Origin of the sequence: Paenalkalicoccus suaedae (genome assembly GCF_006965545.2) — a bacterium.
GTDB classification, from domain to species: Bacteria; Bacillota; Bacilli; order Bacillales; family Salisediminibacteriaceae; genus Paenalkalicoccus; species Paenalkalicoccus suaedae.
This window is the reverse complement of sequence record NZ_CP041372.2, coordinates 230687-459906: the sequence shown is the minus strand read 5'-3', so window position 1 is coordinate 459906 and position 229220 is coordinate 230687. Positions and strand designations below refer to the sequence as shown.

Genomic DNA, 229220 nt, shown 5'->3' with positions numbered 1-229220 from the left:
TCCGTTTGACTCTGACTATAAATATATGGCTGTGCTAGTCGATGTTGACGATGAGCGCTACATTTATATGAAAGGTGCGCCTGACCGCATTTTTGAACGCGCTGATTCCGTGTTTGACGGTGGCGAAGGTCGCGACTTTAACGAGTCTGAGTGGGAAGAAAAAATGACCGAGCGCGCGAAGCAAGGCGAGCGTGTTATCGGAGTTGCATTAAAGAAGGTTGATTCTAGCACGAGCGAAATCGACCATGAAGACATTGAGAGTGGCATGCAGATTATTGGCCTTGCCGGCATCGTCGATCCTCCTCGTGAGGAAGCGATTGAGGCAGTCAAAGAATGTACACGCGCTGGTATCCAGGTCAAGATGATAACAGGTGACCACGCGGATACAGCGAAGGCAATCGGTCATCAGCTAGGAATTGGTGATGGAGAGCACGCATTAACAGGTCGTGAGATTGATAAGATGTCTGACGAAGAGCTGGACGACGCAGCACTTGAATATGATGTATTTGCTCGTACAAGTCCTGAAAACAAGCTTCGTTTAGTAGAAGCATTCCAGCGCCAGGGTAAAATTAGCGCAATGACTGGCGATGGCGTGAACGACGCCGCTGCGCTGAAGCGTGCTGACATTGGCGTTGCCATGGGTATCAAAGGTACCGAGGTTGCAAAGGATGCATCTGAAATGGTCCTTGTCGATGACAACTTCCGTACAATTGTAAATGCAGTAGAAGAAGGTCGTCGCGTATACGACAACCTGAAGAAGACAATTTTGTTTATCCTGCCGACAAACGGTGCCCAGGCACTGCTTATTGTCGCAGCGATTTTACTAGGTCTAGCTATGCCACTTACTCCCGTGCAGATTCTGTGGGTAAACATGGTGACGGCCGTGACGATTTCCTTGGCTCTCGCTTTTGAGCGCTTAGAGGAAGGCGCTATGGACAGGCCGCCTCGAGATCCGAATGCACCTCTCTTGAGTGGCTACTATATCTTCCGAATCATCCTTGTATCGGTGATCATTAGTATGGCGATACTCGCGGTGAACATTTCGATGCTTAACCAAGAGGTAGACACGGCAATCGTGCACACGGTGACGTTGAATATGCTCGTATTTGCGCAACTGTTCCACTTATTCAACTGTCGCAGTGAGATCGACTTTGCATTCGATTCAAACTTCTTCAAGAACAAAGCTGTCTTTATCGTATCCGCGATCTTGATCGCGCTACAGCTTTTAATCACATACGCACCATTCATGCACACACTCTTTGGTACAACGGCACTAAGCCTTGACCAGTGGATCCTCCCAATTGCACTCGGCTTTGCCGTATTCGTGCTAATTGAGATCGAGAAGCTAATCACACGTACGATTGTGAGAAAAAAGGGTAAGACTGATTAATGGATGCAAGGAAACCCCCAAGCTCTGATTCTGATAGGAGCTTGGGGGTTTTCGTTTTGTATGTGGTTTGTTTTTGGCTTGTGCGTTGCTTACGGTACATAAATCTCGCATATGGTACATTCTTTCTCCATACGGTACATAAATAAATTCCGTATACGGTACATTCCCCTTTCACCGCACCTAATAGAAACACCCTCCATAACAAAAACCAACCCAAAGTTGCCAAGACCCTGACTGCCACTTATCAAAAAACCTCAAAAAAGCAATCAACCTTACCTCCCTTACTCCTCATCCGTTACCTGCTCCAAATCATCCTTATATGTATCCACATATACACGACCACTTTGCCCAAGGACTGCATACGCAACGTCTTCCACTCGCGAAATCCCGCGATCCAAAAGCGCTCGCTCCACCTGCTGCAACGCCACATTATTTTCACGCAAATTTTGCTCAATCAGCTGGCCATCCATAATCAGCTCGACCGGCAGTCGCTCGCGCGCGGGAAAAATCCCGATATCATGCCGCGTTACCGGCCTAAAAGCAGGCTTCAGCTGCACCGACAGCGTGCCATTCGGCTCCACGAGCGCAAACGCCACTTCCTCGATGTTGAACACCTGCTTCTCCCGCAGCTGATGATTCAAATAGTCAATCGAGTAGCGCATCTTCCGCATATTTTTCTCCAGCAAATGCCCATCCTCAATTACGACAGTCGGATCACCCGCAAACCACTTCCGCATACCGTGATGCTTCAACGAGCCATAGCCAATCAGCATCAGCACACCCACAAACACCGCAAAAGCCGTCGTGATCTCCTCCGGCGCAATGTCCGAGTCAAACGCCAAATTCGCCGCAATCGCACCAATCGTAATCGTCGCGATAAAGTCAAACATCGTCATGCCCGATATCGTCTGCTTGCCCAGCAAACGCGCGCCAACAAGCAACAACCCAAACGCCAGCACCGACCGCAGCAAAATCACCAAAATCTCCATGCCTCAACCTCCCGTTAAGGCTAGAATGTGCTAAATTCCCACTAACCATACGCCGGTGAGAAACGAGAGTAACACCCCTACCATCGTGATAAGCACATGTACCACAGCCGCACTCCACTTACTTGCACGCAGTAACTGGACAACTTCGACGCTAAACGTCGAGAAGGTCGTAAATGCACCACAAAGTCCAACACCTAGGAGAAGGAACAGACTTGGACTTTCTAAAAAGAGGACAGTCATTAAACCTAGTAAAAACGAGCCGATACAGTTCACGATAAATATCGCGAGCGGAATGGTGGAGAAGAGATATACTTTGGCAAATCTAAGCCCAAGTAGATATCTAGCAACAGCTCCGATAGCGCCACCTAGTGCTACTAGTAAAAATGTCATTTAGATTCCCCCTTTCCCGATTGCCACAAACCTAGTGCTAGTCCAATAAAACAGCTGCCGATGCTTAGAATAAACGTGCCACCAATATAAGCCGCTGCGAGTGTTACGTTTGTTTCGACCAAGGCAATGGTATCAAGGGCAAAGGTAGACATCGTGGTAAAGCCGCCGCATAAGCCGGTGCCAAGCCCAGCACGAAGCCACGGTGACGGCTCGCGGCTCATCCACATTCCGGTAAGGTAGCCGAGAAGGAGGCTACCCACCACATTAACAGTAAGCGTGGCCAGTGCGATGTCAACTGGACCCAATGCCACTAGCACCGCATAGCGTAGCACCGATCCAAGCGCGCCACCTAGCGCGACCGCTATAATGATCCTCATTTTGTAACCACCCACTTTATTTATGTATATCGTTACTATAGCACACGGATTTTCACATTTTTTACAACAGACATGATCGATAAAACAAGTATAGTGACCTTCTATCTAATGTTAAATAGCCTTCCGTTTAAAAACTTTACAGCAGACATTTCATTCTCATTATATTCTCATTTTTTTCTCATACTTTTTTCATGTAGGCATTATATACTACAGATATAAGCTAATTCTTCAACAGAAAAGAGTAACTGGGACGAACAACTTATTATTGCGAAGCAGATGCTTGTTATGCTTGTTATGCTTTGTAAAAAACGATGAGGAGGAAGTTATATGAAAGCAACAGGTGTTAAAGTCGGAGTCATATTGATTGTCTTTATAGGTGTTTTTGCATACGTCTTAGATGATATTTTTTACTATTCTGACATTCATACAGCTGAGATTTTTGTTTATCCAATTGCTATTTTACTCACACTTGGCATTGTGGTTGGACTAATTATGCCCTCTTATCAAAAAAGTCGCCTCAAGGGTTAATTAAGGGATAAGACACCTTAGGAAGCACCTATTCTTCATGTGATTAGTAATACTGCTCAGTCTCGTTTTCTCACTTTATTATACTTGAATGTTATCTACTATCCAAAAAGCCATCGTAGCTCGCTACGATGGCTTTTCTACTAGCTAGTTTCCTAACAGCACGGGGTCTTCGGAGACCGTGCGCTGGCCTGCGAGGCGGGCGAAGAGGCCGCCCTTCGCGATGAGCTCGTCGTAGGCTCCTTCGTCTACGATGCCATCTTTTGTCATGACAAAGATGACATCTGCATCTCGAATCGTGTTAAGACGGTGAGCAATCACCATCGTTGTACGACCGGCCTGTAGCTCGCGAAGCGAGTGCTGGACCGCCTGCTCGGTTTCTGTGTCTAAAGCGGAAGTTGCTTCGTCTAAGATGAGAATAGCTGGATTCTTTAAGAAAACACGTGCAATGGACAGACGTTGCTTTTGACCACCAGAAAGCTTCAAGCCTCGCTCCCCGATTTCCGTGTTAAAGCCGTCTGGTAAGGCTTCGATAAAATCCATCAAATGAGCGCTACGAGCGGCTTCGTAAACCTCTTCCTCTGTTGCGTCGAGGCGACCATACAAGATGTTTTCAAAAATCGTGCCTGCAAAAAGGAAGGTGTCCTGTTGCACAACGCCGATTTGTGAGCGGAGTGACTCAAGCGTCATGTCTTTCGTGTTGACGCCATCGACTAATATCTCACCGGCCTGTTGCTCATAAAATCGTGGGATCAACGCGCAAAGCGTTGACTTACCAGCGCCTGAAGTCCCTACTAACGCAACTGTCTTCCCTGGCTCCACCTTAAAGGAAAGATCGTTTAGCACCGTTTGATGCGAATCATAGGCAAACGTGACACCTTTAAACTCGATGCTACCATCTTTAATAGGTAAAGCCTTTGCGTCAGGCGCGTCGACAATAGTTGGCTTAATAGACTTCATTTCCATAAATCGTTTAAAGCCCGCCATACCTCGAGGGTAGAGCTCAAGCAGGTTACTGATCTTATCGATTGGCTCAAAAAGGATCGTCATATAAAGCACAAACGCCACTAGCTCTCCGATCGACAGCTGTCCTTGTATCGTCAGCCATGCACCATAAAGGAGCACCGCAAGGCCCGTCAAACGAGTCACAAGATATGTGGAGGCAAAGTTTACACTCATTGTTTTGTATGCCTTGAGCTTTGAGGCACGGAACGAGACATTGTTTTTCTTAAAATGCTTCGACTCATGTTTCTCATTCGTATAAGATTTAACGACGCGCGACCCAGAGATGCTGTCCTCGATGCGACTATTGATGCGCGAGAGGCTCTCAAACATGCGATTCCACGACTTATTCATGTTTATGTTAGAAAAGATGATGATCGCGACAATGATCGGGAAGGTAACGATGCTCACGAGCGCGAGCTGCACGTTGATGGTGAGCATGATCACGAAGGCTCCGATGAAGGTCATAATGGCAATAAAGATATCCTCCGGTCCGTGGTGGGCAAGCTCCCCAATCTCCATGAGGTCATTCGTAATTCGGCTCATAAGTGAGCCTGTTTTATTGTCATCAAAGAACTGATACTGCTGTTTTTGAATGTGAGAAAACAGCTCGTAGCGGAGGTCGGTCTCAATGTTGATCCCAAGCATGTGGCCCCAATAGTTGACGACGTATTGCAACGAACCGATTGCTGCATAAAGGAGCAGTAGCCCGACTCCTGCTGTGACAATGATATTCCAGTCCTGTGACGGGAGTAGCGTATCGAGGTACCACGCCAAAATCAGCGGATAAATCAGGCTCAGAATCCCGACAAGAATGGCCCCTCCAAAATCAATTGCGAAGAGCTTTTTATATGGTTTGTAGTAAGAAAAGAAGTGTTTGTACATAGGATGTTGTCCTTTCTGTTTATGTAAGGTGGGTAGTTGATGGGGTTTTCCACCTTGTTTTGTTCGTTTTGGCTTTGGTTTGCGCCTCGGCAGACCTCGTATGCGCCTCTGACCAAGGAGTTTGCACATGCTGGCTCTTGATTTGCTCCTCCGTCGTCCTCGTTTGCTCTTCCAACTAAATTCTACATTTACTATAGCACATAGTGAAAAGATCCCACTCACTTAATTCCAAAAATTTGTAACCATCACTCGTTAACAGCGACAAACATCAAAAGGAGGCGTTACCTATGAAGAGATATATTGGAACCGCCCTACTCATATTTTTAGTTGCCTGTGGCCAAGGGGAGTCTTCAAATACCGATGCTCCATCCTCATCCGCAGCCGAACCGCCAAATACGGAGTCAACGGAGAATGAGGACCAAGACAGCGAATCTAACTCCGTTCAAGAAACAATTTCTTTCGACATACCCGCTACAGATCACGATACTATAGCAACACTTATCCGCGAATTCACCACTACTGAACTGTCGCCGGATGAGAATGCTGATTTCTATTTAGAGCATGAGGAGCCAGGTCGTGAAGGCAATTTTGTCTTACTGGTCACAAGTGACGTCGAAGCTGTTGCTGATCGACTTCAAGCTTTTATAGAAACCGACACAAACGCACAGAAGACGCAAACTATTCATATCGATAAAGTGGAGTTTTCATCTACTTTCTTAGAGAATGCTCAAGCTCGTCTTTATGAAAATCGAGCAGAATTCTTAGAAAACGAATTCTCCTTTTTTGGCTCAGACTTAGATGTGATTAATAATACAGTCGTTTTACAAGTGCGTACATTAGAAGAAGTCAATATGGACGCCCTTAAGGAGGAATTCGGTCAAACAGATTTTCTCACATTTAACGAAAGCATAGTTGGCGACATCAAGAATGATGAAATCTCCATCCCCTCCGAAGAACCTAGCTTCAAGGGGATAATTGAAGAAATCGATGGAACATTCGTTCTAATTAATGACGAGATTTATGTCAGTACATCGAACGCAACTATTATTGACCCATCTGGAGTCATTGCACCCGATGACCTAAAGCTAGGTGACCAAGTCAATGTCTGGACAACCGGCGCCCACGATGCAGTAAAGCCTACTAGAGGCTCCGCATTATTTATTCAGCGAGTAAATGAATAACGATCAATACACCCAAAAAAGGAGGATATTCAAGATGAAAAAATATATCGGAACCGCCCTACTCGTATTTTTAGTCGCCTGCGGGCAAGGGGAATCCGAAGATAACCAAGAGGCAGCCTCACTAGCTGCTAATTCTACTAACAATCCCGAAAACTCAATCGAAGACGAAGAAAATGTACCAGCAAACGAAGAACCAACCGACGTCCCAGATAACGCACTTGCTACCACCAGTCTTGAGATCCCAGCTGACAACCGCGATACCGCTGCCGATCTCATTGATGAGTTCGTCGCTGAGGAAATTACCTCAGACGAATACGGTGACTTTTACTTTGAATTCACGAAGCCAGAACGAATGGGAGAACCGGTTCTACTCGTTACAAGTGACGTGAACGACGTTGCTACTGCTTTAGCAGACTTCGCAGAGAGCAACAGTGACAGCACCTCTACTCAAACCGTTCACGTTGATCAAGTCGCTTACTCGGTCAGCTATTTAAATAACGCTAGAGATCGTATTGTCGATAACTACCCAGCTTTCTTCGAAAATGAGAGTGCCTTCTTAGGCATTTCCGTAAATGTCGTTGCGAATAGCCTCGATATTTACGCTCGCACCGTAGAAGAAGTGAACATGGACGCCTTAGAAGAAGCATTCGGTCAAACCGATTTTCTTACATTTAGCGAAACTCCATTAGGCGATATGTCTGAGGGTGAGATTCCTATTCCAGTCGAAGAACCTGAGTACAGTGGCAACATCGAAGAAATAGATGACACCGTTATACTGATAGATGAACTCATTTATTTAGGCACCTCAGAAGCGATAATTGTCGATAGCTTAGGCGAAATTACAGTAGATGACCTTCAGCTTGGCGACTATGTTCACACGTGGACAACAGGTAACATAGATGCGTCTTTACCTGCTGGGGGATCAGCCGTTTTCATCCAACGTATCGACGAATAATCAACAATGTACTGACATCCGTAGAACTTCGTTTAAGAGGGGGTACTTTAAATGAAACGATCGCTTGCTATTATAGTAGTTTTCCTACTCGCAGCCTGTAGCCAGAACGACGCATCAAACGAAGAACCAGCCTCACTTGCTGCGAGCACCAATACGACCGCCAACAGCGCAGACATTAACAATGAACCATCAACACCAGCTCTCCCAATTTATAAACCAGATCCAGATTTCACACCACAATCCATTAGCTTAGAAGTCCCTGTTAAAAATACGGACCCAACAATCGAGCTCATTCGCCAGTTCTCCAAAGAAAGGCTGAGCCTTGATGAGTACGGACTATTTTACTTCGATTATGAGAGCGATGATCGCTATGATCAGACTGTCTTACTTGTCACAAGTGACGTTAACGAAGTGGCAGACTCCCTCACCGATTTTGCAAAAGAAATAACAGAAGGGGAAGGAATCTTCATGCAAACCGTCCAGATCGAGCGTGTCGAGTACCCGTACCACTATCTAAATAGTGCCTACGAGTATATTGTCAACAACTACGAAGAGCTCTTTACAGATGTAGAGGGATTCAGAGGGTCAGGGTTCATGGCGCAAGACAACCGTGTCCACGTTTCTGTACGTACGCTAGAAGATGTCGACATGGAGGCATTTAACGCAGCGTTTGGTCATACGGACTTCATCGACTTCGAGGAGAGTGCGTTGGGTAGCATGACTGATGATGATGTCCCAATCCCAACTTCCGAGCCAGACTTTATTGGGACGATTAAAAGCATATACGACGAAGGAATTTTAGTCGGATCAGACATTTTCGCAGACACGCCGGATGCAACAATCGTTGATAGCACTGGCGAAATTACGCATAGTGACCTAAAGCTTGGAGACACGGTTCACGTTTGGGCACCGCCACCCTATCTAGAATCTTATCCAATGCAAGGAGACGCTCTATTTGTCCAACGCATCGACAACTAACCAATCACCTAGCTCGGACGAACGCTTCCCAAAGCTGTCCGGGCTTTTTTGTGCTCCCTAAAGACGAAAAACAGCCGGCACAGCCAGCTGTTTAAGGCACCTATTTATCATGAGGGCGGTCCGCAAACCCATCCGGTTCTGCTGCATCAGCCACACGCTTGATTGGACGCAATACCACCGCATCCCCAACCACGTGCACCGACAGACGCTCGCCATCCTCAAACGGGAGCGCAACCGAATTGTCCGGAGCTGCCTCGACGATAAAAGCCGTGCCCGAGCGCTTCACCTCGGCGCTCACGCCTGCTTCTCCCGGAATGCCTCGCGACGAAGCTCCCGATCTGATTCCTTCAGACGCGGACACGTAAAGCACTTCGCTGCTGCTCCCTCGAGCTGATAGTACAAGCAGCACGATGGCTTCATGCGCAGCTGCTCGCCGTCGCCCGTATAGCTGTCGACAAGGCGGAATGTAATCGCCAAAGGATTCTTTTTCGCGTTAAAAATCGACCCATCCAATTCTTCGGTGAGAAACCTCATGTCACCCTCTGCACGCGGATTTCCTAAATCAACGACACGGTCAAATCCGTAGTGAATGCCCAAGTTTAACTGGCCCCATAATTCACGGATGCGAATGTCCGCAACTTCGGCAAACGTCTCTAAAAGAGGTGTGACCGAATCTCGATAAAGCGCCGTTAAACGCTCTCTCACCTGTTCATCTCGAGTAGCTGCATCAAGCTCTACCATCGTGTCGTCCTTTATTTTGAATAAGAATCCAAAGTAATTATGCTCCGCATGGTGAACAAGCTGAAGCTCTATGTTTGTTAGTGACCAATCATACGCTGCATTCTCTGCTAGCATATAATGTACGCCACCAAGGAAATTCCCAAAATAGCCACTGAAATATGTACCTGTAACAGCGGGATGACAAGACTTCAGTTTCTCCTGATAAAAAGCAATAAGATCAGCTAGTCGGCTTTTATCAAGTAAATCAGCAAGCGTCACGGCATATAGACAGCGTGGATGGTCCTCCACACGAGTAATAAACGTCTCCTCTAACAGCTTAGTCTGAAGCGAAATCATGTTGGTGCCTCCTTCATTTCCATTCCAATATGATAGTGATAATCATTCTCACTCCATCATATCTGCTTCCTTTTCGTAAGTCAAGAAAGTTCTGACATATTTATCAGAAGAAATGAATGGTAGCCGTCTATGCTGTAACATAAGATGAGAGACGTGATCTTTTATGGATATAGCAATCTTGATTTGCGTCAGTTGAAGAGGCGTTTGCATAAGTTCGAAGACCGTTTGCACCAAATCAAAGAGAAAGTGCGTCACTTAGGCTTTCGTATGCGTCAGTTCAAATAGCTTTGCATCAAATGGCTAGGTGCATGCGTCAATCTGCCCCTCGTTTGCACCAAACTCAAGGTCTGTTGCATCACTTCGTCCTTCGTTTACGTCAAGTAGCTAGGTTTGCATCAGTTGAAGCTCCGTATGCGTCAAATGAAAGGTGGATTCGTTAATCCATCAAACATCTAAATGCAACACATTTTGCGGTCCCTTAGGACCCACAAATTCCTCCAGATGATCCTGGAACCCACACGCCACATATAATCCGTGCGCTGCCACATTCCGCTTGTTTACTCCGAGTACAACTTCATTGACCTCGGGGAGCGTACTTCTGATGAACATAGGTAGCATCTGTAGCGCTGTCTTCGCAATTCCTTTCCCCTGATACGGCAAGGTAACGGAGAACGATGTCAGCACTCTCGCCTGCTTGTTACTAGTGTAAAGCGCTCGTTTATCTCCTGTCTCCAGCGTAAAATAGCCAACCGGCACCTCATCCTTTAAAATTACCACATGTACAGCATCCGCTTCCACCTTCGGACTATTGATTTTATCCATTGGCATGGCCGAAAATTCTTTTTGCTCTTCTAAAAGCTCAAAATTGCGAAGCGCTTCTTCAAACTCTTTCTTATGTACAGTCAGTTCAATTAATGTCGTTTTCATTCTAGCTTTCTCCTTTTGTTTGTATTGAAGGGAGCGTTAGTACGTCCTCCGTATACGTAATACCTTGCTCACTTATCCATTTTTGCAGGCCTTCCCACAAGTTTTTACAAGCTAAGTAAACAGCTTGTTTATCTGCCATATCGCCACTTAAATAGCTCGTTACAAGTTCATCAAATCCTTTTGGTACGTTCGACATACTAGTAGCATCTCTTAGCATTGTAGCTCTTGAAGGATAGTATGTTTCATTGGCTAGACCAATTAGCTTTGCCGTTTGCCAGAGTAAATCGTGTGCTGCCATAATGACATAATCCTGATTTCCAAGATCCCAATTTGTATAAAGCTTAGCAATTGTCTCGCACGGTTCCCAGATAAAAAATTCTCGCATGACAGCCAGTTTTTGCTCTGACAGTCTCTTAAACGGCATCTTCTTTAGGTTCTTAAAATAATCAGTAGGATCATACAATGGACGCACATCAACATAAGACCCTGCCTTCACCGACCAAGCATCTGAGATAATACTCGCTTCTTTTAAAAAGGACGTTTCCTGTCTCATGGATAGCTCTATTTTATAGGGTGGATAAACTCCTTCTACTGCCGGGATTTCTACCTCATCTCTCGCTACTACATGCATCTCGATATCAGAGTAGCCTCCATCACGTCCGGTAGCAAGTGATCCGTAGAGCCCAATAGCTACGATAGCATCGCCATATGTATCTTGCACGCGTTGAGCTAGTTCTTGTGCTCGCTGCAACTTAGCTTCTCGAGTTGTTTCTTGCGGGTAATTCAGTTTAATCGTCTCCTTCTTCATTTATATAAGTAAATTCTAATCCGCCCTACATGACCTTACCTTAAAAGACCCCCTTAACAAGCTCCCGAATCACCTCTGCGTCCTCCGCAATCCTCCCTTCTAACTTACGATTGTAAAAGATGCTCGCTGGGTGGAAGGTCGGTAGCACGCGGTAAGATCGCTCCGTCCACTCGTAGCCGTCTCTCGCCGCATTTAACCGTTGCACCGGCCCTGTCAAAAGCTCCCCATGACAATCTGTTATCTTATATCCCGGACCTAAAAGTCGAGCCAATCCAACATTCCCTAACGTTACGATAAATGGTGCATCTACACGCGCAAGCTCCTCGTCTAATAGAGCGGCATGAGCCAGTACTTCGCGCTTTGTCGGTGTGCGGTTGTAGCGCTTCTTTATCCATACTCCGTCCCGTCCCTTCTTATCACGCACACGGAATGGTCTGCTACGCACCGCCGCCGTTATGTACACATCCTCTCTAGTTACTCCTATCTTCTTTAGAAACATCATTAATTCCTTCCCGGCGCGACCAGTAAATGGCTTCCCCTCATGGATTTCCGTTTCGCCTGGCGCTTCTCCTATTAACATAAACGCTGGTTTGTCAGGACCTTCGCCAAAAACGAAGCCTTCTAAATCAAAGCTAGCCGCCCGTCTTTTTGCCTCTTTTGCTAAAGCCTCTCTATCTTGCATGAAACATCCCTCCAGTGTATTCGTTGACTTTCTATTTTCTATCCAGTAAGCTTAAATTAATTGAACTCAATTAAATTTAATACAATCGAAAGAGGTGATCGTAATGGCTCATCTAGAGCACATGAAGCTGGAGAATCAAATGTGCTTCCCTCTCTATGCGCTATCGCGAGAGGTGATCAAGGCGTATAAGCCACTTTTAGAGCCTCATGGACTCACGTATACCCAATATATTGCCATGTTAGTCCTGTGGGAGGAAGAGACGATTCGCTTCAAAGACTTAGGTAAAAGGCTTCATCTTGATTCAGGCACGCTCACACCCCTGATTCGTAATTTAGAAAAGTCGGAGCTTGTGCACAAATATCGTAATCCGGAAGATGATCGTACAGTCACGGTAGAATTATCCGAAAAAGGGTATGCATTAAAAGACAGGCTACAACACGTGCCTATTCAGATTCTTGATCAGTTTGACGGCAACAAAGAAGATCTCGTAGCACTAAAGCAGCTACTTGATGCGATGCTTGCTCATTCAGAAGGAGGAGACATACATGACAAAAAAGTATGATGTAGCTGTAATTGGAGCTGGTGCAGGCGGACTCACCGCTGCGTATACGGCAAATGGATTCGGTAAAAAGGTTGTCCTTATAGATAAATCGAAGCCCGGCGGCGAATGTACGTGGTCAGGCTGTATTCCAAGTAAAGGCATGATTAATCAGGCGAAGGAAGCGCATCACGCACGACGTTTTATTCAAGAGCTTTCTATTGATACTGCTTCTGTTATGGAGGAAATTCGTGACGTTATGGAGACTGTCTACGAAGGAGAAACGCCCGAAGTCTTAGAGGACGCTGGCATTGATTATTTACAGGGTCATGCAATAGTAAAGGGTTCCGGTCGTCTAGAAGTCGACGGCGAGCCAATTGAAGCTAAGTTCATTTTCCTAGCGACTGGATCAAAGCCACTTGTTCCACCGATTGATGGATTAGATAACGTGCCTTATTTAACAAACGAAACGTTATTCCAAGAAGAAGACCTTCCTAAAAGCATGCTCATTCTAGGTGGCGGTAATATCGGTGTCGAGATGGCGCAGGCGTTAAATCGCCTCGGCGTAAAAGTCACGTTAGTCGAAATGGGTCCTCGTATTTTAGGTCGCGATGAAGAAGAGCTTACTGCGAAGCTTTGTGATCATCTCCACAGTGAAGGTATCCGTATTCTGGTTGGCACAAAGGCTGTCAAAGCTGATTACGCGGACGGACAGGTTCACCTCACATGCGAAGAGGATAACGAGAGCTTTGTCCTAAAAGGCGATAAACTGCTTTTAGCTCTTGGTCGCAAGCCAACAGTGAGCGGTCTCGGCCTTGCAGAGAGCGGCGTTGAGGTTAATAAAAAAGGAATTGTCGTGAATGATTATTTAGAGACGACGCTAAAAAACGTGTACGCGATTGGCGATGTAGTTGGACCGTACCAGCTGTCTCACATGGCGAATGCGCAGGGTATTCGGGCGGTGCAAAATGCGCTGTTGCCGTTTAAGCGTAAGATGTCGTACAAGCATGTGACATGGGCGACGTACACGGATCCAGAGATTGCACGCTCGGGGATGTCCGAGGAGGAGGCGCGCGAGAAGCACGGCGATTCGATTCGCGTGTACCGCCATGACTACGATCATTTGGATCGTGCGTTAACGAAAAAAGGTTCGTTTGGTCGCGTAAAGATTATTTTAGACAAAAAAGGGTATATCTTAGGTGCATCGGTTTTAGGGGATCGCGCTGGCGAGATTATTGCTCAGATCCAGACGGCGAAGACGCTCAAGATCAAGTTTGGAGCACTGTCAAAGGTGATCCATCCTTACCCAACCTACAGCGAGATCTTGGTTAAAATGGCGAAGAAGGCGTATGTTGACGGGATCTTTGCTAATCCGATTGTTAAATTTGCTCTTTCATTTAGGAAAAAGGGGGAATAAGTATGTACATTATTATTTTAGTTGCTTTAGCTGCTCTCGCCGGTTTTGGTGGGGCTACGATGGCCAAGCAGAATAACAGTAAGCCTGGTGGTTTAGGTGTGAGGGACGGTAAGCTGTCTCCAGTACCGAAGACTCCGAACGCAGTTTCTACACAAACGGACGATGAGAAGAAGCGAGTAGAACCACTTCCGTTTAAAGGGGACCTTGCGGAATCGAAGGCGCGAATTGAGCGTATTTTAGATGACATGGGTACGGTCTTAGTGGAACGCAATCAGCCTGACTATATCCATGCGATCGACAAGTCGAAGACGATGAAGTTTAAGGATGACTTAGAGTTCTTTTTCCACGAAGAAAAGCAGCACATTGATTTGCGCTTCGCTTCGAGAGTAGGACAGTCCGACTTCGGGGTTAATAAGAAGCGGTATGAGTCTATTAAAAACGCTTATCTAGGTTAAGTTGATAGATAGGTGCAGATTGGACTGGCCAGGCGCAGAAGATAGATGCGCCTGGTTTTTTTGCGTAAGGTTCATTCTTTCCCCATACGGTTCATTCTTCTCGAACAAAGTTCAATCCCCTCCTAAAAGGTTCACCCCTTTCCCATAAAAACAAGCCACCCGCACTAACTCTCGCGGGTGGCTACATACAGCTGAATTATTGATGATGGAGCTCCATCAAAACAAGTGAAAGATCATTACATGTTAAAGGTTTATAGTAATAATACCCTTGGACATCATAGCAGCCGTGCTCTTGAAGACGTAAACATTGCTCTTCTGTCTCAACGCCTTCTGCTATCACTTCTAAATGGAGGTTGCGCGCAAGACCAATAATCGAGATCAACACAGACTCTACTCCGAGGTCCACGCCAAGAGGATCAATAAAGCTCTTATCAATTTTCAATTTATCTATTGGAAATCTATTTAAGTAGGACAGCATGGAGTAGCCAGTCCCAAAATCGTCGATAGCAAAACGCAGACCTCGCTCTCGTAAAATAGATAAGTGCTTTAAAATATCCTTGTCTGAGAAGAGCTGGACACTTTCGGTTAGTTCAAGCTCGATTTTTTCAAAAGGGACCTCTGCCTCTCTTATAGACCCCACAAGAAAATCAATAAAACTTCTACTAGTCAGTAGCCGAGATGAGATGTTAAAACTAATTGTGCCATTGTACCTGTGATTATTTCTTAACCGCTTGAATTCGGCAAGACAAACGGTGATTTGATTACGTGTGACGCCTTCTATAACCCCGTTTGCTTCCGCTATTGGAATAAACGTATTCGGTGGAATTGGTCCTAGTACAGGATGATTCCATCTTGTAAGGACTTCCATCCCGATAATTTCATGCGTGCGACTATCAACCTGTGGCTGATAATGGTAGGAGAGCTCCTCATTTAAGATGGCATTGCGCAGCTCTTGCGCTAGCATGATCTCTCTATTAATTGCCTCGTGCATGTCACGGTCATAACACATGACATACGAGGCATCCTTTTTCTTCGCCTCTTCCATCGCGACCGCTGCTTTATCTAAAAGCGTATCCGGCTCTTTCCCATCTATAGGAAAGATGCTCGCTCCAATACTTGGATCGACATAAATAGCAGGTAATCCTTCAATTACAAAAGGCTTACTAAAAAGCTCAATTAACGTTTCGCCAAAAGAGGATAAAGTTGGTTCTCCGTGAATACCCTGATAAATGACTGCGAAATCGTCGCCACTTAAATGACAAACAGTACCTGAGTGAATCTCAACTTTTAAACGACGGCCAATTTCTTTAATGAGCAGATCGCCTACCTCATGTCCATAGAGGTCGTTGATAGAACGGAACTGGATTAAATTAATGTAGTAGATGACAAACGGTTCCTTATCAGCAATCGATATATCCATAAACTGATAGAGTCGGCGTCTGTTTGGGAGCCCTGTTAAAAAGTCCGTATGAGCGGCGTTCCATAAGGATACTTCGAGCTCTTTTTTCTCATTAATATTGTGGAAATATACCGATAGTCCTCCAGTTCGATTAGGAATAACCTGTACGTCAAACCATGTGTCGAGTGGTTCATAATAATCTTCAAACGTGACAGGCTCCATATTCTCTATAGCGAATTTAAAATGATCGTATACATTCGTCTCCCTGGAGGAGGGGAACTCCTCCCACACGACTTTCCCAATTAACTGCTGCGGCTCTCTCTCAAGCATTTTTCCTGCTTTCGTATTCATATAGGCAAATCGGTATTCATTATCTAGCGAATAGAATGCTCCGACCATACTTTCAATGATGCTATGTGTCGTTTCTGCTAGTATAGAGCTTGTTGAATCCGCTTTTAGCATACAGATAAAGAGATCCTCTTCGAGAAATGTAATAGTAAGTCTGAATGATTGCTCATGTTCGTCATAAAGCTCTAATTCCCGATCGACATAGCCATACCGATGCACACTTTCTACTAGCCACATATGATTTTCTTTATTAAAATATAGTACTTCACCGAAATGGAAAAACGCACCATCCAATTCCTTCCAGTGACGATTACGTTGAACAAGCTCACCAGTTGCACGAACAATAATGACCGGATCTGAACACACTTCAAGAAATCTGGAAGTCAGCATGGCACACCATCCTTTTTTCCTCATTCTATTCCTACATTTTCCTAAACACAAGCTATATCTATCAATAAAAGAAATAGAAGTACAGGATCGATGCCCACATAATCTATTTATATTGGTTCTTTTTACTACGCTTTCTTTAAAGCGATAAATGGTGTGGTCCGTTTCGTTTGGAGTTTTCCGTATATAAAAGTGATAGTACCCGATGACACAACTAGTAGTGCGACTAACAAATAAAAACTAACCAATACCTGTTCTCCAGCAACGAGCTGCGTAAAGAATGTTAATAACATAATCCGAATTGCCAATCCGCACGTTCGAAATACACTGTCTACACGACCAATTCGATCGTTTGGCACGTGATGCATCATAAAGGAGTTACGCGCAACGCGAATACCAGCGTTACCTATGGCATAAAAAACAATCCCTACAAAAAAGACAATCGGATGGATCACGAAGACAAACATACAAACAACTCCTGTGTACATCCAGGTTAATATCATAATGAGAGAGTGATGCTCCCATTTTCTTAAGCAAATAGGCAATAAAATCCCGGCTAAAACGGCACCTATTCCGTACGTAAACGACTTTATCCCATGAGCCGCTGCACCAAGCGCTAGAATGTCATCTATGTAGATTGGGAAGAGGTAGTTTGTTACCATGACGCCAATGAAGGGCATAAAGGAACAGAGTAAAAAGACAAATAAGATGGGGCGTTGCTTCAAGAATTCCAGTCCTTCATTGCGAAACCGCAGACTTACTCCATTCGGTCCAGGAGGGCGCTGCTTGAGGGAATGCGTGTAAGGTAAAAAGAGAAGGATGCCGATGCTGAGTAAATAAGCGATCGCATTGATGCTTAATAAATAGGTAAACGGCAAGATAGGCATAAGTATCGCCGCTAATACCCCAGCCAAAACCGCTGCTGTTTGACCTTGAATTTCCATGAGTCCATTGACTGTTTTATATTGCTCCGGCTCAAATAGCTCTTGGTTAAGAGCGAACATCGTCGGATAAAACAGATGGTAGTAAAAGGAGGCGACAATAAATAAGACGGATAGTTGCCACACTGCTGTCGAACCGCCGCCAGCATTACCTCCGCCTAGCGCAAAAAATGCCGTGATGATACAAGCTCCCGTCATACTGACAAGTAAGATACGCTTACGGGAATGCTTATCGATTAAGGATCCAACGAGCGGAGTCGTTATGAATAACCCAATCGTCACCGCGATCGTCATATAGCCAAATGAAACTGCCCCGCCCTCCTTTTGAAGAAACATAAAGGGAATGGCGATCATAATCATGCCTGAGCCAATAGATGCACATATATTACTTAATAAAATAATTGGTAGCTTTCGGTCCTTAAATAGTTGATTCATCTCTTTCACAGCCTCTCTTATGTCGTACATTAATCGTACAAGAGAGACTGGCGTGACTAAACAGGCAGGAGGATGAATTCCACCTACACCTTTTAAACGAGTGGTCTACGACTTTTGATGTAGCTCCTCCTTATGCTCAATTGCTAGCAGTGCCGCTTGCGTCCTATCCTTTACTTCTAATTTAGATAAGATATGAGAGACATGCGTTTTCACCGTCTTTTCTGAAATAGAGAGGGTGAGAGCAATCTCTCGATTCGATCTCCCGCAGGAAATCTCAGCAAGTACGTCACGCTCTCTTTTGGTGAGCTCTTTTAATGGGCTCTCCTGACTCGGGCGGGTTAACCGCTTCAACACATGACTCGTTACCCTTGGGTGAATGACGCGCTCCCCTCTATGTACTCGGTAAATCGTATCGACAAGCTCTTCTGGCTCCACATCCTTGAGCTGATAGCCCGCGACACCTGCCTCAATAGCCTCTAAAACCTGGAGCTGGTCCTCAAAGCTTGTGAGCATGATGACCTGCGTGTGTGGCGCTTCACTCCTTATCCTCTTTGCCGCTTCAATTCCTGATAGACGCGGCATCCGAAGATCCATGAGGACGATATCAGGCTTTGCTTCAGCAACAACTGCTACTGCCTCTTCCCCATCTACTGCCTCGCCAACGATTTCAATATCTCCATAGCCTGCGAGAAAAAATTTCAAGCCATCTCGCACCATCTTGTGATCATCTGCTAATACGACTCGAATCACCTGTCGTCTCCCCCTTCCGTTTTGCTAGCACAACCTCTATGCGCGTCCCTTCTCGTGAGGAAACAATGGTAAAGTCTCCTCCAATGGAGAGGGCTCTCTCCTTCATACTTATAAGTCCGATGGAGGACGTTGTAGCCTTAGATACATCAAAGCCTTGTCCTTCATCTTGAATCATAACGTGAACCTTGTCGCCAAGCTGTACTACACGTATACAGGCTTCTTCTACACGCGCATGTTTTTTCACATTATTTAACGCCTCTTGACCGATACGAAGAAGAACAGATTCCTCTCGCTTGGATAATACGCCCTCTTCTATCTCCACGTCCACCTGTAGCCCAATTCGCTCCGCATAGTGAGCTAACTGATGACGTAAATTATGCTCTGCTTCGTTCTGCGAATGCCAGCCATAAACGAGCTGCTTCATTTCTACAGAAGCCTGTTTAGCAATTGTCTGCAAGTGTTCGACAATCTCTTTAGCCTTCTCATCCTTCACATGAGATAAGGCACCTTTTGCCGTTAGGGACAGCGAAAATAATAGCTGTTGCACAGAGTCATGCAAGTCAGCAGCCAAATGTCGCTTTTGGTCCTGCAGTGCCTTTGCTACCTGCTGCTCAGTAAGCTGAATTCGCCTAACGGCAGTCCCCATTTGATAGCAAACGGCCTGCAGGACCTCTAGCTCTTCTTGTGAAAAAGAATCCCGTTCACGTGACGCAATATTTAAGAGTCCGATCGTATCTGGACCTGCTTTTAGAGGGACAGAGGCATGATACGTCAACCCGTTCGTCTCCTCCAAAGACGCCTTTGCATCCTCTAACCGTTTACATTCCATCACATTGACTGCATCCGTTAGAAAGCCTTTACGCTCCTTCGACAAGCAATGGCAGTCTCCCCCGCACATTCGCTCTTTGTGATTGGATAACAGCGCTTCAGGTAAGCCCTGATCCGCGACCAATTGATGCCTACCTAGCTCATCAAACAGAAAGATCCACCCTGCATCACCGTCAATTAGCTGTAGCAAGCTGTTTAGCATGTCATGCAGCATCTCTTGAATGTCCGTCCCAGCATTTCCCGATTCTGCGATCGTTTTTAATAGCTGTAATGATCGTATTTGCTCCATGCTCACTCTCCCCCTACAATTTTCCATCTTAATCCTAGCACATCTAAACCTCAGCTTCTAGGTTAGGATGGTACCCACGCGTATATAAGAACGCTTCGTTGCAAATAGTAAGCTATATCTGACGGAGGAGGTATGGTGATGCAGGAGGCACTGGTAACGTTAGTTCGTGCAATTATCACCTTTTTTACGATTCTTTTGTATGCTCGCCTCATCGGTAAACAACTGATTCGTAATTTTACGATGTTTGATTACATTAACGGCATCACGATTGGATCTATTGCGGCAACGCTTGCGACAGACATTTCGTCTAAAGCATTCGTTCATTGGATCGCGTTAACCGTCTTCCTCGTCCTCACGATTTTGCTCCAAGTGATCGGCCTTAAAAATAGATATTTATCAAAAGTATTAGATTCGGAGCCTGTCGTCCTAATGGATAAGGGGCAAATTCTTGAATCAAATTTGGAAAAGGTGCGTATTACGAAGGATGAATTCATGCAGCAGCTTCGGAGTAAAAGCATCTTTTCTCCCGACGAGGTCCAAACAGCTATATTAGAGCCAGACGGCTCGGTGTCGGTGCTACAAAAATTCGCTTTTCAACCTGCAGAAAAAGGAGATGTAAAAGCAAAGCCGAAGCGAGTGATGATCACGACTGAGCTGATTATGGATGGGAATGTCATCAAGCAAAACCTCGAGCAGCGGAATAAAACGGAGAAGTGGTTACAAAAAAAGCTTCGTGAGAAAGGTATTACGGATATGAAGCAGGTAGCCTATGCGGCAATCTTGCCCAACGATTCCCTGTATGTCGATGTGTTTGACGATAAGGGAGTCGACGATGTCAACATCAGCGACTACGAAGGACCGTATTAACCAGGAGGTATCTGTATGAACACGCGTAAAATCCTACTTTATCTTATTCCCACAGCATTTGTGATCATAAGTCTTGTGATCATGACGAGCGGCAGCTGGCTCAAGCACTCCTTCACCGACAGCGATGATGTGTCAGGCTACCTCTCTGCTACATCATCCTTTGTTGTGAGCGAGGAGTGGTCAGAGGCTGTTCGCAACGCCGAGCAACTTGACTCAGCCTGGCACGAGGTGTTAGCTCGCATTCAATATAGCGTCGAACGCGACGACCTTGCGACTATTACCGAAACAATTGCGAGAGTGCAAGGAGCAATCGCAGCAGAGGATCGCGCCTCTGCTATGATTGAAATAAGTCTGTTGGAACGTTTGTGGGAGGACGTTGGCTAGTATTATTTATTGAAGGAAAGAAGCTCTTCCTGCTTGGAAATGATGCGCTGTTTATCAAAGCTGTGAAAGTCTCGGTCCTTCAAAAAGGACTCCAAGTACTCTTTGATCCCAAACACATGCTGAAGACGCTCTGCTTCACTCGTCTCTGCAACCGCAATCAGGGAATCATAAAGTCCTAGTACGACAGAGATGTCTTCATGCCCGTAAGTCGTCAACTGATAATATGTTTTGTATAAGAAGTCCTTAAAAGGTAGCTGACTGATCATAATACGCGGCTGATTCGTTTTGGGTTCCTGATAGTAATAATCCTCCACGTACGTCGTTGTTAAACGGGACATGGCGGTGCCAAGATGATTAAAGCAGTTAATGGCCGTATTAGGGTCGTTTAGGCTTGGTGAGATAGCTCGAAGTGCGATCTCGACTAAGAGCGTCGTTCCGAAAACTAGATCTTGTTCACTGCTACGATCTTTTCCGATTAAAAAAAATCGTTCAAGCTTGAATTCCTCGTCAGTCTCTTCGTTTGCATAAATAGTTGCAATCGGACGATTCTGACTAACAAAATCACCAGGATGCTGATGAAGCTCAATCAATATATCCTTTTCACAGGCAAGCTTAAACATCGCATCGTAATCAACGAGTCGAATATAGCCAAAAGAGCTGCAATATTGCATGCTTGTTGTTTGATAAGTTGGCTCCGGTACCGCTTTTTGTGCAACAAGACGTTCATCTGTCTCTATCATGTTTTCAAATTTATTGATCTGTTTTATTAGATCTTTTGTTAAATCTTCTATTAGACTAGATACCTGTAAATACGTAGCTACGTGATGAATGAAGAACGCAAACACACCAATCGCAATCACGGACAGCAACACACCGAACGCTGGCGAGAAGACGCGCTCGTTTACGAGCTCCACCTGTAAAAGTAGTAAGCTAATAATGGCATAGAAAAATGCCCCCATAAATACCCCTAACACATGTAATGTTCGCTTGTCTGTCATGAAGTTTTTAAGGACTCTAGGACTGTATTGCGACGAGTATGTAGATAAGACTATCATGATTGTCGAAAACGTGATCGTCGTCATTGTAAGAAGCGCACCTGCGATTACGCCTAAAATATCCTTTGCCAGATCGTATTCATTAAGGAGTACCTCTGGCACTGAGGCATAAATATCACCTGGTTGATAATAATCCACTAAAAAAAGAGTGATGGATAAGACCGCTGCCACTAAACAATATAGGGCTGGGAAAAACCACACTCTTTCTTTCATATTAAGCAAAAATCCTTTCATCTACGCACCTGCTTTCTCTATCTATGATGTACTAGTAGTATCTATACCCTCTTAGCAAGCGCGATGAATCCTAAAATAAGTCCCATGATTAAAAGTAGTCCAAGCACCATTACTCCTACTCCAACTAAACTAAAGTTTGTTAGCATCTCATTCCCCTCCTACTCATCAGAACGTTCGATCTGCCTAATCCGCTCCTCAAGCTTATCTATTTCTCGTTGATAATCTCCCTGAATCCGTTTCTCTTGAGCGATGAGCTGGCGATCCACAAAAATTTGCATAATGACAATACTAACAGCAACAGTCGTTCCAAACAAAAAGATGAGTTCCATCGTATCTCCTCCTACATAATTATAGCTTAATTGTATTCGTTATCCATCTTTTTCCCTGTTTCCTTACAAAAATAACGAGAGATTGTTGCCTTATATATCGCATTACTATATACTAATTATATGGAAAATAATTCGACGTGGCACACGCAGTTTTCGAAAGGCATATTAGAGCTTACGATTCTTGTTATCCTCAAAAAACGTCCGATGTATGGCTATGAGATCACGCAAAGTATTAGGCAGGATGGGGTTCTCCACGTTGGGAACGGATCCATTTATCCCATCCTTCGCAGGCTAGTGGAGCAGGAATGGATTTCGGCCTATGAGGAGGAGCACGCCGGTCGTACGCGTAAGTATTATCAACTAACAAAAGACGGACAAACACAGCTAACGGCAAGGCTCACGTATACAAAGGAGCTTATGCACATGCTGACACGATTAGATGAGGAAGGAGCAGATGATGCAGTTTCAGACAATTAAAGGATACATGGAGGAGCTCCGGCGCGAGCTGCGCTTTATCGACGCTAAAAAGAAGGAGGGTATTTTACGAGACGTAGAAGAAGAGCTTCAGGATATTGCAGAGGAAGAAGATAGCGAGGAACGAGCGGTACAAAGCTACACGCCACCAAAGCAACTAGCGCGTAAGCTGACGGAGGAGCAGAATGCGGAAGCTGACGATCGAGCTTCTGGATTTGGATTTCGGATCTCTAGCTTTGTGACTGTGTATTTCCTAGCGCAACTATTCATCGGTATCTTTCAAGGCTTTCGAGATACGATGATCATGTCGGCGGTGGCTGCCGTCATCGGATTTGCATTTTTAACCTTCCGCTATCGTCATCATATGACTCCTATTCGAGTCCGTGAGCTACGTTACTTCCCGATTACGTTCCTCGCTCTTTTCGGAGTTGGTACAGTGACGTATATCGTTCGAGCCGTGTTTATGGAAAACGCGCAAGTCTATACGCTCTTTTATATGCTCCTATCTATCGCTTGTTTTCTCTACTTTGTCTACTTCCGATGGTTGAGGAACCAGGCTTTAAGGAAGCCCTTGTAAGAGGAACGGTCGCACCGAATGAGGGGCGACCGTTTTTTGTGTTGGAGGGTGAGCCGAGTTCGGCGCTTACTTTTTGTACATGTGTTCAACTTCTTCGTGTATTTGGCAAAGTGTGTTCAACTTCTCGTGAAATGTGTTCAACTTCTTCTCAAATTCAGCAAAGTGTGTTCACGTTCTCGAGAAGTGCGTTTAACTTCCTCTCCAACGTCCACCAGGAGCAGACAATCCACTTTAAATGGACACCAAATTGCTCAAGTGCCAATCACCAAAGTGCCTCACGTCTCCACACTTTTTTCTACCATCAAAAAGGTTTAAATATCCCTCACCAGCATCACCATATCCCGCGCCTGGATGCCATGCTCCACGATCGGCTCGGGGTATGCGTCAAAAAATCCGTGCTTGATTGCGTGCATTCTAAAGCCCACTTTTTGATAAAAAATCAAGTTGTCGATGCTCGAATTCGCGGTTCCGACGAGCATCTGCGCTACTCCCGCAGGTGCATAGTGCTCACACAAATAGTCGATCATCCTGCGACCGTAGCCGTGGCCGCGCGCATCTGGCGTAAGTGCAATATTTTTGATCTCTTTTGTATCGGGGTTCTCCGTCGGTACAACGAGTGCCACTCCGATCACCTGTTCATTCGGATTCACTACTTCAAACAGATCCCCTTCATGAAGGTACTCTCGCACAATCAATTCGCTCTCGTCCGCTTCTACTAAGAGAGGAACCAGGCGCTCTCGGTCGTCGCGGTCCACTTTCGTCATTCTCACAATAATTAGCTCCTTTGTTTAGTGATATTTTTGCCTATCGCCATACACGCGCCAGCCTTACTCATGCTAAGCTAGTAGCAAGAGGTGAGCGCAATGGACGTGTTAACGGTTTTAACCGCTGTCGGCGTAATGGGGATGATTGTCGCGATCGGTGTGTTCTTTTCGTGGAAGGTCCCCGTGAGTAAAGATTCTAAGCAAGTACTTGTTTTTATTGTACTAAATATTGCCGTGCCGTTTGTGATTTTAAACGGTGTTTTTAATAGTGATGTGACCGATGACCTGTTACGTCAAGTCGGCATCGTTTTTGTATTATCGATTGTTTTACATAGTGGCTTTATTTTTATCGCTCTCATACTCGGTAGGCTCGCAGGATTTAACTCGACATTAGCCAAGCAATTAAGCCTCCTTGCAGCCATCGGTAATACCGGCTTCATCGGTATTCCACTCGCAGCAACGATCTTCGGTCCAATCGGTGGGCTACTCGCGGCTGTTTTTGATGCTGGACTCGATTTTGTGATGTTTTCCGTCGGCCTATTTTTGCTTCAATCGGGGAGGAAATTTCATGTATCTCAACTGAAAACATTAATCAATCTTCCGCTCATTGCAGTAGTAGTCGGTATCAGCTCCGCGTTTCTTGGCTTCCAAGCACCAGCAGCACTTCAGCAACTGTCTCAGCTATTAGCTGGACTCGCAGCCCCGATGGCGATGCTCTACATTGGCATTTTGATGCAACAGCTCATTGCTAAAAATGGCTTCGGACTCTATAAGCAAATCTGGTTTCCGACGATACTTCGGTTGTTCGTGTTCCCGCTTCTAGCAATGCCGATTATCGCCTTGATTCCGGCAGATAATCTCGTCAAAAACATCGTCGCCCTTTCGATCAGCATGCCAACCTTCATGCTCGCATCTATCCTTTACGCAAGGTACACCGACGCCGAGGACAAAGCTGTCATGACCATCTGCTTCACGACCGCGCTATGCCTTGTAACCATCCCATTCATGGCATTCGTGTGGAGTTTTTACTAATCTCTTGGACAGAAAATAGGCTTGGAGTGCTGATATGTTGAAGCTCTGGGTAGAACTGTGTGGCATCTGGAGTCGTTTTCCTTGGTTTATAGACCTATATCAAGTTGCTGACGCAAATGAAGAACGATTTGAGGAACACCTCTGCCAAAGTGATGCAAACACAACCTCACTTGATGCATACCAAGGTGTTTGACGCATACGTCTGCCAGATTGACGCAATGAATCCTTAGTTTGATTCAAACAAGATGCGGTTTGATGCATGCGGACCCTAGTTTGAAGCAAGGCAGTTTGACCTGACGCAAACGAGTGCTGAAGTGACGCACCTTCTTTTTGATTTGATGCAAACAGCCATTAAAGTGAAGCAGACGCCCCTTCATGTGATGCATACCAAATTTGCCAGATGCATACGAGGACACAGCTGATGCACGTCACCTTCAATTTGATGCAAATGCCTTTCAAACTGATGCATACGGATCCTCACTTGATGCAAACCAAATTTCCTGGCGCATTTGTAGGTGTATCTCCACATATTAATTACGATTTTTTACTACTATGCTTTGCATCTCCAGGAAACCCACACCAAAAGAAATGAATGATTCCATAAAACAAAATAGGCATGCTTTCCCCTAAAAACGAGTCGTTTATTTCTCCTTCATAAGTTCTCTTCACGTAGGTTGTTCGATAGGTTTCCCCTACTTCTTCCCTTTCTGAATTCAAGATCTTACCTTTCCTAGAGAAAGTACCTTTTATAGAGAATGTTGGGCAACCTTCTATATCAATTTCGATTTCGTGAGCTTGAAACAAATTATCACTATTTCTTATACTTCCAATAGTTTGCTCGCCTTTTTTCACTTCCCATTCTCCACCTTTTAGCATAGTGAACGAATTCTGGATAATACGATAGTGATTGTCCTCTGCATCATGTATATGTAAATTAACATCGTAATGTGGCGTTCTTGTCTGTGGATTTGTAAAGAATCTACTAATGGAACCTATATATTCTCCATTTTCATGTACATCGAATGGTTTATCAGATTTTGCAACCGTTGGTGCTGTAAATTCAAAGATCATACCTATCTCTCCCCTTTTACGTGATAAATAAAGAAAATCCTAGTCCATAACCGCATAGATTAACACTTGTTTTAGAAATCACATTCGATACTCCCTTCCAAATAAATGTTAGATTCTACTATTCACCGTATCATCCATTCATAAACGCCCTCGCTAAAACTAACACCTACACTTTTCACAAGATACATCTTTAATAAATGTAACGTTTATTACTTTCCAATTAAAAAAGGCCAGCCCCAATGGACTGACCTCTGCAGTAAACATTATTTATTCTTCACGTCGCCGACTTTGTCTTGAACGTTGCCTTTCGCCTTATCTTTCTTACCTTCAGCTTGTAGCTTTTTATTATCAGTAGCGTTACCGAACTGATCCTTGGCTTCGCCCTTTACTTTATTTACTGCGCCTTTAATTTTGTCTCCTAAACCTTTGTTCTCTGCCATGTGTGATTCCCCTTTTCTTTATAAGAGTGTGTACATGACTAATATTCCCGTTCCAAAAGGTTGGAAACGTACCGTAAGACCTATTTTACTCGTCTGTTACCCCTACTTCATAAGCCACATGCTCGTGGATTTCCTCGTCTTCTAGGTGGACCATGACCGTGTAAGTGCCCGCTTCTTCAAACTCATGATCGACCTCATAAACACCGGCTTCTACTTCTTCTACATCAAGCCACTGGCGCATGTCGTCACCGTTACGCCATACCTCATAGCGTACACGACCATTTTCCCAAGCAGCATCCTCCCAATCAACTGCGATGGAAAGTGTTACTGGAGTACTAGACGTAGCTGTCTCTTCCACCCGCCAGTCAAGTGCTAGTGATTCGTGCAACGGACCGTGATCATGGCTATGCTCTCCGGCGTGGTCGTGATCCTCGTTTCCTTCGCCCTCGTGATCATGATTGTGTTCGCCCTCATGGTTGTGGTCATGATTCTCAGCCTCGTTGCTCGCTACCTCTACATCACCGACTTCGATACTGTGCACCGGCATCACATGCATGCCACGCGCAGTTGTGTGAGGCTGGACGTGATAAAGTCCGTCCTCATCGAACGTATGTAGAATCGCATAGACACCCTCTTCGCCAGGAAGCTCCGCGTCGATCATCTCGCTGTCAGACTTCGCACCTTCCATCCAGATCTCAAACGTCACTTCATCTGCATCATCGACTAATTCATCCCCTTGCGTCACCAGTGCTGACAGCTCCACCTCTTCGGCCACATCTGCCGTATCAGGCGCCATCACTTCAACATCAACCGGATCCAAATTAACATCCTCAATGCTCACCATATTTCCGCTAGTATTATTATTCGCATTTTCTTCGTTTGTCCCACATGCCACGACAAGTGCTGACGTAGCAAGTAGTGCCCCCATTAATAAAGACTTTTGCACACAATCCATTCCCTTCTCTAATCAATCTACCGGTATCTATAGTATCTATGAATCGTGAAATGTCTGTGAAATCATCCCATTATTCCAACACTTCCGGAATATAAATCGAAACCGTTGTACCTACCCCTGGCATCGACGTAATCTCCAATCGACCGTGATGCAAATCAACGAGCTGCTTCACAATCGCAAGCCCTAAACCAATCCCACCTTTATCGCGCGTACGACCCTTCTCCCCACGATAAAAACGATCTGTTAAACGCTCTACGTCTGCCTCGTCCATGCCAGGACCATTATCGGTCACCTGTAGCGCAGCTTCTCCATCTTTTCTCCCCAGTATAACATCAATCGTCCCACCGTCCTGCGTATAGGCAATCGCATTATCAATCACATTCAGGCACGCCTGAAACAAGCGATCCGGAAGCCCCATAATCACGAGATCCTCCTCCGCCGAGTAGGACAGCGTCTGACCCTTCGCCTCACTCTTCACACGCACATGCGCCATCACCTGCCGCACCACCTCGCTCATCACAAGCGGCTCAAGCGCAACGTTATCCTGCGTCATCCCCTCAAGCTTCGTCAGATCAATAATCTCCTCCACCAGCCGATGCATCCGATTCGACTCCTCTGCAATCACCGACGCAATCTGACGAGTCGACTCGTTCTCCTCCTTGAGCAACAACTCACTATAGCCCTTCACATAGCTCAAAGGCGTACGCAACTCATGCGACAAATTCTGCAAAAACTCCCGCTTCTTCACATCCTCCTCCTGCAGCGACTCGGCAAGCCGCCTAAACGCGCGATTCACCTCACCAACCTCATTATTTAGCTCTGGTGGAAACCGCGTTGGATACGTCCCATGAGAGATTTGACTAGCACCATCCTTCATTTCTAGTAGCGGATGCACATAGGTCGCCCGAATTCGTCGAAGAATCACAAACAATAGCAGAATAAGCGCCACAAGTAAGGAGATCACGTACGGCAAAAGACCAACAAGCTGATCCTGCAATTCGGAAACGGGTCGATACACAAAGACTACTGCCGTAAGCTCTCCATCAACGACATATGGAGCCGCTGCTCCAACAAGATCCGTCGCAAAATAGACGTGATCTCGCTCTAATACGATCGTTTCGCCAGTTAGTAGTTGCTCTCGCTCGGCATCATTAATCGCAATCGCCGATTCCGGCTCAAGTAATGGTAGCGCGGCTCCTAGTACCATTGGATCCGTCACGATGGATACCTCTAAAAACGCCTGCTCATAGGCGTTCACAAGCGACTCCACCTGCTCCTCTCCATTCGCCGCAAGCTCCTGACGCAAGGAATCCGCATGCGCACGCAGCTGATCGCGCTCGGACTGCAAATACAGCCCATCGTAAAGTAAATACACCGTAAAAAATGAGAACGCAATACCCACAATGCTCATCGAAAAGAAGATAAGCCACATCTTTTTTGTAATGGAGATGTATGGCTTACTCATTCTGATCCTCTAGCCTGTAACCATGACCCCACACCGTTTTAATCATGTCCCCTGCTTCTTTTAGCTTCATTCGGAGTGTTTTTATATGTGTATCAACCGTTCTAGACGTCACTTCATACTGCTCTTCTCCCCAGATCAGCTCAAGCAATTCCTCTCGTGAAAACACGCGAGATGGATGCTTCATAAATAAAAGAAGCATGCCATACTCTTTTTTAGTTAGCGTGATAGGCACTCCGTGCACCTCAACTCTTACTGCAACTGCGTCCAGTTTTAGGCTTCCGAGCTGATACAGGGTTTTCTTTTGCGCAGATGAAGACGTCTGTCCTTCGCTTCTTCTGTATACAGCTTCAATCCTAGCAACGAGTTCCTCTCGATGGAACGGCTTCGTGATATAATCGTCCGCTCCGGCTCGAAGCCCCTTCACCTTATCGTTTTCCTCCAGCGCAACGGCCGTCAGCAGGATAATAGGGACATTGGAAAATTGTCTGATTCTACGACACGTCTCAAGCCCATCAATGCCCTCCATCATAATATCGAGCAAGATAAAGTCGATCGGCAGCTTTTGTACGAGCTCGAGCGCTTCCTCACCTGAGAATGCAGAGGTACAGTGATAGCCTTCCTGCTTTAAAATATACTCAAGTAAATGATGCATCTGTCTCTCGTCATCAACTAGTAACAGGTTCATAATTATGACTCCTCTAAGTAGAGCATCACGTGTGGACCAGCCGCCACCTCAACAGCCTGAATGAGCTCCCATGTTTGTGGATCAATAAAGCTTATTTCATCTCCGTCCAGACTGCTGACGGCGACTTCGTCATTTGCTTGTACTAGATAGTAAGGATTATGCGCGACCTCAAGTCGGTCGGTCACCTGCTTCGATTCCGTATCATAGAGAAATACTTCGTGCGAGCCGTGACTAACGCCTACGATCCCTTCCGTTGTTTCTAAAAAAGCGACAGGCATTAAGCCCACCTCAATCTGAGTCTCCTCGCTCGTCTCATACGTGTGCATCTCCGTATTGAGCTCACCAAACGGACCATGCCCTCCGACTAAAATCCCCTCGTCATAGGCAATCATGCCAGTCGGTCGACCGATCACGTCGATTGTCCGCGCAATCTCAAAGCGCTCCTTATCGATCACATCGACGGTATTGCCATACACATTAGCGACGTAAAGCTCTCCATCGTCGAGCGCCATCGAATGCGGATGCTCTCCAGACGCAGCGAGCGTCTCGATGGACTCATTCTCTACATCCATTTTGACGATCTCCTGATGGAACGGTCGCGTCGCATAGAGCGTGCCATCATCGTACAGCATCTCCGCCACGCCATCGCCAATGTCTATGATCGGACGCAAGCTCCCGTCCGTTAGCGACAGCTCGTACAGCATTTCCTCCTGCTGGCTCGTAGCAAAGATCCGCCCCTCTCCCTGCACCATACTATGGACAGAAAATGGGAGGGAAACTTCCTCAATAAGCTCGTGTATATCGGGGTTAATGATGCTTAAAGCTGGCTCTTTTGTATGGGCAACGAGCAGGGTGTTCCCTTGTATGTCGTTATCTATATGAAGCGAATGCTCTGACTGACAGCCTGTGGTCAGGAGCAGGAGCATTCCTAGTAGTAGCCACTTCATGGTGCGGTCCCTCCTTGTTCTATGTCTAGTTTACCGCAGAAAGAGGGGGAGTCTGTGAAAAGTGTGTGAAGTCGGTAGAATTGCTTCTTAAATTCTAGGTTAATCAAATTCCATTTATCTAAAACCTAGCTCTTTGAGCTAGATTGCTTAAGTGCTAACTAGCTTAGTGCCTAGCCCTTCGGGCTAGAATGACCAAGTGCTAACTAGTTTAAATCTGCTCTTCGAGCTGTCAGCCCTACGGACACTCTACGACATCCATAGGGCCGGTCTTTGAGCTTCCTCGTCGGCAGGGTGCGGCTGCCGCCTTACCCTAAACGCCTCCTGTGGGATCTCAAAAACCTCTTTCCCCTATGGATTGTCTCCGAATGTCCTCCGAGTCTGCCACCTCTGCGTTTGATTTAAAAGGGAATTGGAAAAGAGCCTTTTTCTTTATGAAAGAGGCTTAGTTTCGTAATTTTTGAGGCTTTTGATCAGTTGATCTTTGGCAATTTAGGTTTTATGTACCGTGTAGAAGATATATGTACGGTATGGAGAAAGAATGAACCGTATAAAAAATTTATGTACCGTACGCAAAATATATGAACGTTGAAGTTCTTAACAGAACTGTTTCATCTTTAAGAGCTAGGCAACAACCTTTCGTTTAGTAGTAAAAAAGGGTGTTCGTTTATATAGAAGAGACGTTATTCAACTTTAGCTGACGAGTAGGATCATCTTCAGACCCTACTAATGTCTAGGGCGTTTTCAGAGCTGACTCCTCTTCTCATTTACTGCTAGGTAAGCGCAAGCCGATACCGTAGGAGGACTGATCATTCGCCCACCACCTTACTTATTTGGTAAAATGGAGTAAACATGTCGAAAGGATGGTTTTATGCAACTCTTCGACGCTACTGGATCGCTACTTTTTACCGCCTTCAGCATCTTTGTTATTGTTGGTGGAATTATGCTCCTGTTAAGCTTCTTTTTAAAAAATCGACTGGTGTTAGTTTTAACAACATTAGTGATCGTATCAGGAATGGTATTTCTTTTCATAGACTCCCAACGTACGACCTTTGAGGAATTCTATTTTGATCCTGCTAGCGAAGGCTTCATTCTTGAGCGAGCGACACTGATTGTTAATGATGTCTCAGCTAGTCCTCCAGAAGCTATTATGTCCCTTTCTATCGAGGATGAAGAAACTCTCAAGGCGCTCGCGAATGACTTTGCAGGACTAGAGTTATATGATGACGATCTTCGAAACCGTGCAGAGGCGTATAGTCTCTCTTTAAGGGTCACTGAACCTGAAGGCGATGGGCGACGGAATGAATTTATAAATGTTAGCGACACACACATTAATAGCTTCGAAGTACGTCCCCCGTTTGCACATTTACAAACGATCGAAGCACTTGTAAATGATGAGTCATTGGATTGGATAATGGAAGAAGACGATTAACAAAACTTATAGAGGAATATCCTTCTGTCTCTTTAAAATTAGGTAATGAAAGATCGGAATGATAGACTACAGCTCATCAGAAAAGGGTTAGGCAAAGCCATAGGAAGACCAATGATTCTAATACTAGAGCGATGTGTGATTACACATTAAACTACTTTTCAGTAGCGTGAAATAAATCTATAGAAAGGATGATTCTATGCAATTGCTTGGTGCAACGGGCTCGCTTCTTTTTGCCGCCTTCACTGTTATTGTTGGCCTCGGCGGCATTATGTTGATTTTGAGCTTTTTCTTAAAAAACCGACTCGTATTAGTTTTAGTCACACTCGGTATCGTATCAGGAATTGCATTACTTGTTATTAACTCGCAACAATCGACGTTTGAGGAAGCTTATTTTGATGTGACGGACGAGGACGTTATTCTTCACGAGGCAAGACTGACAGTTAATGACGTCTCCGATCTCGTGCCTGAGCGTATCATGTATCTTAATATTGAAGATGAAGAAACGTTGGAGGCTCTCTCCAATGACTTTATGGGGATAGAATTGCGTGAAGATAACTTAAGGAATCGCGCAAGTGAGGAATATAGGCTCACCTTCCGTGTGTCTTACACTGTAAGGGAAGGTCTTCGAGAACGTCATGACATGCACCTGTTCGTAGACGATACACACATTAACAGCGATGTAGTCAGCCCGCCGTTTGCACATCTCCGAACGATCGAAGCACTCATAAATGATGAGTCATTAGATTGGGTAATGGAAGAAGACGGTTAACAAACGTTTAAAGGAAATTGCTCGCACGTAGGTAATGAGAGCTCAACATGCTAGACTACGCCCCTTCAAAAATGTTTCACCCGAAAGAATAGCAGGACCGAGTGTCCTCGCTATTAAAAGAAACCATCACTCACTAGATTTTCACGGTAAAAAAAGCAGACTATCGAAAGGATGATTCCATGCAACTGTTTGAAGCGACTGGATCGCTACTTTTTGCTATTGTTACGGTCCTTATTGGCTTGGGAGGCATTATGCTTCTCTTAAGCTTTGTCTTTAAAAATCGACTTTATCTTGTATTAGCAACCGTTGGAGTTGTATCTGGAATTGTATTACTCGTTGTTAACTCGCAACAAACAACGTTCGAAGATGCCTTTTTTGACGTTCCGGTCGAGGATGTTACTATTAATGAAGCGACACTATTTGTTAGTGATGTATCAGATCCAATACCTGAACGTATTATGCACCTAAATATTGATGATGAAGAGACATTACAAGCGATAGCGGACGACTTTATTGGACTTGATATCAGACAAGATGGTGGTAATATCTTGGCAAGTGAGGAATATAGATTAACCCTTCGAATCTCGGAGTCTACTGAAGACGGGGATATGGATCATCGCGACATACAGCTTGTTATTGATGATACTTATATCAATAACTACGAAGTAGATACACCATTTGCTCATATGCGGACCATTGAAGCACTCGTAAACGATGAATCACGAGATTGGCAAATGGCCGACGAGTAGATCGTCTACACATCATAGAGAGGAGCAGCTAGATGCCCGAACAAACTAAGCAACCTATCCCACATAAACCAATCGTGATCGTTGCACTTGCTGCGTCCTTTCTTTTCTTATTTAGTCAATTTCTTATGATTACGGCTTATCCAACGATTATGGAGGAGTTTAACGTTAATGCTACGCAAGTTCAGTGGCTGACGACCGCTTTTCTACTTGGTACGATCACCTTTATCCCACTCAGCGGCTATTTAATGAACACCTTCCAAACAAAAACGTTAGTCGTATTTGCCATGGTGATGCTTGTCATCGGAACGCTAGTTGGAGCAACTGCTACTCAGTTTAGTACGCTGATTCTCTCGCGCGTTATTCAAGCCGTAGGCGCTGGTGTGATGGTGCCACTCGTGCAAACCATTCTTCTTACCGTGTTTCCTCGAGAAAAAAGAGGGCTTGCTATGGGACTATTGAGTGCTGTGATTAACGTTGCGCCAGCGTCAGCGCCGTCCATCTCGGGGATGGTCATCGACACATTGGGCTGGCGCGCCTTACATATTGTGCTGTTTGTACCTGCAGTCATCGTTTTAATCCTTGCAACAGTCGTCATGAAAAACATTCTTGATAGACAAGAGGCGAAGCTGGATATTCCCTCGGTTCTTCTATCAGCGACGGGATTCGTCAGTTTTATACTTGGCCTTAGTATGATCAGCGTGACTGGATTTTCGCCCGAAGCGGTTGGGCCTATGGTGCTCGGCATCGCGCTTATTGCAGCTTACGCCAGACGACAGCTCAAGCTGCCTGTGCCGGTGCTAAACATCCGCCTCTTTAAGGTGCGGCTATTCACGCTCTCGGCGGTGCTCATGTCGATGACGATGCTCCTCCTCTTATCAGCGGAGAGCATCCTGCCGATGTTTGCGCAGGACGTGCTTGGAACGACAGCATTCTTATCCGGATTCCTACTCCTGCCCGGCACCATCCTGCTGTCCGTGACCGCAATCGTCGCTGGAACACTATTCGATCGCTTTGGCGGAAAAATTGTCACGAACGCAGGATTCGTGTGTTTACTAGTCGCGATGCTCCTGTTTAGCACAATCGGCATAGATAGCTCACCTTACTTAATTATGGTCTACTTCAGCCTCTTCATGCTCGGCTGTGGCCTGACGATGACAACCCTTGTGACAACAAGCATGAATGCGCTCGACCAAAAGGACATCTCCCACGGATCCGCCATTACCAACACGTTGCGCCAGCTCAGCATGGCCGTAGGTGTCATCCTACTCACAACCGTCATTAGTATCGCCACAAGCCAGAGCAACGCGCCCTACCAGGAAGCCGCGCACACAGGAACGATCATCACCTTCCTGATCATGGCCACCATCGCCGCCACAGCTCTAGTGATCTCGATCCGGACCTTTTTCCTGGCGGAGAAAACCACATAAGGCTTCGTTTGATGAGGCTGTGACAGCTCACTTATGGAAAGAGTGAAGGAAAGATAGTTTCAGGATCTAAAATATGGTAAAATTGATGGTACTTCACTCTTATGGGGACGGTGATGACTTTGTTTATAGAGACGTTCTTTTTCTATTTTCCATTTCTTTTATTCTTTTTCGTTGTCATGTTAATTGACTATCCAGTAAGACGAGGTCGAGATAAAATTAGAAAAAATGAACATAAGTCTAGCTTCTGGATCGGTGCCTATGGTGTCTTCTTTATTCTATTTAGCCTCATTACTCTTGCTGGGGTCTCCGGCACCTTAGCCATGTCTCTTACCTACTCCATCGCCTCTCCAGTTGGATTAATTAGTGGCATAGTAGTATTTATTGGACTGGCAGCACTTTTGGCAAACCACGTCGACATGCGAACGAACTTTTATGCGCGTTACTTAGAAGAATAACGTGTGAAGCCCTTCATCCGAGGATGGAGGGCTTCTTTATATTAAATATTGAGACTGTTACCTTCCTCCAAGCGCTCGCTTTTGACTAAAGTAGTAGAACAATCCACTAATGATAAACCAGCTACAAAGTAAAATGGCGAATCCGACCAACGGGAAGAAGAAAAGGTGATATCCGGTTATTTCCCCATCTCGTATAGCCCTACTAACCTGAGGCGGAATGTTTATTAACTGAATGCCAATGATCATTGCACTTATCATGATCTGGTAGCGAACCTTCCTCTTCACTGCGTACAATTCCGATGCTTTATCCGAATAGAAAATCGGCTTTTCTTCTGTAGTAGGATTATAGTAAGTACGATAAAGCTTCCACAGATATGGGGACGAATTACCGGTGAAATAGATAAGCTCCCACCCCATCTCATGATGGGCCGCTCCGTAGTTAGAGCCTTTATCCATATAATAGCTCGCCTCTTTCGGCTCACTTCTCTTAAAGACAAACCGCATGCCTTGGCGGTCAACCCACCTTAGCTTCAGTCCAGCGCGCTCCTGTTCCTCGAGCCATATGCACATCTTCTCACCAGCTTTAGGGTGAAGCCAAAACTGAAAGCGCCATTTCTTCACTGTCAGTGACGGGTCCTCTACAAGCATGGACGGATCACTTTCTTGATCAAATAGCTTCAGCTCCCTATTTTCTCGCCGGAGAATGAAAAAGGAATAAAGACCGAACAGGAATAAAGCTACTTGTGCAAAGAAAAAGAGGAACGTTACACTCCACATCGGACTTGTGATCACTTGGATCGTGCTATCTCCTGATAGGCCAATCAAAAATAAACTAATTTGCATGAGAGTCAATATAAATACCATCGTAAAATAGAATGCCCAAATGTTTAGAATTCGTTCGTTACGCGTAATTAAGGGGTCACGCACAACCTCCGTTAGACGCTCTTCGCGCGGTTTTGTCGATCGTACAATATGCCACTTGCCAGATTCAGCCGCCGTACGCCATCCGTTCTCGCGCATCGAGGTTGCGAGTGCAAATTGATTTCCGTACACGACGCGATACGTGGCACGCTCACTAGGCTGTTCATCAAAGTAAAAGCGCCGACGCCTCCGATCAAATGCCCGAAGCCGATAGCCTTTGTTCGACATATCTTCGAGCCAGCGCTCCGTTTGTTGCACATGGAAGCTCCACAGCCATTTCGTGACGCTCCCCGCTCGATTACCCTCTTTCATCTTTATCTCCTCCTATCTCGGCAGCATGCCTATGCAGTTCCGTAATTCTCACTATCTCGGTTTGCAAAATTGCCTCTCCTATTTCCGTGAGCTCATATATCTTTTTTCGCTCCTCATTCGCGTACATCACGATCAATCCATCCTTCAACATTTTCGTGATCGTCCCGTAAATCGTCCCTGATCCAAGGCGAATCCGCCCTCCCGTCAGCACTTCCACTCGCTTCGAGATCCCATATCCATGCTTAGGAGATTCGTGCAAAACGAGCATAATATAATAAGCTGTTTCTGAAGCCGGTACATATTTCTTGATAAGTCGCTCTTTCATGCAAGCATTACCTCAATTTTCTTTAGGAAACTACGTCGAGTCGTGACATAATTTGGTTCGTCTTACTATATCGTACCTCCGCACAGTATGTCAATCACACCCATTTTATATAGTTTACTTCCACCTGATTGTTGCGTGCTATTTTGTAGAGTTGTCGCTTATTTTTTGCGGCATACTTCATTTATAGCTATTTTTTTCCATCAAAAAAACCTAAGAAGATGCTTCCCCCTAGGTTTTTAAAGATTTACACTCGATATAGCTCTTGCTTTTTGTTCCGGTAGTGTATGAATAGACTAATAATCGTCCATGTAAATAGTACGATAAAAGTCATCGATACGGTTAAAAAAATGAGTTGAAACACGGACGCTGTTCTTTCTTCCACTACACGACCGATCTGTAATGGCATATTCATAAGCTGAACGAGTAGTACCATTACGCTTATAAACATTTGAAAACGCACCTGCTTTTTTACAGCCTGTAGCTCCGATTCCGGATCTGTATGAAACACTGGCTTTTTCTCCTCATGAGGATCATAGTAGGCGCGGTACAGCTTCCATCCGTTTGCTGAGGCATTGCCTAAATAAATACGCTCCCACCCCATATCCTTATGCATTGCCCCGATGTCTTTATTTTTTTCCATGTAATAGCTGACACTTGCATGCTCTGCTTGAGAGAAAACGAAACGCATGCCTTGTCTATCCACCCACTTCAGCTTAAAACCACGTTCTTCCTGCATTTCTAACCAACGAGACATTTTTTCTGGCGCTATTGGACTCAGCCACGACTGAATACGCCATTTCGTCGTTATACTATCTGAGGTTTTTTGTAACGCCACTGGCTCCTCTCCTGTGTAAGACAGCTGTAAGTCACGATTTTCTCGCCTTAAAATAAAGAAGGAATAAATGCCAAAAACGAGTATAGTAATTTGCACCAAAAAGCCAACAAAGGTTAATATCCATAGCGGACTAGGATGGACGTTTACAGTCCCTCCGCTCGATAGACTGGACACAACTAAACTTATTTGCATAGTAATATTGAAAATTATCAACATAAAAAAGATGGACCATGCGCTTAAGATTCGTTCGTTGCGCTTTACTAATTCGTCTCGTACAACATCGGTTTTTCGTTCATCGCGGGATTTCTCGGAGCGAATGATGCTCCATTTACCTGATTCACAGGCAGATCGCCATCCATCCTCACGCATCGACATCGGAAGCGAACCTTGCTTGTACATGATTCGATAAGCTGCTTCACTTTCCTCACGTTCCTCGAAGTAAAATCGACGCCCGAGTCGATCAAGTCCACTTAACTGATACCCTTTTGTCGACATATCCTTTAACCATTGCTCTGTAAGCTGCACATGAAAACTCCACAGCCATCGTCTCACGCTTACTGTTCCGCTGTTTTTTTGCATGCCGCCTCTCCCCCTATCTCCGATGCATGACGATGTAATTCTGCAATTCTATCTATCTCCATGCGTAATATGGCCTCCCCTATTTCTGTCAGCTCATATACTTTTTTACGCTCTTCGTTTGCATACATCACGATTAATCCATCCTTTAGCATTTTCGTGATCGTACCGTAAATCGTCCCCGAGCCGAGCTGAATGCGTCCGTCCGTCAGGACCTCTACACGCTTCGAGATCCCGTATCCATGCCTTGGCGATTCGTATAAAACAAGCATAATATAATACGCCGTCTCCGATGCCGGCACGTATTTCTTCACTACCTTCTCATTCGTCATAGCACCAACCTCTTTTTTTGAGAAAACTATGTCGAGGTGCGACATAGTTTGATTGCCTTCACTATATCGCACCGTGACATAGTATGTCAATAGCATCCATTTTATCTATTTTCTTTCCACCTGATTGTTGCGGATTAGTGATGGTTGATACAATTGCGAATTACTTCTCCGCATTTGTGAAATACTTTCTATAATTTCCGCTCTACTTCTCTCACTTTCCGTCCTGTTTCTCTCGATTTCCGCTTTACTTCTTTTTTCTGACTTACTTGAACCGACTTTCGAACTGTTTCTATTTCGTTCCGCGTTAGTTTGATCCACTTCCATGCTAATTTTCCACATTTGCGATATACTTCTTTTTCGGTTTACCTCTCGCAAAATACAACCTACTTCTCTTCTGACTTCATTCACCGCCAAATTTTACAACGAGGTTACACTTTGTATCTATCAAAAAAAGCCGCATACCTATTAGGTACGCAGCTTTTATCTTTTTAATAGAGGGAGCCTTTTTCTAAAACTATTTCCAAATTCGCAAACATCTGTTCAAATCCTTGTTTTGTTCCGTCCAAATGCTCGCGTGTCACACGATCAATATCTTCTTGAGTCCATCCATCTTCATGCTCAACATGGATGTCCTGTTTAAATGACATATGAGTTCCTCCATCATCATGTGGCTCAAGTTGGACGGTAATCGTGTCTTCCAAGTCACTGAATTGTGGCATTTTAAATGTCATTACCAACCTTGAAGGGCGATCAACTACCTTATATTGACCAATCGCCCGGTAGGTCTGACCTTCTCGATGATCGACGATTTCCCATCCCCCACCAGATCGTGCTTCATTTTTTGTGATTTTATTCGTCTTCTCGTCTGTAAACAACCATTTTTTCATCGTTGCAGGTGTTATCCAAGCATCAAAAATTCTCTCGGGATCCGCTGTAAATATATGCTCCATATAAAGGGGTACTACTGTAACTTTATTCATGTTTCAGCCTCCTCATTTAATAATGAATAAAGGTTATTATTCTATTTCATAAAACAGCCAGTCTGCTTTCTTTCCACCCATCTTTTCGTAAAGCGTTTGAGCAACGATATTGTCTGTAGCCGTCTCCCAAGCCATGTAGGCGTAGCCGTTGTCACGCACGTAGTCGAGCGTCGCTGTAAATAGTCGCTCTCCGATTTTCTCGCCGCGAACGCGGCTCGTTACAAACAAATCGTTCATCGTCGCCGTTTTTTGCACGCGTAATGTACTAAAACCGAAGTACAGGGTGCTAAATCCGACGAGACTTCCGTCGAATTCCGCCACAAATTGCACACCAAATTCAGGCTCCGTCGCAAGGCGCTTGATTAATTTCTCCAGCTCCTCCTCGTTTGGATCCTGTTGCTCATAAAAGTCCACTATGTACTGTAACATCAGTGGCTTTAGCTCTTTTGCATCGTCAAGTTGAGCTTGTCGTATGGTAACGTTCACTTGTACTTATCCCCTTTCCATTACCTTACCGATTTTCGCCAAGCGCAATGTATAATATGTCCTCGCCGTCTATCTCCGCGATCAGGTGATACATGTCATCCGACGTGTCACCAGTTGCATAAATGGGCGTACCAATATCCAATACACTCGCGCAAAGATCAAGGTACTCATTAAAGTTTTTAGGTTGAGAAACAATTTCGCCTAAGTGCGTCACCTTTTCAAACGAATCTACATCTAAATATGCCAGATTACTAGCGTTATAAAAAACGTGATCTCCGTAGGTCAAAATATCCGCACCCTCGTTATTCTCAAGCACGTGCGCGGCAACAGGATTCCCGGTCGATCCTGCGCATCCAGCAACGAATAAAACTAATACAATTAAACTCACTACCTGCTTCACTCGAATCGAACCTCCTCCTGATGTTTGTCTCCCTATGTATATAGACGAATTAAACTGGCAAAAAGTCTCAACAATCTTTTTATTTTTGAAGATTTGCGTCAAAATGCCCTCTTTTGTCGGCTACTTCCCTCCCAAAAGCACCTCTAAACGTTTTCTGGAAGAAAAAAGAATGAGACTTTTACCAAATTACGTGAATTACTCCCTATATTTTCTTAAAGGAATAATGGGTAGATTGTTGAATTGGTTAGTAGACAATAGTTTAAGAAGGGATTTTGCATGACTATTATCAATGCTTATTTGAATTTTGATGGCACGACGAAGCAAGCAATGGAGTTTTATCGCCAGGTTTTTGGCGGTGAGCTATATCTTCAGACATTTGAGGAGGCGTTTGCTGACTCTCCAGAAGAGGTCAAGGATCGAATTATCCATGCAAATTTACGCAACGATTCGCTCACATTCATGGCGAGCGACACGCACCCACAGTACAGCCCACCCCATAAGCTTGGCAACAATGTTAGTCTCTCCATTAATGGAACGGATCGCGAGACGCTCACGCGCTATTTCGAACAGCTTGCTGAGGGCGGCGAGATTACTATGCCACTTGAAGAGCAGTTTTGGGGAGATATTAACGGCATGCTAGTCGATCAATTTGGCATCCATTGGATGGTGAATGTGCAGAAGGGATAGGTTACTCGTCCCCAAACCCCACATACATGTTTTAAAAGGGCTACTTATGCTATACTAGCTCTGTGATTTTTGTGGAAAGGGGACAGCTTATGTCCAAGCGCACTATTATCGGAGCCATTATGGCTAGTTTATTAATTATTACGTCACTTATCTTTTTCCTAGTTGTCCGAGATCAGATCAGCAGTGTGACGGCTGGATATTTTACGATCTCCCTAGGCCTGCTGGGACTACTTGTACTCGGTTACTTCATGCTTCCCGCTGATAAAAAGCCACTACAAGTAGCGAGCATCGCGGTGTTCACTGTCGGATTTATCACATCCGTCTACTTTTTTGTCGCAAGCCCCGCTTATGACATTTATGTGTTGGAGGAAACTCGTCAGGAAACGCTCGTAGCACATCTAGAAGCCGAGCATCCAGATAGAGATTGGCACATTCGCGATGACCTGCGAACTGCGAGATCAACTGCCATCTTTGTCGTCTTTGATGATGAACCAGACTACGCACACGCCTACTTCATAACCGAAGAAATGATAAACGGAACCACCGAAGTTGAAAGTATTGGCGGAGCACAGTTAAATGAGTAAAGACCGCGTCTAGCGCGGTCTTTTTTGTGGCGTTTTGTTACGTTGGTACGTTTATTTTAGGAGGTGCGTGTTTGGTAACTCGGATTACGTGTTTGGTTTCTCGGCATTTTTGGCATTCTGTGTTTGGTAACTCCGTTTCTGTGTTTGACTTCTCCAAACACGTCCTCCCCACATACCCAGTCCACCACACAAGGACCCTCAATTGCTCAACTGCCACTTTTCAAAGCCCCCACGTGGCGGTAGCACAGGGCAACTAGCACTTCCGAGTAAATTGCGCGTCACTTCTTATAGGTCTTGCCGAATTGCGCGTCGCTTCTCGCGTATTGCTCGTCACTTCTTGCAAAATCCATTCTATTGCGTGTCACTTCTTCCAAATTGCATGTCACATCATGCAGCGTGAAACTCCTCACAGTGAGTCACTTCCCCCGAAGTCTCCGCTCCCGAATTTCAACCGAAACACCCTGCTTAAACTCCTCAAACGCCATCGCCGCACTGCTCTTCTCGCCAAAGCGCCTCACCTGCACAGAGCGACCAGCTACTTCTGCATCTCCTACAACAAGTATATACGGCACCTTCGCAAGCTGCGATTCGCGCATCCGATAACCTAGCTTTTCCTCTCGGCCGTCAACCGAAACTCGAACACCTGCATCACGTAGCTCGTGAGCTAGCTCTTCACAGTACTCCTGATGCACCGATGCAACTGGAATCAGCTTCACCTGCTTCGGAGCAAGCCACAGTGGAAATGCACCTGCAAAGTGCTCTATCAAAATCCCAAAAAACCGGTCTAATGAACCAAAAATCGCACGATGAATCACCACTGGACGAACGCGTTCGCCGCGCTCATCTATATAGCTTAAATCAAATTTTTCTGGCATTTGAAAGTCGAGCTGAATCGTTGCGCACTGGTGCTCCCGCCGCAGCGCATCCTTAATATGAAAGTCGATTTTAGGCCCGTAAAACGCTCCATCACCCTCATTAAGCTGATACGCCACACCAGAATTCGTCAACACACGTTCCAGTGCCGCTTCGGACGCCTCCCACAAGGAATCATCACCGAGAGAATCCTCTGGACGAGTCGAAAGCTCGACCGAATAACGAAATCCAAGCGTTGTATACACCCGGTCAATGAGCTCCATGACCGCTCGAATCTCCGACTCTATTTGATCCTCCCTCACAAAAATGTGCGCATCATCCTGACAAAACGACCGGACACGCAACAGCCCATTCAACGCCCCACTAAACTCATGCCGATGCACATGCCCATACTCCGCCATTCGCACCGGCAAATCCCGATACGAGTAAAACCCGTGCTTAAACACAAGCATGTGCCCCGGACAGTTCATCGGCTTTAACGCAAACGCCGCCTTATCCACCTCGGAGAAATACATATTCTCCTTATAGTGATCAAAGTGACCCGACTGCTCCCAAAGCCGTTGATTCATCAGAGACGGAGTCGCCACCTCGTCATAAAACGCTCGCGACTGCTCCTCGCGCGAGAACGCAATCAACTCCTGTCTAATCACCTGCCCATTCGGCAAATAAAACGGCATCCCCGGCGCCTCCTCCGAAAACATAAACAACTCAAGCTCCTTCCCAAGCTTCCGATGATCTCGCTTCTTTGCTTCCTCTCGCAAAAACAAATAGTCATCGAGCTCCTGCTTCGTAGCAAACGCCACACCATATATCCGCTGCAGCACAGCCTGGTCTTTATCCCCGCGCCAATACGCACCAGCCACATGCGTCAATTGCACATGCTTTACCGCTCCTGTCGACGGAGCATGGGGCCCTCTACACACATCCACAAACTCCCCCTGCTCGTAGAGAGACACACCATCATCAATCCCCTCCAAAATCTTCAGCTTAAACGGCTCCTCCTTAAACCGCTCCATAGCCTCTTCTTTGCTAACCTCAAGACGCTCTATTGGCATATTAGAGGCCATAATCCGTTTCAATTCCTTCTCAATATGACGAAGGTCCGACTCCGTCAACCCTTGCTCAAGCTGCACGTCATAGTAAAACCCATTGTTGATAACTGGTCCTATCCCAAGCTTTACACCCTTGTACAACCGGCGGACTGCCTGCGCAAGAACGTGCGCAGCCGTATGCCTCAGGACATTCACCCCATTTTCAGAAGCCGAAGAGAAGATCTGCAGATCGTCTTGATTATGAAGACTAGTGGACAGGTCCACTAGTTGTCCATTAACCTCTGCAACGACAGCGGATTTACGGACGCTACTTGGAAGGGTTGCAACGATCTCCTTTACTGTTGTGTTTACTGGTACCTCTTTTACGTTATTGTCTGGAAGTCGTACGTGAATCATGTCAAATTCCTCCTTTTTAAAATAAAAAAAGACACGCATCCCTAAATAGGGACGAATGTCTTTGATTCGTGGTTCCACCCAAGTTCTCGCACGTGTTGCGCTGCGACTCTGGTGCTGTAACGTAGCATAGACGATGTCAGATACTCCAATTGTTTCCCCAACATAGCTTAAAGGTGGTCCATATCAGTCCTAAGCTAGGAGGGTCTCAGCAGTGCCTCCTTCTCTGTAAAGCCGTAACCAATAAAGGTGTCCTTGTCATTGCTTTTTTTCTTTTAAAAATAAAAAAACACCCGTCCCTAATGAAAGGGACGAATGCTAGTCATTCGTGGTTCCACCCAAATTCCCACGTAAAATAAACGTGGCTTTGGCGCGGTAACGTTGCGTCGACGGTGCTTGATACTAGGGTATTCCCAAGCACGGCTTAAAGGTGGTAAACAACGATTCTGCGTTAGGAAGCTCTCAGCAACACTTCCCTCTCTGATAACCGGCATCGTAGCTCATGTCCTTCTCATTGCCATTTCTAAATTATGTATGATCATACGACACCTGTAAAATGATTGCAAGTGTTTTTTGGAGTGGTGTGTTTGGTAACTCCGTTTCTGTGTTTGACTTCTCCAAACACGTCCTCCCCACATACACAGTCCACCACACAAGGACCCTCAATTGCTCAACTGCCACTTTCAAAGCCCCCACGTGGCGGTAGCACATGGCAATTAGTCTTTTAAATCGTCTCATACATGCTTTGCCATCAGCAGTAAATCCTCGTATCCAGCCTCCGTTTTGACAAAACGCACTCTTCTCCCTTCATGCACGAAGCCTAGTTTTTCGTAAAGGCGAATCGCACGTTCATTTGTAGCAAGCACATCCAGTCGCACAGTGTCGATGGAAGCATGCTCGGATGCAAACTCTAACAGGGTGACTAAGAGCGCTTCTCCAACACCTTGGCCGCGCCACTTCGTTGCCACGCTCATCCCAAACGAGCCTTGGTGACGCAGCTTAGCCTTGTTTGGACAGTCAAAGTTAATGAGTCCCATTAGCTCGCCTTCATGCTCTGCTACAAACAAGCGATTGTGATGCTCTCCTTCGATATATCCTTTGATCCACTCTCGCTCTACTTCAACATCTCCATGGAATTCTTCAGGTGTCGAAACCCCGAAGCCCTCTTTCAACACGTGTTCCGTGATAGGAAGTATCGCTTCTGAATCTGACACTTTTGCTTCACGAACAATATAAGAAAGTCCTAGCTTTGATTGAAACGCTTTCATTTCGTAAAACCCCCTATATTATATCGATATAATAATCACTTCGAACGAAGCGTGACCGACACGATCTCCGGTCGGTTAAACAATCGTAATGGAATAATACTATTGCCGAGTCCTCTACTTACAATCATGGACGTATCTGCTTCTTCGTGAATACCTGATGTATATGCTGGGAATAATCCTTGATTAGGTGCAACTAATCCACCTATGAACGGCAGTCGGAACTGTCCGCCATGCGCGTGACCAGTAAAAACAAGATTTACTTCTGCATCCACATAGTCATCCATTAGCTCTGGACGATGGGACAATAACATCGAGAAGCTTCCTGTATCAACGTCTATCATCATATCTGTGAGGACGTCTATTGGGCTTGCTGTAAGTCCACGCGGATCATCTATCCCGAGCAGTGACAGCGTAGCTCCATCATGCTCAAGAGTGTGACTCTCGTTTCTTAAAAAAGTGACGTTAAGGGCTGCAAGCTCCTCCTCGAGATCGTCCATTATTCCGCCAGACCACTCGTGATTACCTGTGACAAAATAAGTTGGCGCTATCGCGACCAGCTGCTCCATCAGTACAAATCCAGCCTCTAGGTCGTCCTTCCTGTGGTCGAACAAATCACCTGTAAAGACGATGATATCAGGCTCTTCACGGATAATACGGCGCGTGAGGCGCTGTTGCTCACGACCGAATCGCTTATTATGTAAATCGGTGATATGCACAATTTTATAGTCATCGAATTCAGGTGCTAACGAGTCTGATTCTACCGTCACATACGTAGTCTGAATAGCGTTGTTAGAAATGTAAATAAACGCGCTGAGTAGCCCGATTCCGAGTATAAAAATAAATATTTTTTTCTTCAAAATGGTCGTTCCCCTCTCTATGACAAGTGTATCAGAATCCCTTGTGTCTGTAAGAAAAATTTAACAAGCACGTTATAAACACATAGGGGTACGTGTAAAAAAAGTTATGAGTGCATAGTTTAAAGTATCTCGGATGCGGAAATATAACGAACTAGTTGGCAATAACAAGCAATATTCCATGGAAAAGTTTTGCCCAGATTGATTTTGATTTTGGAGATGATGATGTATGAGAGAGAGAAGACGTTTTATGTCGCACTTCAGCCCAGAGGCTGATGCTGCAGGAAGAAATATATCTTGGGGGGCAATCATCGCTGGTATCGTGACATTTTTTGCGATGTTAATCACATTCAGCTTGATTGGATCAGCAATTGGTTTAGGAGTAACAGATGTGACGTCAAACGACCCATTTGACGGTGTAGGTGTAGGTTTAATTATTTGGGCGATCTTATCATTACTTATTTCGCTGTTTTTAGCGGGATTTGTAGCAGGTGTCAGTGCCTCACGCGCTGGTTTAATCCACGGTTTCCTAACGTGGGCAACAGGTATCGTTTTACTATTTGCACTACTTACTTTTACGACAATTAACACGTTCCAAGCAGTTGGATCCGTCGTTGGTACAGTAGGTGGCGCAGCTGGATCTGGTGTTGCGACTGTTGCTGGCACAGCTGGTGATGCGATTGGATCAGGCTTTGATTCTGTCGTTGATAACATTGGTGAAGTTGATACTGGCGAATTAGAGCAAAACGTAGAGGAAATCTTAGCTGACACGGACATCCCGGAGCTTCAGCCTGAGTACCTTCAAAACGAACTAAGCGAAGTACAGGACGAAATCCTTGCTGCAGCGCAGGAGATTGCCGTTAACCCTGATAACTTCGATCAACAAATAGAACAGTTAGGTGATTCTTTAGCGACACGTGCTGAAGAAATTAATAATGCTGTAGATGAAGAAGCAATTGCTAATGCTGTATCTGAGAACACAGATCTTTCTGAGCAAGAAGCGGAGGAAGCTACACAAAATATCGTAGATGGATTAAATGAAGCTACAACAGCAACATCCGAGCAAATCGAAACAGCTCAAGTGAACATTGAGCAAACTGCCGCTGAGCTAGAGGTTGCTATTCAAGACCTACGCGAATCGACGGAAGAGGCAACGGACACTGCCGCTCAAGTATCGATCTGGGCATTCGTGGCTATGATCTTAACACTTGTCTTCACATCATTCGCAGGTATTATTGGTGCTACTACTGCGAGAAACAACGCCGTAGCGCGTCGATAAAATATATAGTAGATAATTAATACAAGGCGTCGACTTTTGAGTCGGCGCCTTATTATGTTTTATGGAGATGTTATCTGTCGTTAAACTGAGGCTTTTATTAACGAAAGTTCATATAACTAGTTGATCTATTTCTTTAAGAATCAAGTTCCTTCTATATAATGAGTCTTCACTATTTCTTTACCACATACGTCTTAGCTAGTAGGTCATGTAGTCCTTCTTTTCGCTTCATGAACGCAATCATGATAAAGCCAAATAGAAAAATTAAGCCACTTATAAATTGTGAAATGTATCGCCCTAAAGATCGCAATACACTAATACGTTCTCCATCAGTAGAGGTAATTTTCATGCCTAGTATCGCCTTGCCAAAAGTTGCTTGGAGTGGTGTAGTTGGAAGAATCACATAGTAAAGAAGCCCAGTAATCCCATATAAGAAGTTAACCGAAGTTATACTTCGATATTCATACGTTCCAAATTGAATATACGTGTAGATAATAAAGGGTACCGCAAGGATAAACCCATCTATTAAAAAAGCTATAAGCCTTATCCAAAATCCACCGTACGATGTTTGTTCCATGGTAATACCTCCTCTTTTTTCCATTATCACATGAATGGTTATGTGAGTCGACTACCCTCCCTTAGTTCTCATTTACATGATTGTAATCAATAATTTATAGAAGCCTTATTACTCGCATTTTATAGGGAAACGCGTATAATAGTGGTGTATGTGGTTATGAACGTGTTGATTAGAAAAGCGATGAACAAATACCTTTCTGCTTTCGATATTCATTTGAGTAACGAAGGATTTCTAATTATTTTTATGCAGAAAACTTTGTGCGTTTGGCTTTTCTTTTTTTATCTTATTTAGTATAATTATAAAGTAATAATTATTATCAACAGATTTCACTTTGTTTCTAAAGTGAAGTTGGTAGTAATAATGGAATTCATTTACTCAACATTTGAAAGGGGAATGAACATGACAAGCAATCCAAACAACGAAGGAAAATGCCCAGTATCTCACGGACAAGGACAAGCGTCTGAGGGAACGGCAATTACGACTGGTAAAGCTAAAACAACAAATAAACATTGGTGGCCTAATCAGCTAGATTTAGGAATTTTACGCCAACACGATCGTAAGTCTACGCCATTCGGTGATGACTTTGACTATGCAGAGGAGTTTAAGAAATTAGACTACGACGCTCTTAAAAAGGATCTTCATGATCTTATGACAACAAGTGTAGATTGGTGGCCAGCGGACTACGGTCACTACGGTGGACTATTCATCCGCATGAGCTGGCACGCAGCTGGTACGTACCGTACTGGAGACGGTCGTGGGGGCGGCGGAACTGGCGCGCAGCGTTTCGCACCATTAAACAGCTGGCCGGATAACGCGAACCTTGATAAGGCTCGTCGTCTACTATGGCCAATTAAGCAAAAGTACGGAAATAAAATTTCTTGGGCTGACTTACTTGTACTAGCAGGTAACGTTGCAATCGAGTCTATGGGACTGAAGACATTCGGTTTCGCAGGTGGACGTGCAGACGTGTATCACCCAGAAGAAGATATCTATTGGGGTAACGAAAAAGAGTGGTTAGGAGACAACCGTTATTCTGGAGATCGTGAACTAGAAAAGCCTCTTGCAGCTGTGCAAATGGGTCTTATCTACGTTAACCCAGAAGGACCTAATGGCAAACCTGATCCAGTAGCAAGTGGTCGCGACATTCGTGAGACATTTGCACGCATGGGTATGAATGATGAAGAAACAGTAGCACTAACTGCTGGTGGACACACATTCGGTAAGTCTCACGGCGCTGCACCTGAAGAAGATAACATTGGAGATAATCCAGAAGCTGCTGACGTAGAAGAGCAAGGCTTCGGTTGGAAGAACTCGTATAAGACTGGTAAAGGTACAGATACGATTACATCAGGTATCGAGGGTGCTTGGACAGCAAACCCAACTCAGTGGGATAACGGATACTTCGATCTACTATTCGGCTATGAGTGGGAATTAACAAAGAGCCCAGCTGGCGCGTATCAGTGGACGGCAGTTGATCAAAGAGAAGAGCATATGGCTCCAGATGCACAGGATTCATCTAAAAAAGTCAAAACGATGATGACTACTGCTGATATGGCTATGCGCATGGACCCAGCATATGAAAAGATTTCTCGTCGATTCCACGAGAATCCAGAAGAGTTTGCAGATGCATTTACTCGCGCTTGGTTCAAACTTCTTCACCGTGATATGGGACCAAAAGATCGTTATCTTGGACCAGAAATTCCTGCAGAAGATCTAATCTGGCAGGACCCAATTCCAAAGGTTGACTACACGCTATCTGACGCAGAAGTAGCAGATCTAAAGGCGAAAATCCTTGATTCTGGCCTAACAGTCACTGAGCTAGTTAAAACAGCTTGGGCTTCTGCAAGCACATACCGTGGATCTGACTTCCGCGGAGGTGCAAACGGCGCTCGCATCCGTCTTGCTCCACAAAAAGATTGGGAAGCGAATGAGCCTGAGCAACTTCAAAAAGTTCTTTCTGTTTTCGAAGACATTCAGAGTGGCCTAGACAAGAAGGTTAGCCTTGCTGACCTAATCGTTCTTGGTGGTTCTGCAGCTGTCGAAAAAGCAGCGAAAGACGCTGGCTTTGATGTAACAGTTCCGTTTGCTCCTGGACGCGGTGACGCAACAGAAGAACAAACAGATGTAGAAAACTTTGACGTACTTGAGCCTGTATCTGACGGGTTCCGCAACTATCAAAAGAAAGAGTATGCGATTAGCCCTGAAGAGCAGCTAGTTGATAAAGCGCAATTATTAGGTTTATCTGCTCCTGAAATGACGGTACTTGTTGGTGGTATGCGTGCACTAGGTGCAAACCACAGCAATACACATCACGGAGTATTTACAGATAAAGTTGGCACATTAACAAATGACTTCTTCGTAAACCTATTAGACATGGGTATCGAGTGGAAGCCAGCTGACGAGTTCAACCTATACGAAGGTCGCGACCGTAAGACTGGCGAAGTAGTTCGCACAGCAACTCGTGTGGACCTTGTATTCGGATCTAACTCTATCCTACGTAGCCTTGCTGAAGTGTATGCACAAGACGACAGCAAAGAGAAGTTCGTAAATGACTTCGTTGCTGCTTGGGTGAAGATCATGAACGCGGACCGTTTCGATTTAGAAAACAAGTAAGACACTTGCTTAGAGCCTCTATCGCCTTTTGGCGATAGAGGCTCTTTATTATTAGGGTGTATCCCATCTTCTTTCACGTCGCAAAAAACAAAAAAGCGCCAATCCGCAGTCGTTACGTTTTGACACTTCTCCATATCGATTTATGCTTTTTTATCGGGAACTAAGATCGTCCGTTGCATAGGAGGTCCTGGTGTACTAACAGCACGCTCTGTTAAATGATAGGTTTTGCCATCAATGAGGAATTCTCGATTACCTTGATACTGCACATCTCGCCCTTCATCTCGAAGCGCCGTAACAACTGCTTGACTATGCTTATTTATATCTGTGTACCATTCCTCTAATTCGAGGACAATTCGTCCTTTTCCATATCCCATTAAATAGTTCAATAATAAACCAATTAAAATGATCCCTACAATCGCGATAATTATCTCCATTATCATTAGTACCCCCTTCTTAGTGAGTAGACTACTGAGATGCTTTCTATTAGTTACGATCGAGAATGATCATATGTCTCATATTATTGGTAAAATAATTGTTTTTATTTTCTATATAATGGATAATAAGCGAGCTAGGATTCTTATTTAGTACAACTTGTCCTTGTTTTTGCACAGACTCCTCTAATTTTTGCACCAACTGCTCTCCTTTTTGCACAACATCGTCTATATTTAGCACGACCCTCTCTCCATATAGTACGAGCCCCCTTAATTAACCCAGTCTCTATCAAGAACAACCCAAAAAAGCACCAGCCCACATTATCGTAGGCTAGTGCATCCCTCTCGCTTTACCTCACTCGCAAGGCAAACAGATAGATCGATTTTCCTCTAATTTCTTCATTATCCCAAGTGGCTTCTGCTTCGTAATAGTACGTACCAGGCTCACTTGGAGCATTCATACTTCCCGTATAACCAGTAAACGTTAAAACTTCTTCTGTACCGTCTAACAAAATGGTTGTTTGATTTGGCGCGGGAAATTCGATATCGTACTCAGTCGGACTTATATTAATTGCAAGCGAGGCGTTAGAAGCTATATCAAATGGATCTGCCCTTCTCTGTTCCAATCCTTCTTGAATGTCTTTTGTCTCTATGCACGGCTTGTTTTCCCCATCCCAACAACTGCTAGTTCGATAGGTTGTATAATTGTCAACCAATATATTAGGTGGCATGACTCGCGCCGCCTCCGCAACCTCTTCTTCCTCTGCGTTTTGTGAACAACCAACTATAAAAAATAGAAGAACAACAAAGACCCACTTCATTGTAAATCGCCCCTTTTCTATCATTAATGCAAGCTATCATTAAAAAATCAAATTACTTTTAATATTTACTTAATTTAGGAATTAGTATATCATATTGGTAACGAAGAGGAAAGTAAATTACTTACAATGGAGGCTTTATTTATGAATAAGCGCTACATAGTTACCTTTTTCACCACACTTCTATTTGCAATGCTACTAATGGGCAGTAGCGCATCTGCTACTTCTGCAACTGCAGAGGGCGATGCGGAGTTACAAACGAATACTCGTTATGTGACTGAATTAGTTATATATAATGGACGAATATCTCCTCCCAGCACATATTCTTACAGTCGCAATGGTTGGAGAGGCACTCTGACGCTTCAAAGCTTCCAATTTGACGGATCTCGAACTCTAGCAAGGTATGGCGGTAATATTTCTTGTTCAGGTACTTGTCCGATCGTAAGCTCAACCAGTAGTCAATAACACATTACCATATGACCTCACCTTCCTCTTCGTAAGAGGTCATATATATGCACTACCTACCTCCTCATACGAAAGGAACTGCCATGCTGTCACTTATACGGTTTGAGTGTAAAAAAGTAGTATCTTCGCGCTTTTTCTTAAGCTTACTTGCCCTTATTTGTCTATTTGTGATGGGCTTTTATACGTTTTTATACATACAGACAGACAGACCAGAAGAGCTTGCCGTCTTCACGGAAGCCATTCTCTTTCAGCATGAAGAAACAATCACCGAGTTAAACCGTCAAGTAGATGATGGGGAAATCGAAGTGAATAGCTTTGCATATGAAACGGAGCTCGCTCAGTACACTAGATTAAAAAAGCAAGCAGAAGTGGAATTACGTGCTTTTGAAGAAGAGGAATGGATACCGCTTTTAGAACAAGAGGCCGCCTCTATGCAACAGATGATCGACATGCAACAAGAGCGTAACTATCAATCCCGTACATATATGAGTGCTTTTACAGAAGACACCCATGTCGCATACTTAAATCAGCTTATCGAAACAGGTGCTTACCCTGTACTTCCAATTAATAACTTTTCACCGATGACCATCTATGATCAAGTATTCTCTGATCCTCTAATCGAGGACACTGTTCGTTCCATGAGTACGAAATATTCCTCAAGCGGTGTTCATACGTTGTACCATCTCTATGAAATATCCTTTAGTATTTTTGGTGCTGGATTATTTCTCTTTATGTTTGGTGATATGTTTACAAAAGAACGCGCGAAAAGCCAAGGTCAGATGTCTCTTATGCGCACACAGCCAGTGACGCATCGAGCAGTCACGACAGCGAAAGTCCTGACGATGCTTGGGCTTAGTCTCTTCATCTTGCTTGGTTTATCAGCTATTTTTTACGTAGTCGGCGCTATCATCGATCAACCGGGAGACTTTTCGTATCCTATTCTCGTTTACGGAAGCGATTATGCCTTCACCTTGATAAGCATGGCGTCCTTTCTCGCACAATCACTAACTCTATTTTTACTCTACCTACTTTTCTTATTCGTACTCGTCCAGCTCATCTCGTCGTTTACGGAGATAGGTATTATCGCGATCAGCCTGACATTATTAACAACGATCGGCCTCTATTTCCTAATAGAGCCGACTTGGAGCATCGCACCGTTTTTACCATTTCACTATTTTCACGTATCCGATATTGTCACAGGAACTTACGCAGCATTGCACAGCCAACCCCTCTTTTCCCCCATAACGGGCGTAGTGGTGTTGGTTGTATGGTCGGCAGTTGTATCTATGATCACTGCTGTTATCCGCAATAGAGGAGGAGCCGCATGATTATCGATGTAAAGAACGTTCATAAAACATATAAAAAACAGCCTGTATTAAAGGGTGTTGATATGCAAATTGAGGAGCCAGCCATACTCGCGCTCGTCGGTCCAAACGGTGCCGGCAAAACGACGTTGCTCCACTGCATGACCAATCTGCTGCCCATTGATCAAGGCTCGATTCATTTGCTTGGTAAAAATCATGCGAATCCGGAGATTTTTTATGAGACTGCTTATATGCAGGATAATCGCGTTTTGTACGATCACCTCACCGGGTATGATCACCTGCGCTTTATCACTCAGGTCCAAAAGATGGATGCAGCTCGGATTCATGAGGTGACGGAGCAGGTTGGTATGTCCTCCTATGTGAAAAAGCGTGTGCGTGCATATTCACTTGGAATGAAGCAGCATTTGTTGCTCGCCATGGCACTAATTAATAAGCCGAAGCTATTACTGATGGATGAGCCTCTTAATGGATTAGATCCTACTAGCGCGCTTCGAGTTCGGCACATTTTACAGGAAATTGCTGAAGCCGGTACAACAGTCGTTCTGTCATCTCACATATTAGGGGAAATTGACCGTCTAACAGATACGATTTACTTTATGAAGGATGGCGTATTGTTAAAAGAATCTGCTGACCAATTTGCCATTAATGAATATGCCATTTATGTGGACCAGCCGCATGCTGCGAAGAGTGCGTTAGAAGAGATGGAACACGTACGAGTGAAGGATGGCGTGATTCATTTTGATGAATCCACTGTTGCGTTAGCGCGCGTGCTTGATACGGTGAGCCAACAAGGCCTTACGATAACGCGTATTGAGAATGAGCGAATCGGCGCCGAAAAACGGTATCGGGAGTTGTTTGAAACATGAACGTCTTTTTATTCGAAGGCAAAAAGCTGTTTCGCTCCCCTGCTTTTCTTCTCGTGCTTGGGATCGTCGTTGTAGCTATTAGTATTCTGTTTATTCGTAACGTGATGCTCACTGACTATTTACACGACCAAGCCATTCAAGAAGTAGAGTCATTTTTATCGGAATCACGCATGAATGAGCGCATGTACGTGGCAGCTCTAGATACAAATCCAACTGATGAGGAGACCCTTCTTTTACAGGAGCGTAACCAAGCCATCCGTAGCAGTCTTCAAGCTCTCCAAACAGCTCGATTTAACGAGGATTCGCGCGCTGAGCTTGAAAGTGAGCTCCTGTTTTTTAGCAACGTTCAAGCCTTTCGTGACGCGGGTGGAGAATTCAACTTAAGCGAGACGCAAATAGCGCGTCAATCTCTTCAAAATGAAGCGCTGTTAGACGCAGACCTCGCTCGTGAAGTTAGTGGCTACGGTTTAAGTTTACCGAATTTCTTAGCCGATGTGCTCATGCTCTACTTCTCTGTCGGTGGGCCCGCGCTTCTACTAGTATTAGTTGCACCTTATATGACACATGAATTTGAGAATCGATCCATCTACTTTCTTTTTTCACAGCCAATTAATCGATCGCTTATCGTGCCTATTAAAGCGATCCACGCCTATGTAGCATTTATCGCGATCACGCTTTGTGTGGGAATAACTGCTAGCCTTCTTGCCCTTTTCTTCGGAAACTCGGGTAGCTTCGCGTATCCGCTCGTCGTAGAATATGGTGATTCCTATGCGCTCATGACAGTTGGCTCCTACATATTTCAAGGGCTTTTGCTACTTGCCGTGTTTGTCGTTTTCTTTATAGGGCTACATCTCTTATTTAGTGTACTCTTGCGCCATACATTGCCGGCAACACTTACGCTACTTACAGTTCTTCTTGCAGGATATGGTTCTACTCAGCTTCTTTCCATGAATGTCGTCAATCCTTTTGCATATGTCAATGTCCACGAGAAGTTCCTTTATGAAAGTGCTGCCCTTTACACAGCCGTTCCAGTGACGCTTGCTGTTGCAGGTTTATGTTATGCCGTTGCCTCCTATAGGCTAAAACACTGGATGTAGCTCCTACCTCTCCCGTGATAGAATAAGGACAGGAGGGATTTACCTATGGATAAAAAGGACATTGCCGCGATACGTCGCCAGTTTAAGTCTGATAACCAGCGACTTAGGCTTCACGATATTTTTACGCTCTATGTAATGAAGGATTCCACAGACATTTACCATGCGCAAAACACGCAGTTTGAGATGCTTGAACGCGAGCAGCAGGAGCTTTACCTGCAAAACTTTAAAAAAGTACTCGGTGGCCGCTTAGATGAGAAACTGTTTGAGCTTAAGTTTAAGCAGGATACAACTAGCCAGCTTGTCTTACATAAAGGTCTCTTAAGTAAAGATGCCCACGAATGGCAGTCTCAAATGGTTGCAATGACCGAGCGCATGTTAAAGGATCGCACGTACGATACCGATATTGTTATTACGTTTGTGCGCGGCGATTATTACATCTCAGCAGGCCAGCGCGGTCCTGACAGCGGCCAGGATGCGATGTATACAAATGCCTTCTTACTATCAACGATCAATAAAACCGAAGAGCCTGACCGTGAAATGCAGTTTGATTACGTGAAGAAAGAGTTTACCTACACGATCAACGTAGATCCCGTTATCGATTTGAAGCATCCTCTCGGTGGCTTTTTATTCCCTGCTATTACAGACGGATCGTCCGATGTAAATCGCGTGCTTTATGCGGCGGGAAAAAATAATGAGCCTGACTACGCATTTATTGAGGAAGTCCTTGAAGGAGAAGATATTACGACTGCTATCGAGGATAAAACGATTTTTGAAGAAGTCGTAAAGGAAATCGTTGGTCCCCAAGTTTCACCCACAACACTCGCAACGGTTTATGGGGAGATTAATCGCTTAGTGGAGGAAAACGAAACGGAAAGCACACCCATTTTAGATTACAAAGACGTCGATCGCGTACTCCGAAGTAGCGGTCAAGAAGTGAGCGAAGAGCAGGTTAAAGCCGCGTTCCAAAACGTGACCACAGAGGAAACGTATGAACTAAAGGCCGCGAACATTGTGCCTCGCTATACGTCGAAGTCGATTAAAATTAAGACGAAGGTAGCTGACATCTCGATCAGCCCACAGGATCTGCAGTATGTGCGCCAAGTAAACTACGATGGCAAACGTTGCCTCATGATCGATATTGACGAAGACGCAGAACTGGACGGCTTCCGCATGTTGCCGGAAGCGTTCGGACAGAAGGTAGAGACGGAATAAGGAAATAAGGCAGTGCCCCCTCCTCTTAGGTGATGGAGGGGGTTTTTAGTTTGAAGGTGGTGATGAAATGAGGTGGGTTGGTGCTAAATTGCGATGGATTTGTACCAAAACGAAAGGGGGTGGTGCAAAAACGAGAGCAGTTTGTGCTAAATTTAGCGACACCCCATGAAAATTATCCATAAAAATGGTTGTAAAACATGGAATAGTACAATATTTTGATGTTTAATCCATATACATTATTGGTAATTGTAAGGTAATAGATGATTTAAAGGGAAATAGTAGCATCGCTTATGGTGTCCTTGAATCTTCAACAATCACTATTTACGAGGGTATAGTCAAATCTCAGGAGGCAGGTGAACAAAATGACTATTCTATTTAACTCATGGTTTATGTTGGTGGTTTCATTTGTTGTCGCATTGGTTGTTAGTTTAGGTAATGCTGTCCCTCATTCAGATGGGCGAGGGTTTTTGTACTTCGGAATAGAATTGTTCATTCTAACAGCAATCTCTTTTATTGCGATAAAATTAATTACCATGACTATCTCCATGCTTTCAAAACAAACAACCATGTAGCATGAAAAAGCAGCTAGACTTTTAGCCCCTTTACCGAGTGATAGGTAAAGGGGCTTTACTGTTACTCGCACATGTCATTCTCTTAAGCACTTTTAACGTCACAACCCTATTTACTATCCAAAAAACGTCACATACAGCAAGTAAAATCCGATCAGGCTTACGATGGTGATGAGGAGTCCGAGCCAGCTGAAGCCGTTGGTGAACTCCGGTGCACTACCTGTTTGAGATCGGTCGAAAGCATCCTTAGCGTTGCCTAACGTATTTTTTTGTTGCTCGTCACGCCGAAGCTTTTCACGCTTTTCTTGCGGAGTAGTCATAGCATCGTTCCTCCTTACACAGTAATTTCGTCCAATTATAGCATACATAAAAAGGAATTAATAGAATAGTCAAGCAATTTCGCAATCAAAAAGAGAACCATAGCTAATTAATCAGCTAGGTCCTCCCCTTTATTCAACCGTTATTTACCAGCAGATAACCCGTCTACTACCTGCTTGACCGCATCGCGAAGCGGTGTGACAGGGCGTCCTAGTAGTTCCTCAAAATCGCTGTCTGGTACGTCTAGGGATCCTGAGCGAATGCTCTGTTGGATGCCGACAACGATATCCACGACAGGCTCCGTTAAACCTGCTTGGCGCATGCCCGCTGCATATTCTTCGTCCGTAACATCCTGCAGCACAACGTCGTTACCGAGCACGTCGCTAAGCGTATCCACAAACTCCTGCTGCGAGTATAGCGGTCCAGATAGCTCGTAGATCTTGTTCTCATGGCCGCCCTCCGTGAGCACAATCGCCGCTGCTTCGGCGTAATCGTCCTGCGTTGCCCACCCAACTTTGCCGTCGCCCGCTGATGTTACCCAAGGTGCACCAGTCATCACCTGCTGGATCGTGCTTGCTTCGTTCTCGATATACCAATTGTTGCGCAAGAGCGCGTAAGTAAGGCCAGATTCCTTGATCGCCTTCTCCGTCGCAACGTGTGGCGGCGCCATGATATTCGTGCTCTCCGGCGCCTGCGCGATGCTCGTGTACGCCACGAATGCTACGCCCGAGCGTTTTGCCGCATCGACTGCATTCGCGTGTTGCTTGATCCGCGTCTCGTTGTCGCCGTCCGTCGAGATAATAAGAAGTTTATCGACACCCTCAAACGCTTCATCTAACGACTCTGGATCGTCAAAATCGCCGCGCCGCACATCGACACCGAGCACCTTCAATCCCTCCGCCTTCGATGTATCGCGCACACTAACCGCAACCTCTTCGGGAGAAACACGGGCAAGCACGTTCTCCACAATTTTTGATCCAAGCTTACCAGTCGCTCCAGTTATAAGAATCGTCATCACGATCGCCTCCACTTTCTATTGTTAACATTATCGTTTCTACTTACATATAGTAAGTCAAAGTAGTAATAGATGCAATATTGGTGACTCGTATGGTGATGTAGGAGCTTCTTATTGATCGGTTTTACGTCGTTATTGACCGCAAACTGGCCGTTATTGATCGGTCACACTCTGCTATTAAACGCCACTGACCTCTTATTGACCATTATCTGTATAGTATCAATCCACTAATTGCCCAAGTGCCGCGGAACGTGCTTGTAACAGCTCGGCACTTGATTCAAATGATTATAGCCATTGTAAAAATTCTAGCCGATTGCCGAAGGGATCGGCAACATAGATTCGGTTTGCTCCAGGTAGTTTATCGTCTTCGATATAAGGGATGTTCTTTTTGCTGAGGTGATTTTTTAATGCTACGAGATCTTCTACTTCAAAACCAGGATGAGCTTTTTTCGCAGCTGTGAAGCTTTCTTCTGTCCCAATATGAAGGTGTACATCACCTGATTGGAACCAGACTCCTCCGTTTTCCTTAAGTGCTGGTGGCTTTTCCACTTCATCAAATTGTAGTACTATTTGATAAAACTTCCGAGCAATCTCCTCTGTATCCTTTGGTGCTGCAAGCTGAACGTGATCAAGTCGTGTAACAAACATACGAACCCCTCCACCTATAAGAAAATTCAGTCAACTAGACCTCTACTTCTCATTATAAGGTGTAGATCATTCCTTTTACGAATAACAATTTTGAGCGAGTTTCGATTCATTTTTCTTATCGGCGTCGTTAATTCATTGGGAAGTAACGGAGAAAGGTAAAAAAACCGAAGTAGCCTAATGCGCCGAGTAGCGTAAAGCCTGCGGTAAATAGCCATGCTTTTTTAGTCGTGCTCATATCACGTCACACTCCTCCCACAACAATCGAACTGGATAAATCAACCCAAGGAATAATTGTACATCTATGTTAAACTAGTACCAGATTAATGTAAAGGAGGTGCGAGGATGGTTGCTGTAAACTTACTATTGTTGCCACTATTTGTGCTCGGGGTACTGAGCTTCCTTGTGCTATCGACGAAAAAGAGTAGTGATAAAAAGGAATCTGAGCACGCACTTCAATCAACCTATAGTTTTGCAATTCCTATTTTGCCTATCGGTTGGTTATGTATAGAGCTCTTTCACCGATTCATTCAGCCAGTTTCACTTGCTACATACCGTGAATTTATCTGGACGCTTGTCATGCTTACGTTTATCGTCGTCGGCATTGGTGCCTACATGAAAAAACGTAGTGTGAAAAGTGCGAGTGTATAAGTGAGCGCGTGGGGTTAGATCGGGGTGGGTGATTGCGCGGTTTTTTTCTACTTACGCAGTTTACCCTGATTTTCGCGCGGTTGGTGGCTCTTTTTACGCAGTTCGTCCTTCAACTTACGCGATTCGCCCCTCCACTTGCGCGGTTTTTTTCTACTTACGCAGTTCACCCTTCAACTTACGCGATTCGCCCCTCCACTTGCGCGGTTTTTTTCTACTTACGCAGTTTACCCTGATTTTCGCACGATTGGTGGCTCTTTTCACGCAGTTCACCCTTCAACTCGCTCGATTCGCCCCTCCACTTGCGCAGTTATTTTCTACTTACGCAGTTTACCCTGATTTTCGCGCGATTCGTAGCTCTTTTTACGCAGTTCACCCTTCAACTCGCTCGATTCGCCCCTCCACTTGCGCAGTTATTTTCTACTTACGCAGTTTACCCTGATTTTCGCGCGATTCGTAGCTCTTTTTACGCAGTTCACCCTTCAACTTACGCGATTCGCCCCTCAACTTGCGCAGTTTTTTTCTGCCTGCGCAGTTTACCCTGGTTTTCGCGCGATTGACTGCTCTTCTTACGCAGTCTACTCTTCAACTCGCGCGATTCACCCTTTAACTCGCGCATTCCCCCTCTCCCACCAAAAAAGTCGACCCCACTGGGATCGACTTTTTTGTTACACGCACATATCTTTAGATGGTGTGCAGCCTATTTGTGATAGTGTCACTGAGGACATTCTAGATGCCAAAAAATCCTTTACGTGATCGTAATCGTGGTATGGGACCTTTTCGCCCTTCACGATTTGGAAGTCCTCCATACAAATTCCTGTTATAAGGATCAGGTCTCCTGCTTCCGCTAGTTCCATTGCTTTTTTTATAGCGTCACCGCGTTGAGGCACAGGATGAATGTGAGGACTCACTTCTGTAAATCCGTCAAGGACATCCCTTACGACATCTTCTGGCTCTTCATCACCTGGATGATCGGAAGTTACGACAATTTCGTCTGCTTTTCCTTCAACAGCTGCGGCGATTGGCGCGCGAAGTTCTTTTTCGCGAATGCCTATTCCGGTAACCATTAAAATCAATCGATTACGTGGAAGTGGCTTTACCGTCTCCAGCAAATTCTCTAATGCCGCTGGTGTGTGTGAAAAATCGAAGATCATATGACGATCGTCAAGCTCACTTACAACCTGTAAACGCCCAGGAGGCCCTTCCAATGTTTCAAAAAGAGGCAAGAGGGTGTGAAGGGAAATCCCCTTTGCTAGGCAGGTGCACAGGCTCGCGAGGAAATTGTACACATTATGAATGCCAAGAACCGGTATAAATACTGGATGCGTATCCTTTTGAATGTGCAACGTAAAATACGTGCCTTCGGTTGTTACTTCGATGTCCGTTGCACGAACCTTGGCGTGATTCTCGATCGCGTATGTCCAAATGCGACCATCGAAAGACGTAATGATATCGCGTGCCATGCCATCATCGTCTTTATTTACGATTGCGACATCTGCCCCGTCAAATAGACGAAGCTTTGCGCGCTTATATTCCTCAAACGTGCCGTGATAGTCGAGGTGCTCTGGATACAAATTAGAGTGCACGGCTATATCAAAATGCAGACCGTGAAGTCTCTCCTGATCAAGACCTATGGAGGTTGCCTCCATCACACACGTGGAGATATCTTGTGTTAACATCGTAGCTAAATAGCTATGGAGATCCGATGACTCCGGTGTCGTCGGGGTACTCTTATGAAGGGAAAGCGACTTTGTATTATCCCATATACCAGCCGTTCCAATCGATCCGGTCTTTATACCAGATCCGTTTAACAAATAGCGTGTGTATGCCGTAATTGTGGTTTTTCCCTGCGTTCCTGTCACGCCAATAAGCGACATGTCTTTATGCGCGTGATCGTGTAAATGAGAAGAATACAGGGCGAGCGACTTTTTTGGGTTTTTAACCAAAACGAACTGCACAAACGGATATTTCGCCGCTTGTTCATTTATGACGTGTTCATTATCACCAATTATTTGAATAGCTCCCTTTTGAACAGCTGTATCAATAAATAGATGTCCGTCTGTATTATCACCACTAATACAAACAAAGCATCCATTCTGAGACACTTTTCGTGAATCATAATGAATATGAGTGATTAAATTAGGAGCTGGACCGCGTGATGACACATACTGATCCTGCAAGATGTTTATAAGATTCATGATGGTACTCCAATCGTAAAGAATAGTTAGGTTTACTTTACCCGAACAAAGTGCCATTTAAACGTGTTTTCTAGTGGGAAAAGCCTGTAATGCATAGCAAAAAAGCCTTAATTAAACGTTTGTTTAACTAAGGCTTCATTCTATTGTAGGACCTTATACGTAGATTTGTCTACAATTTTCTAACACACTTCCTATCTCGTCCAAACCATCAATTGTATAGTCTGCCTCCGCACTTTCACTAAAAGTAGCATTCCGCTTCCAAACTGCCGTCATTCCAACGGACTTAGCCGCCGCCACATCATTCACTGGGTGATCCCCAACAAAGACACTCTCGTGAGGTTCTACCCCCATCCGATTCAACGCCTTCTCAAAAATCGACGCATTTGGCTTTTTTACGCCCTCCCATTCGGAGATCAAAATCGCCTCAAACAAATGATCAATTTGCAGCGCTTTAATATTATTCAGCTGAAATTGTCCATAGCCATTCGTGATCATCCCAAGCTGGATCGAGCGTTTTCTCACATTTTCTAACATCGCATGAAGGTTTGGATAGGGCACGCAGCTGTGGCGAAACTCTCGGACGTAATCGTCGAGCATCGCCTCCCACGTCATCCCAAGCTCAAACTCCTCAATCAGCTGTCGATACACCTCATCCTTCCAGACATAGCCGTGATTATCGAGCTCGACAAACCTTTTTACGTACGTTTGTTTATTAACACCGTTCAGACTGCTTTGCAGCCGGTCATACTGATTACTAATGAATGCCAAAACAGAAGCGTCGCGGTCCAAAAGAGTATTGTCCAAGTCAAATAGGATTGCTTTTATCACGGTGTACCTCCAGGTCAGTGGTTTTAAGTAAAGGGTCGAGGCTCCAAATATGGTGGTCGGCGCCTTTCGACCAAAAATTAGGTAAGATGATGGTTGGTTGTCCAAGCATGCGTTGCCAATACGCTCGTGAGGAGCGAAAGCCCGCGTCTAAGTAGACGTGCTCCGCGTTTTGAGTGCGTGCTACTTTAAGAATGTTTGTGAACAGCACTTTGCCAACGCCCTGCCGCTGGTAGTCGACATGCACATAGGCGGTGCCGACCATTCGGGCTTTACTCCCTTCAGGGACATGGTTGGTGATAATTTGACCAGGGTTGGTTAGGCTAATTGTTCCTACTACGCTGTTGTTTTTGATTGCCACGAGTAGCGTTGTTGTTGTTGATGTCCTCGCTAGCGAAGCTTCGAAGACGCTCATGAGGCGCGTTACTTCGTCCTCTATAAATACATGATTTTGTAATTCTTCTCGTGTAACAACATCCTCCATCGTGTTATGAAAGAGTTGCTCCAGTTCGAGCGCGTCACGCAGTTCTGCTTTTCTTACGATCATGGTGAGAGCTCCTTTAAACTTTCGGTCTTTATATATTCTCCATCTAGCAAAAAATATCCTTTTTCGACATGGATGTAAAAATTTAGTCAGTTCGGTCATTAGTGAATCATCACTCTGCGCGACAAAGTCTGTACTCATCGCGGTAGTTGCTGTTTAGAACTTCCTTTTCATTTCCTTTTTTGCACAAAGTCTTCTCGTTTTGGCACAAAATCCTCTCGTTTCGGCACCAAGCGCCTTCCTTTTAATACAACACCCTCCGAATTCAACACCACTTCCCTCCATTTTGCTACAACCCAACACCCACAATTTCCCTTATAATAAATGTATCATGATTTTCCAAACCGAAAGGCCCCTCACCTCGTCTAATAGGTGGGAAGGAGGTAGCAGACGCATGCATGACACGACGCAACACGCATTTTCTTACGATGATAAAACGATTGAGCACGACAAGGATGTTTTGCTCGATCATATGATGCACCAATACGGCGATGGCATTTTGCACCTTGCATATACATACGTCAAAAACGAGGCGACAGCCGAGGATTTAACGCAGGAGATTTTTGTGAAGAGCTATCAAAAGCTTCATCAATTTAAACAGCAATCGAGCCTTAAAACGTGGCTTTATCGCATTGCCAGCAACCACTGCAAGGACTATGTTAAAAGCTTTCACCACCGCAAAATGATCGTACACGACAAACTGTTTGACGCGCTGCCGTCTGCCACAAAACAGGTGGAGGAGACCGTCATCCAAACGAGCGAGGAGCACACGTTGGCAAACGCCGTCATGCACCTTCCGCTTAAATATCGCGAGGTCATTCACATGCACTATTACGAGGACATGTCGCTCGCGGAAATACACGACGTCACGTCCGTCAACATCAACACGCTCAAAACGCGCCTCAAGCGCGCGAAGGATTTACTCAAACAACACATGACGAACGAGGAGGTATAACGATATGAAGGATCCGCTATCCGCACTCAAAAAATCGCTCACTCGCACCGTTTTTTCGGACATGAAGCTCTTAGACGATCGTAAACAAGCCATCAAATCCGAGATCGCGCATGGCAAAAAACGCTCCGACTGGGACGTCACGACGATCATGCGCGTGCTCGAAGCCGTTCAGCACGAGCCCAAGCAAGGCTTTGATATCCTCCACCAGCTCTTCACGCGCGACGAACAAACCTTCAGGCACAAGGAGGGCGAGCTCTACATGCTCCTACATGTGTTAGAAAATAAAGAGATCCTCCTCTCCACCTGGAGCAACGAGGTAAAGATGTATCAGCTCAGTAAACGAGGTAAAAAGCTTTTAGCAAAGCAGCACTTGTCATCAAAAGAACGCTCCTCCTTAAAACAGCTCATTGAGGAGGCATCCATGTGAGTAACCCAACTACCGATTTTTTAAAGAAGGTCACCGCGCACATGTCCTCCAAAGAGGCTAAACAATCTGTCGAAATGGAGCTTTCCACTCACGTTGAACAGCTCACCATTTCGTATGAAAAAAGCGGCTACTCTAGGGAGGAAGCAGAACGTAAAGCAGTCGAGGAAATGGGTAACCCACACACCCTTGGCAAGCACATGCACGAGCTACACAAGCCGAAGATGGATTGGGTCTTACTAGGGCTAGTTGGGATATTACTAGCGGTGAGTTTGGTGCAGCTTTATGGGGCTGGAATTCAGTTTATTGGTCACCCTCTACACTTTCTAGTATCACAATTAACGTGGTATGTACTTGCTGTGCCTGTATTTATATTCTTCTTATTTATATCGTTTCATAAGCTTACTCGTTATTGGTACGTCTTTTATGGGTTAGCACTTAGTGTGTTTATGTATATTACTCTTCTGCCGTATCCAATTAACGGTACAATCCGGTATGCAGCAGTAGGCACCTTACACATAAACATTTCTCCACTTATGCTTTTCCTATTTTTCCTTGCAGCGACTGGTTTGTTGCACCGAATCGAGAACTATACTAAAGTAAAGCAGTTCCTAACAATCTCGCTGTTATTTTGGCCGCCTTTCATAATCTTTAGCATCATTCCTGATCACATGACAGGCTTTATTTACTTAGTTACAATCATCATGCTTATTCTATTTAGTCGCATTCCAAGAAAAGTGTCATTAACCGCTCTTTCGATTAATGGTTTATTAGTTATCTATCCAGCTATACTCTTCTTTTCTTCGCCCCATCAGATGATGCGATTACAAGGTTTTTTTGCTTTTCGAGACTCCGCATCTGGAGCGGGATACATGTACATTCAGTTAGAAAATCTTTTCAACCAAGCCGGTTGGTTTGGCAACGGTTTGCTTGCTGAAGTTAACTTGTTCGGTCTCCACACCGACTTCCCATTCATCTACCTCGTCCACTCATTCGGATGGCTGTTTGGCGCCGTGCTTTGCGTCATTCTTCTTTCATTCGTATGGAAAATTTGGCGGATTGCATCGCAGACAAAGGATTCCTTCGGACGTTTACTCGTTATTGGTATTACGTGTTTATTTGCGGTCCCTATTGTTTGGACGTTGCTGATGACGCTTCAGCTTTTACCAATCACGTCAGCAACTCTTCCCTTCATCAGCTACGGAGGAACAGCAATGATTTTTTACACATCACTATTAGCTTTAGCTCTAAACGTCCATCGTAAAAAAAGAATTCGCTTTACTTACGATAATCAGCCGTCCCTCTAAGAGGGACGGCTTTTTTGTTGTGAGCGGTCCATCTAGATTTTCTGTCCATGAAGGTCCAAAGTTTTTAATTATGGTAAAATAAAGGTAATAATGACGTTAAGGGTGGTAAGTATGAGAAGGATTGTTGGAGTCATCTGCGTAAGCGTTCTGTTAGCAGGATGCTCAATATCGGTCAATACGCGCGAGGCGACGCGCTTTATTGTCTCGTCAACTGGCGAGGATGGATCCGTGAGGTCCTTTTCTGATTTCACGTATGAGGAGCGTATAGAGATCTTAGAGCCGCTCACGATCGGTGTTGTTGGCGAGATTCCGGAATACGACAATACCATTATCGACTTTGTTCAAGTAGATCCAGATGCACTGCGAGATCAGCAGTATGACGGCTACTTTGTCACAGACGACTATTTTGAGGAGCTCGCTTCGGCTGAGTGGCAGCCCGTCATCACATCGCTCACCGTACCGACTTTTTTCATCAATTCAAACTCTCCGATTCAAGCATTCACCGACGCATCCGTCGCCTACTCGACTAACTTTGAGCCAACCGGTCATTCGATCGGCCTTGTTTTTGGGGAAAAGGAGGAGTTAGAGTGGTCCATAGGGGAACCAGCGGCATCGTCCGATGTAAATGATACGCCACCGATTGTTTTAGATCTGATTTTGGAAAGGATTGTTGAATATCAGAAAGGATAGGTAGGGGGTTTGTCAGAGCTGAAGGGGCTTAGCAACTTGAAGGGCTTGATTGTGTAGGTTTTAGGGAGGGGGATGTGCTTTGATTATGAGTTATGGACTTTATCCTCTTCCTCCATTGAGTTATGTGCTTTATTCCAGAGTTATGTTCCCTATTCTGGTTTTATGTTCCGCATTCCAGAGTTATGGACTTCGTGCTTTTCCTCCACTAAGTTATGTGCCTCACCCCAAAGTTATGTTCCCCATTCTGGTTTTATGTTCCGCGTTCCAGAGTTATGGACTTCCCGCTTTTCCTCCACTGAGTTATGTGCCTCATCCCAAAGTTATGTTCCCCATTCTGATTTTATGTTCCGCATTTCAGAGTTATGGACTTCCCGCTTTTCCTCCACTGAGTTATGTGCCTCATCCCAAAGTTATGTTCCCTGTTCTGATTTTATGTTCCGCGTTTCAGAGTTATGGACTTCTCTCCTTTAAAAAACCTCTAAGTTGCTAAAAAGCCTTGCTATCAAGATCATCAACTAATCTTCTTTAACAAAAAAGACACAGCACCATGTAGCTCATGGATGCTGTACAACGGCCGTTCTATTTAACTCCCTGCCGCAAAATCTTCTCCATCTTCTTGCCCTTCGCAAGCTCGTCCACCTGCTTATCGAGGTAGCGAATGTTTTGCATCGTCGGCTCTTCAATATCCTCGACTCTCACGCCACAAATTACTCCTTTAATGAGCGTTCGATCAGGGTTTAGCGCTGGCGCATCTGCAAAAAACGTCTCAAAATCCGTGCCATCTTCCAAGATAGTTGCGAGCTCCTCGTCCGTATATCCCGTCAGCCAGCGAATAATCTCGTCCACTTCTTGTTTCGTGCGACCTTTACGCTCCGCCTTTGCCACATAGTGCGGATAGACGCTATTAAAACTCATTGTGTATATACGATGCTTCGTCATCACAAATACCTCCATTTTTCTTTCATCTTACCATGCAATATCTCTACAAAAAAGGCGCTCCCTTACCCATTTTTCTCCAAAACGTATGGTATAATTAGTAAAATGACACGAGAGGGGTATCGGAATGATCGCACACATCCAAGCGCCACAGCGTGCAGACGAGCTGGCGCAATTTTTGGCACGCATGAATAATGACTTACAGATGCATATCGGCTTTTGCGGAGAAAATCCAGACGAAATCTACGACCAACTAACCAATGACTTCTCTGATTTGCCGTGGCAAACATCCTTTGTCGTCGCTTATGAGGACGACCGCATTGTCGCTGCAATTGGGCTAGATGTCGATTTAGAGCGAGGCTACGCAGATGTTTGGGGTCCGTTTACAGAAACAAAGGATATGACGCTCTCCAAAAAAATCTGGGAGGAACTCACCTCAGGATTGGATAAAGTAAAGAAGTATAGCTTCTTTGTAAATGAAGAAAATGCCTTCGCGCAGCGCTTTGCAGAAGAAGTTGGCGGGGCATATAAAGGAATGGACTACGTGCTCCTGTTGCACAAAGAGGACGACATTCGCGCTGAAGCCGATGAGGTCGCGGCATTTAACACGGCGTTTGCAGAGGATTTTACATCGGTACATACGGACGCATTTCCCGACACCTATTATAATGCGGAAACTATATTGTCAAGGTTGAATGAAACGAACCAATTGCACATGCTGGTTCGAGACGATGCACTTGCAGGATACGTGTACGCAGAAGCAAATCCGGAGCACGGTGAAGGAACGATTGAATATATTGCTGTTTCGCCAGATTCTCGCAAACAAGGTATAGGAAAGCAACTACTAGCAAAAGGTTGCCAAGCACTTTTTTCACATGAGGGAGTTTCTGAGACCTCCATTTGTGTAGGAACTGATAATAAAGCTGCTATTTCTTTGTATCAAGCAGTTGGATTTAAGGTGAAATATAAGCTGAAGAGCTATTTAGTGACGGTTTGATAGGTAAAGCACAGAGTAGATGGCGACTCTGTGCTTTTTTTAGATGCGGAGGAGTCGGTTTGGGGTTTGGAGAGGGTGTTATGTGCCGGATTTTTAGTTTATGTGCCTTGTTTGGAAGTTATGTTCCTTAGTTGCTTTTTATGTGCCGCATTTCAGACTTATGGACTTTGTGCTGAAGCTCGACCTGGTTATGTTCCTCATCTCAGAGTTATGTGCCTTATCTAGATTTTATGTGCCACATTTCAGACTTATGGACTTTGTGCTGAAGCTCGGCCAAATAATATCCCTTCCTTTCAAGCTAGTAGCATCCTCTCCTTTATACGCGAAGGGGCGCCCTTTCACAGCTCTTATCGCGCTAGTTTTAGCATTCATCAAGCATTTCAAATGTTGTCATTCCCATCAACAATAAAGACATTTTGCTGACTAAATATAAACACCAAAAAAATTTTCTCCCCGACAAAAAACTCTCTTGACCCTCCTCTTAGGGGAGACTTTATTCTACAGATGTAAGGCTGATTTGAGAGAGGAGAATGGATAATATGACTGTAGAAATTCGTGAGGTAAGGCAAGAGGATATCTCGGAAGTGAAACGCTTAGTTGCTAGAACGTGGGGGATTGACGGAGTATTTGATGATCGCACTTCGCTAGAGGTTGCGGCAAGCCTATTTGTGAATACATTCCTGCACAACGGTACATTTGGTAGAGTAGCTGTATTAAACGAAGAAATTGTTGGCCTGATCATTGGGAGCGCGCGTGGCGACGCACCGCGTTTACGTATGCTGACAGAGGAACCCATCGAACTGATAGCAGGAGCGTTAGGCTTAGAGGAAGCAGACGTTACACGTATTCAAGGCTATCTAAGCACGATTTTCACGTCCTACGAGAAGCTACTTAGTCCGCACAAGGAAAATTATCAGGGATGCTTAGAGCTCTTTGTCGTCGATACGAAAGCACGTGGAAATCAAGTAGGCAAACGACTTCTTCAAGAATTAACTACCTATTTCTACAAGCACCGTGTAGAAACATACTATCTCTTTACAGATACCAACTGTACGTATGGGTTCTACGATCATAATGGATTTACTCGTCGGGAAAAAGAAGAGCTCACCTTGCCATTTACTATTGATCATCAACCAGCCAAGATGACTAACTTTTTGTACGACTACACCCTTCATTAACCGAAAAAAGGATGTCGAGCGACGTTGCTCTGACATCCTTTTTTTATTTAGGTCCAGATAAACGTACCTGGATTTGATGAATAAATCCGCCTGGCTCAAACAGCTCCGATAACAGTTCAAATTCATACATGACAGTTACCTCTATCCCCTCTTTATCTGCATAAGCTTGGATCGAGCGGATCGCCTCTTGTTTCTGTCCATAGCGGTAGGAAATCGTTAGGTAACTGCCGGCTGGAAGACGATGAATGCGCTCATCCTTTGGCATGCGATGCTTAGTGCGGATAACATGAAAAACGTGAGAGGTGTGCAGATCCGTGAGAATATAGCCAGTCCGGTATGTCGGCAGGACATTCAAGGATTCTATGATCGCCTCCAAGTCATCATGCTCGGCAAAATCCTCTAGTCCGAGCTTCGGATCTATCGGACTGACGACAAGTAGCCGATCCTCATACTCCTGTTGCTCCAACTTGTTTAGCACCTTTGCTCGCTCCGATTCCTCTGCGTAATCCTTGAGTGAATCCAGCACATCAGATACATCCTGCAACTGTTGCATCTGCTCAGTGAGCTCTTGCTTCTTGCTCGTTAAATATCCATACAGCTCTTTCGTATCCCCGGTCGAAAATAAGAGTTGAAGCTCTTTAATAGAGGCCTGACAAAATCGCGCGACTTTAATAATATCAACGTGTAAAAGCTGGTGAGGCGTATAGTACCGGTATCCATTCTCAGGATCAATGTGCTCTGGCACTAAGATCCCGACTTTGTGATAATAACGTAGCGCCTTGATGGTAACGTGCTTCTTTTTAGCGACTTCACCGATAGAATAGTATGTGGTATGGCTGTCGTGCATTCGGAAGCCCTCCTCCAAGTAGATTTTTATTGTTCTAAGGGTTACAGAGGTAGGATGAGTGGGTGGTTAAATACGATTTAATGTTAATTTATAGGATTAGTGGTTGGGTTTGGTTGCGTTATGTTCCGCGTTTCAAAGTTATGGACTTCGTGCTGTAGCTCTCCCTAGTTATACTACCCACTATCATAGCAAAAAGAGGAGCAACCGTCCCTGCTCCTCTATCAATCACCTATTTAGCTAACCAACCCTTATCAAAAACCTTCTCTAAGCAGTAATGCGCACCCCGTTTTTCGCCCTTAACTGGAATATCAAGCTCTTTAAACATTCGATACATCGTTTTGCGCGATTCGATACGCAAAAATTCGCGCATATCTCTGTTCGAAGCCTTATCTCCAATCAAAAATACATAATCTGCAATCGCTTGTTTATGTGCATGTTTATCCACTAATCCGCAACTTTCACAATGCCAAACAATTTTCCTTGGCTTGTAATTCATTCGCTTATTTACACAAATTGGACAGCGAACCCCGTCAATAAGCTCCCTATCTATGTGAGAAAATTGTTCATACTTCGGTCTATAGGCTTCGCTCGATTTCCTGAGTTTTTTTGCAAGCTGATTAATTTGAGCCGCATCTAAAATCGCTTCATTTTTTTGAGCCGACAACTGCGTGAGTTTCTTCAATAAGGCTGGAGGTCGTATGTAATATTGCTGAATCTGTGAGTTTAATGGTTCGATGGTGTAAGGTGTTTTTTCGTTGGTGAAAATAACTTGAGGGTAAATTGGAAGGTTTTTAGCGTGCACGAGTTTGTTTTTCGAGCACCATTCGAGTAATTTACGAGCATTAGTTTGTGCCTGGTCAAGTGGATCAGTAAAGGTTTCGATCTCTCCCTTAAAATTTCGCTGGAGCTGTTGCGAAGCTGGATAAATGGTCAGTTCACCTGCAAAATTTTTGAGTTCGATTAATTGCATAAAGGATGGTGCAAGAACCAACGCATCAATTTGAACGTGTTTCCCATGTAATTCTAACCGTAAGTCATAAAGCATGGTCATTTCTTTTGGTAGCATGCCATTCATAAAATCCTTAAATTTGTTTTCTCCGGTCACCCCTGATTTGTACGACGCAAAATCCCTCTCGTACATCGCAAATTTTTCTTGTGACAACCTCCGCCGAAGTGCTTCAAATTGATGAAATCGAACTGGTGCATGCGTGCTATCTTGAATCACTAACCCAACACCTCCTATAAATATCGGAACTCCCGTTCGTACATTATATGCTATTCATTTACAAATGAAAAGAACTTTTATTTGCTATGTGCTTCCGCCTTGTTACTCTTTTAGCAGCTGGCTTTTGGTTCATTGAGATTTTTTAATCTTTTTTTGAGAAAAAGAGAGCTACTCTTTATACATTTGTTGAGTAACTGCTCTAATTCTTATAAAAAATGCGTTGATCAAGTTGGTAATGTAAATATATGTGCCTGATCGTAAGTTTATGTGCTTTATTTTATAGTTATGTTCCTTATCCTGCTTTTATGTTCCGCAATTTACCTTTATGGACTTCTTGCTCTGGCTCGATCCAGTTATGTGCCTCATTCCAAAGTTATGTTCCCCATCCTGCTTTTATGTTCCACGTTTTATCTTTATGGACTTCGTGCTCTGGCTCGGCCCAGTTATGTGCCTATAGAAACCCTACACTCCTTCTCCCAACACCTTCTCAAGCTCCAATTCATCCCTTATCGGAATACCATCTTCACTTACTAGAGGAATCGTTGGCTTATATTTTCTCGCCATAGCTACTGCGTCCAGATGGATGCCGCACAGCACATAGCCACGCTTTTGATAGAATCGAAGCGCGTGTAAATTATCGTTTGTTGTGATTAGGGAGATCCGACTAAAGCTCATACTCTGAGCGAACTCTTCCACCGCTTTCATAAGCCTGCCTCCGACACCCTCACCCTCTCTCACACTATTAAGAGAGATTATCTCAAGCGTTTTATCATATGTAATAAAGGTGACAAGCCCGAGCAGGTCACCTTGTGTATCCTGCATGGCAAAACCATCCAACTCGTCGCAGCGATATACACCACTCGAGATAACCATTTCGGAACTTCCCCAATGAGTCACGAAAAATTTGCGGACTGTTTCATCCGAAAGAGTTTTCCTACTAACAAGTTGCATGTCACTCCTCCTCAAACGACAAATTAACAGGTTCTTCAGGTGTCATGGCCTGAAAGTCCAAATTCGTAGTCGCTATGCTTGTATCAACTTCATCAAAGGAGATACTATCAATCCACAGGCTCCCCGGTCCGTTTAGCAAGATACCAAATGCAATAATAGATGCATTGTCTGGTACATCTAATACAATGGAGCAGTATGTCCATTCGTTAGATCCCGTAATAGGTCGGTCGCTCATATTATCAAATTGCAGGACTTCTCCTAGAGTATTATCAATTCTCATCCAAAGACCAGCACTTACACCGACACCCTCCGACTTAATAAATGCGGATAGCCTTATACGTTTCTCTCTATAGTGCTTTGCCTGAAATTCCTGCATCATTGTGCCGAATCCACCATGTTCCTCTGTTGACGTATGCTTTAAATAACCTGATGCACGTCCTTTATGAACAACGGCTCGATCTACACCGATTCCATAGTTATAAGGGTGACTGCCGCTTAACACCCACCCTTTAATTTGTTGGTCTGCTACCATTCCTGTTTCCTCCTTTTGTTTTGTAAGGTGAGACAACAACCGGCGATATTGACCAGGTGCCAATTGATAACGTTTTTTAAAGGCTCGCGAGAACGATTCCTGCGTTTCAAAGCGAAGCGCTAGTGCAATGTCCAAGATTCGCTCGTCTGTATAAAGGAGCAACTGTGATGCAATCGCAAGCCTTCGATACCTCACGTACTCCATCACTGATACACCGATATGCTTCATAAATTTACGATGATAATGATATTTAGAGTAGCCAGCATACTTCGCTAACCCTTCCAAAGACAAATCTTCTTGTAAGTTTTCTTCAATATAATTAATAGATCGCTTTAAGACGTTTTGCTCACTCACCATCTCACCTCCCTAACGAAAGGATATAACTTCTACCTAAAGTGGTTTTGATATATATTGCTCATTCATTTGTCCCTACTATTATTTCATCCCCCAACACACCAAACACATAGCTGTCTGTCCATTCGCCTTTGTTCCAGTAGTCTTTGATAAAGTGCGCTTCCTGCCTCATCCCAACGCGTTCACATAGTTTTTTCGATCCTACGTTTCTTGCATCAAGCGTTGCCTGGATGCGGTGCACGCCTCGCTCTCGGACTAATGCTTCTAGTAGTCCCCTTACCGCTTCTTGCGCAAATCCATGCCCAGCCGCTCCATGATAAAAGCTGTATCCGATCTCTACCGTGTCTTTCATCTCGGTATACCACGCGGACAAATCTCCAATCACCTCGCCATTATGTACAACGGCAAGGCTCACGTTTCCTCCCGGAGCAAGGGTTGTATGCTCAAGCTTTTTGGCAAAATTCTCGCGCATTGTCTCCTCCGTCCACGCGTCGTGTAGCAAAAACTCGCACGTCGCCGCGTCCATATATATCCGGCTCACATCGGCCAGATCAGCCTCCATAAACGGCCTAATCTCTAATCTCTCTGTCGAAAATCGCATGAACACTCCCCCCTACACGTATAAATCAAACATCGATATATCATAGCCGCGCTGCTTTAAATACGTAAAAAATTGCCCGCGGTGATGAAAGAAATGTGACACCTCTTCTACCAACCAGTGCAGCTGCGTTTGGCCTTCCTCGGCATAGAATGGCGTCGTCTTTTTAGTCAAAAACTCCTCATCGGTTAGACCGAGCATGTAGCTCTCGTACGTCTCAAACCCCTCGTTCATCGCGTCAATCAACTCATCCGCAGTCGCAAGCTCCGCATATCGCTTTTCAATCTTCTGAATCGTCGCGTGATCATGCTCCTGCCAAATGTGCAAATCCACCTCAAAAATAGCCGCCGTATGCTCAGCAAGCTCCCTCACACTTCGCATATTCTCCGCCGGACGCCACGCCCAATCCTCCTCACGCAACTTACGCAATAGCCCCGCCATCGAACGCCTACCAAGATCCAACTCCTCTAAAAGCTCTTCACGAATCATCTCAACTACCTCCTTTATTTTTTGAAAATACAGGAAACACTCGTCTCTTTTATGCTACTTCTGGGAGAAGGGTACGTCTAGAGTAAATTATCTAAATCTCGTTACTAAATTGATTCAAACAGAGCTACATTTTCCCAAAATATGCTACAATCCTAATATGGAATAAAACGGAAAGAGAGGAATCAAACCTACCATGTCTAAAAAATCGTACATCACTCTATCACTTTTATGTTTTTTAATTGGAGCTGCAACATGGATACCAAACATTGCACTCAACGAATCCAATAGCCTGTTCTTACTCACTTTTCTCATCAATCCAGTCGGAATCCTGTTAGGCTACAAAGCTAACCATAATCTCTTGATGATCCTTAACGCCATCATGGCTGCAAGCTTTTTTGTCTTTATGTTTGTTGGGTATGCAATAGAGTTCTTTCTAAGTCTTACATAAGCAATTCCCCAGGAGTGAAGCCCAATGCCCTTAACACTTGCACATCCAGCCGCCGTTCTACCATTTTCCCGCAATAGTAAATATATCGACTTCACCGCGCTCGTTTTAGGTAGCATGGCGCCAGACTTCGAGTACTTCCTCCGCGGCCAGCCAGCCGGTGTCATCGGCCACACTTGGACTGGCTTCTTTGTGCTGAATCTGCCGATGGTTATTATTCTCTACATCCTATACAAAACGTTCATCCATAAAACCCTGTTCCAACACCTCCCAACATTTTTGCAGGATACTTATTCACAGAAAATCGAGCCGAAAGGGTTACTCAAAATCGTCGTCCTCCTCTACAGCGCCTTACTCGGCATGCTCACCCACGTTACGTGGGATTCCTTTACCCACCAGGAAGGATTCATGGTGCTACAGCTCTCGTTTTTGCGGAACAGTGTGCACGTCTTTGACTACACCATTCCTATTTACAGTCTCCTTCAGCATGGGAGCACGCTGTTGGGATTGACGGTGATCGTAGCGTATATGATGTTTCGCACAGCCAAATACAGCTCACACAGAAGGGCAAACGCTCCGACGCGTCAAAAGCTCGTCTACTGGAGTCAGATTGCTGGGCTAAGCGTTTTGTTAGTTGGATTCTGGTATGCGATCGATCCCGTGCCGCTTGCAGCAATCGGTGCCTATGTCGTCCGAATCATTGATGTCGTGGCGATTAGTTTGCTAGTAGTGTCGGTTTATTTTGTGTATGGGCGTCGAAGATATAAAAAGATTTTCTTATTTAAATGAACCTTCTCCCTCTCCCATCAGTATAGTCAGTAAGAAACAAAAATTTGGAGGGATACTATGGGAATTGGATTCATTATTTCGCTCATTGTCACATTCATTTGGATTACCGTTATTTTAAGTATCGCTATTCCATTCCAACGCGCACATAAAGTTAAAGTGAATGGAAAGACCGATTACAAAAAAGCGACCATCTACTTGAGATGGAATCGTTTAGATACGCTAAATGTCATTTTGGCCATCTACTTAATTCTTTGTGTGCAGACTCTCAATATGCTACTGTCCTTCGGCGTCACAATTGAGAATCCTTTTGTCCAATTTTTCACCAATCAAAGCCAAGCATGGGTTATTGTCTTGCTTGCCTACTTATTCTTCCGTATTACAAACACGTTAAAAACAATTCGTGCGCATTGGGGTGAGTCGCTTGACGCAGATGGCAGAGAAGGCGATGCGTGAGGTGTTATCCGAGGAAGAGTTACATGCTCTTTATGAGGATATGAAAGGTCCGTTGTACTCTTTTTTGTTTCGCTATACGCATGAGGAGCAATTCAGCATTGATCTCGTGCAGGAAACATTTGAACGCGTGAAGAAATATGAAGGGAACTACAACCAAGAAAAGGGCAGCATGAAAAATTATTTGTTTCAAGTAGCATACCGGCTGCTGATTACAAAGCTAAACAGACGTAAGACATTTCGAAGAATACTGCCTTTTTTATATACCTCGCAGGAAAAAACACTTGATACTGCTGATCAAATGACCGTCCGAGATGCCGTTCTCGCTCTTCCAGATAAACAAAGAGCTGTTATTATCCTTACGTACTATCACGACCTAACCCAAGTAGAGATTGGTTCTATATTAGAGATTCCCGTAGGCACGGTTAAGTCTCGACTTCATAAGGCAACAGCAACCCTAAAAGAGGCGTTAAAGGAGGACTTTAGATGACAAAAGATAAAGATCCGAAGCTGAACCAAAGGCTACAAACGTATCGCGTATATCCACCTGAATTTCCAATCAAACGACCAAACCGCTTGATGCGTATAGCTATTTGGCTCGGACAACCAGCGAGTAATCCGTTTGAACGGCTATTAAGTACCCCTAAAGCAACGCAGCTGACGTATCTGGGAGTGTTAGGAGGCGGAATTGGGTTGGCATTGGTTCAGTTACTTGTAGTGAAGGTGTAGAAGTTACCGTAGTTTTGTTCCCATTTTTTAACGTTAAGGACTTGGAGCTTCGCTCATTTAATGCGCGAAGTGCCACTTTTCTTAGATCTAACTGCCTTTCTCGCGATAGTTGAGGTAACTTTCACTTGGATTAACCTATGGATGGTTATGAAACTAGGTTTGGGGAGGAGAGTTATGTTCCGCATTTCCGAATTATGTGCCTCATCTGGCTTTTATGTTCCCTATTCATGATTTATGTGCCGCATTTCAAATTTATGGACTTCGTGCTCAGGGCACGACGAGTTATGTGCCCGATCTAAGTTTTATGTTCCCCATTCAAAATTAATGTGCCGCATTTCAATTTTATGGACTTCGTGCTCAAGGCAAGACTAGTTATGTGCCTCATCTCGCTTTTATGTTCCCCATTCAAGATTTATGTTCCGCATTTCTATGTTATGGACTTCGTGCTCAGGGCAAGACTAGTTATGTGCCTCATCTGGCTTTTATGTTCCTCATCTCAATGTTATGGACTTCGTGCTCAGGGCACGACGAGTTATGTGCCCGATCTAAGTTTTATGTTCCCCATTCAAGATTTATGTTCCGCATTTCTATGTTATGGACTTCGTGCTCAGGGCAAGACTAGTTATGTGCCTCATCTGGCTTTTATGTTCCTCATCTCAATGTTATGGACTTCGTGCTCAGGGCACGACGAGTTATGTGCCCGATCTAAGTTTTATGTTCCCCATTCAAGATTTATGTGCCGCATTTCTAAGTTATGGACTTCGCCCCCACCCTGCATCAACTCTAAATCAGCTCCATTCCACTTACCCTCTCCCCAATCCCACAAGCTTTTACATTTCTCCAAGCCCTCTCGCGTTCCATCTCCACCCAATTCGGGTAAGATAGAAAGTATCTTGATTGGAGGGATTGGCATGACACAACAAACAATTCAACTCGGACGTCGTCCAAAAGGGACGCCGACCTATGAGGACTTTAATTTTGTAGAGGCACCGATCGGTTCACCTGATAAAGGCGAGGTGCTCGTTCGGACGGTATACATATCCGTCGACCCGTATTTACGTGGTCGTATGAACGAAGGGAAGTCGTATATTCCTCCGTTTGAAGTAGGCGAGGTTATCTCAAGTGCTGTGATTGCACAGGTAGAGAAGTCAAACTCCGACCGATTTTCTGAAGGAGATGTCGTGATTGGCTCACTCGGCTGGCAGGAATATTCGGTCGTGAAGGATAACGAAGTCCGCAAAGTCGATCATCATCAGGCGCCAGCATCAGCCTATTTAAGTGTGCTTGGTATGACCGGGCTCACGGCGTACTTCGGGCTGCTCGATATCGGCAAGCCGAAGGAAGGCGAGACGGTAGTCGTCTCAGGCGCGGCTGGCGCAGTTGGCTCGGTGGTTGGACAGATCGCCAAGTTAAAAGGTGCTCGAGTCGTTGGAATTGCAGGATCTGACGAGAAAACGAGCTATCTCAAGGATACACTCGGCTTTGACGCAACGATTAATTATAAGACAGAAGACATCGCGCAAGCACTCAAAGACGCATGTCCAGACGGTATCGACGTCTACTTTGAGAACGTCGGCGGTGAGGTTGGCGACGCGGTATTCCCGCTCCTTAACAACTTTGCTCGCATCCCAGTTTGTGGCGCGATCTCTTCCTACAACAACACGGAGCCGGACCTCGGACCACGCGTCCAAGGGTACCTCATCAAAACGAGCTCCCTCATGCAAGGCTTTACTGTCGGCAACTACTCCTCCCGCTTCAAAGAGGGCGCCGAGGCATTGGCCGGTTGGTTAAGCGAGGGCAAGCTAACCTATGAGGAAACAATCACCGAAGGCTTCGACCACACGATTGATGCGTTCCTCGACCTCTTCAAAGGCGCGAACACAGGTAAAGCAGTCGTGAAGGTAAGTGAGATTCAGGAGTAGTATCTTTTGTTGAGAAAATAAAGCGAAGGAGCGCAGACATCGGGTCTGTGCTCCTATTTTTATCTTATTTCATTTCCGCCATCTTTTTATTATGTAAATGACTCTCATGCATTCCTTCATAAAAGCGAAACTTCTCCCTACAAAGCTTCTCCAACTCATCATTGTCATCTAGTAAATGCTCTAAATAATAGTGAGAAAAGGTGATTCTCTCCTCTATTTCTTGCTTGACCGCTGTCACAGTGCCATGCCCAGGTACATGGTAGCTTATGTCATGATTCTTCACGATCTGACTCGCTTTTCTCACCGTATCTTTATAATCCTTGTAGCTACTGTAGATAAACGGGAATTCGACATCAGACAAGTAATCGCCGGAAAGGAAAATTCCTAAAGTCTCTATCACCGTAAATAATCCATCATGAGTATGGCCCGGCGCCTTGTAAAAAGTTGCTTTAATATCTCCTAGCTGCACGCTCTGTCCGTCATGTGTGATCGGAATATCAACCGACGGATACGCAGGCTCATAGAGCCTTTCTACATAATACTGTTGATCAAAGCTCCGAATTTGCTTCATAGCTTCTTCTTTATCGGGATTTTTCGCGAGCTCCTCTGTCGCAATAACCGTCGCTTTTGGAAATACACCTGATCCGATGATGTGATCGAAATCGCTGTGCGTGTAAATGACATACAGCTCCCTATGGCCCAGCCGTTCGTTAACATAGGCCTTGATCGCCTCTATTTCATGCGGTAACCAAGTGGGATCCGCTACAATCATCACGTCATCTGTATGTATGATCGCCGCGTTTGTCTGAAAGAGAGAGCTTTGAAAGACGGTTAAATGAGTATCTTCAATACGGATCATATCGGTTCTCCCCTCTACGTTTTAATCGATCTGTTTGCAAATGTTGCTTCTATCAATTAGGCGCCACTAGCTCCACCTTAATCCGATCCGGATCCTCAAAATAAACGGCATAATAGTCTTTCCCACCAGCAAATGGATGCTTGTCCTGATACAGGATTGCCACTCCCCTAGCTCGCAACTCCTCCGTCACCTCATCGACCTCCGCACGCGAGCTCGCATGGAACGCTAAATGATTCAATCCGACGCGACTGCGATGATACGGCACATCCAAAAACCTCTCTTCCGTTTGGACGAAAACAAGGTAGGAATCTCCTAAGATCCAGCTGCGCCCCTGCTCCCATTCTTGGTAAGATTCATACCCTAGCCGCTTTAAAAACCAGTCCCAAAAATCAACGGTTTTAGCTAAGTCTGAAACAAAGATTTCAACGTGGTGAATAAGTCCTTTTGTCATGAAGAATGGCTCCTTTTAGTTTAGGGTTTTAGAGCTTGATGATGTTTCACTTTCACCTTTAATAGGAAAATAGTTTTCAATTCTTATCTCGTATTTGTTCTAATATTTCTATTACACGATTGTTTTGTTTTTCAATAGACTTTAATCTTTTCTCAATGATGCTTGAAGAGAAAAACACAATTAGTACAATAGATATTCCGACTATTAGATCCATCTCTATTCCTCCGCTTAAATCATTTTTGCCTTTGCTTTTTAGAGATTAGTGTTAGTAGTGCCTTATTAAACTAACGCTTCTGTTTGTTTAATAGGCGAACCTCAATTTATTGCTTAGTTACAGTTCCTTGATGAAAAGTCATTTGCCATTTCCCATCATTCAATTTCCAGACAGAACTTCGTAAAGAGTATTTCATGTTTCTTTTTATAAATACCTTAAATGTAGTTAGTGCAGAAGTTGGTGAAAGGTACTTTATTTCAAAGTTACTCAATGTAATTTGTGGGTCTTCTTCGTTAGGTAGGCGACTTAACACATTTTCTTTATCGTAAATCTCTCCTGTGCTTGAATATTCAACAAAATCATCTGCTATTAACTCGTTTAATATTTCAACGGATTTACGAACTTCACCTTTAAGTAAAGTGGTTTCTAAAGAATATAAATGTTCTTTAAGTTTTAGGTGCTGTTCCATTCCAATTCCCCTTTCCTTCATAAAATTCCAGCATACTTCTTAAACAAACCTACGTTGGTTAAGTGAATTCCCTCATTCATCTAGCCCCTATTATTCTCCTTACTCTTAAACAAATATCTAATCCCTTTCCCTGCGAGTGGTTCGTCCGCATATCTTGGTATTACGTGGAAATGTGCATGGAACACATGCTGTCCCGCTTCTTCTCCGCAGTTCCAGCCGAGATTGTATCCATCTGGTTGATGCACTTCATCTATATACTTTTTGACCTCATGCAAGAGACTATATGTCCCTTGCCATTCTTCGGCTGTTAAATCAAACGTCGTTTCTCTATGTACTTTAGGTACGATCAATCCAGCCCCCTCAAGCTGCACTCCCCGTATTTGCGCCTCATCTACTTGTAAAAACATACAGTGCTCGTTGCTTAATACAACGTTTTGATCGGGGACTAATTCTACCTGACAGAAAATACATCCATTCATTAGTTTATCAATTCCCTCAGTAGCAAATGCTCTTCTTACAGGTGCCCCTAATGCTTTTAGGAATCCTTCAGCAGACATGTTATTCACTCCTTTTTAGAAACTTCATTTCCCATTTTTAAATCTGACATTATCATATGTTGTAATCATAATAACCTGTTTTACAAGCCTTCCTGACCCATTAAAAAATAAATGAATAAGGCGCCAGCAAGTACTATATTCGCAGCTTTAAAAATTGTTTCATACCTGCTCCATTTCAATCCTCCTACGTAAAAAATGATCCAGATTATTATACTAAAAGGGATTACGATAGGAACAAGCTGCGGTTGAGGTCCAAAGATTAATAGTCCAGCTAAATAAAAGAAGCTAATTCCAAACACAATGAAACCTGTAATAATATGTATCATTAAACGAGCTACATCCTTCCTATTCCAACTTACTAATTAAGACGCGCAAAAGCCTTATTAATTAGGTTCATATATTGCCTTATGGAATCCCTTCAACACGTCTGTTATTTCTTGGCGGGTTTGTAACGCGAAGTCTCGATACGCAAGTCTAAAATATAGCGTCTGCAAAAATACAGTGAGCGTTCTTTTCGTGTAGAAGTAGTTTCGTGAAAAGCCTTCGTTATCGTGGAGGGCGTTTAAACTACATTCCATTTGCTTGATCCACACAATTACCGAGTCCTCCGGCAGCCCTCGATTCATCAATGCCTCTATGACAAAAACCAGTCGCTCTTCCTCGTCGTCTATGTAGGTAGCTTTTTTACCTAAACAGGCAGCAACTGCATTTAACATCGTCGCATGATTTTCTTCCAGAGTAAGTGAATGTCGGCAAATCGCCGCTAGTAAGTCGGCGCCGTGGGCCATGCTGTGCGCCCAGCCTTTGCGCTCGACAAAGCCTCTCGTGTCCTGCTCCTGGTGGAGGTAATCTGTGCTCAATCGGACGAGACGTTGAAAGTCTACCTCACTTAAAAGCCTACGCTCCCTATCTCGTTCTACTAGTTGCGCCAAAACTAGCGCTGTAAAGGATCGCGTAAAAACAGCGTCTGTGCCTGACTCCCCTATTCGATAGAAAAGATGGTTGTCACCTAAGCATGTATGTAAAAGGTGCATAAATTGGTCGGGCGATAATAAGTCGCTTGCAATGATGTGACAAAACATTGGGTAGATGCGCTCATCTCGTAATGTTGGATCCGCATCTCCAATATGCATAAGCATGTCTCTTAAGAGCGTCTCTACTTCGTTCGGTTGAATTCTGTCTATTCCTTGCTCTAAATAGACGTCAATTTGTTGTGATAGGTTGATAGGGATCACTCCTTAAAGGTGACTGCATGGTTGATTTATGGTGCTACAATTAGGCAGGAGCTTTACGCTTAGAGCGGAACGAAAGATAGAGAGCGCCGATCAGCGTTTGGATTACTAAAAATACAGTCGCGGCAGCTAGGCTGATGATCAATAAACCTAACCCTGGCAATCTGAATCCCGGCTCGAGAATGAGCGTATATAGGATACTTGCGAAAATCCCTAGACCAAGGTAAAGGATCATGGAGCTTACAATGACTAGCTTGCTATTGTGCCGACATTTAACATAGATAAATCGGTCAAGAAATGGTGTGATAGCACCTCCGAAGATAACATAGAGAAAGAAAATGATCGGGAAGGCGAATGCGAAGACCGAATATACACTCGTGTTAGGCGTTGGCGACATCCAGTTGCCAACCGAGACTGCAATTACAATCAGTAGGATAGACGAGAGGATTATCGTAATAAGTTTAACTGGTATGCTTCTTGATACAAACAAGGGGGACACCTCTTTCGTCAGCTATCGTAGCAACCCAACTGGTAGAAAAGACTACCGCTTCATTCTAAGTTTGTTTAGCTTCTCGTGATTGTTGGCAAGACACGTATGCAGCTTCGTATAACACGTCTGCCTTCTCTTCAAATTCGCAATTATGACTTCTGTCTTACTTCCTCCAAAACGTCTCGCAGTTAGCCTTATCCCATATATTAAAGTCGATCATTTTTGCCAATAGCTCATAGTCTACCTCGCCTTTCCATGGAATTCTTACTAACTCTTTCGTATAGTCATAACCTGCCTTCACAATATCCTCCTCGACGTGAGTCATTGTCACGCTCTCAGGTGCCACGGCCAAGTGTTTTTTCGACACACTAAATCCGATAATAAACGTACCATGGTCCGTAAACATTGGTTGGTTCCACTTAATTTCCGTCTCCAACTGCGGGTAAGTACTTTTTACCCAATCTAGAACCTCCGCCGTTTTTTCTCGGTGATCTTCGTTATCTATTTTTTCTAGAAACGATGTAAAGTCCGTCATATTTATACCCCTTCTCTTTAAAAGTCTTTATATTCTATTCCACTAGTCTACTAGTATCTCCTCCTAATTCCTTTGGGAATACAGAGTTCTTTTTAGTGTAGACTAGATTTTCTGTCCATGAAAAAAAGCCCCTTAGCTAGGAGCTTTGCGATTCGTGCGCATGTTTAGGAAGATCCAGCCGATCACCGTTTGCACGATTAAAAATAAGAGTGCGGCAGCTATGCATATAAAGATCCCTGACGCGAAGAAGAACATGCTTGCAGAAAGTATCGACAAAAAGATGTTCGTCAAAAGTCCAAGTGCCAAATATAAAAGGATGGAGCTGATGATGATATATTTAAGGCTGTGGCGAAATCGTTTATAAATAAACCTATCTACTACTGGTGTGAGCATTCCACCAAAAATAGTGTATAGAAGAAAGCTTGGAACAAGTGCATAAGAAAACGAAGTAATTAGGGAGATATCAGCAGGTGATGCTGTCCCTGATCGCCCGAGTAACGCAAGTGACAGGCTAAAAATGAGAGATGATAGGATAATCGTTATGATTTTGATCGGCATATTCCTACTACGAAACATCATGTCCCCTCCGTTCTACACACTACCGTGAGTAAGCAGCTACTTCTCTGGTCGTTTCGTGAGCTCGTCTACTTAATTGAATGTATGCGGGGACATAGATGTTCATAACCTTACTCTTCAAAACGGCTACTTTTAACGGAGCTATTTACCTTTATCGGTGGTTTTGCTATAGTGCGTTCAACTTCTATTATTAAGTGTTGCTCACATAGACAGTGCACGACATAAGGACGCTATAGATGCCCAACTGCCATTCTACCAAGACCCCACGTGGTGGTAGCACAGGGCAACTGGCGGTTTTCGGTTTTTAGCAGTGACTTTCGGTAAGTGTGTTTAACTTCTCGTTGATTTTGACAAAGTGTGTTCACGTTCTCATATAATGTGCTCAACTTCTCATCGAATTCAGGAAAGTGCGTTCACGTTCTCATATAATGTGTTCAACTTCTCCGCTCCGCTGGTCTTGGTTCACATTGTATGTAACCATTCTCAATACTGATTTTTTCCATATTATTTACTTATTTGCACAACTACCTCTGAATTTAGCACAAACTGTCCGCTTTTCGGCACGGACTCTGCTCATTTTGTCACCACGCCACCTCCATTCAGCACAACCCTCCTCCATTTTGGCACCACCCCATAAACCAGCACCATAAACTAAGTAAAACAGCACCACAAAAAGAAGCTCGGACTTAGTCCGAGCTTCCTTACCCTACCCTATACCTCTACATGCTGCCTTACTTCAAACTGTCCGTTCTCGTCTGGATACAGCACGCCATTCTCCGTGATGATCGCTGTAATCAAGCTGTGGTCCGTAACATCAAAGGCGGGGTTATACGTCTTTACACCTGCTGGTGCCATTGGCTTCTCGTACCACGTGTCCGTAATTTCAGCGCCGTTGCGCTCTTCGATTTCAATTTCCGCTCCTGTTAAGCAAGCAACGTCGATCGTGGACGTTGGCGCGCACACGTAAAATGGGATGCCGTAGTGCTTCGCAATAATGGCGAGGCCTGATGTACCGATTTTATTAGCGGTATCTCCGTTTGCCGCAACACGATCGCAGCCGACTAAAATAGCGTCTACTTTCCCTTGTTGCATGACGATCGACGACATGTTGTCGCAAATAAGCGTGACATCAATGTCTGCTTGCTGCAACTCCCACGCCGTCAAACGTGCGCCCTGTAAAAGCGGACGTGTTTCGTCGGCATAAACGCGGAACGAATAGCCCGCTTCCTTTCCGAGGAACAACGGCGCAAGCGCCGTCCCGTATTTAGCCGTGGCAATGCCGCCAGCGTTACAGTGGGTTAAGATCCCCGCATCATGTGGCAAAAGCGCTAACGCATGACGACCGATCGCTTCACAAACGCGGGCGTCCTCGCGGCGGATTTCCTCTGCTTCTTCGCGAAGCGCGAGCAAAAGCTCCTCTACGGAACTCCAAGACTGCACGACGACTTGCTCCAGTCTCTCTAATGCCCATACAAGATTAACGGCCGTTGGACGAGAGGCTGCGAGGTAGGCTTTTACCTCGTAAAAATAGCGTGTTAAGTCATCTACTGATGCATAGCTGTGGCGCGCGAGCTCCACATAGGCTCCGTACGCGGCGGCGATCCCGATGGCGGGTGCTCCTCGTACCTGCAACGCGACGATGGCGTTAAAGACATCTTCTTTTGTGCGTAGCGTGTTATATGTGGTTTCTCCCGGAAGCAGTGTTTGGTCGAGAATGACGAGCGTCTGCTCATCCGTGAGTCGGACGGATTCAATGTGTGACATGGGTGGCTCCTTTTAAGGCATTTGTGATGTCTGTGCCGGTTTGATACTTGGCGCGATCTAGGATGAAGGCTTTGCCTAGCGTGAGGCAGGTGATTTCGGCCTTTGTGCGCGCTTCGGTGTTGGCGATGCTTGTGATGTCGGCTACTTTGGCGATGCCGATGATTCGGCGACACAGCTCAAGTCCGGCTACTGCTGTCGCATCCTCTAGGACGCTCTGTAAATAGTGCTCGAGGAAGCCGTCGTAACGAGCGACATGCTCGGTTGCTTTTGCTTCGAACGCTTGGATAAACTTTGTTTTAAAGCTGTCGATGAGCGTTTCGATGGTAGTCGTAATATACGCCTGGAACGATTCGCGTTCGCTCGGTCCCTCACTCGTGTGCTCGGCGTTGACGTAGGCAAAAATCAGATTGGCGATAATGGTGCCGACGTCGTAGCCAGCTGGTCCATAAAAGGCAAACTCAGGGTCGATGATTTTCGTTGCGTCTTGTGTGACAAAGATCGATCCGGTATGTAGATCGCCGTGCAACAGTGCCTGCGCATTCGTTAAGAATTGGAACTTGAGCTTCGCGGTCTCAAGCGCAAGGATTTTATCTCCCCAAATTTCGCGTTCGACGAAATGTCGCGTGCCGAGAAAGACATCGTTACGTGGATGCGCGTAGAAGGGCTCTGTGTATACGAGATCTTCGGTAATTTCGCATAGCTCGGGGTTTGTGAACGACTTAACGAGCTCCTTTTTCTCCTTGTGATTGAGCACAAGATCTGATGTGGAGACGAGCGTTTCGACGAGAAACGTAGACAGGTGCTCGGCAAGCTTTGGGTACGTTTCGTGCTTTAAAAACGCTGCACGCAGAATCGTATAGTCGGATAAATCCTCCATGACCACGCAATTCTTTTCGGCATCATAGTGATAGACCTCTGGCACGTAGCCTGGCGCGAGCGTCCCTTGCAAACGTAGGATATCCGTTTCAATGCGATTGCGATCGGGAGAAACGATGAACTCGTCTGAAATACGTGCAACTGGTCCTGCCTGCTTGATGATGAGGGATTGACCCGTTTTATCGTCGATCACACGGAAGACGTAGTTTAAGTTGCCGTCTCCGATTTCTTTACAGCTAAGCGACGCTGCTTCGTCGAAGTAATGGAGCTTTTCGCGCGCATAGTCGATAGCTTCCTGTTCTGTCATGATGGTGGACGTTACGTGATTCGTCATGTTTCTCTCCTCCTAATTCGTTTGTTTATAGTACGTCACTGCTAAGGCTAGTGCTAATACAGAGCCTTTGACGATGTCCATCGCGTAATACGGGACATTCATCATAATCAGTCCATTGGCTAAAATGCCGATTAAGACGGCGCCTACAAAGGTTCCGAAGGCGTTTGGCTTGCCTGCCCCAAGGACAGCAAATCCGATAAAAGCGGCTGCGACGGCGTCCATTAAATAGGGACCGCCTGCGTTAATTTCTGCTGTCATGACGCGTGACGCAAGGACAATCCCACCGAGCGCCGCGAATAGTGCGCTGAGACTATAGGCAAGCACTTTGTAACGATTGACTGGGATACCAGAAAGGCGCGCTGCCTCCTCATTCCCGCCGATCATATACATGTAGCGCCCGTGCTTGGTATACGTCAAAAAGATGTGGACGACAATCACCGCAACGACCATGATGATAATGATGTACGGCAGTCGTCCGAGTTGGCTAAAGAATGCCGGAATTTGCCCTGTTGCGTAGCTCCCATCGCTCATAATCATATTTTGAGAAATCGTGGCGCCCCTTGTGTACGTAAGCGCGACTCCTTGAATAATAAACATAACAGCGAGTGTGAGTAATAGGTCTGGGATTCTAATCTTTACAATCATCCACGCGTTAAACAGTCCAACACATAGCGCAACAGCAAAACCTACTGCGAGTGCGATCAGCGTTGGTTGGGAATACCAGACGAACATACTGATGACGACGGCGTTCGCAAGTGACGCGACTGAACCTACAGAAAGGTCAAAGCCACCGACGGATAGGCTGATCGTAATCCCGACCGCGATCAGTGTCACAATCGAAATCGAGCGTAGGATCGACAGCAGATTTGCCGGCTGTAGAAAGGCGGGATTTAAACTAGCGAATAGAGCGACTAGTAGGACGATAAGAATGATGGTGCCGTAGCGATATAAAAACGAGACAAAATCGAATGTTGTTGCTCCGGCTTTAGCCGATGCTTCCTTTGTAGACATGTTAGGCTCCTCCTGTTGCGAGCTGTAAAAGCTCTTCTTCCGTTGTTGTTGATGTGACTTCCCTTGTGATCGTGCCGTCGTACATGACGTAAATGCGATCAGCGATTCCAATCACTTCTGGGAGCTCGCAGGAGGCAAACAGAACGGCTTTGCCCCTCTCCGCAAGGCCTGTGATGAGCTCATAAATGTCTTGCTTCGCTCCAACGTCGACACCCTTCGTCGGTTCGTCAAAGATATACACATCCGCATCGTCGACCATCCACTTTCCGATCGCGATTTTCTGCTGGTTACCACCACTTAACGTACGTACTTTTGTGTGAATATTCGCTGTTTTTATGCCGAGCTGCTGCACGATTTCCCCTGCTTTTTTGTTTTCACGAGCTGGCGCTAAAAAGCTTGCTAGCCTCGTAAAGCTTGAGAGACTGGTTGCGGTGATGTTACAGGCCACCGTCTCATCTACAAAAATGCCCTCCTTGCGTCGCTCCTCTGGAACAAGCGCAAGCCCTCTTTTAACGGCATCATACGGGCTGTTTAGTGTCGCTTTCTTGCCTTGAATCGTTAGCGTGCCAGAGGTTGCTCGGCTGGCGCCAAATAGCACCTTACATAGCTCCGTTTTCCCTGCGCCAACGAGTCCTGCTAGACCCACGATCTCTCCTCCTGAGAGCGTGATGCTAACGTTTTTTATAAGCCCGCCGTCGGATAGATCCTGCGTACGGAGTAGCTCTTGCCCGATACGGCGCTTTGCAGAGGCGCCCGCAAACTGCGCCTCCAGCTTTTTGCCAAGCATCGCTTCCACGATCACATCCGTCGTTAGGCCAACGGTCGTGCGCTCAAGCACATCCTTGCCGTCACGCATCACCGTAATAGCATCACAGTGATCGAGTAATTCCTTGAGTCGGTGAGAAATGAAGATGATGAGCATACCACGTTGTTTAAGATCCTTTACGACGCGAAACAGCGCTTCTGTCTCTGTATTACTTAGTGGCGCCGTCGGCTCGTCGAGAATGAGAATACGACAGTCTGTTGCAATTGCTCGCGCTAACAGCACCATTTGCTTCTCCGCAAGCGTTAAATCCTGTACAAGCTTTTTGGTTGGGATAGCGACGTTTAACTCGCTCAGTACTTCCTTTGCCTTTTTGTGTAGAGAGCCCCATCCTACAGTCAATCGCTTTTGCGCAATGAGCTGTCCGGATAAGACGTTTTCCGCTACGGTGAGCGCCGGGAATAAGGCCGTATCGACCTCTTGGTGCACGAGCTGAATCCCTTGGCGTTGCGCCTTTTTGGGAGAGCCCGTGTCCACCTTTTCACCAGCAATCGTGATCGTGCCAGAGTCCTTTTGATGCACCCCGGCAAGCACGTTCATCATCGTCGACTTCCCCGCCCCATTTGCACCGATTAATGCATGTATCTCGCCTGCCTTCGCCTTAAACGTCGCCTCCTGCAACGCCTTTACGCCAGGAAACGAGAGCGATATGTCCTTCATCAACAGTTCCACGTCATCACCCTATTACTTATGATAGTCTTTTAATGTCGTCATCCAGTCTTCATGAAACGCATCTGTTTCTCCCCAGCCGTCCACAACATCGGCAAGTGTCACCATGTTAACTGGCTCGTCTGATGCAGCTAAGTCTTCTCGAGAGATGAGCGTTGCTTCTAAATCGTACGTCTCAGGCGTTTCTTCTCCTGCAAGCTTTTTCGCAAGTAAGCGTAGATTCACGGCTCCAACTAGCTTTGGATCAACCGCAGCGGTATACTCCCACGCGCTATTTTCCTGCTGGATCAGCTCTAAGTCTGCGTTCGAAACATCGATTCCATAGATCTTCACGTCGGAGCGTCCCGCTTCCTCAATCGCGCGAGCGGCTCCAATCGCAAACGCATCCCACGTCGCAAAGATCGCATCTAGTTCACCCTCTGGATATTGGTTAAGTAGCGCTGCTACAGCGTTTTGCGTTTGCACGCTCGTGTCCTCTGCTGCAACACCGAAGCGACTTACCTCAACAAGTTCTGGGTTTTCTTCTAAAATAGTTTCATAAACAGCGTTACGTCGCACCATCGGCGGGAAGCCGTCGACCCATAGGTAGGCAATGCTTGCTTCCCCGTCAAAGTCCTCAACAAGCTGATCGAGTGCCAGCTGCGCCAACGCCTCATCGTCCTGTGATGTCAGTGTGACGCCATCGATTTCAGCAAGATCCGGGATCGAGTCAAACGTGACGACCTCAATGCCTGCTTCTCGCGCTCGCTCAACCGCCTCCACCGTTGCTGCATCGTCTCCGTGAGAAAGAATTAAGCCGTCGACCTGACTTGTAATTGCCTGATCGATTGCATCGTGAAATCGTGCTGTATCCCCGTTTGCGGTAAATACGTCGACATCAAAGCCAAGCGACTCTCCTTCTTCCTGTACACCCGCTAAAAACTGTGCGGTGTGATCATCCCCACCAATCTTTCGAATCACGCGGACAGTGACGTCTTCGTCTGATGCGAATCGGTCTGGCACTCCTTCGAGCGAAGCCTCGTTTGACGTTGCGCCTTCCTGAGCGTCTGTTGCTGGTTCATTTTCCCCACACCCTGCTAGTAGAGCGGCTAGTGCTAATCCTGACGTTAGTAACCATTTGTTTTTCGCTGACATATTTTCTTCTCCTCCATCTGCTCCCCCGAGAACGTCCACGTAAAAAAGCCTCCTTCTTGTATAAGAAAGAGGCGGAAGCATGCATGGTCCGTCTCTTATCTCTCAGACTTAAATAAGCCTGTTGGATGTAGCACCGTACCTCACACCTTCTAGGAGGTTTCCGCAAATGTGCGGAAGGCCGGTTGCCGGGCGTCATAGGGCCAAATCCCTCAGCCAACTCTCGATAAGAGCAATATTTTTTTGTGTGTTGCGTTGGGAGTAATCATAAATCCTGAGTAGATCATTTGTCAATACCTTGAATGCAAGAAAATTTGAAGGAGAGTTTGTCAATTGGTTGGGGATGACTTTCCATATTGTAGAAGTGAAGTTGGACGCATTTTAGGAGAACGTGAACGCACATTGCTGATTTTGAGGAGAAGCTGAACACATTATTGGAGAACATAAACACACTTTGCCAAAATTCACTGAGAAGATGAACACACTTACCATAAGTGCGTGCAAAACCGCCAGTTGCCCTGTGCTCCCGCCTCGTGGGGTCTTCGTAAAGTGGCAGTTGGGCAATGTAAGGTCCTTGAGTGGTGGAATGTCTATGAAGTGAAGACATCATTTTAGAAACCAAACACAAAATAGGAGTTACCAAACACGGAATCGCAAAAACGGCGAGTTACCAAACACAAAAACGAAGATACCAAACACAGAATGCCAAAAATACGGACTTACCAAACACGCAGCTGCCTACCTAAAGCTGAAACCACTAAACGTGGCTCTACGTCCCCTCTCCTCCCCAATCTGAAAAAACTATTTGACAGCTCCTCCTTTCCCTGTCATAATCTGTTTCAACGATTCAAAATTGCATAATAATTTCAAACTCTTATGTAGAGCAGGTGGAGGGACGATCCCTATGATACCCGGCAACCTGTTTCGGTCAGACGTTGACTGATTCAAGGTGCTAATTCTCTCGCGCAGGATGCGTGGCAGATAAGAGGACATGATACCTGTCAGTACAAACCGACACGTCCTCTTCCATTTGCGAAGTGGACGTTTTTTATTTTCTCAAAAAGAAAGTGGGGCATGTGACATGAGCTTTGTGACAGCAACGTATCTCGTACCAGGCGGGCTTGACTTACATAAAAAAGCGGAGGGCATCGCGCTCGGGCTCACAGTTGGATCGTGGACGGATTTGCCGGCGCTCGAGCAGGCGCAGCTCAAAAAACACAAGGGCGAGGTGATCGCGACAAACGACGGCACGCCAAAAGCGACCATCACGATTCGCTATCCGGCGGTCAATTTCACGCCTGACATCCCAGCGATTTTAACAACGATTTTTGGGAAACTATCGCTAGACGGAGAAATCAAGCTTGTTGACATTGCCTTTGACGACGCACTAGCAAAGCAGTTCCCAGGCCCACAGTTTGGCGTTGATGGCATACGCGAGCTGATCGGCGTGCACGATCGCCCGCTCGTCATGAGTATTTTTAAAGGCATGATCGGCAAAGGACTTGATGAATTCGAAACGCAACTAGACGCCCAGGCTCGTGGTGGCGTGGACTTAGTAAAAGACGATGAAATTCTATTTGATAACCCCCTCACGCCTTTCGAAGAACGAGTAAAACGCGGGAAGCACATCTTAGATAAAGTCGAACAAGAAACGGGACGACGCGTCCTTTACGCCGTTAACCTGAGCGGACGCACCTTTGAGCTACGAGACAAAGCGCGTAAGGCAGTGAAGCTTGGCGCATCCGCCCTCCTGTTTAACGTATTCGCTTATGGACTGGATACGCTTCAGGCACTCGCCGAGGATCCTGAGATCAACGTTCCGATCATGGCGCACCCAGCCGTATCCGGAGCGCTCACGGCGTCGCCGGACTACGGCATCGCCAACAGCGTCCTACTAGGCAAGCTCCTGCGCATCGCAGGCGCCGATCTCGTCTTATTCCCATCACCGTATGGGAGCGTCGCACTGCCTAAGGAGGAAACAGATGCGATCGCGCTCGCACTAACAGAACCGACCGTCCACCGTGCCGCATATCCAGTACCGTCAGCCGGCATCCATCCTGGACTTGTACCTCACCTAGTCCGAGACTTCGGTGAAATTTCCGTTATTAACGCAGGCGGTGGGATTCACGGACACCCAGACGGATCAGCCGCAGGTGCAACAGCCTTCCGCCAAGCGGTCGACGCGGTGTTAGATGATACATCACTTGAGGATGCAGCCCTTCAAAAGGCAGAGCTCGCAGCTGCCATTAAGCTGTGGGGGCATCCACTATGACGGAACGCACACCGATTATCTTTTGCGACTTTGATGGCACGATTACAACAAAGGACAACATTATTGCCATCATGAAGGAGTTTGCTCCACCAAAATGGGAGCCGATCAAGGACGATATTTTAGCGCAGCGTGTCTCCATAAAAGAGGGCGTTGGTCGTATGTTTGATTTACTTGATACGTCTAAAAAGCAGGAGATCATCTCGTTTGTTCAACAATCAACTATTCGAGACGGCTTTGCAGACTTCGTGGCACACACGAACAAGGAAGACATTCCGCTCCATATTGTCAGTGGTGGTATTGATTTTTTCGTCCAGCCAATGCTTGAATCGTACGAGTTGAACGGCAACATCTACTGTAACGGTAGCGATTTTAGTGGAGATACCATCCGTATTACGTGGCCGCACGCCTGCGACGATCAGTGTGATAACGACTGTGGTTGTTGCAAACCGTCTATCTTACGCACGTACCCAAAGAACGACTATTACCGCATTGTTATTGGAGATTCGATTACGGACCTTGAAGCGGCAAAGCTCGCGGATCACGTCTTTGTATGCGGAGATTTTTTAGAAGAAAAATGTAAGGAGCTTCGGCTACCCTATACACGTTTTGCTGACTTTCGCACGGTTATTCACGCACTAAATACGTTAGGAGTGACGTCATGACAACAGCTGTTGATGTTTCACAAAGATGGGATGAGCTCGCGGCAGTTAAGGATGAGCTCGCCGAACGAGACTGGTTCCCCGGCACAAGCGGAAACCTCTCGATTAAAGTGACAGCGGTCCCGCTCACGTTCCTCGTCACAGCAAGTGGCAAGGATAAACGCAAGCGAACGCCGGAGGACTTTTTACTCGTCGATAAAGACAGTAGACCAGTAGAGCCCGGCGCGCTAAAGCCGTCGGCTGAGACGGTGCTCCACCAAAAGATTTATGAAAAAACACAGGCAGGCTGCTCACTTCACGTGCATACCGTAGACAACAACCTAATCTCCGACCTCTATTTTGAAGAAGGAGAGATTACATTTAAACATCAAGAGCTGATCAAGGCGTTCCAGATTTGGGAGGAAGACGGCGAGCTTAAGGTGCCCATCGTGGAGAACCATGCCGATTTGGATAAGCTCGCAGACGCAGTCGCAGAGCGAATTGAACCAGGCGTCCACGGCGTCCTCATCCGCAACCACGGTATTACCGCATGGGGACGGGATGCGTTTGAAGCTAAAAAACATTTAGAAGCATTCGAATTTTTATTTTCGTATCAAGTAAAAAGAGAGCTGTTACGCCGCTAAGGCGAGAGACTTTACCTAACTATTTTAAAGGAGGCTATTCACAATGGCGACAATTGTAATTCGCGACACGCAGGAAACGATTAAAGGAACGGATGAGGTACGTGCGTTTTTAGAAAGCCAGGAGGTGCTTTACGAGCATTGGGATCCAACAAAGCTCCCAACCGAGCTCCAAGGCAACTGCAAGATTGGAGACGAAGAAAAGGCTCAGATTTTAGAGACATTTGACGAGGACATTCGCTCTTTAGCGGACCGTCGTGGCTATAAAAAGTGGGATGTGATTGCGCTAAATGAAGACACGCCTGATCTGGAGACACTTTTGAAGAAATTTGAGCAGGTCCACACGCACACCGAGGACGAAGTTCGCGCGATTACTGCAGGATCTGGTAGCTTCGTGATCAAAGGCGCTGACACTGGCTACTTTGATGTCCAGCTAGAGCCAGGCGACGTAATCAGCGTACCCGTTGATACGCCTCACTTCTTTACGCTATCTGACGAGCGCCAAGTTGTGGCTGTTCGCCTCTTCATCGATCCAGAGGGTTGGGTCGCACACAAGTTTGATGATCCAGCGTTTGTTGCATCTAAGTAATTCAATAATGAGAGTTGGGCTTACGACATTCTTGTCCTAAGCCCCTTTTTTGGAGGTAAAACCATGACACACTTTGAGCAATCCGCACTCTTAAAGCGTCTCCCAGACCAATTCTTTGCGCGCCTCACGGCCAAGGTGAGAAACCTCGTTGCAGAAGGCCACGACGTGATCAATCTCGGACAAGGCAATCCTGATTTGCCAACGCCTGCCTTTATCGTCAAAGAGCTGCAGCAGGCTGCAACAAATCCAAGCTTTCATCAGTACTCCCCATTTAGTGGGCATACGTTTTTAAAAGAGGCTGTCGCCACGTTTTATAAGCGTGAGTACGATGTGACGCTCGATCCCGAGACTGAAGTTGCGGTGCTTTTTGGCGCTAAAACAGGTCTTGTCGAGATCAGCCAGTGTCTCTTAAATCCAGGCGACGTGGCGCTATTGCCCGATCCTGGTTATCCAGACTACACGTCTGGAATTGCGCTAGCGGAGGCACGCGCGTCGCTGTTCCCTCTATTAGCGGAGAATCACTTTTTGCCTGACTACGACTCGTTTTCTCAACAAGAGGTCGATAAGGCGAAGCTGTTGTTTTTAAACTACCCAAACAATCCAACGGCTGGTGTGGCGACCAATGCCTTTTTTGACGAAACAGTAGCCTTTGCCGCTGACAATAATATCTGTGTCGTACACGACCTCGCGTATGGAGCGATCGGCTTTGACGGCGTGAAGCCACCGAGCTTTTTACAGTCAGAAGGTGCGAAAGATGTTGGCGTGGAGATGTACACACTCTCCAAAACGTACAATATGGCAGGCTGGCGCGTCGGCTTCGCCGTAGGTAACGCCTCGGTTATTGAGAGCATTAATTTGTTGCAGGATCACATGTATGTGAGCTTGTTTGGCGCCATCCAACACGCAGCTGCCGCTGCTTTGTTGTCCGATCAGCGTGACGTGACAGAGCTTGTTGCGCGCTATGAAAGCCGACGCAACGTATTTATAGAAGGTTTGCGTGCGGCAGGACTTTCAGCCGTTGCTCCTAAAGGGTCCTTCTTTGTGTGGCTTCCTGTGCCAGAAGGATTCAGCTCCGAATCGTTTGCGGACTTCTTATTAAAAGAAGCGCACATTGTCGTGGCTCCTGGTAATGGCTTTGGCGAGTATGGCGAGGGCTATGTACGGATTGGGCTTTTGGCAGATGAGGAAAGGCTGCGGGAGGCTGTTGGGAGGATTGCGGAATTGGAGTTGGTGAAACGCTGTAGGTCAAAAGACTAAGATCAAAGGCGGCCACCTTCGGCGCCCCTACGCGGCGTTTGCTACTACTTGTGGGGGCTTGCTCAACTATTTCTGTCGGCCAAACCAATGGCCGACAGAAAGGATTTTCGCTGCGCGAAAGGGCTACCACTAGTAGTCACGCAAACGCCGCTTCGGGTTGCCTTCGGTTACGGTATATTAGTTGCACAACCTCCTTCTTTTTTATTAAGGCATGAGGCGATAGGTCGTTGCCTCCCTATAGAGATTAAAAGAGTGCGTTCACGTTCTCGCATAATGTGTTCACCTTCTCCACTTCGCTTCGCTGAGCCTTCTTTATCCTGTCCTAGGACGTATAACAAGCATATCTTTCCCATTTTATTTACTTATTTGCACAACATGCGCTGATTTTAGCACCACCCGTACGCTTTTTTGCACGGACTCGGCTAAATTTAGCACGATCTCCTTTAATTTCAGTACCATACTACCTCTCCATAAAAAAGCCCAACCACTAAACGTGATTGGACCTCTCTTAAATCAGTCATACCCTCCAGTTGCTGCAGGTAGCTCCTGATATTCGTCTCTTGGTTGGATCATATTCTGATGGATCTCCAACATCGTATCGTCCCAATTTGATACAGCCGTTGTCGGACAAGAGGAGTCCCAAATTAGTGAATAATCTTCTCCATTTGCGGTCATTTGCAGGTTGTACTTGTGGTGTGGTTCCATACATGACAAGCCATCGCCCTCGTCGGGCAGCGCTAACACATCATTTTCTAAAACGGCTTGATAGATCGTGCGCAACTCCTCGTCGCTGAGCACGAAATCGGTGGTAGTTGTGCCGTCGACGATCAGATCCTTTGTGTAGGTGTCGTCATACGTGTTGATCTCGCTCACGCCGCCTAACCCGTAGGATAGCGCAAACGCAAAGTCGTCCGGCATGTCCTCTGGTAGCGCGTCCTCTGTCGTGCTACCGCATGCTGTGAGCACGAGGATCACTGCGATTCCCCATAACATATGTCTCATAATTGCCCCTTTCCTACATCACTTTTCAGCTGCTTCTACCTTCTCTCTCAGCTCCTTGATTTCCTTTCGCTGGGCTTCCATGCTCCCCCAAAAGATGCCTCCAACAATCCCTAATATAACCCCTACTGGTCCGAGAAAAATGAGCCCAGGGATGCTCAAAATAATAATATAGAATAACGTCATCTGACATGTTCCCTTCATGGTAAATTCATCGATTACACTAATTTTACCATGGTAATATCTACAAATACAGGTAGGTTTGTTGTTTAAGTGGTCAACATTGCTCAACTGCCACTGTACAAAGATCCCCACGTGGTGGTAGCACAAGGCAACTGGCGGTTTTCGGTACTCGCTTTAGGTAAGTGTGTTCACGTTCCTCCAAAATACATCGAACTTACTCATTCAGCCATTTTAAATTGTAAATATATTGTTATCCACCTTGATTTCCTTCCATATCATTTACTTATTTGCACAACACGCTCTGAATTTGGCACGAACTCTCGGCATTTTTGCACCGCCTCATCCAATTTAGCACCACCATCCTCTAAACCAGAACCTCCACCTCCAAAAAACCCTTGCACATCTCCATCATCCATATTATAGTGTGTATATAGACATACACACTATAACACTTCAAATAGAGAAAGGACTGATTTTAATGGCTACACTACGTAGAGCTTGGTGGCTTTCAAAAATGGAGCTGAAGCTTTCTGTAAAGAATTATTTAACTATCATACTTTTAGCCGTAATTTATACGTTTTTTCTCCGTGTAACAATTGCAGACTATCTGGAGAGCTCGTTCTTTTTAGTCGATGTGCTACTAATTTTTTATCTTGTTACGACCCCATTTTCTACAAAGCCAAAGGCCCTCCAATATCAAAAGGTTAATGACGGGCTATTTGCAACACCATATTTTTCGATGCTTTATCAACTTCCGATTAAGCGTGCAGCGATCATCACTAGTCGATTTATCGTTTTATATGTAGCTATCATAGTCTCAACAACTTTCCTTTTTACGATGACCTATCTGACATCCTCTGTACTTCGAGAAACAATTGCGATTCCGCAGTTCCTAGCACTGATGCTTATCTGGATTTGTATTAGTATGGCTATTGGTGGACTCTTCCCCGCAAGTGATCCTGGGGACAAAATTAAACGATTCACGATGTTTTGGTCATACATGACTATTATTATTTTTTTCGTTGCTCTTTATATTATTTTTCCATTGTGGTTTGATACAGGGCTACTAAACTGGACTATTTATTTAGCAAATGAGCACACAATTATATCTATCTTTGCTTTTCTCACCCTTGCAGGTTTATGTACATGGCAATGGTTCCGTGTTGCTTTAAAACGATTAAAAACGATCGATTATTTAGATTAAGGAGGACCACTATGACTCTTCCGATTCGACTTTCCAAGTCCTCAAGAGAACCGATTTATCATCAAATCGAACACCAGATAAAAGCGCTGATTGCAAGCGGTCAGCTGACGACTGGTGATCCATTGCCATCAATCAGACTTTTAGCGAAAGACCTTGAAATTAGCTCCATCACAATAAGACGAGCGTATCAAAACCTTGAATACAGCGGATTTATCAAAACTTCTCAAGGAAAAGGCACGTTCGTAGCGGAGGTTGATCCTGATATGAAGACAACGATGGCAAGTAAGGCCGTTGAAGACGCGATCATGAAGGCGATCACAACTGCCAAACAGCATGAGCTCTCAGATGACGACATTTTGGACCTTGTCCGTAGCTTATTAACAAAGGAGGAATCCTGATGACTGCTCCACTCGCCATTAATAAAGTCACAAAAACTATTGATGACTTCCAGCTTCATATTAATAACCTCCATATCGAAGAAGGAACGATCACGGCCATTATCGGCGCAAACGGCGCTGGTAAAAGTACGCTTTTTAAAATGATTATGAATCTCGTTAAACAAGAAAGTGGTAGTATCCAAGTCTATGGTGAGTCCGTTAACGCCCAAGAAGATAGCTGGAAACAGCACATTGCCTATCAAGCTCAAACCTTGCATGGCTATGATGCATTCACAGGTAAGATGCTAGGTACACTAATGTCCGACATTTATCCAAACTGGGACGAGGCTCTGTATCGATCCTTATCGCAAAAGCTCGACGTCCCATTAAATAAACGTGTTAAAAAACTGTCCCCCGGTGTTAAAACAAAACTCAATATAGCATTAACTCTTGCTAAAAACACCCCATTCCTTTTACTCGATGAACCAACAGCTGCGATGGACATTCCGTCTCGGACTTATTTTTTGGATACGTTATTGCAAGTAACCGAAGAGCGTAATAAAACGGTTGTCTTCGCTTCTCACCAAGCAGATGATATCAAAAAACTCGCCGATTACCTTGTTTTCCTCCAAGACGGGAAAGCGTCAGAGCTCTTTGAGAAGGATACATTCACGTCCTCTTACCGTCAGTTTTGGCTGAAGGATGAGCCGGAAACGAGCATTCCTGGTGAAATCCAGCGTACGTATAAGAAGGTCATCCTCTCAAATGACCCAGACGCGACGCTTGATTATATTACGCATAACAACCTCGAAGTGATGGATGAACAAGTGCCGGAGCTCGAGGACATTATCCCACTGCTACTTACGAAAGGAGAATAATCGATGACAACGCCAGCTCTTACCGTTTCACACCTACAAAAATCCTTTAAGGATCAGCAAGTTCTGCACGACGTCTCGTTTAGCGTGAATAAAGGGGAAATTACTGCTCTGCTCGGACCGAACGGCGCCGGTAAATCCACGACCATTCGCAGTATTATGGGGATCTTTTATCCCGATGAAGGCACGATCGAGTTTAATGGGGAAACAACGAAGGCCATTCCGAAGCATAAAATCGGCTACTTACCAGAGGAACGCGGTCTTTATAAGAACGTGAGCATCATGGATATCCTCCTCTATTTTGCGGAGCTCAAGGATTATCCACGTGACAAAGCAAAAAAACGCGCGCTCATGTATTTAAAAAAGCTTGGTTTAGAAGGAAAAGAGAAGTCTTCCATTGAGGAATTATCAAAGGGGATGGGGCAAAAAGTACAGTTTATCGCCTCCATGATCCACGAGCCAGAGCTACTTATTTTAGATGAACCCTTCTCTGGACTAGACCCAGTGAGTCAGGAAGTCTTTAAAGAGGAGATTCGCTCCCTCGCTCAAAACGGCACGGCCATTTTGCTTTCTGCCCATCAAATGAATCTGGTTGAAGAGATGGCTGACAGGCTGATTATGCTGCATAAGGGTCGCGAAGTAATTAAAGGGACGATGGAGGATGTAAAACGTGAGTATGCGAGCTTTAAGTGTACGATTCACGGTCAAAACGATCAGAATAAGCTTGCGGCTATCCCGTCTGTGACACGCGTCGAGCAGTCTAATGATGTATCCGTCCTATTTTTAGATCAAGATGTCGTACCGTCAGAGTGGATTCGCACGCTCCCACAAGATATCCAAATCAACGAATTTCGTCTAGACCGCATCTCTCTCCATGAGATCTTTATAGACATTGCATCTGACCGAACGCTTGCGTCCGAGGAGGAAAATAACGATGAAGAATAGTTTAAAGGTTGCCCGCTGGGAATTTAAACGTAACGTCAAAAATAAGTCTTTCTTAATATCTCTATTTTTAACACCAGTCATCTTTATAGTTTTTGCTACTTTACCAACGCTTCTTTCTAATTTAGGTGGTGATGACGAGACACCAATCGATCTGTATGTATCTGACTCAGCAAACGTATGGGAAGAGCAGCTTGCCCCTTATGTAAACAGTACCGGACTCGATTGGAATGTCACGGTAGGAACCGATTCTCCTGAGGAATGGCAGGAAGTCGTCGAAGAGACAGACCGCGCATCTGTGTTTCTCCAGCTAGACGAATCAGCTATTAGCGAAGGGCAAGTCAACTACTACACTACAGAGGCAACACCTGACTCCTTCGCTGTTGACGTGCAACTATTAGCGCAGCCGCTCCAGCAGGTTAGCTTGCAGGAAGCTGGGCTATCCGACGAGCAAATGGCCGTCGTTGCAAGTGGCGTACAATTTAATGCCACCGAATTATCAAGCGAGCAGGAGCAAGCGGCGGAGCCTGTTGCTGACCCAGGGCTTGCTGAGACAGATCCGTTTACCCGTCTCGTTCCTGGTGCATTTGCCGGACTCATTCTTTTCTCCATCGTCATGACAGGCATGATGATCTTCCAATCCGCTTCGCAGGAAAAGAAAGAGAAGGTATCCGAAATCGTGCTATCCTCTCTATCACCTTCGGATCTTATGCAGGGCAAAATCATCGGATACTTTTGGCTTGGTATGGTCCAGGTTGGCGTCTGGATGTTAATCGCCATCCCATTTGTTCTATGGAGATTTAGCGATTTACCAATACTCGAAAACCTATTTGTCCCAGAATTAGCCTTACTGATCGTCATCGCATTACTCGGTTACCTATTCTTTGCGGCGCTATTTGTTGGACTAGGCGCCACGATCGAAGACATGAGCTCAACAAGCAACTTCCAAGGATTAATTATGATGCTTCCATTTTCACCACTCCTTTTAATCGGACCAATTTTATCCGATCCGAGTGGACTAGTAGCTCAAATCGGCACCTTCATCCCATTCACCTCTCCAGCCGTACTCATCGTACGTCTATCGCTGCTTGAGGAATGGCCATGGGTCGAAATCGGAATCGCGATCGCCCTACTAGCCGTTGTCGTGTGGCTCGTCATGAAGCTCGCCGGCAAAATCTTCGAAGTCGGCATCCTCCTCTACGGCAAAAATGCCTCTATGGGAGAGATGATAAAGTGGCTTCGCCAGTAGTTAATTTAATTGCTTTAACGCCCACCCTTTTGAGAAAAGAGGGTGGGTGTTTTTTTATTGTTATAGATGGTTCATTCTCTTCAGGTACTTCTAATCTTCGGTAGGAGATCATCTCCTGCTAACAAGAATAAACGTACTCCTCTACTTAGATATTGTCAACATGAATTTAATGTGGAGAGCTCATTTGATAGAAACATTACCAAAGATAAATTAATATTTAATGTCATCTATTAAATAAGAAGAAAGGAATCTTTTCCATGGATATCACAAGTATAAGAACGTACGGTTAAGATATTTAAAGTAAATATTCAATAATATTGTGAAATCGCGATTATTTAGATGAATATGTTCATTTATGCATCTTTACAGGATTTGAAGCGAGGAGTAGTCTAATCACATCAACGAACCACCCATTTCCTTACAGACTGGAGGAGCCTATTAGGTTTTTTATCTAAACATTTATATACCAATTCGTATATCGCTTAATTCATATGAAGCGGGGGACCCAATATAGTGGCTTGCAGTTTAACAAGCTTGCAATCCTTGGGGTGAATCAGCTAGGCATTTGCCAGCTGTAGGGCGACTCTTGCGCCCGAATCCGACAGCTAACCTCGTAAGCGTTGAAGGGACAATTGTTTTTTTGTGATGCGTGCTAATTTCGGTTTAAAACCGACTTAAGCATGCTTATCAACTTTGCAAAAAAACGGATGAGGACCCTTCCTTATCCGTTTTTTCTGTTTTTTCAATTGGTAACGGGCCCGTTTTAATTGAGAAAGGAGACCACATCATGCTTGATACTGTATTAATGATTACTTTAGGGATGCTATTTATATCTATATGTAGCTGTATTTCTGGATTTTCTAGCATCTTGAAGGAGGATAAATAAATGAACGTTTTTATTTTTATCGTCGCTATTTCCGTAGTTGCATATCTCTTTTATGCACTCGTTCACGCAGAAAACATTTAGCTCTTTAGGAGGATTACTACCATGCTAACTTTTTTATCCATAGCAATTCCCATTCTGATTCTTTTTTTAGTAGCAAAGCCTTTTGGGAATTATTTAGCAAGTATTTTTGACTATGAAAGTGGTACAGCATCAAAAAGCGACAAGTTATTTTTACCATTTGAGCGAATGGTATATAGGCTAAGTGGACTTCATACTCGTTCACAAACATGGAGAGAATATGCATTAGCATTACTCGCAACAAATACATTGATGATTGTTGTTATTTACATCATCTTTCGCTTTCAAGGGATTATGCCTCTAAATCCAGAGGAGGTAGGTTCAATGGAAGCATCCTTAGCATTTAATACTGCTATAAGCTTCATGACGAATACTAACCTTCAGCATTACAGTGGCGAATCTAGTTTAAGCTATCTATCTCAAATGATCGCAATTTTATTCATGATGTTTGCGGCTCCTGCTTCTGCCTTAGCCATTTGTATGTCTTTTATCAGAGGTATTACAGGAAAGTCTTTAGGTAACTATTTCGTCGATTTAATCAGAGGTATTACTCGCATTTTATTACCTATCTCGATCGTGTTTGGATTAGCTTTCGTAGCTTTAGGTGTCCCTCAAACATTAGGTGGTCCTGTTGAAGTAGAAACTATTCAAGGTAGCGTTCAAGAGGTTGCTTTAGGACCAGTGGGATCCTTTTTATCAATTAAAGAACTCGGTAACAACGGTGGTGGCTATTTTGGAGTAAACTCCGCCCACCCATTCGAAAACCCGAGTGGATTTAGTAATATGCTACAAGTCATTTTAATGTTTTTAGTCACCGCTTCCCTACCTTTAGCTTATGGGAAAATGGCAGGGAACTCGAAGCAAGGTTGGGTGCTATATATAGCTATGTGGCTTATGTTTGCAGTTTTATCCTTGGTCGCAGTTAGCGGTGAATACAGTGGTAATCCGCTCATGGAACCACTTGGAGTAGCAGAGTCTCAACCTAATATGGAAGGGAAGGAAGTACGCTTTACTCCTGCTGAATCAGCAATGTATGCAGTAACAACTACAGCTACAGAAACTGGGGCTGTAAACAATATGCATGATTCATTAACTCCGCTAAGTGGGTTGGTAACCTTAAGCAACATGATGTTAAATACGATCTTTGGTGGCATAGGCGCAGGGTTTATGAATGTAATTATGTACGCAATGATAGCTGTCTTTATTACAGGTTTAATGATAGGGCGAACACCAGAATTCTTAGGTAAAAAAATAGAAAGCAACGAGATGAAGATTATCTCAATCGTTATGTTGCTTCACCCTTTATTAATACTAGGGTTTTCTGCTTTAGCTTTAAGCACGGAAGCTGGAAGCTCTGCTATTTCAAACGAAGGGTTTCATGGTATTAGCCAAATCGTTTATGAATATTCTTCTTCAGCTGCTAATAACGGATCCGGCTTTGAAGGATTAGGTGATGATACTCTTTTTTGGAACATAACTACGGCAATTGTCATGTTTATCGGAAGATTTCTACCGCTCATTGCTATGTTAGCAGTCGCTAATGCCTTATTAAACAAAAAAGAAGTTCCAGTATCTACCGGTACCTTCCGGACAGATGAACCAATTTTTGGTGGGTTATTTATAATGAGCACAGTTGTGGTAGGAGCTTTAACCTTCTTCCCAACATTAGTTATTGGACCAATTGCGGAATGGGTAACACTTTATCTCTAACTTGGAGGAAAATGGAATGAACAAATCACTAATAGATATGAAATTAGTTGCTCCAGCTTTAAAGGACAGTTTTAAAAAGCTAAACCCTATAGTAATGATTAAAAATCCAATTATGTTTGTTGTCCAAATAGGACTTAGCATTGCCTTACTTTATTCCTTTGTCGCACCAGACCCTTCTTTACGATGGTTTAATATAATAGTTTCTATCATTTTATTTGTAACCGTATTGTTTGCTAACTTTGCTGAGGCATTTGCCGAAGGACGAGGTAAAGCGCAAGCAAATGAATTGAAAAAAACTAAAAAAGAAGGAAAGGCAACTAAAATAGATAAAAACGGCACAGAAACTATTGTTCCTTCACAAGACCTGCGTAAAGGAGACATAGTCCTCGTTCGAGCAGGAGAATTAATTCCAAGTGATGGCGAAATTATAGAAGGCATTGCTAGTGTGGATGAGTCAGCAATTACAGGGGAATCTGCCACTGTATTAAAAGAATCCGGTGGTGATTTTAGCTCTGTTACGGGTGGAACAAAAGTTATAAGCGATTACTTGAAAATTTGCATTACAAGTAATCCAGGCGAAAGCTTTTTGGACCAAATGATATCCATGGTTGAGGGAGCTAAGCGACAAAAGACCCCAAACGAAATTGCTCTAAACACACTGTTAATCAGTCTAACTTTAATTTTTATGATTGTAGTTATAACATTACCATTTCTCTCTTCCTATCTAGGCATTGAGATTAGTGTCCCAATTCTTATCGCTTTGCTCGTATGTCTGATTCCTACAACCATTGGCGGTTTACTCTCTGCCATTGGAATAGCTGGAATGGATAGAGTAACGCAATTTAACGTAATAGCTATGTCAGGTAAAGCAGTTGAAGCAGCTGGCGACATAACTACAATGGTTCTTGATAAAACTGGAACAATCACTTTTGGGAATAGAATGGCGTGCGAATTAATTCCAGTGAACGGCTCCTCTAAAGAAGAGATGTATTATTGGACATTAATAGCATCCATAGATGACGAAACACCAGAGGGGCGATCAATCATTGATTTGATCAAGAGCACTCCAGATATTACGCTCAGAACTAGCGAAAAAGGTGAATTTATTCCTTTTACTGCTGAAACAAGAATGAGTGGAGCAAATTTACAAAATAACAGGAAGGTTAGGAAGGGAGCCGTTGATGCTGTAAAGGCATTTGTAATTGAACATGGCGGAAGTACTCCTCAGGAAGTACATGATATTGCTCTAAACATATCCGAACAAGGCGGAACTCCTTTAGCTGTAGCTATCGACTGTCAAATACTCGGAATTATTCATTTAAAGGATACCGTAAAGCCTGGAATGAAAGAAAAATTTGCTGAGCTACGTAGTATGGGTATAAAAACTATTATGTGCACTGGCGATAACCCGGTGACAGCTAGGACAATTGCAAAAGAGGCCGGAGTAGATGATTACGTAGCAGAGTGTAAACCTGAAGATAAGATAAAGCTGATAAAAAAAGAGCAAGCGGAGGGTAAGTTAGTTGCTATGACCGGCGATGGTACAAATGACGCACCTGCTTTGGCACAAGCTGATGTAGGGCTCGTTATGAACTCGGGCACATCTGCTGCGAAAGAAGCTGGGAACATGGTCGACCTAGATTCAGATCCAAGTAAAATTATTCAAGTCGTCACAATTGGAAAACAGTTATTGATGACAAGAGGTTCATTGACAACATTTAGTATAGCTAATGACATCGCTAAATATTTTGCGATTATACCAGCTATATTTATGGTAGCTATTCCAGAACTACAGGCACTTAATATAATGAATTTGAGTACACCCACTTCAGCAATCTTATCTGCCCTAATCTTTAATGCCGTAATTATTCCATTGCTTATTCCATTGGCAATGCGAGGGGTAGCTTACAAACCAATGAGTTCATCACGTTTATTAAAGCGAAACCTTTTCATCTATGGACTTGGCGGTGTTGTTACACCGTTCATCGGAATCAAAATAATCGACATGGCGATTCAATTTATCATGTAATCTAAAATCTTGGAGGAAACAATCATGTTTAAACTAGGCGTACCCTTACTTTCTCTAATTCGACTATCCCTTATCATCATGATTTTATGTGGGTTCATCTACCCTGTTGCAATGACTGGGATAGCTCAAGTAACCATGTATGAAAAAGCTAACGGAAGTATTCTTTATGATGAAGAAAAAAAACCGATAGGTTCACTTTTTATTGGTCAATCTTTTACTGATCCTCAATTCTTCCATGGAAGAATATCAAGTATTGAATTTGACGGAAGAAATTCTGGATCAGAAAATTATTCATTAAGTAATTCAGAATTGTTAGAAAGAATCGACTCCGCATTAGTAGAATGGGAAACAAGCAACCCAACTACCCCTGCTAATGAGGTACCTATAGATCTTTTAACAAACTCCGCTTCTGGACTTGATCCACACATTACACCTGAGGCTGCAATCGTTCAAGTATCTAGAATAAGCGAAGCCATACAAGTAGAGGAATGGCAATTAATAGAACTTGTAGAAGGTCACACAGAAGGAAGAGACCTTGGTGTTTTTGGAGCAGAAAGAGTAAATGTCCTGCAATTAAATCTATCGTTGCTTGAATTAGTAGATGGAAGTGGTAGTTATGGGAAATTGGATGAGCTTTAGTGGTAAAGGCCCTGACTATTTTTTAGATATCATTAGAAGCTCACATAATGGTAAATTGAAGCTATTTATAGGATCAGCTCCTGGAGTTGGTAAAACATATCGCATGCTTGTAGAAGCAAATGAACTAGCTCACGAAGGTAAAGATGTTGTCATCGGCTTTGTAGAATCGCACGGTAGGCAAGATACCGAACGTGTAATAGGAGACTTAGAGAAAGTCCCTTTAAAAGAGCTTATTTATAAAGAAAGAAAGTTTTATGAATTAGACCTCGAAGCAATTGTTGCACGTAGACCTGATATTGTATTAATAGATGAATTAGCCCATACAAATATTCCTGGTTCTTTAAATAAAAAAAGGTATCAAGACATTGCCGAGATTTTAAGTAACGGCATCTCGGTCTACTCAGCAGTTAATATTCAACATCTCGAAAGTTTACATGAGAACGTGCAACAAATCTCTGGAATAGGTGTCAGGGAACGAATTCCTGACACCTTTCTCCAACTCGCTACTGAAGTAATTTTAATAGATATTTCACCAGAAACGTTGCAAAAACGTATGATAGACGGGAAGATTTACTCTTCAGACAAAATTGAGCAATCTATTAAAAACTTCTTTACTCTTAATAAGCTTGCTGCTCTTCGAGAACTTTCATTAAGAGAGATAGCCAATAACATTGATGACAAAATTGTGAAAGAGATGGAGAAGTCAGGCGAAACAGGACCTACATGGGCTAGCGAGAAGATCTTAGTTTGTATAGGATACGAACCTACAGCTGAAGCATTAATGAGAAGAGGCTGGCGAATGGCTAATCGATTAAAAGCTGGTTTGTATGTCCTTCATGTTGCAGGTCAGTCTCCTACTAAAAAACAGCTTGATAAAGTCGAAGCTTGGGAACGACTAGCTATGCAGTTTGACGCTATATTTATTCAAAAAGAAAAAGACCGTAAAATAGCAAAAATCATAGCAGATGTAGCTAAAGAATTTGGAATAACTAATATAATATTGGGACAATCCGCCAGGACAAGGAGGGAGGAAATTCTTAAAGGATCTATCGTAAACTCTATAATGAGAGAATTAGACCAAATAGATATACACATCGTTTCAACGCATAATTTAAAATCATAACAGGTGGTGTAACCTATGGCAAAACGCACATTAGTATGTATTGCAAATTATAGAAATACCGAAATGCTGTTAAATAAAGGGGTTGAATTTTCTTTAGGTTTAGATAAAACCTGTTACGCATTAACTCTTATCCGAGACCATGAAACTAACTATTATGAGAATACTAGGACCTTGGATGAGATTGAATCAATAGCTTCTGATTATAAAATTCCACTTCTTAAAAGAACGATTAGTAATGAGAAAGTGGCTACTACTATTGCAGAGGTTGTAGTTGAAAAGAAAATTGATCATGTGCTAATTGGACAGCCAAGAAGAAGTAAATGGGACATGCTAGTTAAAGGATCTCTGGTTAATGACTTGTTAAACATATTAATAGACGTTGATTTAACAATTGTCGAGGTTAGCAAAGACAAGATTTCACATGACTCAGAATTTGATATTGGTGTCTCAGCATATATAGTTAAAGAAGACGATAACTACACTCTATCCTTGGATGAGCCTTCCACTTATTTTATTGAAGGTGTATTTTATCAACGTACTAAAACCGACTTTCAATCAGGAGTGTTCAAAGCTAAAAAAGATGAAGAAATATTTATAGTCAACGTAAGTGACGGGGAAGTAAAGTGGACTTCTCTCGATTAAACGAAATTCATAATAGCGGCATGGTTCCTAATCATGAAAAGATTTTATAGTGCTTCTTTATATCCATAAAGGTCGCTATGGGATACATGATAAAGTGGCTTCGACAGTAGATAATTGCTATAGCGCCCACCCTCTTGAGAAAAAAGGAGTGGGTGTTTTTTATGTATATAGTGCTAATATCTACTATTAGTTAATCTCTACAAGAATTAGAATATAAACGATTGTTTTATGTAACGTCTAAGTCGTCTAGATAAAATTAATTAGATAGTAGACGATAAACACACTAATAAATATAGTATCTGATATTGACCTGATTAAAGGAATATTAGACTTCCTTAATTTTTCTATACGATAGTTAAAAATAGCATGATAACCATCTAAAATAATAAATAATCCTGCTATTACAAGAATGGTTTCATAGCCCGTTAAGTGATAAGCAAGGAAGTAAATGAGCCAGCTTCTAACGAACCAAAAACTTAGTGTGAAAAGAACTAAGAACAAGCTCTCGGTATTAAACTCGACCTCTTTTGAACTCATATCTCTTAAACCATCTCGAATAGATGTATAATCCTTTAAATAAGAAATATTCATATACCCCATGACTAAACAATAAATAATAATTAAAACATCTTGGTTAAACAGCTCCCACATACTTCCTATCCTCCTAACTATTTTTCCATATTGATCATCTGTTTCATCTCCATTTTCGCAAGGTTAAAACCTGCTTTCATTCCATTTGCAAAGCCATTTTGATAAGTTACCGTATCTTCATCTTCTTCCTGTAACTCTGCTTTCACTGAATGATTATTTTCAATCAGAAGGATCAGCTGATTCAAATGTTTAAGTGAAATTTTATCAGTACTATTTATTACAATCGAAATATAATTAGCCACCTGCTCATAAGCGACACTCATCCCTTCAAACATACCTCTTTGATTATCTGGAGAAATATTTTTGAGATCGTCTAATGCTTCCTCCAGTATATCTTCTTTGAAGTGGGTTTCTTGAACAGTTTCCAACAGGTCTTTTTTGCTTTGTTCTAGATTACTTTCTGAGAGTCTTCTAAACAACTTTTCTAAATCTAGTAGCTTTTTTTCCATTTCTAACTCTCCCCTTTGATAGTCAAAATCCCTTACCATCCTATTCACAATATAGCGATACGCTATATTCATTCCTTTTGATACTAAGGCCAATTCCTCCTCACCTTTGTGCATGTCTATTCTAGAAGATTGCTCCATTTGAATAAAGTCCTCTATGCAATCTTCAATTTTGGCCCCTCTAAACATTCGCTTACGATAGTTCGTCATTACCAACCCCTCCTCTGGTAATTTATAGGTTATCATTTGTGTATACATTTGTAGACATTTACTCTTAGACTTTATAGATAACTTGATATAGGAAGTAAACACTTAAAATAAATGAGAATGCGTATATGAAATTCCATATAATTTACTTTTTTGCACAACATGTGCTGAATTTAGCACAAACTTCTGGCGTTTTTGCACGCGCCATCCTCGATTTAGTACAACTCACCCTAAATTCAGCACCAATCCCTCTAAATTCATCAAGCTACCCCTCCCCAACCTGAAAAAAGCAGCAGACACCTGAGTGCCTACTGCTCACCTACTATTTTCTCACCCACTAGCCTCTGCATAATCGTCCTGCAAAATTGCCGGGTCGCCATACTCCTTCTTAACAACACGCCAAGTATAGATGGCGCACAGGCCGCCAAACATATTGACGGTAAAAAACGTCCAGTAAAAATACGTGAGGTCGTTAAACTGCTGTGTTAAGTACCAGCCTACCGCTGCTATGACAGCAAAATATGCGGCGTTAAGCACGAGCGCAATCACACCTTTGTTGATTTGCTCCAGCGTCGTGAGCGCCATCAGCACTAGTCCCATAATAAAATAGGACGGCGCCAAAATCCGTATAAAATCGCTAGCAAATCCGATCGATACCGTATCCTCTAACATGACTCCCACTACCGCTTCATATGAAAATAAGAGGCTAACTCCAATCACAGCGTAGACTGCCATTGTAAACAGAACAGCTACCTTATACGCATCTAGTACTCGTGAGTAATAGGCAATGCCTGCTCCTATGTTGCTATTCATTATAATGCCTAAGCTACTTCCAATTGCTATTGCAGGAATGATAACAAACGTTTGAATCGAATACGCAACACCAAACCCAGACACGGCCTCCATGCCAAAAGGTGTCACGATGCGGTTAAACAGAAAATTACTAATAAAGATGATGATATACGATAACGAGATAGGTAGACCAATGTTTCTCAAAAAGATAAGGGCGGGTTGGTAAAATACTGCGTACTGACGCTTCCACTCGATTAGCTTATATCGGTGGAGCTTCACGATCGCTATAGCTGTAAAAACGATTGAGCTAATTAGGTTTGCGTACACAATTGAAAAAATTCCAAGCTCCGCATGAAAAGCGAACAGGTAGACGAGGCTGATATTACTACCGGCGTATAGAATATTGAGGAGCACAGAGAGGTTCACGTATCCTGCTCCGCGCAACGACGATGTGACTACCATCGTAACTATCACGAGGATGTTCACAAAAAACATGGCACTTAAAAAGCTTACAAACGCTCCGCTAATATCTGCAGGAACTTGATAGTAGGCGGCAATAACAGGTGCTGTCAGATAAATGAGCACAGCCACTATGAAGGAGATGCCTATACTAAACGCGGCCATATTGACGATCGTGCGTTTCAATTCTTCCTGCTTTCCGCTTCCCTTCAAGCGAGCGATCAATAGTTGATTGCTGATTTGAAAGCCCTCTGTTAAAGCAATGGTGAGAAACGCGAATGGCGTATACAACGCCCGTATGTATATATCTGTTGCACTAATGTTACCCATAAAGGCAATGCTTGCAAGTTGCACAATCATCGTAACAGTAGATGCTAACAGGAGTGGAATACTTGTTTTAAGTAATAGTGGAAAGATGGAATCGTGCTTAAAATCCAGTGTGCGCCCCATGATGTCCTCCTCGGAAAGTCTATACGAGAAGTATAGCACGCCAGATTAAACATTTTCCATATTTGTATGAAGTATCTATAATATGATTCTGTTAATGACAACTAGCGCGATAACAAGCAGTACTTTCCGCGCAGAATGGCAGTTCGCCCTTCCATTTTATTTACTTTTTTTCACAACATGCGCTGAATTTGGCACAAACCTCTGGCGTTTTTGCACGCAATCGCCCCGATTTTGCACCGCCTCACCCAAATTCAGCACCACCTCCTCCAAGCCCAGCACAACCCCCTCCCCGAACTTCCATCCAAATAAAAACGATGCCTCCACATAATCGAGGCATCGTTCTTTTTTAGTGCTGATTAGCTTCTACTTTTTCAAAAGGATTCTTAATTGTCGTCCAGTCCGAGTCAAGCTCATGAGGTGTTAATAGACAACGGTCTAGCTCCTCTTCTACTAAATGACGAGGAAGGTCAACCCCAATGATCACAAGCTCTGTCTTCCGATCCCCAAATTGAGGATCCCATTCATCCTGTAGACTTTTATTTGCCTGCAGATATTTTTCCTGTTCGACTCTAGGAAGCGCACCTATCCAATATGCGACAGGACTTAACGAGATAGATGGTCCTGCTTGAGAAAGCATCATGACGTAATCATTATGTGTCGCAGTCCAAATAGCTCCTTTCGCTCTTACAATCGCCGTTGGAATACGGCTGAGCCAAGCGCCGAAACGCTCCGTATGGAAAGGCACTTTTCTTCGATATACAAAGCTTGAGATACCATACTCTTCTGTCTCAGGAGTGTGCTCTGGAGCATCTAACTCTTTGATCCATCCTACCGATCTACTGGCCTGATCAAAATCAAAGCGCGTGTTCGATAATATATCTCGAGATGAAATTTTTCCGTAGTTAGTTCGAATTACCTCTGCTTCTGGCTGTAACTTTCTTAAAACACCTTCAAGCTTTCTTAGTTGTTGTGGCTCAATCATATCTGTTTTATTTAACACGAGGACATTACAAAACTCGATTTGATCAATTAACAAGTCTGCAACCTTTCTCGTATCGTCTTCTCCAAGGGATTGCTCGCGATCTAAAAGCGAATCTCCAGACTCATAGTCATGCCAAAAACGATAAACATCCACTACGGTCACCATGTTGTTGATGTAGCAAAATCGAGTAAGGTCAATGCCCGTCTCTTCATCAATATAAGAGAAGGTTTGCGCAACCGGCACAGGCTCACTGATACCTGTTGACTCAATAACAATATGATCAATATTCCCTTGCTTCACGAGATTCTCTACTTCGATGAGTAGATCCTCACGCAAGGTACAACAAATACATCCATTCGACATCTCTACAAGCTTTTCTTCCGTTCGCTTAAAGCCTCCCTGATCAATCAAATCTGCGTCCACATTGATCTCGCTCATATCGTTCACAATGACAGCAATGCGAAGCCCTTCCCTGTTTTGCAATAAATGATTAAGCATTGTCGTCTTCCCAGCGCCAAGATAACCACTCAGCACCGTCACAGGTATTTTTTCCACTTTCCCCACTCCTTCTTGTCCGAAAATAGTGTTACATGCTATCTAATGAGGGCTGCACACTCACCGTGCAAGCATCAAATGCTCTCTGAAAGCTCTCCTTGTTTAAATTCTTTCCTATAATGACAAACTCACTTCTTCTAGCTTCATTCGCTTCCCAGATCGTGCCCGTTTTGGCTGCAACAAGCATGTGGACACCTTGAAAGACAAGGCGATGATCCAAATTGGCTACAGAAAGAATGCCTTTAAAACGGTACATATTCTCTCCTTGCTCCTCTAGCACACGAGAAAACCATCCTTCGAAGGTCTCGATTGCTATTGGCTTATCTGTACGCAGTACAATGGAGGTTGTACCATGATGAGGAGTGAACGAATGTGTGTCGGCTACCGGCTTCTCATGCAAGTCAAATGTAAACTGTCCGATTAACATAGATGGGTCTACGCTGTCACAGTCCTTCATATACATAGGCGCATGTGGATTGATTCCACAAACGAGTTCTTCTACAAGCTTTCGCTCACTTTGTGGAATAAGCTCTGACTTATTTAAAATAAGTACATCTGCAAACGCTACTTGCTTTCTTACTTCTTCGTGCATATGAAGCTGTTGTTGAATGTGGTAGCTATCAACGACGGTTACAAATGTATCCAGATGATATAGCTCTGCCAAGTCCTGCTCCACAAAAAAAGTTTGTGCGACCGGCTGAGGCTCTGCAATCCCTGTTGTCTCAATGATGACACGATCAATTGGTTCGTGCCCCTTCTCATAAATAGCACTTGCTAATCCATATAGCGTATCAAGTAAATCCGTACGAATTTTACAGCAAATACATCCATTATTAAGCTCTAAAATATTTTCTTCAGCTCCTATCACAAGCTGTTGATCAATTCCTGCGTCTCCGAATTCATTTACAACGACAGCAATTCGTTCCTTATGGCGCTCGCTTAATAAATGATTTAAAAGTGTTGTTTTACCTGCACCTAAAAAACCTGTCAGCACAGTAACCGGAATGCGATTTTGGTGCTCCTCCACATCTATAACCTCCAGGAATACATAGTTAGGTCATTCATTTATGTAAATCGTAATTATTACTATTTACATTGAATAATACAGATATTATAGGATTTTTTCGCCCTTGTCAAACCGTCTTTATTCTTTACTATATGCTTATGATCCTCGCTTTGTATCACGATCTAAATGAATACGACTACCCATCGCACCTCGCTGGTTCTGGTATTTCCCCCTATAAGGTACAGTTGCTGGGCGATCCATCTTTGCTAATACAAGCTGACAAATACGTCGTCCTGCCTGCAATTCAATAGGCACACGATTCGCATTGTAAAGCTCAAGCGTAATTTCTCCTTTAAACCCCGGATCAACCCACCCTGCGTTCTGGATAAATAACCCCATTCGCCCTATACTGCTTCGCCCTTCTACAAATGCACTAATATTATCTGGCAGCTGAATGACTTCTTGTGTCGTTGCTAGCAGGAACGAATGTGGTGCAACAATCATTAGCTCTCCATGTATTTCCTCTGTCTCCACAGGATCCTCTAACGACAGTGCGCCTCCATCTCTAGCTTTTATTTGCCTAAACGACGTTCCTAGCGTTAAATCCACGCTTGCTGGCTGAATTTGTTCTTCTGCTACATCACTAATATGTAACGCGCCAGACTTCATCATGTCTCGAATGGTTTGATCAGATAAAATCATCTATGCTCCCACCTTTCTGTTTGTATAGAAAGCATATCACAAATCGTAACAATCACGTTTTAAATAGTCGAGAATGTTTAATAGCATATGTTTGTTTCTATGATTAAGTTAGTTGATACAAGGCTTAAACTTTCATTTCATTTACTTTTTTGCACAATATACGCTCATTTTGGCACAAACCTCTGGCGTTTTTGCACGCGCCATCCTTGATTTAGTACAACTCACCCTAATTTTGGCACCACAGCTCGGCATTTTGGCACCACTCCACAACAACCCAAAAAGGACCGCCCAACCCGGGCGGTCCTTCTCCTCACACTACTTCTGCTGCTGATAATCTAGTACTCTGCCAGATGCAATCACGTCTTTATACCAATGGAAGGAGTCCTTCTTCTTACGTTCCATCGATCCATTGCCTTCGTTATCACGATCGACGTAAATCATGCCGTAGCGTTTCTTCATTTCTCCTGTTGTAAAGGAGACAATGTCGATAATGCCCCACGGTGTATAGCCGATGAGTTCAACGCCGTCTTCGTTCACAGCCTTCCCTAATGCTTCAATGTGAGACTGTAAATACGCAATTCGTGCGTCATCATGAATAGAACCATCGTCCTCAATCGTATCCACAGCACCAAACCCATTTTCCACAATAAAGAGAGGGATTTGGTAGCGATCATAAAAGCGGTTGAGCGTATAGCGAAGGCCTGTCGGATCAATCGACCAGCCCCAGTCACTCGCCTGAATATACGGGTTCGTCACGCCGTGTGGCAATCCGCCGTTCACGATATCTCCTTTATTGTCAGCTTGAACGTCGCTCTTAACCGTTGTCGACATGTAGTAGCTAAAGCCGAGATAATCAACCTTGCCGTTGAGCAAAATCTCCTCATCTCCATCAAGGATTGGGATATCGTAGCCCTCGCGCTCAAATTCCTTCAGCGCATAGCGTGGATAGTAGCCACGCACCTGCACATCTGGGAAGAAATAGCGCTGGCGCATATACTCCTCCGCTAGCATCACGTCCTCTGGATTGGAGGAGTACGGATAGATCGGCACGTGCGACACCATCGCCCCAATCTCAAACTCCGGATTAATCTCTCTCCCCTTCGTGACCGCAAGCGCACTCGCGATTAGCTCATGGTGACCTGTTTGATACATGATCTCCTTCGCGTTCTCGCCTTCCTCAACCGTCACACCTGAATTCGTCCAGAGGAAAAGAGGGTTGTGGACGTCCATTTTGTTATTGATCTCATTAAACGTCATCCAATACGTTACCTTGTCTTTATAACGATTGAAGACAACCTCTGCAAAGCGGACGAAGTGATCGACCACTTTACGACTTCTGAATCCACCGTATTCACGAGCTAAATGAAGTGGCATCTCGAAGTGAGAGAGCGTGATAACTGGCTCAATACCGTGCTTAATGAGTTCATCAAATACGTCATCGTAAAACTGTAGGCCTTCTTCGTTCGGCTCCTCTTCATCTCCTTTTGGGAAGATACGGCTCCAACCAATGGATGTACGTAAGCATTTTAGACCCATCTCGCTAAACATCACGATATCTTCTTTAAAACGATGGTAGAAATCGATCGCCTCGTGATTTGGGTAAAACTCATTTTCTTCGATCTCGGCTGTAATTTTACGAGGAACACCGTGCGCACCTGCTGTCATTACATCGACAACACTTGGTCCTTTTCCGCCTGCGTTCCATCCACCTTCAAACTGGTGAGCAGCTAATGCGCCACCCCATAAGAAATCTTTCGGTAACTGTTGCATGTGATTCGCCTCCTATTTGACTACCGTAAATAACGGCTCTGTTCCTGTTGGCTTTTGCGTGTCGCGAATAACGACGGCTTCAAACTCATCTGCGTTTGTGATGATAACGGGCGTGGTTGTGACAAAGCCCTTCTCCTTAATTTGGCTATCATCAAACTCGATAAGCTCCTGCCCTTTCGTAATTTTGTCGCCTTCTTTTACTTTTAATGTGAACGGTGCCCCGTCCATACTAACTGTGTCTAACCCCACGTGAACGAGTAGCTCAATGCCACTTTCTGAACGTAGACCGATTGCGTGCTTTGTTGGTGCAATCATGACGACTGTCCCATCAAATGGCGACGTTACGCGGTTTGATTCTGGCTCAATTCCAACTCCTTGCCCCATAGCTCCAGAGCTAAATACCTCGTCTGGTACTTGAGAAAGTGGGATGATATTGCCCGCTAATGGTGCTTCAATAGATTCTTCATTTTGATTCGTTGACGATGTGGACGATGTGTTCTCTAACGTTTCCCCCGAAGCATCCTTAGCAGTATCCTCGCCGTAGCCAAAGATTCCAATGAGGACGACAGGGATCACAATCGCAATCGCACAGCCGATCAAGACGCCCCAAATCGAGCTTGGAGACTCTGCGCCAATCGCGTTGACGATCGTGAGTGGACCTGGCAGACCAGCGTAAGCGAAGTAATAAGGATTAAAGAAGCTTGCGACAATCGCACCTGATGCACCGCCGATACAGCCATATAGGAACGGCTTTTTAAAGCGAAGCGTTACCCCGTAAATCGCGGGTTCGGTGATACCGAAAATACCTGTCACACCGGCTGAGACACCAACCTTACGCGTCTCTTGATTACGCGCTCGAAGTACAACTCCAAGCACGGCACCGATTTGCGCGACAACGGCAATTGTTTGGTAGGCCTGGAACGAGTCTCGCCCGTATAAATCAAAGTTTGCGAGAACCATCGGCGTGATGCCCCAGTGAACGCCAAAGATAACGAGCACTTGCCAAAAGGCACCGATCAAGGCACCTGCTAAAGCAGGGACATTCTCTGCAAGGAAGTTGTATCCGTTTGCAATTCCATTAGCGCCAATTGTGGATAATGGACCGATTAAGAGAATCGTTACTGGTACCATAATCACTAATGAGATTAGCGGTACAAACAGTGGTCGCACTACTTCATGCATGCGTTTATTTAAGAATTTTTCTACGTATGATAGCATCCACACCATGAATAATGGTGGTAATACAGATGATGTATACACTGTTTCAGAAAGTGCTAATCCAAGAAACGTGATTGTTTCGCCATCCGCGATTCTGCCAGCGATTTCTGTCCAAGTTGGACTGACTAAAGCTGCACTCGCTGCTACGGCAATGTACACATTACTCTTAAAGTGTCTCGCTGCCGTTATGGCAATGAAGATAGGTAAAAACGTAAATGGCGCCCATGAGATAAAGCTAAATACCTCATATGTCCCCGTTTGCTCGAACGCTGGGAATAGCAGTGTTACGAGGATCAACATCCCCTGTAAAATACCCGCTGCAGCTAAAATATAAATGAACGGAGCGAAAACAGCCGACATTGTTGCAATAACACGATTTAAAATCGTTCCTTTTGCCTGTCCAGACTCCTCGTTATCTCCTGTCTCTAAATCTACTAAGCTTGCAAAATTGTCGTAAACCTCTCCAACATGCTGCCCAATAACGACCTGAAACTGTCCGTTATTCTCTACTACTGTAATAACACCAGGCATTTCGGAAACTTTTTTCTTAGCCTTTGGATCAGAACGCTTTAATACGAGACGAAGTCTTGTTGCGCAACGTGTCGCATTTGCAATGTTCTCTTTCCCGCCGACAGCCTCCAAAATATCACTAGCGAGCTTCGGATAATCTCTCACCTTCTTAGACATGTTCACTCTCCAATTTGACCGTTTTATTTTAATTGTACCGGTATAATAATATAATAACATATTAATTATTTTGTCAATAGCTAATATAGAATAATGAGGTTTATTCAAGAATATGGTACACTTAATCAACCAATAATCTGATTGGAGAGACCATTCACCATGCTAAAATACCAACAAATAGCGCTTGATATTGAACGGATGATTGAGACGGAGCAACTAAAACGCGGTGTCAAACTACCCGTGCTTGAAGCTCTCATGAAGGAGTTTGAGGTAAGCAAAAGCACGATTACAAAAGCGCTTGATCTTTTAGAAAAAAAGGGAGTTATTTATCAAGTTAGAGGTAGCGGGATTTTTGTTCGCGGCCATAAGCGGAAGGGTTTTTTGAGTCTCATTTCGAATCAAGGCTTTAAGGATAGCTTAGAGGAATTTGATATTACGTCTGAGGTGTTGGAGTTAAAAATCGTTCAGCCTGAACGATATGTAAGAGACGCACTGGATTTACCGGAAGGGGCTGAGGCTCACTATGTAAAGCGAATTCGCTATATTAACGGGAAAACGCTTTGTGTGGAGAACTCTTACTACTCCAAGGAGCTTATTCCTTATTTGAATAAAGAGATTGTGACGGGGTCTATTTTTCATTACATTACGGAAGGTCTGAAGTTGCAGATTGGTTTTTCGGATATGTATTTGCAGGTTGGAAAGCTGACGGAAGAGGAAGCCGGCTACTTGCAGCTGAAGTCTGGGGATCCGAAGCTATCTGCTGAGACGATTTTTCATCTTAATAATGGGAAGCCGTTTGACTATTCGATGATTACGTATAACTATGAGCAGTCGCAGTTTTATGTGCAGTCTGGTAGCTATCTTCGGTGACCGAATGCTGGCTAATTTTAAGGGCAGCCCTTTGGGCTATTTACTTAAGAGCTAATTTGTTTAAATCTGCTCTACGAGCTGTCAGCCCTCCGGACACTCTACGACATCCATAGGGTCAGCGTCTGAGCCTACTCGTCAGGGGAGACCGCCTTCCTGCGTGGTCTCAGCCCCTGCCTATTCCTATGGATTGTCTCCGAATGTCCTCCGGATCTGCCAGCTCTGCGTTTGATTTAAAAAATATTGATGATTCTTTCGTTTGTATACGCCAGGAACTCAATTAGTAGTTTGTTTACATCATCACATATGAAAAAAGCTCCGCTCTCCTTGTCTAATAAGAAGAACGAAGCTTTTTTTAATCCTGCTTTAATTGATTCGTCGACGCTTTTAGTGATCCTGTTTCTGTCGCCATGTATACATCTAAGTACGTTCCGTCGGTAAACTGAATCACAACTGCCTTGTCGTTCACGCTCACATCCTGCACAACTTTACCCTCAAGCTTCTCTCGCGTCACAGTGAATTCTTTCTCCGCCATCGCTACTCCTCCTCGTGGTGTATCCTATTTCTAGTTTATCATAATGTCCAGCCGCTCTAATTACCAAAACGGAACCAATTATCTTCTCACTTCGTAAACCATACTACCCACTTATTTACTATGCGAAAGGCGGTATTAACAATGATTTTCCTTAGTAGTAATATATCAGCATCAGGTTCGATTCACTCCCTCGCTTCCACACCTGGATGGACACCCATTAATAGCCCGTGGACCGTAGTACTTTTTATCACACTTATCATGGGAGCCCTCTACACAATTGCATCCTTTGCTAATCACCACCCACGCTCCTTGTTCCAAAAAAACTTTTGGCAAGGACCTGCGGCAACAATCGTCACGATTACCCTATTCTCGCTCTCCTTTATCTGCTTCGCCTTAGCATTTACAGTGTGGACACCAGCTGCCCTCGCAGCGCCATCTCCTCTACTGTTTTATTCGCTTATTATGTACTTTCTGCTTCTTATCGTCGCTATTCCCTTCACGATCATCATCCGCGGCGCTACCACCCAGCGCGATCGTAGCCGCGCGATTACAATCTCCTTCCTTGGCACGACAATTGCGCTTATCCTCATCATTTTTCTCCTGTAAATCTACCTGGCTCGTGCGCAATGTCACGAGTCTTTGGGGGAAACCGCAAAACAACTATTTTTCCTATGTAAATCAACTGATCTAGTTCGCCTCTTCTCCAGCCACAAAAAAAACGCCCTACATTCAGGCGTTTTGCTGTTATGTTTTATACAGCGTATATAGAGAGACCCCCAAGATTACAGTCGCTAAAATGAGATATGCCGCTCCCTCAAGCCCTCTTATCACAATCATACTAAAAGGAATTAGAAAAACTGATATCGCAATAGCCCAAACTGACGGAACATATTTAGCATCCGGCTTCTTCTCCTCTAATTCCTTCGTCAGATAATAGACTGCTCCGCCTATAAGGAGACCGACTAAAATTGGAACGACTACTAGCATACTTGCTGTCTCCTTTACCCCGTAGTGGCATTAGTATCGAACTTCTTGCTTACTTCCTCTATCTTTTCTATCAATGGAAACGCATTATAAATTTACCTGCACGTAACAATTAATTTAAAAGTTCCTTAACCATCCCCCGCACTTGCGTGGTAAACTCTGTTTCAACAATATAAATCGTTTGAGTAGTTGATGCTCTAGAAAGCAAAATTTCTTGCTCCTCTTTCGTAATCCATAGATTTAAGCTTTGTTCATCGCCGTTGTCATACGTAATGTGTACTTGGTACTCTGGCTCTATTATGTCGTAATCAGCCATGCTTTGAACAGCATGTGCAAAGATTGCCTCAAATGCTTCCACCGATTCCTCCTCGTCAAACGTTAGCTGTTCGCTATCACGCAATCTCTCTACCGTGATTTCAGCTAGTCCATCACCCGTTAACAAAGGACTATCATTTTCTGCGACTGGATCGTTATCGACGTTCTCATTCTGCGCATTCACTTCAGATACATCATTTACGCCATCGCCCTGTGCATTCCCCTCTGACTGACAGCCTACGAGCAGCATAACAGCCACGTAGCCTACCATATACAAGAACCCTTTCATTTCATCCCCTTCTTCCTTTTGACGAAAATATGGTCACCTATCTCTTAAACGTTTAAAGACTGTCTCAAGTTACAATTTTTAACTATTTTTTTAGACAGTGATCCACTTCACTTCATTCGTCAAACTCAATAAACAATAGATTAAAAACCGCTAAACATACTCATATCTTGTTACATGACTATGTTTAGCGGTTAAAGTAGTTTCTACAATGGAAATCAATTTATCATATTTAATAGATCTAGCGTAAATAGAGTGATGAGAGTAGTGATCGCAGAGATTGCCATGATTATTAATAGGAGCTTCCAAAACGGTGTTTGACGAATATATGTGGCGACTTGTCTAAATAGCTTGAAGTCCGACACGTTAATACCTCCTTTGAGTAAAAGTCCCTTTGTGTAATCAAATCTCATGATCTACCTTCAATTCGATCCTTATTCCTGGTAAAATACAGGTAAAACTGGTGTGAAGGATGAGTGAATTGAATACATTATTTGAGCTTGCAGCAACGAACGTTTTCACTGTAGCCTTTAGTAGCTTTCTAGTTGGAGGCGTCCCGTTTTTACTTGGTTATTTTTTACTCAATCGAGTGTTTAACCTGTCTAAAGGGTGGAGTACGATTATTCCAGGTATGATCGTTCTTGTTATTCTCTTTGTGGCATCTATTATCACCATTAATGAACCACCATACCTACTCATTGGACTGGCGGCAGCGTTTTTAACGTACCTAGCCGTGTCAGAAGTCCGGTCTAGCAAATCAGCTACTACGTAAAAAAGCACGGAGAGGGATAATCCCTTCCATGCTTTTGTTTTTTAAAAGACCGATGCCCCTACAAAGATGAGAGCTCCAACTAGCACAATAGCAAGACCAACGACTAGAAAGCCGTACGAGAATCCCTTTATGACAGCAAAAACGTCGAGAAAAAGGTCTTTAAAAAAATCGCCTACTCGGTTCATCTCCATTCCCCCACTTATTTGTTATCTTGTTCCTGACTTCTTACTTGCTTTTGTTTAGAAACATTCATATTTTTAAGCATAATTGCCGCTATTAATCCTAACAGTCCGTTTGTGATTAAGACAGGAGGGATTTGCGGGTTTCCGTATAGAAACAAGAATGTTAGTAGTACTGCAACTATTGGTAAAAAATAAATGGATCCCATGACGCTTATCCTCCTTCATGTAAACTATTCATACTACCACGTACAAAATGGGAAATTAATCTATATTTACTACAAGTCTATCACTTTACCCACTCGATCTCAAACAGGTGCTAAAGGACTTTGCACCAGGCTTTGACGAGGAGCAATTCAGAGAGCTATCCAAGTGCCTTCAGTACAACGCAGGCATGCAAACGCTGGGAGTAAAAGAGGCCTGGAGGTATACTTTAGCCCATCACCAATTGAGGTAATGGGCTTTTTACGTAGTTTATAGAGCGTTCAAATCCGCTTCTTTGGGAATTTAACAAACCTCAAAGAAAGGAATCCAATTACGAACGTAGAGAACGCCAAATTGTAGAGCCACGTTACTTCTTGTCCTCGCCAGTAATCGATTAAAGCTAACACGATGTTCGTGCATATGAGCAAAGGTAGCGAGTACGTGAACAAGGCTTTTTTGTAAGACAAATAATCACTCCTTCTTCCTTAACATTTTAAGACTGCTCTTCTTTTTGAGAAATGTTTGATCTCCGTTAATAATATTTCTCACATTCATTTGATCGGAAGAGGCAATCACCAATAATTTGAAACTAGTCTCCATTATTACCGACTAAAAAAGAGGTATCATTCTTGATGATACATCTTCATCGTTTTAAGTATAGCTGTCTTAATGTATATACGATTTATACTGGCAACTAGTAACAGGTTAACATTTTTGAATGGAGGAGAAAAATGAGAATTAGATATACTGTTCCTTTAGTAGCAGTAATTATAACTATCATTATTGGATTTATCATTTTAGACAGTTCTACAGAAAATATCGTACAGGGTGGCGATACGACGAATGTACTTTTCTCAGATGCAGATGAAATGGAGGCGTATGCGGATATAGTAATTGAGGTAGTAGCTACAAATGATAACACACACGTTTCCAGAGGAGAATTCGACGGTCACACGTTAACAAAAGTAGAAGTCCTAGAGGTGTTTAAGAACAATACTGGCAAAGATATTGGGCCATACATGGCAGTTGCAGAGCCTTATTATGTCTCGGATCGGATAATCGGGCATGATGTTATTACCTACGGAGATTATATGCCTTTAGAAGAGGATGGCAATTACATTCTATTTTTAAGCTGGGCTGAAAACATTGAAGGGTATTGGATTGTCTCATTAGAACAAGGCCAGATTAAGCTTGGGGAGGATGCATCAGATGACGAGCAGACTGAGTTTAGATCCGAGCAATATCAAAACCTAATTGAGAGCGTGAAAGAAAAATACAATAAAAATTAGTAACAATACAAACGACTAAATCTAGGTTAACTAGATACCATATGCAGTTGGACCGCGAACAATTAATTAAGCCGATTAATGACGCGGCCCTCTATATTTTTGTTTAGACGAAGGTAATTATTTTTACAAGCCCTACATCCACCCTCAATTCAGTAGTCAAAGTCCTTTCCTGTAAGCACCTTGCATCAACTTTAGTCTTCAACGCTTATCAAAAACACCCTCTCCCTAAAGCCTCCCCGTTCTTCCGTCTTCTTCTTTCGAACGGCCTCGATTTCCGATAAATCCGCCCCTACTCGCGTTGCATACGTATGGATTAATTCCAATATATCCGCCATTTCTTCGATACGATCATGATCCGAACCAGCACCTCTAAGCTCCTCGACCTCTTCATGCAACTTCTCAATAAGCGCATGCTCATACTCCGCTTCATCAAGCACTCGTGTCACAGCCCTCTTCCCCGTCGCTTCGACAATCCCAGGTATCCCGTCACGCACTAGCTTGTTGTAAATAGGCATCGTATCCCTCCCTTATACATTTTTTTGAGAAAATAAGGAGTTACTGGTTTATAGGAGTAACTCTTCCTCCTATCAGCTTCTATTCATGCAACCCCTCTACCGCCTTAGAAATCTTCTTTCTCGTTTCCTCCAATATGCTCGCTTTTTCGATAGGAAGCTCTTCTTCACCTTCTATGAAAAAATCGGCAAAGTTTTGTCCTTCGTACCTTGGTACAACGTGCATATGAAAGTGGGTCAAGTCATCAAAAGCGCCACCGTTTTGGCACACCGTAATCCCATCAGGTTTAAACAAGTGTTTAATCGTTTTTGACATCCTACTTGCTGCTTGAAAAACGGCGCTCGCCGTATGTTCATCCAACTCATCCATGTAACGAGCATGGGTTTTAGGGACAATTAATACATGTCCTTCACTGTATGGGTTATGGTCTAGAATACAACTAACATCGCTATCCTCAAACACAACATACACAGTCTCTTCTTTATTAGCTAACCGACAGCCTAAACAGCTCATCTACACTCTCTCCTTTTATGAAACAACATTGGATATGCATCCAACTCGATTTTCTGTCCACACAATAAGTCACTTAAAGGTGCAATTGGGAGCTCCTAATAATGCCCCAAATTCCCATTCTTCCGCGCCACATTGAGCATGAGGTGAAAGAGGAGCAAGCCGATGATCATGTAGCTGATGGAATGTGCGACTAGAATGACAAACTCCGTAGACGCGAAATTCGCAAGCGAACTTTGCGATTGGGACATCGCGTTTAAGTTTATGACGCCATATGTGATAGGCAGTTGTTTTGCGATCAGATCAATCACGAATGGCAAAGAACCCTCTGCTAACGTAATGCCGGTGAAGAATAAAAACGCATAGTTTAGAAGTACAGTGATTGCGGAGATCCGTTTAAATACGATGGATAATCCCGCTAGCATGAAGGAAAAGCCGTAGATTCCTACCATCGTTAGCGCAATGACAACAGCAAAGAAGAGCCAGTCGACGGACTGGAATAGGCCCGCTACTGTAATCGGTTCAGTAGAAATGGTGATGATCACTGTGAACGTAAGTAGTGCAAGAACTATACCGCCGATAGCATCAAAAATAAACGTGGAAAATGCACGGCCAAACAGCATCTTTGTGAGGGACGTTTTTGTTAAATAGATCTGTTCGAGTGTGCCAAGCTGCATTTCCTCTTGGAGAATAAAGGTGAAAACAGCGATCGAGTTGATCCCCACGTACCAAATGAATATGCCGATCAAGAGCTGGAACAGCATCGCTTCTATATTCGCTGCAGTTTGAAAGATCGTATAAAAAAGTCCGATAAAGAGAACGAGGTACGACACGATTTCTGCGGCGGAATCCACGTAATAACGTCTAAACATGCCTTTAAATTTATGAAATTCTGCGTGTAAGACGTCGATCATGTCATCACCTTCGTAATCTCCAGGAAGATGTCCTGTAGGTTTCGTTTGCTGTTTTCTAATGAGATGATTTGCACACCTTGTTGCTCAAGCACCGCAATCACTTTAAACACATGCTCGTTCGCGACCTCTAGCTGCAATCCGTCTTCTGAGATTGCGCTCCACCCTTGGATCTCCGCTCGGACAGATGCCTCGACCGGCGTTTGTGTTTGGATCGTCCACCTATTTTCCCCTTGATAATGAGAAAAGATCGTCTCTTTATTCTCATGCAGAATGACTTCCCCTTTATCAAAAAAGATGATCTCATCGGCTATCTTCTCCGCTATCTCCAGCTGATGCGTTGTAAGGAGGACGGTTTTACCCTGCTCATGGCTGAGCTCTTTTAAGTAGTCACAGAGCTCTAGCGTCGCGCGAACATCTAATCCTAAGGTCGGCTCATCGAGCAAAAAGACGGGCGGATCCTTGATCAGTAGCACAGCTAGCGCCACTTTTTGTTGCATGCCTCGTGAGAGCTCGGACACGTAAGTGTGCTTTTTATGTAGTAAGCCTAACTGCTCGAGAACAGTATCAATCATCGGAATGAGACGTTTGCGCGGTAGCCTATTTAACTTGCCAAAGTAGTAAAGGTTGTCGTAAACCGTTAAGTAATAATAGACGTTGCGCTCTCCTTCGAGTATGCAACCCACCTCGCCGAGCACTTTTTTCGAGCTTGCCGGAATGTTATTGACGGTGATCTCGCCACTGTCGAGCTTTAATAGCCCGCACATCCCTTTCATGAGCGTCGTTTTGCCAGATCCATTTGGACCTAATAGAGCGGTTATTTTGCCTTTCGTCACGCGTAAAGATAGATTATGTAAGACATCCACGGAGCTTTTTCTCTTTCTGTAGCTCTTGGATGCGTCCTTTACTTGAACTGCGAACTCCATGTAACCATACCCTCGCTTTATTTTTTTGGATGAAACTTGTATGATTGTAAAAATTCCAACTACTGTAATAATAGCAAGTTTCAAGTATGACGTATACCTGGTTTTTTCCATATAGCTAAAGTTGAGGGGGGTTTTTGTGGTTACTTTTTGTTAGTGTGTTTATTAACTCGCTTAATTTGATGTAATGTGTTCACGTTCTCAGAAAGTGTGTTCAACTTCTCGGCATTTTGGTCAAAGTGCGTTCAGCTTCTTGCAAGATGCGTCCAACTTCCACCTTGCACGGTCGCTCCCGTCCACACTGAATGAACAGTCCACCACAAATGGACCCATCGGTTGCTCCACTGCCACTTATCAAAGCCCCCACGTGGTGGTAGCACATGGCAATCGAGGATTTTGCCTCGGTGTGTTTGGTAAGTCTTACTTTTTCTCGTTTTGTGTTTGATAACTCGGTTTCTGTGTTTGGTTTCTCGTCTATTTCCGCGTTTCGTGTTTGGTAACTCGCATTCTGTGTTTGGTTTCTCCCCAACAAAAAAACACGCGACCCCGGATCAATCCGATGGTCCCGTGCTATTACTATCTTGCTCTGTCACACCCACTCTGTCCCATGCTCCCGAATAAACGCAATGTCCTTCTGATAATGCTCATCGTGCCTTTCTTCGATCATCTTTTGAAAGGCAGCATCTCCCTCATCCGCCTTCCTCCTCATCGTGGCACAAAGACCCGCAAGCCTTAGCATCACCATCTCTATTAAACCTTCTTTCAACTCTTCCATCCCATACGAGTCAAAGAATACCTGCACTTTTCGCCTAATCCGCCCTGCATCTTTTGACGGCTCATAAAGTATCGTTTCGCCATTTTCCGTATGCCAATGTCTGCTTAAAGGCACGCAAGTATATAGTGCATACGCGATATCCCAAAGCCGCGGTCCAGGAGCAACAACATCAAAATCGATAATTCCTGCCGGCTTTTTATTGTGGAAAATAAGGTTATAAACCGCAAAATCATTGTGGCATAGCACCTCGAATGGAGGAGGTGTGTGATCAATAGGCTCCCAACCCTCTTCAATCGGAAAATCACTCATCGCATCATGATAACGACGAAGCATTTTCGCAATTTCTGCTAGGTTATCATCCGACCACATATACGATTTTAACGGATAATTACCGGCTTCCCCATCAATAAACGACAGTATTTCTCTATTTTGATCATCAATGCCTAAAAACTTCGGTGCGTAGGGAAAGCCCTTCTTTTCTAAATGCGTTAAAACGCTATGAATTCTAGAACTATTCTCCTTCAAATCACGCCTGACTGTATCTCCTACACGATAGACATTCGATACGTTCCCGCCTGATAATTCCTCTTCACGATGGTCCTTCATATAACACTCTCCTCTTTCAGGCTCTTTTCACCCTATTATACAGATTCCTGATCAAGTGATAGTGATGATTATTAACATATGATTCCAGATCAACAAAAATATTTTTCAACTCATACACAAAGGTCATGTTAAGGTAACTAGAGAATATCTAGCTATGACAGCGTGAGTGAATTCATCTGAAGAGCTGTAATCTAGTTGAAGCTGTTTGAAGAAGTGGAGCACCCTTAATGGGTGCTTTTTTTGATGATTGCGTGTCACTTCTTTGCACTTTGGTAGAATTGCGCGTCGCTTCTAGCAAATTGCGTTTCCTCTCTAAATCTAGTAGCTCTTCTGTCTCTACTCCGTGCACAGTCCACCACAAAAGGACCTTTGATTGCTAAATTGCCAGTTATCGAAGCCCTCACGCGGCGGCAGCACATGGCAATCGAGGTTTTTACTGAGGTGTGTTTGGTAAGTCTTACTTTTTCTCGTTATGTGTTTGGTAACTCGGTTTCTGTGTTTGGCTTCTCATCTTTTTCCGCGTTTCGTGTTTGGTAACTCGCATTCTGAGTTTGGTTTCTCCAAATCCCCCCAAAAACAAAAAAGCACGAGACCCCCGAATCGAAATCCGGTTGTCTCGTGCTCATTTATTTCATCATTAACGTTTTCCCAAATCTAAATCCCTACTCTACCGTCACACTCTTCGCCAGGTTACGTGGCTTGTCGACATCACAGCCGCGGTGTAGCGCTGCGTAGTAAGAGATTAGCTGAAGTGGGATGACACTCACTAGTGGTGTGAGGTATTCGTGTACGTGTGGTAGCACGATTGTGTCTTCCTCATCTTCCCAGCCTTCCATACTGATCATACATGGAGATGCTCCGCGGGCAACAACTTCTTTCATGTTACCGCGAATGTTTAGGTTCACGTTCTTTTGCGTCGCAAGACCGATTACTGGCGTGCCGTCTTCGATCAATGCGATTGTACCGTGCTTAAGCTCTCCGCCAGCAAATCCTTCTGCTTGGATGTAAGAGATTTCCTTAAGCTTTAGCGCGCCTTCTAGACATACGTGGTAGTCCATAGAGCGGCCGATGAAGAAAGCGTTGCGAGACACACTCATGAAGTCGCGTGCGATTTGCTCCATTTCTTCCTTCTTGTTTGTGAAGATTTCCATTGCGTTCGCAACAATTGCGAGCTCTTGTAAAGGATCGAAATCGATCTCCACATTTGCCGCACGTGCAGCGTCTACAGCTAGGATAGCAAATACTGCCATTTGTGCTGTATAAGCTTTCGTTGATGCTACTGCAATTTCAGGTCCTGCATATGTGTGAAGCGTGTAATCCGCTTCACGAGAAAGCGTCGAACCAGGTACGTTTGTGATTGTTAGTGCCTTGAAGCCTTGCTCCTTCACGTTAACAAGCACGCCGCGTAGATCTGCTGTCTCTCCGCTTTGAGAAATAAAGATAAAGAGTGGTTTTTTGCTTAATAAAGGCATGTTGTAGAGGAATTCACTCGCAATATGCGTCTCTACAGGGATACCTGCGATTTTTTCGATTAATTCTTTCCCAACAAGACCAGCGTGATAGCTCGTACCTGCTGCGATAATATAAATACGATCTGCATCCGTTACAGCCTGACGAATGTTTTCGTCTAGCTTAATGCTATCGTTCTCATCCTGGTACTTCGAGATGATGTTACGAATAACAAATGGTTGCTCGTCGATTTCTTTTAGCATGTAGTGAGGGTACGTACCCTTTTCGATGTCTGTAGAGTCTAGCTCTGCGATGTACGTGTCGCGGGAAACTTCTTCGCCGTCTAACGTTTTTACTGTAACGCTCTCGCTTGTTACAACAACGATTTCTTTGTCCATGATTTCCATGAACTCGTTCGTTACTTGTAGCATCGCCATTGCGTCACTCGCAATTACGTTCACGCCTTCATTAACACCGATTAAGAGTGGGCTTTTGTTTTTACCTACGTAGATCGTTTCACGGTCTTCTTCGTCAATTAACGCTGTTGCGTAAGAGCCTTCTAATAGGCTTAAAGTTTGACGGAAAGCTTCTTCTGTTTGAAGGCCTTCTGCAACAAATTTGTCTACTAGCTGTACGATAATTTCCGTGTCCGTGTCACTCACCATTGTCACATCAGCAAGATGCGCACGGCGAAGTTGCTCGTAGTTCTCGATAACGCCGTTGTGTACAATCGTAAAACGTGATGTTTTACTTTGGTGAGGGTGAGCGTTTACTTGGCTTGGTACACCGTGAGTTGCCCAACGTGTGTGTCCAATTCCAACTACTGCTGCCTCATCATGATCGACAACGTCGCGAAGCGCTGCAATGCGCCCCTTTTCTTTATATACGTGTACGCCTTCTGCGTTCGCAATTGCAATCCCTGCAGAGTCATAGCCACGATACTCGAGCTTTTCAAGCCCACGTAGTAAAATTTCTTTCGCATCCTCAGTTCCGATATATCCAACAATTCCGCACATAATTCATTTCCTCCCGAAGTAGTGGGGTCAGAAATGCACCATAAATTTGGGGCACTCCTGCCCCACTCTTTATCATTTTTAGTATGTGCTAGTGGTCCGGTCTTTGTGCAGAGAGTCGCCTCTCTGATTTAGACCTTCCCTTCACGGCCGTAGCAAATTCTCAGCCGGGAGGCATCCGCCGAATCTCTCGATAACCTCCGTCCTCGTCAACTGCAACACCTGCAGTCCTGGCGCTTGTTGTTGCTCCTGTCTCCTCACAATCCTCCTATCTATATCTGAATCAAGGCTTATCATACCCTTTTTGCGAAAATACGTCAAATGTATTCTACAATAATTTGGAATTTCCGACACCGTAAGCCCGTTAGTAAAGTAGGTACATAATGGGGAGCCTACCAAGATAGCCTTTCCCAATTTATATCTCCTATAAACACATTTCGACGTCAGTGTCGAATTTATGAGTGTTCGCTGTGAAGGATTTTTTCGCTTTCTTTATTCATCTCGCTACCTTCTCCACCGTCTAGCTCTATCGACCTCATACGTTCTTAAATCGTTCACAGATATTGGCGCATTCTTCCTACTTTCTTCTATATATAATCACCAACTACAAAAATGTCACTAGTCTTTGTGACTAAATTACGTTTTCCTTTTGTTGTATCAGTAGTGTAAGCGTTCTACTATTAGCACATAAGCACTTTTATTTTTTTACTCAAACTTTCTTATAGGAGGGAAAACGAATGGCAAAGGAAAAGAAAAATTTTCGCACAGGCATTCAACGGTTTGGTAGCTTTTTAAGTAGTATGATCATGCCAAACATTGGAGCCTTTATTGCATGGGGGTTAATTACCGCCCTATTTATTGAGGTAGGTTGGACTCCAAACGCAGAACTCGCTCAGCTCGTTGGTCCAATGATCACGTATCTATTACCACTCTTAATCGCCTACACAGGTGGTAGCATCATCCACGGCGGACGCGGTGGTGTCGTTGGTGCCACAGCAGCGATGGGGGTTATCGTTGGTTCTGAAGATCCAATGTTTATCGGTGCAATGATTATGGGTCCACTTGGTGGTTACCTGATCAAGCAAATTGACCGTGTTCTTGACGGTCGCATCAAGCCTGGATTTGAAATGCTCATTAACAACTTCACATCTGGATTACTCGCTTTAGGTCTAACTATTATTGCTTTCTTAGGTATTGGACCAGTTGTTTACGGATTAACAGAAGCGCTTGGCGCTGGGGTAGACTTTATTGTTGGTCTTGGACTACTTCCTTTAGTATCGATCCTAGTTGAACCAGCTAAAGTTCTTTTCTTAAATAACGCCATTAACCACGGTGTACTAGCACCGATCGCATTAAACCAAGCAGCTGATGTCGGTAAGTCGATCATCTTTATGGTTGAGACAAACCCAGGACCTGGTCTTGGTATCCTGCTTGCGTACATGGTATTTGGTCGCGGTAGCGCAAAGCGTACTGCTCCTGGTGCTGCTATCATTCACTTTGTCGGGGGGATTCACGAGATTTACTTCCCGTACATCTTAATGAAGCCAGCACTGATTGTCGCAGCCATTGCGGGTGGTATGACAGGTATCTTTACATTTAGCCTCTTTAACGTCGGTCTTGTATCGACACCAGCTCCTGGTAGTATTATTGCCTACATGGCGGTAACACCTCCTGGAGACCACTTAGGCGTACTTGCCGGTGTATTTGCAGCAACAATTGTTTCCTTCTTAGTAGCAAGTGTTATTTTGAAATCGTCGAAGGGTAATGAAGAAGACGAGGACGTAAACGAAGCAGTTGCGAAAATGGAATCAATGAAAGGGAAGAAATCTAGCGTTTCTTCTAGCTTCCAAAGCGCAGAAGGCTCGACAAACGCAGAGTCTACAGATGGACCACCAGCAACACCTACAAAGAGTGCATCTGATATTAATAAGATTATCTTCGCCTGCGATGCCGGTATGGGATCAAGTGCGATGGGTGCATCGATCTTAAAGAACAAAGTGAAAAAAGCTGGCGTAGATGTTTTTGTTACAAACACGTCGATTACAAATATTCCGGATGACGCGGACGTTGTCATCACGCATAAAGACTTAACGCCACGAGCAAAAGAGAAGATTGCAACTGCTGAGCACATCTCAGTAGAGAATTTCCTTAACAGCCCAGAATACGATAAGCTCGTTGATCGTTTTAAGTAAGACGAATCTAAACGGAAGGGAGGGGAGTAAACGTGTATGTATCTGCTCGCGATCGCCAGCTACTTGATGAGCTACTGACACATCAAGACGGAGTGACAGTAAAGCAAATCGCCACCGCTCTTCATGTTAGTGAGCGCACGATCCTAAGAGATTTACAAACGCTTGACTCCCTTCTTCAGCCGTATGAGCTCGTGCTCGAAAAACAGGCTGGAAAAGGTGTAAAGCTTAGTGGCGCGCCGCTTCAGCTTCAGCAGTTTGAAGCAGACCTTCATAAAGCGAGACAATTTGATTTTTTACCGGAGCAGCGTGAGCTACTACTCACCTATAAGCTACTCACGGCAACAGAGCCAATGAAACTGCAGGCTTTAGCAACGGAGCTTCATATCACTGTCTCTACAGTCAGCAGCGACCTGGATAAGGTCGCTAGTTGGCTTTCTGAGTTTAGGCTGTCACTCGTAAGACGACGTGGCTATGGTGTGCAGGTGACAGGGAGTGAGACGAGCATTCGCCAAGCGATTCGCTCGCTTCTTTCTGACCATATCGATGAGACTGAGCTCCTGCGTTTTATCCGCCGTCACTCGACGGAAGCACCGGAGACAAACACCGAATCGATCTCCGCGCAACTACTTGGGTATATGAAAACAGAACGGATCGCAAAGGTCGAGAGCGCCGTGGAGAAGTTAAACCAGTCCCTCTCCTCCCCCATTGCCGATTCGTCCTATATTGCCCTCGTCGTACACTTAGCACTTGCCATGGAGCGCATTATTCAAGGCGAGCGCATTGAGATGAAGCCACACCTTCTTCGTCAGCTTGGCGAAACGAAGGAATTCTCTCTCGCCTCGGATTTAGCGCGTGAGCTTGAGACAGTATTCAACGTGGAGATCCCGCCATCCGAGATCGGCTACATTACGATGCACTTACGAGGCGCGAAGCTACGAGAGCGTATTGAAGGCTTCTCGGAGGAAGAGGTCGATTTATCTCTCTTAGCAAAACGACTAATTAGACACGTAAGTGGCCGCTACGGCAAGGATTTCACCGGAGACCGCTCGCTTGAGCAAGGGCTACTGGCGCACTTAAGCCCCGCCCTTTATCGGATGAAACAAGAGATGCGCATACACAATCCGCTTCTTCCTACAATTCGGCAAAAGTACGAGAAGCTTTTTACGATAGTAGGTTCAAGCTTTCGACAAATCGTTCGCGACCTCCACGTACCAGATGATGAAGTTGGCTTTCTCGTTCTTCATTTTGGCTCGATGCTCGAGCGCAAGGAGCGCGAGGTTGCCTATCACGCATATGTGATTTGTTCAAGCGGAATCGGCTCTTCTAAAATGATTGCGAGCCGCCTGCAAAATGAGTTTCCAAGTATCAAGAGCGTGAGTCACCTCTCGCTTTTTGATCTAGATGATACAGAAGTCGCTCCAGAGGATTTGGTGATTAGTACGATCCCCCTTCTCGATAAAGACGTGGACTATATTCAAGTCAATCCGTTTTTAAATGAGCAGGATATTGCGACGATTGAGCAATACATGGGTAAGCGTAGTGTTACTGCTACATTAACGAAAGAAAAGCCCCGTAAAAGGGTGCAAACGAAGTCTTCTACCGATCAGTTGCTCTCGCTTCACTCTTCGTTAGGGATTGCGACACGTTTACTTCAGCACGTAGAGGTTATATATGAAGAGACGGCAACAGATCTTTGGGACGGGGTGTTGAACGTGATGATGTGCATCCAGCAAAAGGGATTAATTACTGATGCACGGAGCGTTACATCCCGGTTAAAAGAACGAGAAGAGCTGTCTGGCGTTGCGATTCCGGGGTCCAAGGTTGCCTTGTTCCACACGCGCAGCGATGCAGTAACAGAGCCGATGTTTATCCTATATGATCGTCGGGATGAGGCTATTCTTGCGGCAATGGATGGCGGGAGTGCGCGAGTATCTCGGATTTTGCTGATGCTTGGGCCTGCGTCGATGTCGGAGGAGGAGTCGCTTGTGCTGAGCTCGATTAGTGGGATGATTGTGCAGGACGATGAGAGTCTTGCTACCTTCGAGAGTGAATCGGAGGAAACTATTAAAGCGTTTATGAGTAGAGAATTCCTCGAATATTTTCGAGATCATATTTCATGAAGGAGATGGTTTACATGACAAAAGCAGTTTTACCAGAGGAGAATATTAAGCTTCAGGCGTCGATTTCATCGAAGGAGGATGCGATTAAAACGGCTGGTCAAGTGCTTGTAGATGGTGGCTATACGGACGCATCGTATGTCGAAAAAATGTTTGAGCGTGAAGAAATTAGTTCGACGTTTATGGGTAACTTTGTGGCGATTCCACACGGCACGGACGATGCGAAAAAGCACGTGCATCATTCTGGTATCTCCATTATCCAAGTACCTGAGGGTGTCGATTTTGGTGGCGGCAATATCGTGAAGCTTGTATTTGGTATCGCGGGTAAAGGTGACGAGCATTTAGAGATGCTGTCTAAGATTGCGATCATTTGCTCGGAGGAAGAAAATATTGAGCGCATGGTACAAGCTAGTTCGAAAGAGGAGCTATTGGCTATTTTTGACGAGGTGAGTGAATAATGCTTGCGGTTCACTTTGGTGCTGGTAATATCGGTCGCGGTTTTATCGGTCATATTTTAGCGGACGCCGGCTTTGAGGTTGTGTTTGCGGATATTAATAACGAGATTATTGATGCGCTTAAGGCGGCTGACTCCTACACGGTGCACTACGCTGAGGAGGCAAAGCGTTCGTTTGATGTGACGGGCTTCCGTGCGCTGCATTCTGCGGATGAGCGCGAGGAGCTTGTGAGTGAGATTGCATCTGCAGACATGATTACGACGGCTGTTGGCGCGACGATCTTAAAGCACATTGCGCCTACGATCGTGGACGGGCTGCGTGCTCGTCGTGATTCGGCTCAACCCCTCTTCGTGATTGCGTGTGAAAATGCGGTGAACGGGACGGACATTCTGCGTGCCGAAGTAGAGGCGTTGCTTTCTACAGAAGAGCAGGAGGAATTGCTTCGTTACGTGAGCTTTTTAAATGCTGGCGTAGACCGCATCGTGCCAATCCAGTCGCTTGAGAAGAAGGTCGATGTCTTAGTGGAGCCTTTCCACGAGTGGACGGTGGATGTATCTGGCGCGAAGTCAGAGGTGCCTTCGATTGAGGGGATTCACTTTGTTGAGGAGTTAGCTCCGTTCATCGAGCGTAAGCTGTTTACAGTTAACACGGGTCACGCGGCTGCTGCTTATCACGGCTACCTTGCTGGTCATGAGACGGTACAGCAGGCGATGCAGGATGCGAAGGTGCGCGCGGCGATTGAGGCGGCATTAGCTGACACATCTGCGCTTCTCACCCTCAAGCATGGCTTCGATGCAGCTGAGCATCAGGAGTACGTTCAAACGATTTTATCTCGTTTTGAAAATACTCATTTAACCGATGAGATCACACGCGTTGCTCGTCAGCCGATCAAAAAGCTTGGGTCTAAAGAGCGCCTCGTAAGTCCGGCGCTTCAGCTGGTCGAAATCGGCAAAGAGCCAACGGGACTCTCGTCTGTTATCGGTGCAGTACTTCACTACGACGTCTCGTCTGATGAAGAAGCGGTGAAGTTGCAGGAGATGATTCAGGCAGAGGGTAAGGCGGAAGCTTTTGCTTCTGTTGCTGGGTTAACGGTTGATCACAAGCTAGTGAAAGATGCTACGAAGTGATTGAGTGCTGACTAGTTTACTTGCCGCTTTCTCAGCTCTTCGAGCTGAAATTACCTAAGTGCTGACTAGTTTAAATCTGCTCTACGAGCTGTCAGCCCTCCAGACACTCTACGACATCCATATGGTCAGCGTCTGAGCCTACTCGTCAGGCAAGTTCGGCCTTCCTGTGTGGTCTCAGCCCCTGCCTATTCCTATGGATTGTCTCCGAATGTCCTTCGGGTCTGCCAGCTCTGCGTTTGATTTAAAAAGTGCGTGAAAACGGTATATAAAAAGAGCAGTCCGGTGATGGGTGGCTACCCCTAAAAGTTAGAGTTTTTATTATGCAGCTAATTGGCTGGTTTGTGTTCGGTATTCGACTGGACTAAAACCAGCCAATTTTTCTTTTGATCGTATATGGTTGTACCAGTAAATATATTCTTCAATCTGCCTTTTTAATTCTTCGTAGCTCACTAATTTTTCTCCATAATACATTTCTTGTTTTAATATACCAAAGAAATTCTCTATTGAAGCATTGTCTGCGCAGGTTGCTTTACGTGACATGCTTTGAAATACTTTATTTTCTTTTAATGTCCTCACCCATTGGTTGTGCTGATAATGCCAGCCTTGATCGGAGTGGATAGTCGTACGATAGGTTGCCTGAGCTCCTAGTACTTCTATTGTTTTTTTTAAAGGTTCCATGACAAGATCTAATGTTGGACGTTTCTTGATACCAAACGCGATAATTTCCCCATTGTAAAGATCAAGGAGTGGATTTAAGTACAATTTCTCTTCTCCTAGACATTTGAATTCTGTAATGTCGGTTACTAATTTCTGAAAAGGAATAGGCGTGCTAAATCGGCGGGACAGTCGATTCTTCGCTACCTTTCCAACCTTACCCTTATAAGAATTGTATCTACGAGACTTCCTCATAAACTTTACGCATTTTAACCCTAATTCCCTCATAAGTCGATACACTTTTTTGTGATTAATACACCAGGCTGATTTCTTTAATTCCTTGGTAATGCGTTTATAACCATAACGTTCATGAAACGCCTTAAACAGCTCAGTAATGACTTCTTTTAGTTCTCTATCCGGATCTTCTTTCCCAAAGTTTTTCACATGATAGTGGTAGGTTGATTCTGGAATACCTACAATAACTAGAATATCTTTTAATCGGTATCCTTCTTCTTTGAGTTCGAACGCCACTGTTGCTTGTGCTTTTCGTGGAAGGCATTCGGATTCTCTCGAAAAGCTCTCAACTTTTTTAGGTAGGCATTTTCTAGCCGCAACAGTTCATTCTCGCGTTCTAGTTCGTCTTCACGTGTTAACTTCTTCTCTTCTTTTCCCTTTGATTTATTACTGTTTTTAGACATAGAAGGTCGCTCCTTTGATCTTGGTTTCAGGCCTCCTAATCCTTGTTCATTAAATGTTTTCATCCAACTGTAAATTAAAGCAGGATTATTTAATCTAAATTGTTCAGCAGTTTCCTGAAAAGAAGCACCTGTCTCAAGCATAAATTGTATCGTATCCACTTTAAATTGAACAGAGTACGCCTCATTCGTTCTTCTTCGTTTTAATCCTTCAACCCCTTGCGTTTTATAGGATCTTACCCAATTTTGTAGTGGAGTTCGAGAGGGCATATTATACTTTTTAGCTAATAATTTATACCCGAGATTTCCATTCAAATATTCGCTAACAAGTTTCATTTTAAATTCTTCACTATATTTGGCCATAAAAACACCCCCGAAAGTTAGATTATCTACTCTAACTTTCGGGGGTCGGTACCGATGGGACTGCTCTTTTTGGGTAGGTCTGGTTGGGAGTTGGTGCGCGACATGATTGCGTGTCGTTTCACGATGTTATTGGAAGATTGTGTGTCACTTCTCAGGAATTGCACGTCAGTTCTCTTGGATTTCCGCAAATTGCGCGTCACTTCTCCCAAATTGCAAGTCACTTCCTAAATCAACGCCGTAGCGCGTCCGCACGGAGTGGACAGTCCTTACATTAGAGACTTTATTGAACCAACTGCCAGCCTTCGAAGACCCCACCTGGTCGTAGCACGGGGCAACATGCAATCTGCAACTGCGACTACTGAATCTTTTACTTCTGCTACACTTTCATTAGAGCTATTTACACACCCTATTAAATACAGTACATCAGCAGCAAAAAGCCTCTATCAAGATTCCTTATCTTGTTCCCCTCTTTCCTCCCGTGCTATGTTTTCTTCCATTAGTGTCAACCAATGTCTCACGTCAGGATTGGTGTGGTCGAGTTGTTCAGCTATTCGCCTTAAGTGCTCTCGGTCAGCATCTAAATACAGATCGCTAATGACGAAAAGTGATTCCGCTACCAAGTCTTGAAAATGTGTACCACACGTTTGTGCTAGCTTTTCTAGTTGTCCAAGCCACCACGAGGTACTAACTGTGTGGTAGTTAAAAAAGTGAATCAAGGGGAATGCCGTTTCAATATCCTTCTCTTTTAAAATCTCTTCGGCCTGCGTTTCTGTCCAAGAGTAGTGGTCGTCTTCGAGTTCTTCATCGTCGTATTCGTGCACATAGAGGCGGCTGACGAAGTCCTTAAAGCTGCCTGCGATGATGAAGTCTTGCTCTGATTCGACGTCGATGTAGGATATGTGTGGCTCTTGGCCTGGCGTTCGATAATCGAGTACGATCCATGCGTGGCCAGTTCCTGTTAGCAGGAGAACGTCCTCCGGTAGTCCCCACTCCTTGATGAAGTAGGGAGAGTCTAGGATACCTTCGTTTTTGCCGATGCCGTAAATGAATTCGACGTTGACGTGATCCTCCGCCCACTCTGTCGGCTGGCCGGTGCGTATCGCATTAAAGCGTGTCACACCACCGTTTTTCTCGAGGATCTGGGCGATATATTCGTGTGGAAACGATCGTTGAATCGTCTGCTCGACTTGCTTAATTTCTTCTAACGTAATAGGAGCTAATGTAAAAGGATCCTCGCTACGTTTGTCCCAAATTGCTTGCATACGATCACCTCAAGGAAGCTTTTAGAATCATTTGCTTACTGATGATGATACAGGAAATTGCTGTAATAATAAATACGAGTAGGCTTACGAGAATTTCTCCACTCTGAATGGTTGTGAGCCATTGGAATACACGCTCGTGTACGGCTGGGATAGGCATGGATACGACAACGATGGCTCCAGCTAGGTACATAGGTAGCTTGCCGAATCGAACGTACAGTACTGCAAATAGTACCATGATGCTTCCGATAACCATGCTCACGATAAGGTCTAATAGAAGGGAATGAAAAATGGTCAGCGAGTCGCCGGTTGCCCAATTAATGAGGATAATCGGTTGAATCGCCTCTATGTTGGTCGCTAAGAAGCTAAATAACTCTGTGAAAATAAAGTGTAGCCCTGTCATTAGTATCGATAAGCCAGCTACTAAAATGGCTGCTGCGACGATGAGTTGCTGTCTGCTCGCTCCGAGCTTTAATACGTAAGGGAGGTCACTACTCACAGCTTTAAAGCTATAGATGGCGATCCATACGATTGCTGGTACAAAGCTTACAAAGAAGAATTCTTCGATAGCCCCAAGTGTTGCCACGATGTAAGAAATAATGAGAATGAGTAGCCAGATCGACCAAAAAATGCGCAACGACTTTCCTACCTCGTTTAATTGAACACGTAAGATGGATTGGTAGATATTCATTGGACTTCCTCCTTCAAGCTATCTGTAAAATGAATGTAGAAATCCTGTAGAGAAACAGGCTCTTCTTGAAGCTCAGGTGAAGGAGTTGGTGTCTCTCCTTCTGAGAACATCACGATCGCAGTTGTTTCCTCAAAAAAGTCAGAGATGTGTAGCAGTTGGCCGAGCTTCGCATAGGCACGAACGGCTTGCTCCTCGCCACGCACGCGTTTTACTCGCTCATGTAGCGAGCTAATTTTTTCTTCGAACACCTTCCTTCCCGACTTCAGCATACAAACTGACTCAAACAGATTCTCGGTCTCGTCTATAAAATGGGTAGAAAATAGAATGGTGCGCGGATGCTCCATATAGTCCTCTAAAAGCACTTGGTAAATTTGCTTGCGCGCTCCTGCATCCATGCCGATATACGGCTCATCAAAGATCGTTAGTGGCGCACGGCTTGCGATCCCGATCGACATATTTAACGCAGATGCCATCCCTTTGGAGAGCTGATTTAATTTGCGTTTTTTAGGTAGCTGGAATCGTTCTAGCAACGCTTCTATCAAATCCTGTTTCCAGTTTGGATAGAATGGCTGGACAATCTTCACGACCTCTCCGACCGTTAAAGTAGGCTTAAAATTATCACTTTCTTGGATGAAACAAATGTTGGAGAGTACTTGCTCGTTCTCAATTGGCGATTCGCCATGCACGTTCACTGTCCCACTATCGACTAATGTTAATCCGGCAAGAATTTGCATCATCGTTGTTTTACCAGCGCCGTTCGGCCCGAGCACCGCATAGATTCCAGGTGACTCCACCTGCCAGCTAAAATCTTTTAAGATGGGCTCTCCTTTGACTGTCTTCGTTACGTTTTCGCATGAAATGATCATCCTATTCGCCTCCATCAATCATGTTTTTAATCTCGTCCTTTGAGACATCAATCTGCTTTGCCTCGTCAAGCATTGGTAAGACGTACTTTTCGTAAAAGAGCTGTTGCCTCTCTCCGATTAATTTTTCGCGTGCTCCTTCTGCTACAAACATGCCGACACCTCGCTTTTTATACAAAATTCCTCGATCCACGAGCATATTAATTCCCTTCGCCGCAGTCGCAGGGTTAATTTGATAGTGCTTTGCAAACTGATTTGTACTTGGTACTTGATCGTCCGTTTTTAGCTTCCCGCTAACAATGTTGTCAGAGATTCGCTTTTCCACTTGATGAAAAATCGGACTGCCCTCTTGAAATGATTCACTCATTGGCAACCTCCTTTGTTCATTACTTATGTAACTAACCCTATAACTAATAATTGGATTTGTCAAATAGATTTTTTAGCTTCGTGTGTTTTTGTTATGTAACTGGATATTGATTTCCACGTCTAAGTAGGTAAGAAACAAATGATTCTGGAGGTGATTGGTATGGGTAAGGGCTTACTATTTGTGGCGTTGATCTTCGTAGTTGGATGTCAGAATTCGAGCGAAGAGAGTGACGTTGTTTCTGAAGAAGAGCTAGTAGAGGCTCATGCGTTGGAGGTAAATGAAGGTGCACTGATGATGACGGTTAGCGATGCGTATGAGGAATTCGCTAATGAAAATGGCTATGCCTTCGACGATTATTGGCCTACGATTGCGAGCGAGCTGGACGATGTGGCTATCTCGAGTGAAAGTGGCGAAACTCTCTCGGTGGAGGAGCTTGGAGAAATGGTGGAGGCTGCTGGAGATGACTTGGTACACATTTTAACCGACCTTGATATAGCTGCGTTCTTTTATCGACATGTGAGCGAAGAGCCGTTAGAGGAGGATGAGTTTGGTAATGTGGTCATGGAGATTAGCACGATTGTGGTGGCGGAGGAAGAGTGAGGATAGGCGCCCCGGGCGATTCGCTTCACTTCCACCAAATTACACGTCATATCCCAGCCTCTCTCACTTTGCAGGACCTTTTCACAGTTTCCCCCACAATAATAATCTGATTATTGCGACACTAAAGCACATCTTGCTATACTAGATGCAGAATAGGAGGAGATCGCTATGATTCGCTATCAAATGTGAAAAGGCTAACTGAATGTGTAGCTATAGTGCGAGCTAATAAAACAACTTACACACATTCAGGAGGACGATTATATGGATTGGAATCAGTTAAACAATGAAGGCTTCTCAGGAACGGTACATGTATCACGGTGTGGAAAAGAGCTATATTCGAAAGGATTCGGCTACGCGCAGCGAGCGGAACGCACACTAAATCGAGCGTCTACTCGATTTTCTATCGCGTCTGGTAGTAAAATCTTTACGGCGGTGGCAATTTGTCAGTTGGTGGAGAGCGGCAAGCTCACGTTTGAGACGCGCCTCACCGAGTATCTGGATATTCCTTTTCCCCATTTCGATGAGGAGATCACGCTCCATCATTTGCTTACGCATACGGCGATGGTGCCTGATTATTTTAACGAAGAGGTGATGGACGACTTTGCCGAGCTGTGGGAGCAGGTGCCAATGTATCACGTGCGCCGTCCGAAGGATTTTTTGCCACTATTTCAGCATGAGCCAATGCAAGGTAAGCCTGGTAGCACCTTTGCCTACAACAACTCCGGCTACGTTTTGCTCGGGCTTGTGATCGAACAGGCGAGTGACATTCCTTTTACTGATTATGTGGAAAAGCATGTGTTTACACCTGCAGGCATGACGCGCTCCGGCTACTTTGAGGCAGATGATTTACCTAGCGAAGTTGCCACAGGCTACGTGGAGCAACCAGATGGTCGATTTACCTCCAACATTTTTTCTCTCCCAGCAAAGGGCGGTCCTGACGGTGGCGCCTATGTAACGGCGGGAGATATCGCGCTGTTTTGGGAGGCGCTTCTAGATGGTAAACTACTATCCGCACGTATGACGGAGACACTCATGACACCTCACGTCCAAGTCGATGACGACGTGTTTTATGGCTACGGTGGCTATATGGTCGTTGCGGACGGCCGCGCCCAGACTATGATTCAGATGGGCTACGACCCCGGCGTCAACTACCGCGCCACCTTCACCCCAAGCAACAGACAGACAATCGTCGTCTGCTCCAATCATTCCGAAGGCGCGTATGAGATGCTTAAGGAGATCGAGGCTATGTTAGAAAAATAGGTGAACCCTGCCCCCCAGCGAGCTGGGGGTTTTTAAGTAAGCAAAACTTCTACTTGTTGAATCTTTGTGTAGTATGTAAGATGGTTCATTCTTTTTCTATACGGTTCATAAATTTTGAGTACCGTTCATTCTTTCTCCATACGGTTCATAAAATCTGTACACCGTTCATTCTCCCTCCCTATAGTTCACCCCCACCCTAAAACGACTACTTCAATTGCTAAAGTGCCACTTATCCAAGTAGCAATCCATGTAAAACGGATGCTATCTCCCCTACACGAAGCTAAACTTCCCTATATACCTCTTCAACTGAAGCATCAATAATGGCATTTGGTTCACTAGCACGCAGAGCTGGCAGACCCGGAGGACATCCGAAGACAATCCATAGGAATAGGCAGGGGATGAGACCACGCAGGAAGGCTGCCCTTGCCTGACGAGTAGGCTCAGACACTGACCCTATGGATGTCGCAGGGTGTCCATAGGGCTGACAGCTCGAAGAGGTATTGTTAAAACTAAGTTTGCATTTTATAAACCTAGCTCGAAGAGCTGCTCTATCCTAGTTTGCACTTCATCAATCTGCACACAAAAAACAGCAACCCCCAAAGAGAGTTGCTGCATTTTCTGTCCATAATCAATCGTACGTTATACTTCCACCGAACCTAGCTCACGCTTTACTACATCCACGATGTGACCAACATACTTGTCACACACCTCAATGCTCGGCGCTTCCACCATAACGCGTACGAGAGGCTCTGTGCCGGATGGGCGCACAAGAATGCGACCCTCGCCCTGCATTTCCTGCTCAACTGCGCGGATCTCATCAGCGATGACGCTACTGTTAAAGAGCGCATTCTTATCCGTAACACGCACGTTAACAAGCTTTTGCGGATACGTTGGCATTTCGCCAGCAAGCTCTGACAGCTTCTTGCCGCTTGCCTTTAAAATTTGCACAAGCTGAAGCGCAGATAAAAGACCGTCACCAGTTGTTGTGTGATCGAGGAAAATAATATGGCCGGACTGCTCGCCACCGATATTATAACCGCCGTTACGCATCTCTTCCATCACGTAACGATCTCCGACTGCTGTTTTCTTCGTCTCAATGCCTTCTCGCTCAAGCGCTTTATAAAGTCCAAGGTTACTCATAACCGTTGTAACGAGTGTCTTGTAGTTTAAGTCACCTTTATCTTTCAGGTACTTCGCACAAATGTACATAATTTGGTCGCCGTCTACGATCTCACCTTTTTCGTCCACCGCAATCAGGCGATCAGCATCTCCATCAAATGCTAAACCAATGTCTGCACCCTTCTCTTTTACAAGGTCTACAAGCGCCTGTGGGTGAGTAGAGCCCACGCCGTCATTGATGTTTAAGCCGTTTGGTGAAGAACCAATGCATGAAATCTCGTCCGCTTCTAAATCCGCAAATAAGTGATTAGCAAGCGGTGACGCAGATCCGTGTGCACAGTCTAAAGCAATGTGAAGTCCCGAGAAATCGTGCTCAACAGTTTGCTTGAGATAATGTAGATACTTTTGACCACCTTCGAAGTAGTCACTCACAGAGCCGATGCCGCCAGCCGTAGGGCGTGGCAGTGTATCTTCGTCCTGCTCTAATAGTTCCTCAATCTCCGCTTCCTGTGCGTCTAATAGCTTAAAGCCATCTGAGCCAAAAAACTTGATGCCGTTGTCTTCAACCGGGTTGTGAGAGGCTGAGATCATGACACCAGCGTTGGCGCTAAGTGCTTTCGTTAAATACGCAACTCCAGGCGTTGAGATAACACCTAAACGCATAACCTCTGCGCCGATTGAGAGTAGTCCCGCGATCAGTGCGCTCTCAAGCATATGACCGGAGATGCGCGTGTCGCGCCCGATTAACACTTTCGGTTTCTCGGTTTCCTTCGTTAACACGTAGCCTCCGAGGCGGCCTAGCTTAAATGCAAGCTCTGGTGTGAGCTCTTTATTAGCAAGTCCTCGCACGCCATCGGTTCCAAAAAATTTCCCCATCCTTATCGCTCCTTCAGTATGATAGAAAATTGAATCTGTCGTTCCTACTATTATGAATCGTTCGTTACGGTATTATTTGCAGACGTTTGGTCCTCATTTCCTTCCTCAGAAGGCGCTTCGTCCTCTTCACCTGCATCGGTCTCTTCCTCATCCTCTAGTTCATCCTCAGGATTCGTTGCATCATTTGTTTCGACTGATGGTGCTAAAGCTTGCTCATTCTCTTCGTCAGAAACAATGATTTCGACCGTTTGACCCATTTGGGCGAAGCGGATATTTTGAGGTCCGCTAAACTGTATTGGTAAATTATATTCGCCAGGTTCTAATCCTTCAACATTAATGTAAGCGCGTAAATTCGAGCGCTCCAACCGTTCTAGTATATCAGGACTGCCATTAATAACAAGGTCTAACTCTCCATTTAAAGGAGAATCGAAGAAGATTAGCTGATCTGGTGCTTGTCCCTCTAGCTCAATTTCAAAGTCAGAGAAGACGCGCTCTTCTTCGGTTGTTGTCTCAATGTCTACCGTAACTTGCTCCGGCTCTACGCGTTCGACACCCTCTGGGACGGGCACGTCTACCTCAATTTGCGTATCACCTTCGATATCATCTAAATCAATAGATGGGACATCGATAAACGTGATTCCATTAATAATATCAACAGGTCCAAAAATCGTTACCATCTCAGGGACGACCGTCAATGAATCAATAGCTAGGCCTTCAGGTAATGCGCCATTCCTACCTACGCGTACTGGCACTTCTTTATTTGGACTCGTTATCGGTACCGTCACTTCTACAGCTGGCGGACTCGCGTTTACCTCTAGCAATCTACCATTGCTATCATAAAGCTCGACTGCCACAGAATCGGTAAAGGCCTGACTACGCTCTGCTAAATCAACGGTTACGCGAGCCGATGCCACTTGCTCTAAGACACCGGACGCAGCCGTGACATCTACCGTGCTAGGCTCTACGGTAGGTGTTCCAACAACGTAGCCCTCTTCAATTTCCCCTTCATTGACGATTTCTACTTCCACTGGGAAAGAGGATGTCTGACGCTCTTGAATTTCAATTCGAACAGACATTGGCACAACTGACACTCGCACGTCATTTGGATAGCCCCTAAACTGAACACGCTCGTAATGTACGCCTGCTTCACGATCCTCAAGATCAATGTAAAGCTCCTGCTGCCCTTGTAAAATTTGCGATCTAGTTAAAGCTGTCTCAGGTCCTCGAAGCGTTACTTGCACCGTTTCAGGTGCATCGGTTAATACATACGCTTCTTCATCGTAATAAATGTTTAATGGCACGTCCTCCATTGTTCTGGAACCTTCTGTGATTCCTGGAATTCCGCCAGGTTGATTGTTCGCATTATCTAAGTTCACCATCAAGAACAGCATGACGGCGATAACAATAGAGCTTAGTTTAATAAACCATTTTTTTGCAAACAGTTTATCCATTTTTCTTCTTCCCTCCCCACTGCCAACGGGATGAGCCACCATTTTCTTGCTTAAAAAGCCCGTTTACTAAAAGCTTTCGGAGCGCTGCTTCGTCTACGTTGCGATGAAGGTCCCCTTCCATGGCAACCGAAATCGACCCCGTTTCTTCTGACACTGCGATCGTAATAGCGTCTGATACTTCGGAGACGCCAAGCGCCGCTCTATGGCGTGTACCTAATTCTTTCGAAATAAATGGATTTTCTGATAAAGGTAAATAGCATCCAGCAGCTAAGATCTCATCGTTTTTGATGATCACGGCGCCGTCGTGTAGCGGTGTATTAGGGATAAAGACGTTGATGAGCAGCTCAGAGGTGAGCTTGGCGTTCATCGCAATCCCTGTCTCCACGTAATCACTCATCCCCGTGTCGCGCTCAAGCGTGATAAGCGCACCAATGCGACGCTTACCCATGTACTTGGACGCGTTGATCAAGTGCTCAATATTCTCCTTGACCTCCTGCTCATTCTCCCCACCACTGCTAGAAAAGAATCGGCCTCGACCTAACTGCTCAAGCGCGCGTCTGAGCTCGGGCTGGAAGATAATGATAATGGCCAGGAGACCATATGTAACGGCCTGTTGCATGATAAATTGCAACGTGTTTAACCCTAAGAAGCCACTTAGAAACCAAACAGCTAAAATAACGGTAATACCTTTTACAAGCTGGACCGCTCTGGTCCCACGAATAATCATAATTAATTTATAAATCACGTATGCAACGAGGACAATGTCCACGATGATCGTGATAACGTCTAATATAGTAACTTCTTCAAGCATGGATCTTCCTCCATTACACGTTTTTGGTACGTGCACAATAATGTTTATAGTATACCACACGAGCTCCCAAATTAGAGGGACAAGCCCCCTTCAAAGAGAAGAAAATTTAGGGAGTCTAAGTGGTGAAAAAAAGGCACAAAAAAAAGCGCCTCTATATGAGACGCTCTTTACTCTTCTTCGTTACGCTCTCTATCACCAAAAGTTAAGACATCACGGAAGAACCCTTTTGTTTCAAACCAAATTCGTTCCATAATTTCGTTTATTTCTTCGATTTCACCCGTGATTTGTTGCGTCGAAGCCTGCATACTTCGTCCATTTATTACAGTAATATCTCCGACAACTTCACCGTGCACCTCTATATTACCGTTTCGAACGACTACATTCCCTTCGATTCGTTCTCCTTCAGGTACAATAACAGTGCCTTCCGCTTCGTTCACAATAAATTGTCCGTCCCCTTGTACAACGATATCTCGTGAGTCTCCTCCAATAGCAGAAGAAAGACTTAAGAGAAAGACAAGGAAAAACGTCGCTGCTGTCAGCGCAAACGGATGACGCTTTAAAAAGTGTTGCCACTTCTTTCGCTGTGCTTGCTTAGGAAGCTGCTTCATCACATTCGCCGTTAGATTCTCTGGCGCCTTAAAGTGAGATGAGCTTTGCACGATAGCAACTGTTCGCTGCAACTCTTTTAGATGCTCCGAACAGCTTGGGCACGATGCAACATGTGCCTCTAGCGCTTTTGCCTCGGTAGACGTCAATTCTTCGTCTAAATAACGATGAATGAGGGTGATTGTTTCTTTTGAACACGCCATATCGCAAAAACTCCTTTCTACAACTGCCTAACGCAGTCGCTTTCGCAACGCTTCTCGACCGCGATGAATTCGCGTCTTGACCGTTGCTACAGGGAGATTCAGAATTTCACTGATCTCCTTTAATGATAAATCCTCGATATATTTTAAAATAATCGCAGATCGATACTTCGGAGGGAGCTCCATAATTTCCTGTTGCACCCATTCCTGCATCTCAAGCTGCACCACCTGATCCTCAGGAAGATCTTCGTCTGCGGCAAACTGAGAGTGGTAATCCAAATCCTCCGTTCCCGCCACTTGATCCTCTAGATGAAAATCTGGCTTCTTCTTTCTTATACGATCGATCGAGAGATTGGTTGCAATTCGAAAGATCCATGTTGAAAATTTTCTATTCGTATCGTACGAATCTATGTTAGTGTAAGCACGCAGGAATGCCTCTTGCGCGACATCCTGAGCCTCATGAGAGTTACCAAGCATGCGATATGCAATATGATAAACCTTGTCTTTATACAGATCCATCAGCTCTGCAAAGGCATCTTGGTTACCCTTCTTCACTTCTGCTACTATTTTTTTTACGACGATGTCCATGCTGTACGACCTCCGCTTCATCGCGGTTACTACTACTTACGCCCGTAACCTATGAAGGTTTCATTTTTTTACCCATTTTATTTTACCATTTTAATTAGGGAAAAACATACAAACTCAGAAAAATCCAAGTTTACAATTAATTAGAATTGGGTAGAATTTGGATAAGGACTGTGTTAAGATTGACATATTAGAGAGAAAACTTCTAGATGTCAGCACTTTTACACGATAACGTGTTAAATGATTGTGCTACATGTGGAAAGATTAGAAGGGAGGTTCATTCTCATGATAAAATGTTCATTAAGTCAAGAAGAGCTTTTGTCTGAAATTGAAAAGGTTCGTAGCCAAATGAATCACCTCTCACGCGAGCTTCAGCGGACTTCCGCGGAAATGCTCGAGTTGAGCACAAAACTGGATAAATTATTGAACGCTTATCAATTTAATCACATGGTTCAAAAATAATCATGAGGACATTCATCCATAAATTATACATCTAATTCACTACAGTGAACCTATTCGAGCGAAGCCTTAAGCGGCTTCGCTTTTTTGTTTGGATCGAGCATCACCTCTCCGAGGTGAGTTGATTAAGTACCAACTAGTTTTAAGAGCAGCCCTTCGGGCTAGGATGATCAAGTGCTAACTCGTTTTAAATCTTCTCTCCGAGCTGTCAGCCCTCCAGACACTCTACGACATCCATAGGGCCGGTCTTTGAGCTTCCTCGTCGGCAGAGTTCGACTGCCGTCTCACTCTAGACGCCTCCTGTGGGATCTCAAAGACCTCTTTCCCCTATGGATTGTCTCCGAATGTCCTCCGGGTCTGCCACCTCTCTGTTTGATTTAAAAGAGCATAAGAAAAGAGCCTTCCTCTTTGTGGGAAAGCTCTCATTTTGTTTGAAATAATGGTTTTGATAAGTGGCTCTTTGGCAATTAAGATTTTTATGTACCGTATTCGAAATGAATGTACCTTAAGGGCTACTTCCTCTACTAAATGTACGCTACGCGAGATTTATGTACCGTATAAAAAGTTTATGTACCATATACAAGATAAATGTACTGCGAACGAGATTCATTACTAAACTACAGAGTGCTCCAAAAGCTAGGCAACGACCTTTCGCCTGGTAATATCATTAAGAATAAAAGAGTTTTGTAATGAGAGAACTGTTCCCCTCTGGTCCTTCGGAGCGAAGGCTGGCGTCTCAACTTTCATATCTCTTCCTAAAAAAGAGGAGGCAGACTCGGAGAATGCCCGGAGACAATTAGCAGGAATAGGCAGGGCATGAGACCACGCAGAAGGGCGTTTAGGAGGAGACGACAGTCGACTCCTGTCCGACGAGTAGGCTCAGGCCCTGACCCTGCTAATGTCGAAGGGCGTTCGCAGAGCTGACTCCCCACCCTTATTAAAACTAGTCCGATCTTAAGCAGTTAAATATTAAAGCGCCAGCCGAGAGCGTAGGAGGATCGGAGGTCCTGCACTTGACCTCCAACATGTCACTCTAAAAACATAAAAAAAACACTCCAGACGACTTCGTCTAAAGTGCTTATTATGTATTTGGTGGAGCCTAGCGGGATCGAACCGCTGACCTCCTGCGTGCAAAGCAGGCGCTCTCCCAGCTGAGCTAAGGCCCCGCAAGCTGTTGCTGCTTGTCGTACAAAGTATGTATGTTGCAAGATAAAAAATGGTGAGCCATGAAGGACTCGAACCTTCGACCCTCTGATTAAAAGTCAGATGCTCTACCAACTGAGCTAATGGCTCCTGCAATCAATGTGTAGCACCATTTCTCTTAAAAAAAGAAAAATGGCAGGGCTAGCAGGATTCGAACCTGCGAGTCACGGAATCAAAATCCGATGCCTTACCGCTTGGCTATAGCCCTACACATAAAATGGTGCTGGCCAGAGGACTTGAACCCCCAACCTACTGATTACAAGTCAGTTGCTCTACCAATTGAGCTAGGCCAGCATAGTATGTGATGCTAATGAAGTTTTATACATAAAAATATGTTGGTGACCCGTACGGGATTCGAACCCGTGTTACCGCCGTGAAAGGGCGGTGTCTTAACCACTTGACCAACGGGCCAGGATAAAAGTAATTGGCGAAGCTATTTGTGGAGCTTCCTAGCGGGCTTGAACCGCTGACCTCATCCTTACCATGGATGCGCTCTACCAGCTGAGCTAAGGAAGCAGATGGCTCCACAGGTAGGATTCGAACCTACGACCGATCGGTTAACAGCCGATAGCTCTACCACTGAGCTACTGTGGAATAATAAGACCTTCATGACTTACTTATTGGGTAGAAAAAATATAGATGCGTTCCACTCAAGAGTGCCCAGCAACGTCCTACTCTCACAGGGGGACAGCCCCCAACTACCATCGGCGCTAGAGAGCTTAACTTCCGTGTTCGGCATGGGAACGGGTGTGACCTCTCTGCTATCGTCACTAGATCTCTCTCAAATGGAACATTTGTTATATTACTATCTTTCAAACCAAATTTCAAGCGTTTCTCGCAACTTTTTTGATAAAATTCTACATTATTTTTTTTCGCCGAAAAAATACTGGTATACAAGCCCTCTAAGGCGCATAGAAATCGACTATATGTCTCGTTGAGAGGGGTCAAAACATGAATCTATTTTGGGTGATAAATGCAAGCAACTGGAAGCGCCTTGGCTTTTTTGTGTTAGCAGCGTTTTTTACCGCCGGGATCGTCTACATGGAGGCGCCGAGTCTCCCCGTTTTTTCTGACCAGGACAAGCCAGCCGCATTACATCGGGTTGAAGCCGAAAAGCCCGAGCTCGCCCTCACGTTTGATATTAGCTGGGGCGATCAAGAGCTCGAGCCAATCCTCGCAGCACTTGAGGCCGAAAAGATTGATATGGCGACATTCTTTCTCTCGGCTGCGTGGGCCGAGCGCCATCCTGAGCTCGTGCAAAAAATCGTCGACGCCGGTTACGAAATCGGTAGCCACGGGTACAAACACGAGCATTATACAACCTGGGAGCTTGAGGATATTAAAAAAGACATGCTCACTGCCCACCGCGTGCTAACGGAGCTCACCGAAGAGGAGCCTACTCTGATCCGACCGCCTAACGGGAGCTTCGACGACCGTGTGCTAGGCGTCGCTCAGGATTTGGGCTATCAGGTTATCCACTGGAGCGTCCAGACAAACGACTGGCAGCAACCAGGCGTGGAGGCGATCGTTGAAACAGCCACAACCAACATTCAAAACGGCGATATTTTACACTTTCATGCCTCCGATTCTGCGACAGAAACCGCAGAAGCCATGCCAATCGTGTTACAACGTCTTCGCGAGCAGGGCTATCATTTCGTTTCTATTTCTCGACTCGTGTCAGGCGCCGACGTGGATTTAGACGAAGCAATGTAAAGAGAAGAAGCCTCTGATCGTTGTATCGGAGGCTTCTTTTGGTTGCGACCTATTTTTTACGGCGCTTCTTCTTCTTTTTAGCAGATGCTTCTTGCTTTCTTTCCTGAAGTTCTTTCTCTTCTCTCTGTTGCACAGCTGCCACGTTTGGCTGTTTGCCATTAGGCTGTCTGTGTAATCGATGTAGGACGAGAATCTGCCACGTGTTGGCTACAAGTAACGCAACAATTGCGTTAAGCAGGAATGTCATATCATTTTCGCGGAGAGCAGGAATCCATTCGATCGAAGTCACGACGACCATGAAAAAGATCGTTGGAATAAACGCTGATCGATCTGTCTCTCTTACCTTAATGTACGCGACGATAAGCGCGTAACCGAGTAGTAAAAGTGGCATAATCGCATAGCCATAGACGAGCTCGCCCTCTTCTGCGAAGAAGTAATGGCGGAAAAACATTAAATCGAAAAGCGCAAACGCGATGATGACGAGTTGCACCTTGTTCCACAGGCTTGTGGATTTAAAAATACCGAGGCCGAAGCGGTGGATCGTTAAATACGCAAAGAATCCCATCTGTGCGATAACGGTCCAAATAGCCGCTGTGATGGCAATCGTAAATAGGCCACCAAAGCTAAAGTTCGCTATATCATTAATATGTGTCTGGAAATCCAGAACAAATCCCATTAAAAACCCGAAGCCAGTCCCAATTAACAGCGTCGAGTTGAATAAAAACACTACTTTACGTGAATTCACAGGCTTTCCCCCTATTGCATATGTGTCCACCGTACATTGTACCAAACGTCCTTTCAACGAGCTAGACCTTTCAACCGTTTTCACGCATTGTTCACCTTTTCGCATATAATGGTGGCCCTTTAAGCAAACTATAACTAAAAGAAAGAATCGGAGGGCCAGTTTGATGCGAAAAGTATGGATTGCCTGTTGTATCGTTGTCCTGTTAACTGGTTGTGCTGCTATGGAGGAAAAATCTTCTTCTCCTGACTACGAAGAAACAAAAAAAATGATGGTCGATATGCTTCACACCGAAGATGGTAAAAAAGCGCTTCAGGAAGTCCTTTCTGAAGATAGTATGAGAGAAACACTTGTCATGGACGATGCTTTTGTTGCGCAGACCGTTCAAAAAACCCTCGCCTCGGAGGAGGGCAAAGAGTATTGGTCCGAGGTAATGAAGGATCCGGAGTTTGCCAAAACGTTTGCAACTCAGATTAAAGATGAGAATGAGCAATTATTAAAAGGTCTTATGAAAGATCCTGAATACCAGCAAATGATGGAAAACATCCTTATGGATCCCCAAATGGAGCAAAATTATATGTCCCTCTTAGCTACTCCCCCTTACAGACAGCAAATTCAAGTGATCGTAGGAGAGGCGATGGAAAGCCCTCTATTTATGGCTCGCGTATCGTCTATCTTAGAGGAAATCGCTAAAAAGCAGCTTGTACCAGAGCAGTCTGGTCAGGGTAATGATGGTGGAGGCAGTGGAGGCGGTGGAGACAGTGGAGGCAGTAGCGGCGATAACGGTCTAAGCGATGAAAGTAGTCAAGGCGGTGGCACCGGGGAAAGTGGTACTTCTCCTGAAGAAGATAGCGGAATGGGCATGGATATTGGTGGATAAATTTAGGGAGTTCCAAGAGCTTGCGAATGCGTGATTGCGCGTCACCTTTCGTCGATTGTCCCAAATTGTTTAACTTCTCCATTAAAGCCCTTAGACAAAGTAAACAAACCCCTCTCGCCAGCGGCGAGAGGGGTTAAGGTGCTTATTCTGTTGTGCGCTTAATAACTTCCTGCGCCATCTCTGTGTAGATTTTACCGATTTGGTGGTCCTCTGCATAGATAGATGGAGCGAAATCGTCTTCGTCAATGACTGGCTGACCTAGTGGTACTTGAGCAAGGACTTCCGACTTTAGTTCTTCGGCAAGCTTTTGGCCGCCACCTTTACCAAAGACATATTCCTTTTCGCCTGTCGTCTTGCTTTCGAAGTACGCCATATTTTCGACCACACCTAAGATCTCGTGCTGTGTTTTAATTGCCATAGCACCGGCACGTGCTGCGACGAACGCGGCTGTCGCGTGTGGTGTTGTGACGATGATCTCCTTCGACTGAGGGAGCATGGAGTGAATGTCTAACGCAACATCGCCCGTTCCCGGTGGTAAATCAAGAATGAGATAGTCGAGGTCATCCCACTCTACTTCGTTAAAGAAATTTGTCAGCATCTTACCGAGCATCGGACCACGCCAAATAATCGGCGAGTTATCCTCGACAAAGAAGCCCATCGAAATAACCTGAACGCCAAAACGCTCTACAGGGAAGATTCGCTCGCCTTCCACACGTGGACGCGTATCGATTCCCATCATATCTGGCACACTAAACCCGTAGATATCTGCGTCGATGATCCCGACCTTCTTGCCCTGACGCGCGAGGGAGACAGCGAGGTTTACCGACACCGTCGATTTCCCTACGCCACCCTTACCACTTGTGACAGAAATAAAGGTTGTTTTATCGCCACGATCTAATAGAGAACGACTCTCTTCCTCTTCTTCGCCGCCAAACTTCGCAACAACGTCGTCAGGTAGCTGTTCAAAACGAAGTCCTACAGAGTCCGCTCCTGCCGTTTTTAATACGGATACGATCTCCTGCTGAAGTTGCATTTGCTCGGCCGTTCCTGGCTGTGCAATCGCAAGCTTTAGGCTTACGAGACCATTCTTAATTTTTACTTCCTTTACTGATCCAAGCTCGATCAGTGATGTATGCAAATGAGGATCTTGTACATCCTCTAACGCTTTTAGTACCTGCTCTTCCGTAATCACACAAACACCATCCTTTGCAACTGAATACGATTCTTTTACGCTGTCCATTATAGCATAGATGTAAGCGTTCTTCGAACCGTATTGCCTTAATTAGGATGATGGCTAACCGTCTGTTTTTCGTGCTTCTATCATTCGATATGTCATGATGCCCTCATAGATCGACGCGGCAACTTTCTGCTGGTAGTCGGCGGTGCCAAGCTCCGCCGCCTCCTCTGGATTCGATAAGAATCCCACTTCGACGAGCGCGGACGGTATGGCCGAGTGCTTGAGCACGTAGACATGATGAATTGGCTTTGCTTCTCTAGCCGTGTTTTCCAACTGATAAACAAGAGATGCTTGAATGGACTTAGCAAGCACCTCCGACTCCTCTACCTGCAAATGATAAAACGTTTGTGCACCGCGCCACTGTGCCTCGGCAATGGCGTTTGCATGGACGCTAACTAATAAATCCGCGTCTGCCGCTTTAATAAATGCCGCTCGCTTCGTCAGATCCTCTGTTTTACGCCCACGTATAGAGCCTGCGTCTGTTGCTAAGTCATTATTTGCTTCTCTAGTCATCAGTACAACTGCTCCAGCTTCTTGGAGGAAATCGCGTAGAAGAAGACTTATATTTAGTGTAACCTCACTTTCCACTAAACCGGATTTGGAGACGGCGCCTCCATCGACGCCACCGTGTCCAGGATCCAACACAATCACCATTCCAGAAAGAGGTAAGGTAAAACCTACAGATTCGTTGTCGTTGCTTATTTCTTCTCGCATAAAAAGCATGTAAAGCACGATGAGTACAATTAGCGCGAGGCTTGCGTATATGATGCGTTTCATCGGCGTCCCCCCTGTCCTTCTATATATAGGGGGGCTTGGCACTATTTATTCCGATGGAGGGTGAAGCATTTTTTGCCTTCAGTGAAACCTTGACGCCACCAGTCATAAATGAACGCGGTGGCGAGGTCTTTTGTCGCAATGTCTTCGGCATAGCATAGCTCGCACTGGTTGACGACGTCGTCGATGAACAGCTGGACGTCTGAGGCACAGCGCTGTAAGACGAAAAATTCTTTCTCGCCGTAATAACCAAACCGTGCGTATTCGGCGCCTAACAGGTATGCGTCTACGCCTATGTCCATGCAGGCGTCGAGCAGTCGCCATTCTTTGCGGTCCTCGAGCATGTCAACGTGTGCAAAAAATCGGGTTACGACGTCACGCCTGAGTTGCTCTAAAGATACCGCTCGGAGCACGCGTCGTTGATATGTCCATCGTTTTTCCTTTCTACGCTTCGTTAAATCCGTCACCACCAACATCCTCTCACCTACCTTCCCTCTTAGTGTGAGGAAAACCGGTCCGATTCATGTTTAGGAAAACAAGGGAATGTGGGGGAAGGGAGTTGGTTAGGGTTATGTTCCGCATGTCAAAGTTATGTTCCTCTACGTCATTAAGACCTTCGTCTGCTACGAGCCATTAACGTTACACAAAAGAAGAAATTCATTTAAATTAATCACATGCAAGCCTTCTAAAATCTCCACATGTAGACTTTCGTCACCGTGGTTTCTAAAAAACAAAAAAGCCACCGAATACATCTCGGTAGCTTGTGTTGAAAATCATTAATTTGTTAATTGAACATTTGAAAAGGGGAAGAATACAAAGACGGATTTGCCGACGATGTCGTCCTCATCGATTGTACCTAATTGATTACGGCTGTCTAGGCTATTGCCACGATTGTCTCCCATGACATAAAACTCGCCGTCTGGTACAACTGTCTCTTCTATAGTCTCAGAGTATTGAAGCATCTCATCAAGGTAAGGCTCTGTGTAGCTTTGCCCGTCAATCATGAGCGTGCCATTCTGCATTTCAAGTGTTTCACCAGGCATCGCAATGACACGCTTTACGTAATGGCGATTCGATTCGTCTTGAATAATGACTATGTCTCCTCGCTCGAATTCACCGAGCCAAGTCGTTGTTTTATTTACTAAGATGCGGTCGCGGTCAAATAACGATGGCTGCATGGATGCTCCTTCGACGACATATGGTGCAAAGAAAAATGTCCGAACGAGTAAGGCCACCCCTACTGCCAAAATGATTGGCATGAGCCACGAGCCTTTTTTCTGTTGTTCTTCTGCCAACGTCATATCCCCCTTAAACTTTCACGTATGCAAATCATAGCATATTTCGGGTGAAAAGTGTGGCAGGAAACTGTCAAATTGTGTGGGACCAATAGTGGGTCTTAACGCTTTTAAACGGTTGATCCATTGCACAGAAAAGCAGCCTGTTCGCTTGAACAAGCTGCTGCGATAGATTTATTTATTCTTTAAAGAACGTCCACTGGTCCGTGATCATCTACGTGATCACCGTGTACGTGATGCAGGCGACCATTTACGAGGTAATCGTAGTGATCTCCGTGTGGTACGAGCTCGTGACCGCAGTCTTCATGGTGGTCACAGTTTGCCTCAATAGGCGCGCAATTATCTGGATTTTTGTCAGAAACGTCAATTTTACACTCATCCCAGTGATTTTCATGCTTGTGATGAAGATGACCATTATGAATGTAGTCGATGTGATCATCGTGACGAATCTTTGTGTGTCCGCAGGAAAGAGAGTGCTCGTGCTTATGGTTGTCATGAGTATGATGTGCCATGTAAAACTCCTCCTTGATAGTTGATATATCAAGTGTATCACGGCTTGAAAATTCGTGCTTATTTCCGTAAGGGTTTCGCTTTGGTTAGGTTTGTTCGATCGTTTCTCGAATGTTAGTAGTTCCCTCTGATTCCAATTTATTTATTAAAGTGAGAGTTCGTATGCGTCACTTGGTCTGTGTTTTGCATCGAATGAAATGGCGTTTGCGCCACACCGCTCCATAAACAAAAAGGCCCGTCGGCTCCAACTGCCAACGGGGGATAATTGCTATTTCTTTAACCTAAGTAGATATTATAAAAGGCTGATAAGTAAGCTGATGACAACTAGCGCACCAATAACCATTAAGATTGTTCTTAACATGAATGAGGCCCTCCTTCTGCATTGTCATACAGATTAGTTTTCCTAATTCCCTCATTCATAAACATCTAAATTAAGACATCTCCTGTACTTTCTCTAAAAAGTGGTGCGTTTCATTTGCTTTTTCGGACACGGAGTGCCCTTTTTCCCACATGTACGTAAGCTCTGTCATGAACCCACTGATGTCCTCTTGAAGCATGTTAAAGGAACGATGCAACTCCTCTATCATTTCCTTCGACGAAGCCATTTGTGTCTGCGTCTGATTTTGCTTAGTAGACGTGTCTTGAATAGAGGCAATAATGTCCGCGATCACCCCTTCAATCGAGGAGGCAGACTGCTTAGATGCCTCCGCAAGCTTGCGAACCTCGGCTGCTACAACAGAAAAGCTACGTCCTGCTTCACCAGCACGCGCCGCTTCAACGGCAGCGTTCAATGAGAGGATGTTCACTTTATCCGCAATTTCCTCAATCGTATCTACAACGCCTCGGATCACTTCAATTTTCTCACCTAAATTTGTTACATTTGCCTGCTGCTCATTCACGTGTTGCCACTGACGCTTAACGTGACGCAAAACCCGCTCCACCTGATCAGAGCCAGCATCCGCGCGATCGCTCATCTTCTCCGCTAGCTCCTTACCACGATGATTGACCTCACGAAGCTCGTGCGCATCCCCTTGAATATGTAGCGTTCGGCTCTCCATTTTACGGAATAAAGCCACCTGCTCCTGCTGCATCTCCTTTTGCGTTTGCGCCGAGAGCTCCAGTAAATCGGCGATCGTGACATATCCAATACTCGACCCATTTCGGATGAAAATAACGTCGTATCGATCACCCACAGGACGAGCAAGGGCTTCATCAATCATGTCCGCGCAGCTAGTTTCTGCAGAAAGCATTAACACTTGTTTCATTCCAAGAGAAGAGATTTTTTTGTTGGCGTAAAGGCTATAACCAAACCGCGAGCCCATCATTTGATAAAAGCCTGAGATCATCATGTAGCCCACGATTTTTGACCCGTCCGTCAAAAGAAAACAATCCGCGTCCTGCTGTTTTAATACGTCCATTGCATCTGAGCATATACTATCCATATGAATCCGAGGAACAGAACGAACCTTTGCGACAGTCCGCGAAAGTTCTTTCTCCACCATTACTAAAGACATGATTCTAACCTCCCTATTATGCTGTATTTATTATGCCATAGGGAGGTCTTTTATCTATTAAGAAATTGTAAAGTGTTTTTTAATTTTTATACATTCGTTAACGTAGCTCCACCACATTCACACGCCGTCCTTCTTTATGAGAGAGCTTTGCCGCTTCATTAATTTCTGTTAAAGCAAGCATATCTCGTTCTGTGATAGTAGGCGCAACACCGGACTCGACTAAAGCAACCCACTGCTCAAATGGCATTGGATCTGCTTGCACCTGATCCGTTACGTCCTGCCACTCTCCACGACCTTCTCGAAGTCTAACTGTTGTGCCTTCAATCATGACTGTTCCTTTTGTACCATAAAGCTCTAATTGAAAGGGGCTACCACCTGACAAAAAGCTTGTTTCTAAAATCCCTAATGCGCCAGATTCATAAGCAACAATCGCTGCTGCTACATCATCCGCGCCTCTTTGCTCAAACTCCTGAAAGTGAGCTTGAACGGAGACAGCTGGTCCAGCTAATCGATTCGTCAAGTAAATTGGGTGCGCACCAAGATCAATAAACGCCCCGCCACCTGTATCAGGCAAATGATAAAAGCTATCTGGAAGCCAGCCGTTTGCATGTGTCTCAGAAGGAACAGATCCGTCGTGTGCCATCCGGCATCTTACAGTTGTTAAGCTGCCAATGCGACCATCTCGCAGTATTTTTTGTGCTGAAAGGAAATAGCTCTCTGTTAATCGCGGCAGGGAAAGAACAAGCGAAACGTTGGCTTTTGTCACCTCAGCAACGATCTCCTCCGCCTCGCCGACTGTCTCCGCAAGCACCTTCTCCGTAAAGATATGTTTACCGGCCTGCGCAGCACGTTTAATGATGTCGGTGTGCGCCGTCGTTGGCGTAGCGACGATGACGCCATCTATCTCGTCTTGCGCGAGCACGTCGTCTAGTTGCTCATAAAACGCTACGTCAAGCTCCTGAGCCCACACGGCTCCGCGCGTCGTATCTTCGTCCCACACTGCTACGATCTCGACTTCCGGATGCTCCTCTGCCTGCTTTTGATAATCATCCGCGTGCACATGCCATCTACTTAGTAGCGCTACCTTCATCATTCGATCACAACCTTTGTATGTATTTGTCTAGATATGTCCATTTTAACCCAGTTAAGTACTTTCGTCTCTTGTAATGAGACGCCATTCGTCATAGTCTATAAGAAACAACTCGTCGTGCTTATGATCAATCTTTTGGAAGAAAGGTGAGAACGTTGATGCAGAATTCACCCATCACAGTAGCTTCATCTACGACTAATCAACTTAAAATGCCTTCGATGAAGCTTGGCGATCGCAATGATTTCGTTAAACAGCTTCAGACTGCTCTGGCAGAAAAAGGGTATAACAGCCGCTCGAATATCGACGGCATTTTTGGTAGCAAGACACTTCAGTCCGTCCGTGCCTATCAAGAATCACATGGTATTTCGCACGCGCGCGGTAACTTTTTTGGTGTGGCCGGTCCTAGGACGCTTGGGTCTTTAGGGTACGAGCACACTCGCACCTCCGTCGCTAATTTGCAAACTGCAACAGCGCCATACATACCAACGGCTAAGCTAACAGCGCCAGCGCCTTCGAGCGCTCCTGGCAATTTGGCGACATCCGTTATTAACGATGCGAAGCGATATATCGGCACACCATACAAGTGGGGTGGCACGTCTATCACAGGCTTCGACTGTAGTGGCTTGATTCAAAAAGTGTTTAAGGACAACGGTCTGTCCCTGCCTCGCACGACGGCACAAATGTGGGACGCAACAGATGCCGTCTCCTCCCCTATGCCTGGTGATTTAGTCTTTTTCGAAACGAGGCAAGGTCCTTCGCACGTCGGAATCTATATGGGGAACGACCAGTTTATTCACTCTGGGTCTTCGACTGGTGTTACCATCACGAGCATGGACAATTCTTACTGGAGCTCACGCTATCTAGGCGCCCGACGTCTAGGTGCGGATGCGTTATAGCATGAGCCTTTCATTAGAACGTTTAACAGAAGCAGATGCAAAGAATTTACTCGCGTTCGAACGAGATAACCGAGCCTTTTTCGAAGCATACGTCCCATCTCGCGGAGAGAGTTACTTTGTGTGGGACGAGTTTTTAAAGCGACACGATGCGCTACTTGCCGAACAAGCTGACGGAACGTCTTCCTTCTTTCTTCTTAAAGAAAATGGTCAGATCGTTGGGCGAGTGAATGTGACGGATATCGTTGATGGCGTTGGTGATCTCGGCTACCGTGTCGGCGCTGATTCTGGCGGAAAAGGCTACGCTACAGAGGGCGTTCGGCTCGCACTGGCTCGCGTCGATGCCACAGTTGTGCGTGCGAAAACGTTGCCGGACAACGTGGGTTCACAGCGTGTTTTAGAGAAGGCTGGATTTAAACAAACGTTTGATCAAGAGGATGGGTTTGTTTATTTCGAGTTTAGGCGTGACAGTAATAGTTAATTTTAGGAAGAGGTCTGGCGAAGTAATTCGTTGTCGGACCTCTTTTTTTGTTTATCCATAGATTAAGGCTTTGGAGGATAGGTGTTGGTTAAAAAAGCGACGGATTGGCGAATCAAACTTCGTAAAATGTCCTCGTTTACATCAGCTAATTTATTGATGTAGACACATGACTTCCCTGATGTATGCTTACCAAAATGTTGAAGGAGTTCGTCGCGCTCTGGATCTCCCGTTGCAAAATAGAGACTAATCTTCGCCTTTCGTGGGCTAAACCCTACTTGGAAGGCCTTGCCTTCATGTCCACTATCGTATTTATAGTGGTACTCACCAAATCCAATCATAGATGGTCCCCACATGACTGGTGGTTCCTTCGTCTCTTCTTGAAAAATGTCGAGTAAGCGGTAGGCATCCTGTTTTTTCGTTTTAGAATCGACGGATTCGATGAACGCATCGACATCGCCGTCGTGAGGTAGTGTTTTTTGCTTATATGACATAGTAAGCCCTCCTTTTTATATGCATGATTCGATTTTTAGATGAGGATTTCCTGCTTTTTTGAGAGGGGTGTGTGGGTTATGTTCTGTATGTCGGAGTTATGTTCCTTATTCAGAATTTATGTGCCTTATCCTGATGTTATGTTCCGCATTACAGAGATATGGACTTCGTGCCAGAACTGCAACTAGTTATGTGCCGGATTTGGAATTTATGTGCCTTATCCTGGATTTATGTTCCGCATTTCAATTTTATGGACTTCGTGCCAGAAATGTACCTAGTTATGTGCCTTATCCTCAGTTTATGTTTCCCATTTCAGTTTTATGGACTTTGACTCGCTATTCCGCTAACTCTGCTCTTTTACATACATAAAAAAACGCCCCGCTAAATAGCGGAGCGCCTATCAAAATTTCTTATTTGTTTGCATGCTCGCGGACTGGGAACCAGCCAGGTGTGTTGATAATTGCATCCCATAGTGGCTGAGGTACGACCAATGTTTCTCGATCATCGACAGAGAGGTCTACGCGAATCTCGCTCTCGCGATTTTGCTCCACCTTTTGGATCCACTCAGGCTCGACGATAAGCTCGCGTCCTAGAGCGATAAGTGGCGTGCCACCTTCCATCGCCTTCTCGACGTCATCTGGTGTGTGAAGTGAACCAACGCCGACAACTGGGATCTCGCTACCCACTTCGTCTTGGATAAGTTGCACGCGTGAACGAGTGTCGCTCTCATCGCGCATCGATCCAGCAAAGAAGTCCTGTACAGAGATATGCAGGTAATCTAGGTCCTGCTTTTTAAGCGTGTTAACAAACTGAAGCGTGTCTTCCATTGTGATACCAGGATTCTCACGCTCCTCTGGAGACAGACGGTATCCGACGATGAACTCCTCGTCTGCATGCTTCGCCGCTTCGTTAACAGAATCAATAACCGCGAGTGGGAAGCTCATGCGTTCGTTCACATCGCCACCCCATTTGTCCGTACGACGGTTAGAGTGTGGAGAGAAGAACTGCTGAATGAGGTACGTGTTCGCACCGTGAATTTCTACGCCGTCAAAGCCTGCTTCGATCGCGCGGCGAGTTGCGTCACCGAACGCTTGCACAATCTCATCTACCTCTTCGCCTGTTAGCTCGCGAGGGGTCACTGCACCTTCGCGCTCTGGTGCGACAGCACTTGCGCTAGTTGGCTGGTTATCCGGGAGTAGATTTGGAGGCGCCATACGTCCAGCGTGGAAAATCTGGATGATCGCTTTTGCGCCTTCGGCTTTAATTGTGTCAGCAAGCTTCTTTAAGCTTGGAATCTGTTCATCGTTAAAAATACCGATTTCGCCTGGGAAGCCTTTACCACCCTCAATTACGTTCGCTACTGCCGTGATAACAGTACCGACACCTTGTGAGCGTACGCGATAATACTCGATTTCCTCCGGTGTTGAGTTACCCTTTTCGTCAGACGAAAAGTTAGTCATTGGTGCTAGCATAATTCTATTTTTGAGTGTTGCGCCATTCTTTAATGTGAAAGGTTCTAGAAATTTTCTCATGTGTATCTCCTCCTTGATCGAACTATTTTTTAGTTTAGTACGATTAAATTTTTATTGCGAGTAATCTGCTCATGTGTATTTTTTCACGTGAAACATTGTACAAAGTTTTACAATTGTGGGGGATGTATGCTGTGAAAGAAGTAGGTCGCAAATTGCCAGAAGTAACGCGGAACGGGATAGTAACAGCACGGTAGTTAGTTCAAGTATGCCGCAAAAAAGTAGTCGGTAATCTGTGAGAAGCAAACCGCATCCAGCTAAAACCATCTCGCAACGCAAAAAGGAGCGAGTTTTTCCCTCGCTCCCCATCTTGAAATATGAACTATCTAACCGATACTAGCTCTACACTTACTGCTTCATGTTTCTCCAGCTATCAAAATGATGAATAGCAAACCCACCAAAGCCAGGAGAAGTTACTGCTTGCTCGCGCACTTTTTGTAGCTCACCGTGCATGTATGCTTCGCCTTCCTCCGAAAAGGACACTTGATTACCTTCTGCTGACCACATCGTCTCGACTCCTATGCTCAGCTTTTTGCCGTACTTAGTCGCGTAATCGAGCTCCTGCTTAGAGAATGCATAGATCAATGCTGCTGTGTCGCGGTAAGCCATGATCGTAGCGCCGTCCGTGTTAGCAATGACCCATTCCGCTAAGTTCCCTCTACCGTACGTAGTACGATAATTAATTTCGTCAAACCAAAACGGAATATCCGCTTCAAGTGGAAGATCTATTTGTTTTGCTAGCGCCTTTGCATCTAGCAATAATTTTTGATAATTTGTGATGATTTCTCGCTGCTTGCTGACCCAGTGTGGGTGAATATAAGGTTCTACATCTAAGTGAACCCCAGCAAACTTTTCGTCCGCTTTCGCACTAGCCTGATATTTTTTAACCCAATCAAGCATGGCTACCATCGGCGCGCGTCCACCTCTAGTCGCCCAGGCTGGAGCACCGTCTAGCGCATAGACTTGAATGCCCTTCGCTCCCGCTTTTGAAATAAAACTTCTATATACCTGCTGTCCAAAGCTTGCATCAATTTGCACGTATACTTTATTGATCCCCTTTTGCTCCATAAACGCTAGGACGTTTGCTTCCTCACGTACAAGTAGCGCTGGATCCCATAGCCACGTTGCTGTTGTTTCATTTGACGATGCTTGGACACTTCCTGCAAACATAGATACCATACATACCACCGCTAAAAAGGACATAACTAGCTTTCTCATGATGATCTCTCCCCTTATTCAGATAAGCCTTTGGCTCTCTAAATAAGAGGCCTAGGCAACCTGACGACCGTATGCGAATCGCACGTAGGCTCATGGCTTTGCGTCCCTCCCTTTCGGCGAGGTTTGCCTTTTTCTAGCATGATGCTATTGTCCTCATTATATTCTGCTATTTCTCATTCGTCCACACATTTTAACTATGACAAAAGACTCATTTATTCACTTTTCACAGAAAAAATCAAATCGAAGAAATGAACATCTTCAGGTGACGTTGCTTCTACTAGTTCAACTGCCCGAATGTGCATGTCGTGAGCAATCGTTGCTTCCCCAAGTTGACTCATATAGCGTGAGGCTAATCCATACACAGCCGCACTCTCATGATTGACGACCGGCTGCCTCGTTTCTCGGTCATATTGCCCATAAATCATTCCTTCACGCCATTCTTGTAAAAGCCACGTAGAGAACTCACTCGATACACCCAAGCGCTCTGCCTCCATCGCAATTAATAGCTGGTCCACGAGGTGTACGACGTCTCCTGCTGGATATACGCCGCGCTCCTCCTCATATACCTCATCAAAGAATGGTGTAGAAGTAGCCTCCTCGTAAATGGACGTCTGATCTGCAAGCCCCCAGCCCTCTGTGTAGCTCGATACGCCATACTTCAAATGAAAGGTTTGACTGCGAAGCCCAAGCTCCCAATCATAAAAGTCATATACCATTCCATCTTCAACCATCGTACCCTGAACCGACTGACGCAACTCGTCAGCAAGCTCTTGGAACCGCGGTTCTTCAAAAGCTATCGCACCCGCTTCAAGCGCCTCGACAATTCGGACATCATCAATCAACGCGTTTACCTGATTCGCAGCTCCAAGCTCCCACAGGATAAACGCCCCATCCGCCGTAGTTCGGATAAAGTCTCGCTCCAAGACCATTACTTGCTCCCTAAAGCGCTCCTCCTCCCCTTCCCTTGCCAAAAACTCTAAGTAGAGTCCCACCGTCTCTGATAAGTACGTCGTATCCGCATCGTCCCCGTATGCCCGGATCCGGCCGGCGTCATCCGTATATGCATCATCCACCATCGCAAGTACCTCATACGACTCCATATCCTCCTCCGATCTCGCAAAGATCAAAGCAACGACCACTACAGCTAGAAGAAAAATGAGTAGATATTTTCTCATGATGGTCGATTCCTAAAGCGAACGGTTTTGTCCCATCCGATAATCTCTCGCTTAATCACGCGCTTATACACGTAGATGAAAAAGCTTCTTGTGAGTAAAACAACAAATAATTGTGCGTACGTAAAATACATGATTAGCGCTACCCCTAGGTTAAGGGGAGTTATATTTTTATCAACGACGATCGCACCCATCAACTGAGACGTGTAAACAAAGTAGCTCATAAACCAAAACATGAGGATCGGTGCAGCATAAACTGGTGTCAGGAGTCCAAACACGCTGAGGACAAAGAAGATGTGGGAGACGAGTAGTAAAAAGGCAAACAATAAGTAAACCGTTACGTGCTGCAACGCATGATGGAAGGAACGGCTTTTCCAAAAGTTGCGGTCTGCCACCACTTTTTCTAACAAATAGATGTTGCCAATCAGCCAGCGCGTCCGTTGCTTGATAAGTGTTTTTAGATTCTCTGGCTCCTGCTCCCACGTGCGCGATTCGGGTACAACGGGAAGGAGGTAGCCCTTGGCTGTAAGGCGAATCGTGAGCTCTGCGTCCTCCGCTAATGCGTGAACGTCATAGCCACCAAGCTCCATGATGACACTCTTTTTTAGGAGCATATTCGTACCGGCTAATGAGCCGAGCTTCATCAGCTGCCAGCGACCACACTGCATAAGGAGCTGGAACACTTGGAACTCAAGTGCAATCATGCGAGTGAGTAAATTTTGATCGGCGTTGCGGGTCTTTACATAGCCAACTGCACCAACCGCGTGCTCCGTTGACTCCGAAGCTTCTACAAGTCTTCTGACTGCATCCGGCTCCGGCTGATTATCCGCGTCATAAATAAGAAAATACTCCGACTTAATAAAAGATAGGCCGAAGTTTAATACACGTGATTTCCCTTTTGGATTACCTGGAGGAACGGAAATACAGTGCATGTGCTGAAAGGTACTCGCAAATGCGCGTCCGATGTCCCCCGTTTCGTCCGTCGAATTATCGTTGAGTAAGTATATTTGCAGGTCCCCCGGATACTCTAAGCGACTCATGGCATGTAGCGTGTCGTTCATCACAACACCCTCATTGTGCGCTGGTATCATGATCGATACAGAAGGATAGTCCCCCTCATAGGGCTTCTCATTCTTACGCTTCACGCGAAAATAAATGCCAGCAATCGTTAGCACAGAATAGAAAAATAATAAAATCCAAAAGAACGACATGATAATAAGTAAGACGATATTCATCGTTATGACACCTCGTTTCGGCGTAAATGATGGATCGAATCCATCGCTTGCTCCAAATCACCCACTTCTCGCATCTCCACGCTGATTGGTGCGCCTCGGTAAGAAAAGGCCTCGGACATTTTTGATTCAATACGGTTTTTAACGACGGTTGCCCCTTCTTGCGTAGTGTGCTGAAGAAGGATAATAACCTCACGCGACGTTGGTGACATTAAAATATCGTAGTTCTCTCGAATGGCATTCAAGCAAATTGTAAGCAGATGATGGTGAAACGCAGATTCTACTTTACTATTTACCGTGTCATTAATTTGTACATACATGAGAATTCCTATTTCTCTCCTCCTTCTCATACTTACTTCAATTGACTTTCCAACATACATAAATTCGTCGTACGTTAACGAAAGATTCGAATCGTCCTGCTTTCTCAGACGGTTTACTTCTTTCGTAAGTTTGTCCCGATCCTGCTGAAGGACTTTCACCTCATTTAATAAAAGCCAAATCGAGAGTAGCGCGCCAACTAATAAAAGGTGCGCACCAATATATTGATACTGGACAGCATCAAATGCATTTTGAAAAAATGCGATGCCCGTTAAGTAAAATCCATATAAGAGCGAGGCGGACAGAACAACAACGAAATTCATTGCAGTCGATAAAAAGACCATTAGTAAGGATGCAAGAATGATAATAGCAATTTGCACATACAAGAATTCACTATTTAGAACGAGGTGCCCAACTAAAAATCCGACTAATAAAAAGATAAGCAACGTGGGTCTAAGCTTATTAACCATGCTTCTCAACCTCCTTTTTTCTTGTATAACGATAATATACAACGAAAAGAAAATAAAAGTGATACATTTCGACAAATTTACACATTTATTTTTAGGATTAAATGATTATTTTTTTGTTAGAGTATGGCTTTTTATTAGTAACCTAAGCTTATGATCACTTCATTTATCTGTCTATTAAGGAAGGTATGTTTATCCATTTTAGAATGCTTTAGGTAATAACTGACGGTTTTAATAAGAAAACGCGCAATTTAACACGCATCGGATGTACGTTGATTGAGGAATAGCGCGTATTTAGAGGCTCCATTTTACAAAGGTTCTTTTGGGAAGTTGTACTAGGTGTGTTTTTTAAATTTGTGGGGGATCATAGTATATTTGAACTATACAAAGAGCTTTTTAACGTGTCGAATTATGTCGTTTCTTAAAAAGAAGGTTAGTTGTTTCTAAAAAATTTTATGTAGACGTTTTACAATAGGTCCAGCAGGGTTAAAGTCCATAACTCTGTAATCAGGAACATAAATTTCTTATAAGGCACATAAAACGGTGATGCGGAACATAACGATGCTGCGATCTAACACGAAGTCCATAACTTTCAAATTAGGAACATAAACTTTTAATAAAGCACATAAAACTCCAATGCGGAACATAACGTTGCTTGGATCCAGCACAAAGTCCATAACTTCCAAATGGGGCACATAAATTTCTAATAAAGCACATAAATCTCTAATGCGGAACATAACGTTGCTTGGATCCAGCACGAAGTCCATAACTTTCAAATTAGGAACATAAACTTCTCATAAAGCACATAAAACTCCAGTGCGGAACATAAAAACTACATCAGGCACATATAGACACTTTAAGGAGCATAACCCTCCCCCATTCCAGTCACCACACATCTAAAAAGGTACTACCCACTCAATTATCCCCTCTACTTTCTCTCCCAACCGGCTCTTTATTCTCCTTTTCTGCTCTTTTCTAGTTGCAAAGTAGCCTTTAACAAAAAAATTACAACTACCCTTGCATTCTCAATTAGGGGTGCTATAATGAGAATCGAACCACCAAATGAGAATGAATCTCATTATCAACAACATACACGCACTAACACCATCACTCTATTTTCTACCCAGGAGGAATGCAATGAAGCTCTTTTTATCACTATGCGGGCTCCTGGTGCTGGCGTTTGCCTCGCTATTTGTGGGAGTGAGCAGCCTTTCGCCGGCCGATTTATTCCAACTGACCGAAGCGCAACAACAAATCCTGTGGACGAGTCGAGTGCCTCGACTACTCTCGATTTTACTTGCCGGAGTTGGAATGAGCATCGCAGGTCTCATCATGCAACAGCTCACACAGAATAAGTTTGTTTCACCTACGACCGCTGGGACGATGGACTCGGCTCGACTTGGAATTCTCATATCGATGATCTTTTTTGCTGGGGCGCATCCCCTCTTTCGCATCTCCCTATCCATGCTGTTTGCTATTGCTGGAACGCTTTTGTTCATGCAAATTTTAAACAGGATAAAGATGAAGGATCCTATATTTATTCCTCTAGTTGGACTCATGTTTGGGAGCATTATTGGCTCTATCACAACCTTCTTCGCCTATCAGCGAGATCTCATTCAAAATATGACTGCGTGGCTACAAGGTAACTTTTCCACGGTCATCACTGGCTCTTACGAAATGCTCTATCTTGTTTTGCCGCTCGTGATTCTGTGCTACATATTTGCTAACCGGTTCACCGTGGCTGGGATGGGCGAGGATTTTGCCAAGAATCTTGGTGTCTCCTATAAAACCGTCGTGAACACAGGGCTCATCTTAGTTGCAGTAGTAACAGCCACTGTCGTACTAACAGTCGGAATGATTCCATTTTTAGGTCTTGTTGTACCAAACCTTGTCACCATCTTTCTTGGAGACAATTTGAAGAAAAATTTGCCTTATACTGCTATAGCCGGAGCTGTTTTTGTTCTGATTTGTGATATTTTCGGTCGGCTCATTATTTATCCGTATGAAATTCCAATTGGCATGACAGTCGGCGTCATAGGTAGTGGGTTATTTCTTTACTTACTGCTAAGGAGGCGACAGCATGCGAGCTAAATTATGGATGTTAAGTGGTCTAGCTATCTTGTTGTCTATTCTTTTCTTAACAATCGACTCAAATAGCAACTGGGAATACATTTTACCGAGACGCGGCAAAAGCTTACTAGCCATCATTATCACAGGTGCTGCCATTTCCTATGCAACAGTAGTCTTTCAAACCATCACAAATAACCGTATTTTAACACCAAGTATTATCGGGCTCGACTCGCTCTACATGCTCATTCAGACCTTTGTTATTTTTACCTTTGGTTCCATGAGCGTCATCGTTATTCAAGCTAATATCAATTTCTTTTTAACTGCCACGATCATGGTGGGCTTCTCGTTTGTTTTTTATCAGATTTTATTTAAAAGCGAAGGCAATCAACTCTATTTCCTTCTGCTCATTGGACTCGTGCTCGGAACGTTTTTCTCCAGTCTCACCACATTCATGCAGGTGTTGATTGATCCAAACGAGTTCCAAACGATTCAGAGCAGAATGTTTGCGAGCTTTAACCAAGTGAATACGGAGCTACTTCTCGTTGCCACCGTCCTATTTGCACTCCTTAGCCTCATCGGCTTTCGCTACATGCACTATTTAGACGTACTCGCGCTCGGCAAGGATCACGCGATCAATCTCGGCGTTCCGTATACCAAAATCGTGCGCCGCCTCTTGATCCTTGTCGCGATTTTAATTTCTCTAGCTACGGCTCTCGTCGGTCCGATTACGTTCCTTGGGCTCCTCGTTGCTAACGTCACCTATGAATTCATGAAGACTTATCAGCACAAGTGGCTACTGCCTGCGAGTATGCTCGTCGGAATCATTGCGCTTGTGGGTGGTCAAATGATCGTCGTCCACGTGTTTACGTTCCAGACGACTCTGAGCGTCATCGTCAACTTTATCGGAGGAATTTACTTTCTTTATCTACTTTTAGGGGGGAGAAAATCATGGTAGTTGCTCGCAAGCTAGTCAAACGCTATGGAGAGAAAACGGTCGTCAACGATGTTTCTGTCACGATAAAAAAAGGGGCTATCACGTCATTTATCGGTCCCAACGGAGCTGGGAAAAGCACGCTATTATCGATGGTCAGCCGGCTCATTCTGCGCGATGAAGGCGATGTCCACATTGATGGGCAAGACATTAAAAGCTTTAGGGATCGCGACCTCGCTAAAAAAGTGGCGATTCTCCGTCAGTCTAATTTTATGAATGTGAGACTCTCCATCAGAGACCTCGTCTCATTTGGTCGGTTCCCCTACTCGCAGGGACGCTTAACGAAAGAGGACTGGGAGCACGTTGATCAAGCCATTGCTTATATGGAGCTTACGGACATGCAGGACAAATTTATAGATACGCTCAGTGGCGGTCAGCGTCAACGCGCTTTTATCGCTATGGTGCTAGCACAGGACACCGACTATATTTTGCTCGACGAGCCGCTGAATAATTTAGATATGAAGCACTCCGTGCAAATGATGAAGGTCTTACGCGATTTAACGGATGACCTTGGGAAAACCGTCGTGTTAGTTCTTCACGATATTAACTTCGCCTCCTGCTACTCCGACTTTATCGTCGCGATGAAGGATGGCGAAATCGTTCAAGAAGGTCCGAAGTGCGACATTATTCAGCAAAACGTTCTGCAAAAGATTTACGATATTGATTTCCACATTCAAGACATTAACAATCAGCGCATCTGCGTCTATTTTTCTTAAAAACGAAGGGATGGATTTATCATGAAAAAAACACTATTAGGTATGAGCACACTCGCTATTTTACTTGCAGCCTGCGGTAATGAGGAGGCGTCTAGCAACGCTTCAGAAGGAAATACTACGAATGAAGTAAACCAAACGGAAGCAACAAGCAACGAAGCAAACACAACGGAAGAGGAACCTACGGAGCTTGTTGTCGAGCACGATTTAGGTGAAACGACTGTGCCCACGAATCCAGAGAAGGTCGTCGTCTTTGACTACGGGGTGCTTGATACGATGAGAGAGCTTGGGGTCGATCCAATCGCCGTCCCACAAGGCAATATCCCAAGCTACTTAAACGAATTCGAATCCGATACGTACCAGAATGCCGGCACTCTATTTGAGCCAAACTTCGAAGCGATCTTTGACATGGATCCAGACCTGATTTTAATCTCTGGCCGTGCAGCCGAAGCCTATGATGAACTATCAGACATTGCTCCAACCGTTTTCCTAGGCCTCGACACAGAAAATTACGTAGAATCCTTTGAACACAATACGATGCTTTTAGGAGAGATTTTCGGCAAAGAGGAGGAAGCCGCTGAACAGCTTGCTACAATTGAAGAAGAGATTGAAGCCCTTCAAAGCGTAGCTTCTGGCGAAGAAGGCAACGGACTGATTTTATTAACGAACGAAGGCGAGCTTAGCGCTTATGGAACTGGCTCTCGCTTCGGATTAATTCACGACGACTTTGGCGTTGGCGTAGCTGATGAGACGATCGATAACTCGACACGTCACGGTCAAAACGTCTCCTTTGAGTATGTTTTAGAAACAAACCCAGACTACCTGTTTGTCATTGACCGTGGAGCCGTAGTAAGTGATGGTGGCGAAGTAGACGGTCAGGCAACGCTTGATAATGATATTGTTGGACAGACAACTGCTGCAACAGAAGGTAATGTGATGTACTTGAATCCTGAGTACTGGTATTTATCTAGCGGTGGGTTGCGTTCGGTGTCGGAGATGGTGAAAGAAGTTGCGAGTGTGTTTGAATGATGTTTTTTACAGCTCTTCGAGCTGTTAATTGATTAAGTGCTAACTAGTTTTGTTCAGCTCTTCGAGCTGCTTATTGCCTAATTGCTAACTAGTTTAAAGATGTTGTTTAGTAGTATTAAGGAAAAGGAGTCAGCTCTCCAAACATCCTACGACATTCGTAGGGTCAGTGTCTAAGCCTACTCGGTCTGCAGGATTCGGCTTCCGCCTCATCCTTAACGCAGCCCTGTGTGGTCTTAGCCCCTGCCTTATCCTACGAATTGTCTTCGGACGTTTTCCGAGTCTGCCTCCTTTCCCTTTTTTTAGAGTAATAAAAGAAGCTAAGTGATAACTGCTTGTTATCACTTAGCTTCTTTCTGTTATAGAGAATATAATGCCCTAGCTAAAGGCATAAAGTATGGCTATTAATACTATTCCGACGCCACCTACAGCTAGTTTGCGTGCATCTTTTTTGATAAATAGGTAATCAAGTGCAGTTTGTAAGGCAAGCACAAATGCCACAAGTAACGTTAAGACACCTGGTGGTAGAGCGTCTTCACCTGGTTCAAACCCTTGGTATAACGCTACACTCCCACCAATAAAAATAGCCATATATCCTACAACTGCGCTCACTATACCGAGTTTGCTATCCTTTAAACGGCGAGTCGCCGATTTATTAAAAAAGCTAAATAAAAAGTTACATGCAAAAAACACGACAACAAGTAAAATGGTAAATACCGTTGGACTCATTCTAAGCCACTCCTTTCATACTCCCTCAAGTATAAACGCTTGATAATAGAAAGAAAACGCTAACGTTATCATGAGCGTCTATGTATGTTACCATTAAAATACCAAAGTCTACATGATAACAAGGAGTGAAAGTATGCAAAGCGTAGAATGTGCCTTCAGTATGTTGCTCACAATCAGCGTAATCAGTCTTCTTTTTCATGCTATAAGACGTTTAGTAGCGCCTTTACAAGAAAAAACGATGTATCTTATACAACGAACGTTAAATAAAAAAGCGATATCTAACAGACGAAGGTAGCTGTTAGATATCGCTTTTTACATGCAATCATTTTTCTGAAATGAAAAGCAAGTAGAGACTAATTCTACTGATTCAGATTCTTATTTTTAGAAAAGCGTAGTAAGATCGCAAACTTAATCAAGTAGTATAGTCCACCTATCACCGTAATAGCCGCAGCTATAACACTCACCGTCATCAGAATATCTCCGACAAACGTTTGGTAATAGTTATTTGAAATAACGATGATTAACCCTAACACATATACCACCATCGCAAGCGTTCTTCTGTTCATCATGTGAGGTCCTCCTAACACGTGCTTCGCTCATACTCCGACCTTTTCCCTCTATGGTAAAGCAAAATTATGATGAAGTATACATAAATGGAGATATAAGGAGGGAAGTCCTAATCATGATAAACATAGTATCTCTCATCGTATATATTCTATTGCTGCTACCAATTGTTCTGCTATTCATCCTACTTTTCAGAATCAAGACGTTTTTAGAAAATCAAGTAACCCAAACGGACGAAGTGATCCACCACCTTCGCCAATTAAGGGAAGAACTAGATGACAAAAAGAAAAGAGACGTTCGCCATTAAAAAAGTATGCCACAAATGAAACGCTTCTCCACCTAGAAGCTCAAGAGCAGGCAGTCCCAGAAGGCATCCGTAGACAATCCGTGGGGAGTTGAGGCGCTCGAGACCCCACAGCCATGCGTTTAGGGTAAGGCGATAGCCGATCCCTGCATGTCGAGGAGGCTCGAGCGCCGAACCCACGGATGTCGAAGGGTGCCTGGCGGGCTGACTGCTCCTCCCTCTAAAAAAGCTCGAAGAGCTGCTCTTAACTAGTTGGCTTTTGGGTAACATGCTCTAAATTAGTTGGCACTTCATCAGCACGCTCTAAGCTAGTTGGCTCTTGATTAACTCGCACTAGTCGCTTATCCAAAATACCGATAGTAAACCGCTTTCGCCTCTGTCACATCAGCCGTCCCGTGAACCATCGCTCGACCATCCTTAAATAGCACCACTCGCTTCTCTTCGACCTCAAACGAAAGCAAGTACTCATTACGAAGCACGTGATCAAATGGTAATGATCTCGCTACCTCCGAGAGGGCAACCTCTCGTTTAGTGGGCGGACGCAATTGGACGCTGTCCCGTCCACATAGTACCGCAGCCTCGGTATGATTTTCGCGAAGCAAATAAGGATAGGTTGGCACTTCGCCACAGCTCGGACAGTCGGCGCGCTTAAAGCTATGCATCGACATGGTGCGATAGTTGTTTTGCCACAGGTCGCACGTCATAAGTGAGTCGGCTAAGACGTCCGTTGCACCAGTCAGTAGCTTGAGTACGTTCGTTACCTGATGCGCGACGACAATCTCTACGGCTGGCGCAATGATGCCTGCCGTGTCGCACGTAGGACCGCCGGTAGGCAACTCGTCTAGTAAGCAGGTGAGGCATGGCCCACCCTGACCCGGCAAAAACGTATACGACATCCCATAGCTTCCGATACAGGCGCCGTAAATCCATGGCACATCATGCTTTAACGAAAGGTCATTCACCATCATGCGTGCATCGAAATTATCTGTCGCATCAACGATGACGTCAATATCGCTAGCTAAAATTAAACGCTCTAGCTCCTCCGCCGTCGCATCCATCACGTGCGCAGTGATGGCAACCTCCTTGTTGATCGCTTCAAGGCGATCTTTTGCGATCGCCGCCTTTGGCATGCGGGCCGTTGCATCAGCTTCCGTGTACAAGCGCTGACGCTGAAGGTTCGTCCAATCTACGTAGTCGCGATCAATAAGCGTAAGGCGCCCAACGCCTGCTCGTGTCAGCATCTCGGAAGAGCTTGCGCCAAGCGCTCCAAGTCCAAGGATCAACACGTGTCCATCCCGAATACGCTTCTGCCCCTTCTTTCCTATTCCTGAAAAAAGCTCATGTCTAGAGTATCGATTCACCCGAGACCCTCCTGTGGGCTACTTGCTGTGGCGTATGGCTTTTTAGCAATGCGACCAGCTTCAAAGCCTAGTCGACCCGCTTCTGTCGCGAGCGCCATGGCACGCGCCATCTTTACTGGATCGTCTGCGCCAGCAATCGCCGTATTAAGAAGCACACCGTCTGCTCCTAGCTCCATCGCTTCTACCACATCCGCCGGTGATCCGAGTCCTGCATCGATAATAACCGGAACCGATGCCTGCTCGATGATTAACCGAAGCGACAATGGATTGACGATCCCCTGTCCTGACCCTATCGGGGACGCACCAGGCATAACTGCATGCACGCCAACCTCTTCGAGACGTCTCGCAAGTAGTACATCATCCGACGTGTATGGAAGTACCGTAAAGCCCTCCTTCACAAGCTCCTCAGACGCGCGCAGTGTCTCAATCGGATCCGGCAACAGCGTCTTTTGACAACCAATAACCTCCACCTTAATCATGTCGCATAAACCAGATGAACGAGCAAGCTTCGCAATACGCACCGCCTCCTCTGCCGTCTTCGCTCCAGCCGTATTTGGCAATAGCGAATAGCGACCCACATCAATTTCCTCCAAAAAGTTTGGCTGACTCGCATCCGCAACGTGCATCCTCGCGACCGAAAACGTCAAAATCTCCGAGCCCGACGCTGCAACAGCCTCTTTTTGCACCTTAAAATCCGCATACTTCCCCGTACCAACCATCAAACGCGATCCAAACGACTTCCCATTAATGACAAGCATGAATTAACCCCCTCCAACAAATTGAACAAGCTCAATAGCGTCCCCATCACGAACAACCACCTCATCAAACGACGACCGATCCACCGCTTCTCGGTTCAATTCCACGAGAATCAGCTTGGACCCCAAATCCAAATGCTCCAACAACTCACGCACAGACGCCGCCTCCAAAGGCAACTCGCGCGCCTCACCGTTAATATGCAAGACCATGCTCCACTACCCCCCTTCTCTCTGGCGAAACAGGCGCTAACGCCTCTGGCACCCTATTGTTCCAAACGAGGTCAGACACAAGCTGACCAGTTATCGCAGACAGGAGCATCCCATTTCGATAATGACCTGTTGCCATCACTAAACCTTGGATCTCTGGATGACGTCCGATATACGGTAAATCATCAAACGTACGCGGACGAACGCCGCTCCACGTCTCGTTCCACTTCGCTTTAGCAAGCTCTGGTACAAGCGCAGTTGCGCGCGCAAGTAATCCCATTACACCCTCTAGCGAAACGCCTTCTGTACCATCTCCTGGGTAGCTAGTCGCTCCGATTAACAGCTCGTTTTCCCCCTTCGGCACTAAGTAACAGTCGCGCGCATAAATCGTCCGTTGTAACAGTCGCTTCTCCGTCGTGACAGAGATAATTTCCCCCTTCACTGGAAGGAGTGGACAAAGCCCTGGTAACAGCTCACTACTTGCTACGCCGCTCGCCACAATTACGGTGTCCGCATAAAATTTTTGACTCGACGTCTCTATGCCACAGACGCGACCCTCTTTCATTAATAGCCGCTTCACATCCGTTTGCTCTAGTACCTCGACGCCATTTGCAATCGCCGCTCGCCAATACGCGAGCGTCAGTTGCTTGGATCTGATTTGTGCGCCTTCTTCGTAATGGACGCCCGCTTCTTTCGTCCGTAGCTTCGGCTCAAGCTCTCGCATGTCCTCTAAGGTAAGCGATCCCTTACTCCCTAATAGGAGCATGCCATTTTGCTCAAAGCCTATATCTATCCCCAATTCATCGAGAAAAAGTTGCGCAAGCTCCTTCAATTGCCTACGACTCTCCATCGCCAGGTCATAAAGTGGATGATCCGGCTGGTACTCCGCCTCAACAGCAAGCATCCCAGCCGCCTTTGACGAAGCTCCGTAGCCAAGGGTGCGTTGTTCTACTGCTAACACACGTACGCCCTGCTTCGACAAATAATACGAGATGGCTCCACCAATTACGCCTCCGCCAACAACAATGACATCATAGCTGTGCATCTAATCGCCTCCCTGTAAACTCATCCGTTGCCTGAATAGGGTCTCTCGCACCTAAAATTCCTGATAGGACGGCAATACCTGCCGCCCCTGTTGCTTCAATCTCTTCTATATGAAACGGCTTCACGCCTCCGATTGCATAAACTGGTAGGTGTGATGCCCGAACGACTTCCTCTAAAGCGGCTATACCGCGTGGTAACAGCCCTGGCTTCGAGGCAGTTGCATAAATGTGACCGTAAAATACATAGTCGGCATCCTCCACCTCTGTAAGCTCCGACACGTCGTGGATGGATCTCCCGACGCGCAGCGTAGGCGCAAGCTGTTTCACTATCTTTGGAGATAAGCTTAAGCCTCCTAAGTGAACTCCTCCTGCCCCTAACGCAAGCGCAACGTCAACACGATCGTTTATCACGAGCTTCTCTTTTGGAAAGCCAGCTTTCACTAACTGCTGTCCAAGTTCATAGACGTCCCTTGCTGACGAACGCTTTTCTCGTATGTGTAAGGCATCAATACGTGGCGCAAGCTTTGTGGCAGTTTGCGCATCGATCTCTCCATTGCCACTAGAAAGAACGTGTACCTGTAATCGCACGGTTCCTTCCTCCTTCCTCTAAAAAAGGCATACAAAAAGCCACCTCCTGATGTAGATAGGAAGTGGCTGTTAAGGGTGATTTGGGATCGATACGTTGATGTACCGATGCTAACAGTCGAGGCACTTCCCTACGCTAGTATGAACTAGATCAGGTTCTGAGGGTCCGGATTATCTCCGTCTCAGCCCGCACGTTCAGGCTCCCCTAGTGGATTGCTATATGAATTTAGTTAAACTTTACCATGGAAGGCGGTTTACATGCAACTGTTGTACCTCCCTCTAATGTCGTCTATGATTCGGCAATGAAATATGCTTTAATAGGGGTATTGTTTAGACTTAAAAGGAGGCTCACCCCTTTATGCAACACAACTATGCACAGCCTAAAAAAAGACCTCAGGCGTTGCATCCTGCTGGGTCGTTTTTAGATAAAATACCCCCTGCACCAAAAGCGCCGCTGCTCACTTCGGTGATTCGCGAGTCCGACAGCGACTATTCGTATTTACATAGATTAGAGGAATCTGGCATCACACTAAATGAGCAACAGCTAGAAGCCGTTCGCCACGGTGATGGACCTGCGCGAATTATCGCAGGTGCTGGCAGTGGAAAGACACGCGTCCTCGTCTCTCGGACCGGCTACTTAACTTCCGTCAATGGTGTTTCTCCCAAAAACATTCTCCTGCTTACCTTTACGAGAAAAGCAGCGGATGAGATGCGAAGCCGAATTGCGAAGCTCCCAGGCTACACGCCATCCTTAGCAAAGCAACTGACTGCTGGGACGTTCCACTCGATTTTTTACCGGCTATTAGTTAGTCGAGGCTATGATCATCGGATTTTGCAAAACGATCGGCACAAGCAAATCGCCATCAAGCGCATCTTAAAAACGCGTGGCTTGCACGATTCGTATGAGCCAGAGACTCTGCTTGCCACCTTGTCAGAGCTAAAAAGCCGCATGAAAACCGCGCACGATATTGACGCTAAAACGCACATTGAGCACGAGACCAAAGCCATCCTGATCGCCTATGAGGACTGGAAGGACGAGCACCACTATATAGATTTTGACGACATGCTCCTCCTCGCTTGGAAATTGCTCAATGAGGACAACGAGCTACTCGGTAAGCTTCAGACACGCTTTCGCTACATCCTCTGTGACGAGTGGCAGGACACAAATCCGATCCAATTCGAGCTCATTCGCATGCTCACAGGCACGCACCAAAACCTTTTCGTCGTTGGCGATGACGACCAGACGATTTACAGCTTTAACGGCGCAGACAGCACCATCATACTCGACTTCGACAAGCACTATCCGCGCGCCACAACCATCACCCTGCCCGTCAACTACCGCTCCACACCAGGGATTCTCGGGCTAGGCAATGCAATCATCGAGCATAATACGATGCGCCATCCCAAAACGCTCCAGACCGCCAATTCTCCTGGACAAACCACGTTGTATCTCCGACCAGCAACAACAGACGACGAAGCTGAGCAGATCGTCGCGAATGTGTCGGCGGACATCGCATCCGGTAAACGCCGTTTAAGAGAGATCGCGATCCTGCACAGGACCTTTTCCTGTAGCCGAGCGATGGTCGACCAACTGGTGCTTCGCGGCATTCCGTTTGTGACATTCGGAAAGCAGGAAACCTTTTATGAATCGGGACTCGTAAAGCCAGTGTTAGACCACCTCCGACTTGCCGTGGATCCTAACAATATCGACGCCGTCAGTGGCATGGTGTCGACGCTTTACCTGGCGCGTGAGACAACGATGGCACACATTCACCGTCAGGATATTGTTAGTCCAGAGCCAAAGCTATTACTGCATGCGATGACACTACCACATTTAAAGGAGTTTCAACGCACCGCAATTTCTCGCCGGATGAAATTAATTGAGTCGTTAGCAGGTAAAAAGCCTCGAGACGCGATTAGACAGGTACGCGCTGTCTACGATGCGTATCTCGACGCAGACGAGCGCCGCGTTGCAACGTTAGACAAAGACATGGTCAAGGAGATGCTTACGGAGCTTGAGGCTTCGGCGGATAAGTTTGGGTCAATTAAGGAGTATCTATCCTTCATTGAGGATATTATCGCCCGCCATAAAGAGATGGAAGAGCTTCGCAAGCAGTCCGACGCAGACGTGCTATCGTTGATGACGATCCACCGCGCGAAGGGTCTCGAATTCCCTGTCGTGTACGTGATCGGAGCATCGGAAACGATTTTGCCACACTCCTCTGCCCTTGAGGCGGATAAGCGATCTGACTTGATGATCGACGGAAAAGGGAAGCAAAAAGTAGAGCACGCTATTGAGGAAGAACGTCGTCTTTTATACGTTGCCGTCACGCGCGCCATGGAGGAGCTCTATATTAGCTCGCCCTCCTACTATCGAGGAAAAGAAACAGATGTCTCTCGCTTCTTACTCGAGGCCTTCGGCGAAAAAGAACGCCCTCGCACCTCGCTCGAACGATCTGGTCGGTCTGGTCGGTCTGATCGTGCGTTTGCCAGTCGCGTCGCAGAACAAAAGCCACGCCTGCGCATCACTGCCCTCGTTTGGGACTGCACAAGCAAAAGCTGCAACGGCTGGATGCGCGTCTCTCCACAAGACGAGTCCGAGCGACTGTCAGAGAAAGCCTGTCCACTTTGTAAGACGAAGATGAAACAGGTGGAGAAAGAAATTACAGCATAGGACGCTTATACATGTAGAGCCCCTCTTTGGAGGGGTTCTTTTGGTTGTGAGGGGGTTTGAGATTCTGCGTTGCTTGTCTCACTTCCCACCTCCCTTCCCTCATCAAGATCCTCTTCTTTCCCGCCCCACTAAAAAGGTGACCACTGTTAACCTTGCCCTCCAATTACAGGAATTTTAATAAGCGGTTATACGCTATGGAAATACTATATAGTGAAGCAAACAGAACACCTACCTGACCCTATCCTCTCGTGAGAAAACCTAACTCGAGATGCAATCATGGTACATCACGGTGTACCTGATTTGTTCTGTTGCATGACACCATATTTTCGTATGCTACAGCTAGGAGGCAATCATATGCGTTTATCCTATAGACAACTTTCACTTATGGAAATGCTTCTATATGTAGGAAGCATGACTGTCACACATTTAGCCCAAAGCTTTAACGTCAGTCGCAAAGCTATTTACGATGATCTGGAAGCTATTCGCTTTTGGCTACAGGAAGAAAAAACGGGGACACTTTCAAAGGATTCGCTTGGACGTTATTCGATTAAACAGCCTGATCGTCACATGGAGCAACGCATGTTTGAGGAATCGCACCGCTTTCGAAACTTTGAAATAAAAGAGCGGCATGCTTTTCTTCTTTTCCACCTTGTCGCCAATCCTTACACGACACTTGACGAGCTAATGAAGCATCTAGATGTGAGTAGAAATACACTCCAGTCTGACATGCAGGCTGTAAGGAAAGTGGCATCTAATGCGAATGTTACGATTCGCTACTATCAGCAGCACTACAGCTTTGTAGGCGATGAATGGACCGTCCGGATGTTTTTAATTAACGCCTGTAGTCCTTACGTGCAAAAGCTGAAGCACGAGACACTCCTTCCGCCAAGTCGAAGCTATGGACCACCATTGTCCCCGCAGGCGTGGGATTGTCTAGACCTTTCTATTTTTATTCAGCAAAAGCGAATGGATCTTGGGTACACGATCATTGAATTACCGTATTCAAAGGATGGTGAGGACCCTGAGGCTACGTACACAGCGCTCTTAAAAAAGGGCTTTTCTCACCAAAAGCAGCTAGACACTAGTTTACTTACGGGCGTGACTCAGTTACTTGAGACGTACACCAATTTAACAGGCGCCAAGCTCCTGCCACACGTAGACCAAAAAATACTGGCTCATTTAGAACCAGCACTTGCGAGAGGTAAGCTTGGGATCGTCATGCACAATCCGCTCCAGCAAGAGGTCGAGCAAAAGTATGCACATACGTATCGTCTGTTAAAAATGGGACTCAGACAGCTTGCTCCGTTCCCGCTCACTGACTTATTTGAGCAGCACGAAGCCTCCTACCTCACTCTACTTGTGCTCAGTCATGTGGAGGAAAAGAAAGCAGGGGTTCCTATTATCGTGGCCTGTTATGAAGGGACGAGCGTCTCTTATTCTGTGAAGCATCAGCTTATAAGGCTCGGAATCCCTGATACAGATATCCAGTGCTTAAGTTTTGATAACCTACCAGAATCGATGGAGTTACTTGTCACTACCACACAGATTCCACCACATCTACATGCAAAAAAATGGCTCAAGGTTTCGCCTATCCTAACAGAATCAGATAAGGCAAAATTGCAACACGCCATCGGGGACGGTCACCACGTTTCACAAAACTCGATCTTAGAGATTGTGAAGCGCAATGTCTCGCCGCACAGCTACAAGGCAATATTGAATGAAATACAGATACAAGCTCGATTAGAAGAGCAACGGAGCTTAAAAGGAGACCAAGACATTATGTTACGGGATTTGATTACAGAGGAAACGATCCAGCTATTAGATCGCGTAGAGGACTGGGAGAGTGCGATTGATGTAGTCGCTGCGCCACTTATAAATACAGAGAAAATAGACGCTACGTATGTGGCAGCAATTAAAGAAAACATTCATAAGAATGGCGCGTACATTGTGCTACGTGAAGAATTCGCTTTGCCTCATGCAAGACCAGGGGAAGGCGTTAATGAGCTCAGCATGAGCCTCACCATTCTACGAGAGCCCGTCGGATTCGCTTCGACAGAGACACCGGTACGCGTGATGGTTCTGCTAGCAGCAGTTGATTCATCCTCCCATTTGAATGCCTTGGCAGAGCTTGTCGAGCTCATCTCTGACGAAGACAGCTTTGCAAAGCTAAAAGCCGCAACAACCGAACAAGAAGTCCTCACTATATTACAGGAGAAGGAGTAGATCATAATGAGAGTATTAGCCGTATGTGGATTTGGAGTAGGGTCATCGATGGCCCTCAGAATGCAGGTAGAAAAGGCACTAAAGGAGTTAGGAGTTGACGCGGAGGTCGATAACACAGACATCGCATCTGCCGCATCACAAACGCCAGATCTCATTTACACATCGCCGGAATTTGCTGAACAGTTAGAGTCACAGGTAACATGTCCAATTGTCGCTATTAAGGAATTTATGAACTATCAAGAGGTGCTACAGGCAAGTAAAAGTCAGCTTCAAAACGATTAAGGGGGAAGCAAGATGGACTTTATTCAACTCATTATTTCAGAAGTATTCCGACAGCCGCCAATTTTACTCGGACTCATTGCTATGCTCGGATTACTCTTGCAGAAAAAACCGTTCAGCGATGTTGTCAAAGGGACGGCGTTAACCGCTATTGGCGTACTTATCTTAACAATTGGGACAGATATCATTGTCAGTTCGATTTTACCTATTCAAAACGCTGTGACCTCCATTGCCGTTGATGGCAGTGGAGAAGAGGTTGCAGGCTCCATAGATATTTTAGCTGATTACGGTGGAGCAATCGGTATTGCCATGATGCTCGCCTTCTTAGCGAACGTTCTCGTGGCACGTTTCACAAAGATTAATCACATTTTCTTAACGGGGCACATGCTTTTCTGGTTCCCTTATATTTTCGTAGCAGTTGCTGTAGAAAATCAGTTCTCTTATACAGGTGTCATTATTTTTGCAACTATCGCATCTGCCCTTTACTTCATTATTGTACCTGCACTTTTAACGCCGTTCGTTACTGCCGTTACAGGTGATCGTTCGTTTACACTAGGTCACCCAGCAGGATTTTTAGCCATTACCGCTGCGTTAATTGCGCGAGTAGTCGGTAATAAAGAACGCTCAACGGAAGACCTTCAGTTACCTAAGAGCCTTGGTTTCTTTAGAGAGGTTGCTATAACTGGTGGACTAGTTGTCTTTATTGTTTACATCGCAGTCGGTTTTACAATTGGACTTTCTGCCATGGATCCCGAGACAGATATGACTCTCTTTACGTTCGCGTTAACAAATGGATTAACTTTTGGTGCTGGTCTTACGATCATGCTTTCTGGTGTACGTATGGTTATCCAACAGATCCTACCTGCCTTTAAAGGGATCTCGGATAAGCTCGTACCAAATGCTATACCAGCCCTTGATGCACCGATCATCTTTACGTATCGTCCGAACGCCGTGATTATTGGCTTCGTTGTCGCAATGTTTGTTTCTACTGCATTAATTGTTCTGATCAACACGCAAATGAGCCTTGCCTTCCTCCTCCTACCGCTTGTTGTTACCTCCTTCTTTGAATGTGGAACAGCAGCTGTGCTCGCAGAGGGTCAAGGCGGATTACGAGGTGCGATCATCGGAACTGTCGGAGCCGCTGTCTTAATGGTTGTCCTGCTCGCTGTATCGATTCCGATCTTTAGCACGACAATCGCTGATTGGATGCTTATCTTTGGAGGAAATGACTTCTCCTTATTCGGCTGGTTCGCTAACCTATTCGCAGGATTACTAGGAGGCTAATGCATGTCAAAACGTTCAACCTATTTAAAGGCTATTCGAGAGAAGCTTGATCAAGTGGAGTACGATCCCGCTATAAAAGATGCAGCCACACGCATTGTCCAAGCAATCGAGGCGAAGAAGACAATATATACCTTCGGCGCCTCTCACGCCGGGATTCTCTCGGAGGAGCTCTTTTACCGCGCTGGTGGTCTGGCTCTGTTCAACCCAATTTTTGACCCGAGCCTCATGCTCAACGTGCGCCCGATCACGCGCACGTCGCAGGCCGAGCAACTCGAGGGCTATGGCGATATTATCGCCTCGTCCGTTGCTTGGGAGAGTGGCGATGTCCTTCTCACCCATTCCGTCTCGGGGAGAAACCCGGTCATGATCGACCTCGTCACACACGCAAAAGAGCGTGGAGTTACGGTTATCGCTATTACCAATGTGACGTATTCCAGTGAATCGAAGTCACGACACTCTACGGGGTTACGACTATTCGAACTGGCGGATATCATAATTGATAATCATGGGGAAACAGGTGATGCAACCGTCTCCTTTGATGGATTACCTCAGGCCGTGGCACCTACCTCTACAGTGATCGGCGCCGCTATCGTCAACAGTATTCTTGTGGAGATTGTGGAATTGTTGCTTGCAAAAGGCATCGATCCACCCATCTTCTACAGTGCCAATATCGATGGCACGAAAGCACACAACGATGCTATTTTTGAGGCGTATAAAACACAGATTAGGTACATGTAAAGGCTAGATAAGACCGCGAGAATTGCGGTCTTATCTAGTTTTTTTGGTTGTTTCTTTTTTGCACGTTACTTCTCCCAACTTCCGTGCTGTTTCTCGATTGTTCCGCGTTTGTTCTAGCAACTTCCGCCTTACTTCTCCCACTTTATGCATTACTTCTTTTCCGAGTTACTTCTCTCCATTTGCACGTTACTTCTTTTCCAGCCCACCTCCCCCCCCCCGTTCCCCACCACCAAAATCCTCCTTAATATACTTTTCCTCCATTTTCCGCTACACTACTATCATTGATTGTTTGCGCAACTTGCTTAAACAATTATGAAAGAGCTTACATAGCTAAAAGGAGGCATATGCCTGTATGGATAATTTTACGTTTCAAAATGCAACGAAGATCCTGTTTGGTAAGGATCAGGAACAAGCTGTAGGACAAGAAACCAGTCACTATGGTAAAAAGGTGCTTCTTCATTACGGTGGTGGAAGCATTAAAAAGTCTGGTCTTTATGACCGTATTAAAAACTCTTTAGCAGAAGCAAAGCTTGAAGTGGTGGAGCTTGGTGGCGTTAAGCCGAATCCGCTCGTAAGCCTTGTTAGAGAAGGCGTCGATCTTTGTAAAGAGCATAACGTGGATGTAATTCTCGCTGTAGGTGGTGGGAGTGTGATCGACTCTGCGAAAGCCATCGCAGCAGGCGCTTATTATGAGGGGGATGTGTGGGATTTCTTTACTGGTAAAACAACGGCTACACAAACCCTTCCAATCGGCGTTGTGCTAACGATTCCGGCTGCTGGGAGTGAAACAAGCTCTGGGACTGTTGTCACGAATGAAGACGGTCAGTATAAGCGATCGTTTGGACATGATTCCCTTCGTCCGAAATTCGCTATTTTAAATCCAGAGCTAACGTATACGCTACCTGCCTACCAAACCGCTTGCGGAATCACAGATATGTCTGCTCATATTTTTGAGCGCTATTTCACCAATACAAAGAAGGTTGATTTGACCGATCGACTCTGTGAGGCAACGCTTCGCACCATTGTTTCTCAAGGGAAAAAGGTGTTAGAGCACCCTGAGGATTACGATGCTCGCGCGGAGATTTTGTGGGCGGGCACGATTGCGCACAATGATTCGCTAGGCGTTGGGCGCGAGGGTGATTGGGGTAGCCATGATATTGAGCACGAAGTCAGTGGGATTTATGATATCGCGCATGGAGCTGGGCTTGCGATCATCTTCCCTGCCTGGATGAAGTATGTGTATGAGCACGACGTTGCGCGCTTTGCGCAGTTTGCGAATCGCGTGTGGGACGTGGAGATTGATACCCGCGACCTAAAAGCGACCGCCGAGGAGGGTATTGCGCGCGTCGAGGCGTTCTTTGCATCGATCGGGATGCCAACCCGCCTAAGCCACGTCGATATCGACGAGACGCACTTCGAGGAGATGGCGGCAAAAGCGACGGAGCGCGGCCCGTTAGGTAGCTTCGTTAAGCTTCATAAAGAAGATGTTCTCGCCATATACAAGCTTGCTAAATAATCATTTTCACAGAAAAAAGAGCGACACACTGACATAAATCGGTGCGTTGCTCCTTTTATTTTGCCGTTAGATCGTGACGTTATCCTGGTGATGAGCCGCTTGTCGCCTGCTACGCTTATGCTCGTACATGTGCTGATCAATTGTCGTGTAAAGCTCTTCCTTTGTCATCGTCCCCGCCTCCATCGTATGACAGCCATAGCTAAATCCGATTTCCGCAAGCGGGGAGTCCGTTAGCTTTTGGAGATGTCGATGCACTTTTTCTACCTCAAGCTCCACGCTATTTGCCAAGTTACGCCGAATGACAACAAATTCGTCCCCGCCAAGCCTTGCGACAAATGCATCGGTGTGGAAAACTGTTTTGAGAGTCGAGCTAAACAATAGTAAAACCTGATCCCCTTTATCGTGCCCGTATTGATCATTGATTTCTTTAAAATTATCTAAGTCTAACAGAATCGCCTGAAACGGCTTCCCCTTCTCGATCAAATGGTTCATATATTGCTCATAGCTTTGTCGATTATATAGCTTCGTTAAAAAGTCGAGCTCCGCAGACGTTGATTCTAAAAAGACGTAAGCCGCAAGTATGCCAATGACAATCGACGTCCATGAGAAGTACAGCCTTGAGTCGAACATTTGCACGACCATACCAACTATCGGTAGTAAAAAGAAGAGTACAAAGATGTTACGTACATACGAAGAGGTTCGGGTACGGTTTTTAATAATCATAACCAGCATGTATACGTAAAGACTGGCCAGTGCCAGGTAGTGCACCTCTTTAAACGCTCCACTATTAAAGGAATTCGTAATAGGATCGACACGATAATAAATAGGGTAAAAGATGTTGGCAAGTAAAACGATGAAGGTGAAGATACTCGCCTGCTGATAAAAGAGGCGCTTCCTTAACCGCTTCGGCCGTTTGAATAAGTGGTAGTCAACATACGATAACAACAGTCCACCGAGCACTGGTCCAATCAAAAACAACAAAAAGTTCGTCCCATATTCGAGAGCAAATGCGCCAAAAAACTGCTTTCCATCAAATATCCATGTGGCCGGCTCTAATATAATCGAGAGCGCACACACTGCCATGATGATTTGCAGGAGCCTCTTACTGTAGCTCGCCACCTTTGACCGAAATAGCATAATGATATGCAGGACGCCTAAAATTAATAATGCATAAATATTGAGTTGAAACTGCACCACATACTCCACTACGTTGCCCCCTTTTATTTGGATCCAACCGTTCGCCATGTGCATATTCGCCACATTGAGTATGCCTATTATACCCCAACTAATCCGTAAATTAAGTAAATTTTTTCTTTGTTTCTATATAAAAAGACCCCGGTCCTTTTTAACTAAAGGGACCAAGGCCTAGCTATTATGCTTCTTTTATTTTTTCTAACACAGAGACAAGCTCTACGTGAACGGTATGTGGGAATAAATCCACTGGCTGCACACGCTTTAGCTCATACCCGAACGGTACAAGCTCGGTAATGTCGGTCGCAAATGTCTCCGGATTACACGACACGTAGACGATGCGCTCTGGCTGTGCGCGTCCAATTCGACGCATGACCTTGCCGCCCGCTCCCGATCTCGGCGGATCGAGTAGCAGTAGCTCTGGGCGTCCGAATGACTCAAGCACCTTATCGATGCCGGTACGAGCGTCCTGTGCAAGGAACTCGGTATTCGTTAAGCCATTTTCCGTCGCATTTCGCTTGGCCGACTCAATGGATGTCGGTACAATCTCGATCCCAGCTAATGCCTTCACTTTATCTGCAAATGGCAAGGAGAATGTTCCTACGCCACAGAAAAGATCGATCATGCGCTCCGTAGGCTTTGCATCAGCCATTTCTAAAGCTAGCTCCACAAGCTTCTCGGCTTGAACAGGATTCGTTTGGAAGAACGTATCGTGCCATAAGCGGAATTTATAGCCTGCCATCTCTTCATGAATGAAGTCGCGTCCGGCGAGTACAGTTAATTGCTCCGCTTGTACACGGTCTGCCCAATCTGTATTCGTTAGCCAAAGGAAGCTCTTTACCGCAGGGTGATCCGCTGCGATACGCTCTTTTAACTCTTCTACTAATGGTGAAAGCTCTCCGTCTGGATCAGCTGTTGCAACGACTCCAAGCATGACTTCACCCGTTGCAAAGGATTGGCGAACGAGTAGGTGACGAAGCAGTCCTTCATGCGTATCTTTATTGTAGCCACTAAGTTCATGCTCCTTCGCCCACTTGGCAACCGTCAATGCTGCTGAGACCATCTCTTTCCCAGCAATTAAGCACGTTTCGATCGAAATAATTTTACGGAAGTTGCCCTGCTCATGAAGACCCATGTCTCCCTCTTTGGAGAAGGTGAACTCCATCTTATTTCGATAGTGCCACTCTGACTCTGCGCCAATTGCGTCTTGGACAAGTGCTGGATCAAAACCTTGCGCTTCTACCATTTTGCGGACTTCCTCTGTTTTATAAGCAACCTGGCCTTTATAGTCCCAATGCTGCCATGCACATCCACCACACAGGTTAAAGTGCGGACATGCTGGCTGGGTACGTTCTTCGTGAGCCTTTATCACCTCTTGAGGCTTCGTCCACCAGCGACGCTTATCCGGCCTTTCTACCGTGACGCGAATCGTCTCACCAGGTAACGTCATTGGCACCGTTAGCTTCAGCTTTCGTTTATCACCAAACTCATTTTCTTTCCACACCGTTCCTCGACCAGATCCTTTCCGGTCAAGCTCTCGTATATCAACATCGAGCACTTCGTGTTCGTTAGACATTGTTTTTTCCCTCCTGAATCAGTACGTGTAAAACCGCTTCTACAGTATACTTGCCAACACGCGCTTTCTACAATAGTTTGGGGGATTTTAGTTGGAGAAGGGGGCGGTTCATCAAACAAAAAGCCAAGTGAAGCAAACACACCTTCACCTGGCGTAAACCCTATAATCCCCTACTCAAGCTCGAACTCCTTCACCTGCGCTTTTCTTTCTACCTTCGTAAGCTTACCTAGCACCTCGTGCACGACGTAGCGCGCGATGGCAGGTGCGGAGGTGACGCCAGGGGATTCGATTCCGGCGACGTGGATGAACCCGTCTACTTCATTTGATGGCTTAATATAAAAATCGCCGTAGTCAATGGTAGAGCGAATGCCTGCGTAAGTGTGACTAATATACTGAAGCGGGACCCCCTTTACAAGACGATCAATGTCATTTTTAATCGATGCCTTTCCTTCCTCTGTAACCGGAGCGTCTGTTGTGCTACGCTGATCCGTGCTTGTTGGACCTAGGCGGAGCGTGCCATCCGGCTGTGGGATGAGTAGGACGCCTTTACTTTTTTTCGTTGGCAACGGATAAATAATGTGGTGAACGAAATCCTTCGCCTCAGGACCGAGAACGACATATTCACCGCGGTTTGGCTCTGTTTTGTAGGGCACTTCCGACTCGACTAAGCCAGCGATTTTTTCGCAGGCGATGCCAGCAGCATTAATGATATACTTCGTCTCAAATTCTTCGCCTTCCGTAGACTTCACGCGAAATCCAGCGCCCTCGCCAAGCGATTCAATTGCGGCAACCTCCACACCTTTACGAATATCAGCGCCATTTAGGCGCGCGTTTTGTGCCAGCATGTCCGTTAGTGCCTTTGTGTTTGCGCTCATCGCAGATGGCATCAATAATCCGGCCGCAACGCTGTCACATAGCTTCGGCTCTCTTTTTTTCACTTCTTCCTTGGAGAGGAACAACGTGTCTGTTATCCCACGATTCTCCCCTGCCTTCAAATGCTCCCGAAGTGACTCGACTTCGTCTTCCGACCTTGCGAGGAGTAGAGCACCGTGGCGCACAACAGGAATATCCCAGTGTTTTAAAAGCTCATGGTACAACTCATTTCCTTCTCTTGCAAGCGATGATTTAAGCTCACCTTTATCAGGTGGTGCCATTAAAGCAGGGTGCACGAGCGCGCTATTATGTTTTGTTTGCACCTGTGCCAGCGCATCCTCCTTCTCGACTAAAAGTACCTCTCCCTCGTGGTGTGAGAGCTCCCTTGCGATAAACGTCCCAATTACTCCGCCACCGATGACCAAATACGTATACATGCGCGTCAAACCCCTTCATCTAATTAACTGTTTAGTCTAGATGTACCCGTTATTGACTAGATCTAATACGACTGGACAGAAAATCACGTAGCACCCTAAAATATTTTAATGAAAATCAAAATATTGCGTATATTCGACGTCATTTCTGGTATAATAGAACCAAATTAATTCGTTATTACGCACAACGGATCATTAAAAGTACTAGTATTACCATGTTTGTAAGGTGAAAGATCTGGTGGTGGGGAAGGTCCTGTGCGAGCATACGGTAATGGGAGATAGAATCAGTGACAGATTTTCCTCAAAAAATCAATCTTGTAGCCGTTAGGGGGGATGGTCGGTGAAGTCGATTGAGGAGATGATTGATCGTGTGCTGCTTGAAGTGGATGGAGATGTTAGGGATCGAAAGCGGTCTTTAATGGAATCGGTGGCGGCATATGTAAATGGGACAGTTGGTCGGGAGTACAAGGAGTTTTTTGAAGTGTTGTTTACAAGGAGTCCTGTTGCCACGCTACTTGTAACCATTGATGGGACAATTAGTAAGGGAAATATGATGGCAAAAGATCTTTTACTTGCAGATGAACTAATAGGTTTATCCTTCTATGCATTCTTTCCTCCAGTAATCCAATCAAAGCTTGCGCACTTTTTGCAGGAGACAGTGTCGTCCGAGCAAAAGCAGACGCTTGAAGTCGATACAGTCGGTGATGACCCGAAGCACCTCCGCTTATTTAGTCAGCATGTCCCAGGTAGTGATAGTCAGCCTATGATTCAGCTTGTGTTGCTTGATGAAACCCAGGCTTATTTAACAAAAAATCAGGCAGAATATCTAAGCTTTCATGATCAGATGACTGGTCTTTACAATAGACGATTTTTTGAAGAGGAGCTAAGGCGTCTTGATGTGAAGCGAATGTTGCCGCTTGGAATTATTATGGGTGACGTCAATGGACTTAAGATGGTGAACGACACGTTTGGACACTCGGCAGGTGATGAGCTGATTAAGGAGGTCGCTAATCGGTTAAAGCGAATGAGCCGTGATGAGGATATTTTGTGTCGACTTGCTGGGGATGAATTTGTCTTACTACTCCCTAATACTCCGCCTAAGGAGTTAAAGCGAATCATGTACCGAATGGACGCGATCTGTGACGACATCATTATGCATGATATTCATTTATCCGTAGCGTTTGGTTATGGGGCTAAAATGGAGGACACGACGGATATGTCAGAAGTCCTTCGCGAGGCAGAGAACGCGATGTATAAAAATAAGCTCTATAAAAAGAGTAGTCGTAGGCATGATTTAATCAATGGGATGATTGCCACGTTGTATGAAAAGCATCCACGTGAAAAACATCACTCTGAGCGTGTGAGCGAGCTTGCGGTGGCCTTAGGTCGTGCGGCCGGCTTAGATGAGCTCGCCATTCAACGAATTCGCACAGCAAGTCTCTTACATGATATTGGTAAGATCGCGATTGACCAATCGATCCTAGATAAAGAGACGCCGTTAACCCCGGAGGAGGATGCCGAGCTTCGCAAGCACCCTGAGGTTGGCTACCGTATTTTAAACGCAGCCGCAGACTTCGATGATATCGCAGACATTGTGGTGGCGCATCACGAGCGTGAGGATGGATCTGGTTATCCGAGAGGTTTGACTGGCGACGATATGCGGATGGAGAGTAAAATCCTCGCCCTTTGCAATGAATTTGATGCAATGACCTCTACATGTCCAAGGCGCGAGCTCCTGCCTATTAACGAGGCCATTTTGCAGTTAGAAAATCGGGCCGGGACTCACTTTGATGAGAGGCTCGTTCGATTATTAGTAGAAGTTGTGCTGTAGGGACTCGTTCCCTACAGCCAATTGGCATTGGTTGACTATTTGACTAGGGTCTCCTATCCTTAATAAGAAGTAATACATAAAAGGAGAGATGTAAGCGATGTCAAAACCGAGAATTGCAGTTCAGCTGTACACGTTACATGAGCAAATGCAGGCAGATCCAAAAGGTACGCTTCAGCGCGTTGCCGAAATCGGCTATGAGGGCGTTGAGTTTGCGGGCTATGGCGGACTTTCTGTAAACGAAGTGAAAGAAGAAATCGACCGACTAGGCCTCACCGCAGCATCCAGCCACGTGCCACTTGCTGGCCTTAAAGAAGATCTTCAAAACGTGATTGATGAACAAAAGAAGCTAGGCAGTCGCTATATTGTCGTTCCTTATCTACATGACAATGAGCGTTCGGAAGAAGACTACAAAGACCTTATCTCCTTCTTACAAGAAGCTAGTAAAACATGTGAAGAGCACGGCATCACACTGTGTTATCACAACCATGACTTTGAACTTACTGCACTCTCCGACGGACGTTTAGCACTCGATGCCATCTTCGAGGACACAAACGTACAAACGGAGCTCGATATTTACTGGCTAACAAAAGCCAACCAAGATCCAGTGGAATGGCTCACTCGCTACAAAGACCGTACACCGCTGGTCCACTTAAAGGACATGACAACAGATGAAGAGAAATTCTTCGCCGAGCTCGGCACAGGCGGCGTTGATATTAAAGGAGTCGTTGCTTTAGCTGACCAGCAGGAAATCAACTGGTTTATCGTCGAACAGGACAAAAGCAAACGCGACCCATTCGAGAGCATTACAATGAGCCTCGATTATTTAAAAGGGATTTTGTAAGTTTTTGAAAGGAACCGTCTTAGTTCTGACGGTTCCTTTTTTATGTTTAGGGTCATTACGTGCACGTATTTTGGCGTATGTGCATTTCTTGGGCCGCGGCGTGCATTTCCACCTTGTCCGTGTGCATTCTTACTCGCGCTGTCTGCATTTCACCCTGCTCTGTTTGCATTTAATTTTGCCGTCTGCATTTCTTGCTCCGCGGCGTGCATTTCCACCTTGCTGGTGTGCATTCTTACTCGCGCTGTCTGCATTTCGCCCTGCTCCGTGTGCATTTATTTTGACCGTCTGCATTTCTCGGTCCGCGGCGTGCATTTCCACCTTGTCCGTGTGCATTCTTACTCGCGCTGTCTGCATTTCAACCTCTTTCATGTGCATTTATTTTGACCGTCTGCATTCCCCGCGGCGCGCATTTCCCCCTTGCCGGTGTGCATTCCCCACCACCCCGTCTGCATTTCCCCATCCCACCAATCTACCCCATCACCTTAACAAAACGATCTTTCAAAAAAGCTATTTAAAATTACTAGATTTACCAATAAAAATAGTATAGAATAAAAGAAACATGCGTTCGTAATCTAACCCTTACAGATTTAGTAACAATACTATTAAATTTGAAGGGAGCTCCTAAATGATTTTACCTCGAAAATCACCACCCATTCGTTATCATCAATATGAAGCACTCAAAAGTCGACTACATCAAAAAGATTTTGAACCTCACTATTTGAATTACTTAGCTTAACGCTCTGGCTACCAAGGAGAAACATCTATTGATTTTCATCTACAACTTTTAAATCACGAAGAATTAGTCATCATTCATGACATCCGACTGCCTTTCATGGATAGTTTTTTTCAAATTGATACACTTATTATCGGAAGAACGTTCATGGTTGTGATTGAGGCTAAAAATTACTCTGGTTCTATTGTTGTTTCTCCAAAATCTCAGCAATTAGTTCGTACATACAAACAGACCGATCAAACCTTTAATGATCCACTTGAGCAAGCTAAGGCTGCTATGAGAAAATTGCGCAAGTGGTTATTTAAACACGATTGTAACGCGGTTGGTAATTTGCTTTCTTATGAACAGGTTGTTTTTACAAATGAGAAAACATCTTTTTATGTAGATACAGAAATAAATCTATTAGCTGACAAATACTGCCGCCCTAACGCACTTATTGACAAAATCGAACAGCTTCAAGTAGATAAAAGCACTAAAGCAATTCCTTTCTCTGAAGTTATCCGTACGTCAAAATTAATCGCCTCTTCTCATCAGCCTTGGTTCCCTAAATATACCAAGCTTGAGCATCATATTTCTGATTTAAGAAAAGGGGTTGTTTGTGTCACGTGCAAAGTAGGAACAATGTCTTATACACCCATATCCTGCAAATGGTTTTGTCCGAAATGCAAGGCAATAAGTAAAGATGCTCATCTACTAACGCTTTACCATTATGCCTTATTGATCAATGAAACCATTTCTAATAAACAATTCCGACGCTTTTTTAATATGGAATCAAGAAGTTCTGCTTATTGGATTTTAAAATCCTTGAACCTTCCTACATTAGGTTCACATAGAGGTCTAGTATATAGTTTAAAACCTTTCCTAATAGGGCGTTTTCCGTTTACGGACTCATTTTAAAAGCTTAAAAAGCTAAATCGATACTAATCGGTTTAGCTTTTTTTGATTCAATATGAGCCTTAATTAAACAGATTTATAATGGTCTGTTTTGTTAATAAAGAGCCAGTTATCACGTTCGATGTATATAATTTCTTTCTTACGAGCAATTTTAGAGCCGCTTACCTTTTCTCATGCCAGTGTGCATTGTGAACCAGGACCTGTGCATGTCACTCAGGTTCACGTACATTAGATTTAACCAATTGAATTCTGACCTCTTTGGCGCACATTCCCCTTTTCTCACCTGTAACCTTATCCAAAATTTGCCGTCTATTAATACAAATAAACATACTGGAGGGGTAAAAATGAAGGTGCGGAATGCGTTTTTCTTCGTGATCTTTGTCATGACCTTACTATCGCTCGTAGCGTGTCAAAATCAAGATAGCAATCAGGCTAACTATAATAACGATATGGCTAACAGCGAAGCATCCTTGTACGATGCATCTAATGACGCGATGGATGCAAGTTATGATGAGGCTGCAGAATCTTCTACAGAAGGTTTGACTGCATCAACTGCATCTCCGAGCTCATCCGAAGCTTTTCCTGACGAAACTACGATGGCGTCCATGAGTCAAATGATTATTTATCGAACTGAATGGTCAATTGAGGTACCAGATGCAGAAGCAACCCAGGCAACTTTACAGCAAGAGGCCGAGGCACGGGGCGGCTATGTGGTAGAGGCTACGCTCGCACAGATAGACGATGACTACAAGCAAGGTTATATGGTTATTCGCATTCCGCAAAGTGAGTTTACACAGTTTCTCACTGAGCTCGAATCAGCTAGCACTCGGGTTGTGTCATCATCAACGAACGGTCTTGATGTGTCCGAGGAATATGTCGATCTTGAGTCGCACCTTGTCGCACAGCGAGCCGTCGAAGAACGTCTTTTAGCTTTTATGGAGGATGCGGATTCGACTGAGGGCTTACTCGCTATTTCGCGAGATTTGACGGAGGTTCAAAACGAGATCGAGCGCGTCAGAGGACGCATGAGCTACCTCGACAATCAAATCGCGTACTCCACGGTCACCGTTGATATGACCGAAGACGGAATCAGCAACGTTGCGCTACAAAATACGAATGAACTAAACACATTCGCACGCGCCGAGAGCCTTTTTATCGCAACCATTAACCGCATTATGGATGCCGGATCTTCAGCATTTGTGCTCGCTGTCGGACTCTCGCCAATTTTCCTTCCTCTGCTACTGATCGCAGTTGCGATTTTCATCTGGTATCGACGCCGTCCAAAGCAACCTACTGCCTCCACTGGAGAAAATTAAGTTGTTTATGCCAGCACAAAACGAGTTACTTGTGCTGGCTTTTTATATTTGTGTGGTACAGTGGCTTATGTATTTACTTAGACTATGTGCATTTATTTCGACCATCTGCATTTCTCGCCCCGCGGCGTGCATTTCCACCTTTTCCGTGTGCATTCTTACTCGCGCTGTCTGCATTTCGCCCTGCTCTGTTTGCATTTATTTCGACCATCTGCATTTCTCGCCCCGCGGCGTGCATTTTCACCTTGCCCGTGTGCATTCTTCCTCGCGCTGTCTGCATTTCGCCCTGCTCTGTTTGCATTTATTTTGACCGTCTGCGTTTCTCGACCCGCGGCGTGCATTTCCACCTCGTCCGTGTGCATTCTTCCTCGCGCTGCATGCATTTCACCCTCGTCCGTGTGCATTTATTTTAACCGTCTGCATTGCACGGTCCGCAGTATGCATTCCAACCTCCAGTACACGCACTCCATTCCGTTCAACCCCAATTTACTAAAGAGCTCGCGGAACAAACAGCCAAGACTTGAAAGAAAGAGAACGAACTTACACAAATAGGCTAGTTCTCTAGAGAACTAGCCTATCCTTATACAAATCGTTTAGTATGCTTTTGCTCGCTCCGCCGCATGCTGTTCAAGCTGCCGGAAAAATTTCTCGACAATCACGGGTCCAACGCGGTCAAACTTCCCCAGTACGAGGAGCTCTTTTGGTAGCTGGCCAACCCGAGAAATACCTGCCTCGTTTAATTGTCTGATCACGTTCGGCATTCCTTTAAAGGAGTCGTTATCAATCGGTTGTTTAGCAAGAGACGCGGTCATTACTAAATATTCAGCCCGAAAGAAAATGAGTAATTCTCCAGGTCGCTCTTCTGTTACTTTTTTGCGTTTGCGTTCTTCTTCTACAAAAACCTTAAGATCTTCAAACAAATACTGTTCGTTGACATCCTTATAGCGTTTCACGAGCTTAGAGATACCTTCCAAATTAGCTGGTAGCTCACTCATCAGCCTTGCCTGCTGCACGCCACCTAGTGCGATCAAGAATTTCTCTGCTTGAGGAAACCGTTGTGGAAGTAAGAAGGAATCTCTTAAATACGAAGGAATGTCGAGATTTTCTCCCCGATAAGAAATGGTTCGTATCATGGTCTCGTCCTCTAAGATTAGTGGCTCCTCTTTGATCTCTTGGACCTCTTGTTGGAGTGGCAAACGGTCTAAAAGACTCTCAAGCTTTTTGAAGCGAACATCAAGTTCCTCGACGCTATACGGCTGTTTTGCCTGTGGAGATGGCTCTTGGAAAGCTGGCACGCTGATGCGCAACGGTCCATAAACCTGTACGAACCAGCGGACAATTTCGTAGACGCGCCTCCATGTTAACAGAGATTCATAGTAATAAAATTGTCTTGTTTGGTGCGACGCCTCGTTGCCTAGCTTGCGAATATGATGCATTGCGCGTCGTACCTGCTCCGCGTCCTCCGATAAAATGCCCTCCTGCTCTAAGTAGCGGATCCGATCTACGAGCGTTCTTAGTGAAGCAGGACGCTTCTTTTCAGCGATCAACACAAGGTTAACGATCCCTTCCACAAGCGGACGAGCATTCGCGATCATCGTACGTGGACTTGTGAATATACTAGACTCTAGCTCGCGTAATAGTAGAGCCAGTTCCTTTGAAATCGGTTCAAAAAACCGATAAAAATACTGGTTTTCCTTCATAAATAATTGCTCCTTTAGCTATGTGTATCCAAGAGTGTAGTATAGCATAGTGGTAGAAAGATAGGTTTAGGCCGAAGCCTTGATTGGGTATATAGGATTAGATACTAATTACTAGAATACAAAGGAGCTACTCACATGAGCGTACATGAATTTAGCGTCAAAACAGCCAGCGGACTTACGACACGACTTAGCAGATACGAAGGAAAGGTGCTCCTTATTGTCAATACAGCAACAAAGTGTGGCTTTACTCCTCAGCTCGGCGATTTACAGCGCCTTCAAGAGCGCTATAAAGAGCAAGGATTCCAAGTACTTGGCTTCCCCTCTAATCAATTCGATGATCAGGAGCCACTTAAAGACGGCGAGATCACAGAGTTTTGCGCATTAAACCACGGTGTTAACTTCCCTATTTTCAAGAAAATTGATGTACGCGATGAATCCGCGCATCCACTCTTTACCTACTTAGCATCACAAAAACCATTCGAAGGCTTCGACGAGCGTCATCCTGTAGCAAAGCTACTACTCTCTATTCTTCACGACCGATACACACACTACCTACCAGGAGACTCGATTAAGTGGAACTTTACGAAGTTTTTAATCGACGGCGACGGCAACGTGATCAAACGCTACGAATCTACCGCAGAGCCAATTGATATCGAGGCTGATATCGAAAAGCTGTTAGAGGCTCAAGCAGTTTAGAATGCTATACTTTATGTAGAAGTTTTTTAAAATTTTCTATGTAGAGGTGGTAGTGAGATGAAAGAGGACTTGCGACTTTGCTCAGTGGACTCGGCCAACTGGCGAGACATCGTGGCGCTTCGAACTAGCTCCGCTCAGGAGGCATTCATTGAGAGTAACGCGGTCTCGATTGTGGAGAGCATGTATGACCGTGAGCATGCGTGGCAGTGCTTTGGGCTTTATCGCAATGATGAGGCCTGTGGGTTTGTGATGGTTGGGGCGCATAACGCGTCTGATCGGTACGCGTGGCTTGATCGATTTATGATAGACGATCGGTATCAAGGACAAGGGCTTGGAAAAGCATTTTTGCACGTTGTTGTCGAGTATATGTGGCGTTCCTTTGATATTGATGAGATCGTACTAAGTGTCACGCCAGCAAACGTTCCTGCGAAGCGCTTTTATGAACGAAACGGTTTTGAGCCGACCGGCCTCATTGATCCGGAGAATAGTGAGGAGATTATGAGAATGCTCGTTAGCAGAAATTAAAAAGACGTTGCCCTGTGTAGATAGGGAAACGTCTTTTTTTATAAGGCTCATTACCTTTTGAAATGGGCGATCCTACTTCTATCCCTTCTTGCGCAATATGTCCTACCTCGACTAAAATGCGCCATACTTCCTTCCCTACACGCACTAGTTGCTTAATGCGATGAATGCTCTTCATGTTGCTCTGCTTCTGTATCGATCAGAGTCTGCGGAGGTGCTGTCGTTGCAACGTAACCGGCAATAAGAAGCGCTCCCATCACAGCAAGTAGCTCTAAACGGAGTCCCCAAATTAGTGCAAGCATTTGTCTCCCTCTCTCCTCTTCTTTTGATAGTTTACGAATGTTTGGTAGCCAAACCATACGATGAAAAGTGGCGATTATAATCGCAACAATAAAAAATCCAATTTTCCACAGGAGCGACTGTCCATAGTCCGTTGTCATAAGCGACGTCAGGTCACCTACCCAATAAAAACTTAAGAATCCACCGCTCGCTGCTAAGATAAGTACCGATACAAGTGCGACGGTAGAAAATTTGGAGATTCGCTCATGAAAGTAGTGGAGACCTTGCTTCGTTGGTTTGACGACGAAAGAAGCAACCGTAAAGCCAAGTAAACCAGCCGTCCAAATCACCGCTACTGCTACGTGCGTCCCGTGCGACAGCAAAGGAAGAAACTCGGTGGCATGACTCGTCCAAGCAAATGTGGCAACTAACAACACGAATAATAGGAGCCTTGGTAAGCGCACATGAAAGCTCACAAGTACCGCGAGCAACAGAAAGATAATCGGTCGTGCGATTGCGACGTTACCAACAGTTGAGTGCATCGCCAAGCTAGGTAGCAGACTCCAGGCTGCCTCTCCTCCAAGTTGCCCCGCCCTCACATACAGCTGACCAAAACCGGTGATGATGAACACACCAGCACTGCCAATGTACAACCAGCGTTCTAATCCACTTAGTGCTACTGTCTGCCAAAAATAACGTAGGAATAAGAAGATTCCGGCAGCAACGGTAAACGTGACAAGATCTATTATGCGAAGCCACGTGAGCGTACTTGAACGTTCACTTTGCTGCGAATGCAGTGTATCACCCGCATCAACGTGTCCCTCAGGCGTGCCTCCGCCGATCATCACGGTCTCCCCAACCTGCTGCGCAGGAAGCTCGATGCCAACTGCAAAGCGAAACGATCCGTCAGTTACGTGCGAATCAAGCGCAAGCACCTGCCAGTTCACCGTATAAACGCCATCCTCAAGTGGCTCATCAGGCGTATAAATAACCGTGTCATCTTCTCTACCAGTTACTGAACCAGCGAGCTCTTCTCCTCGATCATTCACTACTTGAATTTGACTAACCTGCGTATTGATTGGCTCCGTTAGCGTCACTCGGATTTCCTCAGGAGGGAGCGTCACGGATGCTTCCCTCATAGGCTCAGATTCCGCTAAATAGGCATGACCAAAAGCCGTGGACGGGAGCACCATGATACTTGCTATAACGATAATTAATCCTATTAAACGCTGACTCATGTGCTCCCACCCCTTCTTATTTTCTTAAATATAAAATAGTTGAGCCAAATAGTCCGAGGCCTAGTACAAGCGATAAATAGAAGAATCCGTTTGAGAATAAGCTCGGCGCTTCCGGCTCTACAAACTCCACTTCCGAAGCAGTCTCTTCTTCCGAAGCATCTGCTATAGCCTCATTCTCTTGCGTAATCTCTTCTTCTACCTCTTCCTCCGCCACTGGTTCACTCCCTTGATTAAGCGCATTTTGTGCCGCAAAGGTCATGGTAGCCTCATAAGCAAGCGTTGCGTAGCCATCGCCCGCTTCCTCAAGCTCCTCCGTTGCCCGAACGAGATAGATGTCCGCATCTCCGATCGTAAAACGAGCTGCACCATCCTCATCCGTTACAGCCGTTTGCGCCTCTCCCGTGCTCCGCTGCACTATGGATACGTCGACACCGATCACCGGCTCTCCCTGACGTACGAGTTGCACCTCTACCTCTTCGTCTGCAGCAACTGCCGTAGGGTTAAACATTGGAATAAATTCGGCTCTATCTGGTGAAACCGCGTTCTCGTACCCTTCCAGATCTAAGACTCCATTAAAGGTTGGTAGATCATGAATCGCAGCAAACGACTTTGCACTCCGTAGCGTTCGCTTCTCTCCAAATAGACTGTCACGCTCCGCTGTTATGGTATAAATGCCAGAGTCGATTGCGGCAAATGATGCCACGTGATAGTTATTCGCATTTCCAAGCTCCGTCGACTCTCCCATATAAAAAATCGTATCAGAAATATCGACTTCCTCGTCTGATGGCGTATGCACCGTCACATCGGTATCATCTGCGTTCCAAGTTCCTTCGATGCGAAAGCTTGCATGATCATTCGTATGATTACCAAAGAATAATTCTACGTACACATTTTCACCCGATTCCACAATCGGTGTGTGCGTTTGCGTCCATCCTTCGTGTGCTAATGCTGGTGTCGTCATACTGATAAGTAACGCGCTAAGTAGTGCAGCAGATCTTTTCCTCATCTCATTCAGCTCCTTCTTATTTTTATCGCTACTTGTATAACGAATTTCTAGGAAAAACGGATCACTCAAACTTAAAAGAAGGGGCCCCGATTTGCCGCATCCTTCTTCTAGAATCCGCTCTTCTTTGTTACTTTCCGTTTTTTTTGCGACTTACTTTCACCAACTTCCGGACTGTTTCTCGACCGTTCCGCGTTTGTTCCGGCAACTTCCGTCTTACTTCTCATAATTTGTGCATTACTTCTTTCAAAGTACATCGCTCCTGCCCTTACGGAGCCTTTTTACCATAAAGAAACCCACCGCTATCCTTTAGCAGTGGGCTTTCAACTAAATGCTTTCCTTCTGTTTTTTATACGATTCGAGCATGATTTGTAGCCGCTCAATCTCATCGTCCGTTAACTCATCAACTCGAGCTACTTCTGCTTGTAAATAAGCAACAGTTGGACTTACAGGTTGCTTCTTCTCTTCAACCGGTTTTTCTCCATTCAAAAAGTAGGAGGCTACAGAGCTAGTCACGACACCAAGCAATCCGATACCAAACATCATTAGCACCATAGCAATGAGACGACCGATCATGGTCTCAGGTGATATATCGCCGTAACCGACCGTTGTTGCGGTCACAACCGCCCACCACACCGCATCTGAATAGCTATCTATGCTCGGCTCAATTAACCGTATAGGGATCGATGCGACAAAAATTAGAATGACAACAGCCATGAGAACCTTATCGAGTGAATTGGTTTTAAGCACGCCATGTAGTGGTGTAAAATAATGCTTAAACACCATCAATAAGCGTAATAACCGAAATAGCCTCGCTAGACGTGCCAGTCGAAAAATACTATCGAACGGAATAATCGCGATTAAATCTAGTGGATTCCTCTTTATGTACGTCCACTTGCTCGGGGCCAGCACAAATCGCACCGCTACATCTATCACAAAAATAATCCAAATAAGTACGTCAAGGTTCCTTACGAGCGGGATCGATTGGTCTCCCCATATGAACGAAACCGACACGAGCGCAAGAACCGCCATGATTCCCTCATAGGTAAGCTGCCATTTCGTCTTTTTAATCGGAATACTCATTCGCCCCTACCCCTTTGGAAATAACATTAAAAACTATCCATATTATAGCAGGGATGATCTCATTTAAACAGCCTTATGACCTATGACTCTCATCTCATTATCCATTCCCTTACAAATAAACTATTGTCGCTCACCCTATTTTTCCATATAATAGGTAGTATCAAACTACTTTTAGGAGCGATCTTCCTATGTAAATCCACTCCCTTTACCACGTACAACTAAATACGTAGCTTGAAAGGGGAAATTTACCTATGCATGACTCTAGACGTTCCTTTGTATATCTATGAACGGGCCAGACATCATCCAATATAGGTGATGCCTTATTTATTATTGGGCTGATGCCCCTAATCTACACGCTGACCGGCTCGGCATTTTTCATGGCGCTCGTGCCGTTTATTACGACGCTAAGCCGCTTTTTAAGTGCCTTTTTAGCGCCGACCCTGTTTCGGATCCTTCACGTGAAGGACATTATGGTCTACAGCCAACTGCTTAAAACGATCACGATGATCCTACTCGTCTTTTTTACACTCTTTTGGCTAACTGAGTCGAACACGCCTCTTTTGTACGTGTTCGTCTCTTTACTCGGCTTTTTGGACGGCTGGGCTAGCCCATCAAGCAGCGCGCTAATCCCTAAAATTGTGGAGCGCGATGCCCTGCTCCGCTCGAACAGCTGGATGGAATCCGTAAGTCAAACGGTGGAGATCGCCGTGTGGCCACTCGGAGCGCTACTTGTTGCGACAACAAGCTCCACCTCCGCCCTGATTCTCACCGTCATACTCTACTGCCTCTCTTCCTTTCTAATTTGGAAAATCGTGGTACCAGCTCCGATTTACGAGGAGCAAGAGTTACCTAGTCTGATGAGCGAGGCAAAACGAGGCTGGCGTCTCCTAATAAGGAGGAAGGATTTACTGGCATTAACCGTGTCTGGTATCTTCATTTCCTCTGCTAACATCGTGTGGCTTGCCTCCATTATGTATGTGTATGTAGAGCAGCAACTCCAAGTAAGCGAGGCTTGGTGGGGCTATATGAACGCACTGTTAGTATCGGGATTACTCGTTGCGAGCATCGTGGCTTTTCTAGCCGGTGCAAGGATCGAACGCTTTTTTAAAGCCCTTCTTTTTATAACCGCGAGTGTCATGATGCTAGCCATTTTGGGACTATCCCTCACAACGATGCCACTTATGGCCGTAGGGCTTGCTTTCTTGTATGGATGTGCCAATCAGATCAAGGGACTGCTTGAAGTAACCTATATTCAAAAGCAGTCTGATGAAGAGGACCTCCCTTATATTTATGCCGCACAGGAAGCCGCCTATTTACTGACGTTTGCTATGTCGGTTTTAGGATTCAGCTTTTTTGTCGACCTCGTCCACGTACAAGTTGTCATGATCACAGCTAGCGGCTTCGCTACGGTCGGTCTCGCAGTATTGGTCATGTTCAGTCGCCATATCAATAAGCTTTCAAACAGTGAATAGTTCTTATAGAAAGTAGGGGCCGATGTAAAAATCGGCCTCTTTTTCTTGTTTAAGAGATGAAACACACGTGATTTTTCTAAAAGCTTTTTCTCTATCGGTGCGAGTGAGGTTTTGTAGGCTGGCAGTTGGGTTGATTCAATTCGTTTTTGGTGGCTGAGGTTTTATTGGAGGTGGAAATGCACGCCGCGGGCTATAAAATGCAGACGGTCATAATTAATGCACACAGATCAAGGTGAATTGCAGACTGCGCGACCATGAATGCACACCGACACCGTGGAAATGCACGCCGCAGACCTTGAAATGCAGACGGTCAAATTTAATGCACACAGATCATTGTGAATTGCAGACTGCGCGACCATGAATGCACACCAACACCGTGAAAATGCACGCCGCAGACCTTGAAATGCAGACGGTCAAATTTAATGCACACAGATCATTGTGAATTGCAGACTGCGCGACCATGAATGCACACCAACACCGTGAAAATGCACGCCGCAGACCTTGAAATGCAGACGGTCAAATTTAATGCACACAGATCATTGTGAATTGCAGACTGCGCGACCATGAATGCACACCAACACCGTGAAAATGCACGCCGCGAACTATAAAATGCAGACGGTCAAATTTAATGCACACAGATCATTGTGAATTGCAGACTGCGCGACCATGAATGCACACTAACACCGTGGAAATGCACGCCGCGGACCTTAAAATGCACACCGTCAAAATTAATGCACACAGATCAAGGTGAATTGCAGACTGCGCGTCCACGAATGCACACGCCGCCAAAATAAACGTCATTCACGTAATACCACCACTCCCCCCTCCCACTAGTACTTTTACCTAATCTAAAAAATAAAACAGCATTTACACTAATAATAGTGTTATACTATTATTTACCATTTAAAATAGTGTTTTCAAACCATGAAAGGACGTGTATGATGAAAATCGATGTCCCAAAAATCCCTGCAAAATTAGAAGCCCTCTCCTTTCATGATATTTGGGAGGACGAGGACCGCACCCTATCCACGTGTGAGATCCAGCAATCGGACTTCAGTAACGAGACGCTAGAGCGCGTAAGAATTCATGATGCTGTGATTAAAAACTGTCAGTTTACCAATACCGACTTTAGTCAAATCGACTTAACCGACGTGCACTTCCAAAACTGTGACTTCTCAAACGTCAACATGGCGCGGGCCTCGATTCACCGCGTCACCTTTACAACCTGCAAGCTTGTCGGCTGTGAGTTCCCGGAGTCTTCACTCGGCAACGTCACATTCTCGGATTGCATCCTTCACCTGGCTGCCTTCGGCAATTCCAAGCTTGTTAAAGTCCGCTTCAAGGAGAGCTCGTTAAAGCAAGCAGACTTTTACGATTGCACCTTTAAAAAGGTCGCCTACGATCAGTGCCAGCTTGATGGCGCTAATTTTGAGCAAACCCCTTTAAATGGGATCGATATCAGCACGTCCACCTTCGATACACTAACCGTGTCGCTAGCGGATCTAAAGGGTTGCATCGTTTCGTCCCATCAGGCGATTCAGCTCGCGACCCTAATGGGAGTAGTTATTAAAGACTAGTACATATTAAACCAAATTTTCACCCCTAATGGACAGAAAATAGAGAGAGGAGAATGAACATGGCAAAACGAAAGCACATATGGACAGAGGAACAGGACGCACGCATCACGGAGGTCATCCTTGACTATGTAGCATCCGGAAGAACGCGCCGAGAAGCACTGATTGAGCTTGCGAAGGAATTTGATAAGGAGCGAGGGCCGATCTTAAATAGATGGAATCAGGTGCTGCGCCCAACATTATTGAAAGAACTTGAGGAGGCGAAGATCGAGGGACGTGAAGCTGTCGGTAAGAAAGCGCGCCCTGCCTGGACGCCTGAAATTGATCAACAAATTACGACGATTGTGATGGACTTTATCAATTCTGGCAAAACACAACTGAAAGCCTTTGAGCACGCGGGCAAAGAACTCGACATTGCGACCGATGTGGTTCGCAACCGTTGGCAAAGCGTGCTACGCCTCGACAAATCAGAGGAGATTAAGCTCGCGAAAGCAAACGGGAAAGAGAACACGTATGTCGACAGACTCGAAGAGCGCATCCGCGCCCACGAAGACGAGATTAAAAAGCTTAAAAAGATGATTAAAGAGCACCAAGCCAAGCAACCGAAAAAGAGCGTGTAGGGATTCACATACTTAAAGCCGTAAAACGCCAAAAAGAACCTAGCCATCTAGGTTCTTTTTTTACGCCCTCTGTCTGTGCCAATTACGAAATTCTCAATCCAACGACAATCACGATAAGCATCGCCAACGAAGCAGAGCCAAACAAATAGTTCGTATAGTGAAGGCTTAACGTCTCTAACGACTGCTCCTTTTTCATCGGAAGGCCTTGAAGCTTTTTACGAAGCTTTCTACTGTAAATGGAGACCATAATTACCGTAATTAAAATAACCATCGAACCCGCTTGCTCCATAAACAACAAGTAAAACGGAAGCGTCTCCCGGTTCAACTGAATGATCATAAAGACGCCTGTCGCCATCACGACGATGGCACTCGGAACCATGCCTATGTTCACCCAACGTCGAATTCGTGCTAAAACGGGCGTTATATTTTCTAACCCATAAGACGATTTGACAAGGGAGCGTAGTAAGTAGCCAAACGCGACAAACGATCCGATCCACAGCGCAAGACCGGCAATGTGTAAAATATAAGCAGCATTATACATGAGTATCAACCTCTCTTTGTGTAATCCCTCTAAGCATACCTGCGCTATGTTAACAGAGCGTTAACGCCATCTAATCAATCGACTACTCCTCACTTTCCACGTATCGTGGCAATTCAAATGCAAAGGTCGTTCCCACCCCATCCTGCGTTGCACGCGTCACGACAATCTCGACGTCATGCTGATCTAAAATGGATTTGACGATCGAGAGCCCAATCCCGCTTCCTGCCTTATTCGTTCGCGCCTTATCCGCCTTATAAAACCTCTTCCAAATCTCACTTATCTGGCCCTCTTCAATGCCCGGACCCTGATCCGTAATACGTATAGCGATTGTCTTCGTAAGTACCTCTACGTGCACCACTACCTCCGATCCTCTAGGAGAAAATTGAATCGCGTTTTGTAACAAGTTGATAAACACCTGCTCCATTCGATTTCGATCCGCCATCACACATGTATCCGTGTACGGTGCCTCTACGTGTATGGTCATTTGCTTCGCCTCAAGCTGTGGCGCAAGCTTTGCCACTGTAAACGCCACCTGCTCGTTTATTTCATAAGGTTCAGGAACCATCGTCACCTGTCCTGCCTCTAGCTGAGACATATCTAACGTATCGTTCACGAGTGTAATAATTCGCTCCGTCTCCGCTCTCATAAGCGCATAGACACGATCTTTCCTATCATGTGGCACGGTACCATCTGCTAGCGCAATCAAAAAGCCCTTGATGGAAGTGAGCGGGGAGCGGAGGTCGTGCGCAACGTCCGCCACGAGATTATTCCGCGTCTCCTCAAGCGTACGCAACTCCTTCGCCATGTACGTCACACTCTCGCCGAGCTGCCCAATTTCATCCGATGACGTGGCGTCTACAAACTCCGAGAAATCCCCTTTCGCATACTTCCGTACCACACGATTCATCTCACGGAGCGGCGACGTAATCCGCTTCGACATGATCCAGAGCACCACCGCCGCAAAAGCGATCGTAATCGCGATCGTGATCAGGATATGAGAGAGCACCTGCATGTATTGGTGATCGAGGTCGTGGAACACCATCACAAGTGCCCCCTGCCCGCCCAACATGCCCGGCAACTGAATCGGCGCGCCAACCGAGTAGCTCAGCTCCCCGTCAATTCTGCCCCCTTCTGTCGTGATACCTTCTTCTAATGCTTTGGTGACAAACTCGGGTTTAATCAGCCTCTCCCGTGATTCATCAGGTGGAGGGCCTATAAGTAGGCTCATATCATCTCCAAACAGATACATACTGTATTCCTGCTGAACGAGGCTTGGGAGTAAGAAGGCCTCAACCTCGCGTAAACTAAAGGCAAGACTCTCCGTTGTTTGGATCTGCTCCGTCACCTTGTCATAGTGGTACACAAATGTTTCCTCATAATCGCTGTAGAGCTGTAGGTGAAAGATGTAAAGAAAGACGCAACCAAACAGGAGAAAAGAGGATAAGATAATGGTTGAGTAGGTCAGAAATAGCTTTTGAAACATGCTTTTGCGTTTACCCATGCGCATTCGCCTCAAACCTGTAGCCCACGCCTCTGACAGTCGTAATAGACCAAGACGCATGTTTATGAGACAGCTTATCTCGAATCCGTTTAATATGAACATCCAGCGTCCTAGGATCGCCATCAAACTCATAGCCCCACACTTTATCAAATAGTTGCTGGCGAAGTAAGACCTGATTTGGATGACATGCAAAATAGTGTAAGAGCTCCATTTCTCGCGGTGCTAGAGAGACCTCTATTTGGTTCACGTACACACGCCGTTCAGTCATCGCAATCGTTAGGTTGTCTAACTGAATATTCTGCTGATACTCATCGGATAAAACTGTACGCCTGAGCGCCGCTTTCAGACGAGCGATCAGCTCATTCGGGTCAAACGGCTTGACGATGTAATCATCTGCACCACTCTCTAATCCGTTAATGATCTCGTGACTTTGCCCTTTGCCTGTAAGCATCAGAATCGGTATGTGTTTATCCTCTAAACGAATCGTCCTACATACATCTATGCCGTCCACTTCTGGTAGCATTAAGTCTAAAAGAATACAGTCTGGGGCATGCTCATAAAAAAGCGTTAATCCTTCTTCACCGTCTAACGCATGCAAACTAGTAAATCCCTCTTTCTCTATATACATGGCGATCAGCTCCGCAATCGACGGATCGTCCTCGATAATAAGTATAGTAATAGGCTTCACAATCGCACGTACCTCCTTGCCTGCTTTTTAAGCAAGCATAGCATAGCAATGTGAACATAAGGTTAACAGGAAGGGAGATGAGGTGGCTGTGAGGAGACGTTTTTTTCTGCTATGATGAATGAAATATACGTAACGAAGGATGTAGGCATGCCATGCATTGGGTGATTAAACAAATTCGACAAAGACTTTTAGATAAGCACTACGCGATTGGAGATGTTTTGGCTGAGCGATATAGCGTCGAAAGCGTGCTCCAGAATGGAAGCTATGGCATCATCTATTTATGTCTTGATCTGCGCACTGACGTCATATGCGTCGTAAAACAAATGCGTAAAAGTAAGCGGAGAGAAAACAAGGAGAATTACTTAGAAGAAACATCGATTTTAACGCAGCTTCGTCATGAAGGCATCCCAAAGCTACTTGACGTCTTCGTTTATGAAGGCGAATCGTTTTTTACGATGGAATACGTCACGGGTAAAAACGTGGAGGATACGCTATTTGCCACCGATCGTACTTATACAGAGATCGAGTGCTTAACACTATTAAAGCAACTAACAGAAATCGTCTGCTATATTCACGCACAAGGCGTATTTCACGGCGACATTCGCATACCGAATGTCCTTGTTGATAACGGCGCTGTCCACCTGATCGACTTCGGGCTAGCAAGCTCTGTAAAGGTGACAGATCGTACTATGTGTGAGCAACTTGCCTGCGAGGACTTCTTTGATTTAGGGGACTTTTTATTATATCTGCTCTACTCTTCCTACGAAGGTCCAACAAAAAAGAATCGTCCGTGGACAGAGGAGCTGGTTATTCATCCTCAGACGACAATCCTGTTAAAGCGACTCTTACAAATTGACTCCGTGCCTTATGTCAGCTGTGAAGAAGTCTTGGAGGATTTGGACAAGGCTATTGTGAGCGTTTCTTCTGACATATAAAAAGACTCCGCCACGTGCGGAGTCTTTCGTCTATCTATTAGCTGCTTGAACCATACTTACGCTTTTTATAATGGTGCGATCCGTTAAACGGGTTGCGCCCACGACGGCTACTGCTACTACTGCCGTATCTACCACGTCGGCTACTACTCGAGCCGCGGCGATACGATCGCTTTCGACTACTGCTCCCACGCTTACTAAATTCCTTCGAAATGCCTTTTATAATCTTCCTAAACATGTGGCATCCTCCTTCTGGTTAGAGGGCACTCACAACCATCCCTCTATTCAAAATATACTGTGGATTTGGGGTTTGTACAACAGATGTCTTTGTGGGGGGCATTCTGTTAAGTTCAAGGTCAAGAGCGGGACCTTCGGTCCCCTGCGCGGCGATCGCAACTACCGGTGGTTGCTTGCTCAACTATTTCCGTCGGCCAAACCAATGGCCGACGGAAAGGATTTTCGTTGCGCGGGAGTGCTACCACTGGTAGTACGCGATCGTCGCTCCGAGTCCCTCCGTAACGGTTGGTTTTTAATTAACCTTCCCCTTTTTTGGGAAGGAAAGGGCATTGGGCGCAAATTCATTGCCCAACTTTTTCTTCATTGGGAGATATGTAATTGGTTAAAGGCGTTTTGAATTTCCATTTCACTTCTTTTTTACGACCAAGTTGAACCAACTTCCGTGCTGTTACTAGCCCATTCCGCGTTAGTTTGGGCAACTTTTGATCTACTTCTCTAATTTGCGATCAACTTCTTTTCTCACATACTTCCCCTATCATGAGTCTTCCTTCTTTTCGATTTAAAAAGCGAGGCAACGACCTAACGCCTCGTAACCAAACAAAAAAGAGGAGAGTTGAAAAGCATGGAAACACTGTAACCGCAGGTGCCCCGAAGCGACGGGGTGGACTCCTAGAGGGGATTTCGCGTAGGTGAAAATCCTGTCAGACGACCCCTGGGCGGCTGACATAGTTGAACTAGCGCCTCAGGAAAGACACCCCATAGCGTAGGGGCACCGGAGGTGTCCGCACTTGATCTTGACCTTCAAAAAGAAAAAAAAACGACGAGCGCACCTTCCACTCGTCGAATCCTCTACTAAATCACACTATTCAAATACGCCTTCCCAGCTTCCGTTATCCTCGTGCCCATGCGTCCCCGCTGAATATAGACGTAGCCACGCTCCTGCAAGATTTCTAATCGGTACCGTACCTGTTGCTCCGTTAGCGCCAAGTTTCTCACACGAGCAAGCTCCATCACTTTTTTACGGCTGATGGACTCCTGTTTGACCGATAGCTCTAATACGAGCTCGAGGACGTTGCGTAATTCCTCCTCTGGAATGGTCAACATGGCTTCTGGCTCAGCGCTGACCTCTTCCACAAGTGATAACCTACTGCGCTGTTGGAAAAACGATTCGTTCGGGATATCCTTCATGTGGATTTCGTCACCATCGCAGACCGTCAGCATATAGTCGATCGTATTCTTTAACTCGCGGACGTTACCAAACCAGTCATAGCTCCGCAACTGCTCAAAAACAAACGGATGAACGCGTACCTGCGATTGCTCAGCCTGATGAATAAAGTAGCGAACGAGCTGATCAATATCATCCTTACGCTGTCTAAGTGGTGGTAAATGTAAAAATAGCACCTTTAAACGATGGTACAAATCCTCCCGAAACGCCCCGTCCTCAATCATATCGAGGAGGTTTCGATTCGTAGCCGCAATCACCCGTACATCAACAGGAATGATTTCGTCACCACCAATCCGCAACAACTCTTTCTCCTGCAACACCCGCAAGAGCCGAGCCTGGACTTTGACACTCACATCTCCGATTTCATCTAAAAAGATTGTTCCTCCATTTGCCTGCTCAAATAAACCGATGCGACCGCCTTTACGAGCACCAGTAAACGCGCCCTCTTCGTAACCAAAGAGCTCACTCTCTACTAAATCCTCTGGCAGCGCGCTAAAGTTTACCGCTAAAAACGGACCATTGCGACGTGGAGACTCACGGTGAATGGAGCTTGCAAACAGCTCTTTCCCTGTACCACTCTCGCCCTCAATTAAAATCGTCAAATCGGACTTCGCAAGCTTTTGAGCAATACGCTTTGTTTCTTCCAATCGTTCGTTACGCCCCACAATATCTTGCAGCGTATATTTTGCTATGTATCCCTTTTTCATCAATTCTCGCTTTCGCTTCTTTTCCATCTCGAGCGCTTCACCAGCGTTTTTAATCGTCACTACTTTCGTGCCATCAGCATCCACCGTAAAGGCATGCACCATGAGCTCTTTTTTCTCAATGGTCATGTAGGCCTCTGTTTCCTCTGATAAAAGAAAAGTACGAAGCGACTCATTCATGATGACATCGCTCACATGACGACCGACCATGCGCTTGCCGCGAACAGATAATAATGTCTCTAGGATTCCGTTAAAAACCGTGATCGTCTCACTCGTATCAACAGCAAGAATCCCATCGTGCACGCCATCTACAACCTGCATCAGATGACGACTCAGTTGCGTCGCTTCCTGTGTAACGGAGGCAATCCGCCGGCTGAGCTCAATAATACGCAAAATAAAACGATTGGAAATCCGCTTTGTCATATAAGATGGTAGCTGCAGCACCTCACACACTTCAAGCACCGTGCTAATATCTAAAAGCCGCGGTCCGACATTAATGACGCGCTCCACAAAGTCAGGGACTAACTCTACTTCACCTGGCGTCACCGCAATAGCCACGCGCTTCATCATTTTTTTCCCCGGGTAAAAGGGGTAATACTTCAGATGATCCAGGCCTACCTGCTGCAACGATTCAATCGCTTCGTTCACCGTCTCTGGATAGTCGTTTACATACAGCACTTCCGTCCCGGCGCGAAGCTCAATTAGCTGGTCGACAAAGTGAAAGTTGACGATCCGACTCGCAACGATCACCTGACAGTCATGTAAAAAACCAGACACCTCTTCTACGACTAACTCCGATGAAAGCAACACGGTCTCGTTGTACAGCTCCGGAATCACATTTTCCTCCACAGCAAAAGCACGAATGGTGACGAGCTCGCCGATACTATCCTCGAGCTGTTCCATTAGCGTTTGCTTTGTCTCCTCAGATCCCGTCACTAAGATAAGTGTTCGCTTCTCCGTCGCTTCCATCGTCATACGTCCCTTCTCCTACTCAAATGTCCCTTTTACGAGCTGCTGACCACCCAATTTCAGCCAAACGCCCTTCGCCATCACGCTTTCAATCTCAAAGGAATCCGGCTCAACAATAAGCAGATCCGCATCGTATCCAAGAGAGATTTTCCCTTTCCCCTCAAGCTTGAGCACGTCAGCCACGTTCGTTGTCGCCACGCTCCAGGCCGTCTCTAAGTCTAAGCCCTCGACCAAAAACGCATCCCGCACCTCTTTAAAAAGACTCGTCACGCGACCAACCTCTAGCCCCTTAAACGATCCATCTGGATGAAACGATGGCAAACTCCCTTGCCCATCCGAGGTAAAGGTAACGTGATCAGCACGTACGCCCTCACGCAGCATCTGCGCGAGTATTTTGCTTGGCGCAAGCTCATCCTCTTCTTCCTCCTCCAAGCAGCTCGTCGTTAAATCAACCACGCCACCGCGCTTTGCAAACGCGATTCCTCGTTCCACAAGCGACGGGTTTCGATTAATATGTGTCGGCCAAAACTGGCTAATTGGTAACACCGTTGTCTCAATCACTTCCTCGAGTAAATCGAGCTCATCCTTGCCGTCACCAATGTGAATCGTGACCGTGCCACCTTTACCTGACAGCATGCCCCCAATTCTCGCTTCACTTGCAAGCTTCGCAAGCTCCTGGACGGTTGGTTGCGACGAGCGATGATCGGCGATCGCAATTTCGCCCGCGCCGATAATTTCCTGTACAAACATCATATCATCCTGAATCGATCCCGTTAATGTTTTCACAGGAATATGATAATTCCCGCTCTGGCAGTAGCAGGTAATGCCCTCTTCCGTGAGACCCTTCGCCTTGGCAACTAAATTGGCCATCGTGCGGCTCGTGCCATCCGTGCCAATCACACCAACAACCGTTGTGATTCCTGCCTCAATGCAGTCCGTGAGCGTCAATTCCGGGGTGCGCGTTTTAAAGCCACCTTCGCCACCGCCACCTGTGATGTGCACGTGACCATCGATGAGTCCAGGTAATACATACGCACCGCCCGCATCCACGACATCCGTGACACCCGCAAACGACTCCGACAACGATTCGCCGATCGCAAGGATTTTCCCGCCTCCGACTAGCACATCTACAACACCAAGCGCTTCGGGAGAAAACACATTCGCGTTTTTTATTAAGCTAAGCTTCATGTTGCTTCCTCCTTTTGTTCATCATACAAGTGGCAGGCCACCTCTTGCCCAGTAGGTAATACCTGAAGCTGTGGTCGCACCTCGTGACAGCGATCATGCACCTTCGGACATCTACCAACGAAGGCACATCCTTTAGGTGGATCGACAGGAGACGGCACATCCCCTTGTAAGATGATACGCTCTCGTTTTTGACGCGGATTTGACACTGGAATAGCAGCAAGCAACGTCTGCGTATACGGATGCGAGTGATTTTCATAAATGGTATCCGTATCGCCAATTTCCACAATACGTCCTAAATACATGACCGCAACGCGGTTACATAAATGCCTCACGACGCTCAAATCATGCGAAATGAATAAGTACGTCAATCCAAACTGCTCCTGCAAATCCTTCATCAAATTTAGCACCTGCGCCTGAATCGACACGTCTAGTGCCGCCACTGGCTCATCGGCAATAATGAGCTTCGGGTTTAAAATCAACGCTCGCGCAATCCCAATGCGCTGTCGTTGTCCACCGGAAAACTCGTGCGCATATCGATGCAAATAGTTTTTATTAAGTCCAACGACCTCGAGCATCTCTTCAATGCGCTTGCGCTGTTCTTTTTTATTCGTCACACCATGTGCCTTCAGTGGCTCCGCTAAAATGCGCTCGACCGTCAGTCTCGGGTTTAACGACGCGTACGGATCCTGGAACACCATCTGCATGTCCTTCCTCTGCTCGCGCATTTCTCCTGACGACAGTTCCGCTAAGTTTCTCCCGTTAAACAGGATCTCTCCTTCTGTCGTCGGTACAAGCCGGATCATCCCTCTACCCGTCGTCGATTTGCCACATCCAGACTCCCCAACGAGCCCGAGCGTCTCCCCCTCTTTGATCGAGAAGGAGATATCATCTACTGCCTTCACGTACGACTTCTTATTTTTCAAGATCCCACTTTTTTGAGGAAAATAGATTTTGAGACTCTTCACATCTAGTAAATAATTAGACATTGTCCGCCCCTCCATCCTTTTCTGCTACAAGCCAGCACCTTGTCTGGTGTGTCGCAGACGTTTGCATAAGCGGTGGCTCCTCTACGCGACATCGCTCCATGACAGAATCACATCGATCCGCAAAGCGACAGCCTCGCTCGACCGTACCTGGCAATGGAACTTGCCCACGAATAGCCTCCAATCGATCTACCTTCGCATATGCGTCCGGAATGGAGTGAAGCAGCCCAAGCGTATACGGATGCTCCGTTTCATTAAAGAGCGTATCCACATCGGCCGTCTCCACAACCTGTCCAGCATACATCACGATCACGCGGTCGCACATTTCCGCCACAACTCCAAGATCGTGCGTAATAAACATAATCGCCGTGTCCGTTTTTTCTTTTAAATCCTGCATGAGAGCCAGGATCTGCGCTTGAATCGTCACGTCAAGCGCCGTCGTTGGCTCGTCAGCTATGAGGAGCTTCGGCTGACAGGCAAGACCAATCGCAATCATGACACGCTGTCTCATTCCTCCTGAAAGCTGATACGGAAAGTTGTCATAAATTTGTCCTGCTCGAGGAATCCCAACTAGCTTCAGCATCTCAATCGAACGCTTCCGTGCATCTGCTTTCGACATCGAATTGTGCAGTAAGAGCACCTCATCAATCTGCTTCCCGACTGTAAATACTGGATTTAACGACGTCATTGGCTCTTGGAAAATCATCGAAATCTCGTTACCACGAATCTTTCTCATCTGCGATTCCTTGAGCTCGAGCAAATTTTTACCTTCAAACATAATTCTCCCACCAGCAATTCTGCCTGGCGGTTTAGGGATAAGCCCCATGATTGAGAGGGAGGTTACACTCTTGCCACAACCAGATTCCCCTACAACTCCGAGCGTCTCCCCTTTTTTTATCGTAAAAGAGATGCCGTCAACAACCGTTACCTCTTCTCCATCGCTTTTAAAGCGTACGTCTAATTCTTCTACTGATAGCATTCGATTGCCTCCTTACTCCTTCAGCTTCGGATCTAGCGCATCGCGCAGTCCATCTCCGAATATGTTAAAGCTAAGTACCGTGATTACGATCGCAAGTCCCGGGAAGAACGTGGCGTGGAAGATCGTCCCACTATTATCCTTTGCAGCGCTTAACATCGATCCCCACTCCGGCGCCGTAATATCTCCCCCTAAGCCGAGGAAACTAAGAGCAGCTCCGATCAAAATGGCAACTCCAATTCGCATCGTTAAATACACAAGTACAACGGAGAGTGTACCAGGGAAAATGTGTCGCATAATAATGACGGAGTCACGAACTCCAATTGATTTCGCCGCTTCGACATACGTCATTTCCTTCAGGGAAAGCGTAGACGCCCGCACAATTCGGATAAAGACTGGTATCGTAAACACGGCAACCGCAAAGATAATATTCGTTAAGCCTGGACCTAAAAAGGCAATAACAGCAATCGCTAATAAAATCCCTGGGAACGCGAGTAAAATATCCGTCATTCGTGTCGCAAGACTATCAATCCAGCCTCCGTAATAGCCAGCTAACAGGCCGATTACCGTACCAATCATCGTCCCGATTGCAACCGATACAAACCCGATTAAGAGTGTATCCGACGTACCGTGAATAATACGACTTAAAATGTCTCGGTTTTGGTGGTCTGTACCAAACCAATGAATCGATGACGGTTGCTGGTGCTTATACGCGTCACTTAATACCGTAGTTGTGTCTTCTACTGCAAAATGCGTGAGGATTGGTTCAACTGGGTCAGCTCCTATTTGAAATTGGATGAGCGATGACACCGTGCCTGCTCGCACCATGACTACACCTTCGCCATCTTCTTCAAAGGTAATCTCTCCATTTTCCGCCACAGAGATCGTATCCTCTGTCACGGCCTCGATCACAAACGGCAGGGAGTCAGACGACGAGCTTGCGCCCGTGTTGAAGCCACTGCTAGACTCCTCTTCCTCCATCTCAAATGTTTGCTCCGCGTACGATCGAAGCTCGTCGATTGAGCTAAGCTCGGAGTCATCGGTAAAGATCCCCACAGCATCAAGCTGATACGAATCACCGACGGACACCGCTTCCTCCGGTTGATTCAAGCGAATCTGCGAGAGAATCGGTGGACGGTCATCGAGGTCCGCTTCCCCTTCGACGAGCACCTCGGTAGAAATGCTGACATCGTCTGCCGTCACTGTCGCAAACGTATAGCCAGACGTGTTAGCAACGATCGTAATACCAGACTGCGTTTGACGAATCTGGGCAATCCGACGATTATCTGTCTCAACCTCCAGTCGACCAAGCTCCCTTACAGGCTGTGTCTCCCCATTACTAAACACACCTTCAAGCACAAGCTCGCTATTCGTGAGCTGATCGATATCAATGCCCTTATCTGCATACTGCGCGGTCACTGGTCGATGCGGATCGTACGGCGCAAAGAATGGCCCGATTACCCCAACAAGCATGATAGCAACAACGACAGCTAGCGCAAACACCGCTAAGCGCTGCTTTAAAAATTTCCGGACAAACATCTTAAAGGGGGAGTTTTGTTTATACGCCATGTCTTCCCCTCCTATTCATATCGTATCTGCGGATTCAAGAATCCATAGCTGATATCGACGAGTAAATTTATCACTAAAAATTGGACAGAAAATAAGAGTATCAGCGCCTGAATAACCGGGTAATCACGCGTCAAAATACTATCGATTAAATACGAGCCAAGTCCCGGCCACGCAAAGACCTGTTCTACAACAACCGCTCCTCCAATGAGGAAGCCAAACTGAAGTCCCGCCATCGTTACAACAGGAATAAGCGCATTACGAAGCACGTGACTCCACACGACAACGGATTCTTTCTGTCCTTTAGCTCGTGCTGTGCGCACGTAGTCTTCCCGTAATACTTCGAGCACGCTCGATCTTGTAAAACGAACGATCGTTGCGGCCACCCCAAATCCAAGTGTGATTGATGGGAGGATAATGTGCGCCACAGAGCCACTTCCACTCGTTGGGAACCAGCCAAGTTGCACGGCAAAGAGTTGCATAAGCATTAAGCCAAACCAAAATTCTGGAATACTAAGCGCCGTAATCGTCGAGATCATACCGGCACGGTCTACTAAGGAGTTACGCTTTGTTGCAGAGATAATCCCCACGGTTACGCCGATAACAATTGCCCAAAACATACTTAGCATCGTCAGAATGAAGGTAAAGCCAAAACGTCGTAGCACTTCGTCCGCAACATCTGCACGCGTACGGTACGATTGACCGAAGTCACCTTGGAATAGTCCCGACATATAGGAGAAGTACTGTACGTATAGCGGATCGTTAAAGCCCTCTCGCTCACGCATTTGCTCGTACATATCCTGACTAATTTCTGCACCATACATGATCCGGATTGGATCGCCTGGTGTTAAATGCACAAATAAAAACGAGATAATCGTAATAATAAATAGTATCGGTATCATGCCGAGAAGTCGCCGAATGACAAATTGAAGCATGTATGTTTCTCCTCTCCGGGCGTATAGGTGTTGGGTAAAACGGGTGGGGCTTGGACGAATACATGTGAATAGAGTAAAGCACCTAGCGAATGAACGATGCGCCGACTCCTGCGGGAGATAAAGCGCAGGTGAGACCCCACAGTGCGAAGCACGAGGAGGCTCAAACGCTTCCCGCGGAAAGCGGCGCAGCGTTCAGTAGCGGAGGCGTTCACTCGCAACACAGCTTCTTACGTACTTTGATAGACGCTCTCTCCAAGCCCCAAACGTTCCTTAGTTAAATTCAGCCAGGTTTAGGTTAACAGCGCCTGTCGGTAATACATAAATACCAACTAGGTCACGATCCTTGGCAATAATCGCATCTGGAATGTGGAGGAATACCCACGGAGCATCCTGATAGATGATCTCCTGAATGTCCGCATATGTTTCGAGTGCTTCGTCCTCATCCGGCGTCGAGATCGCATCGTCAAACATGCCATCTAACTCCTCGTTAATATAGAATCCTGAGTTATTAAAGTTAGGCGGTACGCGGTCAGAGGCAAAGTTTGGACGCAGTCCGTAGTCCGCTTCCCCCGTACCTGGCGACCATCTACCGATAAAGAGATCCGTTCCTTCACCAGCATCTAACATGTCAAAGAGTGTCCCAGACTCAAATGCCTGCACTTCAATGTCGATCCCAATCTCCGCTAGTTGGATTGCTACATACTCCGCTACAGAAATAAATTCCGTGCTGTTTCTCGTCCAAAGTGTTGCAGAGAACCCATCTGGCTGATCACTGTCTGCCATTAATTCCTGCGCAAGGTCTACATCGTATTCGTAAATAGGCTGACTTGCGTACCCGTAGATATTAGGAGCAATAGCCGAATCCACGATTGTGCCGTATCCATCAAGCACCTGTGCAATCAGTCCATCTTTATCAACTGCATGGTTCATTGCATGACGTACATTGATATCTTGATACTTGTCCTCTTGGAAGTTCATCCCGATATAGAACGTATCCGTTGTTGGTCCTGTGTAAAGGTCAATATCCTCGTCATTCTCTAACTCGGATGCATCAAGCGTCGGTACTGGGAAAACGATATCCACTTCTCCCGTACGAAGCATATTCACGCGAGTAGCTGCTTCTTGAACTGGTCGGAATGTGATCTGATCGACTTTTGCTAGCTCCTCGTCGTTCCAGTATCCATCAAACTTTTCGACCACTACATGCTCGCCATCGCGCCACTCGACAAACTGGAATGGACCTGTCCCAACGGCTCCTTCACGGTCGATATTGTAATCTGGATCGTCGATCTTCTTTTGAATCTCGTCGACTGACTTCATCCCAGCCGAGGAGTGCGCCATGTATGCCGCCATCGCCGAGTTCGGCTCCGTTGCCGTAACCGTTACTGTATACTCGTCGTCCACCGTTACATCCTCGATAAAGGAGAAGAATGACGCTCGCGCTAACCCATTTTCCTCATCGCGCACATAGTCAAAGTTCGTTTTTACCGCTTCGGCATTAAATGGCGTACCATCATGAAATTCCACGCCTTCACGTAAATAGAAGGTAATGGCCGTTGCATCATCACTATAGTCATAGTCTTCTGCTAAGACGTTGACGATCTCCATGCTCTCGTCGAATCGCAGTAGTCCTTCGTACATCGTACTCTGGACCGTTGCTGATACGCTGTCTGTCGTATTGTGAGGGTCCATCGACGTTGGCTCTGCTTCAATACCCACCACTACTTCTCCGCCTTCGGATGGCTCTTCTGCCACTGGTTCGTTGTTGTCTTCTTCCTCGTTTGGCTCATTCGCTGCTTCGGCTTCGTTGTCCACTACCTCGTTGCTTGTGTTCGCTTCGTTTGTTGCTGGGTCGTTTTCCGTTGTTCCTGCATCGTCGTTAGACGAACACGCTGCGAGCAATACCGCGAGCGACACTGCAACTGACAAGCCTACCTGTTTCATTTTCATCTCATTCTCCCCTTTTCGTAAGCATAATAATTATTCAGCTTATTAATATGCAAGTTTCATGCCAAATTTATGAGTTGTCAGAAAAAATAGTCAAAATAGACTTTAGAGAGGGATTGTTGATATGTAGAGATTTGTAACGGTTATTTTATTGGTTGAATAGGTGATTTCTTTTATTCACCCTAATAATTATGCGGTATGAGTGAGGAGTGGTTGTTTATGTGGAGGGGAATCGGTGAGTTTATGGGTAAATAAATTAACACCCAATAAGAACCATTAAGGGTGGAGGTTTAAGCTAAGTTCAAGGTCAAGATATTAAGTTCAAGGTCAAGGGCGGGACCTTCGGTCCCCTGCGCGTCGATCGCAACTACCGGTGGTGGCTGACTCAACTATTTCCGTCGGCCAAACCAATGCCCGACGGAAAGGATTTTCGTTGCGCGAAAGTGCTACCACTGGTAGTACGCGATCGCCGCTCCGGGTTCCTTCGTAACGGTTGGTTTAAGTTTTAACCTTCCTCTTTTTTGAAAAGAGCACTGGGCGCAAGTTCGTTGCCCAGCTATTCATTTGGTGAGAGTTATGTATTTGGTTATAGGCGTTTTCGGCATACTTCTCTCGCTTTCTGTATTACTTCCACAGAGTTCCGTTCTACTTCTTCCACTTTGCGTACTGTTTCTCTACATTTCCGTTCTATTTCTTTTTTGCGACCTACTTGAACCAACTTCCGTGCTATTACTAGCCCGTTCCGCGTTAGTTCTGGCAATTTGCGTATTAATCTTCGTAGTTTGCGTTTTACTTCTTTCTTCATCACTTAATAACAACTACCAAATTCTGAGTTACAAATTTTTACACACAAAATAAGGGTTTGTGTTAGATTAAGAATAACAAGTTCAAACTCTAAAGGAGGTTATATATGAAGAGGTTTTTGCTATTACTAACCTTGCTTATGCTAGTTGGATGTGGCAAGCAAACTGCCGAGCAACATGGGGAAGGGATTTCGATTGAGATAGGAGACATTGAGGGAATGAACTATCTTGAGCTAATGACGTATGTTAATGGTGGTCCTTTTGGCGGAACAATTGATTTCGAGAAAATTAATAATGAAGAGTATTACGAACTAGGGGATATCATTTGGTTTAATGTACAAGTGATTCAGTCTAACAACCGACAAGAAATTGAGGTTTTATACAGTGATCATAGAGGCGGGAGAAACGCGATTGCTACCAACAGAGTTGATATTTCATCGGCTAATAAATGGGTCAATGCTAGGTTAACTAGCGAATTTGAGTTAGATGTATTAGACTTTGAGTAAGCTTTGCCAACGCAAACGATTTTCCAGTTAAAAACTCCCTTTCTAAGCGTGAGAAAGGGAGTTTTACTGGTTTAATTAATAGGTTACGGTTCAATGATCAGCTTCATTGTACTTTTTTTGTCGTTGATGGCGCGTTCGATTGCCTCTGCTGTGTCCTCTAATTTGTAGGTCGCGCTGACCATGTCTTCAAGTTTGATAGTGGATTTTTCTAGTAGTTTGATGGCTTTAGGATATGTATGGTGGTAGCGGAAGACCCCGTTAATGTCGACTTCTTTCCCTACAATGTCAGAGATGTTTAGTTCGGCTATATCAGTCGGTGGCATTCCGACGATCGTGATCTTCCCGCCGCGTTTGACTACTTGGAGACAGCCTTGAACTGCTTTCGTGCTACCTGCTGTTTCGATGCACACATCCGCACCTTTTCCTGCTGTAGCCTTCAAGACGGCTTCTTCTAGGTTTTCTTCTGCTAGATTTATTGTTTTTGTGACGCCAAACCTTTTGGCAAGCTCGAGTCTTTCCCCTTCAAGATCAACACCGATAACTTCTCCCGCTCCGCGCATCGAAGCCGCGGCCGCTGTCATCAGACCGATTGGCCCCATGCCCATGATTACTATATTTTCGCCCATAGCAAGATCTGCCCGGTCGATCGCGTGCAGGCCGACTGAGAAGGGCTCGATCAACGCAGCCTCGGCGTAGCTCATAGTATCTGGCACGGGATAGACCATGTCAGCGCGCATCGCTACGTATTCGCAAAAGGCGCCGTCATATGGAGGTGTTGCGAGAAAACGAACGTTGGGACAAAGGTTATAGCGCCCGTCTGAGCAATAGTCGCACTTTCGACAAGGGATCCCAGGTTCAATAGCAACTCTCTCGCCAACCGCTCGCGTGGGGACGTCTTTACCGACCTCGACAATTACGCCGCTCGCCTCGTGACCGAGGATAATTGGTGCTTCAACAACGAACGAGCCGATTCGGCCATGCTCATAGTAGTGAATGTCAGATCCACATAGACCGACGGCTTTAATTTCGACGATCACCTCGTCATCAGCACATATCGGTTTTTCTAGCGTTTGCTTGTCTATATTCTTCGTATGAGTTAATACCGCTACCCTCATGGACTCACGCTCCCTAATCATTTGTCTATTTCTTTTAGTATAGGGTAGTTACGGATCGGAACAAGCGCATCCATCTTGATTCGTTGGACAATATTAGTGTTGATTTCAAGTGAAACTTTATTAAAATCAAAAGTATGACTTTTATGGTATTGTTAAAGTTCCTTCCTTAACACAAAAGATATAGTCAAAATTACGGATAAAGTTTTAAAACAGGTAAAGATCCCCCTATCATCACCCTAACTCTACACAAATAGGCATCAACTCAACCCGCATAACCCCAGATGGACAGTCTTACTCGACAAAAAAGAAACACGTTTCCTTCAAATAATAAAAGTCATAATAACATTCTAGCTCCTCTGCATAATGATGGATCGCAAAAAGAGTTAACTGTTCACATGCAGACACCTTAATTACCGTATACGTAGGAGCTTTAAGTGGCTTTGGAGAGGGAAGGTCATTAGGCTCAATTTCCTCACCGTTCTCTTTTACCTGTAAGTAAAACGTCTAGGCTTCTAATGGTATGATCGAAGGAATCAATAACAAGATCAAGCTTATTAAGTGTCGCGCATATGGCTATCGAAATAACGAGCACTATAAATGCGAATATATTTAGAGATAGGTCAATCGAATTGACCTGTCAACTACACCTTATGGTGAAGAACCAATAATTTAGCATAAGTCAAAAAAAATTGAAGTGAATAAATTCTCCCCCTGATTTTATTAATAAAGAAACATTATAAACTTGATTCAGGCAGATAGAAATATTCAAGAGTCATAAACTTTGTGATAAGTGTTTAATGGGTGTTTAACATCTAAAAAATCTAATTAAGATTCTGTACTTTTCCAAGCCTTAAATTAAGTAAACGGATGCATTTATAGTAATATGAATTCTTTTACTCTAACAAATGTAGCTTCCCACTTTCTTCAGTTACCTCCATAAGTATGGCTCTCTCATTTGGCATAGCATTAGGAGCATGAACTGTTAGCATCAAGCGACCTTCAAATGTTCGAAATATCATGCCATGACCCCCATCTTTTTTAAACAACATTTCATGATCGTGCTTCCATGGTCCTACTATCGTGCCTGATGGAGACCGTGCTACCCCCATCGAGTAACCGTACCTTCCATGACTAGACCAAAGCATTAATAAGTGATCATCATTCGTACGATAAATAAAAGGCCCATCCGTGACATAGTTTACCCCTTTACTAGGCACCGTCCAATTCGCTTCGCTAGCCTTAAATAGCAGAACAGGCTCCCCCATACTCTTTTTTAAATCCTGTGACAGACGAACTGCATAGATTTCGCCATCTTGTACCTGTAACCACTCGCGACAAAAAACCATCCATGGATGGTTTTTTTCATCTATAAAAAGTGTCCCATCTAAGCATTCCCATTCCGACGGGGTTACAGGAGAGCTTGTGAGGGGCTTAAAAGGTCCTAACGGATGATCAGCTACTAGGAGTTGTGTACCTCTACATCTATGCTCCGCTTTAAAGGTCGCTAACATATAGTAATGGTCGTTATAATACGTAACTTCAGGTGCCCAAAAGTTCGTTTCACCCCAAAAATCCTCTGGCGGCCTGAATGCTGAGAACGGTCCTTCCCACTCTCGTAAATCTGCACTCCTATAAGCGTTAAAGCCAGTACCCTTTCCACTCCACGTATTGTCATCTGTCGTTCCATAGAGGTAATAGGTATTCGTTTTGTAATCAGTTAATACAAATGGATCGCGAATGCGAATATCAGATACTTTCATTATTCATGCTCCTCCCAAATGTTTTAACCTAGTAAGGTTGTAGCCTCATTCGAACATTCTTATTTCTATCGCAAGTGATGAGCCCGTCCTGTAAATCCAATCTAGCTACCTGCAAGGATGAACGCTTATATTCGTAGGAATCCTCGTTTGTAGTTGAATCTCTTGTAGGGTGGGTAAAATAAAACACATATGCCTCCTCCCCATTCACGTGGACATCTGCGTGATATCCCAGGGAACCATCCTCCTTACGAGTTCCTGGAGTATGAAGAATGGTAGTGTTATAAGACCAGTTTTTACAATCGCTTGATTGATAGACTGCTAGTCCCTCCCATTTATCAATAAGCATCCAATAGGATTTTTTATAGTAAAAAACGTTAGGCCCTTCATGTGGATATTCTGTTAGGACAGGGCACGTATTTGACCAATGGTACAAGTCTTTGCTGTCTGCAGCATAAGTATGCGAATGATTTGCTTCATCCTTATACCACATGCGAAACCCCCCCTCTGGAAGTTCATGAATGCATGCGTCAATGACAAACTCTGAGCTTAAATTCAAAATTGATTCAAATGTCCAATTTAGTAAATCACTGCTCGTATAATGAATGATTTGTCTTTTATGTCCTTCCCATTTCACAGGCACCCCCTGGATATAACTTACATACATATGATATGTTCCATGATGGTAAATAATTTCAGGTGCCCAAAATGTATTTCTGCCCCACTCAACGTCCAATCCCTCTAGTACTCCCCGATACGTCCAAGTCTGACCATTATCAGTAGATGAGGCAACCCCTAAGTCCGTTCCATGGACCCATGCAACTCCTTGACCATGTGCCGTTGCCCTTCGATTTGTATAAACAATCCACCAGCTTTGTTCATGGTGGTTCCAAATAATAGTAGGATCAGCAGCACCATCAAAAATTGGATCTCTAAATAATGGGGATGCAGGTATAACATAATCACTCATCGTTGATCCCCCCCTTCTATTAGGTGATTTATTTGACGTTTATGTGTAAGTACGTTCAGCTCTGCAAATTGCTTATTAAGAAAATAAAGAGAGCCCTCCTTACATCGCTACCAGACGACCCTCTCTTTCACATAAAAACTGGCATCCTATCAAAAGGTTTTTTTCGGATTTGTATAGGGGTGATCGTTTACTACCTTTCCCCTCTACACATATCGATACTAATCTGCAACATATAGATTGTTTACATGCGATCGGTACTCTTCCCGGATATCTGCATGTGTGAGGCTTGACGTAATAATGGTTGATACATCCTTTAACTCCATCCATTTAATAAGAGACCGCTGGTGAAATTTTGTATGATCTACCATTACAATTACTTGGTCCGCCAATTGCTTTAGCCTCTCCTTTGTTTTAGCCTGAAGCTCGTGGCTGTCGCTGACCCCCCATTTAATATCGAGTCCCGTGCATGACATAAAGAAGCGATCTACATGATAATCATTGAGTATTTTATCCGCTGTAACGCCGACGAGAGACATGGACTCTGTTCGTAGATATCCGCCTGTTAAAATAACGGTAATCTGATCTTTTTTCGCTAGCTCAATCGATACCTGGATAGAGTTTGTAATGACTGTAATCGGAATGTTTGGCAGGACTTT

Annotated in this window: 233 protein-coding genes, 7 tRNA genes, 1 rRNA gene, 2 pseudogenes, 5 riboswitches and 1 other annotated feature (2 of these 249 running past the window's edge); of the genes and pseudogenes, 95 read left to right on the top strand and 148 right to left on the bottom strand. The window is 45.1% G+C overall.

Annotated elements, in window-relative coordinates; all coding sequences use genetic code 11:
- Positions 1 to 1390, top strand: partial view of a cation-transporting P-type ATPase gene (locus FLK61_RS02785; protein ID WP_176008014.1) — the 3' portion only. The gene continues 1307 nt to the left of window position 1, outside the view; only the last 1390 of its 2697 coding nucleotides appear in the window; the start codon falls outside the window, past its left edge; the stop codon is at positions 1388 to 1390.
- Between the two features lie 281 nt (positions 1391 to 1671).
- Here the strand turns inward: FLK61_RS02785 and FLK61_RS02780 are convergent, their stop codons facing one another.
- Genes FLK61_RS02780 through FLK61_RS02770 form a run of 3 tightly spaced genes read right to left on the bottom strand, consistent with a single transcriptional unit; the run spans position 1672 to position 3146 of the window.
- The gene (locus FLK61_RS02780; RefSeq protein WP_176008013.1) at positions 1672 to 2379 is read right to left on the bottom strand and encodes a YetF domain-containing protein; all 708 of its coding nucleotides are present in this window, start codon (positions 2377 to 2379) and stop codon (positions 1672 to 1674) included.
- Between the two features lie 30 nt (positions 2380 to 2409).
- On the bottom strand, positions 2410 to 2769 hold the full coding sequence (gene crcB / locus FLK61_RS02775; protein WP_176008012.1) for a fluoride efflux transporter CrcB: 360 nt from the start codon (positions 2767 to 2769) through the stop codon (positions 2410 to 2412).
- Positions 2766 to 3146: a fluoride efflux transporter FluC gene (locus tag FLK61_RS02770; protein ID WP_176008011.1), complete on the bottom strand. Its 381-nt coding sequence runs from the start codon at positions 3144 to 3146 to the stop codon at positions 2766 to 2768. Before FLK61_RS02770 ends, crcB begins: the two co-directional genes overlap by 4 nt.
- Positions 3147 to 3473: 327 nt before the next feature.
- On the opposite strand from FLK61_RS02770, the gene FLK61_RS02765 reads away from it, so the two are divergent.
- Entirely contained in the window at positions 3474 to 3674 is a 201-nt protein-coding gene (locus FLK61_RS02765; protein ID WP_176008010.1) for a hypothetical protein, read from the top strand.
- Positions 3675 to 3818: 144 nt separating this feature from the next.
- On the opposite strand, the gene FLK61_RS02760 is transcribed toward FLK61_RS02765, so the two are convergent.
- Positions 3819 to 5558, bottom strand: a complete 1740-nt coding sequence (locus FLK61_RS02760; RefSeq protein ID WP_176008009.1) for an ABC transporter ATP-binding protein — start codon at positions 5556 to 5558, stop codon at positions 3819 to 3821.
- Positions 5559 to 5845: 287 nt separating this feature from the next.
- Between FLK61_RS02760 and FLK61_RS02755 the strand changes: the two genes are divergently transcribed.
- From FLK61_RS02755 to FLK61_RS02745, 3 genes are read left to right on the top strand one after another with little or no spacing between them, the layout of a single operon-like run.
- Complete coding sequence (locus tag FLK61_RS02755) at positions 5846 to 6739, top strand: hypothetical protein (RefSeq protein ID WP_176008008.1); 894 nt, start codon at positions 5846 to 5848, stop codon at positions 6737 to 6739.
- 34 nt (positions 6740 to 6773) lie between these two features.
- Positions 6774 to 7694, top strand: a complete 921-nt coding sequence (locus FLK61_RS02750; RefSeq protein WP_176008007.1) for a hypothetical protein — start codon at positions 6774 to 6776, stop codon at positions 7692 to 7694.
- Between the two features lie 51 nt (positions 7695 to 7745).
- Positions 7746 to 8672 carry a hypothetical protein gene (locus FLK61_RS02745; RefSeq protein ID WP_176008006.1) on the top strand — a complete coding sequence of 309 codons (927 nt, stop codon included), beginning with the start codon at positions 7746 to 7748 and terminating at the stop codon, positions 8670 to 8672.
- Positions 8673 to 8966: 294 nt separating this feature from the next.
- Here FLK61_RS02745 and FLK61_RS02740 read toward each other — a convergent pair whose 3' ends face one another.
- The 4 genes from FLK61_RS02740 to FLK61_RS02725 form a co-directional block, all read right to left on the bottom strand.
- Positions 8967 to 9749 (bottom strand): IucA/IucC family C-terminal-domain containing protein, encoded by a 783-nt coding sequence (locus FLK61_RS02740; RefSeq protein WP_176011114.1) that lies wholly within the window; start codon positions 9747 to 9749, stop codon positions 8967 to 8969.
- Positions 9750 to 10193: 444 nt separating this feature from the next.
- Positions 10194 to 10676 carry a GNAT family N-acetyltransferase gene (locus tag FLK61_RS02735; RefSeq protein WP_176008005.1) on the bottom strand — a complete coding sequence of 161 codons (483 nt, stop codon included), beginning with the start codon at positions 10674 to 10676 and terminating at the stop codon, positions 10194 to 10196.
- Position 10677: 1 nt separating this feature from the next.
- Positions 10678 to 11484, bottom strand: a complete 807-nt coding sequence (locus FLK61_RS02730) for a kanamycin nucleotidyltransferase C-terminal domain-containing protein (RefSeq protein WP_176008004.1) — start codon at positions 11482 to 11484, stop codon at positions 10678 to 10680.
- 40 nt (positions 11485 to 11524) lie between these two features.
- Positions 11525 to 12166, bottom strand: a complete 642-nt coding sequence (locus FLK61_RS02725) for a uracil-DNA glycosylase (protein ID WP_176008003.1) — start codon at positions 12164 to 12166, stop codon at positions 11525 to 11527.
- A 103-nt stretch (positions 12167 to 12269) separates the two neighbouring features.
- On the opposite strand from FLK61_RS02725, the gene FLK61_RS02720 reads away from it, so the two are divergent.
- The 3 genes from FLK61_RS02720 to FLK61_RS19980 are packed head-to-tail and all read left to right on the top strand — an operon-like array spanning position 12270 to position 14576.
- A complete protein-coding gene (locus FLK61_RS02720; protein ID WP_176008002.1) occupies positions 12270 to 12728 on the top strand; it encodes a MarR family winged helix-turn-helix transcriptional regulator in 459 nt (152 codons plus the stop codon).
- Positions 12712 to 14121 (top strand): dihydrolipoyl dehydrogenase family protein, encoded by a 1410-nt coding sequence (locus FLK61_RS02715; protein ID WP_217706304.1) that lies wholly within the window; start codon positions 12712 to 12714, stop codon positions 14119 to 14121. Before FLK61_RS02720 ends, FLK61_RS02715 begins: the two co-directional genes overlap by 17 nt.
- Before the next feature lie 2 nt (positions 14122 to 14123).
- Complete coding sequence (locus FLK61_RS19980; RefSeq protein ID WP_249777663.1) at positions 14124 to 14576, top strand: DUF1499 domain-containing protein; 453 nt, start codon at positions 14124 to 14126, stop codon at positions 14574 to 14576.
- A gap of 196 nt (positions 14577 to 14772) precedes the next feature.
- On the opposite strand, the gene FLK61_RS02710 is transcribed toward FLK61_RS19980, so the two are convergent.
- The 4 genes from FLK61_RS02710 to FLK61_RS02695 all read right to left on the bottom strand — a co-directional run bounded on the left by FLK61_RS02710 (position 14773) and on the right by FLK61_RS02695 (position 19953).
- Entirely contained in the window at positions 14773 to 16713 is a 1941-nt protein-coding gene (locus tag FLK61_RS02710; RefSeq protein ID WP_176008001.1) for a sensor domain-containing protein, read from the bottom strand.
- Positions 16714 to 16838: 125 nt separating this feature from the next.
- Entirely contained in the window at positions 16839 to 18086 is a 1248-nt protein-coding gene (locus FLK61_RS02705; protein ID WP_176008000.1) for an MFS transporter, read from the bottom strand.
- A 105-nt stretch (positions 18087 to 18191) separates the two neighbouring features.
- A complete protein-coding gene (locus FLK61_RS02700) occupies positions 18192 to 18836 on the bottom strand; it encodes a response regulator (RefSeq protein WP_283811878.1) in 645 nt (214 codons plus the stop codon).
- Positions 18811 to 19953, bottom strand: a complete 1143-nt coding sequence (locus tag FLK61_RS02695) for a GAF domain-containing sensor histidine kinase (RefSeq protein ID WP_176007999.1) — start codon at positions 19951 to 19953, stop codon at positions 18811 to 18813. Before FLK61_RS02695 ends, FLK61_RS02700 begins: the two co-directional genes overlap by 26 nt.
- Before the next feature lie 138 nt (positions 19954 to 20091).
- On the opposite strand from FLK61_RS02695, the gene FLK61_RS02690 reads away from it, so the two are divergent.
- Positions 20092 to 20820, top strand: a complete 729-nt coding sequence (locus FLK61_RS02690; protein ID WP_249777662.1) for a DUF421 domain-containing protein — start codon at positions 20092 to 20094, stop codon at positions 20818 to 20820.
- 15 nt (positions 20821 to 20835) lie between these two features.
- Positions 20836 to 21204, top strand: a complete 369-nt coding sequence (locus FLK61_RS02685; RefSeq protein WP_176007998.1) for a DUF4363 family protein — start codon at positions 20836 to 20838, stop codon at positions 21202 to 21204.
- A 2-nt stretch (positions 21205 to 21206) separates the two neighbouring features.
- Here FLK61_RS02685 and FLK61_RS02680 read toward each other — a convergent pair whose 3' ends face one another.
- Together FLK61_RS02680 and FLK61_RS02675 are read right to left on the bottom strand one after the other, a co-directional pair.
- Positions 21207 to 22493 (bottom strand): DUF2254 domain-containing protein, encoded by a 1287-nt coding sequence (locus FLK61_RS02680; protein WP_176007997.1) that lies wholly within the window; start codon positions 22491 to 22493, stop codon positions 21207 to 21209.
- 158 nt (positions 22494 to 22651) lie between these two features.
- On the bottom strand, positions 22652 to 22822 hold the full coding sequence (locus FLK61_RS02675) for a hypothetical protein (protein ID WP_176007996.1): 171 nt from the start codon (positions 22820 to 22822) through the stop codon (positions 22652 to 22654).
- Positions 22823 to 22942: 120 nt separating this feature from the next.
- On the opposite strand from FLK61_RS02675, the gene FLK61_RS02670 reads away from it, so the two are divergent.
- Both FLK61_RS02670 and FLK61_RS02665 read left to right on the top strand, forming a co-directional pair.
- Complete coding sequence (locus tag FLK61_RS02670; protein WP_176007995.1) at positions 22943 to 23299, top strand: PadR family transcriptional regulator; 357 nt, start codon at positions 22943 to 22945, stop codon at positions 23297 to 23299.
- Complete coding sequence (locus FLK61_RS02665; protein WP_176007994.1) at positions 23277 to 23873, top strand: HAAS signaling domain-containing protein; 597 nt, start codon at positions 23277 to 23279, stop codon at positions 23871 to 23873. Before FLK61_RS02670 ends, FLK61_RS02665 begins: the two co-directional genes overlap by 23 nt.
- 311 nt (positions 23874 to 24184) lie before the next feature.
- Here the strand turns inward: FLK61_RS02665 and FLK61_RS02660 are convergent, their stop codons facing one another.
- A complete protein-coding gene (locus FLK61_RS02660; protein ID WP_176011111.1) occupies positions 24185 to 24637 on the bottom strand; it encodes a GNAT family N-acetyltransferase in 453 nt (150 codons plus the stop codon).
- Positions 24638 to 24736: 99 nt separating this feature from the next.
- Here FLK61_RS02660 and FLK61_RS02655 point away from each other — a divergent pair, with 99 nt between their 5' ends.
- A complete protein-coding gene (locus FLK61_RS02655) occupies positions 24737 to 25669 on the top strand; it encodes an AEC family transporter (RefSeq protein ID WP_176007993.1) in 933 nt (310 codons plus the stop codon).
- A 34-nt stretch (positions 25670 to 25703) separates the two neighbouring features.
- Positions 25704 to 25862 carry a hypothetical protein gene (locus FLK61_RS02650; protein WP_176007992.1) on the top strand — a complete coding sequence of 53 codons (159 nt, stop codon included), beginning with the start codon at positions 25704 to 25706 and terminating at the stop codon, positions 25860 to 25862.
- A gap of 341 nt (positions 25863 to 26203) precedes the next feature.
- On the opposite strand, the gene FLK61_RS02645 is transcribed toward FLK61_RS02650, so the two are convergent.
- The 6 genes from FLK61_RS02645 to FLK61_RS02620 all read right to left on the bottom strand — a co-directional run bounded on the left by FLK61_RS02645 (position 26204) and on the right by FLK61_RS02620 (position 31232).
- A complete protein-coding gene (locus FLK61_RS02645) occupies positions 26204 to 26740 on the bottom strand; it encodes a tubby C-terminal domain-like protein (RefSeq protein WP_176007991.1) in 537 nt (178 codons plus the stop codon).
- 263 nt (positions 26741 to 27003) lie between these two features.
- Positions 27004 to 27180, bottom strand: coding sequence for a CsbD family protein (locus tag FLK61_RS02640; protein ID WP_176007990.1), 177 nt, complete (start codon positions 27178 to 27180; stop codon positions 27004 to 27006).
- Positions 27181 to 27265: 85 nt separating this feature from the next.
- A complete protein-coding gene (locus tag FLK61_RS02635) occupies positions 27266 to 28126 on the bottom strand; it encodes a FixH family protein (protein ID WP_176007989.1) in 861 nt (286 codons plus the stop codon).
- Between the two features lie 79 nt (positions 28127 to 28205).
- Positions 28206 to 29600 carry a sensor histidine kinase gene (locus tag FLK61_RS02630; protein WP_176007988.1) on the bottom strand — a complete coding sequence of 465 codons (1395 nt, stop codon included), beginning with the start codon at positions 29598 to 29600 and terminating at the stop codon, positions 28206 to 28208.
- A complete protein-coding gene (locus tag FLK61_RS02625; RefSeq protein ID WP_176007987.1) occupies positions 29593 to 30285 on the bottom strand; it encodes a response regulator transcription factor in 693 nt (230 codons plus the stop codon). The genes FLK61_RS02630 and FLK61_RS02625 overlap by 8 nt, the downstream gene beginning before the upstream one ends.
- Before the next feature lie 2 nt (positions 30286 to 30287).
- On the bottom strand, positions 30288 to 31232 hold the full coding sequence (locus FLK61_RS02620; RefSeq protein ID WP_176007986.1) for a YncE family protein: 945 nt from the start codon (positions 31230 to 31232) through the stop codon (positions 30288 to 30290).
- A gap of 868 nt (positions 31233 to 32100) precedes the next feature.
- Here FLK61_RS02620 and FLK61_RS02615 point away from each other — a divergent pair.
- The 5 genes from FLK61_RS02615 to FLK61_RS02595 all read left to right on the top strand — a co-directional run bounded on the left by FLK61_RS02615 (position 32101) and on the right by FLK61_RS02595 (position 36061).
- Positions 32101 to 32661, top strand: a complete 561-nt coding sequence (locus tag FLK61_RS02615; RefSeq protein ID WP_176007985.1) for a hypothetical protein — start codon at positions 32101 to 32103, stop codon at positions 32659 to 32661.
- Positions 32662 to 32857: 196 nt separating this feature from the next.
- Positions 32858 to 33430 (top strand): hypothetical protein, encoded by a 573-nt coding sequence (locus FLK61_RS02610; RefSeq protein WP_176007984.1) that lies wholly within the window; start codon positions 32858 to 32860, stop codon positions 33428 to 33430.
- Positions 33431 to 33609: 179 nt separating this feature from the next.
- The gene (locus FLK61_RS02605) at positions 33610 to 34179 is read left to right on the top strand and encodes a hypothetical protein (RefSeq protein WP_176007983.1); all 570 of its coding nucleotides are present in this window, start codon (positions 33610 to 33612) and stop codon (positions 34177 to 34179) included.
- 32 nt (positions 34180 to 34211) lie between these two features.
- Positions 34212 to 35606 (top strand): MFS transporter, encoded by a 1395-nt coding sequence (locus FLK61_RS02600; protein ID WP_176007982.1) that lies wholly within the window; start codon positions 34212 to 34214, stop codon positions 35604 to 35606.
- Between the two features lie 113 nt (positions 35607 to 35719).
- Positions 35720 to 36061: a hypothetical protein gene (locus FLK61_RS02595; protein ID WP_176007981.1), complete on the top strand. Its 342-nt coding sequence runs from the start codon at positions 35720 to 35722 to the stop codon at positions 36059 to 36061.
- Positions 36062 to 36118: 57 nt separating this feature from the next.
- Here the strand turns inward: FLK61_RS02595 and FLK61_RS02590 are convergent, their stop codons facing one another.
- From FLK61_RS02590 to FLK61_RS02560, 7 genes are all read right to left on the bottom strand, one after another.
- Positions 36119 to 37294: a DUF2812 domain-containing protein gene (locus FLK61_RS02590; protein WP_176007980.1), complete on the bottom strand. Its 1176-nt coding sequence runs from the start codon at positions 37292 to 37294 to the stop codon at positions 36119 to 36121.
- Positions 37281 to 37619: a PadR family transcriptional regulator gene (locus FLK61_RS02585; protein ID WP_176007979.1), complete on the bottom strand. Its 339-nt coding sequence runs from the start codon at positions 37617 to 37619 to the stop codon at positions 37281 to 37283. The genes FLK61_RS02590 and FLK61_RS02585 overlap by 14 nt, the downstream gene beginning before the upstream one ends.
- A gap of 244 nt (positions 37620 to 37863) precedes the next feature.
- Positions 37864 to 39033, bottom strand: a complete 1170-nt coding sequence (locus FLK61_RS02580; protein ID WP_176007978.1) for a DUF2812 domain-containing protein — start codon at positions 39031 to 39033, stop codon at positions 37864 to 37866.
- Positions 39009 to 39362, bottom strand: coding sequence for a PadR family transcriptional regulator (locus tag FLK61_RS02575; RefSeq protein ID WP_176007977.1), 354 nt, complete (start codon positions 39360 to 39362; stop codon positions 39009 to 39011). The genes FLK61_RS02580 and FLK61_RS02575 overlap by 25 nt, the downstream gene beginning before the upstream one ends.
- A 488-nt stretch (positions 39363 to 39850) precedes the next feature.
- Positions 39851 to 40342, bottom strand: coding sequence for an SRPBCC family protein (locus FLK61_RS02570; RefSeq protein WP_176007976.1), 492 nt, complete (start codon positions 40340 to 40342; stop codon positions 39851 to 39853).
- Between the two features lie 36 nt (positions 40343 to 40378).
- Positions 40379 to 40828 carry a GNAT family N-acetyltransferase gene (locus FLK61_RS02565; RefSeq protein WP_249777661.1) on the bottom strand — a complete coding sequence of 150 codons (450 nt, stop codon included), beginning with the start codon at positions 40826 to 40828 and terminating at the stop codon, positions 40379 to 40381.
- Positions 40829 to 40853: 25 nt separating this feature from the next.
- Positions 40854 to 41228: a hypothetical protein gene (locus FLK61_RS02560; protein ID WP_176007975.1), complete on the bottom strand. Its 375-nt coding sequence runs from the start codon at positions 41226 to 41228 to the stop codon at positions 40854 to 40856.
- A 276-nt stretch (positions 41229 to 41504) separates the two neighbouring features.
- On the opposite strand from FLK61_RS02560, the gene FLK61_RS02555 reads away from it, so the two are divergent.
- Positions 41505 to 41915 (top strand): VOC family protein, encoded by a 411-nt coding sequence (locus FLK61_RS02555; RefSeq protein WP_176007974.1) that lies wholly within the window; start codon positions 41505 to 41507, stop codon positions 41913 to 41915.
- An 89-nt stretch (positions 41916 to 42004) separates the two neighbouring features.
- Positions 42005 to 42499: a hypothetical protein gene (locus tag FLK61_RS02550; protein ID WP_176007973.1), complete on the top strand. Its 495-nt coding sequence runs from the start codon at positions 42005 to 42007 to the stop codon at positions 42497 to 42499.
- Between the two features lie 416 nt (positions 42500 to 42915).
- Here FLK61_RS02550 and thrS read toward each other — a convergent pair whose 3' ends face one another.
- From thrS to FLK61_RS02535, 3 genes are all read right to left on the bottom strand, one after another.
- A complete protein-coding gene (gene thrS / locus FLK61_RS02545; protein WP_176007972.1) occupies positions 42916 to 44820 on the bottom strand; it encodes a threonine--tRNA ligase in 1905 nt (634 codons plus the stop codon).
- Positions 44821 to 45121: 301 nt separating this feature from the next.
- Positions 45122 to 45341: a binding site (T-box leader), on the bottom strand.
- 210 nt (positions 45342 to 45551) lie between these two features.
- Complete coding sequence (locus tag FLK61_RS02540) at positions 45552 to 46085, bottom strand: GNAT family N-acetyltransferase (protein ID WP_176007971.1); 534 nt, start codon at positions 46083 to 46085, stop codon at positions 45552 to 45554.
- A gap of 35 nt (positions 46086 to 46120) precedes the next feature.
- A complete protein-coding gene (locus tag FLK61_RS02535; RefSeq protein ID WP_176007970.1) occupies positions 46121 to 46942 on the bottom strand; it encodes a metallophosphoesterase in 822 nt (273 codons plus the stop codon).
- Positions 46943 to 47168: 226 nt separating this feature from the next.
- Between FLK61_RS02535 and FLK61_RS02530 the strand changes: the two genes are divergently transcribed.
- Entirely contained in the window at positions 47169 to 48218 is a 1050-nt protein-coding gene (locus FLK61_RS02530; RefSeq protein ID WP_249777660.1) for a hypothetical protein, read from the top strand.
- A 169-nt stretch (positions 48219 to 48387) separates the two neighbouring features.
- Here the strand turns inward: FLK61_RS02530 and FLK61_RS02525 are convergent, their stop codons facing one another.
- Entirely contained in the window at positions 48388 to 48792 is a 405-nt protein-coding gene (locus FLK61_RS02525) for an RDD family protein (RefSeq protein ID WP_176007969.1), read from the bottom strand.
- A gap of 399 nt (positions 48793 to 49191) precedes the next feature.
- On the opposite strand from FLK61_RS02525, the gene katG reads away from it, so the two are divergent.
- A complete protein-coding gene (gene katG, locus FLK61_RS02520) occupies positions 49192 to 51405 on the top strand; it encodes a catalase/peroxidase HPI (RefSeq protein ID WP_176007968.1) in 2214 nt (737 codons plus the stop codon).
- A 140-nt stretch (positions 51406 to 51545) separates the two neighbouring features.
- On the opposite strand, the gene FLK61_RS02515 is transcribed toward katG, so the two are convergent.
- The 3 genes from FLK61_RS02515 to FLK61_RS02505 form a co-directional block, all read right to left on the bottom strand.
- A complete protein-coding gene (locus FLK61_RS02515) occupies positions 51546 to 51839 on the bottom strand; it encodes a hypothetical protein (protein ID WP_176007967.1) in 294 nt (97 codons plus the stop codon).
- 49 nt (positions 51840 to 51888) lie between these two features.
- The gene (locus FLK61_RS02510; protein ID WP_176007966.1) at positions 51889 to 52077 is read right to left on the bottom strand and encodes a hypothetical protein; all 189 of its coding nucleotides are present in this window, start codon (positions 52075 to 52077) and stop codon (positions 51889 to 51891) included.
- Positions 52078 to 52186: 109 nt separating this feature from the next.
- On the bottom strand, positions 52187 to 52657 hold the full coding sequence (locus tag FLK61_RS02505; protein ID WP_176007965.1) for a cupredoxin domain-containing protein: 471 nt from the start codon (positions 52655 to 52657) through the stop codon (positions 52187 to 52189).
- 141 nt (positions 52658 to 52798) lie between these two features.
- On the opposite strand from FLK61_RS02505, the gene FLK61_RS02500 reads away from it, so the two are divergent.
- From FLK61_RS02500 to FLK61_RS02480, 5 genes are read left to right on the top strand one after another with little or no spacing between them, the layout of a single operon-like run.
- Positions 52799 to 53119 (top strand): hypothetical protein, encoded by a 321-nt coding sequence (locus FLK61_RS02500; protein ID WP_176007964.1) that lies wholly within the window; start codon positions 52799 to 52801, stop codon positions 53117 to 53119.
- A gap of 47 nt (positions 53120 to 53166) precedes the next feature.
- The gene (locus FLK61_RS02495) at positions 53167 to 54447 is read left to right on the top strand and encodes a hypothetical protein (RefSeq protein WP_176007963.1); all 1281 of its coding nucleotides are present in this window, start codon (positions 53167 to 53169) and stop codon (positions 54445 to 54447) included.
- Complete coding sequence (locus tag FLK61_RS02490; RefSeq protein WP_176007962.1) at positions 54444 to 55310, top strand: ABC transporter ATP-binding protein; 867 nt, start codon at positions 54444 to 54446, stop codon at positions 55308 to 55310. The genes FLK61_RS02495 and FLK61_RS02490 overlap by 4 nt, the downstream gene beginning before the upstream one ends.
- Positions 55307 to 56407 carry an ABC transporter permease subunit gene (locus tag FLK61_RS02485; protein WP_176007961.1) on the top strand — a complete coding sequence of 367 codons (1101 nt, stop codon included), beginning with the start codon at positions 55307 to 55309 and terminating at the stop codon, positions 56405 to 56407. Before FLK61_RS02490 ends, FLK61_RS02485 begins: the two co-directional genes overlap by 4 nt.
- A 45-nt stretch (positions 56408 to 56452) precedes the next feature.
- Positions 56453 to 57619, top strand: a complete 1167-nt coding sequence (locus tag FLK61_RS02480) for a DUF4317 family protein (protein ID WP_176007960.1) — start codon at positions 56453 to 56455, stop codon at positions 57617 to 57619.
- Between the two features lie 685 nt (positions 57620 to 58304).
- Here the strand turns inward: FLK61_RS02480 and FLK61_RS02475 are convergent.
- The 3 genes from FLK61_RS02475 to FLK61_RS02465 form a co-directional block, all read right to left on the bottom strand.
- Positions 58305 to 58508 carry a DUF6366 family protein gene (locus FLK61_RS02475; RefSeq protein WP_176007959.1) on the bottom strand — a complete coding sequence of 68 codons (204 nt, stop codon included), beginning with the start codon at positions 58506 to 58508 and terminating at the stop codon, positions 58305 to 58307.
- 140 nt (positions 58509 to 58648) lie between these two features.
- Entirely contained in the window at positions 58649 to 59521 is an 873-nt protein-coding gene (locus FLK61_RS02470; protein WP_176007958.1) for an SDR family oxidoreductase, read from the bottom strand.
- A gap of 285 nt (positions 59522 to 59806) precedes the next feature.
- The gene (locus tag FLK61_RS02465) at positions 59807 to 60169 is read right to left on the bottom strand and encodes a VOC family protein (protein WP_176007957.1); all 363 of its coding nucleotides are present in this window, start codon (positions 60167 to 60169) and stop codon (positions 59807 to 59809) included.
- Between the two features lie 342 nt (positions 60170 to 60511).
- Here FLK61_RS02465 and FLK61_RS02460 point away from each other — a divergent pair, with 342 nt between their 5' ends.
- On the top strand, positions 60512 to 60817 hold the full coding sequence (locus FLK61_RS02460) for a hypothetical protein (RefSeq protein WP_176007956.1): 306 nt from the start codon (positions 60512 to 60514) through the stop codon (positions 60815 to 60817).
- 665 nt (positions 60818 to 61482) lie between these two features.
- On the opposite strand, the gene FLK61_RS02455 is transcribed toward FLK61_RS02460, so the two are convergent.
- The 3 genes from FLK61_RS02455 to FLK61_RS02445 all read right to left on the bottom strand — a co-directional run bounded on the left by FLK61_RS02455 (position 61483) and on the right by FLK61_RS02445 (position 64384).
- Positions 61483 to 63012: a UDP-N-acetylmuramoyl-L-alanyl-D-glutamate--2,6-diaminopimelate ligase gene (locus FLK61_RS02455; RefSeq protein WP_176007955.1), complete on the bottom strand. Its 1530-nt coding sequence runs from the start codon at positions 63010 to 63012 to the stop codon at positions 61483 to 61485.
- A gap of 153 nt (positions 63013 to 63165) precedes the next feature.
- The gene (locus FLK61_RS02450) at positions 63166 to 63840 is read right to left on the bottom strand and encodes an HAD family hydrolase (protein WP_176007954.1); all 675 of its coding nucleotides are present in this window, start codon (positions 63838 to 63840) and stop codon (positions 63166 to 63168) included.
- Entirely contained in the window at positions 63818 to 64384 is a 567-nt protein-coding gene (locus tag FLK61_RS02445) for a GNAT family N-acetyltransferase (RefSeq protein ID WP_176007953.1), read from the bottom strand. Before FLK61_RS02445 ends, FLK61_RS02450 begins: the two co-directional genes overlap by 23 nt.
- Positions 64385 to 64775: 391 nt before the next feature.
- On the opposite strand from FLK61_RS02445, the gene FLK61_RS02440 reads away from it, so the two are divergent.
- The 4 genes from FLK61_RS02440 (at position 64776) to FLK61_RS02425 (ending at position 67757) form a co-directional block, all read left to right on the top strand.
- A complete protein-coding gene (locus FLK61_RS02440) occupies positions 64776 to 65336 on the top strand; it encodes a sigma-70 family RNA polymerase sigma factor (RefSeq protein ID WP_176007952.1) in 561 nt (186 codons plus the stop codon).
- Between the two features lie 4 nt (positions 65337 to 65340).
- Positions 65341 to 65763 carry a helix-turn-helix transcriptional regulator gene (locus FLK61_RS02435; RefSeq protein ID WP_176007951.1) on the top strand — a complete coding sequence of 141 codons (423 nt, stop codon included), beginning with the start codon at positions 65341 to 65343 and terminating at the stop codon, positions 65761 to 65763.
- The gene (locus tag FLK61_RS02430) at positions 65760 to 67067 is read left to right on the top strand and encodes an FtsW/RodA/SpoVE family cell cycle protein (protein WP_176007950.1); all 1308 of its coding nucleotides are present in this window, start codon (positions 65760 to 65762) and stop codon (positions 67065 to 67067) included. The genes FLK61_RS02435 and FLK61_RS02430 overlap by 4 nt, the downstream gene beginning before the upstream one ends.
- Before the next feature lie 111 nt (positions 67068 to 67178).
- The gene (locus FLK61_RS02425; RefSeq protein ID WP_176007949.1) at positions 67179 to 67757 is read left to right on the top strand and encodes a hypothetical protein; all 579 of its coding nucleotides are present in this window, start codon (positions 67179 to 67181) and stop codon (positions 67755 to 67757) included.
- Positions 67758 to 68336: 579 nt separating this feature from the next.
- Here FLK61_RS02425 and FLK61_RS02420 read toward each other — a convergent pair.
- Positions 68337 to 68696 carry a DUF2200 domain-containing protein gene (locus FLK61_RS02420; RefSeq protein WP_176007948.1) on the bottom strand — a complete coding sequence of 120 codons (360 nt, stop codon included), beginning with the start codon at positions 68694 to 68696 and terminating at the stop codon, positions 68337 to 68339.
- Between the two features lie 124 nt (positions 68697 to 68820).
- On the opposite strand from FLK61_RS02420, the gene FLK61_RS02415 reads away from it, so the two are divergent.
- Both FLK61_RS02415 and FLK61_RS02410 read left to right on the top strand, forming a co-directional pair.
- Entirely contained in the window at positions 68821 to 69690 is an 870-nt protein-coding gene (locus FLK61_RS02415) for a GNAT family N-acetyltransferase (RefSeq protein WP_176007947.1), read from the top strand.
- Positions 69691 to 70229: 539 nt separating this feature from the next.
- Complete coding sequence (locus tag FLK61_RS02410) at positions 70230 to 70868, top strand: GNAT family N-acetyltransferase (RefSeq protein WP_176007946.1); 639 nt, start codon at positions 70230 to 70232, stop codon at positions 70866 to 70868.
- A gap of 43 nt (positions 70869 to 70911) precedes the next feature.
- Here FLK61_RS02410 and FLK61_RS02405 read toward each other — a convergent pair whose 3' ends face one another.
- From FLK61_RS02405 to FLK61_RS02380, 6 genes are all read right to left on the bottom strand, one after another.
- A complete protein-coding gene (locus tag FLK61_RS02405) occupies positions 70912 to 71715 on the bottom strand; it encodes a MerR family DNA-binding transcriptional regulator (protein WP_176007945.1) in 804 nt (267 codons plus the stop codon).
- A gap of 229 nt (positions 71716 to 71944) precedes the next feature.
- The gene (locus tag FLK61_RS02400; protein ID WP_176007944.1) at positions 71945 to 72940 is read right to left on the bottom strand and encodes a nuclease-related domain-containing protein; all 996 of its coding nucleotides are present in this window, start codon (positions 72938 to 72940) and stop codon (positions 71945 to 71947) included.
- Positions 72941 to 73402: 462 nt separating this feature from the next.
- Positions 73403 to 73891 (bottom strand): GNAT family N-acetyltransferase, encoded by a 489-nt coding sequence (locus tag FLK61_RS02395; RefSeq protein ID WP_176007943.1) that lies wholly within the window; start codon positions 73889 to 73891, stop codon positions 73403 to 73405.
- A gap of 1 nt (position 73892) precedes the next feature.
- Positions 73893 to 74780 carry a helix-turn-helix transcriptional regulator gene (locus FLK61_RS02390; RefSeq protein WP_347338976.1) on the bottom strand — a complete coding sequence of 296 codons (888 nt, stop codon included), beginning with the start codon at positions 74778 to 74780 and terminating at the stop codon, positions 73893 to 73895.
- A gap of 58 nt (positions 74781 to 74838) precedes the next feature.
- Positions 74839 to 75378, bottom strand: coding sequence for a GNAT family N-acetyltransferase (locus FLK61_RS02385; protein ID WP_176007942.1), 540 nt, complete (start codon positions 75376 to 75378; stop codon positions 74839 to 74841).
- 12 nt (positions 75379 to 75390) lie between these two features.
- Positions 75391 to 75864 (bottom strand): DinB family protein, encoded by a 474-nt coding sequence (locus tag FLK61_RS02380; RefSeq protein ID WP_176007941.1) that lies wholly within the window; start codon positions 75862 to 75864, stop codon positions 75391 to 75393.
- Between the two features lie 193 nt (positions 75865 to 76057).
- On the opposite strand from FLK61_RS02380, the gene FLK61_RS02375 reads away from it, so the two are divergent.
- The 6 genes from FLK61_RS02375 (at position 76058) to FLK61_RS02350 (ending at position 80199) form a co-directional block, all read left to right on the top strand.
- Entirely contained in the window at positions 76058 to 76312 is a 255-nt protein-coding gene (locus FLK61_RS02375) for a hypothetical protein (RefSeq protein ID WP_176007940.1), read from the top strand.
- A gap of 24 nt (positions 76313 to 76336) precedes the next feature.
- The gene (locus FLK61_RS02370) at positions 76337 to 77098 is read left to right on the top strand and encodes a DUF4184 family protein (RefSeq protein ID WP_176007939.1); all 762 of its coding nucleotides are present in this window, start codon (positions 76337 to 76339) and stop codon (positions 77096 to 77098) included.
- A 57-nt stretch (positions 77099 to 77155) separates the two neighbouring features.
- Positions 77156 to 77551 carry a group-specific protein gene (locus FLK61_RS02365; protein WP_176007938.1) on the top strand — a complete coding sequence of 132 codons (396 nt, stop codon included), beginning with the start codon at positions 77156 to 77158 and terminating at the stop codon, positions 77549 to 77551.
- Complete coding sequence (locus tag FLK61_RS02360; protein WP_176011107.1) at positions 77544 to 78038, top strand: RNA polymerase sigma factor; 495 nt, start codon at positions 77544 to 77546, stop codon at positions 78036 to 78038. The genes FLK61_RS02365 and FLK61_RS02360 overlap by 8 nt, the downstream gene beginning before the upstream one ends.
- Positions 78035 to 78277 carry a hypothetical protein gene (locus FLK61_RS02355; protein WP_176007937.1) on the top strand — a complete coding sequence of 81 codons (243 nt, stop codon included), beginning with the start codon at positions 78035 to 78037 and terminating at the stop codon, positions 78275 to 78277. Before FLK61_RS02360 ends, FLK61_RS02355 begins: the two co-directional genes overlap by 4 nt.
- 911 nt (positions 78278 to 79188) lie before the next feature.
- Complete coding sequence (locus FLK61_RS02350; RefSeq protein ID WP_430708784.1) at positions 79189 to 80199, top strand: NADP-dependent oxidoreductase; 1011 nt, start codon at positions 79189 to 79191, stop codon at positions 80197 to 80199.
- 64 nt (positions 80200 to 80263) lie between these two features.
- Here the strand turns inward: FLK61_RS02350 and FLK61_RS02345 are convergent, their stop codons facing one another.
- From FLK61_RS02345 to FLK61_RS02285, 13 genes are all read right to left on the bottom strand, one after another.
- Positions 80264 to 81058 carry an MBL fold metallo-hydrolase gene (locus FLK61_RS02345; RefSeq protein ID WP_176007936.1) on the bottom strand — a complete coding sequence of 265 codons (795 nt, stop codon included), beginning with the start codon at positions 81056 to 81058 and terminating at the stop codon, positions 80264 to 80266.
- Between the two features lie 52 nt (positions 81059 to 81110).
- Positions 81111 to 81509, bottom strand: coding sequence for a VOC family protein (locus FLK61_RS02340; protein WP_176007935.1), 399 nt, complete (start codon positions 81507 to 81509; stop codon positions 81111 to 81113).
- A gap of 320 nt (positions 81510 to 81829) precedes the next feature.
- Positions 81830 to 82192, bottom strand: a complete 363-nt coding sequence (locus FLK61_RS02335; protein WP_176007934.1) for a nuclear transport factor 2 family protein — start codon at positions 82190 to 82192, stop codon at positions 81830 to 81832.
- Between the two features lie 80 nt (positions 82193 to 82272).
- Positions 82273 to 82671, bottom strand: coding sequence for an HIT family protein (locus FLK61_RS02330; RefSeq protein ID WP_176011105.1), 399 nt, complete (start codon positions 82669 to 82671; stop codon positions 82273 to 82275).
- Positions 82672 to 83132: 461 nt separating this feature from the next.
- Entirely contained in the window at positions 83133 to 83882 is a 750-nt protein-coding gene (locus FLK61_RS02325; RefSeq protein WP_176007933.1) for a DUF2785 domain-containing protein, read from the bottom strand.
- Positions 83883 to 84024: 142 nt separating this feature from the next.
- Complete coding sequence (locus FLK61_RS02320; RefSeq protein WP_176007932.1) at positions 84025 to 84471, bottom strand: hypothetical protein; 447 nt, start codon at positions 84469 to 84471, stop codon at positions 84025 to 84027.
- 163 nt (positions 84472 to 84634) lie between these two features.
- Positions 84635 to 85006 (bottom strand): iron chaperone, encoded by a 372-nt coding sequence (locus tag FLK61_RS02315; protein WP_176007931.1) that lies wholly within the window; start codon positions 85004 to 85006, stop codon positions 84635 to 84637.
- A 132-nt stretch (positions 85007 to 85138) separates the two neighbouring features.
- Entirely contained in the window at positions 85139 to 85585 is a 447-nt protein-coding gene (locus FLK61_RS02310; RefSeq protein ID WP_176007930.1) for a hypothetical protein, read from the bottom strand.
- Between the two features lie 708 nt (positions 85586 to 86293).
- Positions 86294 to 87346 (bottom strand): S-methyl-5-thioribose-1-phosphate isomerase, encoded by a 1053-nt coding sequence (mtnA, locus tag FLK61_RS02305; RefSeq protein WP_176007929.1) that lies wholly within the window; start codon positions 87344 to 87346, stop codon positions 86294 to 86296.
- A complete protein-coding gene (gene mtnK, locus FLK61_RS02300) occupies positions 87333 to 88556 on the bottom strand; it encodes an S-methyl-5-thioribose kinase (protein ID WP_217706303.1) in 1224 nt (407 codons plus the stop codon). Before mtnK ends, mtnA begins: the two co-directional genes overlap by 14 nt.
- Positions 88557 to 88568: 12 nt before the next feature.
- Positions 88569 to 89567 carry an ABC transporter permease gene (locus FLK61_RS02295; RefSeq protein WP_176007928.1) on the bottom strand — a complete coding sequence of 333 codons (999 nt, stop codon included), beginning with the start codon at positions 89565 to 89567 and terminating at the stop codon, positions 88569 to 88571.
- A 1-nt stretch (position 89568) separates the two neighbouring features.
- Positions 89569 to 91050, bottom strand: a complete 1482-nt coding sequence (locus FLK61_RS02290) for a sugar ABC transporter ATP-binding protein (RefSeq protein ID WP_176007927.1) — start codon at positions 91048 to 91050, stop codon at positions 89569 to 89571.
- 24 nt (positions 91051 to 91074) lie between these two features.
- Positions 91075 to 92193, bottom strand: a complete 1119-nt coding sequence (locus tag FLK61_RS02285) for a sugar ABC transporter substrate-binding protein (protein WP_176011103.1) — start codon at positions 92191 to 92193, stop codon at positions 91075 to 91077.
- A 92-nt stretch (positions 92194 to 92285) separates the two neighbouring features.
- A riboswitch (SAM riboswitch) is annotated at positions 92286 to 92423 on the bottom strand.
- A 638-nt stretch (positions 92424 to 93061) separates the two neighbouring features.
- A riboswitch (SAM riboswitch) is annotated at positions 93062 to 93178 on the top strand.
- Positions 93179 to 93271: 93 nt separating this feature from the next.
- On the opposite strand from FLK61_RS02285, the gene FLK61_RS02280 reads away from it, so the two are divergent.
- The 5 genes from FLK61_RS02280 to FLK61_RS02260 all read left to right on the top strand — a co-directional run bounded on the left by FLK61_RS02280 (position 93272) and on the right by FLK61_RS02260 (position 97587).
- Positions 93272 to 94462 carry a 2,3-diketo-5-methylthiopentyl-1-phosphate enolase gene (locus tag FLK61_RS02280; protein ID WP_176007926.1) on the top strand — a complete coding sequence of 397 codons (1191 nt, stop codon included), beginning with the start codon at positions 93272 to 93274 and terminating at the stop codon, positions 94460 to 94462.
- The gene (locus tag FLK61_RS02275; RefSeq protein WP_176007925.1) at positions 94459 to 95124 is read left to right on the top strand and encodes a 2-hydroxy-3-keto-5-methylthiopentenyl-1-phosphate phosphatase; all 666 of its coding nucleotides are present in this window, start codon (positions 94459 to 94461) and stop codon (positions 95122 to 95124) included. The genes FLK61_RS02280 and FLK61_RS02275 overlap by 4 nt, the downstream gene beginning before the upstream one ends.
- Positions 95121 to 95744 (top strand): methylthioribulose 1-phosphate dehydratase, encoded by a 624-nt coding sequence (locus FLK61_RS02270; protein WP_176007924.1) that lies wholly within the window; start codon positions 95121 to 95123, stop codon positions 95742 to 95744. The genes FLK61_RS02275 and FLK61_RS02270 overlap by 4 nt, the downstream gene beginning before the upstream one ends.
- A 43-nt stretch (positions 95745 to 95787) precedes the next feature.
- Complete coding sequence (locus FLK61_RS02265; protein WP_176007923.1) at positions 95788 to 96330, top strand: AraC family ligand binding domain-containing protein; 543 nt, start codon at positions 95788 to 95790, stop codon at positions 96328 to 96330.
- Between the two features lie 63 nt (positions 96331 to 96393).
- Positions 96394 to 97587 carry a pyridoxal phosphate-dependent aminotransferase gene (locus FLK61_RS02260; protein WP_176007922.1) on the top strand — a complete coding sequence of 398 codons (1194 nt, stop codon included), beginning with the start codon at positions 96394 to 96396 and terminating at the stop codon, positions 97585 to 97587.
- A 513-nt stretch (positions 97588 to 98100) separates the two neighbouring features.
- On the opposite strand, the gene FLK61_RS02255 is transcribed toward FLK61_RS02260, so the two are convergent.
- Together FLK61_RS02255 and FLK61_RS02250 are read right to left on the bottom strand one after the other, a co-directional pair.
- Positions 98101 to 98589 carry a hypothetical protein gene (locus FLK61_RS02255; protein ID WP_176007921.1) on the bottom strand — a complete coding sequence of 163 codons (489 nt, stop codon included), beginning with the start codon at positions 98587 to 98589 and terminating at the stop codon, positions 98101 to 98103.
- A gap of 18 nt (positions 98590 to 98607) precedes the next feature.
- On the bottom strand, positions 98608 to 98772 hold the full coding sequence (locus tag FLK61_RS02250) for a hypothetical protein (protein WP_176007920.1): 165 nt from the start codon (positions 98770 to 98772) through the stop codon (positions 98608 to 98610).
- A 475-nt stretch (positions 98773 to 99247) separates the two neighbouring features.
- On the opposite strand from FLK61_RS02250, the gene FLK61_RS02245 reads away from it, so the two are divergent.
- The 11 genes from FLK61_RS02245 to FLK61_RS02195 all read left to right on the top strand — a co-directional run bounded on the left by FLK61_RS02245 (position 99248) and on the right by FLK61_RS02195 (position 110523).
- Complete coding sequence (locus FLK61_RS02245) at positions 99248 to 99973, top strand: hypothetical protein (protein ID WP_176007919.1); 726 nt, start codon at positions 99248 to 99250, stop codon at positions 99971 to 99973.
- Between the two features lie 11 nt (positions 99974 to 99984).
- A complete protein-coding gene (locus FLK61_RS02240; RefSeq protein WP_176007918.1) occupies positions 99985 to 100371 on the top strand; it encodes a GntR family transcriptional regulator in 387 nt (128 codons plus the stop codon).
- Positions 100371 to 101228, top strand: coding sequence for an ATP-binding cassette domain-containing protein (locus FLK61_RS02235; protein ID WP_176007917.1), 858 nt, complete (start codon positions 100371 to 100373; stop codon positions 101226 to 101228). Before FLK61_RS02240 ends, FLK61_RS02235 begins: the two co-directional genes overlap by 1 nt.
- A 3-nt stretch (positions 101229 to 101231) precedes the next feature.
- The gene (locus FLK61_RS02230) at positions 101232 to 102170 is read left to right on the top strand and encodes an ABC transporter ATP-binding protein (RefSeq protein ID WP_176007916.1); all 939 of its coding nucleotides are present in this window, start codon (positions 101232 to 101234) and stop codon (positions 102168 to 102170) included.
- On the top strand, positions 102160 to 103416 hold the full coding sequence (locus FLK61_RS02225) for an ABC transporter permease (protein WP_176007915.1): 1257 nt from the start codon (positions 102160 to 102162) through the stop codon (positions 103414 to 103416). Before FLK61_RS02230 ends, FLK61_RS02225 begins: the two co-directional genes overlap by 11 nt.
- A gap of 469 nt (positions 103417 to 103885) precedes the next feature.
- Positions 103886 to 104051: riboswitch (cyclic di-AMP (ydaO/yuaA leader) on the top strand.
- A gap of 251 nt (positions 104052 to 104302) precedes the next feature.
- Positions 104303 to 104383, top strand: coding sequence for a potassium-transporting ATPase subunit F (locus tag FLK61_RS20310; RefSeq protein ID WP_176011102.1), 81 nt, complete (start codon positions 104303 to 104305; stop codon positions 104381 to 104383).
- Positions 104384 to 104404: 21 nt separating this feature from the next.
- The gene (kdpA, locus tag FLK61_RS02215; protein WP_176007914.1) at positions 104405 to 106090 is read left to right on the top strand and encodes a potassium-transporting ATPase subunit KdpA; all 1686 of its coding nucleotides are present in this window, start codon (positions 104405 to 104407) and stop codon (positions 106088 to 106090) included.
- 16 nt (positions 106091 to 106106) lie between these two features.
- Complete coding sequence (kdpB, locus tag FLK61_RS02210; RefSeq protein WP_176007913.1) at positions 106107 to 108119, top strand: potassium-transporting ATPase subunit KdpB; 2013 nt, start codon at positions 106107 to 106109, stop codon at positions 108117 to 108119.
- Positions 108120 to 108143: 24 nt separating this feature from the next.
- A complete protein-coding gene (kdpC, locus tag FLK61_RS02205; RefSeq protein WP_176007912.1) occupies positions 108144 to 108758 on the top strand; it encodes a potassium-transporting ATPase subunit KdpC in 615 nt (204 codons plus the stop codon).
- Entirely contained in the window at positions 108736 to 109881 is a 1146-nt protein-coding gene (locus FLK61_RS02200) for a universal stress protein (protein ID WP_430708783.1), read from the top strand. Before kdpC ends, FLK61_RS02200 begins: the two co-directional genes overlap by 23 nt.
- Positions 109882 to 109896: 15 nt before the next feature.
- Positions 109897 to 110523 (top strand): adenine nucleotide alpha hydrolase family protein, encoded by a 627-nt coding sequence (locus FLK61_RS02195; protein WP_176007910.1) that lies wholly within the window; start codon positions 109897 to 109899, stop codon positions 110521 to 110523.
- 246 nt (positions 110524 to 110769) lie between these two features.
- Here the strand turns inward: FLK61_RS02195 and FLK61_RS02190 are convergent, their stop codons facing one another.
- From FLK61_RS02190 to FLK61_RS02155, 8 genes are all read right to left on the bottom strand, one after another.
- Positions 110770 to 111060 carry a hypothetical protein gene (locus FLK61_RS02190; protein WP_176007909.1) on the bottom strand — a complete coding sequence of 97 codons (291 nt, stop codon included), beginning with the start codon at positions 111058 to 111060 and terminating at the stop codon, positions 110770 to 110772.
- Between the two features lie 131 nt (positions 111061 to 111191).
- A complete protein-coding gene (locus FLK61_RS02185; RefSeq protein WP_176007908.1) occupies positions 111192 to 111830 on the bottom strand; it encodes a hypothetical protein in 639 nt (212 codons plus the stop codon).
- Between the two features lie 327 nt (positions 111831 to 112157).
- Positions 112158 to 113528 carry an MATE family efflux transporter gene (locus FLK61_RS02180; protein ID WP_176007907.1) on the bottom strand — a complete coding sequence of 457 codons (1371 nt, stop codon included), beginning with the start codon at positions 113526 to 113528 and terminating at the stop codon, positions 112158 to 112160.
- Between the two features lie 346 nt (positions 113529 to 113874).
- Entirely contained in the window at positions 113875 to 115065 is a 1191-nt protein-coding gene (locus FLK61_RS02175; RefSeq protein WP_176007906.1) for a GTP-binding protein, read from the bottom strand.
- A gap of 31 nt (positions 115066 to 115096) precedes the next feature.
- A complete protein-coding gene (locus FLK61_RS02170) occupies positions 115097 to 116092 on the bottom strand; it encodes a CobW family GTP-binding protein (protein WP_176007905.1) in 996 nt (331 codons plus the stop codon).
- Between the two features lie 135 nt (positions 116093 to 116227).
- On the bottom strand, positions 116228 to 116773 hold the full coding sequence (gene dcd, locus FLK61_RS02165) for a dCTP deaminase (protein WP_176007904.1): 546 nt from the start codon (positions 116771 to 116773) through the stop codon (positions 116228 to 116230).
- Between the two features lie 315 nt (positions 116774 to 117088).
- Entirely contained in the window at positions 117089 to 118543 is a 1455-nt protein-coding gene (bglA, locus tag FLK61_RS02160) for a 6-phospho-beta-glucosidase BglA (RefSeq protein ID WP_176007903.1), read from the bottom strand.
- Positions 118544 to 118555: 12 nt separating this feature from the next.
- Positions 118556 to 120448 (bottom strand): beta-glucoside-specific PTS transporter subunit IIABC, encoded by a 1893-nt coding sequence (locus FLK61_RS02155; RefSeq protein WP_176007902.1) that lies wholly within the window; start codon positions 120446 to 120448, stop codon positions 118556 to 118558.
- A 159-nt stretch (positions 120449 to 120607) separates the two neighbouring features.
- Between FLK61_RS02155 and FLK61_RS02150 the strand changes: the two genes are divergently transcribed.
- Entirely contained in the window at positions 120608 to 121318 is a 711-nt protein-coding gene (locus tag FLK61_RS02150; protein ID WP_176007901.1) for a GntR family transcriptional regulator, read from the top strand.
- A 352-nt stretch (positions 121319 to 121670) separates the two neighbouring features.
- On the opposite strand, the gene FLK61_RS02145 is transcribed toward FLK61_RS02150, so the two are convergent.
- Positions 121671 to 121850, bottom strand: coding sequence for a hypothetical protein (locus tag FLK61_RS02145; protein ID WP_176007900.1), 180 nt, complete (start codon positions 121848 to 121850; stop codon positions 121671 to 121673).
- A 141-nt stretch (positions 121851 to 121991) separates the two neighbouring features.
- Here FLK61_RS02145 and FLK61_RS02140 point away from each other — a divergent pair, with 141 nt between their 5' ends.
- The gene (locus FLK61_RS02140; protein ID WP_176007899.1) at positions 121992 to 122456 is read left to right on the top strand and encodes a hypothetical protein; all 465 of its coding nucleotides are present in this window, start codon (positions 121992 to 121994) and stop codon (positions 122454 to 122456) included.
- A 138-nt stretch (positions 122457 to 122594) separates the two neighbouring features.
- On the opposite strand, the gene FLK61_RS02135 is transcribed toward FLK61_RS02140, so the two are convergent.
- The 3 genes from FLK61_RS02135 to FLK61_RS02125 all read right to left on the bottom strand — a co-directional run bounded on the left by FLK61_RS02135 (position 122595) and on the right by FLK61_RS02125 (position 123848).
- Positions 122595 to 122837 (bottom strand): YesK family protein, encoded by a 243-nt coding sequence (locus FLK61_RS02135; protein ID WP_176007898.1) that lies wholly within the window; start codon positions 122835 to 122837, stop codon positions 122595 to 122597.
- A gap of 109 nt (positions 122838 to 122946) precedes the next feature.
- On the bottom strand, positions 122947 to 123438 hold the full coding sequence (locus tag FLK61_RS02130) for a YhfM domain-containing protein (protein ID WP_176007897.1): 492 nt from the start codon (positions 123436 to 123438) through the stop codon (positions 122947 to 122949).
- 215 nt (positions 123439 to 123653) lie between these two features.
- Positions 123654 to 123848: a hypothetical protein gene (locus tag FLK61_RS02125; protein ID WP_176007896.1), complete on the bottom strand. Its 195-nt coding sequence runs from the start codon at positions 123846 to 123848 to the stop codon at positions 123654 to 123656.
- 68 nt (positions 123849 to 123916) lie between these two features.
- On the opposite strand from FLK61_RS02125, the gene FLK61_RS02120 reads away from it, so the two are divergent.
- On the top strand, positions 123917 to 124207 hold the full coding sequence (locus tag FLK61_RS02120) for a hypothetical protein (protein WP_176007895.1): 291 nt from the start codon (positions 123917 to 123919) through the stop codon (positions 124205 to 124207).
- Positions 124208 to 124248: 41 nt separating this feature from the next.
- Here FLK61_RS02120 and FLK61_RS02115 read toward each other — a convergent pair whose 3' ends face one another.
- Both FLK61_RS02115 and FLK61_RS02110 read right to left on the bottom strand, forming a co-directional pair.
- Positions 124249 to 124392 carry a hypothetical protein gene (locus FLK61_RS02115; RefSeq protein WP_176007894.1) on the bottom strand — a complete coding sequence of 48 codons (144 nt, stop codon included), beginning with the start codon at positions 124390 to 124392 and terminating at the stop codon, positions 124249 to 124251.
- A gap of 14 nt (positions 124393 to 124406) precedes the next feature.
- Positions 124407 to 124595 (bottom strand): hypothetical protein, encoded by a 189-nt coding sequence (locus FLK61_RS02110; RefSeq protein WP_176007893.1) that lies wholly within the window; start codon positions 124593 to 124595, stop codon positions 124407 to 124409.
- Positions 124596 to 125321: 726 nt separating this feature from the next.
- Here FLK61_RS02110 and FLK61_RS02105 point away from each other — a divergent pair.
- On the top strand, positions 125322 to 125879 hold the full coding sequence (locus FLK61_RS02105; protein ID WP_176007892.1) for a hypothetical protein: 558 nt from the start codon (positions 125322 to 125324) through the stop codon (positions 125877 to 125879).
- Between the two features lie 191 nt (positions 125880 to 126070).
- On the opposite strand, the gene FLK61_RS02100 is transcribed toward FLK61_RS02105, so the two are convergent.
- The 6 genes from FLK61_RS02100 to glmS all read right to left on the bottom strand — a co-directional run bounded on the left by FLK61_RS02100 (position 126071) and on the right by glmS (position 132582).
- Complete coding sequence (locus FLK61_RS02100; RefSeq protein WP_176007891.1) at positions 126071 to 126394, bottom strand: nucleoside triphosphate pyrophosphohydrolase; 324 nt, start codon at positions 126392 to 126394, stop codon at positions 126071 to 126073.
- 79 nt (positions 126395 to 126473) lie between these two features.
- The gene (locus tag FLK61_RS02095; protein WP_176007890.1) at positions 126474 to 126905 is read right to left on the bottom strand and encodes an HIT family protein; all 432 of its coding nucleotides are present in this window, start codon (positions 126903 to 126905) and stop codon (positions 126474 to 126476) included.
- Positions 126906 to 127000: 95 nt separating this feature from the next.
- Positions 127001 to 127816 carry an ABC transporter permease gene (locus FLK61_RS02090; RefSeq protein WP_176007889.1) on the bottom strand — a complete coding sequence of 272 codons (816 nt, stop codon included), beginning with the start codon at positions 127814 to 127816 and terminating at the stop codon, positions 127001 to 127003.
- Positions 127813 to 128739 (bottom strand): ABC transporter ATP-binding protein, encoded by a 927-nt coding sequence (locus FLK61_RS02085; protein ID WP_176007888.1) that lies wholly within the window; start codon positions 128737 to 128739, stop codon positions 127813 to 127815. Before FLK61_RS02085 ends, FLK61_RS02090 begins: the two co-directional genes overlap by 4 nt.
- Before the next feature lie 586 nt (positions 128740 to 129325).
- Positions 129326 to 130117 carry a phosphotransferase enzyme family protein gene (locus FLK61_RS02080; protein WP_176007887.1) on the bottom strand — a complete coding sequence of 264 codons (792 nt, stop codon included), beginning with the start codon at positions 130115 to 130117 and terminating at the stop codon, positions 129326 to 129328.
- A 662-nt stretch (positions 130118 to 130779) separates the two neighbouring features.
- A complete protein-coding gene (gene glmS, locus FLK61_RS02075) occupies positions 130780 to 132582 on the bottom strand; it encodes a glutamine--fructose-6-phosphate transaminase (isomerizing) (RefSeq protein ID WP_176007886.1) in 1803 nt (600 codons plus the stop codon).
- A gap of 734 nt (positions 132583 to 133316) precedes the next feature.
- Between glmS and FLK61_RS02070 the strand changes: the two genes are divergently transcribed.
- The 4 genes from FLK61_RS02070 to FLK61_RS02055 are packed head-to-tail and all read left to right on the top strand — an operon-like array spanning position 133317 to position 138470.
- Positions 133317 to 134771, top strand: a complete 1455-nt coding sequence (locus FLK61_RS02070) for a PTS mannitol transporter subunit IIBC (RefSeq protein WP_176007885.1) — start codon at positions 133317 to 133319, stop codon at positions 134769 to 134771.
- A 32-nt stretch (positions 134772 to 134803) separates the two neighbouring features.
- The gene (locus FLK61_RS02065) at positions 134804 to 136891 is read left to right on the top strand and encodes a BglG family transcription antiterminator (RefSeq protein WP_176007884.1); all 2088 of its coding nucleotides are present in this window, start codon (positions 134804 to 134806) and stop codon (positions 136889 to 136891) included.
- 14 nt (positions 136892 to 136905) lie between these two features.
- On the top strand, positions 136906 to 137346 hold the full coding sequence (locus FLK61_RS02060) for a PTS mannitol transporter subunit IIA (protein ID WP_176007883.1): 441 nt from the start codon (positions 136906 to 136908) through the stop codon (positions 137344 to 137346).
- A complete protein-coding gene (locus FLK61_RS02055; RefSeq protein WP_176007882.1) occupies positions 137346 to 138470 on the top strand; it encodes a mannitol-1-phosphate 5-dehydrogenase in 1125 nt (374 codons plus the stop codon). Before FLK61_RS02060 ends, FLK61_RS02055 begins: the two co-directional genes overlap by 1 nt.
- 318 nt (positions 138471 to 138788) lie before the next feature.
- On the opposite strand, the gene FLK61_RS02050 is transcribed toward FLK61_RS02055, so the two are convergent.
- The 6 genes from FLK61_RS02050 to FLK61_RS02025 form a co-directional block, all read right to left on the bottom strand.
- Positions 138789 to 139655 (bottom strand): IS3 family transposase, encoded by an 867-nt coding sequence (locus tag FLK61_RS02050; protein ID WP_176007881.1) that lies wholly within the window; start codon positions 139653 to 139655, stop codon positions 138789 to 138791.
- Entirely contained in the window at positions 139619 to 140182 is a 564-nt protein-coding gene (locus FLK61_RS02045; RefSeq protein ID WP_176007880.1) for a helix-turn-helix domain-containing protein, read from the bottom strand. Before FLK61_RS02045 ends, FLK61_RS02050 begins: the two co-directional genes overlap by 37 nt.
- Positions 140183 to 140625: 443 nt before the next feature.
- Positions 140626 to 141444, bottom strand: coding sequence for an SMI1/KNR4 family protein (locus FLK61_RS02040; protein ID WP_176007879.1), 819 nt, complete (start codon positions 141442 to 141444; stop codon positions 140626 to 140628).
- A 4-nt stretch (positions 141445 to 141448) separates the two neighbouring features.
- Entirely contained in the window at positions 141449 to 142132 is a 684-nt protein-coding gene (locus FLK61_RS02035) for a hypothetical protein (protein ID WP_176007878.1), read from the bottom strand.
- Positions 142129 to 142998, bottom strand: a complete 870-nt coding sequence (locus tag FLK61_RS02030) for an ABC transporter ATP-binding protein (protein WP_176007877.1) — start codon at positions 142996 to 142998, stop codon at positions 142129 to 142131. Before FLK61_RS02030 ends, FLK61_RS02035 begins: the two co-directional genes overlap by 4 nt.
- Position 142999: 1 nt before the next feature.
- Positions 143000 to 143362, bottom strand: coding sequence for a GntR family transcriptional regulator (locus FLK61_RS02025; protein ID WP_176007876.1), 363 nt, complete (start codon positions 143360 to 143362; stop codon positions 143000 to 143002).
- A 159-nt stretch (positions 143363 to 143521) separates the two neighbouring features.
- Here FLK61_RS02025 and FLK61_RS02020 point away from each other — a divergent pair, with 159 nt between their 5' ends.
- Entirely contained in the window at positions 143522 to 143962 is a 441-nt protein-coding gene (locus tag FLK61_RS02020) for a hypothetical protein (RefSeq protein ID WP_176007875.1), read from the top strand.
- Between the two features lie 261 nt (positions 143963 to 144223).
- Complete coding sequence (locus tag FLK61_RS02015) at positions 144224 to 145222, top strand: serine hydrolase domain-containing protein (protein WP_176007874.1); 999 nt, start codon at positions 144224 to 144226, stop codon at positions 145220 to 145222.
- 639 nt (positions 145223 to 145861) lie between these two features.
- Here the strand turns inward: FLK61_RS02015 and glmM are convergent.
- From glmM to sigW, 5 genes are all read right to left on the bottom strand, one after another.
- A complete protein-coding gene (gene glmM, locus FLK61_RS02010) occupies positions 145862 to 147217 on the bottom strand; it encodes a phosphoglucosamine mutase (protein ID WP_176007873.1) in 1356 nt (451 codons plus the stop codon).
- Between the two features lie 50 nt (positions 147218 to 147267).
- Positions 147268 to 148668 carry a CdaR family protein gene (locus FLK61_RS02005; RefSeq protein WP_176007872.1) on the bottom strand — a complete coding sequence of 467 codons (1401 nt, stop codon included), beginning with the start codon at positions 148666 to 148668 and terminating at the stop codon, positions 147268 to 147270.
- Entirely contained in the window at positions 148661 to 149479 is an 819-nt protein-coding gene (gene cdaA, locus FLK61_RS02000) for a diadenylate cyclase CdaA (protein WP_176007871.1), read from the bottom strand. The genes FLK61_RS02005 and cdaA overlap by 8 nt, the downstream gene beginning before the upstream one ends.
- A 167-nt stretch (positions 149480 to 149646) precedes the next feature.
- On the bottom strand, positions 149647 to 150288 hold the full coding sequence (locus FLK61_RS01995) for a zf-HC2 domain-containing protein (protein WP_176007870.1): 642 nt from the start codon (positions 150286 to 150288) through the stop codon (positions 149647 to 149649).
- A 27-nt stretch (positions 150289 to 150315) separates the two neighbouring features.
- Positions 150316 to 150873 carry an RNA polymerase sigma factor SigW gene (sigW, locus tag FLK61_RS01990; protein ID WP_176007869.1) on the bottom strand — a complete coding sequence of 186 codons (558 nt, stop codon included), beginning with the start codon at positions 150871 to 150873 and terminating at the stop codon, positions 150316 to 150318.
- Positions 150874 to 151155: 282 nt separating this feature from the next.
- Here sigW and FLK61_RS01985 point away from each other — a divergent pair, with 282 nt between their 5' ends.
- Positions 151156 to 151332 carry an aspartyl-phosphate phosphatase Spo0E family protein gene (locus FLK61_RS01985; protein ID WP_176007868.1) on the top strand — a complete coding sequence of 59 codons (177 nt, stop codon included), beginning with the start codon at positions 151156 to 151158 and terminating at the stop codon, positions 151330 to 151332.
- Between the two features lie 1087 nt (positions 151333 to 152419).
- Here the strand turns inward: FLK61_RS01985 and FLK61_RS01980 are convergent.
- The 8 genes from FLK61_RS01980 to rrf form a co-directional block, all read right to left on the bottom strand.
- Positions 152420 to 152495: transfer RNA gene (locus FLK61_RS01980), tRNA-Ala, on the bottom strand.
- Between the two features lie 51 nt (positions 152496 to 152546).
- Positions 152547 to 152622 (bottom strand) — tRNA-Lys (locus tag FLK61_RS01975).
- A gap of 43 nt (positions 152623 to 152665) precedes the next feature.
- A tRNA-Gln gene (locus FLK61_RS01970) sits at positions 152666 to 152740 on the bottom strand.
- A 10-nt stretch (positions 152741 to 152750) separates the two neighbouring features.
- Positions 152751 to 152826: transfer RNA gene (locus FLK61_RS01965), tRNA-Thr, on the bottom strand.
- A 42-nt stretch (positions 152827 to 152868) separates the two neighbouring features.
- Positions 152869 to 152943: transfer RNA gene (locus FLK61_RS01960), tRNA-Glu, on the bottom strand.
- Between the two features lie 29 nt (positions 152944 to 152972).
- A tRNA-Thr gene (locus FLK61_RS01955) sits at positions 152973 to 153048 on the bottom strand.
- A gap of 3 nt (positions 153049 to 153051) precedes the next feature.
- Positions 153052 to 153126, bottom strand: a tRNA-Asn gene (locus tag FLK61_RS01950).
- Between the two features lie 64 nt (positions 153127 to 153190).
- Positions 153191 to 153307, bottom strand: a 5S ribosomal RNA gene (gene rrf, locus FLK61_RS01945).
- Between the two features lie 176 nt (positions 153308 to 153483).
- On the opposite strand from rrf, the gene pdaB reads away from it, so the two are divergent.
- Positions 153484 to 154245, top strand: coding sequence for a polysaccharide deacetylase family sporulation protein PdaB (gene pdaB / locus FLK61_RS01940; RefSeq protein WP_176007867.1), 762 nt, complete (start codon positions 153484 to 153486; stop codon positions 154243 to 154245).
- A 49-nt stretch (positions 154246 to 154294) separates the two neighbouring features.
- Here pdaB and FLK61_RS01935 read toward each other — a convergent pair whose 3' ends face one another.
- Positions 154295 to 154990 (bottom strand): KinB-signaling pathway activation protein, encoded by a 696-nt coding sequence (locus FLK61_RS01935; RefSeq protein ID WP_176007866.1) that lies wholly within the window; start codon positions 154988 to 154990, stop codon positions 154295 to 154297.
- 163 nt (positions 154991 to 155153) lie between these two features.
- Between FLK61_RS01935 and gerD the strand changes: the two genes are divergently transcribed.
- A complete protein-coding gene (gene gerD / locus FLK61_RS01930; RefSeq protein ID WP_176007865.1) occupies positions 155154 to 155867 on the top strand; it encodes a spore germination lipoprotein GerD in 714 nt (237 codons plus the stop codon).
- A gap of 142 nt (positions 155868 to 156009) precedes the next feature.
- Here gerD and FLK61_RS01925 read toward each other — a convergent pair whose 3' ends face one another.
- The 7 genes from FLK61_RS01925 to FLK61_RS01895 form a co-directional block, all read right to left on the bottom strand.
- The gene (locus FLK61_RS01925; RefSeq protein WP_176007864.1) at positions 156010 to 157059 is read right to left on the bottom strand and encodes a P-loop NTPase; all 1050 of its coding nucleotides are present in this window, start codon (positions 157057 to 157059) and stop codon (positions 156010 to 156012) included.
- Positions 157060 to 157161: 102 nt separating this feature from the next.
- Positions 157162 to 157881 carry an N-acetylmuramoyl-L-alanine amidase CwlD gene (gene cwlD, locus FLK61_RS01920; protein WP_176007863.1) on the bottom strand — a complete coding sequence of 240 codons (720 nt, stop codon included), beginning with the start codon at positions 157879 to 157881 and terminating at the stop codon, positions 157162 to 157164.
- Positions 157882 to 157922: 41 nt separating this feature from the next.
- On the bottom strand, positions 157923 to 158354 hold the full coding sequence (locus FLK61_RS01915) for a DUF2521 family protein (RefSeq protein ID WP_176007862.1): 432 nt from the start codon (positions 158352 to 158354) through the stop codon (positions 157923 to 157925).
- A 300-nt stretch (positions 158355 to 158654) separates the two neighbouring features.
- Positions 158655 to 159179, bottom strand: coding sequence for a signal peptidase I (gene lepB, locus FLK61_RS01910; protein ID WP_176007861.1), 525 nt, complete (start codon positions 159177 to 159179; stop codon positions 158655 to 158657).
- Positions 159180 to 159358: 179 nt separating this feature from the next.
- Positions 159359 to 159685, bottom strand: a complete 327-nt coding sequence (locus tag FLK61_RS01905) for a hypothetical protein (RefSeq protein ID WP_176007860.1) — start codon at positions 159683 to 159685, stop codon at positions 159359 to 159361.
- 429 nt (positions 159686 to 160114) lie between these two features.
- Positions 160115 to 161197: a methyl-accepting chemotaxis protein gene (locus tag FLK61_RS01900; protein WP_176007859.1), complete on the bottom strand. Its 1083-nt coding sequence runs from the start codon at positions 161195 to 161197 to the stop codon at positions 160115 to 160117.
- A gap of 97 nt (positions 161198 to 161294) precedes the next feature.
- Positions 161295 to 162290: a Gfo/Idh/MocA family protein gene (locus FLK61_RS01895; protein WP_176007858.1), complete on the bottom strand. Its 996-nt coding sequence runs from the start codon at positions 162288 to 162290 to the stop codon at positions 161295 to 161297.
- A gap of 155 nt (positions 162291 to 162445) precedes the next feature.
- Here FLK61_RS01895 and FLK61_RS01885 point away from each other — a divergent pair, with 155 nt between their 5' ends.
- Together FLK61_RS01885 and FLK61_RS01880 are read left to right on the top strand one after the other, a co-directional pair.
- Positions 162446 to 163183 carry a C40 family peptidase gene (locus FLK61_RS01885; protein WP_249777658.1) on the top strand — a complete coding sequence of 246 codons (738 nt, stop codon included), beginning with the start codon at positions 162446 to 162448 and terminating at the stop codon, positions 163181 to 163183.
- A 1-nt stretch (position 163184) separates the two neighbouring features.
- Positions 163185 to 163661, top strand: a complete 477-nt coding sequence (locus FLK61_RS01880; RefSeq protein ID WP_176007857.1) for a GNAT family N-acetyltransferase — start codon at positions 163185 to 163187, stop codon at positions 163659 to 163661.
- A 62-nt stretch (positions 163662 to 163723) separates the two neighbouring features.
- Here the strand turns inward: FLK61_RS01880 and FLK61_RS01875 are convergent, their stop codons facing one another.
- From FLK61_RS01875 to FLK61_RS01850, 6 genes are all read right to left on the bottom strand, one after another.
- Complete coding sequence (locus FLK61_RS01875; RefSeq protein ID WP_176007856.1) at positions 163724 to 164152, bottom strand: DUF1801 domain-containing protein; 429 nt, start codon at positions 164150 to 164152, stop codon at positions 163724 to 163726.
- Positions 164153 to 164560: 408 nt separating this feature from the next.
- Positions 164561 to 165682, bottom strand: a complete 1122-nt coding sequence (locus FLK61_RS01870; protein ID WP_176007855.1) for an NADH-dependent flavin oxidoreductase — start codon at positions 165680 to 165682, stop codon at positions 164561 to 164563.
- Between the two features lie 345 nt (positions 165683 to 166027).
- Positions 166028 to 166897, bottom strand: a complete 870-nt coding sequence (locus FLK61_RS01865; protein WP_176007854.1) for an amidase — start codon at positions 166895 to 166897, stop codon at positions 166028 to 166030.
- Positions 166898 to 166948: 51 nt separating this feature from the next.
- Positions 166949 to 167035: riboswitch (cyclic di-GMP riboswitch) on the bottom strand.
- Between the two features lie 74 nt (positions 167036 to 167109).
- Positions 167110 to 168072: a hypothetical protein gene (locus FLK61_RS01860; RefSeq protein WP_176007853.1), complete on the bottom strand. Its 963-nt coding sequence runs from the start codon at positions 168070 to 168072 to the stop codon at positions 167110 to 167112.
- Positions 168069 to 169304: a glycosyltransferase family 2 protein gene (locus tag FLK61_RS01855; RefSeq protein WP_176007852.1), complete on the bottom strand. Its 1236-nt coding sequence runs from the start codon at positions 169302 to 169304 to the stop codon at positions 168069 to 168071. The genes FLK61_RS01860 and FLK61_RS01855 overlap by 4 nt, the downstream gene beginning before the upstream one ends.
- Before the next feature lie 2 nt (positions 169305 to 169306).
- Positions 169307 to 170089, bottom strand: a complete 783-nt coding sequence (locus FLK61_RS01850) for a hypothetical protein (protein ID WP_176007851.1) — start codon at positions 170087 to 170089, stop codon at positions 169307 to 169309.
- Positions 170090 to 171223: 1134 nt separating this feature from the next.
- Between FLK61_RS01850 and FLK61_RS01845 the strand changes: the two genes are divergently transcribed.
- Genes FLK61_RS01845 through FLK61_RS01830 form a run of 4 tightly spaced genes read left to right on the top strand, consistent with a single transcriptional unit; the run spans position 171224 to position 174889 of the window.
- Positions 171224 to 172177 carry an ABC transporter permease gene (locus tag FLK61_RS01845; RefSeq protein ID WP_176007850.1) on the top strand — a complete coding sequence of 318 codons (954 nt, stop codon included), beginning with the start codon at positions 171224 to 171226 and terminating at the stop codon, positions 172175 to 172177.
- Positions 172167 to 173111 (top strand): iron chelate uptake ABC transporter family permease subunit, encoded by a 945-nt coding sequence (locus FLK61_RS01840; RefSeq protein ID WP_176007849.1) that lies wholly within the window; start codon positions 172167 to 172169, stop codon positions 173109 to 173111. Before FLK61_RS01845 ends, FLK61_RS01840 begins: the two co-directional genes overlap by 11 nt.
- The gene (locus tag FLK61_RS01835; protein WP_176007848.1) at positions 173105 to 173863 is read left to right on the top strand and encodes an iron ABC transporter ATP-binding protein; all 759 of its coding nucleotides are present in this window, start codon (positions 173105 to 173107) and stop codon (positions 173861 to 173863) included. Before FLK61_RS01840 ends, FLK61_RS01835 begins: the two co-directional genes overlap by 7 nt.
- A gap of 21 nt (positions 173864 to 173884) precedes the next feature.
- Positions 173885 to 174889 carry a siderophore ABC transporter substrate-binding protein gene (locus FLK61_RS01830; protein WP_176007847.1) on the top strand — a complete coding sequence of 335 codons (1005 nt, stop codon included), beginning with the start codon at positions 173885 to 173887 and terminating at the stop codon, positions 174887 to 174889.
- 375 nt (positions 174890 to 175264) lie between these two features.
- Here the strand turns inward: FLK61_RS01830 and FLK61_RS01825 are convergent, their stop codons facing one another.
- A complete protein-coding gene (locus FLK61_RS01825; protein WP_176007846.1) occupies positions 175265 to 175615 on the bottom strand; it encodes a hypothetical protein in 351 nt (116 codons plus the stop codon).
- 359 nt (positions 175616 to 175974) lie between these two features.
- Positions 175975 to 176184, bottom strand: coding sequence for a hypothetical protein (locus FLK61_RS01820; RefSeq protein WP_176007845.1), 210 nt, complete (start codon positions 176182 to 176184; stop codon positions 175975 to 175977).
- Positions 176185 to 176297: 113 nt separating this feature from the next.
- Here FLK61_RS01820 and FLK61_RS01815 point away from each other — a divergent pair, with 113 nt between their 5' ends.
- Entirely contained in the window at positions 176298 to 176486 is a 189-nt protein-coding gene (locus FLK61_RS01815; RefSeq protein WP_176007844.1) for a hypothetical protein, read from the top strand.
- A gap of 338 nt (positions 176487 to 176824) precedes the next feature.
- On the opposite strand, the gene FLK61_RS01810 is transcribed toward FLK61_RS01815, so the two are convergent.
- Genes FLK61_RS01810 through FLK61_RS01790 form a run of 5 tightly spaced genes read right to left on the bottom strand, consistent with a single transcriptional unit; the run spans position 176825 to position 180437 of the window.
- Positions 176825 to 177844: a ThiF family adenylyltransferase gene (locus FLK61_RS01810; RefSeq protein WP_176007843.1), complete on the bottom strand. Its 1020-nt coding sequence runs from the start codon at positions 177842 to 177844 to the stop codon at positions 176825 to 176827.
- On the bottom strand, positions 177841 to 178602 hold the full coding sequence (locus FLK61_RS01805) for a thiazole synthase (protein ID WP_176007842.1): 762 nt from the start codon (positions 178600 to 178602) through the stop codon (positions 177841 to 177843). The genes FLK61_RS01810 and FLK61_RS01805 overlap by 4 nt, the downstream gene beginning before the upstream one ends.
- 3 nt (positions 178603 to 178605) lie before the next feature.
- Positions 178606 to 178809 carry a sulfur carrier protein ThiS gene (gene thiS / locus FLK61_RS01800; RefSeq protein WP_176007841.1) on the bottom strand — a complete coding sequence of 68 codons (204 nt, stop codon included), beginning with the start codon at positions 178807 to 178809 and terminating at the stop codon, positions 178606 to 178608.
- Entirely contained in the window at positions 178793 to 179851 is a 1059-nt protein-coding gene (locus tag FLK61_RS01795) for an FAD-dependent oxidoreductase (protein WP_176007840.1), read from the bottom strand. Before FLK61_RS01795 ends, thiS begins: the two co-directional genes overlap by 17 nt.
- Positions 179838 to 180437 (bottom strand): thiamine phosphate synthase, encoded by a 600-nt coding sequence (locus FLK61_RS01790; RefSeq protein WP_176007839.1) that lies wholly within the window; start codon positions 180435 to 180437, stop codon positions 179838 to 179840. Before FLK61_RS01790 ends, FLK61_RS01795 begins: the two co-directional genes overlap by 14 nt.
- A gap of 108 nt (positions 180438 to 180545) precedes the next feature.
- Positions 180546 to 180651: riboswitch (TPP riboswitch) on the bottom strand.
- Positions 180652 to 180792: 141 nt separating this feature from the next.
- On the opposite strand from FLK61_RS01790, the gene FLK61_RS01785 reads away from it, so the two are divergent.
- The 6 genes from FLK61_RS01785 (at position 180793) to FLK61_RS01760 (ending at position 189148) form a co-directional block, all read left to right on the top strand.
- On the top strand, positions 180793 to 183108 hold the full coding sequence (locus tag FLK61_RS01785) for a UvrD-helicase domain-containing protein (protein ID WP_176007838.1): 2316 nt from the start codon (positions 180793 to 180795) through the stop codon (positions 183106 to 183108).
- 354 nt (positions 183109 to 183462) lie between these two features.
- Entirely contained in the window at positions 183463 to 185331 is a 1869-nt protein-coding gene (locus FLK61_RS01780) for a BglG family transcription antiterminator (RefSeq protein WP_176007837.1), read from the top strand.
- Between the two features lie 6 nt (positions 185332 to 185337).
- Positions 185338 to 185613, top strand: coding sequence for a PTS sugar transporter subunit IIB (locus FLK61_RS01775; RefSeq protein WP_176007836.1), 276 nt, complete (start codon positions 185338 to 185340; stop codon positions 185611 to 185613).
- 12 nt (positions 185614 to 185625) lie between these two features.
- Positions 185626 to 186894, top strand: coding sequence for a PTS ascorbate transporter subunit IIC (ulaA, locus tag FLK61_RS01770; protein ID WP_176007835.1), 1269 nt, complete (start codon positions 185626 to 185628; stop codon positions 186892 to 186894).
- 3 nt (positions 186895 to 186897) lie between these two features.
- Positions 186898 to 187632: a sugar isomerase domain-containing protein gene (locus FLK61_RS01765; protein WP_176007834.1), complete on the top strand. Its 735-nt coding sequence runs from the start codon at positions 186898 to 186900 to the stop codon at positions 187630 to 187632.
- Positions 187633 to 187984: 352 nt separating this feature from the next.
- The gene (locus tag FLK61_RS01760; protein WP_176007833.1) at positions 187985 to 189148 is read left to right on the top strand and encodes an iron-containing alcohol dehydrogenase; all 1164 of its coding nucleotides are present in this window, start codon (positions 187985 to 187987) and stop codon (positions 189146 to 189148) included.
- A gap of 66 nt (positions 189149 to 189214) precedes the next feature.
- Here the strand turns inward: FLK61_RS01760 and FLK61_RS01755 are convergent, their stop codons facing one another.
- The 3 genes from FLK61_RS01755 to FLK61_RS01745 all read right to left on the bottom strand — a co-directional run bounded on the left by FLK61_RS01755 (position 189215) and on the right by FLK61_RS01745 (position 193225).
- A complete protein-coding gene (locus tag FLK61_RS01755) occupies positions 189215 to 190393 on the bottom strand; it encodes a GGDEF domain-containing protein (protein WP_249777657.1) in 1179 nt (392 codons plus the stop codon).
- Positions 190394 to 190520: 127 nt separating this feature from the next.
- On the bottom strand, positions 190521 to 191915 hold the full coding sequence (rlmD, locus tag FLK61_RS01750) for a 23S rRNA (uracil(1939)-C(5))-methyltransferase RlmD (protein WP_176007832.1): 1395 nt from the start codon (positions 191913 to 191915) through the stop codon (positions 190521 to 190523).
- A 170-nt stretch (positions 191916 to 192085) separates the two neighbouring features.
- A complete protein-coding gene (locus tag FLK61_RS01745) occupies positions 192086 to 193225 on the bottom strand; it encodes an NAD(P)/FAD-dependent oxidoreductase (protein WP_176007831.1) in 1140 nt (379 codons plus the stop codon).
- A gap of 337 nt (positions 193226 to 193562) precedes the next feature.
- Here FLK61_RS01745 and FLK61_RS01740 point away from each other — a divergent pair, with 337 nt between their 5' ends.
- Together FLK61_RS01740 and FLK61_RS01735 are read left to right on the top strand one after the other, a co-directional pair.
- Positions 193563 to 195053, top strand: a complete 1491-nt coding sequence (locus tag FLK61_RS01740; RefSeq protein WP_176007830.1) for a diguanylate cyclase domain-containing protein — start codon at positions 193563 to 193565, stop codon at positions 195051 to 195053.
- Positions 195054 to 195150: 97 nt separating this feature from the next.
- Positions 195151 to 195894, top strand: coding sequence for a sugar phosphate isomerase/epimerase family protein (locus tag FLK61_RS01735; protein WP_176007829.1), 744 nt, complete (start codon positions 195151 to 195153; stop codon positions 195892 to 195894).
- 129 nt (positions 195895 to 196023) lie between these two features.
- On the opposite strand, the gene FLK61_RS01730 is transcribed toward FLK61_RS01735, so the two are convergent.
- Positions 196024 to 196248 carry a hypothetical protein gene (locus tag FLK61_RS01730; protein ID WP_176007828.1) on the bottom strand — a complete coding sequence of 75 codons (225 nt, stop codon included), beginning with the start codon at positions 196246 to 196248 and terminating at the stop codon, positions 196024 to 196026.
- 397 nt (positions 196249 to 196645) lie between these two features.
- Between FLK61_RS01730 and FLK61_RS01725 the strand changes: the two are divergent.
- Positions 196646 to 197524: pseudogene (locus tag FLK61_RS01725) on the top strand (nuclease-related domain-containing protein); the annotation flags it as partial.
- 341 nt (positions 197525 to 197865) lie between these two features.
- The gene (locus FLK61_RS01720; RefSeq protein WP_176007827.1) at positions 197866 to 198837 is read left to right on the top strand and encodes a DUF4349 domain-containing protein; all 972 of its coding nucleotides are present in this window, start codon (positions 197866 to 197868) and stop codon (positions 198835 to 198837) included.
- Positions 198838 to 199427: 590 nt separating this feature from the next.
- Here FLK61_RS01720 and FLK61_RS01715 read toward each other — a convergent pair.
- Positions 199428 to 200534: a DUF4145 domain-containing protein gene (locus tag FLK61_RS01715; protein ID WP_176007826.1), complete on the bottom strand. Its 1107-nt coding sequence runs from the start codon at positions 200532 to 200534 to the stop codon at positions 199428 to 199430.
- A gap of 135 nt (positions 200535 to 200669) precedes the next feature.
- Between FLK61_RS01715 and FLK61_RS01710 the strand changes: the two genes are divergently transcribed.
- Together FLK61_RS01710 and FLK61_RS01705 are read left to right on the top strand one after the other, a co-directional pair.
- Positions 200670 to 201230, top strand: coding sequence for a glutathione peroxidase (locus FLK61_RS01710; protein WP_176007825.1), 561 nt, complete (start codon positions 200670 to 200672; stop codon positions 201228 to 201230).
- Positions 201231 to 201287: 57 nt separating this feature from the next.
- Complete coding sequence (locus FLK61_RS01705; protein WP_176007824.1) at positions 201288 to 201755, top strand: GNAT family N-acetyltransferase; 468 nt, start codon at positions 201288 to 201290, stop codon at positions 201753 to 201755.
- Here FLK61_RS01705 and FLK61_RS01700 read toward each other — a convergent pair.
- The 5 genes from FLK61_RS01700 to FLK61_RS01680 all read right to left on the bottom strand — a co-directional run bounded on the left by FLK61_RS01700 (position 201742) and on the right by FLK61_RS01680 (position 205355).
- Positions 201742 to 201930, bottom strand: coding sequence for a hypothetical protein (locus FLK61_RS01700; RefSeq protein WP_176007823.1), 189 nt, complete (start codon positions 201928 to 201930; stop codon positions 201742 to 201744). The two genes, FLK61_RS01705 and FLK61_RS01700, sit on opposite strands and share 14 nt — an antisense overlap.
- On the bottom strand, positions 201908 to 203269 hold the full coding sequence (locus FLK61_RS01695; RefSeq protein WP_176007822.1) for a copper resistance CopC/CopD family protein: 1362 nt from the start codon (positions 203267 to 203269) through the stop codon (positions 201908 to 201910). Before FLK61_RS01695 ends, FLK61_RS01700 begins: the two co-directional genes overlap by 23 nt.
- Positions 203270 to 203285: 16 nt before the next feature.
- Positions 203286 to 204275 carry a DUF4198 domain-containing protein gene (locus FLK61_RS01690; protein ID WP_176007821.1) on the bottom strand — a complete coding sequence of 330 codons (990 nt, stop codon included), beginning with the start codon at positions 204273 to 204275 and terminating at the stop codon, positions 203286 to 203288.
- A 107-nt stretch (positions 204276 to 204382) separates the two neighbouring features.
- Positions 204383 to 204529, bottom strand: a complete 147-nt coding sequence (locus FLK61_RS01685) for a hypothetical protein (RefSeq protein WP_176007820.1) — start codon at positions 204527 to 204529, stop codon at positions 204383 to 204385.
- 70 nt (positions 204530 to 204599) lie between these two features.
- The gene (locus FLK61_RS01680; RefSeq protein ID WP_176007819.1) at positions 204600 to 205355 is read right to left on the bottom strand and encodes a potassium channel family protein; all 756 of its coding nucleotides are present in this window, start codon (positions 205353 to 205355) and stop codon (positions 204600 to 204602) included.
- A 308-nt stretch (positions 205356 to 205663) separates the two neighbouring features.
- Here FLK61_RS01680 and FLK61_RS01675 point away from each other — a divergent pair, with 308 nt between their 5' ends.
- The 3 genes from FLK61_RS01675 (at position 205664) to FLK61_RS01665 (ending at position 209021) form a co-directional block, all read left to right on the top strand.
- Complete coding sequence (locus tag FLK61_RS01675; RefSeq protein ID WP_347338996.1) at positions 205664 to 206827, top strand: MFS transporter; 1164 nt, start codon at positions 205664 to 205666, stop codon at positions 206825 to 206827.
- Between the two features lie 941 nt (positions 206828 to 207768).
- Positions 207769 to 208404: a pentapeptide repeat-containing protein gene (locus FLK61_RS01670; RefSeq protein WP_176011098.1), complete on the top strand. Its 636-nt coding sequence runs from the start codon at positions 207769 to 207771 to the stop codon at positions 208402 to 208404.
- Between the two features lie 59 nt (positions 208405 to 208463).
- Positions 208464 to 209021, top strand: a complete 558-nt coding sequence (locus FLK61_RS01665) for a hypothetical protein (RefSeq protein WP_176007817.1) — start codon at positions 208464 to 208466, stop codon at positions 209019 to 209021.
- An 82-nt stretch (positions 209022 to 209103) separates the two neighbouring features.
- Here the strand turns inward: FLK61_RS01665 and FLK61_RS01660 are convergent, their stop codons facing one another.
- From FLK61_RS01660 to FLK61_RS01650, 3 genes are all read right to left on the bottom strand, one after another.
- Positions 209104 to 209562 (bottom strand): hypothetical protein, encoded by a 459-nt coding sequence (locus FLK61_RS01660; protein WP_176007816.1) that lies wholly within the window; start codon positions 209560 to 209562, stop codon positions 209104 to 209106.
- Positions 209563 to 209644: 82 nt separating this feature from the next.
- On the bottom strand, positions 209645 to 211063 hold the full coding sequence (locus FLK61_RS01655) for a HAMP domain-containing sensor histidine kinase (RefSeq protein ID WP_176007815.1): 1419 nt from the start codon (positions 211061 to 211063) through the stop codon (positions 209645 to 209647).
- Positions 211056 to 211751 (bottom strand): response regulator transcription factor, encoded by a 696-nt coding sequence (locus tag FLK61_RS01650; RefSeq protein WP_347338975.1) that lies wholly within the window; start codon positions 211749 to 211751, stop codon positions 211056 to 211058. Before FLK61_RS01650 ends, FLK61_RS01655 begins: the two co-directional genes overlap by 8 nt.
- Before the next feature lie 152 nt (positions 211752 to 211903).
- Here FLK61_RS01650 and FLK61_RS01645 point away from each other — a divergent pair, with 152 nt between their 5' ends.
- Positions 211904 to 212686 carry a serine/threonine protein kinase gene (locus FLK61_RS01645; protein WP_176007814.1) on the top strand — a complete coding sequence of 261 codons (783 nt, stop codon included), beginning with the start codon at positions 211904 to 211906 and terminating at the stop codon, positions 212684 to 212686.
- A gap of 37 nt (positions 212687 to 212723) precedes the next feature.
- On the opposite strand, the gene FLK61_RS01640 is transcribed toward FLK61_RS01645, so the two are convergent.
- From FLK61_RS01640 to FLK61_RS01605, 8 genes are all read right to left on the bottom strand, one after another.
- Positions 212724 to 212921, bottom strand: coding sequence for a hypothetical protein (locus tag FLK61_RS01640; protein WP_176007813.1), 198 nt, complete (start codon positions 212919 to 212921; stop codon positions 212724 to 212726).
- Positions 212922 to 213772: 851 nt separating this feature from the next.
- On the bottom strand, positions 213773 to 215824 hold the full coding sequence (locus FLK61_RS01635) for a sigma 54-interacting transcriptional regulator (protein WP_176007812.1): 2052 nt from the start codon (positions 215822 to 215824) through the stop codon (positions 213773 to 213775).
- Between the two features lie 12 nt (positions 215825 to 215836).
- Positions 215837 to 217006 (bottom strand): beta-aspartyl-peptidase, encoded by a 1170-nt coding sequence (gene iadA, locus FLK61_RS01630; protein WP_176007811.1) that lies wholly within the window; start codon positions 217004 to 217006, stop codon positions 215837 to 215839.
- Complete coding sequence (locus FLK61_RS01625; RefSeq protein ID WP_176007810.1) at positions 217003 to 217992, bottom strand: ABC transporter ATP-binding protein; 990 nt, start codon at positions 217990 to 217992, stop codon at positions 217003 to 217005. The genes iadA and FLK61_RS01625 overlap by 4 nt, the downstream gene beginning before the upstream one ends.
- Complete coding sequence (locus FLK61_RS01620) at positions 217985 to 218968, bottom strand: ABC transporter ATP-binding protein (protein WP_176007809.1); 984 nt, start codon at positions 218966 to 218968, stop codon at positions 217985 to 217987. Before FLK61_RS01620 ends, FLK61_RS01625 begins: the two co-directional genes overlap by 8 nt.
- Before the next feature lie 12 nt (positions 218969 to 218980).
- Entirely contained in the window at positions 218981 to 220534 is a 1554-nt protein-coding gene (locus FLK61_RS01615; protein WP_176007808.1) for an ABC transporter permease, read from the bottom strand.
- An 11-nt stretch (positions 220535 to 220545) separates the two neighbouring features.
- Positions 220546 to 221466, bottom strand: coding sequence for a nickel ABC transporter permease (nikB, locus tag FLK61_RS01610; RefSeq protein ID WP_176007807.1), 921 nt, complete (start codon positions 221464 to 221466; stop codon positions 220546 to 220548).
- A gap of 270 nt (positions 221467 to 221736) precedes the next feature.
- Positions 221737 to 223416 carry a glutathione ABC transporter substrate-binding protein gene (locus tag FLK61_RS01605; RefSeq protein WP_176007806.1) on the bottom strand — a complete coding sequence of 560 codons (1680 nt, stop codon included), beginning with the start codon at positions 223414 to 223416 and terminating at the stop codon, positions 221737 to 221739.
- Between the two features lie 907 nt (positions 223417 to 224323).
- Between FLK61_RS01605 and FLK61_RS01600 the strand changes: the two genes are divergently transcribed.
- A complete protein-coding gene (locus FLK61_RS01600) occupies positions 224324 to 224722 on the top strand; it encodes a hypothetical protein (protein WP_176007805.1) in 399 nt (132 codons plus the stop codon).
- Positions 224723 to 224805: 83 nt separating this feature from the next.
- On the opposite strand, the gene FLK61_RS01595 is transcribed toward FLK61_RS01600, so the two are convergent.
- Complete coding sequence (locus tag FLK61_RS01595; protein WP_176007804.1) at positions 224806 to 225837, bottom strand: NAD(P)-dependent alcohol dehydrogenase; 1032 nt, start codon at positions 225835 to 225837, stop codon at positions 224806 to 224808.
- Between the two features lie 511 nt (positions 225838 to 226348).
- Here FLK61_RS01595 and FLK61_RS20305 point away from each other — a divergent pair.
- Positions 226349 to 226470, top strand: a pseudogene (locus FLK61_RS20305) (transposase); the annotation flags it as partial.
- Between the two features lie 260 nt (positions 226471 to 226730).
- On the opposite strand, the gene FLK61_RS01585 reads toward FLK61_RS20305, so the two are convergent.
- The 3 genes from FLK61_RS01585 to FLK61_RS01575 form a co-directional block, all read right to left on the bottom strand.
- Entirely contained in the window at positions 226731 to 227597 is an 867-nt protein-coding gene (locus tag FLK61_RS01585) for a glycoside hydrolase family 43 protein (RefSeq protein WP_217706302.1), read from the bottom strand.
- A 28-nt stretch (positions 227598 to 227625) separates the two neighbouring features.
- Positions 227626 to 228564, bottom strand: a complete 939-nt coding sequence (locus tag FLK61_RS01580) for a glycoside hydrolase family protein (protein ID WP_176007802.1) — start codon at positions 228562 to 228564, stop codon at positions 227626 to 227628.
- Between the two features lie 218 nt (positions 228565 to 228782).
- Positions 228783 to 229220, bottom strand: the 3' portion of a protein-coding gene (locus FLK61_RS01575; RefSeq protein ID WP_176007801.1) for a DeoR/GlpR family DNA-binding transcription regulator. It continues 339 nt past the right edge of the window; 438 of the gene's 777 nt are visible here — the last part of the coding sequence; its start codon lies beyond the right edge, outside the window; its stop codon occupies positions 228783 to 228785.

Coding starts and splice junctions, on each gene's coding strand:
- FLK61_RS02405 (WP_176007945.1), bottom strand. CDS start 71,715: ATGCACGACAGCCATACCACATACTATTCTATCGGTGAAGTCGCTAAA.
- FLK61_RS01595 (WP_176007804.1), bottom strand. CDS start 225,837: ATGAGGGTAGCGGTATTAACTCATACGAAGAATATAGACAAGCAAACG.
- FLK61_RS02605 (WP_176007983.1), top strand. CDS start 33,610: ATGCAACTGTTTGAAGCGACTGGATCGCTACTTTTTGCTATTGTTACG.
- FLK61_RS01880 (WP_176007857.1), top strand. CDS start 163,185: ATGAGCCTTTCATTAGAACGTTTAACAGAAGCAGATGCAAAGAATTTA.
- dcd (WP_176007904.1), bottom strand. CDS start 116,773: ATGATTTTATCTGATCAAACCATTCGAGACATGATGAAGTCTGGCGCG.
- FLK61_RS02445 (WP_176007953.1), bottom strand. CDS start 64,384: ATGATCGTAAGAAAAGCAGAACTGCGTGACGCGCTCGAACTGGAGCAA.
- FLK61_RS02265 (WP_176007923.1), top strand. CDS start 95,788: ATGGCGACAATTGTAATTCGCGACACGCAGGAAACGATTAAAGGAACG.
- mtnA (WP_176007929.1), bottom strand. CDS start 87,346: ATGTCACACATTGAATCCGTCCGACTCACGGATGAGCAGACGCTCGTC.
- FLK61_RS02455 (WP_176007955.1), bottom strand. CDS start 63,012: ATGAATCTTATAAACATCTTGCAGGATCAGTATGTGTCATCACGCGGT.
- rlmD (WP_176007832.1), bottom strand. CDS start 191,915: ATGTCTAACGAACACGAAGTGCTCGATGTTGATATACGAGAGCTTGAC.
- FLK61_RS01885 (WP_249777658.1), top strand. CDS start 162,446: ATGCAGAATTCACCCATCACAGTAGCTTCATCTACGACTAATCAACTT.
- FLK61_RS02540 (WP_176007971.1), bottom strand. CDS start 46,085: ATGAAAGCGTTTCAATCAAAGCTAGGACTTTCTTATATTGTTCGTGAA.
- FLK61_RS01670 (WP_176011098.1), top strand. CDS start 207,769: ATGAAAATCGATGTCCCAAAAATCCCTGCAAAATTAGAAGCCCTCTCC.
- FLK61_RS02530 (WP_249777660.1), top strand. CDS start 47,169: ATGAGAGAGAGAAGACGTTTTATGTCGCACTTCAGCCCAGAGGCTGAT.
- FLK61_RS01705 (WP_176007824.1), top strand. CDS start 201,288: ATGAAAGAGGACTTGCGACTTTGCTCAGTGGACTCGGCCAACTGGCGA.
- FLK61_RS02650 (WP_176007992.1), top strand. CDS start 25,704: ATGTTGAAGCTCTGGGTAGAACTGTGTGGCATCTGGAGTCGTTTTCCT.
- FLK61_RS02335 (WP_176007934.1), bottom strand. CDS start 82,192: ATGGAACAGCACCTAAAACTTAAAGAACATTTATATTCTTTAGAAACC.
- FLK61_RS01845 (WP_176007850.1), top strand. CDS start 171,224: ATGAAGCTCTTTTTATCACTATGCGGGCTCCTGGTGCTGGCGTTTGCC.
- FLK61_RS01685 (WP_176007820.1), bottom strand. CDS start 204,529: ATGTACTTTGAAAGAAGTAATGCACAAATTATGAGAAGTAAGACGGAA.
- gerD (WP_176007865.1), top strand. CDS start 155,154: ATGCGAAAAGTATGGATTGCCTGTTGTATCGTTGTCCTGTTAACTGGT.
- ulaA (WP_176007835.1), top strand. CDS start 185,626: ATGGACTTTATTCAACTCATTATTTCAGAAGTATTCCGACAGCCGCCA.
- FLK61_RS02045 (WP_176007880.1), bottom strand. CDS start 140,182: ATGGCCAAATATAGTGAAGAATTTAAAATGAAACTTGTTAGCGAATAT.
- FLK61_RS01820 (WP_176007845.1), bottom strand. CDS start 176,184: ATGATGAACAGAAGAACGCTTGCGATGGTGGTATATGTGTTAGGGTTA.
- FLK61_RS01760 (WP_176007833.1), top strand. CDS start 187,985: ATGGATAATTTTACGTTTCAAAATGCAACGAAGATCCTGTTTGGTAAG.
- FLK61_RS02090 (WP_176007889.1), bottom strand. CDS start 127,816: ATGATCGACGTCTTACACGCAGAATTTCATAAATTTAAAGGCATGTTT.
- FLK61_RS02235 (WP_176007917.1), top strand. CDS start 100,371: ATGACTGCTCCACTCGCCATTAATAAAGTCACAAAAACTATTGATGAC.
- FLK61_RS01730 (WP_176007828.1), bottom strand. CDS start 196,248: ATGCAGACAGCGCGAGTAAGAATGCACACGGACAAGGTGGAAATGCAC.
- FLK61_RS01995 (WP_176007870.1), bottom strand. CDS start 150,288: ATGGCGTGTTCAAAAGAAACAATCACCCTCATTCATCGTTATTTAGAC.
- FLK61_RS02035 (WP_176007878.1), bottom strand. CDS start 142,132: ATGAATATCTACCAATCCATCTTACGTGTTCAATTAAACGAGGTAGGA.
- crcB (WP_176008012.1), bottom strand. CDS start 2,769: ATGACATTTTTACTAGTAGCACTAGGTGGCGCTATCGGAGCTGTTGCT.
- kdpB (WP_176007913.1), top strand. CDS start 106,107: ATGAACAAATCACTAATAGATATGAAATTAGTTGCTCCAGCTTTAAAG.
- FLK61_RS01690 (WP_176007821.1), bottom strand. CDS start 204,275: ATGAGGAAAAGATCTGCTGCACTACTTAGCGCGTTACTTATCAGTATG.
- FLK61_RS02765 (WP_176008010.1), top strand. CDS start 3,474: ATGAAAGCAACAGGTGTTAAAGTCGGAGTCATATTGATTGTCTTTATA.
- FLK61_RS02675 (WP_176007996.1), bottom strand. CDS start 22,822: ATGGAACTCATCTTTTTGTTTGGAACGACTGTTGCTGTTAGTATTGTC.
- FLK61_RS02685 (WP_176007998.1), top strand. CDS start 20,836: ATGAACACGCGTAAAATCCTACTTTATCTTATTCCCACAGCATTTGTG.
- glmM (WP_176007873.1), bottom strand. CDS start 147,217: ATGGGGAAATTTTTTGGAACCGATGGCGTGCGAGGACTTGCTAATAAA.
- FLK61_RS02100 (WP_176007891.1), bottom strand. CDS start 126,394: ATGCCTATTTACAACAAGCTAGTGCGTGACGGGATACCTGGGATTGTC.
- FLK61_RS01665 (WP_176007817.1), top strand. CDS start 208,464: ATGGCAAAACGAAAGCACATATGGACAGAGGAACAGGACGCACGCATC.
- FLK61_RS02780 (WP_176008013.1), bottom strand. CDS start 2,379: ATGGAGATTTTGGTGATTTTGCTGCGGTCGGTGCTGGCGTTTGGGTTG.
- FLK61_RS02460 (WP_176007956.1), top strand. CDS start 60,512: ATGGTTGCTGTAAACTTACTATTGTTGCCACTATTTGTGCTCGGGGTA.
- FLK61_RS01765 (WP_176007834.1), top strand. CDS start 186,898: ATGTCAAAACGTTCAACCTATTTAAAGGCTATTCGAGAGAAGCTTGAT.
- FLK61_RS02370 (WP_176007939.1), top strand. CDS start 76,337: ATGCCCTTAACACTTGCACATCCAGCCGCCGTTCTACCATTTTCCCGC.
- FLK61_RS02690 (WP_249777662.1), top strand. CDS start 20,092: ATGCAGGAGGCACTGGTAACGTTAGTTCGTGCAATTATCACCTTTTTT.
- FLK61_RS02140 (WP_176007899.1), top strand. CDS start 121,992: ATGATTTTCCTTAGTAGTAATATATCAGCATCAGGTTCGATTCACTCC.
- FLK61_RS01915 (WP_176007862.1), bottom strand. CDS start 158,354: ATGTTGGTGGTGACGGATTTAACGAAGCGTAGAAAGGAAAAACGATGG.
- FLK61_RS02145 (WP_176007900.1), bottom strand. CDS start 121,850: ATGGCGGAGAAAGAATTCACTGTGACGCGAGAGAAGCTTGAGGGTAAA.
- FLK61_RS02285 (WP_176011103.1), bottom strand. CDS start 92,193: ATGTCAGCGAAAAACAAATGGTTACTAACGTCAGGATTAGCACTAGCC.
- FLK61_RS02365 (WP_176007938.1), top strand. CDS start 77,156: ATGGGAATTGGATTCATTATTTCGCTCATTGTCACATTCATTTGGATT.
- FLK61_RS02470 (WP_176007958.1), bottom strand. CDS start 59,521: ATGACGATTCTTATAACTGGAGCGACTGGTAAGCTTGGATCAAAAATT.
- FLK61_RS02330 (WP_176011105.1), bottom strand. CDS start 82,671: ATGAATGGATGTATTTTCTGTCAGGTAGAATTAGTCCCCGATCAAAAC.
- FLK61_RS01870 (WP_176007855.1), bottom strand. CDS start 165,682: ATGAGAAAATTTCTAGAACCTTTCACATTAAAGAATGGCGCAACACTC.
- mtnK (WP_217706303.1), bottom strand. CDS start 88,556: ATGACGAATCACGTAACGTCCACCATCATGACAGAACAGGAAGCTATC.
- kdpA (WP_176007914.1), top strand. CDS start 104,405: ATGCTAACTTTTTTATCCATAGCAATTCCCATTCTGATTCTTTTTTTA.
- FLK61_RS02110 (WP_176007893.1), bottom strand. CDS start 124,595: ATGGGATCCATTTATTTTTTACCAATAGTTGCAGTACTACTAACATTC.
- FLK61_RS01835 (WP_176007848.1), top strand. CDS start 173,105: ATGGTAGTTGCTCGCAAGCTAGTCAAACGCTATGGAGAGAAAACGGTC.
- FLK61_RS02720 (WP_176008002.1), top strand. CDS start 12,270: ATGGCTCATCTAGAGCACATGAAGCTGGAGAATCAAATGTGCTTCCCT.
- FLK61_RS02760 (WP_176008009.1), bottom strand. CDS start 5,558: ATGTACAAACACTTCTTTTCTTACTACAAACCATATAAAAAGCTCTTC.
- FLK61_RS02315 (WP_176007931.1), bottom strand. CDS start 85,006: ATGACGGACTTTACATCGTTTCTAGAAAAAATAGATAACGAAGATCAC.
- FLK61_RS02390 (WP_347338976.1), bottom strand. CDS start 74,780: ATGGTGAGTGAGCAAAACGTCTTAAAGCGATCTATTAATTATATTGAA.
- FLK61_RS01780 (WP_176007837.1), top strand. CDS start 183,463: ATGCGTTTATCCTATAGACAACTTTCACTTATGGAAATGCTTCTATAT.
- FLK61_RS02135 (WP_176007898.1), bottom strand. CDS start 122,837: ATGCTAGTAGTCGTTCCAATTTTAGTCGGTCTCCTTATAGGCGGAGCA.
- FLK61_RS01895 (WP_176007858.1), bottom strand. CDS start 162,290: ATGATGAAGGTAGCGCTACTAAGTAGATGGCATGTGCACGCGGATGAT.
- FLK61_RS02385 (WP_176007942.1), bottom strand. CDS start 75,378: ATGCGATTTTCGACAGAGAGATTAGAGATTAGGCCGTTTATGGAGGCT.
- FLK61_RS02570 (WP_176007976.1), bottom strand. CDS start 40,342: ATGAATAAAGTTACAGTAGTACCCCTTTATATGGAGCATATATTTACA.
- FLK61_RS01635 (WP_176007812.1), bottom strand. CDS start 215,824: ATGACGATGGAAGCGACGGAGAAGCGAACACTTATCTTAGTGACGGGA.
- FLK61_RS02230 (WP_176007916.1), top strand. CDS start 101,232: ATGACAACGCCAGCTCTTACCGTTTCACACCTACAAAAATCCTTTAAG.
- glmS (WP_176007886.1), bottom strand. CDS start 132,582: ATGTGCGGAATTGTTGGATATATCGGAACTGAGGATGCGAAAGAAATT.
- FLK61_RS02550 (WP_176007973.1), top strand. CDS start 42,005: ATGTCCAAGCGCACTATTATCGGAGCCATTATGGCTAGTTTATTAATT.
- FLK61_RS02750 (WP_176008007.1), top strand. CDS start 6,774: ATGAAAAAATATATCGGAACCGCCCTACTCGTATTTTTAGTCGCCTGC.
- FLK61_RS02200 (WP_430708783.1), top strand. CDS start 108,736: ATGGGAAATTGGATGAGCTTTAGTGGTAAAGGCCCTGACTATTTTTTA.
- FLK61_RS02070 (WP_176007885.1), top strand. CDS start 133,317: ATGGCAAAGGAAAAGAAAAATTTTCGCACAGGCATTCAACGGTTTGGT.
- FLK61_RS02770 (WP_176008011.1), bottom strand. CDS start 3,146: ATGAGGATCATTATAGCGGTCGCGCTAGGTGGCGCGCTTGGATCGGTG.
- FLK61_RS02350 (WP_430708784.1), top strand. CDS start 79,189: ATGACACAACAAACAATTCAACTCGGACGTCGTCCAAAAGGGACGCCG.
- cdaA (WP_176007871.1), bottom strand. CDS start 149,479: ATGCTTGAAGAAGTTACTATATTAGACGTTATCACGATCATCGTGGAC.
- FLK61_RS01775 (WP_176007836.1), top strand. CDS start 185,338: ATGAGAGTATTAGCCGTATGTGGATTTGGAGTAGGGTCATCGATGGCC.
- nikB (WP_176007807.1), bottom strand. CDS start 221,466: ATGCTTCAATTTGTCATTCGGCGACTTCTCGGCATGATACCGATACTA.
- FLK61_RS02555 (WP_176007974.1), top strand. CDS start 41,505: ATGACTATTATCAATGCTTATTTGAATTTTGATGGCACGACGAAGCAA.
- FLK61_RS02640 (WP_176007990.1), bottom strand. CDS start 27,180: ATGGCAGAGAACAAAGGTTTAGGAGACAAAATTAAAGGCGCAGTAAAT.
- FLK61_RS01795 (WP_176007840.1), bottom strand. CDS start 179,851: ATGCACAGCTATGATGTCATTGTTGTTGGCGGAGGCGTAATTGGTGGA.
- FLK61_RS02740 (WP_176011114.1), bottom strand. CDS start 9,749: ATGATTTCGCTTCAGACTAAGCTGTTAGAGGAGACGTTTATTACTCGT.
- FLK61_RS02425 (WP_176007949.1), top strand. CDS start 67,179: ATGAGAAGGATTGTTGGAGTCATCTGCGTAAGCGTTCTGTTAGCAGGA.
- FLK61_RS02415 (WP_176007947.1), top strand. CDS start 68,821: ATGATCGCACACATCCAAGCGCCACAGCGTGCAGACGAGCTGGCGCAA.
- FLK61_RS02085 (WP_176007888.1), bottom strand. CDS start 128,739: ATGGAGTTCGCAGTTCAAGTAAAGGACGCATCCAAGAGCTACAGAAAG.
- FLK61_RS02735 (WP_176008005.1), bottom strand. CDS start 10,676: ATGAAAACGACATTAATTGAACTGACTGTACATAAGAAAGAGTTTGAA.
- FLK61_RS02295 (WP_176007928.1), bottom strand. CDS start 89,567: ATGTCTACAAAGGAAGCATCGGCTAAAGCCGGAGCAACAACATTCGAT.
- FLK61_RS02260 (WP_176007922.1), top strand. CDS start 96,394: ATGACACACTTTGAGCAATCCGCACTCTTAAAGCGTCTCCCAGACCAA.
- FLK61_RS01615 (WP_176007808.1), bottom strand. CDS start 220,534: ATGGCGTATAAACAAAACTCCCCCTTTAAGATGTTTGTCCGGAAATTT.
- FLK61_RS01755 (WP_249777657.1), bottom strand. CDS start 190,393: ATGGCGAACGGTTGGATCCAAATAAAAGGGGGCAACGTAGTGGAGTAT.
- FLK61_RS02080 (WP_176007887.1), bottom strand. CDS start 130,117: ATGAAGGACCATCGTGAAGAGGAATTATCAGGCGGGAACGTATCGAAT.
- FLK61_RS01585 (WP_217706302.1), bottom strand. CDS start 227,597: ATGAAAGTATCTGATATTCGCATTCGCGATCCATTTGTATTAACTGAT.
- FLK61_RS02105 (WP_176007892.1), top strand. CDS start 125,322: ATGAGAATTAGATATACTGTTCCTTTAGTAGCAGTAATTATAACTATC.
- FLK61_RS02515 (WP_176007967.1), bottom strand. CDS start 51,839: ATGGAGATAATTATCGCGATTGTAGGGATCATTTTAATTGGTTTATTA.
- FLK61_RS02615 (WP_176007985.1), top strand. CDS start 32,101: ATGCAACTCTTCGACGCTACTGGATCGCTACTTTTTACCGCCTTCAGC.
- FLK61_RS01715 (WP_176007826.1), bottom strand. CDS start 200,534: ATGAAGGAAAACCAGTATTTTTATCGGTTTTTTGAACCGATTTCAAAG.
- FLK61_RS02150 (WP_176007901.1), top strand. CDS start 120,608: ATGCTAAAATACCAACAAATAGCGCTTGATATTGAACGGATGATTGAG.
- sigW (WP_176007869.1), bottom strand. CDS start 150,873: ATGGACATCGTCGTAAAAAAAATAGTAGCAGAAGTGAAGAAGGGTAAC.
- FLK61_RS01985 (WP_176007868.1), top strand. CDS start 151,156: ATGATAAAATGTTCATTAAGTCAAGAAGAGCTTTTGTCTGAAATTGAA.
- FLK61_RS02655 (WP_176007993.1), top strand. CDS start 24,737: ATGGACGTGTTAACGGTTTTAACCGCTGTCGGCGTAATGGGGATGATT.
- lepB (WP_176007861.1), bottom strand. CDS start 159,179: ATGACGTTGGCAGAAGAACAACAGAAAAAAGGCTCGTGGCTCATGCCA.
- FLK61_RS02665 (WP_176007994.1), top strand. CDS start 23,277: ATGATGCAGTTTCAGACAATTAAAGGATACATGGAGGAGCTCCGGCGC.
- FLK61_RS02255 (WP_176007921.1), bottom strand. CDS start 98,589: ATGAGACATATGTTATGGGGAATCGCAGTGATCCTCGTGCTCACAGCA.
- FLK61_RS02435 (WP_176007951.1), top strand. CDS start 65,341: ATGAAGGATCCGCTATCCGCACTCAAAAAATCGCTCACTCGCACCGTT.
- FLK61_RS01695 (WP_176007822.1), bottom strand. CDS start 203,269: ATGAGTCAGCGTTTAATAGGATTAATTATCGTTATAGCAAGTATCATG.
- FLK61_RS02620 (WP_176007986.1), bottom strand. CDS start 31,232: ATGAAGTGGCTACTACTAGGAATGCTCCTGCTCCTGACCACAGGCTGT.
- FLK61_RS02575 (WP_176007977.1), bottom strand. CDS start 39,362: ATGACGAATGAGAAGGTAGTGAAGAAATACGTGCCGGCATCGGAGACG.
- FLK61_RS02115 (WP_176007894.1), bottom strand. CDS start 124,392: ATGAACCGAGTAGGCGATTTTTTTAAAGACCTTTTTCTCGACGTTTTT.
- FLK61_RS02190 (WP_176007909.1), bottom strand. CDS start 111,060: ATGAGTTCAAAAGAGGTCGAGTTTAATACCGAGAGCTTGTTCTTAGTT.
- FLK61_RS02225 (WP_176007915.1), top strand. CDS start 102,160: ATGAAGAATAGTTTAAAGGTTGCCCGCTGGGAATTTAAACGTAACGTC.
- FLK61_RS02475 (WP_176007959.1), bottom strand. CDS start 58,508: ATGACTACTCCGCAAGAAAAGCGTGAAAAGCTTCGGCGTGACGAGCAA.
- FLK61_RS02680 (WP_176007997.1), bottom strand. CDS start 22,493: ATGAAAGGATTTTTGCTTAATATGAAAGAAAGAGTGTGGTTTTTCCCA.
- FLK61_RS01865 (WP_176007854.1), bottom strand. CDS start 166,897: ATGAGAAAGCTAGTTATGTCCTTTTTAGCGGTGGTATGTATGGTATCT.
- FLK61_RS02185 (WP_176007908.1), bottom strand. CDS start 111,830: ATGACGAACTATCGTAAGCGAATGTTTAGAGGGGCCAAAATTGAAGAT.
- FLK61_RS01815 (WP_176007844.1), top strand. CDS start 176,298: ATGATAAACATAGTATCTCTCATCGTATATATTCTATTGCTGCTACCA.
- FLK61_RS02125 (WP_176007896.1), bottom strand. CDS start 123,848: ATGAGATTTGATTACACAAAGGGACTTTTACTCAAAGGAGGTATTAAC.
- FLK61_RS01805 (WP_176007842.1), bottom strand. CDS start 178,602: ATGCTTGTCATTAATGGGAAGTCGTTTGGATCGCGTTTGATGGTTGGT.
- FLK61_RS02310 (WP_176007930.1), bottom strand. CDS start 85,585: ATGATGTTTCGTAGTAGGAATATGCCGATCAAAATCATAACGATTATC.
- FLK61_RS02710 (WP_176008001.1), bottom strand. CDS start 16,713: ATGCTGACTTCCAGATTTCTTGAAGTGTGTTCAGATCCGGTCATTATT.
- FLK61_RS02490 (WP_176007962.1), top strand. CDS start 54,444: ATGATTATCGATGTAAAGAACGTTCATAAAACATATAAAAAACAGCCT.
- FLK61_RS02705 (WP_176008000.1), bottom strand. CDS start 18,086: ATGAATCAACTATTTAAGGACCGAAAGCTACCAATTATTTTATTAAGT.
- FLK61_RS02245 (WP_176007919.1), top strand. CDS start 99,248: ATGGCTACACTACGTAGAGCTTGGTGGCTTTCAAAAATGGAGCTGAAG.
- katG (WP_176007968.1), top strand. CDS start 49,192: ATGACAAGCAATCCAAACAACGAAGGAAAATGCCCAGTATCTCACGGA.
- FLK61_RS02025 (WP_176007876.1), bottom strand. CDS start 143,362: ATGAGTGAATCATTTCAAGAGGGCAGTCCGATTTTTCATCAAGTGGAA.
- FLK61_RS02480 (WP_176007960.1), top strand. CDS start 56,453: ATGGATAAAAAGGACATTGCCGCGATACGTCGCCAGTTTAAGTCTGAT.
- FLK61_RS02030 (WP_176007877.1), bottom strand. CDS start 142,998: ATGATCATTTCATGCGAAAACGTAACGAAGACAGTCAAAGGAGAGCCC.
- FLK61_RS02525 (WP_176007969.1), bottom strand. CDS start 48,792: ATGGAACAAACATCGTACGGTGGATTTTGGATAAGGCTTATAGCTTTT.
- FLK61_RS02055 (WP_176007882.1), top strand. CDS start 137,346: ATGCTTGCGGTTCACTTTGGTGCTGGTAATATCGGTCGCGGTTTTATC.
- FLK61_RS02465 (WP_176007957.1), bottom strand. CDS start 60,169: ATGTTTGTTACACGACTTGATCACGTTCAGCTTGCAGCACCAAAGGAT.
- FLK61_RS02715 (WP_217706304.1), top strand. CDS start 12,712: ATGACAAAAAAGTATGATGTAGCTGTAATTGGAGCTGGTGCAGGCGGA.
- FLK61_RS02340 (WP_176007935.1), bottom strand. CDS start 81,509: ATGACAAAAGGACTTATTCACCACGTTGAAATCTTTGTTTCAGACTTA.
- FLK61_RS01830 (WP_176007847.1), top strand. CDS start 173,885: ATGAAAAAAACACTATTAGGTATGAGCACACTCGCTATTTTACTTGCA.
- FLK61_RS20310 (WP_176011102.1), top strand. CDS start 104,303: ATGAACGTTTTTATTTTTATCGTCGCTATTTCCGTAGTTGCATATCTC.
- FLK61_RS01655 (WP_176007815.1), bottom strand. CDS start 211,063: ATGGGTAAACGCAAAAGCATGTTTCAAAAGCTATTTCTGACCTACTCA.
- FLK61_RS01605 (WP_176007806.1), bottom strand. CDS start 223,416: ATGAAAATGAAACAGGTAGGCTTGTCAGTTGCAGTGTCGCTCGCGGTA.
- FLK61_RS01680 (WP_176007819.1), bottom strand. CDS start 205,355: ATGAGTATTCCGATTAAAAAGACGAAATGGCAGCTTACCTATGAGGGA.
- FLK61_RS02670 (WP_176007995.1), top strand. CDS start 22,943: ATGGAAAATAATTCGACGTGGCACACGCAGTTTTCGAAAGGCATATTA.
- FLK61_RS02020 (WP_176007875.1), top strand. CDS start 143,522: ATGGGTAAGGGCTTACTATTTGTGGCGTTGATCTTCGTAGTTGGATGT.
- FLK61_RS02580 (WP_176007978.1), bottom strand. CDS start 39,033: ATGCAAAAAAACAGCGGAACAGTAAGCGTGAGACGATGGCTGTGGAGT.
- FLK61_RS02155 (WP_176007902.1), bottom strand. CDS start 120,448: ATGTCTAAGAAGGTGAGAGATTATCCGAAGCTCGCTAGTGATATTTTG.
- FLK61_RS01825 (WP_176007846.1), bottom strand. CDS start 175,615: ATGAGTCCAACGGTATTTACCATTTTACTTGTTGTCGTGTTTTTTGCA.
- FLK61_RS19980 (WP_249777663.1), top strand. CDS start 14,124: ATGTACATTATTATTTTAGTTGCTTTAGCTGCTCTCGCCGGTTTTGGT.
- FLK61_RS01840 (WP_176007849.1), top strand. CDS start 172,167: ATGCGAGCTAAATTATGGATGTTAAGTGGTCTAGCTATCTTGTTGTCT.
- FLK61_RS02270 (WP_176007924.1), top strand. CDS start 95,121: ATGACAACAGCTGTTGATGTTTCACAAAGATGGGATGAGCTCGCGGCA.
- FLK61_RS02495 (WP_176007963.1), top strand. CDS start 53,167: ATGCACTACCTACCTCCTCATACGAAAGGAACTGCCATGCTGTCACTT.
- pdaB (WP_176007867.1), top strand. CDS start 153,484: ATGAATCTATTTTGGGTGATAAATGCAAGCAACTGGAAGCGCCTTGGC.
- FLK61_RS01900 (WP_176007859.1), bottom strand. CDS start 161,197: ATGTCTTTAGTAATGGTGGAGAAAGAACTTTCGCGGACTGTCGCAAAG.
- FLK61_RS02485 (WP_176007961.1), top strand. CDS start 55,307: ATGAACGTCTTTTTATTCGAAGGCAAAAAGCTGTTTCGCTCCCCTGCT.
- FLK61_RS01850 (WP_176007851.1), bottom strand. CDS start 170,089: ATGGTTAATAAGCTTAGACCCACGTTGCTTATCTTTTTATTAGTCGGA.
- FLK61_RS02345 (WP_176007936.1), bottom strand. CDS start 81,058: ATGATCCGTATTGAAGATACTCATTTAACCGTCTTTCAAAGCTCTCTC.
- FLK61_RS01745 (WP_176007831.1), bottom strand. CDS start 193,225: ATGTATACGTATTTGGTCATCGGTGGCGGAGTAATTGGGACGTTTATC.
- thiS (WP_176007841.1), bottom strand. CDS start 178,809: ATGGTCTTGCATATTAACGGTGAGGCGCGCGAGTTGCCTTTGGAGGCG.
- FLK61_RS02600 (WP_176007982.1), top strand. CDS start 34,212: ATGCCCGAACAAACTAAGCAACCTATCCCACATAAACCAATCGTGATC.
- FLK61_RS01600 (WP_176007805.1), top strand. CDS start 224,324: ATGAAGAGGTTTTTGCTATTACTAACCTTGCTTATGCTAGTTGGATGT.
- FLK61_RS02060 (WP_176007883.1), top strand. CDS start 136,906: ATGACAAAAGCAGTTTTACCAGAGGAGAATATTAAGCTTCAGGCGTCG.
- FLK61_RS02610 (WP_176007984.1), top strand. CDS start 32,858: ATGCAATTGCTTGGTGCAACGGGCTCGCTTCTTTTTGCCGCCTTCACT.
- FLK61_RS01640 (WP_176007813.1), bottom strand. CDS start 212,921: ATGTTTAGGAAGATTATAAAAGGCATTTCGAAGGAATTTAGTAAGCGT.
- cwlD (WP_176007863.1), bottom strand. CDS start 157,881: ATGAAACGCATCATATACGCAAGCCTCGCGCTAATTGTACTCATCGTG.
- FLK61_RS02725 (WP_176008003.1), bottom strand. CDS start 12,166: ATGCAAGATAGAGAGGCTTTAGCAAAAGAGGCAAAAAGACGGGCGGCT.
- FLK61_RS02290 (WP_176007927.1), bottom strand. CDS start 91,050: ATGAAGGACATATCGCTCTCGTTTCCTGGCGTAAAGGCGTTGCAGGAG.
- FLK61_RS02355 (WP_176007937.1), top strand. CDS start 78,035: ATGACAAAAGATAAAGATCCGAAGCTGAACCAAAGGCTACAAACGTAT.
- FLK61_RS02325 (WP_176007933.1), bottom strand. CDS start 83,882: ATGCATATTGGAGATGCGGATCCAACATTACGAGATGAGCGCATCTAC.
- thrS (WP_176007972.1), bottom strand. CDS start 44,820: ATGATTCACGTACGACTTCCAGACAATAACGTAAAAGAGGTACCAGTA.
- FLK61_RS02240 (WP_176007918.1), top strand. CDS start 99,985: ATGACTCTTCCGATTCGACTTTCCAAGTCCTCAAGAGAACCGATTTAT.
- FLK61_RS02360 (WP_176011107.1), top strand. CDS start 77,544: ATGCGTGAGGTGTTATCCGAGGAAGAGTTACATGCTCTTTATGAGGAT.
- FLK61_RS02095 (WP_176007890.1), bottom strand. CDS start 126,905: ATGAGCTGTTTAGGCTGTCGGTTAGCTAATAAAGAAGAGACTGTGTAT.
- FLK61_RS02040 (WP_176007879.1), bottom strand. CDS start 141,444: ATGCAAGCAATTTGGGACAAACGTAGCGAGGATCCTTTTACATTAGCT.
- FLK61_RS01875 (WP_176007856.1), bottom strand. CDS start 164,152: ATGTCATATAAGCAAAAAACACTACCTCACGACGGCGATGTCGATGCG.
- FLK61_RS01855 (WP_176007852.1), bottom strand. CDS start 169,304: ATGAATATCGTCTTACTTATTATCATGTCGTTCTTTTGGATTTTATTA.
- FLK61_RS02380 (WP_176007941.1), bottom strand. CDS start 75,864: ATGATTCGTGAAGAGCTTTTAGAGGAGTTGGATCTTGGTAGGCGTTCG.
- bglA (WP_176007903.1), bottom strand. CDS start 118,543: ATGCAACAGTTACCGAAAGATTTCTTATGGGGTGGCGCATTAGCTGCT.
- FLK61_RS02730 (WP_176008004.1), bottom strand. CDS start 11,484: ATGAAGAAGGAGACGATTAAACTGAATTACCCGCAAGAAACAACTCGA.
- FLK61_RS02395 (WP_176007943.1), bottom strand. CDS start 73,891: ATGCAACTTGTTAGTAGGAAAACTCTTTCGGATGAAACAGTCCGCAAA.
- FLK61_RS02625 (WP_176007987.1), bottom strand. CDS start 30,285: ATGAACCTGTTACTAGTTGATGACGAGAGACAGATGCATCATTTACTT.
- iadA (WP_176007811.1), bottom strand. CDS start 217,006: ATGAAGCTTAGCTTAATAAAAAACGCGAATGTGTTTTCTCCCGAAGCG.
- FLK61_RS02410 (WP_176007946.1), top strand. CDS start 70,230: ATGACTGTAGAAATTCGTGAGGTAAGGCAAGAGGATATCTCGGAAGTG.
- FLK61_RS01720 (WP_176007827.1), top strand. CDS start 197,866: ATGAAGGTGCGGAATGCGTTTTTCTTCGTGATCTTTGTCATGACCTTA.
- FLK61_RS01710 (WP_176007825.1), top strand. CDS start 200,670: ATGAGCGTACATGAATTTAGCGTCAAAACAGCCAGCGGACTTACGACA.
- FLK61_RS02275 (WP_176007925.1), top strand. CDS start 94,459: ATGACGGAACGCACACCGATTATCTTTTGCGACTTTGATGGCACGATT.
- FLK61_RS01580 (WP_176007802.1), bottom strand. CDS start 228,564: ATGAGTGATTATGTTATACCTGCATCCCCATTATTTAGAGATCCAATT.
- FLK61_RS01700 (WP_176007823.1), bottom strand. CDS start 201,930: ATGAAGAGCATTCATCGCATTAAGCAACTAGTGCGTGTAGGGAAGGAA.
- FLK61_RS01785 (WP_176007838.1), top strand. CDS start 180,793: ATGCAACACAACTATGCACAGCCTAAAAAAAGACCTCAGGCGTTGCAT.
- FLK61_RS02590 (WP_176007980.1), bottom strand. CDS start 37,294: ATGAAAGAGGGTAATCGAGCGGGGAGCGTCACGAAATGGCTGTGGAGC.
- FLK61_RS01660 (WP_176007816.1), bottom strand. CDS start 209,562: ATGTATAATGCTGCTTATATTTTACACATTGCCGGTCTTGCGCTGTGG.
- FLK61_RS02745 (WP_176008006.1), top strand. CDS start 7,746: ATGAAACGATCGCTTGCTATTATAGTAGTTTTCCTACTCGCAGCCTGT.
- FLK61_RS02500 (WP_176007964.1), top strand. CDS start 52,799: ATGAATAAGCGCTACATAGTTACCTTTTTCACCACACTTCTATTTGCA.
- FLK61_RS02695 (WP_176007999.1), bottom strand. CDS start 19,953: ATGGAGCAAATACGATCATTACAGCTATTAAAAACGATCGCAGAATCG.
- FLK61_RS01860 (WP_176007853.1), bottom strand. CDS start 168,072: ATGAGAAAATATCTACTCATTTTTCTTCTAGCTGTAGTGGTCGTTGCT.
- FLK61_RS02660 (WP_176011111.1), bottom strand. CDS start 24,637: ATGACGAAAGTGGACCGCGACGACCGAGAGCGCCTGGTTCCTCTCTTA.
- FLK61_RS02645 (WP_176007991.1), bottom strand. CDS start 26,740: ATGATCTTTGAATTTACAGCACCAACGGTTGCAAAATCTGATAAACCA.
- kdpC (WP_176007912.1), top strand. CDS start 108,144: ATGTTTAAACTAGGCGTACCCTTACTTTCTCTAATTCGACTATCCCTT.
- FLK61_RS02130 (WP_176007897.1), bottom strand. CDS start 123,438: ATGAAAGGGTTCTTGTATATGGTAGGCTACGTGGCTGTTATGCTGCTC.
- FLK61_RS02630 (WP_176007988.1), bottom strand. CDS start 29,600: ATGAGTAAGCCATACATCTCCATTACAAAAAAGATGTGGCTTATCTTC.
- FLK61_RS02250 (WP_176007920.1), bottom strand. CDS start 98,772: ATGACGTTATTCTATATTATTATTTTGAGCATCCCTGGGCTCATTTTT.
- FLK61_RS02015 (WP_176007874.1), top strand. CDS start 144,224: ATGGATTGGAATCAGTTAAACAATGAAGGCTTCTCAGGAACGGTACAT.
- FLK61_RS01620 (WP_176007809.1), bottom strand. CDS start 218,968: ATGCTATCAGTAGAAGAATTAGACGTACGCTTTAAAAGCGATGGAGAA.
- FLK61_RS01905 (WP_176007860.1), bottom strand. CDS start 159,685: ATGGCACATCATACTCATGACAACCATAAGCACGAGCACTCTCTTTCC.
- FLK61_RS02005 (WP_176007872.1), bottom strand. CDS start 148,668: ATGGATAAACTGTTTGCAAAAAAATGGTTTATTAAACTAAGCTCTATT.
- FLK61_RS01645 (WP_176007814.1), top strand. CDS start 211,904: ATGCATTGGGTGATTAAACAAATTCGACAAAGACTTTTAGATAAGCAC.
- FLK61_RS02180 (WP_176007907.1), bottom strand. CDS start 113,528: ATGGGGCGCACACTGGATTTTAAGCACGATTCCATCTTTCCACTATTA.
- FLK61_RS02280 (WP_176007926.1), top strand. CDS start 93,272: ATGAGCTTTGTGACAGCAACGTATCTCGTACCAGGCGGGCTTGACTTA.
- FLK61_RS01735 (WP_176007829.1), top strand. CDS start 195,151: ATGTCAAAACCGAGAATTGCAGTTCAGCTGTACACGTTACATGAGCAA.
- FLK61_RS02755 (WP_176008008.1), top strand. CDS start 5,846: ATGAAGAGATATATTGGAACCGCCCTACTCATATTTTTAGTTGCCTGT.
- FLK61_RS02420 (WP_176007948.1), bottom strand. CDS start 68,696: ATGACGAAGCATCGTATATACACAATGAGTTTTAATAGCGTCTATCCG.
- FLK61_RS01625 (WP_176007810.1), bottom strand. CDS start 217,992: ATGTCTAATTATTTACTAGATGTGAAGAGTCTCAAAATCTATTTTCCT.
- FLK61_RS02375 (WP_176007940.1), top strand. CDS start 76,058: ATGTCTAAAAAATCGTACATCACTCTATCACTTTTATGTTTTTTAATT.
- FLK61_RS02595 (WP_176007981.1), top strand. CDS start 35,720: ATGACTTTGTTTATAGAGACGTTCTTTTTCTATTTTCCATTTCTTTTA.
- FLK61_RS02195 (WP_176007910.1), top strand. CDS start 109,897: ATGGCAAAACGCACATTAGTATGTATTGCAAATTATAGAAATACCGAA.
- FLK61_RS02440 (WP_176007952.1), top strand. CDS start 64,776: ATGCATGACACGACGCAACACGCATTTTCTTACGATGATAAAACGATT.
- FLK61_RS02585 (WP_176007979.1), bottom strand. CDS start 37,619: ATGAAAGAGCGACTTATCAAGAAATATGTACCGGCTTCAGAAACAGCT.
- FLK61_RS02505 (WP_176007965.1), bottom strand. CDS start 52,657: ATGAAGTGGGTCTTTGTTGTTCTTCTATTTTTTATAGTTGGTTGTTCA.